Origin of the sequence: Streptomyces fulvoviolaceus (assembly GCF_000718165.1) — a bacterium.
GTDB lineage: Bacteria > Actinomycetota > Actinomycetes > Streptomycetales > Streptomycetaceae > Streptomyces > Streptomyces fulvoviolaceus.
This window is the reverse complement of record NZ_JOEY01000033.1, coordinates 1-204,050: the sequence shown is the minus strand read 5'-3', so window position 1 is coordinate 204,050 and position 204,050 is coordinate 1. Positions and strand designations below refer to the sequence as shown.

The following is a 204,050-nucleotide window of genomic DNA, read 5'->3' as shown; positions in this document are numbered from 1 at the left end:
TCGATCCCACTCCGCGTTCGTCAGGTCACCACGTCCCATGCAGCCAGCCTGACCCCAACACCCCACCCACGTAAGGGGATCCGAGAAACAGCGCCTAGTTGTCGGCGTCGTAGCGGTCCCGTGCCTCGTGTACTTCCTCGATGTGGGTCTCCGCCCAGTTCTTCACGGCGATCATCATCTGGGCGAGGCTGCGGCCGAGTTCGCTGAGTTCGTAGTCGACGCGGACGGGGACGGACGGGGTCACCGTGCGGGAGACGAGTCCGTCGCGTTCCAGTGAACGCAGTGTCTGCGTCAGCATCTTGGGGCTCACACCGGCGAGTTTCCGGGCGAGGTCGCTGTAGCGCAGGGGGCCGGGAGTGAGCGCGGCGACGATGAGGCACGCCCACTTCTCGCTGATGCGGCCCAGGAGTTGGTGGGTGGGGCACTCCTTGATGAACGCGTCGTACTCGATGCGTGCCTGTTCGCGCCGTTGGGCCGCCGTCGTGGTCGGCATCGCGCTCACCTCCGGGGTAGGTACGCACTCTCAGGTAACTACTTCCGAATGGATAGTAGCTCTTCCTAGGGTTGCCGGCAGCTGAGGAGATACCGAAGCGGACAGTGACATATGGGGAGTTGACGGTCATGCGTGCTGCGGTGGTGACGACGTTCGGCGGGCCCGAGGCCGTACGGGTCGTGCAGACCGAGGTGCCCGAGCCGGCCGCGCGTCAGGTGCGGATCAAGGTCGCGGCGGCCGCGCTGAACCCGGTGGACGCCGGGATGCGTGCGGGCGTCTTCGGGGGCGAGGGGAAACAGGTCGGGCTCGGCTGGGACGTCGCCGGGACGGTGGACGCGGTGGGGGCCGCGAGTGCGTGGAATGTGGGGGATGAAGTCGTGGCGCTGCACCCCGGCGTGGCCGAGAAGCCGCTGGGCTCGCACGCCGAGTACGTCGTCGTGGGCACGGACGCGGTGGCGCTCGCGCCGAGGACGGTGGGCGTGGTCGCGGCCGCGACTCTGCCGCTGAACGCCCTGGCCGCCGTACAGGCCCTGGATCTCCTGGAGTTGGCGCCGGGGCAGTCGCTGCTGGTGACCGGTGCGGCGGGTGCGGTCGGCGGGTACGCCGTCCAACTCGCCGTCCGTCGTGGGGTGTCGGTGGCCGCGCTGGCCAGGGCGGGGGACGAGGAATTCGTACGGTCGCTGGGGGCGTCGCACTTCGCCGTCGGCGGGGCGGAGGCGGGCGCTTTCGACGCCGTCCTCGACGCGGCGATCCTCGGTGAGACGGCCCTCGCGTGGGTGCGGGACGGGGGCGCCTTCGTCGGCGTGATCCCGAAGGCGCATCCGGCGTCGGTGCGCGGCGTGCGGACGACGGCCGTCGAGGTGCAGGCGGACGGGGTGCGTCTCGCCGAGCTGGTCGGGCTGGTGGACGAGGGGGCGCTGACCCTCCGGGTGGCCGAGACGTACGCCCTCGACGAGGCGTCGAAGGCGCACGCCCGGCTCGCGGAGGGCGGGGTGCGGGGGCGGATCGTGCTGGTCCCGTGATTCCGGTTCAGGCCAGGGCGAGGGCGGCGATCACCGGGGCCGCGTAGACCAGCGGGAACGGGAGGTGCGCGTACCAGCGGGCGCGGGCCACGGTCACCACGGCTCCGGTGAAGTACAGCACCAGGCCGATCCCGGCCGCGATCCCGATGGCCGGCACGAACAGGCCGATCAGCAGGCCCACGGCCCCGGCGGTCTTGGCCGCGCCGAGCCGGTTCCACCATGACTGCGGTACGCGGTAGTCGGTGAGGGCCTTGACGATCCACTCGGCGCGGGTCAGGACGACGATGCCGGAGTAGCCGGCCATGGCGGCGGCAAGGACGGTGACGATGACGTGGGCGATGGACATGCTGTGGCTCCTCGTTGCTCCGGGTCGCTCCGGGTTGTTCCGGTTCGGCGGGTTCATCGGGTTGACCCGGGGCGCACGGGGTGTGTGACAGGGAGCGCGAGGTTTTTTCGGCGGAGGTCGCTCGGGGGATCCGCCGGACAGGCCCTAGGGTCGGAGCCATGAAGATCATTGATCTGGAGCCCGGGGATCCGCGCCTGGCCGTCGAGATACTGCCCGTGCTGCGTGAGCTGCGTCCGCACCTCACCGAGGAGCTCTTCGCGGAGGTGTACGCCGAGGGGTACGCGCAGGGGCTGCGGTTCACCGCCGCCTACGGCGACGACGGGACGACGTGCGTGGGGGTCGCCGGGTGGCGGGTGATCGTGAACACCAGCTCCCTGCGCAAGCTGTACGTCGACGACCTCGTGACCGCCGAGACGGCCCGCTCCGGTGGCGTGGGGCGCGCGCTCCTCGGGTATCTCGAGGACCGGGCCCGCGCCCTCGGCTGCCATGTGCTGAACCTGGACTCCGGTACGCGTCGCACCGACGCCCACCGCTTCTATCTGCGGGAGCGGATGGACATCACGGGGTTCCACTTCGTGAAGCGCCTGGGCCGGCCGTAGTCGCGTAGGCCTTCGGTGACATCCCCACCGTCGTCGTGAAGTCCCGGACCAGGTGGGCCTGGTCGGCGTAGCCCAGGTCGGCCGCCAGTCCCGCCCAGTCCACTGCCCGTTCGGCCTCCGCGCGTTCCAGGGCCTCGTGGATGCGGTAGCGGAGGATGACCCACTTCGGGCCCACGCCGACGTATGCGGCGAACAGGCGCTGCAGCAGTCGTACGGAGAGGCCTTCCGCTGCCGCGAAGTCGGCCACGCGGCGGATCGTGCGGTCGGTGCGGATGCGCTCGACGAGGGTCATCGCCAGGTCCGCCTGGGGGTCGGGGTGTGGGGCGAGCCGTAGGAGGAAGGCGTCGAGGGCTTCGATGCGGGCCTTCTCGTCGGGTGGGGCGAGGATCGTGGTGGGGTCGATGTCGGGGAGGGCGGCGGGCTGTCGTATGCGGTGGCCCGTCCAGTGCGTCACCGGGTGCTCGGGGGCGAAGGGGCGGAAGCCGCCCGGGCGGAACTTGATGCCGCAGACCCGGCCCCGGCCCTCCAGTTTCTGGGTGAAGAGGCCGTGCTGGATGCCCGCGATCTCGACGAAGGGGTCCTGGCCCTCGAACTGCTGGAAGACGATGTGGACGGCCGGGTGCGGGACCACGTGGGAGACGTACGGCTGGGGCAGGTCCCAGTCGATCAGCCAGTACTGCTCGACGTGGTGGCGCAGGGGCTCGGCGGGTTCGGGGCGGCGGAAGTCCACGTGCGCGAGGAGGCCTGCGGCGTCGACGATGCCTCGGGTGTCACGGCGTGGGGCGGGCATGGGGGGATCGTAGGGCGCCCCACTGACATTGATACTCGTAAGCGGGTTCCGGCCGTGGGGGAATAGGTGGGCCGGAGTGGCCGTTCGACTGTATAGTTTAACGGTCAACAACTTGGAGGTTGAGCGACCATGCAGTTCGGGATCTTCAGCGTCGGCGACGTCACGCCGGACCCGACGACGGGCCGTACGCCGACCGAGCGCGAGCGCATCAAGGCCATGGTCGCCATCGCGCTGAAGGCCGAGGAGGTGGGCCTTGATGTGTTCGCCACCGGTGAGCACCACAACCCGCCGTTCGTGCCGTCCTCCCCGACGACCATGCTCGGCTACATCGCCGCGCAGACCGAGAGGTTGATCCTCTCCACCTCCACCACCCTCATCACCACCAACGACCCGGTGAAGATCGCCGAGGACTTCGCGATGCTCCAGCAGCTCGCGGACGGCCGGGTGGACCTGATGATGGGGCGCGGGAACACCGGCCCCGTGTATCCGTGGTTCGGGCAGGACATCCGCCAGGGCATCAACCTCGCCATCGAGAACTACGCCCTGCTCCACCGGCTGTGGCGCGAGGACGTGGTGAACTGGGAGGGGAAGTTCCGGTCGCCGTTGCAGGGGTTCACGTCCACGCCGCGGCCGCTGGACGGGGTTCCGCCGTTCGTCTGGCACGGCTCGATCCGCTCGCCCGAGATCGCCGAGCAGGCCGCCTATTACGGCGACGGCTTCTTCCACAACAACATCTTCTGGCCGGCCGACCACACCAAGCGGATGGTCGAGCTGTACCGGAGCCGGTACGCGCACTACGGGCACGGGACGGCAGAGCAGGCCATCGTGGGGCTGGGCGGTCAGATCTTCATGCGCCGCAATTCGCAGGACGCGGTGCGGGAGTTCCGGCCCTACTTCGACGTGGCTCCGGTGTACGGGCACGGGCCCTCCCTGGAGGACGTCACCGACCAGACCCCGCTGACCGTCGGCTCCCCGGAGCAGGTCATCGAGAAGACGCTGAAGTTCCGGGAGTACGCCGGTGACTATCAGCGCCAGCTGTTCCTCGTCGACCACGCCGGGCTGCCGCTGAAGACCGTCCTCGAGCAGATCGACATGCTGGGCGAGGAGGTCGTGCCGGTGCTGCGGAAGGAGTTCGCGGTCGGGCGGCCGGCGGAGGTGCCGGAGGCGCCGACGCACGCGTCGCTGCTCAAGGCTCAGGAGGTCGCGGTATGAAGCTCGTAGTCGTCTCGGCCGGGCTGAGTGTTCCGTCGTCCACGCGGCTGCTGGGGGACCGGCTGGCCGCGGCCGTGGGGCGGCGGACCCCGGTCGACGTGCAGGTCGTCGAGCTGCGCGAGCTCGCCGTGGAGATCGCGCACAACTTCACCAACGGGTTCGCGGGACGGTCGCTGTCCGCCGCGATCGACGCGGTGACGGGGGCGGACGGGCTGATCGTGGTCACTCCGGTGTTCTCGGCGTCGTACAGCGGGCTGTTCAAGTCCTTCTTCGACGTGATCGAGCCCGACGCCCTGGCGGGCAGGGCCGTGCTGCTCGCCGCGACCGGCGGTACCGCTCGTCACTCGCTCGTCCTGGAGCACGCGCTCCGGCCGCTCTTCGCCCACCTGAAGACCGTCGTCGTCCCGACCGGGGTGTACGCCGCCTCCGAGGACTGGGGCGCGGAGGGGCTGGACGCGCGGATCGAGCGGGCGGCGGGGGAGCTGGCGGGGCTGATGAGCGGGCTGTCGGGGGCTCGCCCCGGGGAGAAGGCCTCCGACGGCTTCGCTGAGGTCGTGCCGTTCGAGGAGCGGCTGGCGGCGCTGCGGGCGTGACGGCGCGTTCCCTCCGGCGGGTGAGAAGGCTGTAAGAAGGGTGCCCGGTGAGCTGCTCATCACGTCGTACGACGAGGCGGGCTTGGCAGACTGGGGGCGTGCCCCAAAACGTGCTGCTCGCCGAAGACGACCGCGCCATCCGTCACGCGCTGGAGCGCGCCCTGACGCTGGAGGGTTACCGGGTCACCGCGGTCGCCGACGGCGTCGAGGCGCTGGCGCAGGCCCACAAGACGCCACCGGACGTGCTGGTCCTCGATGTGATGATGCCCGGGATCGACGGGCTGCAGGTCTGCCGGGTGCTGCGCGCCGAGGGCGACCGTACGCCGATCCTGATGCTGACGGCGCTCGTGGAGACCGCCGACCGGATCGCGGGACTGGACGCGGGCGCCGACGACTATGTGGTGAAGCCCTTCGATGTGGAGGAGGTCTTCGCCCGGTTGCGTGCCCTGTTGCGTCGGACCAGTCCGGACGGGATGGCTCCGGCGGAGGCCGCGGTCAAGGCGGCGCACGTTCCCGAGGTTCCCGTGGGGCGGATCGAGGCGGCCGGGCTGCGGATGGACGTGCAGGCGCGGCGGGCCTGGCGCGCGGGGCGGGAGCTGGAGCTGACCCGTACCGAGTTCGAGCTGCTGGAGCTGCTCGTGCGGAACGCCGGGATCGTGCTCGACCACTCCACCATCTACGACCGGATCTGGGGCTATGACTTCGGGCCCGGCTCCAAGAACCTCGCCGTCTACGTCGGCTATCTGCGCCGCAAGCTCGACGACCCCGGGGCGCCTCAGCTGATCCACACGGTGCGCGGCGTGGGTTACGTGCTGCGGGAGGACTGAGTGGGGCGCCTGGCGCGGCGGTGGGCCCGGATCTGGGCCCGGCCGCGGCCTCGGCTGCTGTCTCTGCGGACCACCTTCGCCGTCTCGTTCGCCGCGGTCACCGCCGCCGTGACCGTCCTCGTCGGTGTGCTCTCCTACGGCGCCGCCGCCCGGCTCGTCCGGGTGGACCAGGAGTCCGTGTTCGACCAGGTCGTGCAGGATCTGCGGGACGAGGTGCGGCAGCACAAGATGACGACGGAGGACTTCTCGTCGTCCGCGCCCGGGCACGATCTCGTACGGCCGGCCCGTACGGACGTGCAGGTGCTCGGGCCGGACGGCGCGGTCGTCGATCCCGGGCAGCCGGGGTTGCCGGTCCGTGCTGCCGACAAGCGGATCGCTCTCGACGGCACCGCCGGGCGGATGACCGTGCACAAGGAGGTCGGCGTCGGTGACGACGTCTACCGTGTCGCCACCGTCTCGCTGGGGGGTGGCCGGGGGGCCGTGCAGGTCGCGCAGGAGTTCAGCGACACCGAGGATCTGCTGCGGGCGCTCCAGCAGCGGACGTTGAGCCTCATGGTCGCGGTCGTGATCGCGGCCGGGCTGTTCGGATGGTGGCTGGCCCGGCGGATCACTCGCCGGCTGGTGATCCTCACGTCGGCGGCCGAGGACGTCGCCCGTACGCGGCGGCTCGGGATCGAGGTGCCGGTCACGGGGTACGACGAGGTGGGGCGGCTGGGGCGGGCCTTCGACCGGATGCTGGGGCGGCTGGCCCAGTCGGAGGAGGACCAGCGGCGGCTGGTGCAGGACGCGGGGCACGAGCTGCGGACGCCGCTCACTTCGCTGCGTACGAACATCTCGCTGCTGCGGCGGATCGACGAACTGCCGCCGTCCACCCGGGACGAGCTGGTGGCCGATCTGAGCCAGGAGGCCCGCGAACTGACCGACCTCGTCAACGAGTTGGTCGACCTCGCGGCCGGGCAGTCCGACACCGAGCCGCCGCAGCGGGTCGATCTCGCGGACCTCGCCGAGGACGTCGCGGGGCTGTCCCGGCGGCGTACCGGGCGGGTGGTCGTCATCCACGCGAGCGGTGACACGAGCACCGACGGGCGGCCGGGGATGCTTCAGCGGGCGATCTCCAACCTCGTCGAGAACGCGGCCAAGTTCGACCGCGACGGCACCGCACCGATCGAGATCACGGTGGCCGGGCCCGCCCGGTCGGGGACGGTGCGTGTCGAGGTCCTCGACCGGGGGCCCGGTATCGCGGACGCCGACCTCGTCCGTGTCTTCGACCGCTTCTACCGGGCCGCCGACGCACGCTCGTTGCCGGGGTCGGGACTGGGGCTGTCCATCGTGCGGGAGGTCGCGCTGGCGCATGGGGGTGCGCCGTTCGCGTATCCGCGGGAGGGCGGCGGGGTGGTGATCGGGTTCACTGTGGGTGGGGGGTCCTGAGGCGCCCCGGCCGTTCGGGGAAGGGATGGACGCGTGCTCAGTGATCAGGAGGCCGCCGTACTGGCGGAGATCGACGAGGGGGCCGTTGCCCGGACACTGCTGGAGCTGATCGCGATCCCGAGCGTGACCGGGAGCGCGGCCGAGTCGGAGCTTCAGCATCAGCTGGCCGGGCGGCTGGAGCGGCTCGGGCTCGATGTCGACCTGTGGTCCATGGAGCTGCCCGCGCTGCTCGCGCACCCCGACTTTCCGGGGGCGGAGGCGCCGCGCGACGAGGCGTGGGGGCTGGTGGGCGAGACGGCGCGGGGCGGTGACGGGCCCGTCTTCGTGTTGCAGGGGCACGTGGACGTCGTACCGCCGGGGGATCTCGCCGCGTGGGAGGGGGATCCGTTCGTGCCCCGGGTGACCGGGGATGTCGTGCACGGGCGCGGGGCGTGCGACATGAAGGCCGGGCTGGCGGTGCATCTGGCCGTGCTGGCGGCGATCCGGGCGAGTGGGGTGCGGCTGCGGGGGCGGGTGGCCGCTCACTTCGTGGTGGGTGAGGAGGACGGGGGGCTGGGGGCCTTCGGGACCTTGCAGCGGGGATACGGCGGTGATGTGTGCGTCATCGGCGAGCCGACCTCCGGGACGCTCGTCACCGCCAACGCGGGTGCGTTGACCTTTCGGATCACCGTGAACGGCAAGGCCGCGCACGCCAGTTCGCGGGAGGAGGGCGTGAGCGCGATCGACGCGTACGTGCCGTTGCATCGGGCGCTCGGTCGGCTGGAGTCGGAACGGAACCGGGATCCGCACCCGTTGATGGCCGAGTATCCGATCCCGTACGCGCTGTCGGTGGGGACGGTGCGCTCGGGCGACTGGGCCAGCAGCGTGCCCGATCTGCTCGTCGCGGAGGGGCGGTTGGGGGTGCGGCTGGGGGAGGAGCCGGCGGTGGTGCGGGCCGCCTTCGAGCGGTGTGTGGCCGAGGTGTGTGACGGGGATGCCTGGCTGCGGGAGCACCCGGCGGTCGTGACGTGGCCGGGTGGGCAGTTCGCGAGTGGGCGGCTGCCGGAGGGGCATCCGTTGCCGGACGTGATCCGGGGCGCGCACCTGGACGTCGGTGGCACGCGTCTCAGGGAGCGTGGGGCGCCGTACGGCAGCGACTTGAGGCTTTACGCCGGGGCCGGGATTCCCGCGCTGCAGTTCGGGCCGGGGGACATCGGCGTGGCGCACAGTCCGCGTGAGCGGGTGTCCGTCCGGGAAGTCGTGGAGGTGGCCCGGACGTTGGCGGTCACGGTGCTGCGGGAGGTGGGGGTGAAGTGACGTTGTCGACGGCGTTCACGGAACTGTTCGGGGTACGGCATCCGATCGCCTTGGCGCCGATGGGTGGATCGGCCGGGGGTGCGCTGGCGGCGGCCGTATCGCGGGGCGGCGGGCTGGGGCTGGTGGGCGTCGGGGGCGGTGAACGGGAGCTGCTGGACCGGGAGTTGCCGCTCGTGTCCGGTGCCGGGAAGCCGTGGGGTGTCGGGTTCCTGACCTGGCAGACCGAGGTGCGGGCGGTGGAGCACGCGCTGGAGTACGGTCCGCGGGCGGTCATGCTGTCCTTCGGGGATCCGGAGCCAAGCGCTCCGCTGGTTGGGCGGTTCGTTGGCCGCGGGCCGGTGGGGGCTGGTCGCGCAGTTCCCCGCGCCCCTTTGAGGCGCTGCAGAACCGCACTGGACTTTGCCGGACCCGCTTAGCGGTCGGAGGGATTGCGGATGGCCGCCGCCCTGGTGCTGGGGGCGGCCGGCGCGCTGGCCGGCTCCCGGTTCCAGGCTACTGCCGAGGCGCGTGAAGCGGAGCTCGCCGCGTACCCCGACGACGCCCGACAGGCCTACCGGGCCGACCAGTCCCGGGGCCGTATCTCTCCGTTGCCGGTGTGGGCGGCGAGGCCGTCGACCTGATCACCGACCTGCCGCCGGCGGCCGGGCCGAGGAAGCCCTGGCCCGGGCCGGAGGGCGCTGACGCGGCGCTGGCCGCGTCAGGAGGTCGTACGCCCGAAGCAGCGCTCCAGCTCGTTCAGGTCGTAGAACTTGCTGCCCTTGGAGATCGGCCGGCAGCCCGCCTTGAACGCCGTCTCCTTCTCGTTGTAGAGCATCCGCACGAGGTAGGTGTCGCCCTTGCGGAAGACGTCCCACTGGATGTTCGCGCCGAGCGGTGCCACGTTCGCGCCCCGCCATGCGTTGGTGGCGTAGGTGTACGGCTGCTCGGTGGTGACCCCCTGCGTGCTGCCCGGCAGGCCCATCAGCGCGGCCAGCGGGATGATCTCCTCGGCGTGGGTGAAGCGGAGTTCGGCGCCCAGGTCGCTGGTGCCGTCGCGCTTGGCCTCGACCTGCTTGAAGAGGTCGTCGAGGAGGACGTCGGCCATCTTGTAGGTGATGTCGCTGTCGGCGAAGCCCGGCCCCTTCTCGTAGAAGTCCTCGGCGTCACCGAGGTAGCCGAACCAGGCGGCGTCCTTCAGCGAGATGTACCGCTCCATGCCCCACCCCTTGCCGCCCGGGCTCTCCTGGACCATGGCGGGGGCGATGGCGTAGAGGTTGTAGACGGCCTCGGCGGCGGCGACCCGGTCGTCCTTCGCGAGAGCGTCGACGAAGTCGTCCTTGAAGAGCTTCTTCAGTACGCGGCGGGCGGCGCGGTCGGTCGCGGGCTGGTCCGTGATGCTCTTGAGGGTGCTCGCCAGGCGCTCGTCGTTGTCGATGTAGTCGCGGTACGCCGCGCCACCGGCCGCCTTGTGGAAGTAGAGCAGGTCCTTGTCCGTGCGGGTCGCCCCGATCAGCGGCTTCAGCGCCGGGTCGGTGTCGGTGAGACCGGTGACGAACTGGTTCCCGCTGTCGACGGCCCGCCCCTGTCCGGAGCTGACGACGTCGATGGACTCCTTGTCCTTGGCGATCTGCTGGAACAGGCCGGGCAGCCGCTTGGCCAGCCGTACGGCCGTGTCGTGCATCTCCTGCTTGCCGCGCGCGCTGAGGTTGCCGTAACCCACGGTGCTCATCGCGTCGAGCAGCGCCTGTACCTTGGGTCCCAACTCCCGGCCCTTGGCGGTGAGTTGACCCTCGCCGTCCGCCTTCTTCAGCAGCGCCAGGATCAGGTCCCCGTCCTCGCTGTCGGTGGCGGAGCGGGAGCCGTGCCGGGACACGTTCTCGGTGAAGACGGGGGCGAAGCCGGCGGGGGCCTGCTGGTAGGTGCGCGGGTTCTGCTCGGGCTCGTACGGAGCCTTCGACCCGAGAACGGTGTCGGTGCTGGTGCTGTGGTGCTCCGCTGCAGCGTGCGCGGGCAGCGGGGCCGCCAGAAGGGCGGCGAGGCCGAGGGCGGCCAGGGCGGGCGTGCGTCTCATGGGCGCATCGTTTGCGGAGGACGTGAACGGTGGGTGGCCTCGGGGCGGCGGCGGGGGTCCTGGGAGGGCCAGCTACGGTCAAGACAGACGATCATGGGGGAGTGATGATGGACATCCGTCCGCACAGAAGGCGGGTCGCTCTGACCCTCGCCGTCGCCGGACTGGTCGTAGGGGCGGCTCTCGTCGTGCACGAAGTCGACTCACCCTCCTTCGGTGTCCAGCCCGCGCCCCGGGCCGACGCCCCGGAGTGCGCGCGTATCGCCAAGGGCTACCCGTCCGGCCTGGGCGGCCAGCGGCGCGCGACCGTCTCCATGGCCGGTGTCGCCGTCTGGGGCGACGGAGCGGTGACCCTCCGCTGCGGCCTCAACCCGCCCGAGCCGACGGTCGAGGCGTGTATCGACATCGACGACGTCGACTGGGTGTGGCGGGACGCGACGTCCCGGGGCGGCAGCAAGGTCCTCGTCACCTACGGCCGCGATCCCGCCGTAGAGGTCAGGATCTCCGACCGGGTCGCCGGCATCGACGAGGTCCTGGTGGAGCTGAGCCGTGCCGTGAAGCCGATCGCGCAGACCGCGGAGTGCATCGGGGACGAGGACGTACCCCAGCCGGTGGCCTGAGTGCTCCGCTGGGAGCGCGGTGTCGAACCCGCGGGCCGGTGGGGGCTGGTCGCGCCCACGCGGCGGCGCCGCATGTCGACACAGCCCCGCGCCCCTTGGGGAGCGCGATACCGCACCGGAGTTCACCGAGGCCGCTGAGATGCCTACTCCAGCGGCGCCGTCTCCAGCAGCTCCCGTGCCATCGAATTCGCAGGCGCCGCCGTCTGTTCCGCGACCCGTCGGAAGGTCTCCTGGGCGGGCCGGGCCGGCCACTCGGGTGGGAGGTGGCGGGCCGGGAGCCTAGGGTCGGCGCGGATGGTCCAGAGCCACTCGCTGACCAGGCGCAGGCGGGTGCCGATCGGGTCCTCGCCGGAACCGGCGCTCAGGTGGGCGGTCCAGCGCTTGTCGAAGGAGACGTAGCGGGCGGCGATGCTCTCGAGGTCCCAGGTGTCGCTGATCATGGTGCCGATGTCCGTGGCCACGTCGGCCACGGAGTGGAAGATCTTGACGTGGGCGGACAGGCCGAGTTCCGAGACGACGGAGGAGACGTCGACATGTCCCGGCGCGATCCACAGCCCGCTGTACAGCGCGCCGAAGCCCGACCAGGCCAGCCGTGAACGCAGGTCGTGGCGCTGGCGCTTCCAGGAGTCGGGCAGGGAGAAGGCGAGCAGGGTCCAGGAGCCGTCCCAGTCGTCGTTGACGGCACCTTGTTTCCAGATGCGGTCACGGCCGCCCTCCAGGACGCGGGCCGCCTGCGGGGTGAGGCCGAAGTACATGCGCCGGCCCTCCCGTTGGCGTCGCAGCAGGCCGCGGTTGACCATGCGGGTGAGGGTGGAGCGTACGGCCTGTTCACCGACCCCGACGCGGCCGAGTGCGTCGATGATGCTGCCCGAGTAGACGCACAGGTCGCCCTGCTCCAGCACGTGGTTGCCGAAGAAGGCGAGCATGAGCGACTGCGGGCGCGGCGCCGGGCCGTCGTCCGTAACGTCGTTGTCCGAGGTGTCCAGGATGTCTATGTCCTCCACGGGGAAAGAGTACGACCGCCCGCCGGGAGCGCGGCGGGCGGTCGTACCTCGTCACTGTCCGTCGGTGGGGTGGGCGAGGTCGTACGGCCGCAGGTAGGGGGTGGGGTGGTACGTGACGTAGCGGGCGGCGGACGTCGGATCGGCCGCCGTGGCACGGGAGTTGAGGGTGCCGGGGTCGGTGCCGGTCCACTTGCCGGTGTCCAGGCGGGCCTCCAGTGTGTGCAGGGCGGCCACCTGCTCGCCGGCGCTGAAGGTGCAGTGGCCGGCGTTGTCGACGTACGCCTGGCGGAGCAGGGGAGCGGAAACGGCTGCGGTGACCGCCCGCTTCAGCGCGCTTTCCGTCTGGACCGGGACCAGGGCGTCGCCGGTGGTGTGGATGTCCAACTGTGGCTTGGTCAGCTTGCCCGTGAAGGCGCTCGTGCCGCTCATCCACGCGACGGCGGACGGGTCGGCGCTGACGCGTGGGGCGCGATTCAGTGTCGCGAGGTCCTTGTGCAGGGAGAGGCCGGCCTTCTTGTACAGCTCGGTGACCTCCTTGCGGACGGAGGACTGGCCGAGGAGTTTCGCGTAGTCGACGCCGGTGTTCCAGGACATGTTGCCGCCCGCCCGGGTCTCGGCCTCCAGCCGCCAGCTGAACGCGGGGACCTGGAGCAGGCCCTTGAGTGCCGTGTACTGGTTGGCCTGCTGGGCGTCCCAGTCGGTCTCGGCGGGCCGGGTCTGGGACGGGTCGTTCCAGACCGGGATGTTGTGCAGGGCGGCGGCGAGCGCGACGCGGGCCCGCCCCTCGGCCGTCGTCTGTGCCGAATCCACCGCGGCCGCCAGGGTGTTGGACGCGTTGGTGGCGGCCGCCTGGTCCGCGAAGTCCGCCAGTGGGACGTCGGAGCCGGGCGCGAGGAGCGTCTTGACGGCGAAGGCCGGGTCGAGGGTGTTGTTCCAGTTGGCGACGCCGCCGTGGACGAGACCGCACATGGCGAGGGAGCCGTCGATGCGCTGCGGGGCGCGTTCGGCGAGGGCGGTGGTGACGAGTCCGCCGTACGACTGGCCCCAGGCGATGGTGCGTTCGGCCGTCCCGAAGCGGTCCTTGAAGACGGAGAGGGTGGCGAGCTGGTCGGGCACCGCGTCCGTCACCGCCCAGCCGGTGGTGGCGTAGGAGGAGCCGATGAGGGCGTAGCCGCCGTCGAGCAGGAGGGCCTTGGTGGCGTCGTTCGGGCCGTTCTGGGCGGGGTTGGGGGAGCCCTGGGGGCGGTAGCCGTGGCTGAAGAGCAGGACGGTGCCGTTCCAGTCGGCGGGCACGTCCATCGTGTACGCGGCGCCCGAGGGGAGTTGGCCGTCGATGTGGGTCGTGTCCGCCGAGGCGGCGGTTGTGGCGGGCAGGGCGGTGACGGCGAGCAGGAGGGCTGCGACGAAGGCGGTGCGGGTGCCGGATGTCATGCGGTGATCTCCTCCGTGTGGGGGGCGTCGGAGCTTGCGGTGGGTTCGGCGAGGGACTGCCGACTGGTCTCGCGTACGAAGAGGACGGTCACGGCGGTGATGGCCGCGCCGCCGCACAGGAGCAGGGAGACGGGGGTGCTGGTGCCGCTGCCCGCCACCAGGCTGCCGGCGATCATCGGGGAGAAGCCGGCGCCGATGAGGGTGGCGCCCTGGTAGCCGAGGGAGGCGCCGGTGTAGCGGACCTTGGTGCCGAACATCTCGCTGAGCAGGGCGCCGAGCGGGCCGTACATCGTCGACTGGGCGATGCCGTGGCCGAGGACGACGGCCAGGATCAGCAGCCCGGGCGACTTCGAGTCGACCAGCGCCATCACCGGGAAGGCGAGCGCGGCCGAGGCGAGGGCTCCGGCGAGGACGACCGGGCGGCGGCCGACGCGGTCGGAGAGTATGGAGGCGCAGGGCAGCACGACGAGGGCGACGGAGGCGGAGACCGTGAGCGCGGTCAGCACCTGCGGGCGGGCGTAGCCGATGCCGGTGGCGTACGCGATCAGGTAGCTGGTCAGCAGGGACTGGGCGGTGAAGGCGCCGATGCCGACACAGCAGGCCAGCAGGACGGGGCGGGGCTTCCGGAGCACGTCGAGGATAGGCATCCGGGACTCGGCGCGGTCCTTCTTCACCTCGGCGAACAGCGGGCTTTCCACGACCTTGAGGCGGACGAAGAGTCCGACGCCGAGCAGCACCACGCTCAGCAGGAACGGCACGCGCCAGCCCCACGCCGCGAACTGGTCCCGGGGCATGGCGACGACGAAGGTGACGACCACCGAGGACAGCAGGGAGCCGAGCGGGGCTCCCATCTGCGTGAAGCTGGACCACAGCCCGCGGCGGCGCTCCCCGGCGTGCTCGACGACCATGAGCGTGGCGCCGCCCCATTCACCGCCGATGGCGATGCCCTGCACGACGCGCAGGGTGATGAGGAGGACGGGCGCCCACACGCCGATCGTGTCGTACGTGGGCAGCAGGCCGATGAGGAAGCTGGCCGCGCCCATCAGGCCCATGGTGAGCAGCAGCATCGACTTGCGGCCGAGCCGGTCGCCGAAGTGCCCGAAGAGGATGCCGCCGAGGGGCCTTGCGACATAGCCGGCGGCGAAGGTGCCGAACGCGGCGATCGTGCCTACGGCGGGGTCGGCACCGGGGAAGAACAGTTCGCCGAAGACGAGGGCGGCGACGGTGCCGTAGACGAGGAAGTCGTAGAACTCGACGGCGGTGCCGAGCAGGCCGGAGGCGGCGACCATGCGCAGCTGCCGGGTTCGTGCGGGGGACGGGGGCATTGCGCTCTCCCTTGAGCGGAGGAAGGACACGCCGAAGTTAGGCTCGTTTGCCACTGCCGTCAATAAAGTGCACAACATTGAAGTGATGGGCGCATGGAGAAGGCGGGGTCCGAGGACCCCGCCTTGTGAAGCTGCTCAGCCGTCCTTGCGGGCCACTCCGCCGTAGATGCCGATCGGCGGGGCGCCCGGGATCGAGGGGGCGTCGGGGCGCCAGTCGGTGACCTTGACCAGGCCCGGGTCGACCAGGGTGAAGTCTCCGAAGAGGTCCAGGACCTGGGCGTGCGGGCGGAGGTGGAGGCCGGCGCTGGCCTTGTTGTAGACGGCCGCCGCCTCCTCGCGCCGGTCCTCGTGGACGTCGCCCGTGGCGTGCGACAGGACGAGGTAGGAGCCGGCGGGGAGCGCGTCGCGGAGGGTGGCGACGATGCCGTACGGGTCGTCCGCCTCGGCGAGGAAGTGCACGACGGCGACCAGCAGCACCGCCACGGGCCGGTCGAAGTCGATGACCTCGCGTACGCCGGGGTGGTCGAGGACGGCCCGGGGGTCATGCAGGTCGGCCAGGACTACGGAGGTGTCCGCGTCGTCGGCCATGAGGGCCATCGAGTGGGTGCTGACGATCGGGTCGTTGTCGACGTAGGCGACACGGGTCCCGGGAGCGACGGAGTGCGCGATCTGGTGGACGTTGGGCTCGGTCGGCAGCCCCGTCCCGATGTCGAGGATCTGCCGGATGCCACCCTCCGCCACCACGTGCCGGACGGCGCGGTGCATGAAACGCCGGTTGGCCCGGACGCCGTCCCGCACCTCCGGGGCCGCCTTGATGAAGCGCTCGGCGGCCTCCCGGTCGACCTCGTAGTTGTCCTTCCCGCCGAGGAAGTAGTCGTACATCCGGGCCGGGTGGGGCTTGCTCGTGTCGATCTGTACGGGGTGAGCGCCGCTGTCGCCGGTGCGGGGAGAGGTCATGGGTGCGTGGCTCCGTTTCTGGGCTCGTGGCTGGCCACTTGAATGAACCGAGGGGGTGGTTTTCGCGTCAACATCCTGGCACGGGGCGGGTGTTGGGCACGCCGGTGTTCCGGAGCGGGGCGGCCTGCTGTTGTCGTTACGCCCCGCCACCGGGCTCGGGTACCGGTCTGCCCGGGGGCGTGAAGGCGGCGAGCACCGTGGCCGTGATGTGGTCGGCGGCGCGGTCGGAGGTGAGACGGCCGGCGCGGATCTCGTCTGCCGCGCTGTGCATGACCGCGTGCAGGACATTGACCATCCAGGCGACCGGCAGGTCCGTACGGAAGGCGCCCTCGGCGCGGCCACGGGCGACCAGCGCCTCGACCCGGGCGGCGGGCCCGGCGTGCAGTTCGCGGATGCGTCCGGCGGAGAGTTCCCGTTGCGCGGCGGCGAGCAGCGCCCGTGCCTGGTCCACCAGGTGCCAGCCGGCCTCGATGTACCGCGCCAGGGCGAGCAGCGGGTCACCGGTCAGGTCGATCGTGTCCAGTACCTCGTTGCCCCGGTCGATGGCGCGGCTCATCGCCGCGTCGACGACCTCCGCCCGGGAGGCGAAGTGCGCGTACAGCGTCACCCGGCCCACGCCCGCGGCGCGCGCGATCTCGCTCAGGCTCGCCTCGGGGTTCCGTCCGAGGCATTCGGCCGCGGCCTGCGCGATCGCCTCGATGCTGCGCAGGGCGTCGGCGCGTTTGGTGGTGCTCTTGCTGCCCATGCGCCCACAGTACCGCAGTAAGTCGTACAGCACTGTTTGGCTTACGCTCCCGGGCCGTATAACCTGAACAGCGTTGTACGACTTAGCGATGAAGCGATGAGGGGTGAGCGTCATGGGCGACACGGAAACCACCACCACACACGCGGCGGGCGGACCGCATCCGCTGCGCTGGCCGGCGCTGGGGCTGCTGGGGCTGGCCCAGTTGATGCTGATCCTCGACGTCACCGTGGTCGCGATCGCACTGCCCGACATGGGTGCCGAACTGGACCTGGACCGCGCCGCGTTGACCTGGGTGGTCAGCGGATACGCCCTCACGTTCGGGAGTCTGATGCTGCTCGGCGGCCGGGCCGCGGACCTGTTCGGTCCCAAGCGGGTCGTCCTGGCCGGGCTCGCCGTGTTCACCGCCGCGTCGCTGGCCGCCGGACTCGCCACCGGCGCCCCGCTGCTGCTCGCCGCACGCATCGCCCAGGGGGCGGGCGCCGCGCTGCTCTCGCCCGCCGCGCTGTCCGTGGTGGTGCGGCTGTTCGAGGGCGACGAGCGCAACCGCGCGCTGGGCATCTGGTCGGCGCTCGGCGGTGGGGGCGCCGCCCTCGGCGTGCTGCTGGGCGGGCTGATCACGGCAGGTCCGGGCTGGGCCTGGGTCTTCTTCGTCAACGTCCCCGTCGGCCTGATCGTCCTCGTCTCGCTCGCCCGAATCCTGCCCGGCTTGCCGCGCGCGGGCACCGGCTCCCTCGACATACCCGGCGCCGCCCTCGTCGCCGCCGCGACCGGCGCCCTCATCTACGCCCTGATCCGTGCCGGCGACCACGGCTGGCTCGACATCGTCACCGTGGCCCTGGTCGTCGCCGCGGCAGTCGGCTACGCGGCGTTCGCCCTCTGGCAACGCCGGGCGGCGGCGCCGCTGATGGACCTGCGTCTGCTGGGCCGGCGCCCGGTCGTGGCGGGGACCTTCGTGATCGCTGTCACCACGGCGCTGATGGTGGGGGCCTTCTTCCTCGGCTCCTTCTACCTCCAGAACCAGCAGGGCCACGGTGCCCTGACGACCGGCGTGCTGTTCCTGCCGGTGGCGCTGCTGACCATGGCCGCCGCCGCAGCCGCCGGCCGCGTGATCGGCCGTCTGGGAGCACGGCTGCTGGCCGTGGTCTCCCTGGCTGTCGCGTCCGCCGGGTTCCTCCTGCCGGTGCTCTGGTCCGGAACCACCGCGATGGTCATCGGCGTGAGCGTCGCCGCGGCGGGACTGGGCGCCCTGTTCGTCGTCGCCTCCGCCACCGCACTCGCCGACGTCGCTCCCCACGAGGCCGGGGTGACGTCGGGGATCGTCAGTACCTTCCACGAGTTCGGCGCCTCGGCCGGCGCCGCGGCCGTCTCCAGCGCCGCCGCCACGAGCATCGCCGCCCACTCCGGCGCCCAGGCCGCCTCCGGCTTCGACGACGCGTTCCTCGTCGCCACCGGCATGGCCGCGGCCTCCGCCGTCATCGCCGTGTGGCTGATCCCCGCCAAGCACGAGTAGGCCCGAGCCGACGGTCCCGAAGGCCGGCAGGGGTGGGCCGCGCCGGCACTTCCACAGTCGCGCCCGCACTTCCACAGCCGCTCCGGCTTCCACTGCCGCTCCGGCTTCCACAGCCGCGGCGCAGGCGAAGCCGAAGGGCCCGCCCATGCGCCCTGCCCGCCACCGCATCGCAGCGATCCCACCCGCGGACGAAGCCGTGGGGCCCGCCCGATGCAGCTGCCTGCCACCGGCATCGCAGCGATCCCACCCACAACACCCACAACGGAGCGGGCGTACTGCACGCCCTGGAGGCACTGGATGAATCACCGCAAGCGCAAGCTGCTGACGGCAGGCATCACCGCGGCAGCCGTCGGCGCGGCACTGGGCGCCGCCCTCCTGATCGGCGGCACGCTGCGAGAGAGCGGCAACGGGCAGACCGGCCGCCAGGAAGCGGTCGCCGAACGCGGCCGGACCGTGATGCCGTTCGACCTCGAGGAGACCACCCACCACTTCACCCCCACCGAGACGGGCGGGGTCCAGGACGTCGTCGCCGACCAGCCGGACGACGCCCAGCAGGTCGACCTCATACGCACCCACCTCCGGCAGGAGGCCAAGGCGTTCGGCCAGGGCGACTTCGGCGACCCCGCCCGGATCCACGGCAAGGGCATGCCGGGCCTGACGGATCTGCAGGACGGCTACGAACGCATCGCGGTGCGCTACCAGGAGCGGCCCGACGGGGCCACCCTCACCTACGAGACCGCAGAGGCGGTCCTGGTCGACGCGCTGCACGACTGGTTCGAGGCCCAGCTCGGCGACCACGGCGACCATGCCGAAGCAGGACACTGACCGACGGGACGAGCACCGGAGCGGGCTCGTCACCGCGCACATCGCACGATCGGAAGTGGACAGCTTGAGTGATCCTTACGAGGTGCGCGTGGGCGTGCCCTCGGTCGAGGCCTTCCGCCGCATGCGCACCGATGCCGGCCTCTCGGACAAGGACCCGGAAGCGGTTGCGCTCGCCCTGCCCCGCACATGGCACGGGGTGGTCCTCCACCACGAGGGCGTGCCCATCGGCATGGGGCGGATCATCGGTGACGGCGGTACCGCGTTCCAGATCGTCGACATCTGCGTGCACCCCGCACACCAGGGGCGTGGTCTCGGCAGGCGCATCATGGCCGCGCTCACCGAAGAGCTGGAGCGCCGGGCGCCGGCCACCGCCTACGTTTCGTTGATCGCGGACGGCTCCGCACGCTTCCTCTACGAGAAGTTCGGCTTCGCCGACACCGCCACGCACGACTCGATCGGCATGTACCGCGTGATGGGTGCACGCCCTGATCCCGGTGATGACCGGGGCGGGGTGCGTCACAGTCGGCGTGGCCCGTCGCCTTCCTCGGCCCTGGAGGACCCGCGGGAGTGCTCAGGCGCGAGCGCTGTCCGCCGGGGCGAAGAGGTGGGCGAGCCCCTGCCAGAGGGGCATGACGGGGATGGCGGTGGCCGGGGTCCGGCGTGACGGGCCGGGGGTGGTGGATGACGGGCGGCCGGTGCGGGCCGTGCTGGTCGCTGCGGTGGTGGTGTGCGGCATGGGGAGACGCTCCTCTGGGGCAATGAGATCGGGGTGGCCGAAGTGGTGGTCAGGCTCGCTGTGCGCGGCCCTTGAACAGCGCGGCGCCCGCCCCGAGGGACACGACCGCCATGCCGATGCTGGTCGCGATGCCCATCGCGCTGTCGTCGATGAGCGGGGCGGCGATGGCGACGACGAGGTTGAACAGGAACAGGAACCAGAGGACGGGGCGGGAGGAGAGGAGCGCCTTCATGGGGTTTTGCCTTTCGGGAGTGCCGTTGACCTTGTGAGATCAACGATCCCGTCATCGGCCCGCCGCCACGAGGGAGTGCTCTGCCCGATCGAGGGTGTAGCCCGCTACACCCTCGATCGGGTCACTGCCGGCCGCCGCGGCTCACTTCCCGGCCGCGGTCCAGGCCACCCGGTATCGGAGGTGGGCGACGGCGGTGAGTGCCGCGACCGCCCCGGCGACCAGCAGCGGGTGCCCGACCAGCCAGGTCTGGACGCCCTCGAAGGGGTCGAAGGACGTCAGCGTCGCGCGCTCCAGCATCCAGGACATCGAGAACACCAGGCCGATGACGGCCACACCGATGCGGAACGCGGGGTAGAGGGTCGTGCGGGCCAGCACGAGCAGGGACGGCATCACCAGCGCGACGACGAGCAACTGGGTCAGTTCGATGCCCAGGTTGAAACCCAGCAGCGTCGTCACGAGCGACCCGCGGTCGAGGCCGAGGTCGCCGATGAGCGAGGCGAAGGCGAGGCCGTGGACCAGGCCGAAGCCTGCGGCGATCAGCACCTCGCCGCGTGCCACCAGCGGCCGTAGCGCATGGACCGCGGACACCGCGATCGAGAAGGCGATGAGCGTCTCGACCGGCCGTGACGGGACGTGGACCACTCCCGAGGCCGCCAGGGCCAGGGTGAGGGAGTGGCCGATGGCGAAGGCCGACACGACGTGCACGACGCGTACGACGCTGCGGCGGGGTGAGGTGTCTCCGGTGCGCCAGCGGCCCGCGGTTGCCACCAGTGGAGCCGGGATGAGCAGCATCAGCAGGAACAGCAGGTGGTCGGCGCCCTCACCGACGTGCTCGATGCCGAGCTGCGCGGTGGTGGCGAAGCCCTTCAGCCAGGAGCCCTCGCCGGCCGGGACCCGCAGGCTCCTGGTGTCCCAGTCGAGGACTCCGAGGGTCTCGGCGTCGTCCGTCTTGAGGATGCCTCGGTCGAAGTCGTACCGGACGGTGGCGATGACCTTGTGGGTGAGGAGTTCCTCGACGATGACGTCGTAGCGCAGGTCGAAGTCGGTGACGTCCTGTCCGTCCGGCGGGCGGATGGTGAGCGGGTAGACGAGGTGCGCCGTCCCGTCGATCGTCCGGACCGATCCGGTGCCGAGCGTCGTGGTCCAGGAGGTGCCGTCCTCGCCCACGGCGCTGATGTGCCGCGTGGCGTAGCTCTTGAGGAAGGTCCGGTCCTCGCCCAGCACACTCGTGCGGGTGAGGTCGCGGTCCACGGCGATCGCCAGGCGGTCGACGGGGAGTTGGACCTCGCCCTCGACCCGGTCGTCATGGACGTCGAGCAGGACGGCCGAGGTGCTCATCGGGTGGGCGCCGGCCGGCGACGCGAGGCCGCCGACCAGCAGGAACGCCGCGAGCAGGAGGATGGAGAAGAGGCGGCGGCGCACTGATGTCATTCCCAGCCGTAGTCGGAGGTCTCGTCCCGGAAGATCGTGTGCTGGTGGATCTCGTCGGTCGAGGCGCCGGGCTGGTTGGAGAACTCGATCCAGGCGGACGGGCCGTCGAGACGGACGTACGTCTGGTCGTTGTCGATCGTGGTGCCGCCGCTCCAGCCGATGTACGTCTCGTCGTACTCGGAGACGTACTTCTTCAGCAGCCGGGACGCGGCCTTCTCGTCCAGGTCGTCGACCCAGGTGCGCAGCATCGCGGTGACCTTGGCCTGCTGCTTCTTGGTGAGGCTGCTGACGAGGACGCCCTCGGGGTCGGTCGGGAAGGGGCCGTCGTTGCCGGGGCCGAGGTAGAGGTCGTCGAAGCTGCCGTCGATCTCGGCGGCCGTCAGCTCGTCGGTGGTGAGCGACTGGATGGCGCCGATGGTGGCGGCCCGCTTGTCGGCGAGCGGGGCGTAGGCCTTGTCGTCCCAGACGAACTCCTCCGGCTCGACCGCGGTCAGGGTGGGCGACATGGTCACGTTGTCGCCGGCGTAGGTGATGTTGTAGGCCGCGTGGTGGCCGCCGTACTGGACGGTGAACTCGCCGGTCTTGCTGGGCTCTCCGAAGAAGGAGATGTAGTACCACTCGGAGCCGAAGTTGGCGCCGCCGCCGCCTCCGCCGCCGGGTCCGCCGCTGGCGCCGTCGGTCGGGGCTCCGGAAGGAGGCGTGGGTGTGGCGGTGGGGGAGGCCGACGCGGTGTCCCCGGTGTCCTCGCTGTCCGAGAGTGAGGCGAGGTAGTCGTCCGCCTTGCGGATCTCCACGAGCTCCTCGTAGCCCTGCTTGCTGAGCGCCGCCTCCATGACCTTCATGGCCGCCGCGTCCTGCTCGGCGGTGAGGTCGCCCAGCTTGAGGCCGTTGCGCTCGACGACAGGCGTCGGGAAGTTCGACCAGCCGGTCTTCTTCGCCTCGTCGTCGAAGTCGTAGAGGACCGTGTCCTTCTGCTCGTCGGAGAGCGTCGCGAGGAAGTCGTCGACGGCCTTCACGACCTGGGCGGTGTTGGCGCCACCGGCCCCGGTGCGGGCCGCGGAGGCGGGGATGGTCTCCTTGGCGACCGTCGCCGAGGCGGACCCGGGGTCGAACGCGAGATAGCCGACGGTGCCGAGGGCGATGCTGGCGCACGCGGCGAGTACCACAGGTCGGCGCAGCACTGGGCGGGTGTGGGAGGGCATGACGCTCCTGGGGCGTGAGGGGATGGTGCCCTCATCGTGGGAGCGCGATCTCAGAGCCCGGCGGGAGCCGGTCCGGAATTCGATGAGAACCCGCGCACAGGACCGCACAGGGCGCTGTGCCACGATGCCCGCATGCCGGATCGCGTCCTCGTCGCCGACGACGACCGCGCCGTACGTGAAGCCGTCGCGCGGGCCCTGGAGCTGGAGGGGTACGACGTCGTCACCGCCGCCGACGGGGTGGAGACCCTTGTCCTGACCCGCCGGAGCTCCTTCAGCGCGCTCGTCCTCGACGTGATGATGCCGCACGTGGACGGCGTCGCCGTGTGCCGGGTGCTGCGCGCCGACGGTGACCGCACCCCCGTACTCATGCTCACCGCGCGGGCCGGGATCCCCGACCGGGCGGACGGCCTGGACGCCGGCGCCGACGACTATCTGCCCAAGCCCTTCGAAGTGCCCGAACTGCTCGCGCGGTTGAGGGCACTTCTGCGGCGGGCCGCGCTGACGGCATCGCCCGCCGAGGGAGAGGGAGAGGGAGAGGAAGACGAGGACGTGCTGCGGACGGCATCCCTGCGCGTCTCTCCCGGTACGCGACGCGCGTCGTGGGACGGCGCCGAACTCCAGCTGACCAGAACCGAGTTCGACCTGTTGGAGCTCCTGGTGCGCAACGAAGGGCTCGTACTGGACCACGCGGCGATCTACCGGGACGTGTGGGGTCCCGACGCCGGTGTGGACGCGAAGAACCTCGCCGGTTACGTCGGCTATCTGCGCCGCAAGCTCACCGAGGCCGGAGCGCCCGGTCTCATCCACACGGTGCGCGGCGTGGGGTACGCGGTGCGGCGGCCATGAGTGCGGCCATGCGTACGGCCATGAGTCTGCGCTCGCGGTTCGCGCTCGCCTTCGCCGCCGTCGGTGCCGTGGTGGCGGTGACCGTCGGCGCGCTGAGCTACCACGCCGCCTCCGACCGAGTCCTCGCGGAGATCGACCGGACGCTGCGGTCGACCACCACGGCCCTGGCCCGCGCCGAGGAGAAACGCCAGGAGCAGGCGGTGGCCGACGCGGTCACCGAGGGCACCGACCTCTTTCCCGGACCGGACCTGCCAGGGCCGGGGGACGAGGAGGAAGCCCATCCGGTCGTGCAGGCCGTGGCCCGCGACGGCACGCCCACCCTCCTGGGCGGCCCGCTGGACAAGCTGCCGGTGTCCGACGCCGCGCGCACCCTCGCCGCCTCCGGCGCGGCCGGCCAGTCGGACACCACCGAGACAGAGGTGGACGGCCACACCTACCGCCTGCTGACCACCGCACTCGGAGGGAAACGTGGCGCCCTGCAGGTGGCCGTCCAGGTCGACCAGACCCACTACGTCCTGGGCGGCATGGCGCGGCAGATCGCGGCGGTCAGCCTGGCGGTCATGCTCGCCGCCGCGGTCGCGGGCCGGCTGCTCGCCGGACGCATCACCCGACGCCTCGCCCGGCTGACCGACGTCGCCGAGAAGGTCAGCACGGACGGCCGCGTCGACCACGGCGTCGCGGAACTGGTGGGCGGACGGGACGAGGTCGGGCGGCTGTCCGCGTCGTTCAGCAGGATGCTCGGCCGCATCGTCGCCGCCCGCGAGGCCCAGGAACGGCTGGTGCATGACGCCGCCCACGAGCTGCGGACCCCGCTGACCAGCCTGCTGGCCAACGCCACCGTGCTGCACCGCGTCACCGAGCTGTCCCCCGACTCCCGCGACCGGCTCCTCGACGACGTCCAGGACGAGACGCGCGAGCTCGGTCACCTCGTCGACGAACTCGTCGAACTGGCCCTGGCGGGCGGCCGCGAGGAGGCCGAGGAACCCGTGGACCTGGCCGGGGTGGCCCGCCGCGCGGCACGGCGCGTGTACCGGCGTACCGGCCGCCTGGTCCACATCGACGCCGACGACTCCGTGGTCCGCGGCCGTCCGCAGGGCCTCGAACGCGCGGTGGGCAACCTGCTGGAGAACGCCGCCAAGTTCGACACCGAGGGCAGCGAGCCCATCGAGGTACGCATCCGGCGAGGGGCGGTCACCGTCCTCGACCGGGGGCCCGGCATCGCAGCCGACGACACCGGCCGGGTGTTCGACCGCTTCTACCGGGCCGACGGTGCTCGTGGTCTCCCCGGCTCCGGACTCGGCCTCGCCATCGTCCACGACGTCGCCGAGGCCCATGGCGGAGAAGTGTCCGCGGGGGCGCGCTCCGGCGGGGGTGCCGCGGTGGGCTTCACCGTGAGCCCGGCACGCCTCCTGGGGCCGGCCTGACGCGCGCTCCTGCTGCTGTCGTCGCCGCTCCCGCTGCTCCCGTCGCCGCTCCGGCGTGCGCCTTCGCGTCCGGGGCGGTCCGGCTGGTGGCACGGCCTGTTCGGGGCTGTTCCGGCTGGTGGCACGGCTGACCTACACCCGGCAGGTCATTCTGGAAGCCCCTCGCGTCGGCGACCAGTTCGCCCTGGTCGAGACGGTCATCGCCGTGGCCGCCGTCATCTCCGGGTGGGGGCTGCGCCCGGAGCCCGGCCGGCCGTTCCGCCCGAAGCCCCGGGCGACGCTGAGCCCTCGGCTCACTTCCGATGACGCTGCGGCGCGCGTGACTTCTGTACGGGGATGAACCGCTCGGCGTCCTGGATGTACCGGCGTACGGCGAACGCGGTGTAGGCCAGGCCGACGAACCAGCCGATGGGCACCGCCCAGATGAGGCCGTCCAGCCCCAGCGGCCCCTTCAGGAGGGAGGCCGTGGGCACCCGGAACACCAGGAACGACAGCATCGTGCACACCAGCGGGAAGACGGTCCGCCCGATGCCGTTGAGGAAGCCGTGGACGACCGCCATCGCCGTGTACAGGAGGAAGAACGGGTACGTCATGAGGATGTAGGAGGCGACGATCCCGCGCACCGAAGGGTCGGTGGTGAAGGCGGCCGCGATGTCGTGCCGCAGCAGGATCACCAGTACGGATTCCGCCAGCGTCGCCCACAGGCAGATCCGCAGGGCCTCCAGCAGGACCCGCCGCGCCCGCTCGGCGTCGCCGCCTCCCGTGTGCTGGGCCACGAAGACCGTTACCGCCCCGGACAGGTCCAGGTAGAACCGCCCGGCCAGTGCCTCCAGCCGCGCGGCGATGCTCAGCGCGGCGATCGCGGCCGTGCCGAACGGGGCGATCAGTGACGTCAGGACCATGCTGCCGAGGGAGAGCATGACGTGCTGGATGCCCACCGGGAATCCCAGCCGCAGGGAAGAGCCGGCCTGCCGGGCCAGTTGGGGAAGTGAGCTGCGGTAGCGGTGGATCCCGTGCCGGCGGGCCACGAGCACAAGGCCTGCCACGAAGGCCGTGCAACTGGCCGCCACGGTTCCCAGGGCCGCCCCGCGCAGCCCCCATCCCAGCAGGGCCACGAAGCTCCAGGCGAGGACGATGTTGAGGAGGCTGCTGAACACCATGATGTACATGACCGTGCGGGAATCGCCGAGCCCCCGCAGGAAGCCGCCCAGCGCGCCGATGCCGAACATGCCCACGAACCCGAGGGAAAGGGTGCGCAGATAGGTCGTGCTGCCGTCGGCGATCGTGCCGTGGATTCCCATGGCGTTCAGGAGGAAGCCGGTGCTGGTGAAGATCAGTGCCATGCACAGCACCGCCCATACGACGGCGAAGCCCGCCAGGCCGACGACGGCGTCCTGCTGACTCTCGGCCCGGCCGGATCCGGTCATCCTCGCGAACCGGATGGCGAAGCCGCTGACCAGGCCGAGGAAGACGGCGTTCACCAGGTAGAAGATCGGCTGGCCTGCGCCTACGGCGGCCAGGCCCTCGATGCCGACGTAGTGGCCCACGATGATGCTGTCGGCCAACAGGTAGGACTGCTGTACGTAGTTGGCGACCGACATCGGGAGGCTGAAGCCGAGTATCGACCGCAGCTCGGGACGATGCTTCTTCGGCCAACGCACGGAAGCCACGGGGCAATTGTGGCGAGTGTGGTGGCACAGACGACAGAGCATGTCGATATTTGGCCGGTTCCGGCTCATTGAGTGCATGACACACGCACCCTCGCGGCAGGGTGGCCGCATGCCAGGTCCAGGTCCCATCCAGTCCGTGTCCCGAGCCGCGGCTGTGCTGCGGCTCTTCGCCACGGGCCAGTGCCAGTTCGGCCTTTCCGACACCGCTGCCGCCCTGGGCCTGCCGAAAGGGACGGTGCACGGAATTCTGCACACGCTCCGGCAAGAGGGCCTCGTCGAGCAGGACTCGACGTCCGGCAAGTACCGGTTGGGCGCCGAGTTGGTGAGGCTGGGCGGCAGTTACCTTCAGCGGCACGAGTTACTGGCCCGCGCACTTCCCTGGGCCGACGACCTGGCCCGGACCACCGCGGAAGCGGTGCATGTGGGCGTGCCGCACAGGTCGGGCGTACTGATCATCCATCACGTCCTACGGCCCTTCCGGCCCGACGAGACGAGGCAGGTCCTGGAGACCGGCATGACGGTGGCCCTCGAGGGAACGGCACTGGGTGCGATCCTCGATGCTCCGAGAACCCCCGCCGGCCTCCTGGAGGTCACCCTGGAGCGGGACTGGGCCTGTGCTCCTGGCCCTGGGGACGGGGTGGTCTCCCTCGCCGCGCCGATCCGCGACAGGCGGGATGCCGTCGCCGCCGTAAGCATCACGGGAGCCGCCGCACGCATCTGCGACGGCGGCGAGGCGCGCGGCTCCCTGGTCTCCGCGGTCAGGAACTGCGCCCGCGCCATCTCCCACGATCTGGGCGCCGACCGCCCGCCTGCACCGCCCGCGGCGAGGGCGCCGAGTTCCCCGAGGACATCTCGTACGCCGTGAGCAGGCGTTCCGTGTCGGTCGGCCGGCTGCCTCAGCCGGCCGTCGCAGACCTCGTCGTGCCCGGCGGATGCCGTCACGCGCCGGCCGTACGAACCGGTGCGCGCGTCCGCCGCGCCCTCGAGGGCTCTACGGCTCGACGCCCGTCACCGCCGGACCGAACCGGATGACGTCGTAGAGGCCGTGTTCGCGGGCGTACGACTCGATGTACGCGCGCACCCGGTCGCGGCGCGGGAAGTGCGGGCGGTCGGCCGGCATCCCGCTGGGCCGGGCCGCCCAGCTCGAGGAAATCGCCGACTGGGTCTGGAAGTTGTGCCACGGGACCTACCTGACCGGCGAGACGCCGGTCGTCAGCGGCGGCATCACGGTGCGCTGATCCCGGCCTGCCGCCCCTTGCCGCGGGTCGCGGTTGAACTTCGAGGCCGACCAGACGGGGTCACGCCCGCTACTTGGCGTCGATCTCGGCGATCAGGGCCTCGATACGGGTCCTGATCTCGTCGCGGATGGGGCGGACGGACTCGACACCCTTGCCCGCCGGGTCTTCGAGGGCCCAGTCGAGGTACTTCTTGCCGGGGAAGATCGGGCAGGCGTCGCCGCAGCCCATGGTGATGACGTAGTCGGACGCCTGAACGGCCTCGGTGGTGAGGATCTTCGGCTGGGCCTCGGAGATGTCGATGCCGACTTCCTTCATGGCCTCGACGGCGGACGGGTTGACCTGGTCACCAGGGATGGACCCGGCGGAGCGGACCTCGATCCGGTCGCCCGCGAGGTGGCCGAGGAAACCGGCGGCCATCTGCGAGCGCCCGGCGTTGTGGACGCAGACGAACAGCACGGAGGCGAGCGGGCTGGAGGACATGGGCTCTTCCTTTGTACGAGGTGTACGAGGTGTACGGGGTCTACGAGGTGTACTGGGTTCAGATGCCCGGCAGCGAGGCGAGCAGCTCGGTGATGTGGGCGTCTATCTCGTCGCGGATGCCACGCACGACGGCGACCGGGGCGCCCTCGGGGTCGGTGACGGGCCAGTCCAGGTAGCGGCGGCCGGGCACGATCGGGCAGGCATCCCCACAGCCCATGGTGATGACGATGTCGGCGGCCTGCACGACCTCGTCGGTCAGCGGCTTGGGGAACGCGTCCGTGAGGTCCACGCCGGCCTCGGTCAGTACCTGGGCGACGACCGGCTCGACCTCGGCGGCGGGATGCGTGCCCGCCGAGGAGACGACCACGTGGCCGCCAGCGCGATGGGCGAGGAGGGCGGTGGCCTTCTGGGAGCGGCCGGCGATGGGGGTGCCCCCGCGCGAGGTCGTTCGAGCGTGGGGGAGGCTGCACACGAACAGCACGCGGGGCAGGCCGGTGCCGGGCGCGCCCGTGATGTGGGCCAGCGCGTCAGCCGCTCGGTGGTCAGGTGCTCGGCCAGCACCGCGAGGTGGGTGCGGATACGGGCATGCTCGGCGAGACGCTCGTAGGAGTCGATGAGCAGGCGCTGGATGGTCTCCGGCGAGAAATGCCCCCGGTAGCGGAGGGCGAGGTGGGCGATGCCGGCCGCGAGGCGTTCGTCGGGCAGAACGGGGGGTGTGGGTGCGGTCATGGGAACCCCCTTCGGGGCGTGGGCCCCACGGGTGTGGGGATGCGGGTCCCAGGGCTCAGCCCAGGCTGGTATCAGCCCGGAGTGATGTGACAGTATCAGTCCATGCTGAAGTCAGTCGACACTGATCTGATGCGGGTTCTCGCGGACCCGCTCCGGCTCCGGATCGTCACCCTGCTGGCCAAGGAGACGCTCTGCAGCACCCACCTGATCGAGGAGACGGGGGCCAGGCAGACCAACCTCTCCAACCATCTGAAGGTGCTGCGCGAGGCCGGGGTCGTGGAGACCGAGCCGTGCGGCCGGTTCACCTACTACCGGCTCAGGCCCGACGTCATCGCCGCCCTCGCGGGCCGGTTCGCCGACCTGGCGGAGACCGCGCGCGTCACCGCCGAGAACAACGTCAAGCGGTCCTGTCCCTGATCCCGTCGCCCGTATCCGAGGAGTCCTGTTGACCGCCACCGAGACCGCCGAGCACGACAGAGCCGGGGAGGCCGCCATAGCCGGCAAGCCGCAGCCCGCGCCGGGTGCCACCCCGCCCCGTACCCCGCTGTCTTCCAGGGCCGCGGCCGAACTGCTCGGCACCGCGCTCCTCGTCGCGGTCGTGATCGGCTCCGGCATCCAGGCCACCGAGCTGACTCGCGATGTCGGTGTCCAGCTGCTGGCCAACTCGATCGCCACGGTCTTCGGGCTCGGCATCCTGATCCTGCTGCTCGGCCCGGTCTCCGGCGCGCACTTCAACCCGGTGGTCACGCTGGCCGAGTGGTGGACCGCGCGGCGCGGCGGTGACGGTGTCACGGCTCGCGAGGTCGCGGTGTACGTCCCCTCGCAGGTCGTCGGCGCGATCGCGGGCGCGATCCTGGCGGACGCGATGTTCGGCGAGCCGCTGGTGGAGTGGTCCACGCACGACCGCTCGGCCGGTCACCTGCTGCTGGGCGAGGTGGTGGCCACCGCCGGCCTGATCCTCCTGATCTTCGGCCTGGCCCGCACCGGCCAGTTGCGCTTCGCACCGGTGGCCGTCGCCTCGTACATCGGCGCCGCCTACTGGTTCACGTCGTCCACGTCCTTCGCCAACCCGGCGGTGACGATCGGCCGTGCCTTCAGCGACACGTTCGCGGGCATCGCGCCGGGCTCGGTCCTGGGATTCATCGGGGCCCAACTCGTCGGCGCGGTCGTCGGTCTGGCATTGGTGGCACTCGTCTTCCGACCCGGCCGGTCCGCTGAATGACGCGACTGAATGACGCGACTGAATGACGCGACGGGAACGCCGTAAGGGCAGCCGGAGGATCGACGTTCGGCCTGTCGGCCGCCGTGCAGTCCTTGGGCAACCTCGCGGCCTCCGCCGTCGCGGGCATCCCTTGGACCGCCTTCCCCCCCCGGGGCAGCCGCCTTCGCCTGCCTGACGGGGTGGATGCTGCCGGCCCTCGCCGGCCTCGCACTCACTGCCCGACGGTGAGCTGGCGACGGTGGAAGTCGAAGTGCCGGGTGGGATACCGGTACAGGTCCGCGACGGTCATGACATCGCGGAAGAAGGGGTCCCAGCGGGTCGGGTAGTGCATGCCGAGCGCGAGATCGGCTTCCCGCTCGGCGTCCAGCCGGCGGTGCAGACCGGCGATCACGCGGTCGAACACCGTCCCCATGCGGCGGCGGCCGAGAACCTTCGCGGCGCCGAGCGGACCCAGGTAGTTGACGACGTCGAAGGGCCGGGTCCCGGCGTCGAGGAGACGGGCGAAGGCCCGGCCGGCGCCGCGCGGCAGCCGGCCGAAGATCCGCATCAGGACCAGCAGCGGCCGGATCAGGATATAGCCGAAGAGCATGTGGAACAGCAGCTGTTCGTTGGTCCACCGGGTGCCGTCGGTGGGCCGGCGCAGGTCGGCTTCGGAGGCGTCGTCGAGCAGCTGGTGGAACGTCGTACGGGTCCGCTCCATCTCCTCGTGGGTCGCCTGACGGTTCATCGACGGCTCACCCGCTCTCTGTCCGGTCCGCTCAGTCGAGGGTGCCGAGCATCTGCCCCATCGCGGCGACCACGGACGGCTCGACCCGGTAGTACACCCACGTCCCCCGCCGCTCGGAGGTGAGCAGTCCGGCCTCCCTGAGCTTCTTCAGGTGGTGGGAGACGGTCGGCTGGGAGACGCCGACGTCGGAGATGTCGCACACGCACGCCTCGCCGCCCTCGTGCGAGGCGACCAGCGAGAACAGCCGCAGCCGGACCGGATCGCCGAGCGCCTTGAACATCCTGGCGGTCTTCTCGGCCTCGTCGGCCGTCAAGGGCCGCTCGGTCAGTGGCGGGCAGCACGGCACCACGGCCTCGGGGGCCTCGGGTTCCAGCAGCGGCAGCGCCTTCACATTCGACATGCTCCCATTTTGACACATGTCTATGTTGACATCCATCGATTCAAGAGCAATGCTGGCGGAGTCTTGTATCGACGAATGTCGATGCACCGATTCTCTTCAGGAGGACCTCATGGACGACCTGCCCGTCGTGGTCATCGGCGCCGGCCCCATCGGCCTGGCCGCCGCCGCCCAGCTCGTCGAGCGCGGCCTCGAACCGTTGGTCCTGGAGGCCGGCCCGGTCGCGGGCAGCGCGGTGCGCGAGTGGTCGCACGTCCGCCTGTTCTCCACCTGGGGCGAGCTCGTCGACCCCGCCGCCGAGAAGCTTCTCGCTCCCACCGGCTGGGTCCGCCCCGACGGCACGACGTACCCGACCGGCGGCGACTGGGCCGAGCGGTACCTCCAGCCGCTCGCCGACGTCCTCGGCGAGAAGGTCCGCTACGGCGCTCAGGTGACCGGCGTCGCCCGCGCCGGCCGCGACCGCATCGTCGACGCGGGCCGCGACGAGCAGCCGTTCACCGTGCACGTCCGGTCCGCCGACGGCCGCGAGGAGCGGGTCACCGCCCGTGCCGTCATCGACGCCTCCGGCACCTGGTCCACCCCCAGTCCCGTCGGCGCGGACGGCCTGCCCGCCCTCGGCGAGAAGGCGGCCGCCGACCGCGTCTCCTACCGCGTCCCCGACCTCAACGACCCTGCCGTACGCGCCCGTTACGTGGGTAGGCGCACCGCCGTGGTCGGCTCCGGCGCCTCCGCCTTCACCGCTCTCGCCCTCCTCGCCGACCTGGCCAAGGAAGAGGAGGGCACGCACGCGGTGTGGATCCTGCGCCGCGGCATCGGCGCGAACACCTACGGCGGCGGCGAGGCCGACCAGCTCCCCGCGCGCGGCGCGCTCGGCCTGCGTGCCAAGGCGGCCGTCGAGGCCGGCCACGCGAGTGCGGCCACGGGATTCCGTACACAGGCTGTGGAACGCGACGGCGGTCGGCTCGTCCTGGTGGCCGAGGACGGCGGCCGCCTCGACCCGGTCGACGAGGTGATCGTCCTGACCGGCTTCCGCCCGGACCTGTCCTTCCTCTCGGAGCTCCGCCTCGGCCTCGACGAACGCCTCCAGGCCCCGACCGCCCTGGCCCCGCTGATCGACCCCAACGTCCACTCCTGCGGCACGGTCTACCCGCACGGCGTGAACGAGCTCTCCCACCCGGAACAGGGCGTCTACCTGGTCGGCATGAAGTCCTACGGCCGTGCTCCGACGTTCCTCGCGATGACCGGCTACGAGCAGGTCCGCTCCATCGCCGCCGCGATCGCCGGCGACCAGGAGGCCGCCGAGCGCGTCGAACTCACCCTCCCGGAGACCGGAGTCTGCGGCGGCGCGGGCCTCTTCGACGAGCCGGAGAACGCCGAGCAGTCCGGCGGCTGCTGCGCCGCTCCCGCCACCCTCCAGATCGGCATCGGCGCCCCGGCCACCACGTCCGGCGGCTGCTGAACTCTTCGCACACTCAAGGAGGTTCGTCATGTCCCGCATACAGCTCGCCCTCCGCGTCCCGGATCTCGACGCGTCCATCGCCTTCTACAGCAGGCTCTTCGGCACCGAGCCCGCCAAACTCCGCGACGGCTACGCCAACTTCGCCATCGCGGAGCCCCCGCTCAAGCTCGTCCTCATCGAAGGCGCGGCAGACGAGGCGACCCGCATGGATCACCTCGGCGTCGAGGTCGAGAGCAGCGAAGCGGTCCACGCCGCCACCACTCGCCTGAGCGAGGCGGGCCTGGCCACCGACGTCGAGAACGACACCACCTGCTGCTACGCCCTCCAGGACAAGGTCTGGGTCCATGGCCCGGGCCAGGAACCCTGGGAGGTGTACGTCGTCAAGGCCGACGCCGACTCCCTGGCCAAGCAGCAGGGCAGCACCTGCTGCGCCGCCACGGCCGGCACCGGATCGAACGAACCGGTCACCGCGGGCAGTTGCTGCTGACCACCCGATGGCCGACCTTCACCCCCACCAGGCCGCGACCGGCACGGGAGACCGGTCGCGGCCTCGCGCCGCCCTGCTCTCAGGAGGGCACCCTGGCGGGCACTGCGATCCGGCATCAAAGACGCGTAAAGATTGCCGGAATTCGGCAATGAAACGGCTCACCCTCGCGTGTGAGGATTCCGTCAAGCCGGAGTTCAGCGGCGGGTGAGAGGGGGACGGCACGCATGGTCTGGTTTCTCGGACTGGGCATCACGGGGGTCGTGCTGCTCGCCCTGTCGCTGGTCTTCGACGGGGTGCTGGACGGCGTGCTCGACGGCGCGCTGGGCGGCATCCTCGACGGGTGGCTGTCGCTGCCGGTCGTCGCCGGGTTCGTGGCGATGACCGGCTTCGGCGGCGCGATCGCCCTGGGAGCCACCGGCGTCGGTCCGGCGGCTGCCACCGGGGTCGGCGCGTGCGCCGGGGTGGGGGCGGCGTGGCTGACGTACCGCTTCAGCCGTGCCTTGATGCGCGACCAGACGGCGGTCACGCCCCGCGGAGACGACCTGGTGGGTACGTCCGGCAACGTGGTCACGGCCATCCCGGCGGGCGGCTACGGCGAGGTGCTGCTCCAACTCGCCGGTCAACCGGTGAAGTTCGCCGCTCGCAGCGCGGGGCCGGTGGCCCGGGGCGTCGAGGTGTGGGTGGAGACGGCGCCGTCGGCCACGTCGGTCGTGGTCCGCCCGGTGGACCGCTGAACCCTCTTCTCCGTTCCTTCTCCCTGCTCTTTCTCTCGTACGTGATTCGGGGGCATTGCCATGAGTCCTGTCGTCGTTGCCGTGGTGGGAGTCCTCGTACTCCTCGTCCTGCTGGCACTGGTCGTGGTCACCCGCTACAAGGTGGCGGGTCCGAGTGAGGCGTTCATCGTCACCGGGCGGCGTGGCAAGAAGGCCACAGACCCGGACACCGGCCGGGTGTTCACCGACAACAGCGGGCAGAAGGTCGTGGTCGGCGGCGGGGTGTTCGTCGTGCCGTTCGTGCAGCAGAAGTTCACCCTCGACCTGTCCTCGCGGCACATCCCGGTCGCGGTGCGCGGCGCGGTCACGCTGCGCGGGGTGAAGGCCAACCTGGACGGCGTCGCGATCGTCAAGGTCGGCGGCACCGAGGACTCGATCCGGGCCGCCGCGCAGCGGTTCCTGATGCAGCAGGACGGGATCGTCGGCTTCACCCAGGAGGTGCTGTCGGGCGCGCTGCGGGCGATCGTGGGCCGGATGTCGGTGGAGGACGTCATCCGTGACCGGGCCGCCTTCGCCGGGCAGGTCGCCGAGGAGGCGGAGGCGAGCCTGTCCGGGCAGGGCCTGGTGTTGGACGCCTTCCAGATCCAGGACATCACCACCGAGGGCTCCTACCTGGAGGACCTCGGGCGCCCGGAGGCGGCCCGGGCCAAGCAGGAGGCCGACATCGCCGAGGCGGTGGCCCGGCGGGCCGCCGAGCAGGCGCGGCTGAAGGCGGAGGAGGAGATCGCGGTCGCCCAGCGGACGTTCGCCCTCAAGCAGGCCGAGATCAAGGCCGAGACCGACGAGGCCGCGGCCCGCGCGGCCGCCGCCGGTCCGCTGGCCGAGGCGGCTCGGCAGCAGGAGATCCTCGCCGAGCAGGAGAGGGTCGCCGAGCGGCAGGCCGCCCTGACCGACCGCGAGCTCGACACGCAGGTCCGCAAGCCGGCCGACGCCCAGCGGTATGCCGCCGAGCAGGAGGCCGAGGCCCGCCGGGTGTCCCGCGTGAAGCAGGCCGAGGCGGAGAAGTCGGCGGGCATCGCCGCCGCGCAGGCGGAGGCCGAGCGGGCCCGGCTGACCGGTGAGGGCGAGAAGCAGCGCCGCAGCGCGCTGGCCGAGGCGGAGGCCCTCGAGGGCCTGAAGCAGGGTGAGGCCGAGCGGGCTCGGCGTGCGGCGATCGCGGAGGCGGTGCGGCTGGAGGGCGAGGCCGAGGCGTCGGCGATCGGTGCGAGGGGCGCGGCCGAGGCCGAGGCGATGCGGAAGAAGGCGGACGCGTTCGGGCAGTACGGCGACGCGGCGATCCTGCAGATGCTCGTCGAGGTGCTGCCGCAGGTCGTGGCCAAGGCGTCCGAGCCGCTCAGCGCGATCGACAAGATGACCGTCATCTCCACCGACGGCGCCGCTCGCATCCCGCGCGCGGTCGCCGACAACGTCGCCCAGGGCCTGGAACTCCTCGGCTCCACCACCGGGGTCGACCTCGCCGACCTGCTGAAGGGCGTCACGCAGCGTGCCGCGGCGACGGGGGAGCCGGCGACGCAGCTCAACGGGAAGGTCGAGATCACCGGCTGACTGCCGCTGAACCGCGAAGGCCCGCTCAGATCTCCTGGGCGGGCCAGTCCAGCAGCCGGGCCCCGATGACGGCGGTCTGAAGGGTGTAGCGGTGCGTCGGGTCGGCCGGGTTGGCGCCGGTCAGCTGGTGGATGCGCTCCAGCCGGTAGGTCAGGGCGCGCACGCTGAGCGCCAGGCGGCGGGCCGCCTCGGCCGCGGTGCAGCCCGAGTCGAAGTACACCTGAAGTGTCCGCAGCAGTGGCTCGGCACCGCCGCGGGCGTTCTTCAGCGGTCCGAGCGCGCTGAGCACCAGGTCGGCCATGGCCTGTCGGTCGCGGGTGAGGACCGGGTAGACCAGCAGGTCGGCGGCGCGCACCACGCGCTCGTCCAGGCCCAGCCGGTCGGCGAGTTCGAGGGTGCTGAGCGCCTCCTCGTAGGAGTGCACCACGCCGCCGGCGCCGGGCTGGGGGCGGCCGACGGCCACCCGGCTGCCGTCCGTGGCGGCGTGCGCCTGCTCGGCGAAGCAGGTGAGGACGTCGTCCTGGTCGCCCGGCGCGATGCAGACCAGCTGCCCGTTCTTGGTGGCGAGCAGGATGCGCCGGTCACCGAACCGCGCTATCAGCGCGGCCTCCACCTGGCGGATGACCGGTGCGGTGTCGTCGTACGCCTGCGGTCCCTCGGCGACCGCGACGGCATGCGCGCGGGACAGGACGAGTCCGAAGCGCTCGGCGCGTTCGGCGAGGCGGCCGAGGTCGCTGCGGCCGTAGAGCAGGTCGTCGATGAACTCGCGGCGCGCGGCCTCCTGTTCCCGGACGGCCAGGCGCTGGGCCCGTTCGTACCCTTCGGCGAAGGCGTCGACGGCCTGCTCCACCGCGGCCAGGACGCTGCCCGTGGAGCCCGGAGTGCCGGGCCAGGCGGCTCGGGTGGCCGCGAGGTGCTCTCGTACGAGGCCGCGCAGGCTGTGCCCGTCCTCCGCGGCCCGCTCTCCGAGGGCACGGCGCTGGTTCAGCTCGTCCCGGGTCAGGCGACGCCCGGTGGCGGACACCTCGGCCAGGATTTGCGCGTACCCGTCCAGATACCGCGTGGCCGTCTCCGGCTCGGTCACTCCGCCCCCGCCTGCTCCGTGTGCCGTTGACGCCCTTTTAACGGCCACCGGCATGCAGACCCTAATGAACTCTGCCGGAAACCGGCAACGCGCACGTCGGCTCCGGAACCGTCCGGAGTGCTCCCCGCATCACCGCACACGACTCATGTGCCGCGGTCGGCAAGGAGGACCGGGATGTGCGGACACTTCTGCAAGCCGCCACGGGCCTGCCCGCCACGATCCTGCTCATCGCCGGGTGGTGGCCTGCGGGCCGGCCTCATCGTCACGATGGTGGGCCGGCCCGCCCGTGGTCACCACAAGGGCCGCGCCTGTCACAGCGGGTGGCGACGGCCCGAGTCGTCCCGAGCGGGCGAGGCCCGCAGGTGCGACGGAATCACCCTCACCCGGCGTCGGCGGCGCCGAGGAGTTCGTGCAGCAGGTGCGAGGCCGTGATCACGCCGAGCAGGTGCGTGCGCCCTTTCTCCCGCCCGCCCGGCCCGGCCTTGTCCTTCTGCGCCACCGCCACCAACGGGCTGCGGACCCGGGCCATCAGCGCGGCCACCTCCAGCGCGGTGTCGTCGGGGTCGGCGATCGGCGGGGGCTCGGCCCTGCTGGACAGGCAGTCCCCGACGCTGCGGCCCGCCGGCGCCTCGCACAGCCGGTCGGCGTGCTTCTCGTCGACGACCGCCGCGAGGGTCGGGTCCTCGACCACGTAGGCGGGCACCAGCACCTTGACCATCTGGGAAGGCGTGATGTGGATCAGCCCGAGGAACCCGTCACTGACGAGCGCCCCGTCGGCCAGGAAGAGGAAGGAGGTGGACAGAACGGTCCGGGCGGCGAGCCCGGACAGCAGCACCGCGATCAGCAGCGCCACCCCGAAGACCACGACCAGCACATGACCTGAACTCCCCGAACGGCGAAGAGAGTTGTCCTCACACCGCCGACCAGGCTTCCCGGCACACCGCTGGGCACCCTACACGTTCTTTACGCGGCGTTGACAGGTTCTTGGCGCGCATCCTGAAGTGGCGGACATTGCCGGATTCCGGCAAGCCCAGGGACCTTCTACGAGTCGATGACCAGCCGCGCGGCACTGAAAAGGGCGGGGTTCGAAAACCCCGCCCGAAAGACCACGAAGCACCAGGTCAGGGCCACACCAAGCAGTACGGCTGATGCCCCGCCTCATGCAGTCGATGGCTGAAGTCCTGCCATTCGTGCAGCAGTTGGTACACATTGAACGCATCCCGGGGTCCACCCCGGTCCGGCACCGTCGACCAGATGAACGCGGCCGCGCCCACGGCCTCCTCGCCTATGCCCCGCAGTGGGTCCACGACGGTCATCGGGAGCTTCACGACGGCGTAGTCGGGGTGCAGGACGACCAGTTCCAGCGGGGGGACCTTGTGGAGGGGGACGCCCTCGATGCCGGTGAGGACCATGGCGGCCATGGTCTCCGGCTTGATCTTGGTGAACATGCCGTTCATGCCGAGCTCGTCGCCGCCGAGTTCCTCGGGGCGCATCGAGATCGGGACGCGGGCAGCGGTCGCGCCGTCGGGCGCGCCGAAGTACTTGTACGTCACCCCCACCCGACCACCATTCCTGCTCCCGGCCCTCAGCCGCTCGACCCTGCGGTCCAGCTGCTCCGACTCGTTACGTGCTTCGGCGGCTTCCTCCGCGTCGCGCCGGTGCCTTCCCCGCCTGGCACGTCGAGGACCCAGGTCATCAGTCCCCTCGCCCAGCCCGCCACCGCGATGCATATCTCCACCCGACTGCTTTTCTAGGACGCTTGGCCCCCGCCGCGCAACCCGATCATCGTGTCAGTGACCTCCCCCACGGCCGCCCGCCGAAACGTGCGTTGAAACACCTGTCCGCAGGATCTTCGCAGGCCCTGAACATACGGCTCGATGCCATGGTCCCTGTGAGCTGTGTGTATCTGCATCCAGTTTCGCAGATCGAGTACGGGTGCGGCTGTCCGACGGTTCAGCGGATGCCATCAGAAGTCCATGAGACGGCCATCATCGCCGCTCCGGCCGCACCCCGTCGCCGCCCACAGCCGCTGGCCTACCCTGAGGTAGTCACAGGCAACCGGAGTCCGGGAAGTCGGAGAAGGTCGGAGAAGTCGCAGGACATGAGCGAATTGCCCTATTCATACGATGCGCCTGTCTCGCAGGCCCTGTTCGACCGCGCGTCCGCCGTCACGCCCGGCGGCGTGAACTCCCCGGTCCGTGCCTTCCGCGCGGTGGGCGGGACGCCCCGGTTCATGGTGTCCGGCACCGGCCCGTACCTCACGGACGCCGACGGCCGCGAGTACGTCGACCTGGTCTGTTCCTGGGGTCCCATGATCCTCGGGCACTCGCACCCCGACGTGATCGCCGCCGTCCAGGACGCCGTCTCGCGCGGCACCTCCTTCGGCACTCCCGGTGAGGGCGAGGTCGCGCTCGCCGAGGAGATGGTCGCCCGGATCGAGCCGCTGGAGCAGGTGCGGCTCGTCTCCAGCGGGACCGAGGCCACCATGTCGGCCATCCGGCTCGCCCGCGGGTTCACCCGGCGCACCAAGGTCATCAAGTTCGCCGGGTGTTACCACGGTCACGTCGACTCGCTGCTCGCCGCGGCCGGCAGCGGTGTGGCGACCTTCGCGCTGCCCGACACCCCCGGCGTCACCGGCGCCCAGGCCGGCGACACCATCGTCCTGCCGTACAACGACCTCGAGGCCGTCCACGAGGCCTTCCACCGGCACCCCGGCGAGATCGCCTGCCTGATCACCGAGGCCTCGCCCGGCAACATGGGCGTCGTACCGCCGCTGCCCGGCTTCAACCAGGGGCTCAAGGACGCCTGCGCGCAGAACGGCGCCCTCTACATCTCCGACGAGGTCATGACCGGGTTCCGGACGAGTCGCGCCGGCTGGTACGGGATCGACGGGGTCCGCCCCGACCTCATGACCTTCGGCAAGGTCATGGGCGGCGGGTTCCCGGCGGCTGCCTTCGGCGGTCGTAAGGACGTCATGGCCCACCTCGCCCCCGCCGGCCCCGTCTACCAGGCGGGCACTCTCTCCGGTAACCCCGTCGCCACCGCCGCCGGTCTCGCCCAGCTGCGGCTGCTCGACGACGCGGCCTACGTCAAGATCGACGCCGTATCCACGCAGATCCAGTCGCTGGTCTCCGAGGCGCTGAGCAAGGAAGGCGTCGCGCACACGGTGCAGAGCGCCGCCAGCATGTTCTCCGTCTTCTTCACGGACCGCGCGGTCCGCAGCTACGAGGACGCCAAGGCGCAGGAGTCCTTCCGCTTCACCGCCTTCTTCCACTCGATGCTGGAGAACGGCGTCTATCTGCCGCCGTCCTCCTTCGAGTCCTGGTTCGTGTCAACGGCCCATGACGAGCAGGCGGTTCAGCGGATCGCCGACGCCCTTCCGGCGGCGGCCCGAGCGGCGGCGGAGGCCAGCGCGTGAGCGAGAACTTCAGCAACAGCAACGGCGACATCACCGTCGTCCACGTCATGCGGCACGGCGAAGTGGCCAACCCGGACGGGGTCCTCTACGGCCGTCTCGCGGGCTACCACCTCTCCGAGCTCGGCCGGCAGATGGCCGACCGGGTCGCCGAGCACCTCGCCTCCCGCGACGTCACGCACGTCGTCGCCTCCCCGCTGGAACGGGCGCAGGAGACGGCCACCCCGATCGCCAAGGCCCACGGCCTCGACCTCGCGACCGACGAGCGGCTCATCGAGGCCGACAACGTCTTCCAGGGCAAGACCTTCGGGGTCGGGGACGGCGCGCTGCGGCGGCCCGAGAACTGGAAGCACCTCGTCAACCCGTTCAAGCCGTCGTGGGGCGAGCCGTACGTCGACCAGGTCGTCCGCATGATGGGCGCGCTGGACACCGCCAAGGACCGGGCACGCGGGCACGAGGCCGTCCTGGTCAGCCATCAGCTGCCGATCTGGATCGTGCGGTCGTACGTCGAGAAGCGGCGGCTGTGGCACGACCCGCGCAAGCGGCAGTGCACGCTCGCCTCGCTCACGACCTTCACGTACCAGGGCGACAAGATCGTGTCCGTCGGCTACGCCGAGCCGGCCATCGACCTCGTGCCCGCCCATCTCCGCGCCGGCGCCAAGCCGGTGAAGGGGAAGGACAAGGCCTTCGGGGCGTAAGCCCTTACTGCCCCTTTCAAGCTCCTCTGTTACGGAATCCGGAAGTATCAGAGGAACCTCCCCGTTCGTCACCACCTCTGACTGGGCGACCACCAGAGAACGTGACGAATGGGGATGCATATGCGCACTGTCAGTCGAAGGGGAGCACTCGGACTCGGTGCGGGTGCCGCGGCCGCCGCAGGACTCGCGGGGTGCGGCACCCTCATGCCGTCAGATGCGTCGTCGCATGCCGCGGGTTCCAAGAACAGCCCCGCTCCCGTCCGCCCCCTCGGCGACGGCTCCACCTCCTTCACCGGCAAGCAGCCCCATCAGCCCACGAAGCCGGTGCCGTTGGAGCCGGGCCAGGCGCCGCCGCAGTTCGTCGTCTTCTCCTGGGACGGGGCCGCCGAGATCGGCAACGGACTCTTCACACGCTTCCTGGACCTCGCGAAGCAGTACGACGCGCACATGACCTTCTTCCTCTCCGGGCTGTATCTCCTGCCCGAGTCGAAGAAGCGCCTCTACGACCCTCCGAACAACCTCCGTGGCGCCTCCGACATCGGCTACCTCACCGACGAGCACATCAGGGCGACCCTCAAGAACGTCCGCCGCGCCTGGCTCGACGGTCACGAGATCGGCACCCACTTCAACGGCCACTTCTGCGCGGGCACCGGCACCGTCGGCAACTGGACACCCCAGCAGTGGCGCAGCGAGATCGAGCAGGCCAAGTCCTTCGTCAAGGAGTGGCGGACCAACACCGGCTGGACCGACCTGCCCGCCCTGCCCTTCGACTACGACAAGGAACTCGTCGGCGGCCGCACGCCCTGTCTGCTCGGCCAGGACAACCTGCTGCCCACCGCCCGCGAGCTCGGCTGGCGCTACGACGCCTCCTCGCCCGGCGGCAAGCAGATCTGGCCCGAGAAGCGGCAGGGCCTCTGGGACCTGCCCCTGCAGGCGGTGCCGTTCCCCGGCCACAGCTTCGAGGTCCTGTCGATGGACTACAACATGCTCGCCAACCAGTCGATCAACTCGACGAACGCGCCCTCCTACAACTACCCGGCCTGGCGCACCCAGGCCGCCGAGTCCTACATAGCGGGCTTCAGGCGCGCATACGAGACGAACCGGGCCCCTTTCTTCATCGGCAACCACTTCGAGCAGTGGAACGGCGGCATCTACATGGACGCCGTGGAGAAGGCCCTCGCGTACGTCGCGCGGGAGAAGGAGAAGGGTGAGGACGTACGGCTGGTCTCCTTCCGGCAGTTCGTCGACTGGCTGGACGTGCAGAAGCCGGAGGTGCTCGCCCAGCTCCGCACGCTCGACGTCGGGCAGCAGCCGGTCGGCGGCTGGAAGTCCTTCCTGAAGAGCACGGCCACGACCTCCTCGAGCGCCGCCTGAAATGCGGGTTTCCGCCCGCAAGGGGGGTGCGCAAGATCCCCAGAACGGGCATGCGAAACTTTTCACATGAGTGCCGCCAGCCGTAGCCGCTCCCGTACCCGCGCCACCCTGCTCACCACCGGTGCCGCGGTCGCCGCGCTGATCCTGTCCGCGTGCAGTTCGGGCGGCACCTCCGGCGGAGGCGGTGACACCAACTTCGTCATGGGCGCGGACGGCATCTCCACCGTCAAGAAGGCGGACCGGGCCGCGGCCCCCGACCTGTCCGGCAAGACCGTCGACGGCAAGCAGCTCGACGTCGCCGGCTACAAGGGCAAGGTCGTCGTCCTGAACGTGTGGGGCTCCTGGTGTGCCCCGTGCCGTGCCGAGGCGCCCAACTTCGAGAAGGTCTACAAGGACCTCGGGGCCGACGGCGTGCAGTTCGTCGGCATCAACACCCGGGACGCCAACACCCAGAAGGCCCTCGCCTTCGAGAAGGAGTTCGGCGTCACCTACCCGAGCCTGTACGACCCGACGGGCAAGCTGATGCTCCGCTTCCAGAAGGGCACCCTCAACCCGCAGGCCATCCCCTCCACGCTCGTCATCGACCGCGACGGCAAGATCGCCGCCCGCTCGCTGGCCGCGCTCAGCGAGGAGAAGCTCCGCAAGATGATCAATCCGGTCCTCGCGGAGAAGTGACGTGAGCGCTCTCACCACGCTCGCCGCCGACGGCTACAACGGCACGGTGCTCAACGGCGCCCTGCTGGTCGCCCTGCCCATCGCCCTGCTCGGCGGCCTCGTCTCCTTCTTCTCCCCGTGCGTCCTGCCGCTCGTCCCCGGCTATCTCTCCTACGTCACCGGCGTCGCCGGCACCGACCTCGCCGAGGCCCGCCGCGGACGGATGGTCGCCGGCGCCTCCCTCTTCGTCCTCGGCTTCACCGCCGTGTTCGTCTCCAGCGGGGCCCTGTTCGGCTACTTCGGCACGACGCTCCTGGAGAACCAGGGCGTGCTGTCCAAGGTGCTGGGAGTGCTCATGATCCTCATGGGTGTCTTCTTCATGGGCCTGATGCCCTGGATGACTCAGCGGGAGTTCCGCTTCCACAAGAAGCCCGCCACCGGGCTGGTCGGCGCCCCGGTGCTCGGCGCGCTGTTCGGCATCGGCTGGACCCCGTGCATCGGCCCGACCCTCGCCTCCGTGATCGCGCTCTCCTCCCAGCAGGGCAGCGCCGGCCGCGGGGCCATACTGACGGTCGCCTACTGTCTCGGCCTCGGCGTGCCCTTCGTGCTCGCCGCGGTCGCCTTCCGCAAGGCCCTCGGAGCCTTCGGCTGGGTCAAACGGCACTATGTCTGGGTCATGCGTGTCGGCGGCACCATGATGATCGTGACCGGTCTGCTGCTGCTGACCGGCGCGTGGGACGCCCTCGTGCAGGACATGCAGTCCTGGTCCAACGGCTTCACTGTGGGGATCTGATCCATGAGCAAGACCACCACCGGCGCACCGACCGGCGAACCCCCGGCCACCGCCCAGGACGACCAGGACCTCGGCGCCGCCGGCTCCCAACTGTCCACCGCGCCCGTCGAGTCGCTGAGCAGCGTGCCGGGCCTGGGTGTCATCGGCTGGGCCCGCTGGTTCTGGCGCCAGCTCACCTCGATGCGCGTCGCCCTGCTGCTGCTCCTGCTGTTGGCGGTCGGCTCGATCCCCGGCTCGCTGATCCCGCAGTCCGGGACCGACGCGACGAAGGTCGCCGACTTCGTCAAGAACAACCCCACGCTCGGGGACGTCTACGAGAAGCTCGGCCTCTTCCACGTCTACAGCTCGGTGTGGTTCTCCGCGATCTACATCCTGCTGTTCGTCTCCCTCGTCGGCTGCATCATCCCCCGCACCTGGCAGTTCGTCGGCCAGCTGCGCGGCCGCCCGCCGGGCGCGCCGAAGCGCCTGACCCGGCTGCCCGCCTACACGACCTGGCGCACCCAGGCCGAGCCCGAGCAGGTCCGCGAGGCCGCGCTCGCCCTCCTCAAGAAGCGCCGCTTCCGCGCCCACCTCGCCGGTGACGCCGTCGCCGCCGAGAAGGGCTATCTGCGCGAGGTCGGCAACCTCGCCTTCCACATCGCGCTCATCGTGATGCTGACCGCCTTCGCCTGGGGCCAGCTCTTCAGGACCGAGGGCAACAAGCTGGTCGTCGAGGGCGACGGCTTCTCCAACACCCTCACCCAGTACGACGACTTCAAGTCCGGCAACCTCTTCGACACCGACGACCTGGTGCCGTTCAGCTTCCTCCTGAACAAGTTCACCGGCACCTACGAGACGAGCGGACCGAACAAGGGCACTCCGCGCACCTACCAGGCCGCCATCACCTACAGCGACGGCGCCTACGGCAAGGACAAGAAGACGATCGTCAAGGTCAACGAGCCGCTGGAGATCGGCGACTCGAAGGTCTACCTCACCGCCCACGGCTACGCGCCCGTCATCACCGTGCGCGACGGCAAGGGCGACGTCGTCTACCGCGAAGCCGTCCCCCTCCTTCCGCTCGACTCCAACGTCACCTCCACCGGTGTGGTCAAGGTCCTCGACGGCTACAAGAACGCCAAGGGCGTCAGCGAACAGCTGGGCATCTCGGCCTTCTTCCTGCCGACCTACACCAAGGGCAGCGAGACGGCCTCGACCTTCCCGGCGCTGAACAACCCGGTGCTGAACCTGACGCCCTACCACGGCGACCTCGGCGTCGACTCGGGCATCCCGCAGAGCGTGTACCAGCTCGACAAGACGCACGTGAAGGAGTTCAAGGACTCCAAGGGCGCCCAGCTCAGGGAGAACCTGAAGCCCGGCGAGACCATGAAGCTCCCGAACGGCGCCGGCACCATCACCTACGAAAGCACCGAGCAGTGGGCGAACTTCCAGGTCACCCAGCAGCCCGGCAGCGGCTGGGCCCTCGCCGGTGCCATCGCCGCGATCTTCGGCCTCGCCGGCTCCCTGTTCATCCAGCGCCGCCGCGTGTGGGTGAGGGCGGTGCGGGGCGCCGACGGTGTGACGGTCGTCGAGATGGCCGGACTCGGCCGGAGCGAGTCCGCGAAGCTGCCCGAGGAACTCGGCGACCTCGCCGGGGTCCTGTACGACCGAGCCCCCGGGGCGCCCGACGGCACGGGGGCGGAGCCGGACAGTGCGTCCGACTCCGACGCCGCATGCGCCGAAGGGGCAGAGAATTGAATCCTCTCCCGCGCGGAACAAGGGAGATTCCTGGCTCTCGCCGCCTGGCGGACCAGCGGCCCCCCAGGTCTTCCACGATCAACGCCAGCCGGGTTGAAACCAGCCCGGTAACACGACACCAAGCCTCCCGTAGCCCTCACCGCCCGACGGCAAGTCGCCGGGATATTCACCCGAAGGAGTGTTGAGGTGACTCTCGCCACCGCAACCGATCTGGCTGCCGCGACCAACGAAAGCCTCGCGAATCTCAGCAACACGCTGATCTACTCCGCGATGGCCGTCTACACCCTGGCCTTCTTCGCCTACATCACCGAATGGATCTTCGGCAGCCGCAGCAAGATCGGCCGCACCGCCGCCGCGCTCACCACCGAGGGCGGGGCGAAGGCGCCGGCCGTGACGGTGAACAAGGCCGGCAGCACCGCGGTACTGGAGCGGCCGAAGGTCGTCGTGCGGGCCGCCGCCGGGGCGCGTGACGTGCCCGACGGGCCCGGGGCGCACGGCGGGGACGAGCAGGGCGACCTCTACGGGCGTATCGCCGTGTCCCTCACCGTGCTCGCCTTTCTCATCGAGCTGGGCGGCGTCATCGCCCGCGCGGCCTCGGTGGAGCGGGCGCCGTGGGGCAACATGTACGAGTTCAACATCACCTTCTCCACGGTCGCCGTCGGCGTGTACCTCACGCTGCTCGCGCTGAAGAAGGACGTGCGCTGGCTCGGACTGTTCCTGATCACGACGGTCCTCCTCGATCTCGGCATCGCCGTCACTGTCTTGTACACCGCCAGTGACCAGTTGGTTCCGGCCCTCCACTCGTACTGGCTGTACATCCACGTCTCGACGGCGATCCTGTGCGGCGCGGTCTTCTACGTGGGCGCGGTCAGCACGATCCTCTACCTGTTCAAGGACTCGTACGAGAACAAGCTGGCGAGCGGCGGCAAGCCCGGCAGTTTCGCCACGTCCTTCCTGGAGCGGCTGCCCGCCTCGGCGTCCCTCGACAAGTTCTCCTACCGCGTCAACGCGGCCGTCTTCCCGCTGTGGACGTTCACGATCATCGCGGGCGCGATCTGGGCGGGCGACGCGTGGGGCCGCTACTGGGGCTGGGACCCCAAGGAGACCTGGGCGTTCATCACCTGGGTCGCCTACGCCTGCTACCTGCACGCCCGCGCCACGGCCGGCTGGAAGGGCCGCAAGGCCGCCTACCTGGCCCTGATCGCCTTCGGCTGCTGGCTGTTCAACTACTACGGCGTCAACATCTTCGTCAGCGGTAAGCACTCGTACGCGGGCGTGTAAGTCCCTTACGGTGAAGGCCGGTTCCATGTGACTCAGGTCACGGGAACCGGCCTTCGTCGTCCGGACAGGTAGATGGACGTGGATACGAATCTGCGGAAACGCATCCGCGCGGGGGACCACAACGCTTTCGGTGAGCTCTTCGACGCGTACGCACGCTCCGTCTACAACCACGCCTACCGGCTCACGGGGGAGTGGTCGACCGCCGAGGACGTCGTCTCGCTGACCTTCCTCGACGCCTGGCGGCTGCGCGCGAAGCTCGACGAGGAGGGCGGTTCCCTGCGCCCCTGGCTGCTGGGCATCGCCACCAACGTCACGCGCAACACCCGCCGCGCCGCCCGAAGACACGCCGCCGCCGTCGGCCGCCTGCCCCGGGCGGAACCCGTGCGGGACTTCGCCGACGAGGTCGCCGGGCGCCTCGACGACGCCGCGCAACTGGCCGTCGTACAGACGGCGTTGGCGAGGCTGCGGCGGGCCGAGCGGGAGGTGCTGGCGCTGTGCGTGTGGTCGGGGCTCGACTATCAGGCGGCGGCCGAGGCGCTCGGGGTGCCGGTGGGGACCGTACGGTCACGGCTCTCGCGCGCGAGGACAAAACTGGCGAAACACATGGAACTCTCCCAAGCGGGCGGACAGATGACAGATGACCGCACCACCGCGGTCAGGCCCCTGAGGGAGGGAAACCGATGAACGAGCTTCCCGAGAAGGACCTTCCGCCGGGCCGTCACCGACTGCTCAAGGAGCATCTGATGACCGAGATCCGGCAGGAGACGCACCAGAACGAGGCCCGGGCGCGCAGGCCCTGGCTGCGCCCCGCCCTCGTGGCGGGAGCCGTCGCGGCCGTCACCGCCGTGACCCTCACCTTCGCCGTGCCGTCCGGCTCCGGCGAGTCCGCGCCGCCGGCCGCCTCGCCGTCGTCCGCCCCGTCCGCCCCGTCCACCTCGTCTGCCCCGCAGAACGCCGCGGCCCTGCTGGAGGACATCGCGCTCGCCGCCGAGCACGCCGATGTGCCGAGCGATATCCGTGACGACCAGTTCGTGTACATCAAGAGCAAGGTCGCCTGGTCCTCCCAGGAGGGCGACGGGCCCGCGAAGCTCGACCCGGTTCACCAGCGCGAGCTGTGGCTGTCGGTCGACGGCAAGGAGCAGGGCATGGTGCACGAGCCGGCCGTCCGCTCCGACGACATCCTCCTGGAGGCCCAGACCCCCGGCATCCCCTCCAACACCGACTACCGCCACCTCCAGACCCTGCCGACCGACCCCGACAAGATGTACGCGTGGCTGAACAAGGTCAGCGGCGACGGCAGCAGCAACAAGGACGACGCCAACTTCGTCCTCGTCGGGGACCTCGCCCGCGAGTCCCTGATGCCGCCCGCCCAGGCCGCCGCCCTCTACCGCGCGGCCGCGAAGATCTCCGGTGTGTTCGTGATCGACGACGTGGTGGACGCGGCCGGCCGGCACGGGATCGCGGTCGCGCGGGTCGACGCCGGGGAGCGCGTCGAGCTGATCTTCGACAAGGAGACGAAGGAATTCCTCGGCGAGCGCGAGGTCGCGGTGAAGGACCTGCCGTATGGCTTCAAGAAGGGGGACGTGACCGGCAGCAGCGCCGTTCTGGAGCGCACGGTCGTGGACGGGCGCGGCGAGCGGCCGTAAGCCGCGGAGCGTCCGTAACCACGTGCGGAACCCGTCACCAAGGGTCAGGCTGGTGCTATGACCGGATCCATCGAACAGGGCACCAGTCAGACCCACGGGAACACGCACATACTCCACTTCCTGGTACGGCTTCCCCGGCCCATGGAGCAGGTCTGGCCCGCCCTCGCGACGGCGGAGGGGCTCGCGGGCTGGTTCACCCCCGCCCACGTCCTCGAACCCAGACTCGGCGGCGCAGTCACGCTGCGTGACCTGGGGGAGGGGCGGGTCACGGCGTGGGACGTCGAGCGGGTCGCGGAGTACACGGTCGGGGACGGCGGGCGGATCCGCTTCCATCTGGAGCGGGACGGGGAGGACGGGGCCGCTCTGCGGTTCACCCACGAGTTCCGGGGGGACGGGGAGTCGGAGCAGCGCTGGCGGGCACGGTTCGAGCGGCTCATCGCCCTCCTGGAGGCCGACCTCAAAGACCCTTAGGACGGCGGCAGGCACTCCTTCGCCGGCGGCTTCCCCTCCGGCCAGGCGATCTTGACGAACTTGGCGCGGCCTTCCGGGGTCAGTTCCACGATGGGGACGGCCTTGTCGTACGGGTTGCCGTGGTTGTCGAGGCAGATCCAGCCGCTCGCGCCGTTCACACGCTGCTGGGTGCCCTTGATGAACCGCCACTCGGTGCGGACCTCTTCGAGTGTCGGGTAGGTCTTCCCGTCGCCCTTGGCGTACCGGATGCCCTGGTAGGTCAGGCGCATCGCGTCGTAGGCGATGATCAGCTGTCCGTCCTCCAGGTCGATCCTGCCGATGGGGCCCACCTTGTCGCCCTGGCCCTCGCGGACCAGCTCCCGGAGGACCTTCGCGTCGTCGGCGCTGCCGCCGGTCGAGGGCGGGTCGGTGACCCAGGCGTCCGGGTGGGCGAGGGCGGTGTAGCGGACGGTGAGGTTGTGCCTGAGGGCGTCCCAGTCCAGATCCTTGTCGCCGGTCAGGTAGGAGCCCTCGTCGCCGGTGAGCAGGGTGAACTTCCGTTGCTGACAGCCGCGTTCGCCGAGCGCGTTGATGAACTGGCGCAGCTGGGTGTGCCGTCCGGCGAAGAGGATCGTGTCCGTGCCGGCGCCCGTGTCGCAGACCAGGTGGGTGATCTGCTCGAAGTCGTTGGGGGTGCTGCCCTCCTCGCTGCGGTCGTCGGGCGGGTTGAACGACCAGGGAGCGTACGGCGATCCCTTCAGCAGCTTCTGGAACGACTGCTGGAGCGTCCACGCGTAGGGGTCGCCGTGCTCCTTGTCGTCGGCCTTCTCGTCGTACACCAGCACCGCCTTGCCCGCCGTGACCTTGGCGAAGGAGGTGAGCGCGCGGGCCTCGTCGGAGTTGGTGGGGGCGACGCGGGCGAGCCCCGGGAAGGGGTTCTTGCCGTTCTGCCCGTTGGCGAGGCTGTCGGCGGTGATGGAGGTGCCGATCACCGCGATGCCGCGGGCGGTGAGCGACTTGACGGCCTTCTCGTTGTTCACGGTGCTCAGCCCGATCCCGGCGACCGCCCGCAGCCTGTCCTCGCCGCCGGTCATCCCCTCCAGCTGGTCGACCGTGTGCTTCCAGTGCGCGCCGGTGGCACCGGGGTTGGCGAGCACGAGCCGGATCGCCGGGACCGCGCCGTTGGAGAGGTGGTTGGCCTGGTACTGCGCCAGATACGCGCCCTGCAGCTCGTGCAGTACGTCCCCGAGGTTGTCGGCGTCGGTCGCGGTGAAGGGCTCCAGCAGGGCGACGGTGACGTAGTCGCCCTTGATGGACTTGTTCTCGCGGTCGATCGCCCTTACGGCGTCCCGGAGTTGGGGCCGCCCCCAGGAGTAGGCGGTCGCCGAGACGCCCACGCACTCGTCGCTGCCCTCGGGTTTCACGACCCCGGCGGCGCAGGCGCGGTCGTCGTGGGCGAGCGTGCGGACGGCGAAGCTCAGGCCGCCCAGCACGACGAGGGTGAACAGGAGGCCGAGGTAGCGGCGCAGGGGGATCTCCCAGACGCCCTCGCGCAGCCATGTACCGAAGCCTCTGCCGGCCATCAGGCCTCCCCGTCCCGGTCGTCGCTGTCGTCGCCCTCGTCGTCCGGGACGCCGTCCTCGGGCCAGTCCCGGGAGGCCCGCCACAGCAGCGCGTTGCCCGCGGGCCGCAGGTTGGACAACTGCTCCAGCTCGTACCGGAGCCGGTCGCGCACCTTCGGGTCGGGCAGCGCGAGCGGGTCGGTCAACTGCCACACGGCGTGCAGCAACCGCCGTACCCGCAGATGCAGTACGGCGTCCACGTCGTCCGGCACGACCTGCGCCGCGTCCGTGTGGCCGAGCGCGATCGCGGCCCGCCGGTCGTCGCGGGCGGCGAAGTCGCGGCCCTCGGCGTCGTGCGCGTGGAAATAGGGGGCGGAGGCGACGAAACGCAGTGTCCGCAGCCAGGTGCGGGTGTCCAGGCCGGCGAAGGTGTCGCGCAGGTACGCCACCGCCGACTCCGGGCTGCCCAGGGCGAGTTCGTGGTGCAGCCGGTACCGGGCGCGCGAAGGATCATCCCCGTCTGTGGGCGCGTAGTACCGGATCAGCGTCTCGTGCGCCTCGCGCCACTGCCGGTGGTCGGCGTCCCGGTGGTGCAGCCGGAGCAGCAGCAGCGTCCGCACGAAGGAGTCGCCCACGAACCGCCCCCGCACCTCGGGCAGCCCCTCCTGCACCAGGCGCGTCTGCAGGGCCCGTACGTCCGCCGGGCCGAAGTCGTCCGGAAGGACTGCCTCGGCCAGCGCGGTGGCCGAGTCGTGGTCGTGGGCGGCGGCCAGCACCGTCAGCTCGTCGAGGCGGTCGGCGGGCACGAGCCGGTCGAGGAGTTCGAGGTACGTGGGCCGTCCGTCGCGGTCCTCGTGCAGCCGTACGTCCGCCGTCAGCAGTTCGCCGAGCGAGGCGGCGCCCGGCAGGTTCTGCGCGGCGGAGTCGGCGAGCAGGACGATACCGAGCGGACTGCCACCGCTCAACCGGTGGGTGGCCTGCGGGAGTTGGGGCGGCACGGGCGCGTCCGTGCAGACGGCACCCACGAGGTGCAGGGTGTCGTCGGGGCTGAGCGGGGGCAGCGACACCAGCAGGGCGCGGGAGGACGGGGCCGCCGGGTCGGGCGACCAGTCGCTGCGCCGCGCGACCTCGGGCAGGGAGCGTCGTACGGCGTTGCGCAGGGCGGTGCGGTCGTCGCCGCGCTGTGCGGCGATGAACACGACCTGGTCGGCGATCCCGTCGGAACGGTCCCGCAGTACGGCGTCCCGCAGGCCCGGACCGGGGGCGCTGTGGGCGTTGTCGACGAGGACGAGCGGCCGGCCCAGGCGCTGCATGCGCGGCAGGACGCCCGTGTAGGCGTCGGAGAGGTCGGCGAGCAGGGCGCGTACGAGATGCCGCTCGGCGTGCTCGCGGGAGGTGCCGCCCGCCCGGAAGTGGTCGGACAGCTCCATGAGGCCGCGCGCGGGGTTGCCGCTGGCGTTGGGATAGTCGCGCCACCAGGCGGCCGCCCGCTGCTGGCGCCGGCGCACATAACTGTCGGAGAAGGCCTCCAGAAGGGCCCCGATGGCCGAGGAGACCAGGGTTCCGGCGCCGCTGGTCACCACGGTCATGACGTCGGCGAGCGTCCGCCCGACCCACCGCCCGGTGAAGCCGATCATCCAGGAGCCGGATTCGTTCAGCAGCAGGAACCGCCGTACCTCGTACCGGATCCGCTCCGAGTCGGCGTCCTCCCAGCCGCTCGCGGCGACGGCGACGAGCCCCGACAGCAGCCGCGGGAACTGGATCCGCCCCGCGCCTGTCACCGGCTGGGCCAGTTGCTCGGCGAGGATGAGCAGCGCCTGCGACACCGGCGACCAGGACCGCGCGGGACGCCCGGCCGGCGGCCCCGCGAACTGGGCGTCCTCGCAATTGATCAGCGCGACCGGGGTGTGCCCCCGGTAGGCGTCCCGCAGCTCGCCGAGCAGCGCGGTCTTGCCCAGCCCGCGCCCGCCGGTGAGCACGACGAAGGGGAGTTCCTGCGGATGTTCCGCGCGAGTGGCCCGGTGCTGGTGCGGGCGCAGTCCCACGAGCCGCGGGGCAAGGCCTGCCGGTTCCGTGTCGAACAGCGCTCCGCGCCCGTGCAACCGTCTGTGCACCCGCATCTCCCCCATGCGCGCTGTGTATCAACACCAGGGTAAGTAGGGGGAGTTGGTTCGGACTAGATCGCGTGGTGTCCGTTGGGTTACGAAATTATCGGTGTTGTCACTCCACGGTGATCGAATCCAGCTTCTCCCGCAGGTAAACATGCGAGTCGACCGCCTCGTACGCCACGCGCCCCACCGGAGCGGGCACCGACTCCACGCGCGTGCCCGGTGTGCACTCGCCGAAGTAGACGAGGGACATCAGCTCCTCGGCGGGCGCGTCGGCCGGCGGCGGCAGCACGCGGTGCCGGCCGGAGCGCCAGCGGTCGCCGGTCCAACGGGCCATCAGGTCACCGATGTTGATGGTGAACGCCTCCGGGTCGAAGGGCGCGTCCTCCCAGCCGCCCTCGTCCGTGTAGACCTGCAGCCCGCCCTTGCCGGCCTGCCGGTCGAGGATCGTCACCGTCCCGAAGTCGGTGTGCGGGCCGATGCGGAACTGCCCCGGCTGCGGCTCCCCGACGACCTCGGTCCCCGGGTACCAGTTGATGTTGAAGCCGTAGGTCGGGTGGTCCATGTGCTGCGAGAAGAAGTCGGCTTCGAGCCCGAGCGCCTCGCCGAGGAGGGAGAGGAGTTCCTTCTCCAGGACGGCCATCCGGTCCAGGTACTCCTCACAGAGGGTCTGGAGCTCGGGCACCTCCTCCGGCCAGACGTTGGGCGCGTACCACTCCGCGTTGACGACCGGGTCCTCGAAGGGCTCGTGCGTCGCGAAGGTCAGCGACTCCTTGAGGTCCGGCGGGGTCTCGGTCCCCTCCGAGTAGCCGTTGGCCTCGGCGCCCGGGCCGAGCCAGCCGCGCCCGCCGACCTTCGCGGTGTACGGCTGCTTCACGTCCACGGGCATCCGGAAGAAGGTCCGCGCGCCCTCCCGGATCGCGGAGCGCAGGGCGGGGTCGACCCCGTGCCCGGTGACCAGGAAGAACCCGGCGGTCTGGAGGGCCTCGTCGAGGGTGCGGGCGATCTGGGCGCGGACCTCGGGGTCGCCTTCCACCCACGGGCGCAGGTCGATCGTAGGGATGCGGGGATTACTCACCGATGTCCTCGTTCCACAGTGCCGGATTGTTCTTGATGAAGTCGCGCATCATGCCGACGCACTCGGGATCGTCGAGGAGCACGATCTCCACGCCGTGCTCGGCCAGCCAGTCGTGTCCGCCGTGGAAGGTGGCGGCCTCGCCGACCACGACCCGCGAGATGCCGAACTGACGGACCAGACCGGAGCAGTACCAGCACGGCGAGAGGGTGGTCACCATCGTCGTACCGCGATACGTCCGCTGCCGTCCCGCCGCCCGGAAGGCGGCCGTCTCCGCGTGCATCGAGGGGTCGTCGTCCTGGACGCGGAGATTGTGGCCGCGGCCCAGCAGCGTGCCGTCGGCGCCGTAGAGCGCGGCGCCGATCGGGATGCCGCCCTCGGCGAGCCCGGCGCGGGCCTCCGCGACGGCGGTGGCGAGCCAGGTGCGGGCGGTCGCCTGATCCATAGGGTCCATGACTTCACTCTCCTGTGGCGGAAACACGAGGGCAACGTGCGGAAAGTACTCTCCGGGCAGCTCACAGCCGGACGAACTGTCGGGAGGCGCGATGCCTGCACTCACCTTGCGTGAAGTCCTGGCCCTCGATCCGGTGCGGGCCTCCGAGCCCGAGCTCCTCGCCGGCGAGGGCGCCCTGGACCGCCCGGTGCGCTGGGTGCACTCCAGTGAGGTGTACGAGGGCGCGAACTTCCTGGACGGCGGCGAGCTGCTGCTGACCAACGGCTTCGGGCTGACGGACACGGACGCGGAGACCCGCCGGAGGTATGTGCGCGAGCTGGCGGCGCGGGACGCGGCCGGGCTGGCGGTGGAGGTGGGGCGGTCCCTGCCGTCGATGCCGGACGAGGTGACCGACGAGGCCCGTCGGCTGGGTCTGCCGCTGCTGGCCCTGCGCCGGGTCGTGCCCTTCGTACGGATCACGGAGGCGGCGAACCGGGCGATCGTGGCGCGGGGCCTGTCGGGCCGCTCGGTGGTCCGCCCGTGGGGCGACGACCATACGGCGGCACTGCTCGCCGATCTCGCCGACCGGGCGGCCCTGAACCAGCCCGAGGTGGAGGCGCGGGCTGCGCTGGCCGGGTTCCAGCCCAGGCCCGGAGCCCGGCTGATCGGGGTGTCCGTGCACGGCACGCGCGAGGTGGGCGCGGTGGACCGGGCGGTACGGCAGCTCGGCGGCGCGGGTCTGCTGCGGGCGGCGTTTCCGGGAGACGTCCTGGCCCTGCTCGCGCTGCCCGGCAGCCGGTCCGGTGACCCCATCCGGGCGGTCCAGGAGGCCTTCCGCGGTGTCGCCGAGCCGGGGTTGACGGTGGCCGTCGGGCACGCCGTCGGCGCCGACAGCGGCTGGCTGCGCTGGAGCGACACGTTGCGCGCGGCCCGGACGACCCTGGAGCTGGCGCTGACCGTCCCGGCCGCCGAGCCGGGCGCACCGGAGGGCCCGCTGGTGACGTCCTCGCGCGCCCTCGCCCTGGAACGGGAGCTGACGCGGGGCGGGGTGGACGCCAACCGCGACCGGCTCGCCCGCCTGGTCCAGCACGCGCTGGGTCCGTTGCTGGCGTGGGAGGCGGCCCATGCGAGCGACCTCGTCCGCACGCTGGAGGTCCACCTGCGCAACGGCTGCTCACCCACGCGTACGGCGGCCCTGCTGCACATCGGCCGGCAGTCCCTCTACCAGCGCCTGGAGCGCATCGAGTCGTTGCTGGGCCTGGAGATCGGCGACCCGGACCTGCTGGGCGAGCTCCTGGCGGCGGCTTGTGCGCACCGGGTGGTGCGGGGGATGGGGGAGTCGGCTGGGGTGCGGTTGCGGACGGTGGCCTGACCTCGGCTTCAGCGGAGGGTGACCTGGCTCGGCCCGTTGAAGGGCGCGTAACACGTCACCGTCCGCGGGGTGCGCAGGACGTCGTCCTCCGCGAACAGCTGCCGCGCCGCCTCGAAGGACGCCTCGCCGCAGACGACGGGCGCGACCCGGTCGTAGAACGCACGGGACGACTCCGGCAGTGGCTCCCCGGGCTTGCCCTCGTCCTCTCCCCATACGTCCCACAGCAGCGTCTCCACCTTGTTGAGCGCGGCGAGGTCGAGCCGGATGCTGCCGGCCACGTACCGCTCGCCCCGGAACGGCCCCTCCGCCGGCGGGTGCAGCCCGAAGGTCTCCGGGTCCGCGCCGCGCTCCCGGATCGCCCGCCATGCCTCGCCCGCGACGAGGAAACGGTCGCGGGGGACGTCCATCGGGTCGAAGTCCACCTTCCAGTGGCCGGTGACGAAGGGGTCGGCGAGCTGGGCGTCGGCGAACAGCCAGCCACGTTCCTCGTCCCAGTACTCGGTGACGACGTGGTCGACATGGAAGCTGTCGGACCCCCAGTAGTCGGCGAAGCCGATCCGGATGCGGGCCGGGATGCCGAAGTGGCGCAGGAACGAGCAGTGCAGCAGCGAGAAGTCCCGGCAGGTCCCGACGAAGCGGTCCTGGGGCTCGCGCCGCTCGGACAGCGGGGTGTCGTTCCGCTGCACGAGGATCCGCAGGATGTCGTCGATGTAGCGGGTCTCGGCGTCGTTGTGCAGACGGTCGACCGGGTGGGTGTGGCCGAACAGGTCGCCTTCCATGCGGTGGATCAGCAAGTTCCGGGAGACGCGGGCGAGTTGGGCGGGGTCGCGCGGCAAGTCGGCGTAGACGTGGGCGAGATCGCCGGGGTCGGAGAACGGGCTCTGGGCGGCGTGGAAGGCAAGGGCCTCCGGAGTCTCGGGCATGACCGGGACCATGGCAAAATTCGCCGCAAAATGTCCAGAGGTCCCGTCGGGAAACCTCGGTAACAGGTCAAGTAACCTGTGCCGACCAGCGCCGCGTCAGCGGCAGTTGGGCCCCGGCGGGAGGAAGAACGGTCATGGTTGCTGCTCCGGTTCTGGAGGAGCTGCGCGAGGTCTGCCAGCCGCAGGCCAAGCTGGCGAGTCGCAACGGCGAGCACTGGGCGGGCCGGCTGTACATGCGGAGCGTCTCGCTGCGCCTCACCCGCCAGTTGGTGCGCACGCCGGTCACTCCCGACCAGCTGACCTGGACGATGGTGGTGTGCGGGGTGGCCTCCGGGGCCGCGCTGATGATCCCGGGCCTGACGGGCGCCGTACTGGCCGTCGTCCTGATGCAGCTGTTCCTCCTTTTCGACTGCGTGGACGGCGAAGTCGCCCGCTGGAAGGGGCAGAACAGCGCGGCGGGGATATACGTCGACCGGCTCGGCGCGTATCTGGCGGACGCGGCGCTGCTGGCGGGCGCCGGTTACCGGGCCGCCGAGTCCGGCGTCGGCGGCTGGCTGTCGATCGGCATCGCCACCGCGCTGGGCGTCGTCCTGCTGAAGGCCTCCACGGACCTGGTGGACGTGGCCCGCGCCCGCCGCGGCCTCGGCGTCGTCGACGACGAGTCGACCCGCCCGCGCTCCCAGGGCGTGGCCGCCGTCCGCCGCCTCGCCGCCGCCTTCAAGATCCACCGGGTGACGAACGGCATCGAGGCGTCACTGGTGCTGCTGGCAGCCGCTGTACTGGACCAGATCACCGGCGACCTCGAGCCGACCCGCTGGGCCCTCGGCGCCCTCGCCGTCATCACGTGGGTGATGGTCCCGGCCCACCTGCTGTCGATCCTGTCGTCGTCGCGGCTGCGGTGAGCGCCGACCGGCGGACAGTCGAGAACCGGCCATGCGCTCAAGGTGTACGTGGCTTTAACAAGGTGCGTCCTGTGCGCATTTGATGACTACTCTCCTTCGAATCTGTTCAAGTCCCGTACAGCGGGCGAACATTCGGGGGTGGGGAGTGTCAGAAAGATGCTCAGGTGTCGTCAGTAGAACCGTCGTGGCCTTCGCGTTGGCGGCATCGCTGTCCGCGGTCGTCGGCAGCGCCGAACCGGCCACGGCGGCGCCGGACGTCTGTGAGCTCACTGAGGAGGAGCTGACCGTCTACAACCTGCCGGCGGGCACGTCGGTGATCCTGTGCGACGCGGTGGGGCGCGTGGTCACGTACGAGGGGACCGGCATCGAGGTGCCCGAACCGGGCACTTCGGTGACCGCCCACGCGCTGACCGACGACGGCGAGCACGCCGGTTTCGCGCTGCAGGTGTCCACCGACGGCATCATCTCGTACGACCTCACCGAAGGAGAGAGCGCGGACACCTCCACCGAGGGGTCCGACGTCGCCGACACCACCAGGAACCCGGCCGAGACGCCGGTCACCGACTCGGACAGCACCGACGCGGACGAGGTCGACTCCGGCAGCAGCGAGGCCGAGGTGGCGGACGTCGACGCGGCCGCGTCACCCGGGGCGTGCAGCGACAGCACCTACGCGACGTACGACCTCAAGGAGTACGGCACCTACAACTGGTACATCGGAGACGGCGGTCTGCCGGCGGGACTGTCCAAGAACGACGCTCTGTGGGCGTTCTACGAGGCCCTGGACAACATCACCGAGAGCAACAACAACTGCGGCTACAGCGACCAGGTCGACGCGCACAAGGCGAACTTCCTCGCCTACACGAGCTACGAGGCCGACATCAGCAGCAGCAACAACTGCACCGACCGGGACGGACTCAGCACCTGGGACGCGGGCGACCTCAAGAGCGACACCGTCGCCTTCACCTGCGCGTGGAGCTGGGCGACGCCGGGCGTCAAGAACGACCTGCGGGAGGCGGACGTCCGGTTCAACACCGTCGACAAGGACTTCACCAACAAGCCGACCAGCAGCTGCTCGAACAAATACGACGTCCGCTCCGTCGGTACTCATGAGGCCGGTCATGTCTTCGGGCTGAAGGACATCTATGGCGCGCACGGCAACCTCACGATGTACGGAAGCTCGATCAAGTGCTCCACGAGGGCCAGGACCCTCGGCAAGGGTGATGTTCTCGGCCTCCGCAGCATCTACTGAGCCGGAGCGGATGCTCCAGGAGGGGGTACCCAGATGAATCCCGCGAAGGCACTGGTGGTGGCGGCCGCTGCCGCGATGGCCGTCGGTTGCACCGCGTCCAGCGGTGGCGGCGGTGGTGAGTCCGATGCGTCCTGTGTGTTCCAGGTCGAGTACGACCGGCGCATGTACTCGGACGTGGCCAACGCCGAGTTCGAGGTGGGGAAGAAGCTGGGCCCGGCCGTCCTGCCGCGCTGCGACGACTCGTCGGACGACGACGGCGGCACGGCGTCGTCGGACCCGACCGTCGCCTACGAGATCGAGGGGGTGGATCCGAGCATCGCCATCGCGGTGGACGCCGCACCCGAGGGCGTCCTCTTCGTCGCGGAGGAGTACGGCAAGGAACTTCCCCCCGAGATCGAGAAGCTGATCAAGGGCTCCTGACGTCCGCGGTCTCCTCCGGGAGGGCCGGTGGTACTCCGCCGGCCCTTTCCCGTAGGGCTACACCCGCAGCAGCAGCTTCCCCGTGCTCGTCCGCGCCCCCATCAGCCGGTGCGCCTCCGCCGCCTCCTCCAGCCCGAACTCGGCCGTCACCGGCAGGGTCACCGTCCCGTCGGCCACCGTCGCGAACGCCCGCTCGGCCAGCGTCCGCAGCTCCGCCGGGGCCGTCTTCGCCAGCGTCAGGATCGAGAAGCCGCCGACCGACACCGCCGACGGGTACAGCTCGGGCTGCCCCACGCTCCAGGCCGGCGCCGAGCTCGCGTTGCCGAAGGAGACCAGGCGGCCGAAGACCGCGAGCGAGGCCAGCGAGGCCCGGAAGGTGTCGCCGCCCACCGGGTCCAGCGCCAGGTCGACCCCGCGGCCCCCGGTCGCCTCCCGCACCCCCGCCTCGAAGTCGCCGACGAACACCTCGTCGTAGCCGTACTCCCGCGCGTACGCCGCCTTCGCCGCGCTCGACACCACGCCGTACACCGCCCCGGCACCCGCCGCCTTCGCCAACTGGCCCGCCACCGTGCCGATTCCGCCCGCCGCCCCCTGCACGAGCACCGTCTCGCCGGGCTGCAGCCGGCCTACGGCGTTCACGAGGGCGTACGCCGTCGGCAGCACCGTCGGCAGCGTGGCCGCCGTACGCAGGTCGACGCCCGCCGGGACCGGGAAGACGGTCACCGCGTTCGCGACGGCCACGTCCGCGTAGGCGCCGCCCTCGGTCAGGGCCGTCACCTCCTGGCCGACGGTGAGGTCCGTGACGCCCGCGCCGACCGCCCGGACCCGGCCGGAGACCTCGAGTCCCGGCCGGAAGGGCAACGAAGGCACCCGGTAGCCCTCCGCACGCGCCTTGAGGTCGGCGAAGTTCACCCCGGCGTACGCCACGTCGACGCTCACCTGGCCGGGGCCCGGCTCGGGGACCTCCGTCTCCACGACCTTGAGGACCTCGGGACCGCCGTACTCCTGGATCTCGACCGCGCGCATGGCAATGCACTCCTCGTGGACTGCTTCAGACTGTTCAATGAAAAGCGAACACTCGCGACTGTATGGTTTTCATCGAACACTCGCAACCGGCGAGGGAGTGTGGAGCAGGGAGCACGGCGTGGCACAGCGCACCACCGGCACCGGTCATCGGGCCGCCCCCGAGCACACCCACCCCGACGACGTCCCCGTCCTGGCGGCTCTCGCCGCGCTCGCGGATCCCGTACGGATGCAACTGGTAAGGGAGTTGGCCGGCTCCGTCGACTGGTCCCGCAGCTGCGGCACCTTCGACGTGCCCGTCGGCAAGGCGGCGCTCAGCCACCACTTCGCGGTGCTGCGCGCGGCAGGGCTCGTGGAACAGCGGGACGAGGGCCCCAAGCGGGTCAACCGGCTCAGGCGGGAGGAGTTCGACGCCCGGTTCCCGGGGCTGCTGGAGCTCGTCCTGCGCGACGGTCACTGACGTTCCCAGACCGTCGCGGTGACGTCGATGCGTTCGGCGTCGGGGACCGAGGTCACCTCGACGTAGCCGACGCGGCCGTCCCACGTTCCGACGCAGGCCCGGTCGCCCACCTGGACGTCCAGGGTGTGCAGGCCGCGGTTGGCGTTGAGCAGGGTGGCACACCGGTCGTGCGTCGGTGCGCCGGAGTCGCGCCAGGCCACGAGCGCGGCGTCGCTGTACAGGACGCCGGCGCCCTCGGTGTAGACGTCGCCGTTCACCGCGGACCCGGGCGGGGTCTGGTCCAGCCACCAGCCCCTGGTCATGGTGTCGCCGTTGAGCTCCAGCGTGCCGTGCCAGCGCACCCGGCTCTCCGCCACCGGCGATGCGGGCGGCGGGGTCGGGGAGGGTTCCGGCGGGGAGGGCGGGGGTGTGGTCGTCGGCGGCGGGGAGGCGGTCGCCGGTGGCGTCGTGCTGGTCGGGTCGTCGGGGAACGACGTGTCCGGGGCGGGGGTCGAGGGCGTGGGGGTGGTCGTGCGACCGCCGGCGTCGGTCCCGGTCGCAGGTCGCGACAGCGCGATGGTCAGGGTCACCGTGGCCGTGATCAGGGCTGCGGTCAGCGTGCCGGTGAGCCCGATGAGCGCCGCCTTCACCGCGGTGTCCTGGCTCCGGAACCAGTTGAGAAGCCTGGCCGCCATGAGGTCCCTCTCGTCCCGATGGACCGTCAACTGTACGGACGAATAAGGGGCCGCACCTGCTCCATGGCCTTGTTCCAGATAAAGTTTCTAGATCTGGTTTCTAGAAAAAGCTTCCAGCCGGGGCGTGCCTGGTCTCACTTGTGCGCTCGCCCCACCCGCCGTTCACTTCGGCTCCGCGCTGACCGACCGCCAGATCCGCTCGGGCAGGATCCGCGCGGCCTCGTCGAGGTCGACGTCCTCGATGCCGGAGAGCCAGCGGCGGGCGAGGCCGATGACAGGGCCCAGGACCAGGGACTCGATCAGGGGCATGGGGAGCGGAGCGATCTCGCCTGCCTCGATGTGGGGTTGGAACCAGGCGGCGAAGGCCGACACGGGGGCTTCCTGGCTGGCGCGGGCTTGGTTGCCGTCCGCCATCCCCTTCCGGTCGGCGGCGGGGGAGTGCACGAGCAGGGCGGCGTCCCGGTGTTCCTGGATGAAGTCCAGGTAGGCCCGTACGAGGGCGCCGATGCCCGAGCGGGCGGTGCGGGAGCGCTGCAGGGCCGTGACCACGTCGCCCAGCATCCGGCCCATCCAGCGGAGCGTGAGGGCCTCGACGAGGCCGTCGATGCTGCCGAAGTGGTGGTAGAGGCTGCCGAGGCTGACGCCGCTGGCCTTGGTGACCGCGCTGACGGTGAGGCCCTGTTCGCCCTTCTCCGCGTACACGCGCAGTGCGGCGTCCAGGAGCAGATCGGCGGTCGCCACGCCGCGTTGCTGCTTGGGGCTCATCTGATTCCGCCGATTCCGCTTACAGAGATCTAGAGTGTTTTTCTAGAAAGATCTTCCAATTCTATCGCCTGGCGGCCCAAACTTACCCCTGTGGGACACGAGCGTCCGCCCGGCCGTGGGGGGAGCGGGTGGGCGTTCGTGTCTCTCGACGACCGAGGACGGCTCGCGAACGGGGAGACGGGGACGACGTGTCAGAGCTGCGCGGAAGTGGCGCCGAGCCGCTGGAGGACGAGGATCCGCGGCGGATCGGGGGACTCCCCCTGATCGGCCGGCTCGGGTCCGGCGGCATGGGCCGCGTGTACCTCGGCGTCCACGAGGGGCGCTACGTCGCCGTCAAGCAGGTGCTGTCCTCCGTCGTCGCCGAGGACAAGGCCTTCCTGCGCCGCTTCGGGCACGAGCTGGACAACCTCGCCAAGCTGCCCGCGCGGGCCACCGCATCGCTGATCATCAGTGACCGCACCGCACGGCCGCCGTGGTTCGCCACCGCGTACGTCCCCGGCCTCACCCTGCGCGAGGCCGTCGAGTTGCACGGGGGTTCCCTGCCCGTCGGCGCTCTGTGGCTGTTACTGCGGGACGCCACCTCGGGGCTGGCCGCCGTGCACGCGCTGGACATGGTGCACCGGGACATCAAGCCCTCCAACGTCATGCTCACCCTCGACGGCCTCACCGTCATCGACTTCGGCGTCGCCCGAGCCGCGGAACAGAGCCAGCTGACCCTGTCCGGCATGGTGGTGGGCACCCCCGCCTACATGTCGCCCGAACAGGCCTCGGGGGCCCGGGAGTCGACCGGTGCCGTCGACGTGTTCGCCCTCGGCTCGGTGCTCGCGTACGCGGCATGCGGGCGACCGCCCTTCGGCGACGAGTCCGGGCACGGGGTGCTGTACCGCATCGTGCACGAGGAGCCCGACCTGGGCCCGGTGCGCGAACTGGCCCCGGAACTGGCCGACATCGTCGCGGCCTGCCTCGACAAGGACCCCGAAGCCCGGCCCACCGCCGCCGAACTCGTCGAACTCGCCGAGCGGCACGGGCCGTTCACCGCCCCCCTGTGGCCGGAGGCCATCACCGAGCGGCTGTCCGAGCGGGCCGCCTTCGCCGCGACGGTCCCGGAGATCGACGAGCCGTCCGTCCCCGTCCCGACCCTGCCGTCCGCCGAGCCGGAGTCGGAGTTGAAGCCGGAGCCGGAGCCGGAGCCCAAGTCCTCGCCCCGCCCCGAGCGGCGCGAACGTCGGCGCACCCGGATCCTGTTCGCCGCCGTTCCCGTCGTGGTCGTGGTGACCGGTACGACCCTCGCGATCCAGCTCCTGCCGAACACCTCCGCGTCACAGGACGAGGGCCGTGGAACGCCGTCCGCCTCGGCCTCGGCGTCGCTCACCCCGACACCGTCCCCCTCGGACGGGAGCCCCTCGGGCACGGCGACCCCGGGGAAGCGGTCGTCGGACAAGGAGAAGGGCGATGGCGGGGGCAAGGGGACGGGAGGAGCGCAGCCGGCCGACGGAGGCTCGGGCACCGGCGCGGGTACGGGCGCGCAGGCCGACTCCGGCGACTCCGACACCTCGGACGGCTCGGGCGGAAGCAGCGGCTCGGGCGGTTCCGGCGACACGTCCGGCGACTCCTCGACCACGGCCCCCGCAGCCACCGGCTACCACCGGCTCAAGAACGCCGCCGACGGCCAGTGCCTGGTGATGAGCGACTACAGCGGCCCGGTCCTCGGGGGCTGTTCGGACAGCCCGGCGTCCTCATGGGCCTACAAGAGCCTGTCGGGCAGCACGTTCCAGGTGGTCAACGAGCACACCGGCCAGTGCCTGAGCGGGACCACCACCTCCTACAACATCACGTCGGCCGCGTGCGACCGGAGCACCGAGCAGTCCTGGCGCACGGGCTCCGGCGGCACCCTGCAGAACATGTACAGCAGCCGGTGCCTCGACGAGTCCGCCGGCTGGCCGGTCACCTCGACCTGCGCGTCCGGCACGGCGTCGCAGCGCTGGACGAAGGTGTAGGCCCGGGGAAACCCCTCAGCCGGTGAGCTCGGTCGGGGGCGGCTCCGGGACTACGCATGACACGTCACGTCGTGCGCCGGGAGCCGGCCCCCGACCAGGTAGGCGTCCACCGCGCGCGTCGCGCACGCGGGGGTGCCCGGTATGCCGTACACGCCATGTCCCCGGCCGCCGCGGACGTACACCAGCCGCGAGCCGTGCAGCGCGCGGTGCATGGCCAGGCCCTCGGTCAGCGGTGTCTGGGAGTCCCACTGGTTCTGTACGACGAGTGCGCCGACGGTGTTGTCGACGTGTGTGGCCGGTTCGGAGCCGCGCGGCCAGAACGCGCAGGGCGTGATGTTCGCGGCGAAGTCCCCGTACAGCGGGTAACGGGCGCTGTCGCGGCGGGCGTCGGACCGGTACGTGGCCGGATCGCGCGGCCAGGTCGCGGAGTTGTCGCCGCACAGGACGGCCCAGAGGAGGCCCGTGGTGTTGTCGCCCACGGAGGCCGCCCGGCCGCCGTCCGACGACGGGTCCGGGCGGGCGGTCTCGGACTTCCGCAGGGTGACGATCTCGCGGGCTGCCTGGTAGGGCGCGTTGAAGAACTCCTCCCGCAGCCAGTCGCGGATGTCGGCGCCGGTGAGTGTCATGCCCTGGTGCTCGACGTCCTTGCCCTCGTAGAGCAGGGGCGTGCGGTCGGCGCGGGTGACCAGCCGGCGGAAGGTGTCGCGGACCTTCGCGGCGGTGTCGCCGAGGTGATAGGTGCCGTCGCGGCGGGCGATCAGCCGGCTCCAGTCGCGGAACGCGGGCTCGGTGCCGGTGGCCCAGGCCTGCATCGCGCCCCGCCCGAAGTGGTTCGGGTCGACGGCGCTGTCGAGGACGACGCGGTCGCTGCGCTCGGGGAAGAGCTGGGTGTAGACGGCGCCCAGATAGGTGCCGTACGACAGACCGAAGTAGGAGATCTTCTTCTCCCCGAGCACACCGCGGATGACGTCCATGTCGCGTGCGGTGTTGCGGGTGTTGATGTACGGCAGCACCGCACTGTTGCGGGCGGTGCACTTGGCGGCGATGTCGCGGGCGCGGGCCGTGTCCTTGGCGAAGGTGGCGGCGCGGTAGGGGTGCAGCATCGGGCTCACCTCGCCCCAGGTGAGGCCGCAGTGCAGCGGGCTGCTGGTGGCCAGACCACGCGGATCGAAGCCGACCAGGTCGTAGCGCTCCTTGACGATCTTCGAGAGGTCGGCCTTCATCCGGAGCGGTTCGTCGAGTCCCGGTGCGCCCGGACCGCCGGGGTCGGACAGCAGGACGCCGTGGCGTCTGCCGGGCGTACTGGTCCGTATGCGAGAGATCTTGAGGCGGAGAGTGGGGCCGGTCGGGCGGTTGTAGTCGAGGGGGACGGTGATGTGGGCGCACTGGTAGGCGACGGTGTGGTGCTTGTCGCAGCGGTGCCAGGCAGGGCGCTGGTCGTAGTAGCGGGTGAGGGCGGCGGGGTGGTCGGGGGTGGCCGTGGCGGTACCGGCGGCCGTCGCCTGGGCGGTGTGCGTGACGCCGGGTACGCAGAGGCTGGCGAGCAGGCCGACGGCGGCGAGGGCGGCCTTGTGCACGGTGTGCATGACGGGGGCTCCTTCTGGGGCGTGGGGAACTCCGGGGCGCGGGGGAGTCCGTCAGCGACGGCCGCACCCCTACTCTCGGTTCACTCACGCCCGGTACGCCTCGGCCGAAGAGCCAGGTTGACGAGGGTTGCCGCCCGCGCCCCCGGCCGAATGGCCGATCCACAGGTCACGGACTGTCATTGACCCGGCCGCGACACCTTCGACGTGCCGTCGGCAAGGAGGACCCGTCGGCCGAACCCTTCCGCTTCCTCCGGCGTCACAGTCACATGAGGAACCGGAGCTGGATCGCGGCGGCCCTCGCGACCGCCGGCGTGGTGCTGGGCGCCGCGCTGTACATCGACGAGCTGGAGACCGGCCACAGCGAGGGCGGTCTCCTGGCCGACCCCAGGGCGAGCGCCGCACCGACGAGCGCCGCACCGACGAACGCCGCACCGACGGGCGATGGCCAATGCGTCGGCACCCAACCCCTCGATACCCTCCCCGGTTTCCCGGACGCCGAGGGCGGCACCGACGACACCCCGTTCTACCGGACGCTGGCCTACATCGACCTGGACGCCCGCCCCCGTCACGCTGCCGTCTACACCGGCCTGTCCGTCGACGAGCCCCACGACACCCTGAAGATCTGGCGCATCCCCTCCGCCGAATTCGACGCCGACGTCTGCGGTGCCGCCGAGAAGGGCGTGAAGATCCGGCTGTACGACACCGACGTCACCCGCACACACCTCGACGGCCTCGCCGACCGGATCAGCGAGGACATGAACCGCTGGGACGGCACCTTCGCGATGCGCGAAGTCGGCGTGGACGAGCGGGGGTTCGTGCATGTCGGGGTCGACGACCCCAAGAAGGCCGAACCCCTCATCGAAGAGGAGTTCGGCCCCCGGTACATCAAGGTCGACCACGTCGAGCAGGCTTACGCCGGCGTCGGCTGATCCTTCTTCCGCAGCACCCAGTACAGCCCCGCGCTCACCACGAACCCGACCAGACACGTGATGTCCCCGAACGCCGGCCACTTCTCCGGCACCCACCCCACGAACTTCTCCTGGTTGGAGAACAGCGGCACGGACACCGCGATGCCGATCAACAGGGCGGCGATTCCGGGCCAGTTGGAGAAGGTCCGGTCGCCGAGCCGTGCGGCCAGGGTCTCGTGGGGAGTACGGGACTGCAGCCACCGTTCGACCAGGACGACACCCAGCCACGGTCCGATCCAGTACGCGATCACCAGCAGGAACGCCTCGTACGCGTGCCCCGCGTCCGCGAGCGACGACCACGCCGCCGCCGTACCGGCGAGACCCGCCAGCACCACGATGGCGCTGCGGCCGAGCCACGGCGGGAGCTTGAGGCCGAGCGAGGTGACCGACATGGCCGACGAGTAGACGTTCAACGCGTTCGCGGAGATCGCGCCGAGGATGATGGCGAGCAGGACCAAGTGGCTGAGCCAGCTCGGGAGATGGCCCGTGAAGGCGGCCGTCGGGGTGGCGTCCTGCGGGGCGACGATCGTCGCCGAGGCCGCGCCGATCACCGACACGATCGCGATGGAGACGAAGAGACCGACGGCCGGGTACAGCGCCGTCTTGAAGCGGTTCGCCGTGCGCGGGAGGTAGCGGGAGTAGTCCGAGGAGCCCGGGTTCCAGCCCGCCGCGTAGCCCCAGGCCGTGCTGAACGCCAGCAGGAAGCCGCCGATGCCGCCGCCCGCGCCGGAGCCGCCGAGGTCGGCCTCCTCGAAGGTCCAGACGCCGGCGAGCAGGAAGATCACTGCGAGCACCGGGAACGCGTACTTCTCGAAGGCGTGGACGAAGTTGTGGCCGATGAAGCCGATCACGATCTCGGCCGCGACCACGATCAACAGCGACGGCAGCGGTCGTAGGTCCGTCAGCGTGTTCAGCGCGAAAGCCGCGCTCACACTGTTGACCGCGAACCAGCCGACACCCGCGACCAGTGCGTTCACACCCGACGGGAGCAGGTTGCCCCGGAAGCCGAAGGCGAAGCGGCCGATCGCCATCTGCGGGACGCCGAAGCGGGGGCCGTCGAGGGAGAGGATGCCCTGGGTCAGGGAGCCGAGGGCCGTGCCCAGCAGCAGCGCGGCCGTCGCCTGCCAGAAGTCCAGACCGAAGAACAGCACCGAGATCACGCCGATGTAGACGGTCGCGAACTCGATGTTCGGGGAGGCCCAGGTCCACAGCAACTGGAGCGGGGAGCCGTGGCGTTCGGCGTCGGGGATGGGTTCCGAGCCCGCCGCCTCGACGGCGATGACCTTGTCACCGTATTCGGGGGCGAGGGTGCCGGTGGAGTCGGCGGGAGCAGTCGTCATGCGAGGTAAGTGTCCGGGCCGGGCGGCGCTCGGCCCAGGGGCGCACTGTCCGTTTCGGGAGGCTCGTCGGCGTACAACCTGCACGCCTCTCGGCCCCTCCTCGGCGTCAGTCGGTCTTGGGGGGCGTCTCGTCGTCCGTCGTCCTGTCGTCCCGCTTCTCGTCGTCCCTCGTCCTGTCGTCCTCGTTGAGGGACTTCAGGAACTCGGGGTTGTCGTCGGGAGCGACCCAGCGGCCCTGGGCGGCGGGGCCGTTCGCCGGTGCCTGCCGCACCTTGCCCGCGACGAGCCAGGCGACGGGGCCGATCAGCACCTCGCCGAAGAGCAGGATGATGATGATCCAGACCACCTTCGGCAGCCCGCGCACCTCCTTCTCGGGGGTGTTCAGGCAGTCGACGAAGGCGTAGATCCACAGAGCCAGGACCAGCAAGAACGGCAGATACCTGAGCATGGTCGTGCGCTCCCCATGAAGTGAGACGGCCCCGGTGACGGCCCCGGTGACCGGGCCAGCGTAGCGGGTGGCCGATACTGGGACGCATGGCTTACGACGATCTCCGCTCCCTGCTCAGGGCCCTGGAACGCGAGGGCGACCTCAAGCGCGTCAAGGCCGAGGTGGACCCGTATCTGGAGGTCGGGGAGATCGTCGACCGGGTGCAGAAGGCGGGCGGCCCCGCGCTGCTCTTCGAGAACGTGAAGGGCTCCCGGATGCCCCTCGCGATGAACGTCTTCGGGACCGACCGCCGCCTGCTGAAGGCCCTGGGGCTGAAGTCGTACGGCGAGATCTCCGAGAGGATCGGCGGGCTGCTGCGCCCCGAGCTGCCGCACGGCTTCGTCGGAGTGCGCGAGGCCTTCGGGAAACTCGGCGCGATGACGCACGTACCGCCGAAGAAGGTGAAGTCCGACAGCGCGCCGGTGCAGGAGATCGAGCTCCACGGCGACGAGGTCGACCTCGACCAGCTCCCCGCTCTCTTCACCTGGCCGCAGGACGGCGGCTCCTTCTTCAACCTGGGGCTCACCCACACGAAGGACCCGGAGAGCGGGATCCGGAACCTCGGCCTGTACCGCCTCCAGCGCCACGACAAGCGCACGATCGGCATGCACTGGCAGATCCACAAGGACAGCCGGAACCACTACCAGGTGGCGGCGCGGCGGGGTGAGCGACTCCCGGTGGCCATCGCGTTCGGCTGTCCGCCGGCGGTGACGTACGCCTCCACGGCCCCGCTCCCCGGTGACATCGACGAGTACCTCTTCGCCGGGTTCATCGCGGGCAAGCGGATCGAGATGGTGGACTGCAAGACGGTCCCGCTCCAGGTCCCGGCGCAGGCGGAGGTCGTGATCGAGGGCTGGCTGGAGCCCGGCGAGATGCTCCCCGAGGGCCCCTTCGGCGACCACACCGGGTTCTACACCCCGCAGGAGCCCTTCCCGGCGCTGAAGATCGACTGCGTCACGATGCGCCGTCGGCCCCTGCTGCAGTCGATCGTCGTAGGCCGCCCCCCGACGGAGGACGGACCGCTGGGTCGTGCGACCGAACGCTTCTTCCTCCCGCTGCTGAAGATCATCGTGCCGGACATCGTGGACTACCACCTGCCGGAAGCCGGCGGCTTCCACAACTGCGCGATCGTCTCGATCGACAAGAAGTACCCGAAGCACGCGCAGAAGGTGATGCACGCGATCTGGGGGGCACACATGATGTCCCTGACGAAGCTGATCGTGGTCGTCGACTCCGACTGCGATGTCCACGATCTGCACGAGGTCGCGTGGCGCGCGCTCGGCAACACGGACTACGCCCGCGACCTCAGCGTCGTAGAGGGACCCGTCGACCACCTCGACCACGCCTCCTACCAGCAGTTCTGGGGCGGCAAGGCGGGGATCGACGCGACGAGGAAGTGGCCCGAGGAGGGCTACACGCGGGACGGCGGATGGCCCGAGATGGTGCTGTCCGACCCGGAGACGGCGGCGAAGGTCGACCGCCGGTGGAAGGAGTACGGTCTGTGAGCTCAGCCGCTGCCGCGATCCCGCAGCCGGGACGCACCAAGGCCTTCCTCCGCCTCGTGATGATCGAGCACTCGGTCTTCGCGCTGCCCTTCGCCTACATCGCCGCGCTGACCGCGATGTTCCAGTGGGACGGGAACATCCACTGGGGCCGGCTGCTCCTGGTGACCATCTGCATGGTGGGTCTGCGGACCTTCGCGATGGCGGTGAACCGGATCATCGACCGCGAGATCGACGCACGGAATCCGCGGACGGCACACCGTGAGCTGGTGACGGGCGCGATGACGGTGAAGCACGCCTGGACGGGTGCGCTGATCGCGCTGGTGATCTTCCTGGGCTCGGCGGCGCTGCTGAACCCGCTGTGTCTGGCGTTGGCCCCCATCGCGGTGATCCCGATGGTGGTCTATCCGTACGGGAAGCGGTTCACGAACTTCCCCCAGGCGATCCTCGGCCTCGCCCAGGCGATGGGCCCGGTCGGCGGCTGGCTCGCGATCACCGGTGAGTGGTCCTGGGACGCGGTGATCCTCGGCCTGGCGGTCGGCATCTGGATCGGCGGCTTCGACCTCATCTACGCCAGCCAGGACATCGAGACCGACCGGGAGATCGGCGTGATGTCCGTGCCCGCCCGCTTCGGCATCCCTGCCGCGGTCTGGGGCGCGCGGGTCTGTCACGCGCTGACGACCGGGTTGTTCATCTGGTACGCGGCGGCGACCGACGCGGGCGGGTTCTTCTGGCTGGGCCTGGTGATCGTCGCGGCGGCGTTCGTCTACGAGCACAACATCGTGCGCCCCCATGACTTGTCCCGCCTGAACCGGGCGTTCTTCAGCGTCAACGGGTTCATCGGGATCGCCCTGTTCGTGTGCGCGCTGCTGGATCTGCTGGTGCGCGGGCTCACCGTATAAGCGCGGGAGTGGTCGGGATCCGGCGGCGGAACCAGAACGCCGCCGCCACCCCCGACACCAGGCCGACCAGGTGGGCCTGCCAGCTGACGCCCGTCTGCGTGGGCGCGAGGCCGGCGAGGATCGAGCCGCCCCACACCGCGCCGACCAGCAGGCCGACCAGGACACCGAGCGGCCGGCGCTCGACGAAGCCGCTGACCAGCAGGAAGCCGAAGAGGCCGAAGATCAGGCCGGAGGCGCCCGCGGTGTTGGTGTGCGCCGGGGCGATGAGCCACACACCCAGACCGTCCGCCACGATGATCAGCGCGCACACCGCGGCGAACCGGCGCAGGCCGCCGAGTGCCGCGAGGAAGCCCATGACCAGCAGCGGGACGGTGTTGGCGGCCACATGGGCGAAGCCGAAGTGGAGGAAGGCGGCCGGGACGACGTCGACCAGTTCGGAGGGGGTGCGCGGGGTGATGCCGAGGCCGTCCAGCGCATGGCCGCTGATCACGTCGACCACTTCCAGCAGCCACAACAGCGCGACCCAGCCCACCATCAGCCCGGCCGCGACCTTCACGCGATCACCGCGCGACCGCTCGAGCTCAGTACCCGGCATGGCACCCCCCAGTGCTCACTCGTTCCCTCCGGAGAACGGTCGGGCCCCCTTGACCGGTTCCCACCCTGCGACGCCGGATAGGCTCGGGGTTGTGAACCCAGTCAAGCCAGGAGAGACGCGGCGTACGCCTTGGATCGTAGGGGTGTCCGGCGCCTCCGGCACCCCGTATGCCGCTTCCGTGCTCCGTGCGCTCCTCGGCGCCGGCGAGAGCGTCGACCTGGTCGTCAGCCGGGCCTCGCGGCTCACGCTGCTGGACGAGACGGGGATCTCCTTCCGGGACGCGCACTGGCAGGAGGACCTGCGGGAATGGCTGGCCCGGGGCGCCGACGGGAAGCCCGGGACCTTCGACGCGGACATCAGCGCAGTGCGGTACTGGCACGCCGGGGACCTCGCGGCCGGGCCGTCCTCGGGGTCGTACCCCTCGAAGGGCATGCTGATCGTGCCCGCGTCGACGGCATGCGTCGCCGGAGTCGCCCTCGGGCTCTCCAAGGACCTGCTGCAGCGCGCCGCGAGCGTGACCCTCAAGGAGCGCCGCACGCTGGTCGTCGCCGTACGGGAGACCCCGCTGAACGGGCAGACGCTCCGGCACCTCGTCGCCCTGGACGACGCCGGTGCGAGCGTCGTGCCGGCCTCACCGGGCTTCTACTCGGGCGCGACCCACATCCAGGACCTCGTGGACTTCGTCGCCGGGCGCGTACTGGACGCGGCGGGCGTCGAACACGGCCTGTACCGGCGCTGGAAGGGCGAGATCGGCGGCGGCTCCCGCCCGCCGGCCTGAGAGCACCACGCAGCACACGCAGTAAGCACCACACGCAGTAAGCACCACACGCAGCACGCACCACACGCACCACCAACCCCAGGAACACGCAGACCTCTTCAGTCTCTTCATCGGAAGGCTTCAATCGCATGGACGCGGTGGACAGGCAGCTCATCCAGGCCCTGAGAGAGAACGGCCGGGCCTCCTACGCGGAACTGGGTCGCCTCGTCGGTCTGTCGGGACCCAGCGTCACCGACCGCATCAACCGGCTGGAGGCGGCCGGTGTCATCACCGGTTACCGCGCCACCGTCGACGCCGCCTCGCTCGGCCTCGGCGTCACCGCGCTGATCGGCATCTCGCTCTCCGACGCCGCCGACCACGAGGACGTGGCGGCCCGGATGAGGGACCTCGGCGAGATCGAGGACTGCTGGTTCATCGCGGGCGACGACTCGTACATGCTCAAGGTGCGGGCGGACAACGTGGACGGCCTGGAGAGGATCATCCGGCGGCTCAGCGGGACCAAGGGCGTGTCCCGCACCCGTACCACGATCGTGCTGTCCACGAAGTGGGAGAACCGGGTCGGGGAACTTCCCGAAGAGGCATAGACGTACGGTGGGGAAGTCGTCGGAGAGAGGTGTGGGCATGGATGTCGGGCTCAAGCGCGAGCTGGAGGAGAAGGTCAGGGCCGGTGAACGGCTGACCCGTGAGGACGGCATCGCGCTGTACGAGTCGGACGACCTGGCGTGGCTGGGCGGGCTGGCCCACGAGGTGCGGACGCGCAAGAACGGCGACGTCGTGCACTTCAACGTCAACCGTCACCTCAACATGACCAACGTGTGCACCGCGTCGTGCGCGTACTGCTCCTTCCAGCGCAAGCCGGGCGAGAAGGACGCGTACACGATGCGCATCGAGGAGGCGGTGAAGCTCGCCAAGGCGATGGAGGGCGAGAACCTCACCGAGCTGCACATCGTCAACGGGCTGCACCCGAACCTGCCGTGGCGCTACTACCCGCGCTCGCTCAAGGAACTCAAGGCCGCCCTGCCGAACGTCTCGCTGAAGGCGTTCACGGCGACGGAGATCCACCACTTCGAGACGATCAGCGGTCTGTCGGCGTCCGAGATCCTCGACGAGCTGATCGACGCGGGCCTCGAGTCCCTCACCGGCGGCGGCGCCGAGATCTTCGACTGGGAGGTCCGGCAGCACATCGTCGACCACCGCACCCACTGGGAGGACTGGTCGCGCATCCACCGGCTGGCGCACGAGAAGGGTCTGAAGACCCCGTGCACCATGCTCTACGGTCACATCGAGGAGCCGAAGCACCGCGTGGACCACGTCCTGCGCCTGCGTGAGCTCCAGGACGAGACCGGCGGCTTCCAGGTCTTCATCCCGCTCCGCTACCAGCACGACTTCGTGGACATGAAGGACGGGAAGGTACGGAACCGGCTGCAGGCCCGTACCCAGATGGCGACCGGCGCCGAGGCCCTCAAGACCTTCGCGGTCTCCCGCCTGCTCTTCGACAACGTCCCGCACGTCAAGGTCTTCTGGGTCATGCACGGCGTCCAGACCGCCCAGCTGGCCCTCCAGCACGGCGCCGACGACATGGACGGCTCGGTCGTCGAGTACAAGATCACGCACGACGCCGACAACTACGGCACCCCGAACAAGCTCACCCGCGAGGACCTCCTGGACCTCATCCGCGACGCCGGCTTCCGCCCGGTCGAGCGGAACACGCGGTACGAGATCATCCGGGAGTACGACGCCCCGGACCCGGAGCGCCGGGAGTCGCCGCAGCCGATGCGGGTGTGACGACGGCACGATGTCCCTGCACTTCGAACTGGACCCCGCGATCACCCCTGCCCTGCGCGAGGGCGTCCTCACCCTGTGGGCGGACGTCTCCAACGCGGGCGGCTCCGTCGGCTTCGTCCCGCCCGTGACGGTGGACGACATACGCCCCGAGCTGGTGAAGCACTTCGTCGCCATGGCGGAGGGGCGGACCCGGCTGCTGGTCGGCCGGGACGCGGCGGGGGAGGTCGCGGCGACCGCCTTCGTCGCCTTCAACACCCACCGGCTGATGCGGCACTGGGTGTGGCTGTACACCGTCATGGTGCATCCGCGGCACCAGGGCAAGGGGTACGGCCGCGACCTGCTCGCCGCCGCGGCGGAGGCGGCCCGCGGGCTCGACGGCATCGAGGCGATCCGGCTCACCTGCCGGGGCGGCCTCGGCCTGGAGCACTTCTACGGCTCCTGCGGCTACAAGGAGGTCGGCCGGGTGCCCGGTGCGATCCGGGTCGCGCCCGGGGACGACCGGGACGACATCTTCATGCTGCTGCCGCTGATGTGAGCCACGCACCCCCCTCCAAGATCGGCCGCGGCGCGTGCTTCACTGGATGGGACTGTTCGTTACGGAAGAGTGGATTGAGATGCTCCGCTACACACTGATGCGCCTCGGGATCTTCGTGGGCTGCCTCGTGGTCGTCTGGGGTCTCGTCTACACCGGCGTCTTCCCGCGCGGCCTCGGCGAGTCCAACGGCATGTGGGTCGTCCTGCTCGCCCTGGTGGTCTCCGCCCCGATCAGCTTCGTCGTCCTGCGCAAGGAGCGCGACCGGGCCTCCGTGAAGGTCGTCCAGCGCGTGGACCGCATGAAGGCCAACCTCGAGGCGAACCGGTCCCAGGAGGACGAGGCGGTCGACGAGGCGGCCGGGGCCCAGGGCCAGGCACCGCAGGCTTCCTAGCGGGGTTGGCGGCACCCATCCCCGATTAGTCTTTCCGGCATGGGTGCCGTGAAGAGCAAGCGGATGCCGCGGGCCGTGCGTGAGCAGCAGATGCTGGACGCCGCCGTGCGGACCTTCGGGCAGCGCGGGTACATGGCCGCGTCGATGGACGAGATCGCCGAACTGGCGGGCGTGTCCAAGCCGTTGGTGTACCTGTACCTGAACTCGAAGGAAGACCTCTTCACCGCCTGCATCCGCCGCGAGGCGCAGGCGCTCACCGCGGCGGTCCGGGCCGGCGTGCACACCGATCTGCCCGCCGACCGCCAACTCTGGGAAGGGCTGCGGGCGTTCTTCACGCACACCGCGCAGAACCCGGACGCCTGGTCGGTGCTGCATCTCCAGGCCCGCACCCACGGCGAGCCGTTCGCCGCCGAGGTCGCCGCGATGCGCGAGGAGATCGTCGCGTTCGTGACCCAGCTGATCGTCGTCGCCGCCCGGGAGGCGCACCGGGATCCCGACCTGCCCGAGCGCGAGGTCGCCGGCCTCGCCGAAGCCCTGGTCGGCGCCGCCGAGTCGCTGGCCGCCTGGGCCAACGCCACCCCCGGCATCACCGCCCGGCAGGCGGCGGCGACCCTGATGAACTTCGCGTGGGCGGGTCTGGGCAGCCTCATGGAGGGGCGCCCCTGGTCACCCCAGTCACCTCAGAGCGAGTAGACGCTCCCGGCCAGGTGGACCCGCTCCCCACCGCGCAGCTCGAACCGCTCGCCCTGAGCCGCGTACGTCACCGTGCCCGGCAGCAGCACGGGCGCCCTGAACTCCGCTCGCAGCACGGCCGCTTGGGGGGCGCCGTGCGCGGCCAGGCACCGCGCCACCGTCCACATGCCGTGCGCGATGGCCCGCGGGAAGCCGAACAGGCGGGCGGTGAGCGGGTGCAGGTGGATGGGGTTGCGGTCACCGGACGCGGCGCCGTACCGCCGTCCGACGTCCGCGGCCAGCCGCCACTCGGCCACGGCGGGGAGCGGCGTGCGCTCCTCCCGTGCGGCCGACCCTTCGCTGGTGCGGTGTCGCGCCAGATACGTGCTCCGCGACTCCCATACGACATCCCTGCCGACCCGCACCTCGGTGACCACGGACGCCTCCGTGCCCCGCCGGTGCGGCGCCAACCCGGCGACGTGCACGGCGAGTTCGTACTCCCCGGTCGCCGCGAGCGCCCTGCGCCGGGTGATCTCGATCGACGTGTGGACGAGACCGAGCAGCGGCAGCGGGAAGGCGCGGTCGCTCATCAGCCGCATGGCGAGCGGGAAGCCCAGCACCTGCGGATAGGTCAGCGGCAGCGCGTCCTCGCCGGTCGGGAAGCCGCACACCCGCTCGTACGCCGCCAGCCGCGCGAGGTCGATGCGCAGGGCGGGCAGCACGAGCCGGTCGTGGGGGAACTCGGCGTCGGGACGCGGCCGTTTGAACGGGGACCGCAGGGCGCCACGGGCGAGCAGCGGCGCGAGCGACGGGGCCTGGGCGAGGACGGTCGCCGTGCTCCCGGGGGACATGCTCATCACGCCCCCAGCAGGCCGCATGATCCGATTAGCGGAACGTAGTGACGATATGGCAGAGTGTCACATGCACGCCCGGCGCCCAGGCGACGTCGGGCACCCTCCTCGGTGAGGTCTTGAGACCTGGCCGACCAGCGTCCGGAGGGACGCGTCACGCGGGCTGGCGGCTCCTGCTGTCCAGTACCAGGGCGCGAAGGCGATGGGCTCCCTGCCTGAGTAACGCTCGGGCCTACTGGGCCTGTCGGAGACGCTCTGGCCGCAGACCCGTTCGACCTGGCGCCGATGCCGGGTCGGCGGCTGGCCGTACGAGCCTTGCCCGCGGGCGCCGCAATCCGGTCCCTGCGCTTGAGGGGCCGGTGCGCCAGCAGCGCCACGCTCGCGAGGTTCACCTCCAGCACCGAACTCCAGCGCTCCGCAGGCATGTTGACGAGCCGTCTGTCCCGTGTGATCCCCGCGTTGTGGACGAGCACGTCCAGTCCGTCGGGCAGCGCGGCCGCGATCCGCTCGCCCGCGTCGGCGGCCGTGATGTCGAGCGCGAGGGCGCTGCCGCCGAGCCGTTCGGCGAGCTTCTCGGCATCCGCGAGCGCCGCCGGTACATCCAGTACGACGACCCGCGCGCCGTCCCTGGCCAGCGTCCCGGCGACCGCCGCGCCGATACCGCGCGCGCCGCCGGTCACCAGGGCGGTGCGGCCGGCGAGGGGGAGGTCCCAGTCGACGTCGGCCTCCTGCGCGTCCCCGACCTCGATCACCTGCCCGCTGACGTAGGCGGACTTGGGGGAGAGCAGGAAGCGCAGCGTCGACTCGGCGGCGGCCGCGTCGGTGAGCCGTACGAGATTGACGGTCCTGCCCCGGCCGATCTCCTTGCCGAGCGAGCGCGTGAAGCCCTCCAAGGCCTGCTGGGCGGCGGCCTGGTGGTGGTCGGCGGGGTCGAGCGGGGCGCCGAGGACGACGACCCGGCCGCTCTCGGCGACCGACCGCAGGACCGGGTGGAGGGCGGCGTGGACCTCGGCGAGGCCTTCGACGTCCCGGATGCCGGTGGCGTCGAGGAGGACGGCGGCGGGCTTCTCGGCCGTCTCGGTCGGCCGCAGTCCCGTGTGCGCCAGGTCGAGGCCGGACTTGCCCGCCGTGAGGTGCAGCAAGTCACCGTCGAGAGTGGGGTGTTCGGGCGTCCAGCGGGTGAGGGCCGCGGGCTGGGGGAGTCCGAGGCGGCGGGTGAGGAAACGGCCGGGTGCGGTGCCGGTGAAGCTCAGATAGCGGTCGGCCATGTCCCACTCCCACGCTGATGCTCTGCTTACTCCAAAGTCAGGTTACCCGAGGTAAGTGGGGGCGCAAAGATGAAAAAGATTCACCATACCGCCCAGTAGGGCCTTTTGGGCAAGAAAAGCGACGAGGCTGCACACCTCCGACGCCGAACCATCTCCGGTCCCTCACCACCCCCTCACGAGGTGGCCGTACGATCTCGTGCCTGACCTGCGGATTCCCCCATCTTCAGGCCATCGCCCCTGGAGTCGCCCGTGTCTCTCTCGCGCCCGCCCGCTCCCACGGCGGTCCATTCCACCGAGTACGACGGCACGCCGATCCTCGTGGAGCCCGAGATCCGGATGCTGGACGGGGCGGTGCGGGAGGTCTCCGTGCCGCCGTTCGTCCCGCCGCGGACCCACGGCTCGCTCGCCGAACTGCCCTTCGACAACGCGCGCATCGCCCCTGATGACCACGTCCTCAGCCGCCGTACCGAGGACGGCCGTTGGGTGAACGTGACGGCGGCGCGGTTCGCCGCGGAGGTCATGGCGGTGGCGAAGGGGCTGATCGCCGAAGGGCTCGCACCCGGCGACCGGCTCGCCGTCATGGCGCGGACCGTCTACGAGTGGACGCTCCTCGACTTCGCCGCCTGGGCGGTCGGCCTGGTGACCGTCCCGATCTACCCCACCTCCTCCGTCTTCCAGGCCCGCTGGATCCTCCAGAACTCCGGCGCGGCCGCGCTCGTCACGGAGACCGCCGCGCAGGCGGCCGCCCTCGGCCCGGAACTCCACCAGCTCCCCGACCTGCGGCACATGTGGGTCATCGAGCGGGGCCATGTGGAGCGCCTGGCGGAGTGCGGCACGCATGTGGGGGACCAGGAAGTCGCCGTACGGCGCGGGATGTTGAGCCCCGACACCCTGGCCACCGTCGTCTACACCTCGGGCACGACCGGCCGCCCCAAGGGCTGCGCGCTCACGCACGGCAACTTCCTCGCGGAGGTCGACAACGCCATCGAGCTCCTCTACCCCGTCTTCCGGTCGCGGACGAGCGAGGAGGCCGCGGTGCTGCACTTCCTGCCGATGTCGCACATCTTCGGCCGCATGGTGGCGGTCGCCTGCATCCGGGCCCGGGTACGGATGGGGCACGCGCCGAGCCTGAAGTCGGAGGAACTGCTGCCCGACCTGGCGAACTTCCGGCCGACCTGCCTCATCACCATCCCGTACATGCTGGAGAAGGTGTTCAACGTCGCCCGCGCGCGGGCCGAGTCGGGGGGCCGGGTCTCGGCCTTCGACCGCGCGGTGGGCGTGGCCCGCCGCTACGGCGAGGCGGCGGAGGCCCGGCACGCGGGCACCGGTTCCGGCCCGGGCGCCGCGCTGAAGGCGGCCCGCACCTTCTACGACCCCCTGGTCTACCGCCGTATCCGCAACGCCATGGGCGGCAGGGTCCGTTACATGATCTGCGGCGGCTCCCCGCTGGGCCGGCGGCTGTCCTCGTTCTACGCCGGGGCGGGCATCGAGATCTACGAGGGCTACGGCCTGACGGAGACGACCGGAGCGTCGACGGTCACGCCCCCGCTCAAACCCCGGATGGGTTCCGTGGGTTGGCCCCTGCCCGGCACGAAGGTCCGTATCGCCGGGGACGGCGAGATCCTGCTGGCCGGCGACCATGTCCTGCGCGGCTACTGGGATCCGTACGCGGGCGGGCTGGTCCCCGCGACCGCCGACGGCTGGCTCGCCACCGGCGACCTCGGGCACCTGGACGAGGAGGGATATCTCCACATCACCGGCCGGAAGAAGGAGATGCTGATCACGGCGGGCGGCAAGAGCGTCGCTCCCGCCCCGCTGGAGAACTGGCTCCGCGCCCACCCGTTGATCTCCCAGGTCATGGTCGTCGGCGACGCCCGTCCCTACGTCGGGGCCCTCGTCACCCTCGACATCGAGGGCGTCAGCCACTGGCGCCGGATGAACGGCAAGCACCCGGTCCCGGCGGAACTCCTGCTGGACGACGAGGACTTGAGGGCCGTGCTGCAGCGCGCGGTGGACGAGGCCAACAAGCTGGTGTCCCGTCCGGAGTCGATCCGCCGCTTCGCCGTCCTGCCGGTGGACCTCACGGAGGAGGCCGGCCACCTGACTCCCTCGATGAAGCTGAAGCGGGATGTGATCGCCGAGGAGTTCGCGTCGTGGATCGAGGAGATGTACGCGGGACCGGGCTTCCACACGAAGCGGGGCGCCGGGCGCCGGTCCGGTCGGTGACGAGGAATCGGCCGATGTCGCAGGACCGGCCGCCGAGCTGACAAAAGCTCATTTTGGGGTCGAGGGTTGCACAGTCCCGGCTCCGGACCATCCCCGAACCCGCACAGGTTTGCCACGTCAGCCCCTTAGGATCGCCATCCTAACCGCCGGTAACACCCACTAGCCGCACACCGGCGGTGAACGTCCTGGTACGTCCCACACGTACCTCATGCAGCAGAGCGGTATCAGCTGCACGTCCCAGGAGCTGCCATGTCCCTCTCGTACGCGTCCGGCCATGACTACGACGGTGCGCCGGTGCTCGTGGAACCCGAGATCCGGCGGCTGGACGGAGAGGTCCGGGAGGTGTCGGTCCCGCCGATCGTCGCGCCGGTGACGCACGGCTCGCTCGCCGACCTGCCCTTCGACAACGCGGACGAGGCACCGGAACACCGGGTGCTCAGCCGCCGTATGGACGACGGCAGTTGGGTGGACGTGACGGCCGCGGAGTTCGCGGCACAGGTGCTCGCGGTGGCGAAGGGCCTGATCGCGGAGGGCATGGTGCCCGGCGACCGCGTCGCGATCATGGCGCGTACGACGTACGAGTGGACGCTCCTCGACTTCGGGGCGTGGGCGGCCGGACTGGTGACGGTCCCCGTCTACCCCACCTCCTCGGTCTTCCAGACCCGGTTCATCCTCCAGGACTCGGGCGCGGTGGCCCTGGTGACGGAGACGGCGGGCCAGGCCGCCGCGCTGGGCCCGGAGCTCAGCCGCCTGCCCGACCTGCGCCACATGTGGGTCATGGAGAAGGGGCATGTGGACCGGCTGGCGGAGCTCGGCCAGAACGTCCCCGACCAGGAAGTCGGCGTACGGCGAGGGATGTTGGGCCCGGCCACGCTCGCCACCGTCGTCTACACCTCGGGCACCACGGGCCGCCCCAAGGGCTGTGTGCTCAGCCACGGCAACTTCCTCGCGGAGATCGACAACGCGGTCGAACTCCTCTACCCCGTCTTCAAGACGAAGTCGGCGACAGAGGACCTCGCCACCCTCCTCTTCCTCCCCATCTCCCACGTCTTCGGCCGCATGGTGGCCATCGCCTGCATCCGCGCCCGCGTACGGCTGGGCCACTGCCCCAGCCTGCAGTCCGAGGACCTGATGGCGGACCTGGCCTCCTTCAAGCCGACCTTCCTCCTGGTCATCCCGTACATGCTGGAGAAGGTCTACAACAGCGCGCGGGCCAAGGCGGAGGCCGGCGGCCGGGTCTCGGCCTTCGACCGCGCGGCGAACGTCGCCGTCCGCTACGGCGAGGCGATGGAGTCCCGCCACGCGGGCACCGGTTCCGGCCCGAACACCGCCCTGAAGACGGCCCGTACCTTCTATGACCCCCTGGTCTACCGCCGTATCCGCAACGCCATGGGCGGCAGAATCCGCCACATCATCAGCGGCGGCTCCCCGTTGGGCCGCCGTCTCGCCGCGTTCTACGCCGGCGCCGGCATGGAGATCTACGAGGGCTACGGCCTGACGGAGTCGACGGGCGCGGCCACGGTGACGCCGCCCCTCAAGCCCCGCCTGGGCACGGTGGGTTGGCCGCTGCCGGGCACGAAGGTCCGTATCGCGGCGGACGGCGAGATCCTGCTGAGCGGCGGCCAGGTGTTCCGCGGCTACTGGGACCCGTTCGGCGAGGGCGTGGCCCCGGCGTCGACCGACGGCTGGTTCGCGACGGGCGACATCGGCCGCCTGGACGACGAGGGCTACCTGACGATCACGGGCAGGAAGAAGGAGATCCTGATCACGGCGGGCGGCAAGAACGTCGCCCCGGCTCCCCTCGAGAACTGGCTCCGCTCGCACCCCCTGATCTCCCAGTGCATGGTCCTGGGCGACCGCCGCCCCTACATCTCGGCACTGATCACCCTCGACATGGACGGCGTCAACCACTGGCGCCAGATGAACGGCCGACACCCCGTCCCCGCCGAACTCCTCGTCAAGGACGAGGAGTTGAGGGCGATCCTGCAGCGCGCGGTGGACGATGCGAACAAACTCGTCTCCCGCCCGGAGTCCATCCGCCGCTTCACGATCCTCCCGGTCGACTTCTCCGAGGCGGCGGGCCATCTGACGCCGTCGATGAAGCTGCGGCGGGAGTCGGTGATGAAGGACTTCGGGCACGAGATCGAGGGGTTGTACGAGCGGTAGGGGCTGTTGCCGCTCAGCAGCGTCGTACGTCCTTCGTCAGCACTCCCTGCTCGGTCGCGAGCGTGTGGTCGTAGCAGGCCCCCGGGCCCTGGAGGCGGTAGCGCTCGCTGGTGGTGGCGACGGCGTGCCGGTCCTCGCGGGCGACGCCGAGGGTGAAGGTGGCGTCGCCGTGGTAGGTGTCGTCGATGCGGACGCCTTCGGCGCGGGCGTGGTCACCGACCGACATGACGACCCGCAGCCGGTCGGCGCTGTCGATGGTGGCGCGGCCGTCCAGGGTGTAGGTGCGGTCGGTGCGGGAGACGTGCCCGTCGGTGGTCACGGCCTGCTGGTCGGTCCACGTGCCGGTCTGGTTGTCGGTGTTCTCGTCGGGCGTCCACTGGTGGTCGATCGCCGTGGTCAGGGTCTGCTCGACGGTCGTGGTGACCCGGCCGTGGGACGTGTCGAGGTAGCCGGAGACCTTCAGCCGGTCCTTGCTGTCGGTCACCAGGTGCCGCAGCGAGCCGTCGGTGTAGGTGTTGCCCACCGCCGGATCCGCCTTCTCGTACGACGTCACGGCCCCCGTCACCACCGACTTGTGGGCGTCCTGCCACACCAGGATGTTGGTCGGCGCGCTCCACCCCGTCTGCCCGGCCGGCACCCCGACCACCGACACATCGACCGTGTGCGCCTTGCCGTCGTTGAGCAACCCCGCGAACGGGGTCAGGTCGAAGGTGAGAGGCCGTACGTCGAAGGCGGTGGGAGACGGAATCACCGACCACAGATACGGCGACCAGCCGCCGGTCCACACGTTCGGATACGGCGAGGCGATCCCGGCGACCTTCCCGTCGACACTCACCTGCACCTCGCGGTAGGGCCCGTCGTCCCCGCCCTGGCAGGAGTACGACGCGGACGGCGTGGTCGCCGAGTACCAGAACTCCTCGCAGCCGCCGCCCGACCCGGTGGCGTACACCTCGGCGAGGATGCGCTCGGAGTTGCGCGGGGTGGTGAGGGAGGCGCCGGTGGTGACGCTGTTGCCGTCGCTGAGGGGGATGACCTGATCGGGAGCAGACGACGGGTGGCGGGACTCGGGGGCGTAGAAGGTGAGCGTCACCTTGACGTCCAGCACGCCCGTGTACGTGTCGTTGACAACGTTGCCGATGAGCATGTCGACGGACTGCGGGCTGCTCAGCGTCTTCTCGTACTCCGTGACGTCCTTCTCGACGGACCAGTCGATGCCGTCCTGGGAGGGCTCGGGGGTGGACGTACGGAAGACCTGTACCCCTCCGATGTCCAGATACCCCAGCCGGTCGTACTGCCGTCCCTTCACGTTCCCGTCCATCCGCAGGACGACCTTCGACCAGCGGCCCGGGGTCCCGCACCCGGTCGGCGGCGCGTACGCCCCGGTGTACGGCGTGAAGTCCTTGAACTGAGCCTCGGCGACCGTGACCGAGCACGACCTGGTGTGCGGGGTGCTGATCGGCGGGGCGGCCGTCACGGGGTCGTGGTAGTCGGTCCCGAACTCGGTGGGAACGGTCTCGGCGGACGCCGTGCCCATCGCGAGGCCCAGCGAGGCGAGGGTTGCGGTGAGCAGGGTGGCTGCGCGCCGCAGAGTGGTCGGAGGTCTCATGCGGCGCAGTGAACACCGGGGTCGGTAGGTCCCGCCAGGGGACTTGGGGGAGGGATGGGCGAGGAATGGAGAGACCTTGACCCGAGGAGAACCACGGCCAGGGTGGAGGCGGTGATGAGCAGGAGGAGCAGGCGCAGACGCATGGGACCTACCGTGGCCCGGGCACGGAAGGCCGCGGTATCCCGAGAACTAGGGGTTCCCCCGCGGCCGTAGGGACGCGGAGAGCTCGTCGCGTCCGCCCACCCCCAACTTCCGGTAGACCGCGCGCAGATGGTCGTTGACGGTGTGGAGCGACAGTTCCAGGCGGCGCGCGATGCTCTTGGCCGGCAGCCCGTCGAGGGCGTGCCGCAGCACCTCGCGTTCCCGGGGTGTGATGCCGTACCAGACGGTCAGGGCGGGCAGCAGTTCGTCGGCCGTGGCGGGCTGGAGGGTGACGACGCTGTCGGCGCCTTCGTGCGGGGTGAGCGGCTGGACGTGCAGCGTCCGCCAGCCGCACGAGGTGTACAGCCGGCTGACCGCCGTGCCGCCCGGCGCCACCCGCGCGGTGTACGTCAGGTCCCACAGGCCGTCGAACAGCGCCGTGTCGTCCATGCCGCGCGTCGGGTCGGGGACGTACTCGCGCAGCCACTCCCGGTGGCCCGGCGTCGTCGCCTTCACCGTGCCGTCCGGCCCTAGGACCACCACACCGGGCGGTCCTTCGTACGGCGCCACCCGCAACGGCTTGCTCACGACGTACCGCCTCAAAGCGACAGCCAGCGGCCCCACCAGCCGCTCGGCCCGTCCGGCCTCGGCGTCCGAGAACGCCCTGCTGCCCCGCTCCCGTGTCAGGACCAGTCCGCCCCAGGCCCGGCCGTCCATCGGCAGCGCGATCCGCATCTCGGTGCCCAGCCCGTCGTTCCGCAGCATCGCGTCCAGCCGCCCACTCCTGCGGTGGGCCCGTACATCGGCGCGCAGTACGCCGACGGGGGTGGGCCCGTGGAACAGCCGGCAGAAGGGAAGGGCCTCCCGCGGTGTCCCGAACTCGCGCTCCAGCAGCCGCATCGTCTCCCGGCCGTACGCGCGCCGAGCCGTGTGGAACGCGTACGTGTCGCTGACCGGGTCCATCCCCGCCAGCAGATACCCGTCGTGCGGGACACTCCGCCCCACCAGGGTGGAGAGCAGCGCCCCGAGCTCGTCCGCCGTCCCCGCCTCCGCGGCCGGGCCGGTACGCGACACGTGCGTGGTCATGCCGCGAGTGTGGGGTGCGGGGTGCGGTCGTCGGCAGGGGCGTGTGGGTGGTCGTGCGGGGGGTACGGTGGCGCGCCACCGGGGACTGGCCGCCGTGGCGGTCTCGCGCTCAGCGAGTGAGGTCGAGGACCGGCACCTCTCTGCCGTCGTACGCCTTGGCGGCCACGGTGGCGACCAGCGCGTCCGCGTCCCAGTCGGGCAGGTTCCGTACGGCGTGGATGGCGGCCCCGACGCCGGGAGACACTCCGTCCCGGCGCAGTCGGGCGACGGCGAGAGTGGCCGTGTAGTCCAGGTCGAGGGTGTGGACGACTTCGAGCTGCCCGATGTGCTCGGCGAGGCCCATGTACTCGGCGTCGGCTTCCAGGATGGACAGTGCGGGCGCCCACAGCCGGACTTCGGGCTCGAAATGGGCCCGGTGGACGAGAGCGGACACCTGACGGTTGCCGGTCAGGGCGAGAAGAGTGGGAGTGTCCAGTACGAGGTGGTGCTGGATCACGCGGCGGAGTCCGTCCGGTCGGCGAAGGCGTCACGCAGCTTGCGCCCCATGGCGGAGCTCTCTTCGTCCGTCACCTCGACGCCGAAGTGCTCGGCGAGGTAGGCGCGGGTCCGCTCAGCGCGCTCGCGGCGCTCCTCGGCGGTGAGAGTGGTCTCGGCGAATTCCTGAACGAGGGAACGGATCGATGTACTTCGGGACTCGGCGATGACCGCGAGGCGGTCTCGGACCTCGGAGGGGACCCGGATCATGGCATCGGACATGAGTGAGAGTATACGGTGACGTATACGCGCACTGCTCAAGTTTCGGGTAGGCCGCTCGCCCTGTTCAGGGGACCAGTTCCGGCAGCGGTACTGCCGAGGGGGCGGCCCCGTGGCGGACGCACCACTCGGTCGACATCAGCCTGACCTGTTCCTCCGGCGGAAGCGTGGAGAGCCGCCCCGGCAGAGCCCCCCGCTTCCCCCCGGCTGCGAGGAGCCCTCACCGTGCCCGCCGGCGGCGGTACGGCTCAACGGGAGGGCAGGTCGGCTGGGCGGTCCACGGCATACACCGTGACCGGGCTGCCCTGCAGTTGGTCCTCTCGACGCGGTGAGAACCCCAGCCGCTCGGCCACCTTCACTGACGCCTCGTTGCCCGGCCGTATGAGAGCTGTGAAGTAGTCGTCGTCAAGCGTGGCAAAACCCCATTCCAGGCAGGCCCGAGCGGCCTCGGTCGCATACCCGTGCCCCCAGTGATCCGCTCGAAGGGTCCATCCCAGTTCCACTTCGTCGAACTGTTCCCAGTACTGCAGCCCGCTTCGGCCGATGAACTCACCGCTCGACTTGAGCTCGATCGCGCACAGGCCATGGCCTCGCTCAGCCCACTGCCGCTCGATCGCAGTAAGGCGCTCCAGTGCTTGTTGATGCGAGAAGGATCCGACGAAGCGATTGATCTGCGGGTCGGCGTGGAGTTCGACGAAGACGTCGACGTCAGACACACGAAGAGGCCGAAGGAGCAGCCGCTCAGTCTCGATCACGCATCCGAGCATAGATCTCGTCGCCAATCGAACCGAGGCCGAGCGCGCTGCCTGGAACTGATGGAGCAGCGCACGCATCGCCGACAAGGCCTCACTCGGTGGTGAACATCCGCACGCGTTCGACCAGCGAGGCGTTCTCTCGTACCCAGCCGTAGTGCGGGTTGCGATGGGTGCCGTTGAGGGGCAGGTCCCAGTGGGTCACGCGGGCGTTCGTCAGCTTGGCGGTGAGGTTGTGTACGGCTGTCCGCGGGGCCATGCCGTCGCCCTCGACCGCCACCGCCAGGACCGGGAGGTTCAGTTCGGCGAGGAGGGGCTCGAAGTCCGTGTCTGAGGAAGGGACTTGATAGACGCCGGTTCGGGTCTGGGTCGCCAGGTCGCGGATGAGCTGGGGTGAGTCGTCGCCGAGTGCGCCCAGGCGGAGGCCCGGGAAATGGCCGTACGACCATCCGATCGCGATGGCGAGATGAAGGCCCGCGAGCATCCCGAGGCCTCGGGGGAGGGGCCATCCCCGGTAGTGGCAGGACGGCGCGCCGACCAGGATTGCGCCCGTGGCCGACCGGGGGGCCTGACTCAGGTGGAGCATGCCGAGCTGGCCGCCGAGGCTGTGGCCCAGGAGGTAGCGGGGCGCGGACGGGAACTCGGTCTCGACCATGGCGAACAGGGCGGGATAGTCGTACGCCACCATCTCGTGGTAGCCGTACCGGACTCCGCGCCGGGCCTTCACGGAGCTCGTCCCCTGCCCCCTCAACTCGCCCACCACCACCTGGAATCCGGCCTCGGCGAGTGCCTCCGCGAGGGGCGTGTAGTACGACGCCCGCGTCCCCATGGCCGGCATGCAGATCAGGACCGGTGCCGACGGGGCGTCCTGGCTCCGCCACAGCCGTACCTCGGTCGTGGCGCCGTCCTCGGTGTGGACGGTGCGGGTGGTCACCTCGGTGCGTCCTTCCGCAACGACGCGATGAGGAGGCCGAGGTCCCCACGCGCCGTGTACGTACGGATCGGGTCGATGTAGTCGCGTGACTCGATGATCTGACCGTCCCGGACCCGCATGACGAAGACGCAGGGCACCTTGGCCGGGGAGCCGTCCGGTGACGTGAACTCATAAGCGAACTCGGCGACGATCACTTCAGGATCGGCGGTCTCGTGTACGACGACATCGACGACCCGCCTCTTGGGCAAGGACTCCCGCACTTCCGGTGGCACGCTGAAGTGCGGCCGGAGCGCACGCCGACTCGTCAACGGCTCGGACGCCGGAGTCGCCATCGGATGCCGGACGTCGGTGACCTCGCCGTACAGGTCGGGCAACTCGTCGGTTTCCCCGTCTGCGACTCCGCGAACAAGCCGGAGAAACACCTCGCGCGGGCTCAGGCTCACGTGACCTCCTCAGTAGTACGCACAAGCGGTCAGCGATCACTATCGCGTGATCCAGGCTGGTCTTGCGGAGTGTTTCGACCGAGTCAGTTGAACGCGTCGGTCGTGCAGTCCGTCCGACAGCCGGCGGCCTCGTAGCGTTGGCGGAGGGCGTCCGCTGCCTCCTCGTGATCCACGAAGAGGTGCCCATGGTGCTGGGATGCCACCCTGGTCACATCCCCGATCGTGACGATGGCGGGCTCGTCGCGTGTGGCTCGGCGGCGTGCTTCGGCGATCGCCATGTCCGCAGAACGCAGCAGGTCTCTGGAACGGCCCCGGGTCGCGGACACTTGGATCCGCTTCGCCGAGAGGGGGCGCATCGCCCGGCTCCGGCCCGGACCGCAGCCGACGTTCAGTTGAGAACGCCGGTGAGGAAGGCGGTCCAGGTGGAGGGGGTGAGGTGGAGGGTGGGGCTGCTGTCTTCGGGGTGCTTGGAGTCGCGGATGTGGATGGTGTGGGGGCAGGCGGCGAGTTCGAGGCATTCGCCGCCTTCGCCGCTGCTGTAGCTGGACTTGCGCCAGGTGTAGGCGACCTCCAGGCAGTCGCCGCCCTCGCCGTCGCTGTAGCTGGACTTGAACCAGGTGAGCTGCTCGGCGTTCATAGCTCCTCCAGCTTCTTCTCGATCAACTTCCGGGACTCCGAGGGGGAGAGCGCCATCGCTCGCATGATCCCATAGCGGTCTGCGATCTTCCGGACCTCTTCCGGATCGGTGATCAGCCGGGGATGCCCCTGGGCCTCCGTGTACGCCACCTGACCGTGTCCCTTGGGCGCCAACAGGTTGAACGCGCTGCCCAGGTTGGGGTGTTCCTCCAGCCCGGTCGGCATCACCTGGATCTCGACGTTCCGCATCTGCCCAACGTGCACCATGCGCCGAAGCTGGTCCGCATGCACCCGACGCCCGCCGATCGGCCGGTCCAGCACAACCTCTTCGAGGACGTAACTCACGATCGGTGCAGGCCGACGCTCGAAGACCTGCTGCCGGGAGAGCCGGTCCGCGACACGCTTCTCGATTGTCTCCTCGTCGAGGAACGGCCGCCGCTTGGCGAACACGGCCCGTGCGTGATCCTCGGTCTGGAGCAGCCCGTGCACCGCATGGTTGGCATAGAAGTGCAGCTCGCCCGCCTCCGCTTCCAACCCCGCATAACTCCGATACCACTCCGGATGCCGAGTCCGAGCCTTGGCCATCGCCTCCTTGAGCTCAGGGATCGCTTCCTTCAACAGCCCCCCGGCGTTCAGCAGTTCGTCCGCCTTCTCCAGAACCTCCGGCCGGATCACCCGCACCCCGCGCTCCATCGCGGAGATCGCGTCGGGGCCGTACCCCACCATCTGGCCGAACTCCTTCTGGGTCAGCCCCTTCCGCTCACGCAGCAGCTTGAGCATTTTGCCCAGGGCCGTGAAGAGCCCCGTCGTGCCCTCGGCCTCCGCAGGTGTTTCCGGACCCTGCTCGCTCACGCCCGCAACCCTCTCGCCCGACAACCCGTACACCGGCCGGGCGTACTCGTACGACTACGGACCGTCGCCAGGTCGCCCCTGGTCAACGCTCAGTCACGTGAACGCCGAAATCTCCACCCCCACCGACGAACTGACCCAGCGTCTGAGCGCCGCCCCACGCGGCGCGCGCCTGGCCCGCAGACTCGCCGCGCAACAACTCGCCGTCTGGGGCCACCCGCACGGCACCGACGCGAACGACAGAGCTGCGCCTCCTGCTCCTCCCGGAGGACACGCTGCGTATCGAGGTCAGTGATCCCCGCGCGGACCGCCAACTCCGTTTCGTCAACGAGCCGGACAGCGAGGGCGGCCGGGGCCTGATCCTCGTGACGCTGCTCGCCCGTACGTGGGGAGTCTCGGAGCGCGCCGTCGGCAAGACGGTGTGGGCCGAGCTCGCCCTATGAGTAAGGGGAGACGTGCCACAGCCGTACCGTGCCCTTCTTGTCGGCCGTGGCGAGGATTCCGCCGTCTTCGCTGAACGCGAGGTCTGTCAGGGCGTCGGTCCCGCCCGGCAGGCTGGCATAGACCCGGCCGGAGGTCACGTCCCACAGCTGTACGGTCGGGGCGGAGCTGAGGGCGCTCGCCGCAAGCGTCTTCCGCTTCGGGCCGAACGCAATCGGACCTCCAGCACCACTGAGTGTGAGGGCGGCCTTGCCCGTGCTGATGTTCCACTGCTGCACGCCCGTGTCGTCCGCGTAGGCGAAGACTTCGCTGTCAGCGCTGAACACGCCGCCGTCGTGGCCCGCGAGGATGGCGATCAGTTTGCCGTTCGCCCCGTTCCAGAGCTGGATCGCGTCATTGCCACCCCAGGTGGCGATGACCTTGCCGTCGGCGCTCAGGGTCATGTCGTAGACGGCAAGGCCATTGTTGTCACCTCCGAGGGTCTTGGTGGTCTTCTTCGTGGTCACGTTCCACAGTCGAACCGTGCCGTCCGTGCTTGCGGTGACCAGGGTCCCGTCGGGTGTGAACGCCATGCTCCCGACGCCGTTGGTGTGGCCGGTGAGGGTGGCGCGGAGGGTGCCGTCGGTGGCGTTCCAGACCTGCACCGGCACGTCACGGCCGGACTCCTCGGCGACGACCGTGCTCGCCGTGGCGAGTGTCTTGCCGTCGGAGCTGAACGCCGTGACCACGTTGCGCCCGCTCGCGTGGATGGTGACGGTCTTGCCCGTGGCCACGTTCCGCAGGCGGACCTCGACACCGTCCGTCGTCCCTCCAGCGCCCTGGGTGGCGACGATCTTCCCGTCGGGGCTGAACCCTCTGAGCCTCTGTTTGCTGAGCGTGGCGGCGGGCCTTGTGCCCCCGCTCCACAGCCCTACGGCATGCCCGTCGTCCGTGGCCAGCGTCTTGCCGTCGGAGCTGAACTCGACTTGCGTACCGGCACGGTTGAGGGTCTTGTCGGGCGTGATCGCGCTGTTCTCAGCCGGCTGATCGGAGCTGCTCGTGTCGGAGCTTCCTCCGCTGTTGGCGAGGATCACCGAGATGACGGTGACCGCCACTGCCAGGGCGGTGACACCGGCGATGACGAGCCTGGCCCGGTGGCTGCGGGGGAGGGCGAGTGACCTCGCGGGCGCCGATTTCGGTGGGGGTGGGGTCGGCCGGTCCGGGCTCGGTGGCGGCGCGGACGGCGACGGGGTGGTCTGCGCGCGTGTTCGTGCCGGTTGCGCGGGCGAGGGCTGGGGCCGGCGTCGAGGCTGCGGCGGCGCGGCTGCCGGTGCCGGAGTTGGAGGTGGTGCGGCCGGCGTCGGCGCGGTCTGCGAGGGCGGTGACGCCTGCTCCTGTTCCCCCGCGTCGGCGTCCGCGTCCGGCCGTACGACAAGCCCCCGCAGCCGCTCACCCGCCGCCCCCGACACCGTCCTGCTGTCGTCGTCGGTGAGGCGGCGCAGCTCCTCCACGACGGTCGCGCGCACCCGTTCGTTGCCGATGCGGTGCAGGTGGGCGAGCCCGTCGAGCGCACCGAGCCGGTCGTTGGCCAGCGGACTGCCGACGGCGTTGCGCAGGTAGCCGGGAAGCGTCCAGTTGATGTTGGTGGCGATGACCGTGCGGCCCTCGACGTTGTCCTGCCTCTTGGGCCGCTGCTGCGGCATCTCCTCGACGACCCGGTCGTGGACGTAGCTGTAGAGCTCGTCGAGGGTGATGTCCCCGTCGCCGTCGAGATCCGCGCTGCCGTCGCGCAGGCCCTCGACGAGGTAGCGGGTGAACACCGACTGTGCCGCGTGACCGTGTGCCTGGTCGCCCTCGAACGAGTACTGCGTCGCGTCCGAGGCGGTCAGCACCGTACGGCCGCGGCCCTGGAAGCGCTCCAGCGCCTGGACCGAGGTGTCTCCCTTGGTGCCCCGGACCCCGAACGCCCCGCTGTAGCAGCAGTCGAGGATCAGCACCTTCTGCCGGGAGACGCAGCCCTCGATCGCCCGGTCGATCTGTTCGGCGGACAGCGCGGTGAACAGCAGGCTGTCGCGCCGGGAGTTGGACATCGCCAGATGGAGCCGACCCTCCTCGTCCTTGAGGCCGTGGCCCGTGAAGTACAGGAGGGCGAGATCGTCGCCGCGGCGGTCGCGGTAGAAGTCACCGATGGCCTCGCCGACGACGTGGTGCGGCTGGTTGAGGAGGGTCGTCACCTCGAACCCGGCGACGGCGGGGTCCCGGAGCACCTCGGCGAGCGCCTCGGCGTCGTGGGCCGGAGAGGTCAGTTGCCGAAGTCCGGGGTCCTGGTACTCGTACGTGGCGATCAGCAGCGCGATACGGCGTCCCATTCTCAACCGCCCGTGTGCCGACGGACGTACGCGTCGATCAGGGCCTCGCGCTCGGCGTCCGACGCCCGGTCCAGTTCGATCGTGTCGCCGTCGATGGTCACCGACACCCGATGCCGTGCGGAGCTCCTGCCCAGCCAGTCGCGCACCGTGTCGATGAGCGCGGCGAACACCCCGCCGGAGGCGCTCAGCGCCACGATGACGGCGCCGAGGGTGACCGGGTCGGTGCCCTTCGTGCCGGGCGGAGCCGGGACTCCGGCCCCGAAACGTACCGATTCGACGTCCAGAGCGGCGACTTCGGCTCGCAGCCGTCGTACCACCCGCTCGCCCGCCTCCGGATCGAGCTCCGGATCGGGCGTCACGACCAACGCCACATCCACGGAATCGTCGGCCATGTGTCCCCCGATGGCGATTCGTCCCCTAAAGCCTGTGGTGCACAGTGTGGCGCCGATCGGCCACGAGCGGTGGTGAATTACGAGTACCGGCCCTCGAAGGAGAAACGCCCAGTTTCTCCTTGGTACAACCATTACCCGGCGCGGTGAGTCTCCTTCCCGCCAGACCCAGATCACCGCAGGAGACCCATGTTCACGCGCAGTACCTTCCGCCTGGCGCTCGCCACGGCCACGGCCGTGTCCCTGACCGGCGGACTGCTCACCCTCTCGGTGAGTGCCGCGAGTGCGGCCACCCCGGCGAAGTTCGCCGACGACTTCAACGGCGACGGCTACCGCGACTTCGCCACCTACAACTTCAGCGACGGAGTCGTCGTGACGTACGGGACGGCCACCGGTCCCGGTACCACCACCAAGACCTTCACGCAGTCCACCGCGGGTATCCCGGGAACCGCCGGTGACGCGGGCGGCTACGCCGACGGGTTCGGCGGGGACCTCGCCGCCGCCGACCTCAACCGCGACGGATACGCCGACCTCGCTGTCGCCGACCGCAGCGAGAAGGTCGGCACCAAGCCCGGTTCGGGCGCGGTCACCATCCTGTGGGGCTCGAAGACCGGCCTCTCCGGCACCGACGCCGTCCGCCTCAAGGTCACCGCCAGCTCCCACCAGGGCTTCGGCAACGAGATCGAGACCGGCGACTTCAACGGCGACGGCAAGGCCGACCTGGCCGTCGCCACCGGCGCCGACACCGTCTACATCTACCGTGGCGGCTTCGCCAAGTCCGGTACGACGGGCCAGGTCACCAAGCACAGCCCGAGCATCACCAGCAGCTACGTCATCGAATTCACCGGCCTGGTCGCCGGCAAGGTCACCAACGACAAGGCGACCGACCTCTACGTCCTAGGCGCGGGCGTCCACAACGACAAGCAGACCCAGGACGCCTGGTTCCTGCGCGGCGGCTCCACCGTCAAGTCCGGCAAGGCCACGGTCCTCAACAGCTCGACCCCCGCCTACGACCCGACCGGCGTCGTCGCCGACTTCGACAAGGACGGTTACGGCGACCTCGCGGTCAGCGACACCGCGTACCGCAGCGGCGCCGGTTCCGTGGTCGTCTGGCGCGGCGGCAGCACCGGGCCGACCACGAAGTACCGTCTCTCCCAGGCGACTTCGGGCGTGGCCACGGCCGCCACGAAGAACGACACCTTCGGTTCCGACCTCTCCGCCGGCGACACCAACGGCGACGGCTACCCGGACCTCGCGGTCGGCGTGCGCGAGGAGCAGGTCGGGTCCGTGAAGTACGCGGGCGGTGTCCACGTCCTGCGCGGCGGCAGGTCCGGCCTCACCGGCACGAACTCCCAGTGGTTCAGCCGCGCGACGGCGGGCGTGCCCGGCGACCCCACCGAGGGCGAGATTTTCGGCCTCTTCGTCCGCCTGCGCGACATCGACCGCGACGGCGACAAGGACCTGCTGGTGTCGGGCAACTCCTACAGCCCGAGCCTGTTGCTTCCCGGGACGAAGTCCGGCATCGGGACGGCGGGGGCCCAGGACCTCAACGTGATCGCGGAGTTGCCGCAGTAGACACGCGCCCTCACTCGGCGAGGAACGCCCTCACCCGCGCGACGAGCGAGGTGTTCTCCCGGACCCAGGCGTAGTGCGGGTTCCGGGTGGCGCCGCCGAGGGACAGGTCCCAGTGGGTCACCCGGGCGTTCGCGAGCTTGTCGGTGAGGTTGCGGACGCCCCCCGGCGGGGCCATGACATCGCCCTCACCCATCGCGCACGCTCCCGCCCGACAACCCGTACACCGAACCCACCGCACCCGTACAGCTACCCAGCGTCGCCGAACGCTCAGTCACGTGAACGCCGAAATCTCCACCCCCACCGACGAACTGACCCAGCGTCTGAGCGCCGCCCCACGCGGCGCGCGCCTGGCCCGCAGACTCACCGCGCACCAGCTCACCGTCTGGGGCCACCCGCACGACACCGAAGCGAACGACACCGCACAGCACCTCGTCGAGCTGCGCCTCCTGCTCCTCCCGGAGGACACGCTGCGTATCGAGGTCAGTGATCCCCGCGCGGACCGCCAACTCCGTTTCGTCAACGAGCCGGACAGCCGAGGGCGGTCGGGGTCTGATCCTCGTGACGCTGCTCGCCCGTACCTGGGGAGTCTCGGAGCGAGCCGTCGGCAAGACGGTGTGGGCCGAGATCGGCCTCAGCTGATGCGAGCTCCCGCGCCGCCGACACGGACGCGCGGGTCACCCGCGCGCAGCGTCACCGTGAGCTCGCCGGGGCGGCCCAGGTCCTGGCCCTGGTGCAGGGTGAGGACGGCGTCCTCGGGGACCAGGCCGAGATCGCGGGCGTAAGCACCGAACGCGGCGGCTGCGGCGCCGGTCGCCGGGTCCTCGACGACGCCGCCGACGGGGAACGGGTCACGGACATGGAAGACGGCGGCCGACTCCCGCCACACCAGCTGGACCGTGGTCAGGTCCAAGCGGTGCATCAGGGCTTCGAGGCGCGCGAAGTCGTACGCGAGATCCGCGAGGCGGGCGCGCGTCGCCGCCGCGAGAACGAGATGGCGGGCGCCGGCGAAGGCGATCCGGGGCGGGAAGGCCGGGTCGAGGTCGGCGGCCGGCCAGCCGAGCGCGGCGAGCGCCTCCGCGAGGTCGGCGTCGGCGATCTCCTCGACGTGCGGCTCGACACTGGTGAGCGTGGCCCGGAGCGTCCCGCCCTCCTCGGCCACCTCCACCGGCACGGTGCCGGCGCGCGTCGCGAACACCAGCTCCCCGGGGCCTGTCCGCTCGGCGAGCGCGACGGCGGTCGCGACGGTGGCATGCCCGCAGAACGGCACCTCGGCCTTGGGGCTGAAGTAACGGATGCTGTACGCCCGCCCCTCCTGGCCGCCGAGGCCCTCCGGGGGCGCGGTCAGGAACGCGGATTCCGAGTATCCGAGGTCGGCGGCGATGGCCAGCATGTCGCTGTCGTCCAGGGCGGTGGCGTCCAGAACGACACCGGCGGGGTTTCCGCCATCGGGGTCGCTGGAGAAAGCGGTGTATCGCAGGACCTCGGGCCGCGGCGCATTCGTCGTCATGCTCGTGGCAACGCGAGGTGGGGCCGCGGCGTTCCCGGACGCGGGTGGAGTGGGTTCACGGGTAGCCCACCCGCATCACTGCAGCCCGGGCGTTCGACGGCACTTCTCCGTCACCATGTCCGCGAACGCCCGGGCGAGCGGCGACAGAGCATCCCATCGCCGCACGGCCCACCCCACGGACAACGGCCGTAGCGCGGGCAGCGGAACCAGCCGCAGGTCACCCCGGTCGCCCGCCACGGGAAGTCCCGGCAAGTCAGGCACCACCGCCCGCCCCAACCCCAGCTCGGCCAGCAGCAGCGCCGTGTCCCAGTCGGCGACGCTCGTGTCGAAGGTGAAGCGGACCCCCAACTCGGCGCAGGCCTCGTCCAGATGGGCCGCCGAGGTCGAGTTCGGCGGCAACCGGATCAGCCGTACGTCCTGCAGCTCGGCGGCATCCACGGACGGGCGGGACGCGAGCGGGTCGTCGGCCCGTACCGCCAGCACCCACGGCAGGTCGACCACCGGCCGCTGCTCGATACCCCGCACCGGCGCCCCGAGGGTGATCCAGGCCAGGTCCAGTTCGCTGTCGGCCAGCGCGTCGAAGCAGCCACGGCTGGAGCTCTCCGTGCGGAACTCCAGGCTCACGCGCGGGTGTTGCTGCCGGAAGGCGACGACGGCGTCCGACATGAAGTGCCGTACGGTCGTCGCGCCCGTCGCCACCCGCACCGAGCCGCTCTCGCCGTCGACCAGTTCGCGCAGGCGGCGCAGGGCCAGGTCCAGGCCCGCGATCCCCTCCGCCGCGGCCGCCTCCAACACCCGCCCCGCCTGCGTCGGTACGACACCCCGCGGCTGCCGCTCCAGCAGGCTGACCCCGGTCTCCCGTTCCAGCCGCTTCACGTGCTGGCTCACCGCGGACTGCGTACACGCGAGGTCGCGGGCCACCGCGCTGAGGCTTCCCGCCCGGCACACCGCCACGAACACCCGCAGGTCATCAAGGGTCACGACACCCAAGCTAACACTTGGGTACACCGCACAAAATCCAAGGATTGACTGCCTCGGACAGCTGTACGACGATCTCCCCAGGGCCCGGGCGGCAACCCGCTCCCACCCGGGAGGAGCGGGTGCCGACCCAACGACCCGAGACGCCGAAGGGACCAGCGCCCGTGTCCACATCGACCGATGAAGCGCGAGCCTTCCTACGGCAGTTGGGCGCCGACCGCATCCCCCACCCCGGCGGCACCCTCCTCGCCCACCTCGAACGCGTCCGCATCCAGCTCGCGATGTGGGGCGCCCGCCCCACCCTCCAACTCGCCGGCCTCTGCCACGCCTTCTACGGCACCGACGGCTTCCCCACCGCCCTGCTCGCGCTCGACCGCCGCCCGGAGCTGGCCGCCGTGATCGGCCCGGACGCCGAGGCGATCGTGCACTTCTACGCGAGCTGCGACCGCAAGGCCACGTACGCGTCCCTCGCGGCCCCCGCCCCCGTCTTCCGCGACCGTTTCACCGGCCGGACGTACGTCCCGGAACCGGACCTCCTCCTGCGCCGGTACTTCGCGGAACTGACCGCCGCCAACGAACTCGACCTCGCCCGCCGTGACCGTGCTTTCCGGGACCAGCGGGGCCCCCAACTCCTCGCCCTGCTCACCCGGTTCCGTCCGCTCCTCAGCCAACTCGCCTGGCAGGACACCCTCGCCGTGCTGCATGCTTCTTGACTTCTCAAGACCGTTCTTAAGGACTGAGTGGGAGTGCGTCCTGTTGCCAGGACTGCTGCTCAGCCGCGTGCCCCGAACGGTGTTGGGTACGCTGGTCGCCCGCTTTCGCTCCGCGGCCGGGTGGCGCGCATCGTGTGCGCGGTCCGGGAATGCAGCGGCGGGTTTCCTCACGTCCTGGGGTTCCCGAGGCGGCCTGGACGGTCCGATGCCCGGCACCATCGCTCTGGTGGTGCCGGGGCGGTGCCGTCCGTCGTCGGATCGGGTGCCCCAGGGCGCGTCGTCCGATCGCGATGCTTGCCGCATCGTGACGGGTCATGATGCGCGTTGCGCTGGTGAGGGGCTGCTGCCAGTGTTGGGCGCCCCAGACCGAGGTGTAGGCCGGGTCGACGGCCACGATGGCCAGGCCGTATTGAGAGGCCATGGAGACGAGGCGGTTCTTGAGTCTGGCCGTGGGCATTCCGGAGATGAGCTGTCGGAACCGCTTGCGTCCGCCATGCTTCTCACGGGACTTCTCGGCGGTGAAGTCCAGGTTCTCGATGCCGATCGCCGTGACGCCGACACGCTCGGCCCAGTGCAGTAGTCGGGTGATGGCATGCCGGAGCTGTGCGTCCCGATGGCTGGTGCTGCCGGTCAGGTCGAAGAAGAAGCGGTGCGGGTCACCGACCGGGTTGCCGTGCCGGTCGAGCTGGTAGGCGGCGAAGTGGTCGGCGTTGGTGTCGATGCCGATCATGCCGCGTGCGCGGGCCGCCTCCAGCGGGATGGTCTGTACGACCGGGTGTTGCCAGGACGCGGTGAGGTACCAGCGGCCGCGCTGCACGTCGTAGTGGATGCGGTAGGCCACGGCTCGGTCGGCGGTGATGCGGTCGGCCCATTCCTCGCCCCGGTGCTGGAACCGCACGCGGGTGGTGAGGACGTACCGGCCGTGCGGGGCGTTGGCCAGATGGGCCAGCGGCGCGGGGAGTTTGATGCTGATCGCGCCGTCGGGTGCGACCCGGATGGTCTCGTTGCCGTACCGCTTCCCGCTCTCACCGTCTGCGGCGAGATACCAGCGTTCAGCCTCCCACCGCTCGCGCCATTCCCGTTCGGTGAGATCGGCTTTGGCAAGGTGGTGACGTGTGACGAGAAGCTGTTTGCCGCCCCGTACCACTCGCACCTGCCCGGCCTCCCAGCCCGCGCGGGCCGTTTCCAGGCGGGTCTCAAGGCAGGCCAGGCGGCGGGACTTCGCATGCCACTCCCGCCGGGAGCGGTAGCCGCCGGGGGCCCGCTTGGAGCCACGCTGCCCGATCGGCAGCGACAGCCGGTGCCGGAGCATGCGGACCCCGGCCTCAAGGCCGCGGATGTGCGCGAGCTGACAGCGACGAGACAGCGCCCACTGGTTGTGCGTGTGCTTGGTGAGGCTGCCAGCCCAGCGCGAAGAGGAATCGGCGGTCAGCGCCCGCTTGCGGGCCGCCCACCGGTCGCCGTTGTGCCCCGGGCCGTCCGTGCACCGGGCCCTGAGATCCTTCGACGCGAGTCGCCCCAGATGTGCACCCACCGCGCGCAATACGTTCTCGTCCTCAGCCGTCAGGTGTTTGAGCCGGTCCCGGACCGCTACCCCGGTAGGGCCGGGCACCACGAATGGCGCTGCCAACTCCCGTACCTGGCCCATCGGTTCACCCCCTACCCAGCCGAAACCCCCATCGCCTCACCCAACGAACGTCGCACGCTGCAGTCACGCATTCGATGAAAGAACTTCTGTTCGCCGGGCTCGACGATCGGCCCGGCGATGACGTTCGGGTACATCGCGGCCCGGGATATCGCGGGAGTTCTCTAGTCCCGCCGGGCGATCAGGAACGCCTGCTGCGACACCTCCCCCCGGTCCGGTTCGCGCACCGTCCGCGAGATGAGCGCGAACCCGGCCGCCTGAAGCAGCCCGGCGATCAGCTCCGGCCGCCTCCGCAGAAAGGTCAGCGCCACCGGGTGACCCCAGGGCCGGTCGTGGTGCCGGTCCTCGTCGCCGGCCTGGAAGGCGACGAGGAGGTGGCCACCCGGCGCCAGGACCCGCCGCAACTCGGCGAAGAGGGAGGGGAGTTCATCCACAGGGGTGTGGATGGTCGAGTACCAGGCCACCACGCCCGCGAGCGCGGCATCCGGCAGGTCCAGCTCCAGCATCGACCCCTGCTCGAACCGCAGCCCGGGGTTCTCCCGCCGCGCGATCGCGAGCATCGACTCCGACAGGTCGACCCCGAAGACGGACAGCCCGAGGGAGGCGAGGCGTCCCGTGACCCGCCCTGGTCCGCACCCCAGGTCGGCCACCTCCCCACCGTCCCCCACGAGTTCCGCGAACCCGGCGAGCACCGCCCGGTCCAGCGGTGTGGTGACGAGCTCGTCCCGGAAGCGGTCGGCGTAGTCCTCGGCGATGGCGTCGTAGAAGGTGCGAGTGGCGGCAACGAAGTCGGTCATGGCGGGGGACCCTATCCACCGCCACTGACAACGGCCCGCCTCACGCCACCCCCACCGCCCGCAGCAAGGCAGTCGCCCCCGCCGCCCCCAGCACCACCACCACGAACGGCGCCCGCAGCCACGCCAGCACACCGCCCACCAGCACCCCGGCCGGCCGTGCCCACCCCGCGAACCCCCCGCCCTCGGTCAACGCCCCCGTGGCCAGCAGCGCGACGAGCAGGACGATCGCTCCGGCGGACAGCAACTCCTGGACCCGGGCGGGCAGTTCGACCCGCCCGTGCAACGCGGGTCCGACCAGCCGGAAGGCGTACGTCCCGACCGCGAGCGCCAGCATCATGGCGACCGTCGCGTTCATGCGGTCCTCCTACGGCCGTACACCGCCAGCCCCGCCAGCGCCACCAGCACCGGTACCCCCGCGGGGACGGCCGGCGTCACCGCCAGGGCCAGCGCGGCGCCGAGCAGCGCGGACCGTCGTACGGCCGAATCCGTGCGCAGGGCGGGCAGCACCAGGGCGACGAGTACGGCGGGGAAGGCGGCGTCGAGGCCGTATGTGCCGGTGTCGCCCAGGGCGCTCCCGGCGAGCGCGCCCAGTAGGACACCCGCGTTCCACACGGCGAACAGACCGACCCCGGAGATCCAGAAGGCCGCCCGCCGCCGGGCCGGGTCGGTCTGGGCGAGGGCGAAGGCGACCGTCTCGTCGGTGACGAGGTGGGCGCCGAGGAGGCGGGCGAGCCGGCCGCGGCCGATGCTCTCGGCGACGGCCAGACTGAAGGCCACCGTCCGCGTGTTGAGCAGCAGCCCGGTGGCCGCCGCGGCGAACGGCCCGCCCCCGGCCAGCAGCACACCGACCGCGCTGAACTGGGCGGAGCCCGCGTACACGACGAGGGACATCACCACCGGCACCCACACGGGCAGCCCGCCGGTGACGGCGATCGCACCGAAGGAGACACCGACGACGCCACTGGCGAGCCAGACGAGGGAGGCGTCGCGGATCAGCTCCGGATGCCGGAGGAACATTGGCGTTCGCTGTGCCGTACGCATGTTCTCTACAATGAACAGACGAGGCTGCGTTCGTCAAGGCGAACAGTCGTACCGATGGAGCGAACATGATGTCCGACGTACCGCCCCGGCTCCCCCTGGGCTGGATCGCCGCCGCGCTCCGGCGCGAGCGCACCCGAGCCGGGCTCTCCCTCTCCGAACTGGCCAAACGGGCGGGCATCGCGAAGTCCACGCTGTCGCAGCTGGAGGCGGCGAGCGGAAATCCGAGCGTGGAGACGCTGTGGGCGCTGGGGGTCGCGCTCGGGGTGCCGTTCAGCGCGCTGGTGGAGCCGCCGACGCCGTCCGTGCAGGTGATCCGGGCCGGACAGGGGCCGACCGTCGCCTCCGAGAAGGCCGAGTACGCGGCCACCCTGCTGTCCGCCAGCCCGCCCGGGGCGCGGCGGGACATCTACCACCTGCGGGCCGAGCCGGGGGCCGTACGCGAGTCGGAGCCGCACATTCCGGGTTCGGTGGAGCACCTGATCGTGAGCACGGGGAGGGTGAAGGCCGGGCCGGCGGGGGAGGAGGCCGAGCTGGCGCCCGGGGACTACATGTCCTACCGCGGGGATGTGGCGCACTCGTACGAGGCGCTCGCGCCCGGGACGACGTTCGTGCTGGTCATGCAGCACATCTGAAGCTCAGGAAGAAACGAGAAGCGAAAAGGCAGGAGCCCCGCTGCCGTGCGGCACGGGGCTCCTTGGGTACTGCAATCAGTTCCGGATCAAGCGCCCGGACTCCGAGACCTGAGACTCAGCTCAGACGGGGGTGACGTTCTCCGCCTGCGGGCCCTTCGGGCCCTGGGTCACGTCGAAGGAGACCGCCTGGTTCTCCTCCAGCGAGCGGAAGCCGCTCGCGTTGATCGCGGAGTAGTGGACGAAGACGTCGGGGCCGCCGCCCTCCTGGGCGATGAAGCCAAAGCCCTTTTCGGCGTTGAACCACTTCACGGTTCCGGTAGCCATAAGCCCTCCTTGGGCCCAAAGGGTTGCCCTGCTCCAGAACCTGCGATTGTGAAAACAGTGCCGCACAACTGCATACGTCTGAAAACGACTAGAGCCCGCGGTTACATGCTCCGCAGGCTCTGTACTGCAAGGGAAACCAAACTGCAACTTGCGGCGAGCCTAGCACGCAGGCAGCCGAAAGCAATAGAGGCCAAGATCACGTCACTCGGACGTTTGAAGATCGCAAGGGGGTTGACTTCGGGGTCGGAGTCTGGAGCGTACCCCATGGGGTCTATCGTCGCGATGTGGACAATTCTCGCACCCGGCCGCGCGTCGGCCACATCCAGTTCCTGAACTGCCTGCCCCTGTACTGGGGGCTCGCGAGGACGGGCACGCTCCTCGACTTCGAGCTCACGAAGGACACCCCGGAGAAGCTCAGCGAGAAACTGGTGCAGGGAGGCCTGGACATCGGTCCCATCACCCTCGTCGAGTTCCTCAGGAACGCGGACGACCTGGTCGCCTTCCCCGACATCGCCGTCGGCTGCGACGGTCCGGTCATGTCCTGCGTGATCGTCTCGAAGGTCCCGCTGGACGAGCTGGACGGCGCCCGGGTGGCGCTCGGCTCGACCTCGCGCACCTCCGTGCGCCTGGCCCAGCTCCTCCTGGCCGACCGCTACGGCGTACGGCCCGACTACTACACCTGCCCGCCGGACCTGAGCCTGATGATGCAGGAGGCCGAGGCCGCCGTACTCATCGGGGACGCGGCGCTCCGGGCCAACCTCCTCGACGGGCCGCGGTTCGGGCTCGAGGTGCACGACCTCGGATCGCTCTGGAAGGAGTGGACCGGTCTGCCGTTCGTCTTCGCCGTCTGGGCCGCCCGCCGCGACTACCTGGAGCGCGAGCCGTTCATCACCCGCAAGGTCCACGAGGCATTCCTCGCCTCCCGCAACCTCTCCCTGGAGGAGGTCGGCAAGGTCGCCGAGCAGGCGGCCCGCTGGGAGGCCTTCGACGAGGAGGTCCTGGAGCGCTACTTCACCACCCTCGACTTCCGCTTCGGCGGCCCGCAGCTGGCGGCGGTCGCCGAGTTCGCCCGCCGCGTGGGACCGACGACCGGGTTCCCGGCGGACGTGAAGGTGGATCTGCTGGAGCCGTAAAGAGAGGACGGCTTCCGCACTACGCTGCTGCCAGGCGTACGGGGGATAGGGGGACGGTCGTCATGCAGCCGCTCGGAGTCGACGAGCCCACCGTCGTGGGGCCCTACCGGCTGCTCGGCCGGCTCGGGTCCGGTGGGATGGGTCGCGTCTACCTCGGCCGCAGTGCCGGGGGCCGCACGGTCGCGGTCAAGATCGTGCATCCGCACTTCGCGCTCGACGAGGAGTTCCGCGCCCGTTTCCGCCGCGAGGTCGAGGCGGCGCGGCGGGTGGGCGGTGCGTGGACGGCGCCGGTGCTCGACGCGGACCCCGAGGCCGGCGTCCCGTGGGTGGCCACGGCGTACGCGGCCGGTCCCTCCCTTTCCGCCGCGGTCGCGGACGGTGGTCCGCTGCCCGCCCATTCCGTACGAGCCCTGGGGGCGGGGCTCGCCGAAGCGCTGGCGGCGGTGCACGAACTGGGGCTTGTGCACCGGGATGTGAAGCCGTCCAATGTGCTGCTCACTCTGGACGGGCCCCTGCTCATCGACTTCGGCATCGCGCGGGCCACGGACGGCACCGCGTCCCTGACCTCCACCGGTGTCTCGATCGGCTCGCCCGGCTACATGTCGCCCGAGCAGATCCTGAGCAAGGGGGTGGCCGGCACGGCGGACGTCTTCTCCCTCGGGGCGGTGCTGGCGTACGCGGCCACCGGGCAGCCGCCCTTCCCGGGGGACTCGTCGGCCGCGCTGCTCTACAAGGTCGTCCATGAGGAGCCCGAACTCGGCTCGCTGAGCGGTGAGTTGAGGGAGGTGGCGGAGGCCTGTCTGGCGAAGGAGCCGGGCGAGCGGCCCACGCCGGGTGAGGTGGCCCGGCGGCTGGCTCCGGAGGGGGCGGCTCGGCTGGTCGCGGGCGGGTGGCTGCCGGGGGCGCTGGTCGAGCAGGTCAGTCGTGGCGCCGTACAGCTGCTGAATCTCGAGACGGCGGACGTGAAGGAGAGCGCGTCCGGGCCGGTGGGGTTCAGCAGTCCGTCGGTGGGGGAGTTCGGGCCGCCGCCGGTGATGCCCGTGATGCCCGCGGTTCCCGAGCAGCGGCCGGTCGCCGACACCGTGCCGCCGTCCGATCAGCGGCCCGGGCCGGGGAAGTTCTCCGTCACCGTCGCGGCCGGCTCCGAGACCGTCGGGCGGGGTCGGCGGCTGAGCTGCACGGTGGCGCTCGCCGTCGCGGGGGCTTTTGCCGCGGTGACGGTGGGGTCGGTGTTCGTGCTCGATCTGCTGCCGAAGGACGACAACGACTCCTCGGCAGGTTCCGACTCCTCCTACTCCTCACCGCCGACCGACGCGTCCAGCGCGGCCGCGAGCGTGCCCTCCGAGGTCCCGGCCCGCTACCTCGGCACCTGGGAGGGCCAGGCCACGGGCCTCGACGGCACCCTGCCCATGGGCACCTTCCGGCTGACCGTCAAAGAGGCGGCCGTCGGTGATGAGTTGGGCAGGATGCGGCAGACGGACGTGCTCGGCGGGGTCTGCAACGACATCCTCACCCTGAAGAAGGTGACGAAGACCGAGCTCGTCGCGACCTCCGTGGGGGCCAAGGACAACCACTCGGGGTGCAATCCGACGGCTCACACCGTCCGGATCAAGCCCGTGGGGGACGACCTCGACTACACCTCGGAGAGCGCGGCCGAGGGCAATCCCGAGGCACGGATGTCGAAGGTCAACTAGGCGCTGACTACTGTGTCCCCGTCGGTGAACACGAACATGAACACGATCACGACGGGGACGGGGAACGACCACCATGGAGACACTGCAGCCCGACGATCCACGGGAGTTGGGCAGCTACCGCATGCTGCGCCGACTCGGGGCCGGCGGCATGGGACGCGTCTACCTGGCCCGTTCTCCCGGTGGCCGGACCGTCGCGGTGAAGGTCGTCCGCCCGGACCTGGCGGCGGACGCCGGCTTCCGGGACCGCTTCCGGCACGAGGTCGAGATCGCGAAGGCGGTGTCCGGCCGCTACACCGCTCCCGTCGTGGACGCCGACCCGAATGCCGCGCTGCCGTGGCTGGCGACGTCGTACGTGCTCGGCCCCGATCTCACGGACGTGGTCGACGCGCACGGCGCGATGCCGGAGCGGACCGTGCGCGCACTGGCCGCCGGCCTCGCCGCCGCGCTCCAGGAGATCCACGCGGCGGGTCTGATCCACCGCGACCTCAAGCCCTCGAACGTCCTGCTCGCGGCCGACGGGCCGCGCGTCATCGACTTCGGCATCGCACGGGCGGTGGACGGAAACCGTATGACCCAGACGGGAGTTGTGGTCGGTTCACCGGGTTACATGCCGCCGGAGCAGGCGCTGGGCCAGGACGTGGGACCGGCGGGCGACGTCTTCTCGCTGGGCGGGGTGCTGGCCTTCGCGGCGAACGGCCGCGGCGCCTTCGGTGCCGGTGCCGCCTCGCACGCGGCGCTGCTGTACCAGGTCGTGCACGGGGAGCCGGACCTGGCGGACGTACCGCCGTCCCTGCTCGGTCTGATCCGCGCCTGTCTGCAGAAGGACCCGGCGCAGCGGCCGGCCCCCGCCGAGATCGTGGCGGCGCTGGCCCCGCAGGGCGTCGAGGGCGTGCTGCGCGACTGGCTTCCGTCGGCGGTGTCGTCGACGATCGCGACCCATGCGGCGGGGATCCTGGATCTGGAGGCACCGCAGCCTCCGCAGGCCCCGGCCTACGGCTATCCGCCCGCTCCCGGATACGGCGCTCCCGTGCCCGCACCGGGCTATGGCTATCCGCCCGCCCCGCCCGCCCCCGGATACGGCCCTCCTCAGCCCGGTACCGTCCAGTTGGGCTCCGCCCCGGCCGCCACCCCTGCTCCGTCCCGTCGCCGCGTCCTGTCCCTCGCGCTCGGCGGTGCCGCGGCCGTCGCGGCCGTCGGTGGCGGTGCCGCCTGGTGGCTGGGATCGGACGGCGACACCTCCACCGAGGGGAAGGACACGGCGGCGGGCAAGGGCGGTTCGGCCCAGCCCGCCGAGGACAGCTTCACGACCCCGCCGGCCGGAGTGGCGCCCCAGCCGCTGTGGCGCAAGAAGGTCGCGGAGGACAGCATCTCCGCGGCCGTACCGCTGCTCGTCCAGGACGGCCTGCTGCTGGTCAGCGGCGACCCGCTCGTGGCGTACGACGTGAAGACCGGCAAGGTGCGCTGGTCCAAGTCCGGCATCTGTCGCCCCGGCGCCCCGCTCCTCTTCCGCGACGGCAAGGTGTTCCTGGTCGACGGTGAGTACGACGGAGTGCTCGTCGCCTACGACGTCAAGACCGGCGAGGAGGCCTGGCGCAGCCAGCTCGGCAGCAAGCTGGCCGTCGAGAAGGCCATCGCCATCGACGACCAGTACGTGTACGTCACGGCGACCGACTACACCGACTTCGAGAGCGCCGCCAAGAAGCGCTCGTCCATCGCCGCCGTCAGCCACATCATGGGCACGAAGCTGTGGATGCGGGAGCGTGACGAAGCCACCGGCAAGGGCACCGAGGACTACGACGTCACGGGCTCGGTCTTCGGCAAGTACCTGGTCTACGCCGGCTCCGACAACAATCTCACCGTACGGGTCACGGTCCTCGGCCGGCGGTGCTGGACCAAGAAGATCGGTGACGACTGGACCGGGCGGCCCACGGTCGCGAAGAACCTGGTCTTCCTGCCGGGCGAGACGCTCAGGGCCGTCGACGTGGAGACCGGCAAGGTCCGCTGGACGCTGAAGCCCAACGGCCGCCGCGGCTTCAACAACCCGACCGTCATCGACGGCGTGCTCTACGTCAGCGACTACGACGGCGGCGTCTGGGCGGTCGACATCAACGCCGGCAAGCGGATCTGGCTCTGCGACGAACTGGACATCTCCGGCCCGGAGACGTTCGTGAAGAAGGGGACGTCCCTGTACGGGGCCACCGGCTCCCTGGACGGCGGCCTCGTCGCCCTGAACGCCGGGACCGGCAAGCTCCGTTGGACCTACACCGACAGCGACAACTGGGGTGAGCCGTGGCAGGTCGCCCTCTCGGGCAACCGGCTGCTGGTGACCAACGGGCCCGAGATATACGCCCTGCCGGCCGTGTAACCGTGTGACGACCGCGCCTGGGGTCCGGTCCCCAGGCGCGGTCCGTCCGGGATCAGTGCTTACGGCACCTGTTGACGTCGATCCGCACGATCTGCGGGTCGTGGTCGCTCGCCTGGTCGGAGAACTCCGCGTTGATGTGGACCACGTCGTAGTCGAAGGCCGTGATCGCCGGCGTCGTCAGCGTGTGGTCCAGGGTCTGGGAGTTGCCGTCGTAGACGTAGGTGTAGCGCTCGGCGGCGGGGAGGGTCGTGATCAGCGGGGTCAGGACCTTGCCGTCCGTCAGGGTCGTCACGGTCTGGCTGAACTCGAAGTCGTTCAGGTCGCCCAGGACCACCGCCTTGGCGTTCTTGTCCGCCGTGAGCAGGGACTTGACGAAGGTGTTGACCTCGGCCGCCTGGGCCGCGCGCTGGGTCTCCGAGCTGCGGGCGGGCTGCTGGTAGCGGCTGTGCAGGGGCTGGTCGCCGCCCTTGGAGGTGAAGTGGTTGGCGATGACGAAGACCGACTCGCCGTGGAAGAGGAACTCGCCGACCAGCGGCTTACGGCTGTTGTCCCACGCGTCGCTCGTCGGGTTGATGCGGCCCGGGGAGTAGGTGAGCTGCGCGCCCTTTCTCGTCTTCACCACGCTCGTGGCGGTGGTGGCGTCGCCGCCCGCGCGGTCCGCGAACGAGACCCGCTTCGGGTTGAAGAGGAAGACCTGACGGATGTTGCCGCCGGGCTCGCCACCGTCCTGGTTGTTCTCGGGGGAGACGTAGCGCCACGAGTAACGCGGGCCGCCCGCCGCGCGGATGGCGTCGGTGAACTTCGTCAGCGTCGCCTCGGAGGTCAGCGTGCCGTCGTTGGTCGCGCCGTTGTCGTCCTGGATCTCCTCCAGGGCCACGACGTCGGGGGAGTTGAGGTTGACCGCGACGCCCGCGGCGAGACGGTCGAACTTCTCCTGGTCGTCGAGCGCGTCCAGGTTCTCGACGTTGTACGTCGCGACCGCCAGCTCGTCGCCCTTCTGGCGGCGGGTGACCTCCTGCTTCAGGCCGTTGTCGACCAGGGTGCCGAGCTGGGTGGCCTGGAGGATGTAGCCGCCGTAGGTCGAGTAGTCGAGGGGGCCGGTGGTCGTGCCGGACAGCTCGTCGCCCACGTTCGCCACGGGGCTCGTGGTGTCGAGCGAGGCCACCTTCACCCGGCCCGTGTTGGGCTGGTCGTAGGAGGAGTAGACGGTGCCGCCGCGCGTCGTCGCGTTCTCGTCGGGCTTGACCGTCACCCACAGCTCGTCGTAGTCGTCCGTCGCGCCGACCACGCGCGCGTCGGTGAACGTCGTCCGCATGCCCTCCACGGACTCGTAGAAGTCCAGGGCGTAGGTGGTGGGTTCGAGCGCGAGCGAGTCGATGCTGCCGCCTGCCGCGTCGGGCGTGTACGCGTCCGGGACCGTCGTCGCGTCCAGCGTCACGGCGTCCGGGAGCGTGTTGCCGCTCGATAGGACGGTGACCGTGGGGCCGGTGATCTCGGTGACCGACTGGCTGGTGCTGCTCGGGTAGTACTCGGTGACCTTGCCGGTGACCAGGACCGAGTCGCCCACCGCCACGGTGGGTGCGGCCGAGCCGGTGTAGACGAAGACGCCCTCGCTGGTGCGGGCGTCGGTGTCGGCCGTCGGGTCCTGGATCCAGTAGCCCTTCGAGCCGGCCGTGCGGACGCCGGTGACGACGCCGGGGACACGGGTGACCGTCTGGCCCGCGTACGGGGAGAGGCGGGTGGTGCCCTGGATGTCGTGGACGCGGACCGTGCCCGGGTCCGTGGAGCCACCGCCGTCTCCGTCACCGTCTCCGTCGCCCGAATCCGGGACCTGGCCCGCCGAGTTGACCGGCGCCGGCGTCCCGGACGTGAGGTCCGTCGCGTTGTCGTCGGTGTCCGTCAGGGCGGCGGACCGGGCCACGGAGGCCGTGTTGGAGGCGCCGGTCGCCGGGCCCGTGCCCTCGCGGACGACCGCGCTGCCGTAGCCCACGAGGTCGACGACGCTGGTGTCGGCCGCGCAGTCCGCGGCGGTCTTGCAGGTCAGGGCGGTGGTGCCGGAGACCAGGGCGATCGTGCCGCTGGTGGCGCTCATCGCGACCGAGCCGGTGGCGTCGGCGGTGGGGAGTGCCGTCGTACCGCCGCTGCCCGCGCCCTCCGCGACCAGGTAGTTGGCGCCGGGGGCGACCGAGCCGCTGAGCGCGGTCACCTGCCACTGCGAGGAGGAGGACGGGGAGCCGGGCAGGTACTGCACGCTGTAGCCCGACAGGTCGTAGGCCGCGGAGCCGAGGCCCGCGAGCTCGACGAAGTCCCGGGTGAGGGTGGCGCCCGAGTTGCCTCCGCCGCCGTACACCTCGGAGATCACCACGGTGGTGGACGGGGTGGCGAACGCGGCCGGGATCGCGGTGAAGGCGAGTGCGCCGGCCGCGCTCACGGATATGAGCGGGTAGGCGGCGCGGCGGGTGCGGGATCTTCTTCCCTCGGGGCTGGACACGCTGGCGGTCTCCTCGGATCGGACGGCGGTGCGGTGGTGTGTGGGGGGACCGTGGGGAGTCGGCTCAAGTTACGCGCGTAGAAAGGAGGGCGCCAAGGGGTCGTAGGTTAATTCCTGGGAACAGTCGAGTTCCGTTGAACAACGGACGAGTATGAACACGTACTCCCAAGTACCGACGAGAGAACGGTTGTCGAGTGGGGAAAGCGCCGGGTTCGTCCTTAACCAGCAACTGGCGGGTGGCCCAGCGGCTGCGCGCCATCGTGCTCATTCCCGTCATCGTCACGCTGGTGCTCGGCGGCTTCCGGGTGAAGCAGGCCGTGGACACCTATCGGGAGGCCGACGACGCGGTCCGGGTGGCCGAACTGGTGCAGACCGCCAACAAGTTCGCCAGCGACGCGATCAACGAACGTGATCTGTCGGTCGTTCCGCTGCTCCAGGGCGACACCGACTCCAGTGTCGTCGCCAACGCCCGCAAGATCACCGACCAGGACATGGCCGCCTTCGACGAGGCGGTGGAGCGCATGCCGCAGAGCGCGCGCCTGCTCAGGCGGGTCGCGGTGGTCCAGAGCGGTGAGAAGCAGCTGGCGGGGCTGCGCGAGGACGCGTTCACCTCCCGGCTGCCCGGTGTGCAGACCGAGGAGAAGTACCACCTGATCCAGCACCCGTTGATGGAGCTCGCGAACGAACTCGGCTTCGGCAGCAGCAACCAGGCCAGCTTCGGCCGGGCCCTCTACGCCATCTCGCTCACGCAGGCGGCCGAGTCCCTGAACCGGGCCATCGGCACGCACCTCCTCGCCGAGGACCGCAGCTCCCTCGCGGAGGGTGAACTCCAGAGCCAGCTCGCCGCCTTCGCCTCGTACGGCTATCTCCAGGAGGTCGCGCTCCAGGAGTTCGCCGGCGCCGCCACCGACAAGGACCAGGCCCAGCTGCAGAAGGCGTTGGCCGCCGCGAGGACCGAGGGTCAGCGGCAGGTCACCGAGGCCGCCGCTCAGGCCGAGGCGGCCGGGGAGACCTTCGTGACCCCGCCGAGCATGACGAAGATGATCAGCGAGATCGCCTCGGGGAAGTCCGCCACGGAACTCGCCGCCCAGGGCATCACGACCGAGTCGTTCTTCGCCGCGTCCACCCTCGCCTTCGACGCGTACCGCGACGTCGAGGTCTACCTCACCGACACCGCGCTCGCCAACGCCGAGGACATCGCCGACGACGCGCGCCGTGACGCCGTCGTCAACTCTGCGGTCGCCCTCGCCGCCGTCCTCGCCGCGTTCCTCGTCGCCGCCGCCGTGGCCCGCTCGATGAGCACCCGGATGCGGCTCCTGCGCAGCTCCGCGTTCCAGATCTCGGGGCAGCGCCTGCCGGCGCTGCTCGCCCAGCTCTCCCGCTCCTCGCCCGGGCGGATCGACACGCGGATCGAGCCGATCCCGGTCGACACCAGGGACGAGATCGGGGAGGTCGCCCGCGCCTTCGACCAGGTCCACCGCGAGGCGGTCCGACTGGCCGCCGAACAGGCCGTGCTGCGCGGCAACATCAACGCGATCTTCACCAACCTCTCGCGCCGCAGCCAGTCGCTGATCGAGGGCCAGCTGACCCTGATCACCGACCTGGAGAACAACGAAGCCGACCCGGACCAGCTGGAGAACCTCTTCCGCCTGGACCACCTGGCCACCCGTATGCGCCGCAACGGCGAGAACCTCCTCGTCCTCGCCGGCGAGGAGGCCCACCAGCCGTGGGTGCGGCCGCTCCCCGTGGTCGACGTGCTGCGCGCCGCCTCCTCCGAGGTCGAGCAGTACGAGCGCATCGAGCTGGACGGCATCCCCGAGGCCGAGATCCACGGCCGGGCCGTGAGCGACCTCGTGCACCTGCTGGCCGAACTCCTGGAGAACGCCACCGCGTTCTCCTCGCCCCAGACGAGGGTCCGCGTCACCGCGGCCCGGCTGCCCGACGGCCGGATCATGATCGAGATCCACGACAAGGGCATCGGCCTGACCACCGAGGACTTCGCCGCCCTCAACCACAAGCTCGCCAACCCGCCCACCGTGGACGCCGACATCTCCCGGAACATGGGCCTGTTCGTGGTCGGCCGCCTCGCCGACCGGCACGGTATCCGCGTCCAGCTGCGCCCCTCGCGCGAGCAGACGGGCACGACGTCACTGGTCATGCTGCCCCACACGATCATCCAGGGGGCGGCGGAGACGACGGCCTTCGGCGAGGCTGCTTTTGGTGACCCCACCGATTTCGCCGCCGGCTCTCTGGACGAAGCACAGCAGCACTTCGCCGCACTCGCCGCGGCCACCGCGGAGCCGCCCACCGGTGCCGGGTTCGGGCGTCACGAGGCCTGGGATCAGCCGGCGACGGATCCGATGGGCCGATTCCTTCAGCGCGAAGAGCTTCGCAGGCACGCGGAACCCGGTGCGCAGCAACAGCAGCCGGGGCGCGGGTAGAGGCCGCGTCCTACGGCCGGAGAGCAGGCTGAGGCGAACTGACCTGGGCGAGAAGGGTGGTTCAGAACGAGAGCCGTGAGGACGCTGCGCCCGCGAGCCGCGAGCCGCGAGCCGCGAGCCGCGAGGCTACGAATCCGGGAGGCTACGAATCCGGGAGGGACCGGAAGCAGGCCGCCGTGACCTCGAGCGCCTCGGTCAGTGAAGTCACCTCGCGCCGGAATTCGACCGCTCCCCCGACCACTCGGTAGTGGCCTTCCGAAAGAGGAGTGATCTTCGCAAGGTCGGATGCCGGGTCGAACGGATTCCGGCTCAGCATCAGGCTCCTGTGGCTGATGTCCGGATAGAACATCCGCAGCTCGGGGTGTGCGTGGGCGGCCTGAAGGAACGGGCGATCACGCAGATGCCATTCGCTGGACAGGAGCTGGCGCCACTTCGTGGGGGCAGGGTCACCGTCCTCGAACGCCTGGTTCAGTTCACTCCAGCTCATGAACGGGAACCGGTCGTGCAACTCCCGCAGACGGCCGCCCCGGCGCCACAGGTCCGCCACCCCCACCACCGCGGCGAGATCGTCCGTCCAGCCCTCCGACCAGGCCAAAACACCGGGGAGGCAGATCCGTACGAGGAATCCCTCCCCCGGGCGCAGGACCACGGCCACCTTGTCGCGATCGGCGCTGATCTCGGCACCGGCGGCCCATCCGGACACAGCGCGTATCTGGCCCAGGTCGATGCCCTGGGCCAGTGCGACGAGCTCCATCCGCCGGACCAGATCCGCAGGCGACGCCACATCGGGATCGCCCGCGGCCGGCAGCTCAGCCTCTTGGTCGCCTGCGGCTGCCATGACCGCCCCCCGGATTCGATGACTCGGACGGACACGATATGCCGGTCCGTGTCGGGATGGTTCACGTCCGCCGGCCGGCGTGGGTGTCATCGTGGTGCCATGACCATCGAGGTTCGTCCGGCTTCGGTCTTCGAGGATGTTCGTGCCGTGATCGGCCCGAAGTCACCCTCGGCCAACGTCTGCTGGTGCCTGAGCTACCGGATCCCGTCCAAGCTCAACAACGAGCTTCGCGGGCCGGACCGTGGTGAGTACGTCGCCGGGCTGTGCCGTGCGGAGACCCCTCCCGGGGTGCTCGCCTACGACGGTGACGAGCCGGTCGGCTGGGCCGCCGTGGCGCCGCGCTCGGAGACGTCCTTCGCGCGCAGCCGCAAGATCCCGTACGTCGACGACCTGCCCGTCTGGTCGCTGTGGTGCATCCGCGTGCGCCCCGGGCACCGCAAGCAGGGGATCTCGCACGCCCTCATCGCCGGCGCGGTCGAGTTCGCCCGCGCCCACGGTGCCCCGGCGATCGAGGCGTACCCCCTCGACAACGGCGACGCCAAGGTCGACCTGACCACGGCGTACGCCGGGCTCCGCAAGAACTTCGAACGCGCCGGGTTCGTCCACGCCGCCGACACCACCTCGGTGCCGGCCGGTCATCCCCGGATCCTGATGCGGCTCGACCTGCGCTAGGTTGACGGTCCGAATCGGGTTCGTCGACGCGCTGGTGGCTGGGAGGCGTGTCTCCTCGACGTGCCCGATGGAGACACCCGTGTCATACCGTTCCCTGCTACGCGCTGCGGGGGTTGGCTTCTTCCCGCTGGGATTCCTCGCCCGACTGCCGTATGCGGCTTCAGCCCTTTCCACGCTCTGCCTGTTGCAGGCGTCGACCCGTAGTTACGCCTTCGCCGGACTCGCCAGTGCGGCTCAGAGCATCGCCATCGCTGTGGGTGGTCCGCTGATCGGGGCGCTCGCCGACCGGTACGGTCACCGGGCGGTGGGGGTCGCCGCCGCGATCGCCAACTTCTGTGCCTGGGCTGCCCTGTTGGCCGTGAGCCAGGGCGGTGGCAGGGAGAGCATGCTGGTTGCGGCCACTGTCGTGGGGCTGACTCAGCCGCCGGTGGGGCCGCTCGTGCGCGTGCACTGGTCGCGTCTGCTGCGTGCGCGAGACGAGCAGCACCATCTGTTGTCCACGGCCCTGTCCTACGAGGCGTCCGCGGACGAGGTGAGCTTCATCGCCGGGCCCGCGCTCGTCGGGGCGCTGATGGCGGTCGGTCCGCTCGCGCCTGCCGTGGCGGTCATGTCGCTGATCGCCGTCAGCACGCTTCCTTTTGCTCTGTTCTACGCTCACCGGTCCCCTTCGGGGGAGCAGCGCAAGCCGCATCCGTCGCGTCTGCCGCGTCGCCCCCTGGCCGTCATGGTCCTTGCCATGGCCGCGATGGGGGCGATCTTCGGCGCGGTCCAGACGGCCGTCACCGTCTACGCCGACACGATCGGCAGGCCCGGCGTCTCGGGGCTCGTGTACGCCGAGTTCGGCATAGGCAGTGCCCTGGCCGGCGCCGCCTGCGCGTGGCTCCCGCGACGGTTCGGCTTGCGGGCCCGGTACGTGTCGTTCGCCGCGGTCCTCTTCGTCGGCATGCTGGTCCTCTTCGCCGGGGCCCGGCTGGTGTCCCTCCCCGCCGCCGTCGCGCTGGCGAGCTTCACCGTCGCGCCGTACATGATCAGCCTCTACGCCCTGACCGAACGGCTCGCCCCCACGGAACGGGCCACCGCCGCCATGACCATCCTCTGTGCCGGCGGTCCCCTCGGAACGGCCGCCGGACAGGCCGTGTCAGGCGGCCTCGCCGAGACCTACGGCGTCGACGGCGCCCTGTCGGTGGCTCTCGCCGTCGGGGCCGGTGCGTTGACGCTGGCGCTCACGTGTGGGAGGCGGCTGCCTTGAGCGTCTCGATGACGCGCCGCCGAGTTCCGCTCGAACCGCTCACCCGCGTTCTGCGGGTGGGTCGGCCGCCCTAAGGGCCGGTCGGCGGGGCGACGACCAACTCGCTGTCCGGGTCGTGGGCGATCCGCGGAGGGCCGGCGACGATCATGGTGGCCCGGGCCCACGGCTGTTCTCGCAACATGAACGGCAGTTCCTCCAGCAGCCAGTTCGCCACGTGCTCCAACTGCTCGGGGGAGTCACCGTCACGGACGACCGACAGGCGCTCCTGCTCATCGAGGTCGCCCTGTATCCACACCGAGGCGTCCAACCACGGGGCGAGCTCTTCGCGGACGATGCCGGTGCCCTCGACCCAGATGAAGTCGGCACCGGCGGGGACGGTGATCGATCCGGGCCGGTCGTGGGTGATCCAGGCATCGGGGCGGAAGTCCACCGCCTCACCCCGGTGCAGGGGTTGCAGGATGTTCTCGACGAGCACGGCGCCCCAGTCGAAGTAGGCGTGGTTCCAGGCGATGTCGTCGGTGTGCACGATGGCGGAGTCGGGCACCACCTTGCGCAGCCGCTCGGCCAGGGTCGTCTTGCCGGCGCCGCCCCGGCCGTCGATCGCGATCACCCGCGGACGTCCGGTGACGTCGGGGGACGCATCGCGCAGCTGCCGGACGGCGTCGAGCACGGACACCACTCGCCAGCCAACGGCCTCGGTCTCGCCTGGGTGCAGACGCATCGGATGACTCCCGAACTCATGTGCCGGAGAAGGACGGTTCCGCCACTGCCGGTGCGGAGGACGGGCGGGGGCTCGCCCTCGTGCGGGTCCGCGCCGACCTCTGGGGCCGGCAGCCGCTCTCCCGAAACGGCAATCGGGGCAAGTACGTATGGTGCGACCTGGCCTAGTGTGGCGACATGGGTGTCGACCTCTTCGCGGGCATTCCGGTCAACGACTACGCCGCCGCGCTGGCCTGGTACGAGCAGTTGTTCGGCTCCTCGCCGGTGTTCTTCCCGAACGACAAGGAGGCCGTGTGGGAGATCGCGGAGCATCGGTACGTGTACATCGAGCACCGGCCGGGGCGGGCGGGCCATGCCCTGCACACCGTCTTCGTCGGCGATCTCGATGACCGTGTCGCCGCGATCGCCGACCGCGGCCTGAAGCCCACCCAGCGCGAAACGTACGCGAACGGCGTCCGGAAGGTCACCTACCATGACCCGGACGGCAACGAGATCGGGTTCGGCGGTGGTCCGGTCTGACCGGCCTGCTCGTGATAGCCGCCGCGCTGTGGGGCGTGATGGCGGGGACGCTGCTTCCGCGCGCGGTCTACCGGTTCTCCGTACCGTCCGGTGAGGACTGGCGGGACCAGTGCCCCGGCGGCCATGCGATCCGCGGGTGGATCGGCCCCGCACGGTGCGGGGGCTGCACCGCCGTAGCCAAGGACAAGGAGTCGTACGGCCCCGGCACCCCCGTCCTCGCCACCGCCACCGCCCTCCTCTGCGCCGCCCTCGCCGCCGCCACCGACACCCGCCCCGAACTGGCCGTCTGGCTACTGCTTGCCCCCGTCGGCGTGCTGCTCACCGTCGTCGACTTCCGGGTGCAGCGGCTGCCCGACGCGCTGACCCTGCCGCTCGCGGCGGCCGCGCTCGCGCTGCTCGGGCTGGTCGAGTTCGTGCCCGAGCACGCCGGGGAGTGGACCACCGCGCTGCTCGGCGCGCTCGCCCTCGGCAGCGCCTTCTTCGTGCTGTTCCTCATCAACCCCGGCGGCATGGGCTTCGGCGACGTGAAGCTCGCGCTCGGGCTGGGGGCCGTCCTGGGGTGGTACGGCTGGCCGACGGTCATGCTGGGCACCTTCGCCGCGTTCCTGTTCGGGGCCCTGTACGGCGGTGCCCTCGTCGTGGCGCGGCGGGCGGGGCGCAAGACAGCGATCCCGTTCGGGCCGTTCCTGATCGCGGGGGCGTACGTCGGGCTCCTGATCGGCGCGTATGCCGCCTGACGTCGGGCCTGTCGGAGGGCTGGCGTAGGCTGGCCGGGTCCGTCCACAACCCTTGACGAAAGGGACGCTCCCGGTGACCGAGAAGGCCGACCTTCAGTCCGTCCTCGACCGAGCCGCCGCGGGTGGACGTATCACCCCAGAGGAAGCGCTCGACCTCTACCGCGACGCCCCGCTGCACGCGCTGGGCGCCGCCGCCGACGCCGTACGCCGCCGTCGGTACGCCGGTACCGAGCACATCGCGACGTACATCATCGAGCGCAACATCAACTACACGAACGTGTGCGTCACGGCGTGCAAGTTCTGCGCCTTCTACGCGGCTCCCAAGGACGCGGCCAAGGGCTGGACCCGCGACCTGGACGACATCCTGCGGCGGTGCGCCGAGACCGTGGAGCTGGGTGGCACCCAGATCATGTTCCAGGGCGGGCACCACCCGGACTACGGCGTCGAGTACTACGAGAAGCACTTCTCCGCCATCAAGCAGGCCTTCCCGCAGCTCGTCATCCACAGCCTGGGGGCGAGCGAGGTCGAGCACATGGCCCGGATCTCGAAGGTCGGCGTCGAGGAGGCGATCCAGCGCATCCACACCGCCGGTCTCGACTCCTTCGCCGGCGCCGGTGCCGAACTGCTGCCAGCCCGGCCCCGCAAGGCCATCGCCCCCCTCAAGGAGAGCGGCGAGCGCTGGCTGGAGATCATGGAGGCCGCGCACAACCTGGGCGTCGAGTCGACCTCCACCATGCTCATGGGCACCGGCGAGACCAACGCCGAGCGCATCGAGCACCTGCGGATGATCCGTGACGTACAGGACCGGACGGGCGGCTTCCGCGCCTTCATCCCGTACACCTACCAGCCCGAGAACAACCACCTGAAGGGCCGCACGCAGGCCACGCTCTTCGAGTACCTGCGGATGATCGCGATCGCCCGGCTGTTCATGGACAACATCGCCCACATCCAGGGCTCCTGGCTGACCACCGGCAAGGAGGTCGGCCAGCTCTCCCTGCACTACGGCGCGGACGACCTCGGCTCCATCATGCTGGAGGAGAACGTCGTCTCCTCGGCCGGCGCCAAGCACCGCTCCAACCGGATGGAGATCATCGACCTCATCCGCAAGGCGGATCGGGTTCCGGCGCAGCGGACCACGACGTACGAGCACATCGTCGTCCACGACGACCCGGCCAACGACCCTGTCGACGAGCGGGTCATGTCCCACATCTCATCCACGGCGATCGCGGGCGGCACGGCTCATCCGGAGCTGAAGCTCCTCGCTTCCAACTGACCTGCCCGTGCTGACGATTCACGCGGACTCCAAGGGCCGGGCGCTCGCCGTCAAGGGCGCCTGGATCGCGGACTCCGGGTCGCTGGACGAGCTCGTCGCCGTCCATCCGGGCGCGCGGGTGCGGAAGTGGCCCGGCATCCTGACGCCCGGGCTGATCAACCTCCACGGCAACGAGCTGCTGGAGGAGGCGTACCACCCGGATCCGCGCGAGGCCGACGAGCTGGGCACCGAGCCGATCACCGGGGACGCACTCGCGGCCCTCGCCATGGACGACGCCCGCTGGGGTGCGAGCGCCCGGCGCGGGGTACAGCGCATGCTGGCGCACGGCACGGTCCGGGCGGCCTGCGAGGAACTCCGCAACCGCGCGGTGCGGGACGCCGTGCACCGCTCCGGCGTGGCGGTCATGGGCCGGATCGGGCGCCCGGGCGGCGTACCGGCCCTGGACCCGTATGCCTCGGGCCGGCCGGTGGAGTTCGCGTCCCCGAGGGAACGGAACTCCTCAGCCAGGTTCGCGGTGTTCGACGTACGGGATGAGGCAGAGCTGGTGGAGCGGGGAGCGGGGACGTGCGTGGCTACGGTGGCCGAGGGCCGCTTGGTGTACCGGCGCCGCTGAGGTTCCTCAGGGGCGCGGGGAACTGCGCGACCAGCCCCCACCGGCCCGCAGATCAACTACCGGCGAACGCCTCCCCGAACGCCCCCGCGTCCTGCGTAACCCCACTGCAGTTGGTCAACGCGTCATCCTCATCAGAGTTCCCCGACTCACACTGCTGGTCCCGGAAGGTCGACCACATCGACACCCAAGCGATCTCCTTCTCCTCCGCGAATGTCCTCACCTGAGCCGCGTCGGACAACGAGAACGACTCACCGTCGACATCGTTCGTGCCGATCATCGAGGTGAGCGCCATCCCCTGCCAGGCGCCGGAGTCGGACGTACCGAAGACGCCCATCAGCTGCGTGTGCGCCGCCTTCGCGGCCGTGACGGCGTAATCGCCCATGTCGTCGTCGTACGACTCGCCGTAGTTCATCGTCATGAGGTTGATCGTGGAGACCTGTACGGCGCTGTTGTTGGCGGACTCCAGCAGGGCGACGCTGTCGTCGTCGAGCCCGGACGGCATCACCGGGAGCGTGAAGGAGACGGTCAGGTCGCTGCGCTCCTCCTGGAGCAGCGCGATCGCCTCCGAGCGCAGGTCCACCGAGTCGGAGTCGGTCAGCGCGTCGCCCTCGACGTCGAAGTCGGCCTGGGTGGAGTCGGCCGCGTCGAGCGCCACGCCGTACGCCTCGGCCAGCTCGGACGCGCTGTCGCAGGCCTCCGCGAGCTCCTTGCCGGAGGCCCCGCCGAACGAGACGCGGACCGTGGCGCCGTCCTCCGTGAGCTGCGAGATACGGGACTTGACCGTCGAATCGCCGATGGCGTGCGAGTCGTTCCACGTCGGTGTGCAGTCGCTGCCGTCGGCGATCACGAAGGCCAGGTTGTACGTCGTCGGGGAGCCGGCCGAGTCGTTGTCGGAGGCCTCGGTGGCGCTGACGTACGGGGCGTACGAGGTGGCCGACGACGAGGCCTCGGACGTGGCCGTGCTCGACGTTTCCGGCGCCGTGGACGCGGCGTCCGACGTGCTGTCGGATTCCGCGGAGCAACCCGCGGTGGCCAGGGCAAACAGGCAGGTCAACCCGGCCGCCGGCCTCAGGAAACTCCGCATTGTGTATGCACCCTCTCCCGTGATTTCCGTCTCAGGATGGAAACAAAGTGTGTTTCCGCAGTGGAAATGTCTCACACACGGCTGAGCTTCATGAGGACAGGATTTGAACAGGAGCCGCACAGGCGCATCGGGTTGAATCGGATTATTCGGGTGGGGATACCGGACAATCAACTCCTTCCCTCCCGGCTCGCGTTGCGCAGTCGTTCGTGGAACCTCTCAGGAAGGAGACAGGTTAAGGCGTTTCTCATGGGCGCCTCACATGAATTCCTGAGTTTGGGGCACATAAAGGCTCCCTAATATCCGGGGAATGCATTCCGAGACTGCCATCGAAAACCGCGCCGCCGAGACCGCCGCGCGCGGTCGCCGCCGCAAACGCGGCAACGGGTCCGCCGAGGGGCCTGTGTTCGTTGACAACTCCGGACGCCGCTCGAAGCTGCTGCGCCGGATCGGCATCCTCATGGGCGTCCTGTGTATGGGGTACGCGGTCGTGCTGGGCCTGGCCTTCATGGGCATCGGCATGTCGAGCCCGACCTCGCTGCTGCCCTTCGGCGGCGGCAACGCGGGCCCCCAGAACTCCGGCCCCGGCGGCGTCCAGCCGCAGGGCGGTGTCGGCACTCCGCCCGTGAAGCCCTCCGGCACCCCGCCCACGGGCACCGCCACCGGCGAGCCGCCGAGCTCCGCCCCGACCGCGTCCGCCTCCGCGTCCGCCGACTGACGGGAACGCAGCCACCTCATGACTACGACGACGCCCTCACGCGGCCGCCGGCGAGCCCCCTCCCGCATCAAGCGGACGGCGGGCAAGGCCGCGGCGCTGCAGAAACCGCGCATCATCCTCGCCGGACTGCTTCTCCTCGCCCTGACCAGCGTCATGCTGCTCGACGGCTATCTGCGTGCCGAGGTCGGCGGCGACCAGCGCGTGCGCGACGGGGCCAGCGCCAGCAAGGTCCCCGACAAGATCCTCAACGGTGGGCCGATCGTCTCCTTCCGCAACGGCGAGGCCACGACGACCTCCGTCCCGGACAAGACGATCGCGCTCACCTTCGACGACGGCCCGAACCCGACGTACACGCCGGACGTCCTGAAGATCCTCGAGAAGTACGACATCCCCGCCACGTTCTTCGTGGTCGGCTCGATGGTCTCGCGCTACCCGGACATCGTGGAGGACATGGTCGACCAGGGCAACGAGGTCGGCATCCACACCTTCACCCACGTCGACCTCTCCTACCAGAGCGACGCCCGCATCCGGCGCGAGATGCAGCAGACGCAGTTGGCGCTGGCGGGCGCGGCCGGCATCACGACCACGCTGTTCCGGGCGCCGTACTCCTCGGAGACGGACGCGATCGACAACTACAGCTGGCCCGTCTACAAGAAGCTCGGCGAGGACGGCTACACCAGCGTCTTCGTCGACACCGACAGCGACGACTGGAAGAAGCCGGGCGTCTCGAAGATCGTCAAGTGGGCGACGCCGGACGACGGCGAGGGCGCGTCGGTGCTCATGCACGACGCCGGTGGCAACCGCGAGCAGACGGTCGAGGCGCTGCCCAAGTACATCGAGAAGATGCAGGCGAAGGGCTACACCTTCACCACCATCAGCGGTGTCCTGGAGCAGCAGAACGCGAGCGGCGCGCAGGCGGCCGGGGCCGCGCCGGGGGCGACCGGAGCGACTGCCGCGCCCGGCGCGACCGGTGCGACCGGTACCGAGCAGCCCGGCGGCGCGCCCAACGGCCAGACGGGTACCCAGGGCTCTCAGGGCTCTCAGGGCTCGCAGGGTTCGAACAACGAGGCCCGCCTTCAGGCCGCGCACCGCGAGGCCACCGGCGCGACCCTCTACGAGGGCAAGGCCCTCGTCGTGGCCGTCGCTGTCGCCGAGTTGACGGTGCCCGCGCTCTCGTACGGGCTGCTCGTCGTGGGCGTGGCGGTGATGGGCCGGTTCGGCATGATGCTGATCCTCGCCCGCCGCCACTACAGACAGCGCAACAAACGCCGGTTCAGCTGGGGGCCGACGGTCACCCGGCCGGTGAGCGTGATCGTCCCGGCGTACAACGAGAAGGAGTGCATCGCCAACACCCTCAAGTCGCTGGCGAAGAGCACCCATCCGATCGAGATCATCGTCGTGGACGACGGTTCGACGGACGGCACCTCCGAGATCTCGCGCGAAGCGGCCCGGGAACTCGGCATGTCGAACGTCCGGGTCATCCGCCAGGAGAACGCGGGCAAGCCGGCCGCCCTCAACAACGGTGTGCGCAACGCCAGTTACGACATCGTCGTGATGATGGACGGCGACACGGTCTTCGAGCCGGACGCCGTGCACCAGCTCGTGCAGCCCTTCGCCGACCCCGAGGTCGGCGCGGTCGCCGGCAACGCCAAGGTCGGCAACCGGAACACGATCATCGGCGCCTGGCAGCACATCGAGTACGTGATGGGCTTCAACCTCGACCGCCGCATGTACGACCTGCTGCGCTGCATGCCCACCATCCCGGGCGCGATCGGCGCGTTCCGCCGTGAGGCGGTCCTCCAGGTCGGCGGCATGAGCGAGGACACCCTCGCCGAGGACACCGACATCACCATCGCGATGCACCGCGCGGGCTGGCGGGTCGTCTACCAGGAGCACGCGCGCGCCTGGACCGAGGCGCCGGGCTCGCTCAAGCAGCTGTGGTCGCAGCGCTACCGCTGGTCCTACGGCACCATGCAGGCGCTGTGGAAGCACCGCAAGTCCCTCACGGACAAGGGTCCTTCGGGCCGCTTCGGCCGGGTCGGCATGCCGCTGGTGGTCATCTTCCAGATCGTCACGCCGGTCTTCGCCCCGCTCATCGACGTGTTCACCGCGTACTCGATGATCTTCATCGATTTCCAGGCGGCGCTGTACGCGTGGCTCGCGGTGCTCGGCGTCCAACTCTTCTGCGCGGCCTACGCGTTCCGTCTCGACCGCGAGAAGTACCGGTACCTCCTGATGATGCCTCTCCAGCAACTGGCCTACCGCCAGATGATGTACCTCGTTCTCATCCACTCCTGCATCACCGCCCTGACGGGCGGCCGCCTGCGGTGGCAGAAGCTGAAGCGCACCGGCGAGGTCGGCACTCCGGCGGGGGCGAGCTGATGAGCTGGGAGACGGATCAGCAGGGGTACCCGCCGCAGCAGGGGTATCCGCAACAGGGTTACCCGCAGCAGGGCTCCGGTTATGGGTACGGCGGTTACGAGCAGCCGCAGCAGCAGCCGCAGTACGTGCAGCAGCCGTACCCCCAGCAGTACGTCGACTACGAGCAGCCGTACGAGACGGCCTCGCTCCCCGCGGTGGAGCCGGAACCCGAGGCCGCGGTGGCGGTCCTAGAAGAAGAGGCGGCGAAGGAGAAGCAGCCGCCCAAGCCCGCGGGCCGCGACCGCTACTTCGACACCCTCCGCGCGATCGCCCTCGTCCGCGTCGTCACCTATCACACGTTCGGGTGGGCCTGGTGCGGCATGGTCTTCCCCTCCATGGGGATTATGTTCGCCCTGGCCGGCACGCTGATGGCGAAGTCCCTGGAGCGCCCCGCGTTCAAGGTGGTCAAGAGCCGGATGCGGCGGCTCCTGCCGCCGTTCTGGTTCTGGGGCTTCTTCGTGGTGACCGCGATGCTGATCCACGACTGGATGCCGAGCTGGCAGATCGTGTTCTGGATCGTGCCGCTGGGCGACCCGCCGGGCAACCAGTGGGGCGTGCAGGCCTGGGAGATCCTCTGGTACCTGCGGACGTACCTCTGGTTCGTGCTGCTCTCCCCGGCCCTCCTGTGGATCTTCCGCAAGGCGCCGATCCCGGTGCTGGCGCTGACCCTCGTGCCGATCCTGATCCTGAAGTTCGTGTGGGCGGGACCGTACAACCGGTTCGGCAACGAGCTGTGGGACCTGTCGACGTACCTCTTCTGCTGGGTGCTCGGCTTCGCCCACCGCGACGGTGTGCTGCAGCGGATGAAGCCGTTCCTGGTGGTCGTCCTGTCGCTCGCCGCGATCGGCTTCGGCGGCTGGTACGCCTTCACGCACCAGGCCGAGGTGGGCACGTACGACCTGGACGAGAACCCGCTCGCGCAGACGTACTGGTCGGCCGGGTACGTGATGCTGCTGATGTGGGCCAAGGCGCACTTCCGGATCGACTTCGCGGGCCTGACCCGCTTCCGGCGCCTCGACCGGATCGTCACGATCTTCAACGCGAGGGCCGTGACGATCTACCTCTGGCACGAGATCGCGCTGATCCTGGCCGTGCCGCTGATCGACCAGTTCTGGAACGTGCCGGCCTTCGAGAAGTACCTGCCGCTGGAGAGCCAGTGGTTCATGTTCGGCATCGGCTGGGTCCTGATCGCCGTGTTCATCCTGCTGTGCGGATGGGTGGAGGACGTGGCGGGGAAGAAGAAGCCGCGGCTGCTCCCCTGAGCCGGGCGCGGGGGGACGTACTGCAACAATGGGCCCGTGACCCGCGCTTCCCTGAACAAGCAGCCGCACGAAGTCGCCTCGATGTTCGACGACGTGGCGGAACGGTACGACCTGACCAACGACGTGCTGTCGCTCGGCCAGGACCGGGTGTGGCGCAGGGAGGTCGCCAAGGCCGTCGACGCCCGCCCCGCGCAGAAGGTCCTGGACCTGGCCGCCGGTACGGCCACGTCCTCGCTGCCCTTCGCCCGCACCGGCGCCTACGTCGTCCCCTGCGACTTCTCGCTCGGCATGCTCCAGGTCGGCAAGAAGCGGCACACCTGGCTGCCGTTCACTGCGGGCGACGCGACGAAACTGCCCTTCAAGGACGACACCTTCGACGCCGTCACGATCTCCTTCGGGCTGCGCAACGTCCAGGACTTCGACGCGGCGCTGCGCGAGATGTACCGGGTGACCAAGCCCGGCGGCCGGGTCGTGATCTGTGAGTTCTCACACCCGACCTGGGCGCCCTTCCGGACCGTGTACACCGAGTACCTCATGCGCGCCCTGCCTCCGGTCGCGCGCGCGGTGTCCTCGAACCCCGACGCCTACGTCTACCTCGCCGAGTCCATCCGCGCCTGGCCCGACCAGCCCGCGCTGGCCGAGCGGCTGCGCAAGGCCGGCTGGTCGAAGGTGGCCTGGCGGAACCTGAGCGGCGGGATCGTGGCCCTGCACCGGGGCTTCAAGGAGAGCTGACCGGCTTCAAGCTCACCTGAGAGCCGGGTACGGATCTCCCGGCTCGTCCAGCTCGCGCTGCAGCCCGCCTCTCGGCGGTTTCGGGATGCGCGGCTCGCGCATCCCCCCGCCGCCCTCACCCGGACCGAAGTCGAACCACACGTACACCACCGAGTCCCGCGGCACCTCCGCACCGGGCTGCGGGTACTGGCGTACGACGTAGTCGACCATGGTGCGGTTGAAGTCCTGCCGGTCCGGCGCATTCAGGAACAGGCCCTGCGCCTGGGCCGTCTCGCGTGCGTCCACGGCCATCAGACCGACCAGCCGTGGTACGTGCACTTCGGGCGTCTTGGGTGTTATGCGCACAGATGTCACCCCCAGCGGTACTTGGCAGGGTAACTCTCGCCTCGCACCGACCGGAAGCGTCAAGTTTCGTTCTGTAGCAGATGATTACCGTGTGTGACCGCTTTGTAGGTCGAGTCGGTAACAGTGCCCCTGGCGCTGCCCGGTCGGCGTCGTGAAGACCTCGGCGAGCCGCATGCCCAGCCGCTCGGTCACCGTGATGGACCGGGTGTTGTCGGCGAGGACCATCGCCACCACGCGCGGCACGCCCGCCGCCCTGAGCCGTTCCAGGGTCATCTGCGCGGCCGCGGTGGCGTACCCCTTGCCCCAGTACTCCCGCCCGAGCCGCCAGCCGATCTCGATCTCGCCCTTCGGCCCCCAGTCCTGCGGCCACGGCTGGGCGCCCGTGAAGCCGATGACCTGCCCGTTCTCGTCGAGCATGGTCCACAGGCAGTACCCGCGCTCGGCGTCGTGCCGGCGCTGGCGGGCGGTGAGCTCCTCGTAGACGGAGAGTTCCGCGGCCTTGCCGCCGTGGAACTCCATGACGTCCGGGTCGTCGAAGATCCGGTGCCAGGCGACGGCGTCCTCGTCGGTGGGGACACGCAGCCGTACTACAGGCAGAGCTCGGTTCACTGGGCAGCCCTTCAGCCGGGTGATCAATCCTGCTGAATAGACTGCCCATGTCCAGTGCCGGTCGGCACGCAGATTCCGAACTTGGGGAGATCCCGCCGTGACCGTCGTGACTGAGCCCCTCTCCGAAAACACCGCCGATGTCATCGTCGTCGGCGCGGGGCCGGCCGGCTCCACGACCGCGTACTACCTCGCCAAGGCCGGACTCGACGTACTCCTGCTGGAGAAGACCGAGTTCCCGCGCGAGAAGGTCTGCGGCGACGGCCTCACCCCGCGCGCCACCAAACAGCTCGTGGCGATGGGCATCGACATCTCGGAAGAGGCCGGCTGGCTCCGGAACAAAGGCCTTCGCATCATCGGCGGCGGTGTCCGCCTCCAGCTCGACTGGCCGGATCTCGCCTCCTTCCCCGACTACGGACTCGTCCGCAAGCGGGACGACTTCGACGAACAACTCGCCCGCCAGGCCCAGAAGGCGGGGGCGCGGCTGTTCGAGCGCTGCAATGTCGGCGCCCCGATCATCGACGACCGCACCGGCCGTATCACCGGCGTGCACGCCAAGCTCGGCGACACCGGGGAGAAGCGGGAGGTGACCTTCCACGCGCCGCTGGTGGTGGCGGCGGACGGCAACTCGACGCGGCTCTCGCTGGCGATGGGCCTGCATCGCCGCGAGGACCGGCCGATGGGTGTGGCGGTCCGGACGTATTTCGAGAGCCCCCGCCACGAGGACGACTACCTGGAGTCCTGGCTGGAACTGTGGGACCGGCGAGGCGCAGAGGACCGGCTGCTTCCCGGCTACGGCTGGATCTTCGGCATGGGTGACGGCACGTCCAACGTCGGCCTCGGTGTCCTGAACACCTCCGACTCCTTCAAGGAGCTGGACTGGCGCGAGGTGCTCAAGGCCTGGTGCGCGTCCATGCCGGAGGACTGGGGCTACACGCCGGAGAACATGACCGGGCCCATTCGCGGTGCCGCGCTCCCCATGGCCTTCAACCGCCAGCCGCACTACACGAAGGGCCTCCTGCTGGTCGGCGACGCCGGCGGCCTGGTGAACCCCTTCAACGGCGAGGGCATCGCCTACGCCATGGAGTCCGGCCAGATCGCCGCCGACATCATCGTCCAGGCCCACGCCCGCCCGACCCCCGCGAGCCGCGAACTCGCCCTGCAGCGCTACCCGCAGGTCCTCAAGGACACCTACGGCGGCTACTACACGCTGGGCCGCGCCTTCGTGAAGCTCATCGGCAACCCGAAGGTCATGAAGATCGCGGCCCAGCGCGGTCTGACCCACCCCCTGCTGATGAAGTTCACGCTGAAGATGCTCGCGAACCTCACGGACCCCACGGGCGGCGACGCGATGGACCGCATCATCAACGGGCTGAGCAAGGTGGCGCCGAAGGCGTGACGAGGGCTCGCGGAATGCCCTGGGGTGGGGCACCTTTGAAGGATGGACGTAGGGGTTGCGTTACCCGTCTTCGTCATCCTCATCGCCGTGGCGGTCTGGGCACTGGTCCATTCCGTCAGGCGCTGAACGCCAGGCCCTCACTGGCAGGTCCTAACTGCCGCTGAGCGCCTCGATGTTGGCGGCCCGGCGCGCGAACACCTCGTCGCGCCGGTCCGCCACCTGCCGCAGCGCGTCCTTGCGTTCGCGGCTGGAGAGCCGGTCCAGGTAGACCTGTCCGCCCACGTGGTCGGTCTCGTGGGCGAGGCACCGCGCGAAGTACCCCGTTCCCTCGATCACGATCTCCTCGCCGTCCTTGTCCAGGCCGCGCACCACGGCCAGGTCCGGACGCGGTACATCCATGACGGCGCCCGGCACCGAGAGGCAGCCCTCGCTGTCGTCGAGCAGCCTGCGCCCGGCCGGTTCGAGTGCGTCCAGCACCGGGTTGACGATGTGTCCGACGTGCCGGACCCCGTCGTCGTCCGGGCAGTCGTACACGAACAGCCGCAGATCGACGCCGACCTGGTTCGCCGCGAGCCCCGCCCCGTCGGCGATGTACATCGTCAGGAACATGTCGTCGATCAGCGCGGCGAGATCGGGCCCGAACTCGGTCACGTCCCGGCACGGCTTGTGCAGGACCTCTTCACCGACCTCGGTGATCCGCCGCACCTTCCCGCGCCGGGCCTCGGGCGCGAGCGGCGGATACGAGTCGACGGGCCTGCCCTGCACGAACACGCTTGGCATGGCTGTTTCTCCTTGTGGTTGTGAGGATGCTGTGGGTGACGGGAAAACATGGTTCCGGTGTCCGGAGCCCCTCCCTACCCTCCGGTATCCATGACAACAGAACACGCACAGCAGCCCCAGGGCCAGACACGTAGACGCTTCCTGGCCGGTGCCGGGGGAGCGGCCGGCGCCCTCGCCTTATGGCCGGCGTCGAGCGCGAGCGCCGCGTCCGGCAAGCGCGTCGCCGTCCTCGGCGGCGGTGTCTCCGGCCTCAGTGCTGCCCACGAACTCGCCGAGCGCGGCTACGCCGTCACCGTCTACGAGTACTACGACACCCTCGGCGGCAAGGCCCGCTCGATGGACGTCCCGGGCACCGGCACCGGCGGTCGCAAGCCGCTCCCCGCCGAGCACGGCTTCCGCTTCTTCCCCGGCTTCTACCGGAACCTGCCGGACACGATGCGCCGCATCCCCTTCCCCGGCAACGCGAACGGCGTCCACGACAACTTCCGCGGCGCCACCGAGGCGTTGTTCGCCCGTTCCGGCGGCCGCCCCGACCTGCACTTCCCGCTGCGCCGCGCCACCACTCCGCCGGCCCCGGGCGACCTCACCCCGCTCTGGATCCGCGACCAGATCCTCTCCGTCCTGGACCTCGGCACCCGCCTCCCCGCCCACGAGGCCGCCTACTTCGCCGACCGGCTCCTGGTCCACCTCACCAGCTGCGACGCCCGCCGCGAGGACCAGTGGGAGAAGGTCGCGTGGTGGGACTTCATCCGGGCCGACGAGATGAGCGCGGAGTACCAGACGCTTCTCGGCATCGGCCAGACCCGCAACCTCGTCGCCACCCGCGCGGAAGTCGCCTCCACGCGCACCGTCGGCCGCATCATCATCGAGGCCCTCCTCCTGTGGGGCCTGCTCGGCCGAGGCATGGACGGCGACGCCGACGTCGACCGCATCCTCAACGCCCCCACCAGCGAGGCCTGGATCGACCCCTGGGAGACGTATCTGCGCTCCCTCGGCGTCGAGTTCGTGCTCGGGACCCAGGTCCACGAGGTCGCCTACGACGGCGGCCGCGTCACCGGCGTCCGCGTCTCGGCCCGCGACGGCGGCGACGAACGTACCGTCACCGCCGACCACTACGTCTCCGCGCTCCCGGTCGAGCACGCGCGCGTGACGTGGGGCCCGGCCCTGCGCGCGGCCGACCCGCAGCTCGCACGCTGCGATGCGCTGCAGACGGACTGGATGACCGGCGTGATGTTCTACCTGCGCACGCCCACACCCGTCGTGCACGGCCACATCAACTGCCTCGACTCACCCTGGTCGGTGACGGGCATCGGCCAGGCGCAGTTCTGGGACGGACGGGACTTCGCGCGTGACTACGGCGACGGACAGGCTCATGAATGTCTCTCCGCGATCATCTCGGAGTGGGACAAGCCCGGCATCCTGTACGGCAAGACGGCCAAGGAGTGCACCAAGGACGAGATCGTCGCCGAACTCTGGGCCCAGCTGAAGGACGGCCTGAACGACGCCGGTAAGACGACCCTCACGGACGGGGACCGCCTCGGCTGGTTCATGGACCCGGCGGTGACGGGCGTGGGCGGCTCCGACCCGCAGAACCGCGAACAGCTCCTCATCCACCCCACGGGCACGCTCTACAACCGCCCCACCGCCCGCACGAAGGTGCCCAACTTCTTCCTCGCGGGCGACTATGTGCGCACCGACGTGGACCTGGCCACGATGGAGGGCGCCAACGAGTCCGCGCGCCTCGCGGTCAACGCGCTCCTGGACGCGGACAATTCGGACGCCGAGCCGTGTGAGATCCAGGAGCTGTTCCGACCCCCGGAGATGGAGCCCCTGAAGCGCGTCGACGAGGCCCGCTACCGGTTGGGGCTGCCCAACACCTTCGACCTCGGTTAGGCCTCAGGAAGGGCCTTCACGGGCTTCCAGGGCTTATGCGCGGGCGGAAGGGCCGCTGCCCCCGAGCGGCTGCGGCCCTTCCGACGATCCGTACGCGTGTGCGTCAGAGTACGCGCACCGCGCCCGTCGCCGGGTACCCGGACAGGTCCTGGATGACAACGCCCTTGGACGGGTTGGCCGCGTCCAGGTACTGGCCGTCACCGATGTAGACACCCACGTGGTACGCGGAGCCGGCGGAGCCCCAGTACAGGATGTCGCCGACCTGCAGGTTGGAGAGCGAGACCGGCGTACCGGCCGTCGACTGGTCTCCCGAAACGCGGGGGAGGTCCACGCCGACCTGCTTGAACGCGGCCTGGACGAGGCCGGAGCAGTCCCACGCGTTGGGGCCGGTGCCGCCCATGACGTAGGCGTCGCCGACCTGCGCGTTGAGGAAGGCGATGACCGTGGCGACGCTGCCGCTGGCGGGAGCGGACGCCGTCGTGGAGGTCGACGTGAGCGTGGTGCGCTCGGCGCTGCGGGACGCGGCCTCCTCCGCGGCGGCCTTGCGGGCGGCTTCGGCCTTCTCCTTGGCCTCGGCCTTCTTCTTCGCCTCAGCGAGGTCCGCCTTGGCCTGCTTCGCGGCCTTTGCGGCAGCCGCGTCGCGCTCGGCCTGCAGCTGGTAGTTGGCCGCGGCCTGCTGGGTGGCGTCCGCGGACTCGGCGACCTGAGCGGCCATGTCGGCCGTGAGAGCGGGCAGTTCGATGGTCTGCGTCGTCGACTCGGCGGCGCTCGCCGAAGCCGACGCGCCCGCCGCTGCCATGCTGAGGACGCCACCGGCAACTCCGGCGCGCACGGCGATGGAAGTCGTCGCGCTGCGGCGGGGTTTCCGGTGGCTGCGTATGTGAGCGGTGTGGGACATGAGAACAACCGGTATCAGGGGCTCCTCCATACCTTCAAGAAACGTGTGCTGCGCCACAGTTGTTCAATGGGCACCCCGAATCCCGGGCGTGGCGTTCTTTATTGACGCCGTAACGGACATTGCGGACTCCAGCTATCAAGCCTGTGATCATGCCCTTTCGTTGTTACGTCCGAATTGCCCTGCACTTACCACCGGTTGAGGCAGGTGGCCAACCCCGCTTCTCACGTCCCTCTCATGTGTGTGGCGGAGGTCACGCAACGGTTACGTCGGCGGCTGCGTCCCCGTGTAGATCTCGCTCAGGTCTTGGCGAGGTCTCGGCGAGGTCTCGGCCGGAGGGCGCTCGTGAACGCGTGCACGCGTCCACATCCGTCCGCACGCCTCCCTCTGACGTGTGAACGCGGCTCACTATCAAGGCGCCCCGTCCAGCGCGAATTTGCATGCAGAGGAAGTCTCTTGATATTGAGACGCCTCTCCGATTCTGCGTCTACGAGCGGAAATGTCACCTCTGGTGATCACTCGGACGCTTCTCGTGTGAAGATCACCGCTCATCCGACTTCATGATCCAAGGTCAGGTGGTGGAGATCACAAAGCTTGTGTAATGCCCCGTGTCGCAGATCACAGACCGGCAGGCATAAGATGCGGGTCAGTTGGGCTTGTGACCTGCTTCACATGTTCGCGATCTTCGCCGGGACGGGCGGGACTTGCGGGACGCGTGAGACGGGTGTGGGGCCCGATGCCATCGCCAGCAGTCAGTGCCGACTGAGAGGAGCGAGGAGCGGTGAACGCGTATGCGCCCATCCTCGTACTGGGAGCCCTCGGGGCAGGCTTTGCGATCTTCTCCGTGGTCATGGCCACGCTGATCGGTCCGAAGCGGTACAACCGGGCCAAGCTCGAGGCCTACGAGTGCGGGATCGAGCCGACCCCCACGCCGGCCGGCGGCGGGCGCTTCCCCATCAAGTACTACCTGACGGCGATGCTCTTCATCGTCTTCGACATCGAGATCGTCTTCCTCTACCCCTGGGCCGTCACCTTCGACGCCCTGGGTGTTTTCGGGCTCGTGGAGATGCTGCTCTTCGTGCTCACCGTCTTCGTCGCGTACGCGTACGTATGGCGGCGCGGCGGCCTGGAATGGGACTGAGGGGCCTTTAAAGCATGGGACTCGAAGAAAAGCTGCCGAGCGGCTTCCTGCTGACCACCGTCGAGCAGGCCGCGGGCTGGGTGCGCAAGGCGTCCGTCTTCCCGGCCACCTTCGGCCTCGCCTGCTGTGCCATCGAGATGATGACCACCGGCGCCGGCCGCTACGACCTGGCGCGCTTCGGCATGGAGGTCTTCCGCGGTTCGCCCCGCCAGGCGGACCTGATGATCGTGGCCGGCCGGGTCAGCCAGAAGATGGCGCCGGTGCTCCGGCAGGTCTACGACCAGATGCCGAACCCGAAGTGGGTGATCTCCATGGGGGTCTGCGCCTCCTCGGGCGGCATGTTCAACAACTACGCGATCGTCCAGGGCGTCGACCACATCGTCCCGGTCGACATCTATCTCCCGGGCTGTCCGCCACGGCCCGAGATGCTCCTGGACGCGATCCTCAAGCTGCACCAGAAGATCCAGAGCTCCAAGCTCGGCGTGAACGCGGAGGAAGCGGCCCGCGAGGCGGAGGAAGCGGCGCTCAAGGCCCTGCCCACGATCGAGATGAAGGGGCTGCTGCGGTGAGCGACGCGAACGGCGCCGGCGACGGCGTCAATCCCGAGAAGGACCTGGGCGCCTCCAACCTCCCCGGCCAGCGTGGCGAGGGCGGCGAGGAGATCCGCGTCCAGCGCGGCATGTTCGGCGCCAACAACGGCGGCGACACCTCCGGCTACGGCGGCCTGGTCCGCTCGATCCGGCTCCCGGGGCCGGCGAGCCGCCCCTACGGCGGTTGGTTCGACGAGGTCGCCGACGAACTCGAGGGCGCGCTGGAGGAACAGGGTCTTCTCCCCGAGAACGCGATCGAGAAGACGGTCGTCGACCGCGACGAACTCACCTTCCACATCGAACGCGAGCACCTGCTCCGCGTCGCCCAGACCCTGCGCGACGACCCGGCCCTGCGCTTCGAGCTGTGCACCGGCGTGAGCGGTGTCCACTATCTCCACGACAAGGGCCGCGAGCTGCACGCCGTCTACCACCTGCGCTCGATCACCCACAACCGGCTGATCCGCCTCGAAGTCAGTGCCCCGGACGCCGACCCGCACATCCCGTCCCTGGTCTCCGTGTATCCGACCAACGACTGGCACGAGCGCGAGACGTACGACTTCTTCGGCATCGTCTTCGACGATCACCCGGCCCTGACGCGGATCATGATGCCGGACGACTGGCAGGGCCACCCGCAGCGCAAGGACTACCCCCTCGGCGGCATCCCCGTCGAGTACAAGGGCGCCCAGATCCCGGCTCCGGACCAGCGGAGGTCGTACTCGTGAGCACTTCGCACGCATCCCCTCGCGAGACCACCGAGGGCACCGTATATACGGTCACCGGCGGCGACTGGGACGAGGTCGTCCAGGCCGCGGCCCGTGCCGACGACGAGCGCATCGTCCTCAACATGGGTCCGCAGCACCCCTCCACCCACGGTGTGCTCCGCCTGATCCTGGAGATCGACGGCGAGACGGTCACCGAGGCCCGCTGCGGCATCGGCTACCTGCACACCGGCATCGAGAAGAACCTCGAGTTCCGCACGTGGACGCAGGGCACCACGTTCGTGACGCGCATGGACTACCTGACGTCCTTCTTCAACGAGACCGCCTACTGTCTCGCCGTCGAGAAACTCCTCGGCATCGAGGACCAGATCACCGAGCGGACCGAGATCATCCGGGTGCTCCTGATGGAGCTGAACCGGCTCTCCTCGCACCTGGTGTGCATCGCCACCGGCGGCATGGAACTCGGCGCCACCACGATCATGATCTACGGATTCCGCGATCGTGAAATGATTCTCGACATCTACGAGCTCATCACGGGCCTTCGGATGAACCACGCGTACATCCGCCCCGGCGGACTCGCACAGGACCTGCCGCCCGGCGCGGTGGACCACATCCGCGAGTTCGTGAAGAAGATGAAGAAGAACCTCCCGGAGTACGACAAGCTCGCCACCGGGAACCCCATCTTCAAGGCCCGTATGCAGGACGTCGGCTATCTCGATCTGTCCGGCTGCATGGCCCTCGGTGCCACCGGCCCGATCCTGCGCTCCACCGGCCTGCCGCACGACCTGCGCAAGGCGCAGCCCTACTGCGGCTACGAGACGTACGACTTCGACGTCCCGACCGCCGACTCCTGCGACTCCTACGGCCGTTTCCTGATCCGGCTGGAGGAGATGCGCCAGTCCCTCAGGATCGTCGAGCAGTGCCTGGACCGGCTGCAGCCCGGCCCGGTCATGGTCGCCGACAAGAAGATCGCCTGGCCCGCCCAGCTCGCCCTGGGACCGGACGGCCTGGGCAACTCCCTCGACCACATCAAGAAGATCATGGGCACCTCCATGGAGGCCCTGATCCACCACTTCAAGCTGGTCACCGAGGGCTTCCGCGTGCCGCCGGGACAGGCGTACGCGGCCGTCGAGTCGCCCAAGGGCGAACTCGGGGTGCACGCCGTGTCCGACGGCGGCACCCGCCCCTTCCGGGTCCACTTCCGTGACCCGTCCTTCACCAACCTGCAGGCCATGGCGGCGATGTGCGAGGGCGGCCAGGTCGCCGACGTCATCGTCGCTGTCGCGTCCATCGACCCCGTGATGGGAGGCGTCGACCGGTGACCACCAGTTCTTCGGAGCGGGGCGTCAGCCTGGGCATGCCCGAACTGCCCGCACCCGCTTACCCGGACGACGTCCGAGCCCGGCTGGAGACGGACGCGCGCGAGATCATCGCCCGCTACCCGGACTCCCGCTCGGCCCTGCTGCCGTTGCTGCATCTCGTGCAGTCGGAGGAGGGCCATGTCACGCGCACCGGGATGCGGTTCTGCGCGGATGTGCTGAACCTGACCACGGCCGAGGTCACCGCGGTCGCCACCTTCTACACCATGTACCGGCGCAGGCCGAGCGGTGACTACCAGGTCGGCGTCTGCACCAACACGCTGTGCGCGGTGATGGGAGGCGACGCGATCTTCGAGTCCCTCCAGGAGCACCTGGGCGTCGGCAACGGCGAGACCACCGACGACGGCAAGGTCACCCTGGAGCACATCGAGTGCAACGCGGCCTGCGACTTCGCGCCGGTGGTGATGGTCAACTGGGAGTTCTTCGACAACCAGACCCCGGCCACCGCCAAGCGCCTCGTCGACGACCTGCGCGCGGGAGCACCCGTCGAGCCCACGCGCGGGGCGCCTTTGTGCACCTTCAAGGAGACCGCGCGGATCCTCGCCGGCTTCCCCGACGAGCGGCCAGGGGCCGTCGAGGCAAGCGGCGGTGCGGGACCCGCTTCGCTGGTGGGCCTCCGCCTGGCCAGGGGAGAGGCCGCACCCGCGCGCGTGGTCCATCCGCGCGACGGCGGTCCGCACGACGAACCGCAGGACAGGGCGGTGCACGACCCGTCACCGACACAGCACCTGAGCTCGCACGACGCGCCACAGGACACGTCGGCCTCCGACCCAGCCCACCCGGCCGGGCCGACCGCCGAGGAGGGGGAGTGATGACCTTGGCACCCGAGCTGAAAGACACCAGCCCCGAGAAGCTGCTCGCACCCGTGCTGTCGGCCTTCTGGGACGAGGACAAGTCCTGGACTCTGGACGTCTACCGAAGGCACGAAGGATACGAGGGACTCCGCAAGGCGCTCGCCATGTCGCCGGACGACCTCATCGCGTACGTCAAGGAGTCCGGACTGCGCGGCCGTGGCGGTGCGGGATTCCCCACGGGAATGAAATGGCAGTTCATTCCCCAGGGTGATGGAAAGCCGCACTATCTAGTTGTCAACGCCGACGAGTCGGAGCCGGGAACCTGTAAGGACATCCCGCTCCTGTTCGCGAACCCGCATAGCCTCATCGAGGGCATTGTCATCGCGTGTTATGCCATCAGGTCGTCGCATGCCTTCATCTATCTGCGTGGTGAAGTCGTCCCAGTGCTGCGGCGGTTGCACGAGGCCGTGCGCGAGGCCTACGCGGCTGGTTACCTCGGCGAGAACATCCTGGGCAGCGGGCTCAACCTTGAACTCACCGTGCACGCGGGCGCGGGCGCGTACATCTGCGGTGAGGAGACCGCACTGCTCGACTCGCTCGAAGGCCGCCGGGGTCAACCGCGGCTCCGTCCCCCTTTCCCTGCCGTCGCGGGCCTCTATGCGTGCCCAACTGTTGTGAATAACGTCGAGTCGATCGCGTCAGTTCCCGCGATTCTCCAAAAAGGAAAAGACTGGTTCAGGTCGATGGGCAGCGAGAAGTCCCCGGGCTTCACGCTCTACTCGCTCAGCGGCCATGTCACCAGCCCCGGCCAGTACGAGGCCCCGCTCGGCATCACCCTGCGCCAACTCCTGGAGATGAGCGGAGGGATGAGGGCCGGGCACCGGCTCAAGTTCTGGACGCCCGGCGGCTCCTCGACGCCGATGTTCACCGACGAGCACCTCGACGTCCCCCTTGACTACGAAGGAGTGGGCGCCGCGGGTTCCATGCTCGGGACCAAAGCACTCCAGTGCTTCGACGAGACGACCTGTGTCGTGCGTGCCGTCACCCGCTGGACCGAGTTCTACGCCCACGAGTCCTGCGGCAAGTGCACACCGTGCCGCGAAGGGACGTACTGGCTCGTGCAGTTGCTGCGCGACATCGAGGCCGGCAAGGGCGTCATGTCCGACCTCGACAAGCTGAACGACATCGCCGACAACATCAACGGCAAGTCCTTCTGTGCCCTCGGCGACGGCGCCGCCTCGCCGATCTTCTCCTCGCTCAAGTACTTCCGCGAGGAGTACGAGCAGCACATCACGGGCCGCGGCTGCCCCTTCGACCCGGCCAAGTCGACGGCCTGGGCCGACCGCACGGAGGTGAACGCATGACTGTGACCACCAACGCTCCCTCAGGTGGGGGAGAGGCGGCGGTCCCGCCGGAGGATCTCGTCTCGCTGACGATCGACGGCGTCGAGATCAGCGTGCCCAAGGGCACCCTGGTCATCCGGGCCGCCGAGCAACTCGGCATCGAGATCCCCCGGTTCTGCGACCACCCCCTCCTCGACCCGGTCGGCGCCTGCCGCCAGTGCATCGTCGAGGTCGAGGGCCAGCGCAAGCCGATGGCGTCCTGCACGATCACGTGCACGGACGGCATGGTGGTGAAGACCCACCTCACCTCGCCGGTCGCCGAGAAGGCACAGCACGGTGTGATGGAGCTTCTCCTTATCAATCACCCCCTCGACTGCCCGGTCTGCGACAAGGGCGGCGAGTGCCCCCTGCAGAACCAGGCCATGTCGCACGGCCAGGCCGACTCCCGCTTCGAGGGAAAGAAGCGGACGTACGAGAAGCCGGTCCCGATCTCCACGCAGGTCCTGCTCGACCGCGAGCGGTGCGTGCTGTGCGCCCGCTGCACCCGCTTCTCCAACCAGATCGCGGGCGACCCGATGATCGAGCTGCTGGAGCGGGGCGCGCTGCAGCAGGTCGGCACCGGTGAGGGCGACCCCTTCGAGTCGTACTTCTCCGGCAACACCATCCAGATCTGCCCGGTGGGCGCGCTGACTTCGGCGGCCTACCGCTTCCGCTCCCGGCCCTTCGACCTCGTCTCCTCGCACTCCGTGTGCGAGCACTGCTCCGGCGGCTGCGCGACCCGCACCGACCACCGGCGCGGCAAGGTCATGCGGCGGCTGGCCTCCCCGGACCCCGAGGTCAACGAGGAGTGGATCTGCGACAAGGGGCGGTTCGGATTCCGGTACGCACAGCAGCGGGACCGGATTCAGACGCCGCTGGTGCGCAATGCCGAGGGCGAGCTCGTGCCGGCCTCCTGGCCCGAGGCGCTGCAGATCGCGGCCCAGGGACTGCTCGCCTCGCGCGGGCGGGCCGGCGTCCTGACCGGCGGCCGCCTCACCGTCGAGGACGCCTACGCCTACAGCAAGTTCGCGCGCGTGGCGCTCGACACGAACGACATCGACTTCCGCGCGCGTGTGCACAGCGGTGAGGAGACCGACTTCCTCGCCGCGCGGGTCGCCGGACGAGGACGGGACCTCGACGGTACGGGCGTCACGTACACCTTGCTGGAGAAGGCCCCCGCCGTCCTGCTGGTCGGGTTCGAGGCCGAGGAGGAGGCGCCCGGCGTCTTCCTGCGGCTGCGCAAGGCCTGGCGGGGACACGGGCAGAAGGTGTTCTCGCTCGCCACACACGCGACGCGCGGCCTGGAGAAGGCCGGCGGCACCCTGCTGCCCGCCGCTCCCGGCACCGAGACCGAGTGGCTGGACGCGCTCGCGGGCGGGGTCGGCCTGGAGGACGACGGCAGCAAGGCCGCCGAGGCGCTGCGCACCGAGGGCGCGGTGATCGTCGTCGGCGAGCGGCTGGCCGCGGTCGCCGGAGGCCTCACCGCCGCCGTACGGGCCGCGTCGGCCACCGGCGCCGAGCTGGTGTGGATCCCGCGGCGCGCAGGTGAGCGCGGGGCCGTCGAGGCGGGCGCGCTGCCGTCGCTGCTGCCGGGCGGGCGCCCGGCCACCGACCCACGCGCGCGTGAGGAGGTCGCCGCGGCCTGGGGCCTGGCCGACCTCCCGCACCGCTACGGTCGCGACACCGGCCAGATCGTCGAGGCCGCCGCGACCGGCGAACTGCAGGCCCTGGTGGTCGCGGGCGTAGAGGTCGCCGATCTGCCGGATCCGGCACGCGCGCGTGAAGCACTGCACGAGGTCGGCTTCCTGGTGTCGCTGGAACTGCGGCCCAGTGAGGTCACCGAGCACGCCGACGTCGTCCTCCCGGTCGCCGCGGTCGCCGAGAAGTCCGGCACCTTCCTCAACTGGGAAGGCCGGGTGCGCTTCTTCGAGGCCGCGCTCAAGCCCGACCAGATGACCCGCCACCTCTCGCCCACCGACGCGCGTGCGCTGCAGATGCTGGCCGACGCCATGGACGTACATCTGGGTCTGCCGGATCTGCGCACTGCGCGTGCGGAGCTGGACCGGCTGGGCGCCTGGGACGGGCCCCGGGCCACCGACCCGCTGGAGACCGCCGTCCAGCTGCCGCGGCCGGCCGCCGGAGAGGCCGTACTGGCCGGGCACCGGCTGCTGCTCGACCAGGGTCTCCTTCAGGAGGGCGACGAGGCGCTCGCCGGGACGCGGCACGCGGCCCACGCGCGCGTGTCGGCCGCCACGGCCGCCGAGGCGGGCGTCAAGGACGGCGACGTCCTCGCCGTGACCAGTACCGCCGGAACGGTCGAGCTGCCGCTCCAGATCACCGAGATGCCCGACCGCGTGGTCTGGCTCCCGCTGAACTCCGCCGGAGGGGGCGTCGCCTCCGACTCCGGGGCGCGGCCCGGCTCCCTCGTCCGCATCGGTCCGGCGACGCTCGCCGCCGAAGCTCCCAAGGAGGTGGAGGCATGAGCCCGTACCTCGCCGCAGAAGACCTCTCGATGCTCGGCACCGACCCCTGGTGGCTGGTCGTCATCAAGGCCGTCTTCTGCTTCGCGTTCCTGATGGTGACCGTGCTGTTCTCCATCGTCTGGGAGCGCAAGGTCGTCGCCTGGATGCAGCTGCGCATCGGCCCCAACCGGCACGGCCCCTGGGGCATGCTTCAGTCGCTCGCCGACGGCATCAAGCTGATGCTCAAGGAAGACGTCGTCGTCAAGCGCGCGGACAAGGTGGTCTACATCCTCGCGCCGATCATCGCGGCCATCCCGGCCTTCATGGCGATCGCGGTGATCCCCTTCGGCCCGGCCGGCAACGAGGTCTCGATCTTCGGCCACCGCACCGCGATGCAGCTGACCGACCTGCCGATCGCGATGCTCTACATCCTCGCGGTCGCCTCGGTCGGCATCTACGGCATCGTCCTTGCGGGTTGGAGTTCCGGATCCACCTACCCGCTCCTCGGTGGCCTCCGCTCCTGCGCGCAGATGATCTCGTACGAGATCGCCATGGGCGCCGCGTTCGCCTCGGTGTTCCTCTACTCGGGGTCGATGTCGACGTCGGCGATCGTCGAGGCGCAGCAGGACCGCTGGTACGTCATCCTGCTGCCGGTCTCCTTCGTGATCTACATCATCACGATGGTCGGCGAGACCAACCGCGCCCCCTTCGACATGCCGGAGTCCGAGGGCGACCTGGTCGGCGGCTTCAACACCGAGTACTCGTCGATCAAGTTCGCGCTGTTCATGCTCGCCGAGTACGTGAACATGGTGACGGTCTCGGCCGTGTCCGTGACGCTCTTCCTCGGCGGCTGGCGGGCCCCCTGGCCGGTCAGCACCTTCTGGGAGGGCGCGAACCACGGCTGGTGGCCGCTGCTCTGGTTCGTGATCAAGGTCCAGTTGCTGCTGTTCTTCTTCATCTGGCTGCGCGGCACGCTCCCGCGGGTCCGCTACGACCAGCTGATGAAGCTCGGCTGGAAGGTCCTCATCCCGGTCTCCGTGGTGTGGCTGATGCTCGTCGCGACCGTGCGGACCCTGCGCAACGAGAACTACGACTTCGCCGATATCGCCCTCTACATCGGCGGTGGTGTCCTCGCCCTCCTGCTGCTCTCCTTCGTCGTCGACATCTTCCGGGAGAAGACGAAGTCGGCCGCGCAGTCCGAGGAGGAACCGGTCGGCTTCGACCCGATGGCCGGCGGATTCCCCGTACCGCCGCTGCCGGGACAGGAGTTGCCGCCGGTGCCGCGGCGCAGCTCGCGCCGCGAGCGGGAGCTGATTGTCAGTGGTGGGTCGGATACTCACAGTGACGGATCTCTGGATGGAAAGGAGGCGTCCGATGGCTGAGGAGCCCAAGGAAACCAAGCCCGGTTTCCAGAACCCCGTGGCCGGCTTCGGCGTGACCTTCAAGGCCATGTTCAAGAAGCGGCTGACCGAGCAGTACCCGGAGCAGCAGAAGACCACCGCTCCGCGCTTCCACGGACGGCACCAGCTCAACCGCCATCCGGACGGCCTGGAGAAGTGCATCGGCTGCGAGCTGTGCGCCTGGGCCTGCCCCGCCGACGCCATCTATGTGGAGGGCGCCGACAACACGGACGAGGAGCGCTACTCGCCGGGCGAGCGGTACGGCCGCGTCTACCAGATCAACTACGCCCGCTGCATCCTGTGCGGCCTGTGCATCGAGGCGTGCCCCACGCGCGCGTTGACGATGACCAACGAGTTCGAGCTCGCCGACAGCAGCCGCGCCAACCTCATCTTCACCAAGGAGCAGCTGCTCGCCGGCCTCGAAGAGGGCATGGTCGACAGCCCGCACGCCATCTACCCGGGGACCGACGAGCAGGACTACTACCGGGGCCTGGTGACGGAGGCCGCGCCCGGCACTGTCCCGCAAGTGGCCGTCTCCAAGGGCGAGAAGCCTGAGGAAGAGGAGGTGGGCGCATGAGCGCGCAGCTCGCCGCCGCAGCTACTCTTTCTGCTGGCACCTCCACCGGCGAGGCCTTCCAGTTCTGGGTGCTCGGCACCGTCGCCGTGATCGGCGCCCTGTGCACCGTCTTCATGAAGAAGTCCGTCCACAGCGCCCTCTGCCTCGCCGGCACCATGATCATCCTGGCGGTGTTCTACCTCGCCAACGGCGCCTACTTCCTGGGCGTCGTGCAGATCGTCGTCTACACCGGCGCGATCATGATGCTGTTCCTGTTCGTGGTCATGCTCGTGGGCGTCACCGCGGCGGACTCCCTGAAGGAGACCATCAAGGGCCAGCGCTGGCTGGCCCTGCTGTGCGGACTCGGCTTCGGCATCCTGCTGTTCGCGGGCATCGGCAACGCCTCCCTCACTGAGTTCAACGGCCTGACCCAGGCCAACGCCGGCGGCAACGTGGAGGGTCTCGCGGCCCTCATCTTCACCAAGTACGTCTTCGCCTTCGAAATCACCGGCGCCCTGCTGATCACAGCCGCCGTCGGCGCCATGGTGCTCACCCACCGCGAGCGCACCGAGCGCGCCAAGACCCAGCGCGAGCTGGCCGAGGAGCGCGTGCGCGAGGGCAAGCACCTGCCGCCGCTGCCGGCGCCCGGCGTGTACGCCCGGCACAACGCGGTGGACATCGCGGGCCTGCTGCCCGACGGCACCCCGTCCGAGCTCACGGTCAACAAGACGCTGCGGGAGCGCGGCCAGATCCGTGACGTGTCGACCGAGGCACTGGGCGACCTGCGGGCGCTCGAACAGCGCTCGGAGGAACGCCTGGAGCGCACCGCCACCGAGCCGGCGAACCCCCAGCGGACCGAGGAGGCGTCGAAGTGAACCCGGTCAACTACCTCTACCTCGCCGCCCTGTTGTTCACGATCGGCGCCACCGGGGTGCTGATCAGGCGCAACGCGATCGTCGTCTTCATGTGCGTCGAGCTCATGCTCAACGCCTGCAACCTCGCGTTCGTCGCCTTCTCCCGGATGCACGGCAATCTCGACGGCCAGATCATCGCCTTCTTCACGATGGTCGTCGCCGCCGCGGAGGTCGTGGTCGGGCTCGCGATCATCGTGTCGCTGTTCCGTTCCCGCCACTCGGCCTCGGTCGACGACGCCAGCCTGATGAAGCTGTAAGGGGTCGCTGAATCGTGGAGAACCTGATTGCGCTGCTCATCGCGGCGCCCCTGCTCGGAGCGGCGGTCCTGCTCGTCGGCGGCCGCAGACTGGACGCCGTCGGCCACTGGATCGGCACGGCCCTCGCCGGCGTCTCCTTCGTCTTCGGCGCGATCCTCTTCGCCGACCTGCTGGGCAAGGACGCCGAGCACCGGACGCTGACCCAGCACCTGTTCAGCTGGGTTCCGGTCGAGGGCTTCCAGGCGGACGTCGCCTTCCGCGTGGACCAGCTGTCGATGACGTTCGTGCTGCTGATCACCGGCGTCGGCTCGCTGATCCACCTGTACTCGGTCGGGTACATGGAGCACGACGAGCGGCGCCGCCGCTTCTTCGGCTATCTGAACCTGTTCCTCGCGGCGATGCTGCTGCTCGTCCTCGCCGACAACTACCTCCTGTTGTACGTCGGCTGGGAGGGCGTCGGTCTCGCCTCCTACCTGCTGATCGGCTTCTGGCAGCACAAGCCGAGTGCCGCGACCGCCGCGAAGAAGGCCTTCCTGGTCAACCGCGTCGGCGACATGGGCCTGTCGATCGCCATCATGCTGATGTTCACCACCTTCGGGACCTTCGCCTTCGGACCGGTGCTCGGCACCCACGAGGAGCCCGGGCTCGTCGGTGACACCTCCGAGGCCACGCTCACCGGCATCGCCCTGATGCTGCTGCTCGCCGCCTGCGGCAAGTCCGCCCAGGTGCCGCTGCAGTCCTGGCTCGGGGACGCGATGGAGGGCCCGACCCCGGTCTCGGCCCTCATCCACGCCGCGACGATGGTGACCGCCGGCGTCTACCTGATCGTCCGCTCCGGCGCGATCTTCAACGCCGCGCCCGACGCGCAGCTGGTGGTCACCATCGTCGGTGCCGTCACGCTGCTGTTCGGTGCGATCGTCGGTTGCGCGAAGGACGACATCAAGAAGGCGCTCGCCGGCTCGACCATGTCGCAGATCGGCTACATGGTGCTGGCCGCGGGCCTCGGCCCCATCGGCTACGTCTTCGCGATCATGCACCTGGTGACGCACGGCTTCTTCAAGGCCGGGCTGTTCCTCGGCGCCGGTTCGGTCATGCACGGCATGAACGACGAGGTCGACATGCGGAAGTACGGCGGCCTCAGGAAGTACATGCCGGTCACCTTCGTGACCTTTGGCCTCGGCTACCTGGCCATCATCGGCTTCCCGGGCCTGTCCGGCTTCTTCTCCAAGGACAAGATCATCGAGGCGGCCTTCGCCAAGGGCGGCACCGAGGGCTGGATCCTCGGCGGCTGCGCGCTGTTGGGCGCGGCCATCACGGCGTACTACATGACGCGCGTGATGCTGATGACGTTCTTCGGCGAGAAGCGCTGGCAGCCCGACGCCGAGGGCCATGAGCCGCACCCGCACGAGTCGCCCAGGTCCATGACGATCCCGATGATCGTGCTGGCCTTCGGATCGGTCTTCGCGGGCGGCCTGTTCAGCATCGGCGACCGTTTCCTGCACTGGCTCGAGCCCATCACCGGGCACGACCACGGTCACGCGCCGATCAGCGCGACGACGGTCACGGCCTCCACGGTGGCCGTGATGGTCATCGGCGTCACCGCCGCGTACCTGCAGTACGGCCGCCGTACGATCCCGGTCGTCGCCCCGCGCGGATCGCTGCTCACCCGGGCCGCCCGGCGCGATCTGCTCCAGGACGACTTCAACCACGTCGTCCTCGTCCGCGGCGGCGAGCACCTCACGCGGTCCCTGGTGTACGTCGACCACACCCTGGTCGACGGCGTCGTCAACGGCACGGCGGCCTCGGTCGGCGGCCTCTCCGGGCGGATGCGCAAGCTGCAGAACGGCTTCGCGCGGTCGTACGCGGTCTCGATGTTCGGCGGTGCGGCTCTCCTCGTCGCCGCGACCCTGCTGATGAGGGCGGTCTGATACCGATGTCCTTTCCTCTGCTGACAGCGACGGCGGCGCTCCCGGCGATCGGGGCGATCGCCACGGCCGCCGTGCCGGCCGCGCAGCGCACCGCCGCCAAGTGGCTGGCGCTGCTCGTCTCGCTCGCCACACTCGTCCTGGCCGCCATCGTCCTGGTCCGCTTCGACCCGGACGGCGACCGCTACCAGCTCACCGAATCCCACGCCTGGATCAAGGACTTCGGGGTGCGGTACGAGCTGGGCGTGGACGGCATCGGGGTGGCGCTCGTCGCGCTGACCGCCCTGCTGATCCCGTTCATCATCCTCGCGGGCTGGCACGACGCCGACCCGCTGGAGACCGGCAACACGCGGTGGCGACCGACTCAGGGCTTCTTCGCCCTGATCCTGGGCGTCGAGGCGATGGTGATCATCTCCTTCGAGGCCACCGACGTCTTCCTCTTCTACATCTTCTTCGAAGCCATGCTGATCCCGATGTACTTCCTCATCGGCGGCTTCGGGGACCGGGCCCACGAGCACGGCGAGGAGGCGGCGTCGACGCAACGGTCGTACGCCGCGGTGAAGTTCCTCCTCTACAACCTGGTCGGCGGTCTGATCATGCTGGCCGCGGTGATCGGCCTGTACGTGGTCGCCGGGAACTTCAGCCTCCAGGCGATCGCCGAGGCGCGGGCCAACGGCTCGCTCGACATGGCGACCAACACTGAACGCTGGCTGTTCCTCGGCTTCTTCTTCGCCTTCGCGGTGAAGGCTCCGCTGTGGCCGCTGCACACCTGGCTGCCCAACGCGATGGGGGAGGCCACCGCTCCGGTCGCCGTCCTCATCACCGCGGTCGTCGACAAGGTGGGCACCTTCGCGATGCTCCGCTTCTGCCTCCAGCTGTTCCCGGAGGCGTCGAAATGGGCGACGCCCGCCATCCTCGTACTGGCGGTGATCAGCATCATCTACGGTGCGCTGCTCGCCGTCGGGCAGCGGGACATCAAGCGGCTGGTGGCGTACGCGTCGATCTCGCACTTCGGGTTCATCATCATGGGCATCTTCGCGATGACCAGCCAGGGCCAGTCGGGCGCGACGCTGTACATGGTCAACCACGGTATTTCCACGGCTGCGTTGATGCTGGTGGCCGGCTTCCTGATCTCGCGGCGCGGCTCGCGGCTCATCGCCGACTACGGCGGGGTGCAGAAGGTCGCTCCGGTGCTCGCCGGAACCTTCCTGATCGGCGGTCTGGCGACGCTGTCGCTTCCCGGACTCGCGCCGTTCGTGAGTGAGTTCCTCGTCCTGGTCGGCACGTTCGCGCGCTATCCGGCCATCGGCATCATCGCGACCTTCGGCATCGTGCTGGCCGCGCTCTACACCCTCGTCCTCTACCAGAGGACGATGACGGGCCCGGTGAAGCCGGAGCTCTCGGCGATGCCGGATCTCAGGGTCCGTGAACTCGTGGTCGTCGCCCCGCTGGTCGTGTTGTTGATCTTCCTGGGCGTCTACCCGAAGCCCGTCACGGACATCGTCAACCCGGCGGTGAAGTCGACCATGTCCGACGTACACAAGAAGGACCCCCGGCCCGAGGTGGAGGCGGCCAAGTGAGCGCAACAGCCGTCCACAGCCTGTGGACAACTGCGGCCGACCCGATCACCAAGATCGACGCGCCGAAGATCGAATACGGACAATTGTCGCCCACCCTGATCGTCGTCGGCGCGGCGATCCTCGGGGTGCTGGTCGAGGCGTTCGTACCGCGCAAGTTCCGTTACCACGCCCAGCTGTTCGTGTCCGTCGTGGCGCTCGTCGCGGGCTTCGCCGCGGTCGTCGCGCTCGCCGCCGACGGGTACGCCACGACCAAGGCGGGCATCGCCGCCATGGGCGCGATCGCCGTCGACGGACCGGCCCTGTTCCTGCAGGGCACGATCCTGCTGGCGGGCCTGGTCGGTCTGTTCACCTTCGCCGAGCGGCGGCTGGACCCGGAGGTACACGGCAACCGCGTCGACTCGTTCGCCGCGCAGGCCGCGTCCGTGCCGGGCAGCGACAGTGAAAAGGCCGCGGTGAAGGCCGGGTTCGCCACCACCGAGGTGTTCCCGCTGCTGCTCTTCGCCGTCGCCGGCATGCTGATCTTCCCGGCGGCCAACGACCTGCTGACACTGTTCGTGGCGCTGGAGGTCTTCTCGCTCCCGCTGTACCTGCTGTGCGCGCTGGCCCGCCGCAAGCGGCTCATGTCGCAGGAGGCCGCGGTCAAGTACTTCCTGCTCGGCGCGTTCGCCTCCGCGTTCACGCTGTTCGGCATCGCGCTGCTGTACGGCTACGCGGGCTCGGTGTCGTACTCGACGATCGCGCAGGTCGTCGACGGGTCGATCACCACCGTCAACCCGGCGCTCATCGACACCATGGGCAACGACGCGCTGCTGCTGATCGGCGCCGCGATGATCATCATGGGCCTGCTGTTCAAGGTGGGTGCCGTGCCGTTCCACATGTGGACGCCGGACGTCTACCAGGGCGCGCCGACACCGGTCACCGGCTTCATGGCGGCGGCGACGAAGGTGGCCGCCTTCGGCGCGCTGCTGCGGATCCTGTACGTCGTGCTGCCGGGCCTGCGCTGGGACTGGCGGCCGGTGATGTGGGGCGTCGCGATCGTCACCATGCTGGGCGGTGCGATCGTCGCGATCACGCAGACCGACATCAAGCGGCTGCTGGCGTACTCGTCGATCGCGCACGCCGGATTCATCCTCGCGGGTGTCATCGCGACCACGCCGGACGGAGTGTCCTCCGTCCTGTTCTATCTGGCCGCGTACTCGTTCGTGACGATCGGGGCGTTCGCGGTGGTCACGCTGGTGCGGGACGCGGGCGGCGAGGCGACGCACCTGTCCAAGTGGGCTGGCCTTGGCCGGCGTTCGCCACTGGTGGCGGCCGTGTTCGCGGTGTTCCTGCTGGCCTTCGCCGGCATCCCGCTGACCTCCGGGTTCGCGGGGAAGTTCGCCGTGTTCAAGGCAGCGGCGGAGGGCGGCGCGGCCCCGCTGGTCGTGGTCGGTGTGATCTCGTCCGCGATCGCGGCGTTCTTCTACATCCGCGTGATCGTGCTGATGTTCTTCAGCGAGCCGCGGCCCGAGGGACCGACCGTGGCCGTGCCGTCGCCGCTGACGACGACGGCCATCGCGGTCGGCGTGGCGGTGACGCTGGTGCTCGGTGTGGCGCCGCAGTACTTCCTGGATCTCGCGAACCAGGCGGGTGTGTTCGTGCGGTGACCTGCGGTGTTACGGCCGTGGGCCCCGGTTCCCCGCAAGGGAGCCGGGGCCCTTCGCGTGCGGTCAGGGGGCCGGGTTCGCCGGGCACTTCACCGCGGGGTGCGTGGGGTTGAACAGGCCGCTGGGGTTCGTCTTGTAGATCCAGGCGTGGAGGGTGTAGCTGGGTCCGAGGACGGGGAGGGTGTCCGGGCCCTGGAACTTCTGGCCGAACATCGTCGGCCTGGTGACGCCGTCCTTGGCCTGCACGACCCACTCCACGGCGATGAGCTTGCGCCCGTACGGGCCGTTCTCGTAGAGGAGGGCCGCGGGCTTGGCGGGGTCGGTCTCGTTGACGTTCCCCTCGTTGAGGTAGTGGTAGCCCATGCCGGTCACGCAGGGCGTGGGCATGAAGTCGTCCGCGACGGCGAGCGGCGCGTAGGCGTACTTGCCGCTGGCCGTGTACGTCTTCGTCAGCTGCGTCCACGCGAACGGGTCCGGGTCGGCGATGGGCGCCGCCTGTGCGGGTACGGCGGTCAGGGAGAGGGCTCCGGCTATCGCCACGGTGATGGCGGCCTTGAGGGGCCGAGAGGACATGGTGAGGCTCCTTGGTGCGGCAGAGGCGCGCGTATGCTCGGCGCGCCGTCCGAGGGAAGGGCGGGTCTCCCCTGCCCGCCCGAGCAGCATGTTCCGGCTCCGTCCGGATGCGCCATGTGACGTGAGCCGTTCGAATGACTACCGAACGTCATCGGGTCAGCCTGTGGATAACTCCAGCGTTGTCAGCGCGGACCCCTATCGTGGATGCAGTGGTCGAGGGACGACGTACGGGGGACAGCGCTATGGGTGGGATGGGCGGGATCGCAGAGATGCCAGGTGTGACCGACAGCGAGGCGTTGGCCACGCTGCACCGGGTCTTCGGGTACGAGACCTTCCGCGGCGAGCAGGCAGAGATCATCGAGCATGTGGTGGCCGGCGGGGACGCCGTCGTCCTCATGCCGACCGGCGGCGGCAAGTCGCTGTGCTACCAGATCCCGTCCCTGGTCAGACCTGGTACGGGGATCGTCGTCTCCCCGCTCATCGCGCTGATGCAGGACCAGGTGGACGCACTCCGGGCGCTCGGCGTGCGCGCCGGGTTCATGAACTCCACGCAGGACTTCGGCGAGCGTCGGGTGGTGGAGGCCGAGTTCCTCTCCGGGGAACTGGACCTGCTGTATCTGGCTCCGGAGCGGCTGCGGCTGGACTCCACGCTGGACCTGCTCTCGCGCGGCAAGATCGCGGTCTTCGCCATCGACGAGGCGCACTGTGTCTCGCAGTGGGGTCACGACTTCCGCCCCGACTACCTGTCCCTGTCCCTGCTGGGTGAGCGCTGGCCCGACGTCCCGCGGATCGCGCTCACGGCGACGGCGACGGACGCGACCCACAAAGAGATCACCCAGCGGCTGCACATGCCGACGGCCCGGCACTTCGTGGCGAGCTTCGACCGGCCCAACATCCAGTACCGGATCGTGCCCAAGGCCGACCCCAAGAAGCAGCTGCTCGGCTTCCTGCGCGAGGAGCACGCGGGCGACGCGGGCATCGTGTACTGCCTGTCACGCAAGTCGGTCGAGTCGACGGCGGAGTTCCTGTCCCGCAACGGCATCGAGGCGGTGCCGTACCACGCGGGCCTGGACTCGGGCACCCGAGCGGCCCACCAGTCCCGCTTCCTGCGCGAGGACGGACTGATCGTGGTCGCGACCATCGCCTTCGGCATGGGCATCGACAAGCCGGACGTCCGCTTCGTGGCCCACCTCGACCTGCCCAAGTCGGTCGAGGGCTACTACCAGGAGACGGGCCGCGCCGGCCGCGACGGAATGGCGTCGACGGCATGGATGGCGTACGGCCTCAACGACGTCATACAGCAGCGCAAGATGATCCAGTCGAGCGAGGGCGACGAGGCGTTCCGGCGCCGCGCCGCCGCGCACCTGGAGTCGATGCTGGCGCTGTGCGAGACGGCCCAGTGCCGACGCAGCCAGCTCCTCGCCTACTTCGGCCAGGACCCCGACCAGGCGGGCTGCGGAAACTGCGACACCTGCCTCACGCCGCCCGAGACCTGGGACGGCACGGTCGCGGCCCAGAAGGTGCTGTCGACGGTGGTGCGGCTGCAGCGGGAGCGCGGGCAGAAGTTCGGGGCGGTGCAGATCGTCGACATCCTGATGGGCAAGCGCACGGGCAAGGTCATCCAGTTCGACCACGACCAACTGTCCGTGTTCGGCATCGGCGAGGACCTGTCCGAGGGCGAATGGCGCGGTGTCGTACGGCAGTTGCTGGCGCAGGGACTCCTCGCGGTCGAGGGGGAGTACGGCACGCTGGTGCTGACCGAGGCCAGCGGGACGGTGTTGCGGCGGGAGCGTGACGTACCGCTGCGCAAGGAGCCGAAGAAGCCGGCCTCGGCGAAGTCGGCCGGGTCCTCTTCCGGCCGGGGTGAGCGCAAGGCCAAGGCCGCGGTGGCCGAGCTGCCCGAGACGCTGGTGCCGGCCTTCGAGGCACTGCGCGCCTGGCGTGCCGAGCAGGCTCGTGAGCAGGGTGTTCCGGCGTACGTCATCTTCCACGACGCCACGCTCCGGGAGATCGTGACCGTGTGGCCCACCTCGGTGACGGAGCTCGGGGGCATCGGCGGGGTGGGCGAGAAGAAGCTGGTGACGTACGGGGAGGGCGTGCTCGAGGTGCTCGGCGGACTGGGCGGACCGGCCGGGGCCGTGCCGAGCCCGAGCCCGGCGGGCGATACGGATCCGGGTGCGGACCACTGGCCCGAGATGGATGCCGAACCGGAGCCCGAGGACTGGATATAGCCGGAGCCCGACGACTGGATGGCGAGCAGGCCCCGGCATCCGTCACAGGGCTCGTGTCGCGTACGCCCTGACGTCCGCGTCCGAGTCCGACGTGGCTGTCGCCAGGGCCGCGCGGGCGTCCGCGGTGTGGGTGTGCCGGGTCAGGGCCAGGACCGCCGCCTTGCGGACGTCGGCGTTCGCGTCGGCGAGGGCCTTGGCGAGGGCGGGGACGGCCACGTCGGGGGCTGCGGCGGACAAGGCGGTCGCCGCGCCCGATCTGACCTGCCAGGCAGAGGCGGACAGGGCGGCCACGGCGCGTGCGGCCAGCGGTGCCGGGCAGCCGGTGGTACCGAGCGCCCCGTAAGCGGCGCCCTGTACCAGGACGTCCGGGTCGTCGGTGAGGTCGGCCAGGGCCGCGAGGACGATGGCGGGCTCGGGTGTGGCGACGACGGTGTCGGTCTGCCGGCTCGTGGGGGCGGTGATGTCGGCGTTGTCGGCCGGACGGCTCGCGGAGACGGGGTCCTCGTTCGGCTCGGTATCGGTTGAGCGTCCCTCGGTGAGGGGAGCGTCGGTCCGATCGGCACTCGCGTGGAGTGTCGCCGACACCGTGGCAAGTCCCTTGGCGATGGTCACGCGGACCTCGCGGGACGGGTCCGTGGCTGCCGCGTGGGCCAGTTCGGTGGCGGCGTCGACCGAGACGAGGGCGCGTACGGCTTCGATGCGGACGGAGATGTCGGAGTCGGTCAGCGCCCCGGCGAACAGCGTTGCGTCACCCAGGCGCAGGGCGCGCAGGACGTCGAGCGAGGCGGCTCGGACGACCGGGTCGGGCTCGGCGAGGGCGGCGGCGAGGCCGTCGTGCAGGGCGGGTTCCGGGGGCAGCGTCTCGACGAGTTCGCGCAGGGAAGCGGCCGCGGCGGCCCGCACCTCGGCGGCGGTGTCGCGCAGCGCCTCGGCGAGGGCGGGACCGGTGCCCGGCGGCAGTGTCTCGGTGAGGACGGCGACGGCCTCGCGCCGCACGGCGGACACCGGGTCCGTCAAGTAGGGCCGCAGGGCGTCGAGTTCGGGCTCCTCCTCGGCGAGGGCGACGAGCTCCAGGAGGCGGGCCGGGGACTGCTCGGGGTGGGTCTCCGGGGACGCGGGGGTGTCGTCCCGCTCCTCCGGCTCGGCCGCCTCGGCCTGGCCCGCCACCGGCGCCAGGTCCCGTGATCCGGCCTTCGCCACATCCTCCGGGTGCACCTCGCCGAGGTGCCGGGAGGGACCGCCGGTCGGGGTGAACTCGTCGATCGGGACCAGATAGGGAGCCACGGGACGGGCCGTGAACTCCATCGCACCGGAGGGGGACTTGTGCAGATCGAGGTGGTGGAACCAGGACGCGTCGTCGCGCTCGGGGTGGTCGAGGCGGTCGTGGTAGAGGCCCCAGCGGGACTCCGTGCGGGCCAGGGAGGCGCGCGCGGCCATCTCCGCGCAGTCGCGGATGAAGGAGACCTCGGCGCAGCGCATCAGCTCGTGCGGGGTGCGGGCGCCCATCCCGGCGATGTCGGCGTGCATCCGCTCGAACGACTCCAGGGCGAGGGAGAGGCGGGCGCCGGACTTCGGCGGGGCCACGTAGTCGTTCACGAAGCGGCGCAGCTTGTACTCGACCTGGGGCTGTGGCGGACCGTCCGGGTGGCGCAGCGGGCGGTAGATCAGCTCGTGCGCCTCGCGCAGTTGGTCCTGAGGCAACTCGCCCTCGTAGGCCTGGTACTGGGAGGCGTCCGCGCCCGCCAGGTCCCCGAAGACGAAGGCTCCGATCATGTAGTTGTGGGGGACGCAGGCCAGGTCGCCGGCGGCGTAGAGGCGGGGGACGGTCGTACGGGCGTGCTCGTCGACCCGTACTCCCGAGGCCGAATGGCCGCCGCACAGGCCGATTTCGGAGATGTGCATCTCCACGTCGTGGGTGCGGTAGTCGTGGCCGCGGCCTTCATGGAACGTCCCCCGAGTGGGCCGCTCCGTCGAGTGCAGGATCGACTCCAGCGCCGAGATCGACTCCTCGGGGAGGTGGCTCAGCTTCAGGTACACCGGACCCCGGTCCGACGCGACCTCCGCCGCGAACTCCGCCATCATCTGGCCGGACCAGTAGTCGGAGTCGACGAAGCGTTCGCCGTGCCGGTTGACCTGGTAGCCGCCGAAGGGGTTGGCGACGTAGGCGCAGGCCGGACCGTTGTAGTCCTTGATCAGCGGGTTGATCTGGAAGCACTCGATGCCGGTGAGTTCGGCGCCCGCGTGGTAGGCCATGGCGTAGCCGTCGCCCGCGTTGGTCGGGTTCTCGTAGGTGCCGTAGAGGTAGCCGGAGGCGGGCAGGCCGAGGCGGCCGCAGGCGCCGGTCGCGAGGACGACCGCGCCCGCGCGGACCACCACGAACGCGCCCGTGCGGGTGTTGAAGCCGACCGCCCCCACGGCCCGCCAATCCTCGGGAGAGGTGAGCACCCGCACCGGCATCACCCGGTTCTCGATGCGGATCCGCTCCCGCATCTCGCGCCGCCGCAGCTGCCTGTACAGGACCTTCTTGACGTCCTTGCCCTCCGGCATCGGCAGGACGTACGAGCCGGAGCGGTGGACCTGGCGGACCGCGTACTCGCCGTGCTCGTCCTTCTCGAACTTCACGCCGTACGACTCCAGGCGCTGCACCATGGCGAAGCCGCGGGTCGCGGTCTGGCGGACGGTGGACTGGTCGACGATGCCGTCGTTGGCGCGGGTGATCTCGGCGACGTAGTCGTCGGGCTCGGCGCGGCCGGGGATGACGGCGTTGTTCACGCCGTCCATGCCCATGGCGAGGGCGCCGGAGTGCCGGACATGGGCCTTCTCCAGCAGGATCACGTCGGCGCCGTGCTCGGCGGCGGTGAGCGCGGCCATGGTGCCGGCGGTGCCGCCGCCGATCACGAGGACGTCGCAGGTCAGCTCCTCGGCGTCGGTGAGTGCCGGAATCTGCAGGGGGGTGTCCACCAGCGTGCCTTTCAGGTACCGAGCGAGGTGAGGACTTCGCGCCGCAGCGCCACACGCGCCGGGTCGTCGTGCGCCGTACGGTCGCGCGGACGCGGCACGTCTCGTACTGCGGTCAGGTGGCCGGAGCCGATGAGGGCGACCCGGTCGCCGAGGAAGAGGGCCTCGTCCACGTCGTGGGTGACGAAGACGACGGTCGCGCCCGTACCGTGCAGCACCTCCACCAGCAGGTCCTGCATGCCGGCGCGGGTCTGGGCGTCGAGGGCGCCGAACGGCTCGTCCATCAGGACGGCGCGGGGCGCACCCGCGAGGGCCCGGGCCAGCTGGGCGCGCTGGCGTTGCCCGCCGGAGACGCGGTGCGGCAGGTGCCGGGACTGTTCGGCGAGGCCGACGCGCTCCAGCCAGGCCTCCGCCTGCCTCCTGCGCTCCGCGCGCGGCAACCCCTTGATGGCGAGCGGCAGTTCGACGTTCGCGCGCAGGGTGCGCCAGGGCAGGAGGGCGTCCTCCTGGAAGATCAGGGCACGGTCGGCGGCGGGGCCCGTCAGCGGGCGCCCGTCCTGGCCGGCCTCTCCGGCGAGGGGAGACAGCAGCCCGGAAAGCGTGCGCAGCAGGGTCGACTTGCCGCACCCGGAGGGGCCGACGACGGTGAGGATCTCGCCGGGGGCCACTTCGAGGTCCACGCCGTCGAGCACGGGAGCACCGGGCCGTCCGAGGGTGGCGCCGTGCAGGGCCAGTGCCGCGCCGGTGCGGGAGGGCGAACGGGCGTCAGACGAGCTGGTCATGGGGCACGTCCTCCTGGGGCGTGGGGCTCGCCGGTACGGCTGCCGCGGCACGGCTCACCCGCCGCGGAGTCCGGCCGGCGGGGACGTACGACGTGCGCGGGAGCCAGCGGGTCAGGCGGCGGCCCAGGACCTCCACGGCGGTGGAGGTGAGCCAGCCGAGCACGCCGATCGTGACCATGCCGACGAACACGCCCGCGTAGTTGACGACGGTGTAGTCCTGCCAGGTGCGGTAACCGACCCCGTACTGGCCGGAGATCATCTCGGCGGAGATCACACAGATCCACGAGACGCCGATGCCGACCGACAGCCCGCCGAAGATACCGGGCAGCGCGCCCGGCAGGACCACCGAGCCGAGGATTCGCCACCGGCCGCCGCCCATCGTGAGCACCGCCTCCTCCCACACGGGAGTCAGGGCGCGGACCGCGTGCCGGGTGGAGACCAGGACAGGGAAGAAGGCGGCGGTGAAGGTGATGAAGACGATGCCCTGTTCGTTGGAGGGGAAGAGGAGGATCGCGACGGGGACCAGGGCGATCGCCGGGATCGGGCGGACGACCTCCAGCACCGGGCCGAGCAGGTCCTCGGCGAGGCGGGAGCGCGCCACGAGCACGCCCGTCGCCACGCCCAGGACCGCGGCGAGGAGGAAGCCGGTGAGGATGCGGGTGAGGCTGTCGGTGAGGTCCGTCCAGTAGTCGGGGCCGGACAGCCGGTCGGCGAAGGCGCGGGCCACGTCGGCGACCGTGGGGAACTGCGAGAAGCGCAGCCACAGGTCGATGTTCAGGCTGGTCAGCAGTTGCCAGATGCCGAGGGCGACCGCCAGCGAGGCCGCCCTGAGCACATACCGGGTCACGACGCCCGATCCAGCGCGTCGGCGTACGTGACGACGCGGGCGCCTCCGTGCTGGGCGACGTATGCCTGCGCGGTCGCCGGTGCGACGAAGGGGAGGAGTCGGTCGCCGTCGGCCACCCAGACCGCCTTGTCGGCGAACCAGAGGGTGCCGGTGGTGGCGTCGGGGACGTAGGCGGCGCGGATGCCGGTCCGGTGCTTCGAGACGTAAGTCAGAAGCTGAGAAGGGGACTTGAAGCTGAGCGTCTCCTCGGCGCCCTTGGGCCACACCTCGCTCGCGGCCGATGCGGGCGTGGCGGCGAGGCGCTTGGCGTAGTCCGAGCCGAGGGCCTTCCTGACGTACTGGTCGTCGACGAAGGAGTCCACGTCCACGTCGCCGGTCAGCTTCGCCGACTTGAGGACCGAGACGTCCTCCTTCAACGCGGAGACCAACTGGGGCTTGATCGCCGGGTCGAAGGTGGCGATGCCGTGGGCGCCGTTGTAGAGGTAGACGACCTCGGCGGGCAGGCTGGTGGCCTTCGCGACCTTCTCGGCGGCGGCCACGGGGTGGTCGTTGAGGTAGTCGGTGGCCTCAGCCTGGGCCTTGAGGAAGGCCTCTAGGACCGCCGGGCGCTTCTTGGCGAAGTCCTCGCGGGCGGTGACGCCGTGGAAGGTGGGGAGGTTCAGCTGGGCGCCGTCGTACAGGGCCTTCGCCTTGCCCTGGTAGGCGAGCAGGCCGGGCCAGGCGACGAACTGCGAGAGCGCGTCCGCGCCGCCGGCCGAGAGGGCCGAAGCGCCCACCGCGGGCTGCTGGTTGAGCTTCTCGATGCCCTGGTCGGCGTCGATGCCGGCGCGTTGCAGGGCGCGTACGAGGGTGCCGTCGGCGGCGGAGCCGACGCTCGTGGAGACCTTCTTGCCCTTGAGATCCGTCAGGGAGGTGAGCTTGGAGTCGGGTGCGGTGACGATCGTGTTGAGGCCGCCGCGGAGGTTGTAGCCGGTGACCGAGACCAGGTGGGTCGGCTGGCCGAGCTGCTTGCCGCGGGCCGCGTTGATGAGCAGCGGGAAGTCGCCCATCGAGCCGATGTCGATCTTCCCGGCGGTCATCTGGGCGGTGATGGGGGCGCCGGTGGCGTAGTCCTGCCAGTCGACCTTGTAGGTCTTGCCGTCGCCGAGGGCGTTCAGTTCCTTCTCGAAGTAGCCGAGCGAGCGGAGAAGGGTGCCTGCGGTGACCGTGTTGATCGTCTTGGACTGGTAGCCGACGGTGACGGTGACCGTGGAGCCGTCGTCCCCGGCCGCGGCGTTGCCGCCGCAGGCCGTCAAGGGCGCCAGCAACAGGATCGCTGCGGCAACTGCTTTGTGTTTCATGGGAGTTCGGGGCCTCTCACCGGAGCAGATAGGGCATGTTGACCGTGACGGCTCCGGTGGGACAGCGGGCCGCGCACGGGCCGCAGTACCAGCACTCGTCGACGTGCATGTAGGCCTTGCCGTTGCTCTCGTCGATGGCGAGGGAGTCCAGCGGGCACATGTCCACACAGAGCGTGCAGCCGTCGATGCACTTCGACTCGTCGATGGTCACGGGCACGTCGGCCCGCTGGGGCGCCAAGGTCATGGCTGTCTCCAGGAATGTGCGAGCGGGGAGGGTCAGAGAGACCGGTGCAGCAGGCCGCTCATCGTGATGCGGTCGCCGCGGAAGCGGATGAACTCCAGGTCGACCGGGCGGCCGTCCGCGAGGTGGGTGAGGCGTTCCAGCATGAGGACGGCCGCGCCGCGCGGGGCTTCGAGTACGGCGGCGGAGTGGGCGTCCGCGTTCACCGCCTCCAGGGTGATCTCGGCGTGGCCGAGCCGCTGTCCGGTGATCGTCTCCAGGAGGCGGAAGACGTCGGTGTTCTCCAGGTCGGCGCCGAGCAGGGCGGTGCCGAGGGCGAGCGGGATGTAGGTGAGGTCGAGGGAGAGGGGGAGGCCGCCCAGGCGACGCAGGCGTTCGATGTAGAGGACGTCGGTGCCGGGTGGGACGTGGAGGCGCTCGGCCACCGGGTGCGGGGCGGGGGCGGGGCCCATCGTGCGGACCTCGTTGGTGACCGTGCCGTGTTCGCGGAGGGTCTCCGCGAGGCCCATCAGGCTTTCGAGGCCGTGGGGGTACTTCTGGGCGACGACCACGGTGCCGACGCCGGGTTGGCGTTCGACGAGGCCTTCCGCGCGGAGCAGGTCCAGGGCTTGGCGGACCGTGTTGCGGGAGGCTCGGTAGTCGGTGGCGAGGGTCGACTCGTGGGGGAGGGTGCCGTCTCCGTGGGCGCCGGTGAGGATCTGGTGGCGGAGGAGGTCGGCGAGCTGCCTGGCCTGGTCCGCGCGCAGTCGGCGGCGCGTGCGGTGGGCTGCGACGGTGGTCGCGCCCTGGCCGGCGTGGTCGCGGATGCGGTCGGGAGGGGGCATGTTTTGAACCATAGCGAGGCGGTAGGGAAAGCTGTGTTGCGGGAGTGTTGCGCCACCAGTGGCTCCGCCGGTTCGGCTGTTGAGCTGGGGTTTCTGTTCTGGCGGGGGGAGATCTGCCACCCGGGGTTTGCTGCTTGCCCGGCGTGGTGACTGGGCGGGGGTGGGGTGCGCAGCCCGGCGCTGCGGGGTGCCGCTCTCTTTGGGTCGGGAGCCGCCCCAGCGGCACGACTGCCCGCAGCTCGGCCTACCCACGTGGGCGCGACCAGCCCTCACCGGCCCGCAGCCGAAAGACCTCCCCGGCTAAGCCAGCGCCGACAACCCCGGGCCGAAGACGATCAGCAGCGGGAGCAACGGCACCAGTGCCGCCACCGCCGTCGTGAATGCACGGTGCCGCCGGCCCAGCCTCGGCTGCGGCTCGAGCAGGCGGTCGACCCGCTCGCCCAGGAGGCGGTGGCTGGAGGCGCAGGACAGTACCCCTCGGTGCTGGTTCAGCGAGATCAGCGCCAGGGCCGTGGTCAGGTGGCCGCACCGGCGGGACGCCGTGTCGTCCGCGGCGAGTTCGACCAGGCGGTGGGTCTGGTCGCAGAAGTGCGCGAACAGAGGCACCCGGGGAAACCCCGTGGCCAGGGCGGTGGAGAGGTGGAGCAGCCAGTCGTGGTGGGCGCGGGCGTGGCCGCGTTCGTGGGTGAGGACGGCGTCGAGCTGGTGGTCGGTGAGCCGGTGCAGGGCGCCGGTGGTCACGATCAGCTGGGGCGGGCTGCCCGGCATCCACCAGGCGTCCGGGTACTCGTCCTCCAGGACCAGCAGGGGGCCACGCGCGACGGCACCCAGTCCGGCCGGCAGGTCGGGGGCGCGTTCGCGCAGGTGCGCGAGGGTCTGGCCGCGGTGTCGGCGCGCCTCGACGAGCTCACGGGCGAGCATCGCGGTCGTCCAGGCGGCCCCGCAGGCCAGCAGCAGGGTGAGGGTGGCGGCCCAGAGAGGGGCGGTGGAGAGGTCGTACGCCGCGGTCACGGCGGGCGGTGCCGGCGCGAAGACGTGGTCGCGGACCGTGTGGAAGACGGCCGCCGCACCCAGGACCAGGGCCGTGAGACAGCACAGCAGGACCGTGGCGACCAGACACTGCCACACCCACAGCGCGACCACGGGGTCCCGTTCCGGCCACTCGGCCCGGGTCAGCGCACGCGGAACCGGCACGGCGGCGGTCACCGCGACGACGCTCAGCAGGAGCAGGCAGACGGTCATGCCACGGGCTCCGGTTCCTGGTCGGAAGAGTCGGAGGACTCGGAAGGGTAAGGAGAAGAAGGGTAAAGAGAAGAAGGGCGGCTGCGGGGCGGATGTCACGCGTACGCGTCACGTCATCGCCCTCGCCAGTATGACCGCGCGGACCTCCGGCGTCAGGGGGCAGAACGGACACTCGCCCCTCAACAACCCCTCAGCCCCTCCACCCTTCAGCTCCTCACCGCTCCCGCAACGCCTCCCGCACGGCCGCCAGCACCGCCGCGTCCTCCGCCCCGGCCGCGCGCGCCTCCGCCACGAACCGCCGTGCCAGCTCGGCCAGTTCGGCCGGATCCAGACCCTGCCGTACCCCCGCCGGCAGCGGCGCGACCCGCGTCCCGGCCCCCCTCCGGGTACGGATCAGCGACGCGGCCTCCAGTTCCCGGTACGCCCGGGCCACCGTCCCCGCCGCGAGTCCGAGGTCGGCCGCGAGCTGCCGTACCGTCGGCAGGCGCTCGCCCTCCGGCAGGCGGCCCGTGGTGATCAGGGCGGCGAGCTGGGCGCGGATCTGTTCGTACGGCGGGACCGGGCTGGTCGTATCGACGCGTACGGCCTCTCCACTCACCGACGAGCCGCCTGATCCGTCTGATCCACCTGATCCACCTGATCCACCTGATCCGCCGCGCTCGCGGGGTCCGCCACGTCCGCCTCAACCGTCCTCCCCCGAACCGCGCGCGTCGCGCCCGTCGCCCGCGGCGAGACGATCGTGAACAGGCACCACGGCGCCATGATCAGCGCGACGAGGGCCGACGGCCACAGTGCCCAGGCCGCGACGGTCCCGGCCGGACCGTCGCAGGTCATGTTCATGAGCGCACCCGAGGCCGTCGAGGCCGCGCCCAGCAGGGACGACGAGACGACCAGCCCCCACGCGGCGACGATCGCCAGCGTCCGGTCGTGGCGGGACTGCTCGTCGCCGGGGCGGGTCGCGATCCGCCGCAGGGACCACCCGCAGGCGCCGGTGGAGACGGCGAAAGAGGCGAGCATCGGGAGGCCGTAGTAGAGGCCGGGCCAGGGGCCGGCCGACTCGGTCGCGCCGCGGCACGTCAGGGTGAGTGCGCGGCCCGCCCGCCCCAGGTCGTCCGGCGACGCCATCGCGGCCGCCACCGTCAGCAGGACGAGCAGCACGGCCGCGAGCCCGAGCAGCAGCCGTGTCATCCGGGGCGGAACGTAGTCGCGGACCCGGCGCGGTGTGAGGCCGGCCGTGCGTACGGCACCCCGTCGGGGGCCGGTCAGCGCGTCGCCCACCAGAACCCCGGCCACCGCGCACAGACCGAACACCGGGATGGCGTAGAGGATGCCGTCGCCGCCGATCAGCGGCGACAGCCAGCGGGCGGCCAGCGCCCCGACGACCAGGCCGGTCCAGCGGGCGTACCGGTCGACAGGTGCGCGGGACGAAGACCCCTCGGAAGACCCCGCAGCGGAACCGAGTTCGAGCATGAGAGACAGACCCCCGTGAAGACGCAGTCGTGAAGGCACGCTTGTATCAAGCGGTAAGTACAAGATGCGTCTCCACAGGGACTTGTGTCAACTGCTTGATACAACCCGCCCGCCGACCTCCCCCAGCCCCACCCGGACCCCGTCCGGCCCCGGCGCCCACGCCGACAGCGTCACCACGTCCCCGTCCTCCAGGAACGTCCGCTTGCCGTCGGGGAGTTCGAGTACGTCCCGCCCGTTCCAGGTCAGCTCCAGCAGTGACCCCCGTTCCCCCGCGGAAGGCCCGCTCACCGTCCCCGAGCCGTACAGGTCGCCGGTCCTCAGCGACGCGCCGTTCACCGTCATGTGGGCGAGCTGCTGGGCGGCCGTCCAGTACATGGTGGAGAAGGGCGGCTCCGACACCACGTGACCGTTGACGGCCACCGAGATCCGCAGGTCGTAGCCCCCGGGCTCGGCATCCGGACCGGTGTCGTCCAGATACGGCAGCAGTGCGTGCGTCCGCTCCGGCGCCGCCACCCGCGCCTCCTCCAGCGCGTCCAGCGGGGTGATCCACGCCGACACCGACGTGGCGAAGGACTTGCCGAGGAACGGGCCGAGCGGGACGTACTCCCAGGCCTGGATGTCGCGTGCCGACCAGTCGTTCAGCAGGCACAGTCCGAAGACGTGCTCCCGGAACTCGCCGAGACCGACCGGCCGCCCCCTCTCGGACGGCACCCCGACCACGAAGCCGACCTCCGCCTCGATGTCCAGGCGGACGGAGGGCCCGAAGACGGGCGTCGGATCAGAAGCGGCCTTCCGCTGCCCCGACGGCCGTACGACATCCGTCCCCGACACCACCACCGTGCCCGAGCGGCCGTGGTAACCGATCGGCAGGTGCTTCCAGTTGGGGGTCAGGGAGTCGGCGGCGTCGGGGCGGAAGATCCGGCCGACGTTCCGGGCGTGGTTCTCGGAGGCGTAGAAGTCGACGTAGTCCGCGACCTCGAAGGGGAGGTGCAGGGTGACGGATGACAGGGGATGCAGGAACCCCTTGATCGTCTCCTGGTGTGCCGGCACCGTCACCCAGGCCGTCAGCGCGCGCCGTACGTCCGACCAGGCGGTGCGCCCCGCGGCGAGCAGCGCACCCAGCGTCGGTTGAGCGAGCAGGGAGACGTACGGCGAACCGAGCGCGGTCGCCGCCGCACCCGCGTCGAGGACGTGATCGCCGAGCCGGACGCCGACCCTCCGGTCATCGGAACCCGTCGGCGAGAACACGCCGTACGGAAGGTTGTGCGGGCCGAAGGGGTCGCCCTCGGGGACGTCGAAGGGGGGCATGGGTGTCTGCCTCACTCTCGCGCATGCCGTCTCACGCATGCCGTGCGTTCCATGTGGTCGGGCCACACGTTACGGCTGAGTTGCCTGCCTTGGCAGTGTCTAAAGAGTTTGCAATGTCTGAATTGCCCTTGTCGGAGGCGGCAATTCCGGCTTAGCGTCCTTTGCGGGAGACGGACGGGATGGGTGATTTCGGTCCGTAGGGGGGACACGTGGGGGGACCCGTGGCCAGGCGTACCAGCAGTGTGCCTTTCGAGGCCGAACGTGCCGTGCCGGCACTGATCGTCAAGTTCGGCGGCTATCCGCTGCACCACGGCGGCGTCGGCGCGATCCGCAGTCTGGGCCGCCTCGGCGTCCCGATGTATGCGATCACGGAGGACCGTTACACGCCCGCGGCGGCCTCCCGGTACCTCACTCGTGCGTTCGTCTGGCCGACGACCGGTACCGAGGAGCCGGGCCGTCTGGTCGAGGGACTGATCCGGATCGGGCGCCGCATCGGCCGTCCCGCCGTCCTCGTCCCGACCGACGAGGAGGCCGCGGTCCTGATCGCCGAGCACCAGCACGAACTCGCCGGCCGCTTTCTCTTCCCGCCCGTCGAGTCCGGCCTGCCGCGCCGCCTCGCCAGCAAGCAGGGACTGCACGAACTGTGCGTGGAACACGGGATAGCGAGCCCTTCGGCCGCCTTCCCGCAGACCTACGGCGACATCGTTGCCTTCGCCGAGAAGGCCGTCTTCCCAGTGGTGGCCAAGAACCGCGAGGCGTTCGTACGGCGCAGCCGGCCGGCCGTGAACGGCACGACGCGCATCGCCACCCGTGAAGGGCTGCTCGCCCTCGCCCGTGACTGGGGCGAGCAGCCCGGCGTGATCCTCCAGGAGTACCTGCCGCGGGAGGAGGCCGAGGACTGGATCGTGCACGCGTACTTCGACCGGGACTCGGCCCCGCTGGCCATGTTCACCGGCGTCAAGGTGCGCTCCTGGCCACCGCACGCGGGCATGACCGCGAATGCGTACGTCGTCGACAATCCGGAACTCGCGGACCTCGCCGCACGTTTCATCAAACAGATCGGCTTCACCGGAGTCATCGACCTCGACCTGCGCTTCGACCGGCGCGACGGACAGTACAAACTCCTCGACTTCAACCCGCGCATGGGCGCCCAGTTCCGGCTCTTCGAGAACGAGTCGGGGGTGGACGTCGTCCGCGCCATGCACCTCGATCTGACCGGACGCCCCGTTCCGGAGGGGGAACAGCGGGCCGGCCACCGGTACATCGTGGAGAACATCGACCTGCCCGCCCTGCTCGCCTACCGCCGCAGCGGCTATACGACGCCGCACGCACCGACGCGGGCGAGCGGGACGGAGCTGGCCTGGCTCGCGGGTGACGACCCGCTGCCGTTCCTCACGATGCTCGCGCGCTTCGTGCGCCCGGGCGCGGTCCATCTCCACCAGCTGTGGCGCACACAGCGCCGCGGCAACGGCAACGGCAGCGCCACGAAGTGACGAAGCGACGAAGCCACGAAGAGTCAGCCACGAAGAGCAAGTCGCGAAGAGCAAGCCGCGAAGTGACGTCCTGGGGAGGGACTTCGTGATCCAACCGGTAGCAGTCATCGGTGCCGGACCGTTCGGCCTGTCCACCGCCGCGCATCTGCGGGCGCGCGGCATACCCGTCCGCGTCTTCGGCGATCCCATGGTGAGCTGGCGCGACCACATGCCCGCGGGCATGCTCCTCAAGTCGACCCCGGTCGCCTCCAACATCGACGCACCACAGCGCGGCCACGACCTCGTCGACTACTGCGACGCGGCCGGGACACCCCGGCTGGTGACGGACGAGGACATCATCCCCGTCGAGACCTTCATCGCGTACGGCGAGTGGTTCCAGCAGAAGCTGGTGCCCGAGGTGGAGCGGGTGCGGGTGGTGTCGGTGGACCGGCGGACGGCCGACGGCGGGGGCTTCGAACTGAAGCTGGACTCGGGTGAGTTGTTCACGGCCCGGGCCGTCGTGGTCGCCACCGGCCTGTCCGGCCTCGCCCACCTGCCCCCGGAACTCGCCGTGGCCGCACCCGACGGACCCACCCCCACCGGCCCGGTCTCCCACAGCTCCCAGCAGCACGACCTCAGCCGCTACTCCGGCAAGGACCTCATCGTCGTCGGCGCCGGCCAGTCCGCGCTGGAGACGGCCGTGCTGGCGGCGGAGGCGGGCGCGCGGGTGCGCGTGGTGGCGCGCGGCCAGGGCAGCGTGGCCTTCGGTGAACCGCCGTGGAAGCAGCCGAGGTTGCGCCCGGAGTCGCCGTTCGGCCGGGCCTGGTCGCTCTGGGCGCTCAGCTACTACCCGCACCCCTACCGCCACCTCCCGGCCCAGCTCCGCCACTACCTGGTGCGCCGGGTCCTCGGTCCCCTCGGCGCGTGGTGGCTGCGGGACCGCTTCGAAGGCAACGTGCGGGTCAGCGAGGTCGGCCGCATCCTGCGGGCGGACACCGCCGACGGCCACCCCGCACTCTCCGTCCTCACCCACACCGGCCGCACGGACCGGCTCTCCGCCGACCACGTCATCGCGGCGACCGGCTACCGCGTCGACCTCGCGGCGATGGACTTCCTGGGCCATGAACTCCGCACAGAGCTGGCGGTGAGCCGGGGCACGCCGAAGCTGGGCGCGGGATACGTCTCGTCCGTGCCGGGGCTGTACTTCACGGGGCTGCCGTCCGCGGCGTCGTACGGGCCGGTGATGCGGTTCGTGTGCGGGACGGAGTTCGCGTCGCCGAGGCTGGTGAGGCATCTGGCCGCGGCGCACGGGTAGGCCCGGCCGGGCAGAGAATCTCCGGCGGATCTGTCACAACGGCTGCCTCCGCTCCGTCAGTGCAGTGAAGACGCGAGCAACGAGCTCACTGACACCGGAGGCAGCACCATGAAGGCACGGATGACCAACCCGGCGTACGTCCTCCCCGGCGCCCTGAAGGGCATCGGCACCATGTTCCAGGCGATCGGCGAGAGCGGGCTGTCGCACGAGCTCACGGAGCTCGTCGGGCTGCGGGCCAGCCAGATCAACGGCTGCGGCGCCTGCGTCCACGGCCATGTGACCAACCTGCGCAAGGCAGGCACGAGCGAGGAGCGCATCGCGGGCGTCGTCGCCTGGCGTGAGGCCCCGTTCTTCTCCGACGCCGAGCGGGCCGCGCTCCAGCTGACCGAGTCGGTCACCCGCCTCGCGGACCGCTCCCACGAGTCGGTGCCCGACGCCCTGTGGGACGAGGTCGCCGACCACTTCGACGAGAAGGAACTCTCGGGCCTCATCCTCGCCATCGCCCTGACCAACCTGTTCAACCGCGTCAACACGACGATCAAGGAGCCGGCGGGGACGACCTGGGGGTGATCCCGGGCCCCGGCCCCGACCCCGGCTCCGGCTCCGGACCTGCTACGACGTGCAGACGTCCTTGAGCTTGTCGGCCGCCGCGTCGATCTTGCTGGAGTCGGGGTTCGTGTCGCCGTTCAGGATGGCCTTGTTGTAGTCCTTGATCGCCTTGTCGAGGTCGTCGACGGCATTGTCGACCTTGCTGTCGTTCGAGTCGTCGTTCGCCTCGTCGTTGATCTTGTCGAGGTTCTTCTCGATCGTGTCGATGGACTCGTCCGTGCGGGACGGGTCCTTCGCCGCGTCCCAGCCGGCCTCGTTGATGGCCTTGATGCTGTCGGAGATCGTGTCGGCGTTCGACACGCAGTCCAGGGAGTTGTCGATGTCGTCGGGATCGCAGCCGCTGGCCAGGGCGACGGTCAGGGTGACGGCGGTCACAGCGGTGGCGATGGTGAAGGCACGGCGACGGCGCATGAGGGCCCTTCCTCGGGGTTCTGCCTCGGGATTCGGTACCGCCAACGATTCCGTGGCGCGCCCGCCGTCACGATGGGGCCGCCTCCCGTATCCGGGGTGTAGCCCGCTACACCAACCGGACAAAGAGGGGCGCACGCCGAAGATCCCGCCGGCGGGCTCGTGGACCGCCGACGGGACACTTGGAGAGGGCTGCGACCGGTAGGGGTCCACGGCCGGTGGGGGTCCACGGCCGGTGGGGGCCTACGGCCGGTAGGGACCTACGGCCGGTAGGGACCTACGACCGGTAGCGGCCCAGCGTCTTCAGCCCCGGCAGCGCCTTGTCGTCGAAGTCGAACAGCGCCAGGTTCTCCCACGCGTTGCCCGACGCCGGGTCCTCCGGGTTCCAGCCGCTGCCCGCGCGGTAGGTCCACACGCCTTCCCAGTAGCAGTAGCCGAGGCCCTGCCCGCCGGGGACGGCGGCCGCGAGGTCGGCCACCGCGCGCAGCCAGGCCGCCTGGCCCGCGGGCGTGGCGGGGTAGCCGTCGGTGAGCTGCGAGGGGTCGTTCATGATGTCGTTGACGTCGTCCTCGCTCTCCAGCGTGAACGGGTACGCCGTCTCGGCGATGACGCACGGCTTGCCGTAACGGGCCGTGATGTCGGCCATGTTGGCGGCGGCCGCCTCCACCGTGCCGTGCCAGAACGGGTAGTACGACAGCCCGATGATGTCGAAGTCCACGCCGAGCGCGACCGCGTTGTCGAACCACCACCGGTACAGCCCGTTGTCGCCGCCGTTGGCCAGGTGGAGGATCGTGCGGATGCGCGGCGTGGTGTCGCGGGCCGCGCTCAGGCCGGCCTTGAGGAACGCGGCGAGGTTGTCCCAGTGCTCCCAGTTGCCGTCGGGCCAGATCATGCCGCCGTTCAGCTCGTTGCCGATCTGCACCAGGTCGGCCGGGGTGCCCTGCCGCTTCAGCGCGCCGAGGACGTCGGCCGTGTGGTCGTAGACCGCACGCGTCAGGCCCGCCACGTCCAGGTCGGTCCACGCGGCCGGCTTGGTCTGGTGCGCCGGGTCGGCCCAGGTGTCGGAGTAGTGGAAGTCGACCCAGATGCCGATGCCGGCCCGCTTCAGGCGGCGGGCGAGCGGCAGGACGTGCGCCTTGTTGTTGTAGCCGTCGGCCGGGTTGACCCAGACCTTCAGGCGGGCGTGGGTGACGCCCGACTGGGCGAGGATGCGGATCGGGTCCTCGCGGCGGCCGTCGGCCGTGCGGTACACGGCGCCGTGGTCCTCGTTCTTGGGCAGCGAGGAGATGTCCACGCCACGGATCTCGAGGCGGGCGCGCTGCTTGGTGGTGCTCGCGACGGCGGGTGCCGCCCCCAGCACGGGAACGGCCAGCGCGGCGGCTCCCGCAGCGGTGAGAACACTGCGTCTACGCATGTCGAAGTCCCTTCACAGTGAGATTCACAAAGGTCTGAAAGAGTGCTCAGCGCGGCTCGCGGAACACCTCGACCGCACCAGCCGCCACGGCGGCCCGGCTGCCGTCCGGCAGCACGACCTTCACCTCGGCATCGGTGTGGTTCACGGCGAACCGGTACGTCCCCGACTCGCCCTCCCGTACGACGAGTTCGACGTCCCGGGGAAGATCGGCCGGCGTGATGCCCGCGTCCGCGAGGGCCAGATCGACAACCGCCGCCAGATCGCCACCGGTCAGCCGGGTGGCCAGGTACCAGGCGGCTCCGTCGCCGAGCGCCCGCCGGGTCAGGGCGGGCCGTCCCGCCGTACGCCCGTCGGCGAACACGGCGACCGTCTCGCAGCCGTCGCCGGGGACGACGTACTCGGACCACAGGTCGGCCGTGTACACATCCCCCTGCGCAGTCCGGAGGGTGACGCTCTCACCCGGCAGCAGCGGGTCGAACTCCTCGACGGTCAGCCCGAGTACGTCCCGCAGCGCCCCCGGATACGCCCCGAGGTGCACCGTGTCGTGCTCGTCGACGATGCCGGAGAAGAAGGAGACGAGGAGGGTGCCGCCGCGCGAGACGTACCGCTCGAGGTCGGCGGTGACCGAAGCGGGCGCGGAGTACAGCTGCGGGACGACGAGCAGGGGGTAACGCGCGGGGTCCAGCGCGGACAGCGCGTCCGGCGCGAAGAAGTCCACGGTCAAGTGCCGGTCGTACAGGGCCTCGTAGAACGAATCCAGCCGCTCCCGCGCGTCCAGGTCCGCACTCGGCCGCCACTCCAGGCTCTGCGCCCACCACGACTCCCACGACCAGACCATGGCGACGTCGGCACGGGTGCGGGTGCCGCGCAGGTCGGTCAGATCGGCCAGACGCCCACCGAGCTCCACCACCTCCCGCCACACCCGGGTCCCCGTCCCTCCGTGCGGCAGCATCGACGAGTGGAACTTCTCCGCGCCGCTCCTGGACTGCCGCCACTGGAAGAACATGGCCCCTTCCGATCCGCGGGCGACATGGCCGAGGGAGTTGCGGGCCATCTGGCCGGGCTCCTTGGCGGGGTTGTGCGGCTGCCAGTTGACGCCCGAGGGGGAGTGCTCGAGGAGCAGCCACGGGTCGCCGCCGGCCAGCGAGCGGGTCAGGTCGGCGGCGAGGGCGAGGTTGACGTGGGTGCGGCGGCCGTCGGTGATGAGGTAGTGGTCGTTGGTGACGAGGTCGACCTCGCGAGCCCAGGCCCAATAGTCGATGGACTGGCACTGACTGGGCGCGGCCATGAAGTTGGTGGTGACGGGGACGCCGGGGGACAGGTGGTGCAGGATGTCCCGCTCGGCGGTGAAGTTGGCCCGGGCCTGGCCGTCCGCGAACCGCTGGAAGTCCAGCTGCTGGGCGGGGTTGACGACCGTGGGCGTCGCCCGCGGCACCCCGATCTCCTCCCAGTCGCCGTAGAGCTGGCCCCAGAACGCCGTGCCCCAGGCCTGGTTGAGGGCGCCGAGGGTGCCGTAACGGTCCTGGAGCCAGCCCCGGAAGGCCACCTCGCAGGTGTCGCAGTAGCAGGTCAGGACGGGAGCGCCGTACTCGTTGTGGACGTGCCACAGCACGACGGCCGGATGGCGGCCGTAGCGCTCCCCGAGACGCGAGGTGATCTCAGCGGCCGCCGCCCGGTAGTGCGGGTTGGAGTGGCAGATCGCCCCGCGTGAGCCGAAGCCCATCCGCACCCCTTCGCGCGTCACCGGCAGCGCCTCCGGATGCGCCCGGTAGAACCACGCGGGCGGTACGACGGTCGGTGTCGCCAGGTCCACGTTGATGCCGGCCTCGTGGAGCATGCCGATGATCCGGTCGAGCCACTCGAAGTCGTACTCGCCGGGCCGGGGCTCGATCCGGGCCCACGCGAAGATACCGAGCGAGACCAGGGTGACGCCGGCCTCCCGCATCAGCCGTACGTCCTCCTCCCACACCTCCTGCGGCCACTGCTCGGGGTTGTAATCGCCCCCGAAGGCGAGTGGCAGGCGGTCGTGCGGGATGGCGGAGGGCATCGGTCGGCTCCCAGTGGATCGGCAGGTGGATCAGCAGGCGGATCGGCAGGATGATGCCAGTTTTCTGTGATCGTGCACAGTGCTTGTTACACCTGGCATCCGCGGGCAACAAGTAGGTAACCCCACGCCCTCGCCATTGACAAGGGGCCGAAACAATTCTCTACTGTGCACGATCACAGAGCCGCGCGGCCCTCGCGCACAGCCCCTCGGTCACATGACAGGCAGCCCCATCCCCCCCCACGGGAGTTGCCGCACACGTGGAACATCCCGAGGCCGGCTCGCACTCAGTCAGGGGAGATGAAGATGTCGATCCACAGCCGCCAGATCAGCAGGCGCACCATGCTCGCCGGGGCCGCAGCCCTCGGCCTGACCAGCACCCTCGCCGCCTGCGGCGGTTCCGACGACGGAGACTCCGGCGAGAGCAGCGGGCCGGTCAAGCTGACCTACTGGTCGTGGGCGCCGAACATGGAGAAGGTCGCCGCGATCTGGAACAAGAAGAACCCGGACATCACGGTCACGGTGTCCAAGCAGGGCAGCGGTGCCGAGACGCTCACCAAGCTGATCACCGCGAAGAAGGCGGGCAACGCCCCCGACCTGATGCAGGCCGAGTACCAGTCGCTGCCGACCCTGGTCTCCAACGACGTCCTGGCCGACATCTCCAAGTACATCGGTGACGCCAAGTCCGACTTCGCCGAGGGCCTGTGGGACATGGTCACCCTGGGCACCGACGCCGTCTACGGCGTGCCGCAGGACTCCGGGCCCCTGATGTTCTACTACCGCGAGGACCTCTTCAAGAAGCACGGTCTGTCCGTGCCGAAGACCTGGACCGAGTTCGCGGAGACCGCGCGCGCCGCCAAGAAGGCCGTCCCGGACGCCTTCCTGACGACCTTCTCCGCCAACGACCCGGGCCTGTTCGCGGGTCTGTCGCAGCAGGCCGGCGCCAAGTGGTGGACCGTCGACGGCAGCGGCAAGTGGACCGTGGGCATCGACGACGCCGCGACCAAGCAGGTCGCCGACTTCTGGGGCGGCCTGGTCCAGGAGGGCGTCATCGACAACCAGCCGATGTACACCCCGGCCTGGAACAACGCCCTGAACAAGGGCACCCACCTCGCCTGGGTCTCCGCCGTGTGGGCGCCCGGTGTGCTGGTCTCCTCCGCCCCCGACACCGAGGGCAAGTGGCGCATGGCCCCGCTCCCGCAGTGGAAGTCGGGCGACAACGTCACCGGCAGCTGGGGCGGCTCCTCCACCGGTGTCTCCACCGACACCAAGCACGCCGAGGCCGCGGTCAAGTTCGCCCGCTGGATCAACACCGACCCCGAGGCGCTGGCCGCCCTGGTCAAGGAGGTCGGCATCTACCCGGCGGCCACGAAGGGCCAGTCCGGCGACGTGCTCACCACGCCCGCGTTCTTCCCGAACCAGAAGGACTTCTACGACACGGCCGCCGAGATCGCGGCCACCACGGCCACGGCCGCCTGGGGTCCGAACGTCCAGACCGCCTACACCTCCTTCAACGACGACTTCGGCTCGGCCGCCAAGTCGAAGAAGGAGAGCCAGTTCGCCTCCGCGCTCGCCACCATGCAGAAGAAGACCTTCGAGGACATGAAGAAGCAGGGCTTCGAGGTGACCGAGGCATGACCAGCACTCCGCTCAAGGGCTCCGACCGCACCGCGGTCGGGCCCTTGGCGGACGGCACCGGCACCGCCCAGACCGTCCGCCCCAGCCGCACCGGCCGCCGTGGCCGCAGCGCACCGTACTGGTTCCTGGTGCCCGCGCTGGTCCTGTTCGCCGCCTTCACCGTCATCCCCATCGGGTACGCGATCTGGCTGAGCCTCCACAAGGTCAAGATCAAGGGGATCGGCCTCGGCTCCGGCGCCCGCGAGCAGGTCTGGAACGGTCTCGGCAACTACACCGACGTGTTCCAGAACTCCGAGTTCGGCCACAGCGTGCTGCGCGCCTTCGGCTACGGCCTGATCGTCATCCCGACCATGCTCGGCCTCGCGCTGCTGTTCGCGCTGATGCTCGACACCCCGAAGGCGCGCAGCGCGCCCTTCGCACGGCTGATGATCTTCCTGCCGTACGCGGTGCCCGGCATCATCGCCGCCCTCATGTGGGGCTTCCTCTACCTGCCGAGCGTCAGCCCCTTCTACTACCTGCTGGACAAGTTCGGCCTCCCGCAGCCGAACCTGTTCGACGGCGGCAACCTCTACCTCTCCTTCGCGAACATCGCGGTCTGGGGCGGCACCGGCTTCAACATGATCGTCATCTACACCGCGCTGCGTGCGATCCCCCAGGAGATCTACGAGGCGGCCAGGATCGACGGGGCGTCCGACCTGCACATCGCCCTGAAGATCAAGATCCCGATCGTGCTGCCCTCGCTGGTGCTCACCTTCTTCTTCTCGGTGATCGCCACCCTCCAGGTCTTCACCGAGCCGATGGCCCTGAAGCCGCTGACCAACGCCCTGCCCAGCAGTTGGAGCCCGCTGATGGCCATCTACGACAGCGCCTTCCTGAAGTCCGACATCTACGGTGCCTCCGCCACCGCGGTCGTCCTGGCGCTGGCCACGTTCGTCCTGTCCTTCACGCTGCTGCGTATCTCCGACCGCTACACCCGGGAGGACGCGGCATGACCGCCCTCACCCTCACCGCCGACGCCACCGGCAAGACCGCCAAAGCGCGGCGCACGGCCTGGGTCCCCACGCTCGTGCTGCTCCTCGGCACGCTGTACTGCCTGATCCCCATCGCCTGGGTGGTCATCGCGGCGACCAAGGACCGCTCGGAGCTCTTCTCCACCTTCAGCTTCGCGCCCGGCACCGGCTTCTTCGACAACCTGAGCGAGCTGAACGCCTACCGGGACGGTATCTACTGGCAGTGGATGGCCAACTCCGTCTTCTACGCGGGCCTCGGCGCCCTGCTGTCCGCCGCGGTCTCCGCCGCCGGCGGCTACGCGCTCGGCCGGTTCGCCTTCCGCGGGCGGGAGTTCATCTTCAAGCTGATGCTGGCCGGCGTCCTCGTGCCGAGCATCGTGCTGGCCATCCCGCAGTACCTGCTGCTGTCGAAGATGGGCCTGGCCGACTCGTACTGGTCGATGCTGCTGCCGTCGATTCTTTCCCCGTACGGCGTCTACCTCGTCCGCATCTACGCGGCCGCCTCGGTGCCCACCGAGCTCATGGAGGCCGCTCGCATGGACGGCGCCAGCGAGTGGCGGATCTTCTCGCGGATCGCCGTGCCGATGATGATGCCGGGCCTGATCACGGTGTTCCTCTTCCAGTTCGTCGCCATCTGGAACAACTTCCTGCTGCCGTACGTGATGCTGGCCGACGACACCAAGTTCCCGATCACCCTCGGGCTCTACACGCTGCTCGCCCAGGGCGCCTCGCAGCCCGCCCTCTACACCCTGGTCATCACCGGGTGTCTGCTGGCGATCCTCCCGCTGATCGGGCTCTTCCTGGTGATCCAGCGGTTCTGGTCGTTGGACCTGCTGAGCGGCTCGATCAAGTCCTGAACATCCCTTTCTGAACGAGGAACATGACCACCAGCGCGAACGGACGCCGCAAACCGCCCACCATCCACGACGTGGCGCGGGAGGCGGGCGTGTCGCGGGGCACCGTCTCCCGCTTCCTGAACGGCGGCCACTACGTCTCACCGGCCGCCCGCCGGGCGGTGGAGGCCGCCATCAGGAAGACCGGGTACGTGGTCAACCGGCATGCGCGCAGCCTCAGTACGGGCCGTTCGGACTCGGTGGCGTTCCTCCTCACCGAGCCGCAGGAGAAGTTCTTCGAGGACCCCAACTTCAATGTCCTGCTGCGCGGTTGCACGGAGAACCTCGCCCGGCACGACATCCCGCTGCTGCTGATGCTCGCCGCGAGCGACGACGACCGGCGCCGGCTGACCCGCTACATCACCTCGGGTCACGTCGACGGCGTCCTGCTGGTCTCCAGTCACAGCGGGGACCCGGTCGCGGCCGAACTGCGCGACGCCGGGATCCCGTTGGTGGCCTGCGGCAAGCCGATGGGCCTGGGGGCCAAGGTGAGTTACGTGGCGGCCGCCGACCGCGACGGCGCCCAGGACATGGTCCGCCATCTCCTCGCCGGTGGCCGCCGCCGGATCGGCATGATCACCGGCCCGTTGGACACCCCGGGCGGTGCCGAACGCCTGGCCGGCTACCGCGATGTGCTCGTCGAGGCGGGCCTGCCCTACGACCCGGCACTGGTCGTGGAGGGCGACTACCGCCGCACCGGCGGCGAGGAGGCGGCGCGGCGGCTGCTCGCCCAGGCCCCCGACATCGACGCCGTGTTCGTCGCCTCCGACCTCATGGCCCAGGGAGTCGTCAACACCCTTCACCAGTCCGGGCGTTCGATCCCCGATGACATCGCTGTCGGCGGCTTCGACGACTCGGCCGCGGCCACCGCCGTCACTCCGGCCCTCACCACCATGCGCCAGCCCTACGACCGCATCAGCGCCGAGATGGTCCGCATGCTCCTCGCCCAGATCGCCGGCGAGGACACGGCGGGGGTCATAGTGCCGACGGAACTGGTGGTGCGGGACTCCGCGTAGGTGCTTGTCCGGCGGTTTTTCTCGCCCCCGCCGCCCCTTCCCATTCCCGTCCCTGGGGGCTGCGCCCCCAGACCCCGCTTCGGCCCTGAAGGGGCCTCGTCCTCAAACGCCGGACGGGCTGAAACAACTCAGCCTCTCCGGCGTTTGAGGAGCGGGGTCTGGGGCGGAGCCCCAGGGTCGGGTCGGGAAGGGGCGGCGGGGGCGAGAACCGTAACCGGAACACCGGTCAACGCATGTGAAAGCAGCGGCCGTCCGGTTCGCGTCGAGTCGGCGGGGCGTTCCATCCGTATTCTCTGATCATGGCCGCTCCCACCGCATATTCACTCATCGCCACCGACCTGGACGGAACGCTGCTGCGAGGCGACGACACGCTCTCCGACCGTTCCCTCGCCGCGCTCGCGCGGGTGGCGGAGGCCGGGGCCCGGCATCTGGTGGTGACCGGCCGCCCGGCCCCCAGAGTGCGGCCGCTGCTCGACGATCTGGGCAGCACCGGGCTCGCGGTGTGCGGGCAGGGCGCGCAGGTCTACGACGCCGGCGCGGACCGTCTGCTGTGGTCCGTCACCCTGGACCGGGAGCTGGCCGAGACCGCGCTCGGCAAGATCGAGGCCGAGGTCGGCCAGGTGTACGCCGCCGTCGACCAGGACGGCGTCGACGGCCTCACGCTCATCGAGCCGGGCTACCTGATGCCCCACCCGACCCTGCCCGCCGTACGCGTCGACCGGCGCGACGACCTGTGGGGCGAGCCCATCAGCAAGGTGCTGCTGCGCCATCCCTACCTGTCCGACGACGAGTTGGCGGCGACGGCGCGCTCGGTGGTCGGCTCCCTCGCGACGGTCACCATGTCTGGACCAGGCACCGTCGAACTCCAGCCATGCGGCATCACCAAGGCGACGGGTCTCGCGCTGGCCGCCGAGCACCTGGGCCTGGGTCCCGAACACACCGTCGCCTTCGGGGACATGCCCAACGACATCCCCATGTTCGACTGGGCGTCCCACGGCATCGCGATGGCCAACGCGCACCCCGAACTCAAGGCCGTGGCCGACGAGGTGACCCTGTCGAACGAGGACGACGGCATCGCCGTCGTCCTCGAAAGACTCTTCCCGAGCGCCTGAGACGGGCTCAGTACGCCCCGTACACGTTGTCGATCGAGCCGTACCGCTGCGCCGCGTAGTTGCAGGCCGCGGTGATGTTCGCGACCGGGTCGTACGGGTCGTACGAGGTGCCCGCCACGTGGTACGCCGCGAAGGTCGGGTCGATCACCTGGAGCAGGCCCTTGGACGGGGTGCCGGCGGCCGCGTTGGAGTCCCAGTCGTTGATGGCGTAGGGGTTGCCGGAGGACTCGCGGATGACGTTGCGGTAGATGCCGTCGTACGTCCCGGGAATCCCGTTCTGCGCCATCACCTGGAGGGACGCCCGGATCCAGCCGTCGAGGTCGTTCGTGTACCCCAGCGAGGTGGCGGTGACCGTGGTGGTGGCCGCGGACGCGTTGGTCGCGCCGATGAGGGGGAGGGCCAGTACGGCGGCTCCGGTGCCGAGGACGGCGAGCTTGCGGGCGAGGCGGGTGTGCTTTGCGCGGCGGTGCTGAGCGGCAGCAGGCATGCGGGGTTCCTCTCCGACGCCTGCGAGGTGAGCTGTCGGGTGCGGGCTGGGAGGTGCCCGGCCGTGCCGCCGTAGGGCGACGCGACTTAACCCCAAGCCGTTCCGGTATGTCCGAAGATGACCGGATCGGCGACTTACCTGGGTCCCCCGCTCCTGCCGTGCGAGTGGTCGTCGATGAGTGTGCGGCGAGCGGCGGCAGGATTAGGCGTCCGCCCGACAGGCCCGGAACGTATGCGAGAGCACATGTCCGGAACAAGTACCGGATTCACAGATCAGGCCTGTTGACCTTGGTGTGAGGCTTATGGGGTGCTTGATCCTTTGCGGCTGCCAAGCGTCAACGGGTAAGCGGCGCAAGGGGAGGCGGGGATTCCGGAACGCCGAAGCGCACATGCCCGTGAGTGACCCAACTCACGGGCATGCGCAAGGGTGGTAAATCGGGCAATGAGGCCCAACTGGTGGTTAACCGGCCGTCCGTGGAATCCGCTTCTCCCACGTCCGGTGGAAGACGACCTCGTCGCCCTCCGTGCAGATCACCTCGTTGGAGGTGAGGAAGTCCGTCCCGTCACAGGTGATCTCCGAACGGGTCCGGACCGTCGTGTCCCAGGCCAGCTCCGGGCGGTGCAGCCGGATCGACCAGTCCGAGCGGGTGCGGGCCGACAGGGGGTCCGCCTCGTTGATCGTGTACGTCTCCAGCGCGTCCTCGGTGAACTCCAGGCCGTCGGGATACACGCGCGTGCCGCCGTAACGCGGGTCGACCTCCAGCCGCCACTCGCCCTTGGCCACGTCCCGCACGACGAGGCGCTCGGGGCGCGGTTCGTCCAGCGTGGCGGGGAAGTTCACGCCGAGGGGCTCGGACTGCTCGGGCTCCCCGAAGGCAATCTCCCGGTCCAACCCATGGGAGCGCACCGGGAGTTCCAGGAAGCTCCCCGCCGGCTCCAGCGTGAAGCCCGCCGCCGAGTCGGCCTGCGGCCAGATCCACGGCCAGTACGCGGAGGACACGGCGAGGCGGATGCGGTGGCCGGGCGGGAAGACATGGCCGATGCCGTTCAGCTCGAAGGCCACCTCCCCGGTGGCGCCCGGCTCCCACGGCACGGCCCGGTCGCGCCCGTGGCGGGCCGACAGGTTCAGCACACCCCGGGTGACCAGGGTCGACGAGCCGTCCGGTGCCACGTCGCAGAGCCGGGCGACGACCTGCCCGCGCGGCACCTCCGAGGTCAGCCGCAGCCGCACCCGCGGCCGCCCCAACACCCAGGTCTCCTGGCCCACTTCGAACTCGAAGCACGCCGACCGCGCGTCCTCATCCCGCTGGTCGGGCGGAAGGTCGGCGTCGTTGCCGAAGGGGAAGAAGCGGCCCGCGTCCACGCCCGTGTGCTGCGGGGAGCGGACGAGGACGGGGGCGCCCTGGAAGCCGTAGGAGATCGTCGAGACGTTGGGGGAGGGCCAGGCCGGCTCGCCGACCCAGCGGCCGGGGAGGGTGTCGTAGACCGTGGCCGGGCGGTGCGATTCGCTGACGTAGGCGCGGAGCAGGGGCTCGCGCATGGCGCCGGCGTCGACGCCCTTCAACCAGTGGTCCCACCAGCGCAGGGTCTCCTGGAGGAAGCCGATCGCCGGGCCGGGCGGCAGGCCGCGGTCGGGGTACTGGTGGGACCACGGGCCGATGAGCCCTCGTACGCGGTCTTCCGGCAGGTGCTCGACGAGGCGGAGCACCGTGTCGCGGTACGGGTCGTGCCAGCCGCCCACCGCCAGGACCGCCGCGTCGATCGCGCCGTAGTCCTCGCAGACGCTGCCGTGGCGCCAGTAGTCGTCGCGGGTCTGGTGGGCGAGCCAGGTGTGGAGGAAGGGGTCGACCTGCTCCAGGCGCTTGAGCCACATGTCCCGCCAGGCGGGGCCGACGTACCGGGGGTCGGGCGGCCGGGACACGAAGGCGAGCATGGTGGCGGCCCAGGCGTGCATGTCGACCGCGAGGACGGAACCTCCCATGTAGTGCACGTCGTTGTCATAGCGGTCGTCGGTGGAGCAGACCGTGACGACCGCCTTGAGCGGCTCGGGTGCGAGGGCCGCGATCTGGAGGGAGTTGAAGCCGCCCCAGGAGATGCCGAACATGCCGACCTTGCCGTCGCACCAGGGCTGCGCCGCGAGCCAGTTGACGACCTCGACCCCGTCGGCCAGCTCGGTCGCCGAGTACTCGTCGCCCGGCATGCCCTCGCTGTTGCCGTGCCCGCGGACGTCCACGCGGACGGAGGCGTAGCCGTGGCCCGCGTACCAGGGGTGGCGTTGCCAGTCGCGGGGCGCGGTCCAGTCGGTCAGGCGGTACGGCAGGTATTCGAGGAGCGCGGGTACTGGTTCGTCCGTCAGGGGGCGCCACACGCGCGCGTAGAGGAGGGTCCCTCCCCCACTGCCGAAAGCGTGGGAGGTGCCCCCAGGGAGCGGGATGCGGAGGTCCTCGTGAGTCGTCTCGTAGGGGAAGGACGTACGGATGTGCATGAGGGTGACCCCTGGGGCATCGGTGACTTCAGTGGACCGGGTGCATGGTGCGGCGCAGCCACGGCGCGGCGGCCATCACCGCGAGGCCCGCGGCCACCGCGATCGCGCCGTTGACGCCGAAGTAGGCCGGCTTGGAGACGTCGTCGTAGAGCTTCACCGTCTGGGCCTGGATGCCGTTCGCGAGGGCGAGGGACAGGAACCAGAGGGACATGGTCTGGCTGGAGAAGGCGACCGGGGCGAGCTTGGTGGTGGCCGACATGCCGGAGGTCTCCAGCAGGATGTCGCCGAGGCCCAGGAGGAAGTAGGAGCCGACGATCCACCAGGCCGACATCAGGTAGTCCTCGCCGCCGTGACCGCTGGTCGGCAGGACCATCAGCAGGAACGACAGACCGCCGAGGACGACGCCGATCGCGATCTTGTTGGAGGCGTGCGGCTGGCCGTGGCCCATCCGGACCCACAGCGCGGCGACGAAGGGCGCGAGGCCGACCTCGAAGGCGCCCAGCGCGGAGGCGTACCAGCTGGCGGGGAAGTCGTAGCCGAGGAGGGTCGTCTCGGCGTTCGACGCGGCCAGCAGCATCATCGTCGAGTACGCCTGGAAGAGGATGAAGTTGAAGACCGTCGAAGCGAGGAAGAGGACGATGTACGGCTTGAGCCGGCCGCGTTCCTCGGGGGTCACCCGTGGGCTCATGAACATCACCGCGAAGTAGACGACCGGGGCGATCACCGAGACGAGGGTGAGCAGGTCGACGAAGCGGTCCATGGTGAGCCAGTGGGCGAGGACGAGGGCGGTCGCGACCACCGCCACGGCGACGACGCCCAAGGTGATCAGGCGGATCGCGCGGCGCATCGCGTCGGGCGTGAGGGCGAATTCGGCCGCGTGCTTTCGCCCGGCCAGGTGACGGCGGCCCACGACATACTGGATCAGACCGAAGGTCATGCCGATCGCGGCGGCCGAGAAACCCCAGTGCCAGCCCCTGTGGTCGCCGAGCCAGCCGGTGATCAGCGGGCCCGCGAAGGCGCCGATGTTGATCGCCATGTAGTAGAGCGCGAAGCCCGCGTCACGGCGGTCGTCGTCGGTGGCGTAGAGCTTGCCGACCATGGTGGCCACGTTGGGCTTGAGGAGCCCGGTACCGGCGCTGATCAGGCCCAGGCCCACCCAGGTCATGGTGTTCGTGGGCACGGCCATGGAGTAGTGGCCGCAGGCGATCAGGATGCCGCCCCACAGCACCGCCCGGTACGAACCGAGGATGCGGTCGGCGAGCCAGCCGCCGGCGACGGAGACGAGGTAGACGAGGGTGCCGTAGGCCGCGGAGACGGACGCGGCGGTTCCGGCCGACATGCCCATGCCGCCGTGGGCGACCGTGTCGGCGAAGTAGAGGACGAGGATGGCCTGCATGCCGAGGAACGAGAAGCGCTCCCAGACCTCCAGACCGGAGAGGGTGAGCAGGCCTCTGGGCTGGCCGAAGAAGGCGGTGTCGTCCTCGGGGGGAGGTTGGCTGCCGGGCTCGGCATCGACGGTGGTTCGGGACACGCTCCACTACTTCCGCTTAAGTCGATAGATGTCCGTTCTTTTCAGATGATCAAAAACATACCGGTCGTGTTCCGATACCGCCTGGCCTGGACTGGTGGGGGCTATCGGTGATCCAAAGGTGACCGGATACGCTGACTTGAGTGATGGCAGCGACCTATCGACATACCGCGTAATCGCCAGTAGACACCAGCAGACAGGAGACCCCTCGTGACCGTCGTCGGGCCGTTCGGGCTGAGCGTGCGGGACCAGGCTCTCGAAGCCGATGTCCAGGCCGGATTGGCGGCTGTCGAGGAGGGACTGCTCGAGGCCACCAAGAGCGAGGTCCCCTTCATCACCGAGGCGGCCCAGCATCTGGTGCGGGCCGGCGGGAAGCGGTTCAGGCCGTTGCTCGTGATGCTGGCCGCCCAGTTCGGCGACCCCTATGCGCCGGGCGTGGTGCCGTCGGCCGTGGTGGTGGAGCTGACCCACCTCGCGACGCTGTACCACGACGACGTCATGGACGAGGCCGCGGTGCGGCGCGGGGTCGAGAGCGCCAACACCCGCTGGGGCAACTCGGTCGCGGTCCTCACGGGTGACTTCCTGTTCGCGCGTGCGTCGCACACCCTGGCCGACCTCGGGCCCGAGGCGGTCCGGGTGCAGGCCGAGGCGTTCGAGCGGCTGGTGACCGGCCAGATCCTCGAGACGGCGGGGCCGCAGGACGGACGCGATCCGGTCGAGCACTACCTGGACGTGCTCAGCGGCAAGACGGGCTCGCTGGTCGCGGTCTCGTGCCGCTTCGGCGCGATGATGTCGGGCGCCGACGAGACGGTCGTGGACGTGCTCACGCAGTACGGCGAGCGGTTGGGCGTCGCCTTCCAGCTCGCGGACGACGTCCTGGACATCGCCTCCGACTCCCACGAGTCCGGCAAGACGCCGGGGACGGACCTGCGCGAGGGCATCCCGACGCTGCCGGTGCTGCGGCTGCGCGAGCGGGCGGCCCGGCTGGGCCTGGCCGAGGACATCGCGCTGTGCGAGCTCCTGGACTCCGACCTGACCGACGACGCGCGGCACGCGGAGGCGCTGGCCGCACTGCGTGTGCACCCCGCGCTGGAGCAGGCTCGCGCGGACACGGTGCGGTACGCGAAGGACGCGCGCGCGGCGCTCGCTCCGCTGCGGGAGTGCGATGCGAGGGCCGCGCTGATGGAGCTGTGCGACGCGGTGGTCCACCGGGCGGGCTGAGCCCGTCCCCAGCTTGACTCCGTCGCACGTGATACAGGTCACACATTTGGACTAAATCCAGAATGAGATCGCCTCCGTATTCATATCCAGAAGCTGACGCAGGGGGCGTTGGCCGCAATACGGGGAGAAAAAAGAATCATGGGCATGAACGCGACGTTCTCAACACGCCGTAAGAGCCTGCTCGTCACCGCGGTCGCGGTGGCCGCCGCCGGTGGTGTCGCCGCCGCGGTGATTCCCGCCTTCGCCTCCGGAGGTGCTCGCGCCGACCACGCGGGCCACTCCGGAAGCGGGCAGGAGATCGTGACCCAGAACGGCCTCGTCGGAGCCGGCGGCAAGGGAGGCACCCTTCTCGCGGCCAGCCTCCGGGGCGCCAACGAGGTGCCCGTGGCGGGCGGTCCGGCCGTCGGCGACAAGGACGGCGCCGCGGTGGAGTTCATCAAGGTCAAGGGCGACAAGGTCTCCGTCGCCGTCAAGTGGGCCGGCACCGGCAAGCCCACCGCCCTCCACATCCACCAGGGCGCCAAGGGCACCAACGGCGGCATCAAGGTCGACTTCACCGAACTGCTCGGCAAGAACAGCAAGGGCCGTACCGTCACCGGAACCGTCAAGGTCAAGGACGCGGCACTGCTCGACGCGCTCAAGAGCGACCCGAACTCCTTCTACGCCAACCTGCACACCGCCGAGTTCCCGGGCGGCGCCGTCCGCGGCCAGCTCCACAAGGTCACCGTCGCCGACTTCGACTTCCGCGACGCGCTCCACAACTTCCAGGCGTCCGTCATCAAGGGCAAGCAGATCTACGAGTGCAAGCCGGCCGAGGGCGGCGGGTACGCCTTCGCCCAGCGGGACGTCAGCGCCGTGCTCGGCGGCGGCATCGCGCACTCCTTCGTCCAGCCCAACTCCGGTACCCCGCAGTGGATCGCCCGCGACGGCAGCGCGGTCACCGGGGCGCTCATCTCCAAGACCCCGAACGGGGACAAGAACATCCCCGAGTTGGACCTCAGGGCCACGCAGTCCGGCAAGCACCACGGGCTGCTCGCCGACACCGTGGAGATCCTGCGGCTGAACACCGTCGGAGGGGTGGCTCCGGCCGGTTCCTGCGACCCGGGCGCGATCGTCGGGGTGCCGTACCAGGCGGACTACGTGTTCCTGCGGAGCTGATCCGACTCTGATCCGGCGACGGGACAGGGCGGCGTCTTCCGTGCGACCCCTACGGGTCGGGGGAGGCGCCGCCTCCGCGTGTCATACCGCAGGTGTACGCGGAGTTGAGCCCGCGGGTTGACGCTTCTTCGTGGCCGATTTGGTCAGATGGACACCACGGAAAACACCACTCCTCACCGATTCGGGTGAGAATGGCGGCTACGGGGTGGACATACGGGAGTTGAAAGCCGCCGCCGACGACGGAGGTAAGGCACACATGGCACCGTTCGAAACCGACGACAGCACGAGCACCGGGGAGGCCGACGACCTGCGCGCGGGGCGCCGCAAGGCCGCGCGGTACGTCGTCCCGGTCGCGGTGGTGGGGGTGGCCGCGGCGACCATCGGGCTCGTCCCGGCGCTCGCCGACTCCGGCGACCCCGACCTGCCGAAGATCAGCGCACAGAAACTCATCGAGAAGATCGCCGCCTCGGACGTACAGCAGCTGTCCGGCACGGTGAAGATCAGCACCGATCTGGGACTGCCCGACCTCGGCGGTCTGGAGAGCAGTCTGACCTCCGGTGCCGGGTCCTCGGGTGACGGCTCGTCCGCCGACCCGTCGTCCAAGCTCACCGAGCTGGCCTCCGGCACGCACACCCTGCGGGTCGCGGCCGACGGCCCGGACAAGCAGAAGGTCTCCCTGCTGGAGGACGCGGCCGAGTACAGCCTCATCCACGACGGCAAGGACGTCTGGGGCTACGACAGCCAGTCCAACGAGGTCTTCCACGGCACCGCCTCCAAGAGCACCGACAAGGAGGAGCTCCCGGCCACGCCCAAGGACCTCGCCGAGGACGCCCTGAAGGCCGCCGACGACACCACCTCCGTGACCGTCGACGGGACCGCGCAGGTCGCGGGCCGGGACGCGTACCGGCTCGTCATCAAGCCCAAGGACTCCGGGTCCACCGTCGGCCAGATCACCGTGGCCGTGGACTCGAAGACCGGGCTGCCGCTGAAGTTCACGCTGACCCCGTCGAGCGGCGGCGCGGCGGTGATCGACGCAGGCTTCACCCAGGTCAGCTTCGCCAAGCCGGCCGCGTCGACCTTCGACTTCACCCCGCCGAAGGGGGCGAAGGTCACCGAGGAGGACGCGTCCGAGGCGCCCTCCAGGGAGCACTCCGACGAGGACTTCACCAAGGGCGACGAGGAGCTCTCCAAGGGCCTCGACGGCCTGAACGTCATCGGTGACGGCTGGGACTCCATCGCCACCTTCGACACCGGCGGCGAGGGCATCCCGTCCGGCTCCGAGGCCGGCGGCGGTGACGTCGGCGGCTTCATCGACTCGCTCGGCGACAAGGTGAGCGGCAAGTTCGGCGAGGGCACGGTCTTCAAGACCCGCCTGATCAACGCCCTGATCACGGACGACGGCAAGGTCTACGTCGGCGCGGTCACCAAGGACGCGCTGGTGAAGGCGGCGGACGCGGCGAAGTAAGTACCGTACTCGCGTACTTGAGCGTACTTGTGCGACGAATCGAGGGAGCCGATGGACCAAGCGCCCGCCACGGAGCCGGATCCACATCCGGAGGGCGAGGGTGACAACGCCACCGAGGGTGACAACGCCACCGAGGGTGACAACGCCACCGAGGGTGACGGCGTCATCCACACCCGCGCCCTCACCAAGCGCTTCCGCGGCGGGCAGCTCGCCGTCGACGGTCTCGACCTGACCGTCCCGGCGGGCAGCGTCTTCGGCTTCCTCGGTCCGAACGGCTCCGGCAAGACCACCACCATCCGCATGCTGATGGGGTTGATCGAGCCCACGTCCGGCTCGGCGCGCGTGCTGGGCCACCCCATGCCGCGCGCCGCACGGACCGTACTCCCACAGGTCGGCGCGCTGATCGAGGGCCCGGCCCTCTACGGCTTCCTCTCCGGCCGCGACAACCTCCTGCGCTACGACGCCGCCGACCCGACCGCTGACCCGCGCACCCGGCGCACCCGCGTCGCGGCGGCGCTGGACCGGGTGGGCCTGGCGGCCGCAGCGGGCAAGAAGGCGAAGGCGTACTCGCTGGGCATGAAGCAGCGCCTGGGCCTCGCGGCCGCGCTGCTCCAGCCCCGCAGGCTCCTCGTCCTCGACGAACCGACCAACGGACTCGACCCGCAGGGCATGCGCGAAATCCGTTCCCTGGTCAGGGAGTTGGCCTCCGACGGCACGACCGTCTTCCTCTCCTCCCATCTCCTCGACGAGATCGAGCAGGTGTGCACGCACGCGGCCGTGATGGCCCAGGGCCGCCTGCTCACCCAGGGCCCGGTGGCCGACCTGGCGGCGGGCGCGAGGGGCCGACTGGTCGTGACGACCCCGGACACGGGGGATGCGGCGCGGGTGCTGAAGGAGCAGGGGGCGTCGGACGTGGTCATCACCGAGGACCGGGTGACCGCGGAGCCTCCGGACCGTGAACTGGCCGATGTGAACGCCACGTTGGTGGCAGCGGGCGTCCGCGTCCGAGGCTTCGGCATCGAACGAGCCTCGCTGGAGGACGCCTTCGTGGCACTGACAGGGGAGGGCTTCGATGTCGCAGGTTGAGGCCAACGCCGCCCAGGGGCGCGGGGCTGTGTCGATCAGCGGCTCCGCCGCGGGGCGCGACCAGCCACAAACAACCCGCACCCGCCGAACAACCTTCTACGGCACCCTCTTCCGCAACGAACTACTCACCACCTTCCGCCGCTGGCGCACGATCGCCCTGCTGGCCGTACTGGCAGCCGTACCGATCCTCATCGGCATCGCGATCAAGATCGAGACGAGCGACGGCGGCGGCGTAGGCCCGGGCGGCGGAGGAGGTGGCGGCCCCGCATTCATCTCGCAGATCACCAACAACGGCCTCTTCCTCGTCTTCACCGCGCTGGCCGCGACACTCCCGTTCTTCCTCCCGATGGCGATCGGCGTGGTCGCAGGCGACGCGATCGCCGGCGAGGCCAACGCGGGCACCCTCCGCTACCTCCTGGTCGCCCCGGCGGGCCGCACCCGCCTGCTCCTCACCAAGTACGCGACCACGATGACGTTCTGCCTGGTGGCGACCCTCGTAGTAGCGGTCTCGGCGTTGACGGTCGGAGCCGTCCTCTTCCCACTCGGCGACCTGACGACGATCTCCGGCACCCAGATCAGCTTCGCCGACGGCCTCGGCCGGGCCCTGCTGATCGCCCTGGTCGTGGCCGCGTCACTGACGGGCGTCGCGGCCCTGGGCCTGTTCGTGTCGACGCTGACCACCAGCGGCATCGCGGCGATGGCCACGACCGTCGGCCTGCTCATCACGATCCAGATCCTCGACCAGATCCCCCAACTCCACGCGCTCCAGCCGTACTTCTTCTCCCACTACTGGCTGTCCTTCGCCGACCTCATGCGCGACCCGGTGTACTGGGACGAGCTGGTGAAGAACCTCGGCCTCCAGGCCCTGTACGCCGCGGTGTTCGGCTCGGCGGCGTGGGCACGGTTCACGACGAAGGACATCTCTTCCTGAGCGGGACCCTGAACCGGACCGCGAGCCGCACCCTGAACGGGACCCCGAGCCGGGCTCAGTCGCTCTCGTACGGGAACCGCGCGAGCGGCGCCTCCCCCGCGAAGAACGTCTTCGCGCCGGCCAGTGCCTCGGCGTCGTTCAGCACGTCCCCCCGCCTGCTGCCGTTGCCGAGCAGGACTCCGCCGAAGTGCATCCCCATGTAGGCGGCCGAGTTGTTGAGCGTGCCGACCAGCGGGTCGGCGACCTCGAACTCCTCGTGCGCGAGCGCGGTGACACCCCAGAGGGTGCGCCCGGCCATCGTCGCCTTGAAGTCGATGCCGGGCGTGCGCAGCCAGCCCGACCAGTAGTCGAGGTAGCGCTTGACGTGGGAGGACACCGAGTACCAGTACAGCGGCGAGACGATCACGATGTCCGTGGCCGCGAGCGTGGCGTCGAGCAGCAGGCCCGGGACGGTCCCCGCGGGCGCCCGCACATGGTCGCTGTCGCGGCGCAGGTCCACGAAGTCGGGCAGCGGCTGCTCGGCGAGGTTGAACCACTGCTGCTCGATGTCGTCCGGCAACTGCTCGGCGGCCCGGCGTGCCAGCAGCTCGGAATTGCCGTCACTGCGGCTGCTGCCCAGGACGAACAGGAAACGACGGGTCATGGAATCCCCCAGGTGATCGGCCAAGTGACCGGCCAGGCAATCGGCCAGTTAATAGGCGTGCGGCAACTTCGTGCGTATGCATTATATGCGTGCGCAATCATCTGTCCAGGGGTGCGATGACCGCCCGCAGCCCGGCCTCCGACTCCGCCGCCCGCGCCACGGCGAGCAACAGCCCCTCCCACCCGTGCGACGCCACGATCTGGAGCCCGACCGGACACCCGTCGGGACCGAACCCCGCAGGAATGCTGACGGCTGGGTGCCCGCTCAGATTGAACGCCCAGGTGAGCGCGGTGGAGTAGCGCTCCCCGGGGCCTTCGTGGCCGTGCGGCGGGCTGGGCGTCGTCGGGGTCAGCAGCAGGTCCGCGTGGGCGAGGAGGGCGTCCAGGCGGCGGTCGTTCTCGGCGCGGGTGCGGTGGGCGGCCGTGAGATCGGCGCCGGGGGAGCGGCGGGCGAGCCAGGCGGGCGCCGGGTCCTCGATGCGGAGGGCGGGGGACGGCCGTATCAGCCGTACGACGCCTGCCTCCGCGAGCCGGTCGACCGCCGTGCGCGCGATCGCGACGACCGCCGGGTCGGGGTCGGCGAAGCCGAGGTCGGGGGACCAGACGGCGGTCACGGTGACCCCGCCTTGGGTCCGAGGCGCATCCCCCGACAGCACCCGCCAGTACGTCTCCGCATCCGCCGCGTGCCGCACGAGCACGCCTGGCGCCGTGAGCCTCGTACGGTCGGAGTTGGTCGTCTTCAGCCCGACCACCCCGCACCAGGCCGCCGGAATCCGCACCGACCCCGCCCCGTCGCTCCCGGTCGCGAGCGGCACCAGGCCCGCCGCCACCGCGGCCGCCGACCCGGCCGAGGAGCCGCCCGGCGTGCGGTCGGCCCGCCACGGGTTGACCGTACGGCCGCCCGCGCCAAGTCCCCACGTCTGCCAGGGAGTTCCGGGACCGGGCACGGCCGTCGCCCCCACCGGCACACACCCGGCCGCGAGGAGCGGCCCCGCCGTACGCGGACCGCGCCGCCCCTTCACCCCGATCGGCACCCCGGCCAGCGGCAGCCGCTCACCCGCCGCGACCCGCGCGTCCACCTCACCGGCCCGCCGCAGCGCCTCCTCGCCCCACACCTCGGCGAACGCGCACAGCGCCGGGTCCACCCGCTCGATCCGCTCCAGCGCGGAGGCGATCACGTCGACGGCGCGCAGCGAGCGCGACCGTACGGCGGAGGCGATCTGCCCGGCGGAGAGGGAGGCGTAGGCGGCCGCGGTGATTGCTGTCACGGGGTCATTCTCGGCCGCGCCGCTAGGCCGTTCCCGGGAGCCGGGGTGGGCGTCCGCCCAGGTCGCCCAGCCGCCATGCCGGCACCCACGGCACGCGGTACACCGCGACGGACGCCTCGATCTCCCTGATGCTCCGGTCCAGCGGCCGCGGCAGCCGTCCGGGCGCGTCCGCGACCAGCACGACCGCGTCGAGATCGAGTCCCGGCGGGGCCTCGCCCTCCTGGAAGGACCCCAGAGTGCGCTGGACGGCCCGCAGTCCGGCCGCGTGCGTACGGGCGACGAGCAGCACCGACCGCGGATCACCGGGGCCGGGCCAGTCGCGCCCGCAGTCGTGACCGCCGTAGACGGCGGCGAGCGTGGACGTGCCCGCCCCGCCGTGCGTGCCGACGAAGGAGTAGCGTCGGCCGAGGGGTTCCGGCGGCGGTCCCGGTTCGGGTACGGCCACCGGCCCGCGGATCCAGATCTCCGGCCCCTGCCGCACGCTCTCCGCTTCTCGCTGCACGTCACTCCGCATGCCCGCTGCACGTCTTGTCATCCCCCTCCCCGTCGCCGATGCTGCACGGCATCCGGGGTGTGGCCCGTGACGAAGCGTGAGGTGCTGGAACGACCCTGTGACAGCACGGTGACGTGAGAACCGTGGGCCTGCGGAGAGACTTGACAGTACGTGCACGACCGTAGGGGAAAATGATGTCTCGACTCAGCCGCGACAAGAAGCGGGACCAGAAGAACGGCGGCCCGGCCGCCCCCGCAGCGCCGATCGACGTCCGTGTCCCCGCGACAGGCCCCGGTGCTTCGGTCGGCGGCGTACCGGTAGCCGCGGCCCCCGGCGAGGAGCTCCAGCAGGCCGTCCTGCGTCATCTCCACGACATCGCCCGCGCCGGCGGCCACCCCGTCCACGCCACCATCCACGACGAGCGCATCGGCTACGTGGTCCCCCTGGAGGTGTCCCCGGACGGCTCCAGCCGCTTCACCGCGGAGCCGGTCGGGATCGCTCCCCCGGAGGTACCGAGGCAGGCGGAGTGGCCGGTCGCCGCGGCTGAGGAGCCCGTCCGGCATGATCCGCCCCCGCATCTTCTGCGGCAGACTCCGGAGCCCGTGCAGGACGCGGCCCCGACCTATGCGCTACGGCCCCTGCCGGACGCCCCGCCCCCCGGGACGGTCCTCCCCCCGACGGGGGAGTTCGGCCCGCCGCCGGTGATGGACGCGAGGCCCCTTCCGGTGCCCGAGCCGTTGCCGCTGCCCGTCGCTCCGCCCACACCCCCGCCCGCCCCCGTCCCGTTCGCCGAGCCCGTCCTTCTCATGGACGACCCCGATCCCAAACCGACCCCGGTGCGCGGCTTCGACGCCGTGGCCGAAGCCGTGCTCGGGGACGGGCCGCCGGCTGTCCCGGGAGGTGCTGCCGCGTTCCTCGCCGAGCCGGTCGCGCGGATCAACGAGGCCGTCAGGGAAGGGCGGATCGACGTGGCGGCGGAACTCGCGGAGCGGACCGCGGCGCAGGCGGCCCAGGCGCTCGGGCCGGAGCATCCCGAGGTGCTCCGGCTGTACGAACTCACCGCCTACGTCGCCTACTTGGGCGGCGAACCGGTCCGCGCCCTGCGCCTCTCCCTCGACCTGGCCCGCGTTCAGCACCGGGCGAGGGACGCCGAGGCGGCCTACGGCAACGTCCAGAGCGCGGCCACCGCCTGGCGGGCCGTGCGCGACCCGCTGCAGGGCCTGGACCTGGGGCGCGAACTGCTCACCTTGTGGACGGAGTTGGCCGCCGGGGAAGGGCCGGCGGCCGAGGACCCGGACAAGCTGGAGAAGGCCCGAGCCCGCATGCTCCGTCTGGCGGAACGGGCGAGGGCGGCGGAGTAGAGGGACCGGTCTACTCCGACAGCTCCCACACCGCGTACGCGACCGCGTCGCTGTTGCGGTCCAGCGCCGTGTCGTCGATGTTGGCGGTGGTGTCGCAGGAGGAGTGGTAGCAGGCGTCGAAGGCCTTGCCCGCCGTACCGCCCCACTCGGCCGCCTGTGCCGCCGTCTTGATGTAGTCGGCACCGCTGAACAGCCCGCCGACCGGCACGCCCGCGCTCTTGAACGGCGCGTGGTCGGAGCGGCCGTCGCCCTCGGTCTCGATCTCCGTCGCGATGCCGAGGCCGGTGTAGTACTCCTGGAAGGTCTTCTCGATGGCCGGGTCGTCGTCGTAGACGAAGTAGCCGGGGTTCGGCGAGCCGATCATGTCGAAGTTCAGATAGCCGCTGATCCGTGAACGGTCCGAGGTGGCCAGGCTGTTGACGTAGTACTTCGACCCGACCAGGCCCAGCTCCTCCGCGCCCCACCAGGCGAACCTGAGGTGCTTGGTGGGCTGGTAGTCCGCCCGGGCCACGGCGAGCGCGGTCTCCAGTACGGCGGCCGAGCCGGAGCCGTTGTCGTTGATGCCCGCGCCGGAGGTGACGCTGTCGAGGTGCGAGCCGGCCATGATGACCTGGCCGGTGTCGCCGCCCGGCCAGTCGGCGATGAGGTTGTAGCCGGTGCGGCCGGAGGACGTGAACTGCTGGAGCGTGGTGGTGAATCCGGCGGCGTCCAGCTTGGCCTTCACGTAGTCGATCGAGGCCTTGTAGCCGGCCCGGCCGTGCGCGCGGTTGCCGCCGTTGGCGGTGGCGATGGACTGCAGCTGGGTCAGATGCGCCTTGACGTTGGCCACCGGGATGTCGGGCGCCACGGGCTCGGGTGCGGGGGCCGCGCCGGCTATGGATCCACCGGCCAGGAGTGTCACGGCCGCGACGACGGCGGTGGCCGTGGCGCGTCCGGGAACCGAGAGCTTCATGTGGGGGGCTCCGAATTCCGGGGGAATCCCTGAGTCCACAGGGATTCCACAGTGAATGGGGTGCCTGGATCGTTGAGCAGGGGTTGACGTTCCGTCAAGGGCGGAATCCGGTCAGGGGTGTTCGCGTAGCGGACGCGCGTGAGGATCAAGGGGGTTGCTTCGGACGGCGCGTCCACCTGACAGTGAGGGACGGTGAGGGCATGACGTCAGCGTCGAGAGGAATCGGTCCCGTGGGTGAAGTCGAGGCTGTCGAGAGGTTTCGGCGACGGATCGGGGTGCCCGGACTGGTCGACGTCCACACGCACTTCATGCCGGAGCGGGTTCTGCGCAAGGTGTGGGACTACTTCGACGCGGTCGGCCCGATGACCGGCATCGAGTGGGGCATCACCTATCGCCAGGAGGAGGACGAACGGCTCGCGATTCTCCGGCAGTTCGGGGTACGCGCCTTCACCGCGATGCTCTATCCGCACAAGGCCGGTATGGCACCCTGGCTGAACGAATGGGCCGCCGACTTCGCGCGACGCACACCCGACTGTCTGCACACGGCCACCCTCTATCCCGAGGAGGGCGTGGAGGACTACGTCCGCACGGCGGTCGAGGCGGGGGCCCGGGTCTTCAAGTCCCATGTGCAGGTGGGGGCGTACGACCCGACGCACGAGCTGCTCGATCCCGTGTGGGGACTGCTCGCCGAGGCGGGAATCCCCGTGGTCATGCACTGCGGCTCGGGCCCCGCACCCGGCAAACACACCGGCCCGGAGCCGGTGGGGCGACTCCTCGCCAGGCATCCGCGCCTGCCCCTGATCGTGGCGCACATGGGAATGCCGGAATACACCGACTTCCTGGACCTGGCCGAGCGATACGACGAGGTCCGCCTGGACACGACCATGGCGTTCACGGATTTCAGCGAGCGTTTCAGCCCCTTCCCGGCAACCGAACTCGGCCGGCTCGCGGACCTAGGCGATCGGATTCTGCTGGGGTCGGACTTCCCCAACATCCCCTACGAGTACGTCCACCAGCTCGAGGTCCTCGAACGGCTCGGACTGGGTGACGACTGGTTGCGCGCGGTGTGTTACGAGAACGGGGCGCGGCTCTTCGGGCTGGGGGCACCGCCGCGACGCTCCTGAACTCAGTGCACGCAGAACTCGTTCCCCTCCGGATCCGTCATCACCACCCACGCGCCCGACGGCTCCTTCACCTCCCGCAGCACACTCGCCCCGAGCCCCTTCAGCCGCTCGACCTCCGACTCCCGCCTGCCCTCGCCCGGGTGCAGGTCCAGGTGGAGCCGGTTCTTGACCGTCTTCGCCTCCGGCACGCGCTGGAAGAGCAGTCGGCGTCCCAGCCCGGTTCCGGTCGACTCGTCGTACGGGTCGTCCGGATGCCGTACGGCGATCAGGTCCCGGAAGGCGAGACGGGCGTGGTACTCGACGGTGGCCTCGCGCGGCAGGGCGCCGAGCTCCAGCAGGCGGTCGATGAGGGCGTTGTTGTCCTCGACCTCGTAGTGCAGCGCTGCGGCCCAGAAGCCGGCCTGCGCGTGCGGGTGCGTGGCGTCGATGACGAGCTTCCAGTGCACGGGTGCGGGTGCTGTCCCAGTCATGGGACCACTTATAGCGGCCCGCACCGACACCTGGACGCCTACAGCGGCGCGGCCTCCCGCGCGTCGTACGCCTCCCGCGCCGTCGCGATCTCCTCCTGGTGCGTCTCGGTCCAGGTCACCAGGGACCGGATCGTCGCGTGCAGGGTCCCGCCCAGCGGGGTGAGTTCGTACTCCACCCGGGGCGGTACCACCGGATACACCGTCCGCTTCACCAACCCGTCCCGCTCCAGCGAGCGCAGCGTCACCGTCAGCATCCGCTGGCTGATGCCGTCGATCTCCCGGCGCAGTTCGGTGAAGCGGAGCCGCCGGTTCTCCAGCAGGGCGATGACAAGAAGCGACCATTTGTCGGCGATCCGGTCGAGGATCTGCCTTACCTGGCAGTCCTCGCGGGTGTCCCATTGGAAGGGGTCGGCATCGCCGTAGTCCACGGTGCCCGTGCAGTTACTCGGTGACTTCGAAGTGCCTTCTTCCATGTCTGTCGATGCTGCCGGAGGGTGGGGGTGGTTACAAGAGGGAACTGACCCTCATTCGCGTAACTCCCCTCAACGTATGGAGTGTTGCCATGGGCACGCGCGCGTGGGCGCTGTTACTCGTCCTCTGTGGAACGATCTTCCTGGAGGGCGCCGACATCGCGATGATGGCGGTCGCGATCCCCTCGATCAGATCCGATCTGGGGCTGGCGACGGACACCGCGGCCTGGGTGATGAGCGCCTACGTGCTCGGCTACGCCGGCTTCACCCTCCTCGGCGGCCGCGCCGCCGACCTGCTCGGCCGCCGCCGGATGTTCCTGCTCTGGCTGACGGTCTTCCTCACCTTCTCGGGCCTGGGCGGCTTCGCGACCGAGGGCTGGATGCTGATCGTCGCCCGTTTCGTCACCGGGGTGTCCGCCGCGTTCATGACGCCGGCCGCGCTGTCCCTGATCACGACCTCGTACGAGGAGGGCCCGCAGCGCGAGAAGGCCCTGCTGGTCTTCGCCGGTACGGGGGCCGGCGGCTTCTCGCTCGGCCTGGTGATCGGCGGCCTGCTCACCTCGCTCGGCTGGCGCTGGGTGTTCTTCGCCCCGGTGCTGCTGGCGGGCGCGCTGCTCGTGGCGGCCGTACGGCTGATCCCACGGCAGAGCGTCTCCCGCTCCGGCCTCCGCGGCTTCGACCTCCCGGGCACGATCACCATCGCCGGCGCCATGCTGCTGGCCGCCTACACCGTCGTACGCCTGGAACACGGCCTGGACGGCTGGCCGTTGACGACGGCGTCGGCCCTCACGGCGCTGCTGTTCGCCGTCGTCTTCGTCGCCGTCGAGCGCCGCTGTGCGAGTCCCCTCGTGCGGCTCGGGATCCTGCGCACGGGTTCGGTGGTCCGGGCCGATCTCGGTGCGCTGCTCTTCGTCGGCGCCTTCTTCGGCTTCCAGTTCGTCGTGACGCTCTACCTGCAGGAGCTGCGCGGCTGGTCCTCACTGCAGACCGCGATCGCCCTGGTGATCATGGGCTGCGACGCCGTGCTGGCCCCCACCCTCACCCCGAGGCTGGTCGCCCGCTTCGGCAACGCGCGCGTGATCGTCGGCGGCTTCGTGCTGGCCGTGGCCGCGTACGGGCTGTTCCTGCCGGTCGGCATGGACTGGCCGTACCTGGCGATGCTGCCGACGCTGTTCGTCGCGGGCACGGCCTTCGCGCTGGCGTACGGCCCGCTGACGATCGCGGCGACCGACGGGGTCGCCGATGCCGAGCAGGGGCTGGCGGGCGGACTGCTGCACACCGCCTCGCAGTTCGGCTCGGCGATCGGCATCTCGGCGGTGACGGCCGTCTACGGCTTGGCGGCCGGGGAGTCGAGCGGCTCGGGGCCGGAGGAGAGGCTCTCCGCCTTCCGTACAGCGCTGACCGTGCCCGTCGTCATGGTGGTGCTGGGCCTGCTGATCTCCCTCCTGAGCGTGCGCGCGGTGCGCAGGGCGTCCCAGGTGAGCAGCGCCAACGCCAGCCAGACCAGCGCGAATCCGGCCCAGCGCTCGGGTGGCATGGCCTCGTGGAAGTAGAGGATGCCGAGCAGGAACTGGAAGACCGGGGCCAGGTACTGCAGCAGGCCCAGGGTGGAGAGGGGCACGCGGATCGCGGCCGCGCCGAAGCAGACGAGGGGGAGTGCGGTGACGATGCCGGTCGCGGCGAGCAGGGCCGCGTGGCCCGGACCCTCGGTGGAGAAGGAGGAGTCGCCGTGCGCGGTCAGCCACAGCAGAAAGCCGAGCGCGGGCAGGAACTGGATCGCGGTCTCGGCGGCCAGCGACTCTATGCCGCCGAGGTTGACCTTCTTCTTCACCAGACCGTAGGTGGCGAACGAGAAGGCGAGGGTGAGGGAGATCCACGGCGGCTGTCCGTACCCGATGGCCAGCACGAGTACGGCGGCGAAGCCGACCCCGACCGCCGTCCACTGCACGGGCCGTAGCCGCTCCTTCAGGAGCAGCACGCCCATCGCTATGGTGACGAGGGGGTTGATGAAGTAGCCGAGCGAGGCCTCGACGACGTGGCCCGTGTTCACGGACCAGATGTAGAGACCCCAGTTCACGGTGATGAAGGCCGCGGCGACGGCGATCAGCCCGAGCTTGCGCGGCTGCCGCAGCAGCTCGCCGGCCCAGGCCCAGCGCCGCAACACCACGAGCGCGGCGCCGACGAAGACGAGGGACCAGACCATCCGGTGGGCGAGGATCTCGATCGCCCCGGCGGGCTTCAGCAGGGGCCAGAAGAGGGGGACGAGCCCCCACATGCCGTACGCCGCGATGCCGTTCAGCAGGCCTATCCGGCCCTCACCCTTCGACGTCCCGGCCACGGGCCCCTCCTTCTCACGTCAGGCATGCGTGGACGAAGGTAACGCCGAGCGGCCCCGCCTGTCATGTCCGTATCGCTATACGGTCATGACAGGCGGGGCTGTCCCTGCTGTCCCGGGTGTCAGCCCTTGAGCGCGGCCGTGATCGCCTCGGCGAGCGGGGTGGTCGGACGGCCGGCCAGGCGGGAGAGGTCGCCGCTGGAGACGACCAGTTCGCCCTTCTCTATGGACGCGTCGACGCCCGCGAGGATCGAGGCGAGCGGCGCGGGCAGGCCGGCGCCGGCCAGGATCCCGGTGAAGTCCTCGACGGAGACCGCGTTGTAGGCGATCTCCTTGCCGGTCTGCGCGCTCAGCTCGGCCGCGTACTCGGCGAAGCTCCAGGCGACGTCGCCGCCCAGCTCGTACGTCTTGCTCTCGTGGCCCTCGCCGGTCAGGACGGCGACGGCGGCGGCCGCGTAGTCGGCGCGGGAGGCGGAGGAGACCCGGCCCGCACCGGCGGCCTGGGTGACGGCGCTGTACTGCAGGACGGGGGCGAGGTTCTCGGTGTAGTTCTCGTGGTACCAGCCGTTGCGCAGCAGCGCGTAGGGCAGGCCGGAGGCGAGCAGCGCCTTCTCGGTGGCGCGGTGGTCGTCGGCCAGCGCGGCGCTCAGGGTGCCGGGGGCGCTGGTGTACGCCAGGAGTGCCACGCCGGCCGCCTTGGCGGCGTCGATGACGACCTGGTGCTGGCCGGGGCGGCCCTTGTCGAACTCGTTGCCGGAGACCAGCAGCACCTTGTCACCGGCCGCGAGGAGTCCGTCGAAGGTCTCCGGGGCGTTGTAGTCGGCGACCGCGATCTTGACGCCCTTGGCCGCGAAGTCGGCGGCCTTCTCCGGGGTGCGGACGACGGCGGTGATCTGGTCGGCCGGAACCTTCTCCAGCAGCTGCTCGACGACGTGGCGGCCGAGGTTTCCGGTGGCTCCGGTGACGACGATGCTCATGGTCAGAACTCCTCGTAGGGGGTGGTGCGGGTGTGCCACTAACCCTAGGGGGTGCGCTAACTCTGCGAAAGTACCCACTTTGAAGTAAGGTACTGACATGGCAGTAAGTACCCCGAGGGTCGACGAGGCGATGTGCCCCTACCGCCTCGTCCTGGAACACCTCACCAGCCGCTGGGGCGTCCTCGTGCTGATCCACCTCCTCGACCGCTCCTACCGCTTCAGCGAGCTGCGCCGGGCGATCGGACAGGTCAGCGAGAAGATGCTCACCCAGACCCTCCAGACCCTGGAACGCGACGGCCTGGTCCACCGCGACGCCAAGCCCGTGATCCCGCCCCGCGTCGACTACACCCTGACCGACCTGGGCCGCGAGGCCGCCGAACAGGTGCGGGGGCTGGCGACGTGGACCCATGAGCGGATGGGCGAGGTGGAGAAGGCGCGCCTGGCATACGACGAGGCCCGGGAACGCCAGTCCCGGGCCTCGTGAACCACTGTCGCCGTCAGCCGACGACCGTCCAGGTGTCCCCGCCCGCCAGCAGCGCGGCCAGATCCCCCTTGCCGTTCTGCTCGATCGCCGTGTCGAGCTGGTCGGACATCTGCGTGTCGTAGACCGGGCGGTCGACGGAGCGCAGGACGCCGATGGGGGTGTGGTGCAGGGTGTCCGGGTCGGCCAGGCGGGAGAGGGCGAAGGCCGTGGTCGGGGACGCGGAGTGGGCGTCGTGGACCAGGACGTCGGCCTCGTTCTCGGGCGTCACCGTGACCACCTTGAGGTCGCCGGTGGCGGCGTCCCGTACGACGCCCTTCGCCCGGTCGGCGCCGAAGCGGATCGGCTGCCCGTGCTCCAGGCGGATCACCGCCTCCTCGGCCTGCTGCCGGTCCTTCAACGCCTCGAAGGCGCCGTCGTTGAAGATGTTGCAGTTCTGGTAGATCTCGACCAGCGCGGTGCCCGGGTGGGCGGCCGCCTGCCGCAGCACCTCCGTCAGGTGCTTGCGGTCCGAGTCCACCGTCCGCGCCACGAAGGACGCCTCCGCGCCGATGGCCAGGGACACCGGGTTGAAGGGCGCGTCGAGGGAGCCCATCGGCGTCGACTTGGTGATCTTGCCGACCTCGGAGGTCGGGGAGTACTGGCCCTTGGTCAGGCCGTAGATCCGGTTGTTGAACAGCAGGATCTTGAGGTTGACGTTGCGGCGCAGGGCGTGGATGAGGTGGTTGCCGCCGATGGACAGCGCGTCACCGTCACCCGTGACCACCCACACGGACAGGTCGCGCCTGCTGGACGCGAGGCCCGTCGCGATGGCGGGGGCGCGGCCGTGGATGGAGTGCATGCCGTACGTGTTCATGTAGTACGGGAAGCGGGACGAGCAGCCGATGCCCGAGACGAAGACGATGTTCTCCTTGGCCAGGCCCAGCTCCGGCATGAAGCCCTGGACCGCCGCGAGGATCGCGTAGTCACCGCAGCCGGGGCACCACCGCACTTCCTGATCGGACTTGAAGTCCTTCATGGATTGGCGGGCCTCGGCCTTGGGGACGAGGGAAAGCGCCTCGATCGTGCCCGTGCCTTCCGTGGACGTCTCAGCCATCGATGGCCTCCTTGAGAGCCGTGGCGAGCTGTTCGGCCTTGAACGGCATGCCGTTGACCTGGTTGTAGGAGTGCGCGTCGACCAGGTACTTCGCCCGGACCAGGGTGGCGAGCTGCCCGAGGTTCATCTCGGGGATGACCACCTTGTCGTAGCGCTTCAGGACGGCGCCGAGGTTCTTCGGGAAGGGGTTGAGATGGCGCAGATGGGCCTGCGCGATGGACTCGCCGGCCGTGCGCAGCCGCCGTACCGCCGCCGTGATCGGTCCGTACGTCGAGCCCCAGCCCAGCACCAGCGTGCTCGCCTCGTGCGGGTCGTCGACCTCCAGGTCCGGTACGTCGATGCCGTCGATCTTGGCCTGGCGGGTGCGGACCATGAAGTCGTGGTTGGCCGGGGCGTAGGAGATGTTGCCCGTGCCGTCCTCCTTCTCGATCCCGCCGATGCGGTGCTCGAGACCGGGCGTGCCGGGGATCGCCCACGGGCGGGCGAGGGTGAGCGGGTCACGCTTGTACGGCCAGAAGACCTCGGTGCCGTCGTCCAGGGTGTGGTTCGGCCCCTGTGCGAACTGCACGGTCAGGTCCGGGAGTTCGTCGATCTCCGGGATGCGCCAGGGCTCCGAGCCGTTGGCCAGGTAGCCGTCGGACAGCAGCATCACCGGCGTGCGGTAGGTGAGGGCGATACGGGCCGCCTCGATCGCCGCGTCGAAGCAGTCGGCCGGGGTGCGCGGCGCGACGATCGGGACCGGCGCCTCGCCGTTGCGGCCGAACATCGCCTGCAGCAGGTCCGCCTGCTCGGTCTTGGTGGGCAGACCGGTGGACGGCCCGCCGCGCTGGATGTCGATGACGAGGAGCGGCAGCTCCAGGGACACGGCGAGCCCGATGGTCTCGGACTTCAGCGCCACACCCGGGCCGGACGTGGTGGTGACGGCCAGCGAGCCGCCGAAGGCCGCGCCCAGGGCCGCGCCGATGCCGGCGATCTCGTCCTCGGCCTGGAAGGTCCGTACGCCGAAGTTCTTGTGCTTGCTCAGCTCGTGCAGGATGTCCGAGGCCGGGGTGATCGGGTACGACCCGAGGAACAGCGGCAGGTCCGCCTGTCGAGACGCCGAGATCAGCCCGTAGGACAGGGCGAGGTTCCCGGAGATGTTGCGGTAGGTGCCGGTCGGGAAGGCCGTGGTCGCCGGGGCGATCTCGTACGAGACCGCGAAGTCCTCCGTCGTCTCGCCGAAGTTCCAGCCCGCGCGGAAGGCGGCGAGGTTCGCCTCGGCGATCTCCGGCTTCTTCGCGAACTTGGTCCGCAGGAACTTCTCGGTCCCCTCGGTGGGCCGGTGGTACATCCACGACAAGAGGCCGAGCGCGAACATGTTCTTGCTGCGCTCGGCCTCTTTACGGGTGAGGTCGAATTCCTTGAGGGCCTCGACGGTCAGTGTGGTCAAGGGGACCGGGTGGAGGCTGTAACCGTCGAGCGAGCCATCCTCCAGCGGCGAGGCCGCGTACCCCACTTTCTGCATCGCCCGTTTGGTGAACTCGTCCGTGTTGACGATGATCTCCGCGCCGCGTGGCAGATCGGCGATGTTCGCTTTCAGGGCCGCCGGGTTCATCGCGACCAGCACGTTCGGTGCGTCACCGGGGGTCAGGATGTCGTGGTCGGCGAAGTGCAGCTGGAAGGAGGAGACACCTGGCAGGGTGCCGGCAGGGGCCCGGATCTCGGCAGGGAAGTTGGGAAGGGTGGACAGGTCGTTCCCGAAGGACGCCGTCTCCGAGGTGAAACGGTCACCGGTGAGCTGCATCCCGTCACCGGAGTCGCCCGCGAAACGAATGATCACCCGGTCGAGGCGGCGGACGTCCTTCACGCCGGCCCCTTTGCGCTGCTCTCCCACGACGGTTCCGTCGGCCTGCTCCGCTGGGCTGCTGACCTGACTGGTCACTGAACTGGACCTCCCTCGAGGCGGCTGTTCGGGAGCGGCCTTCCCGCAGGCCTTCCCAGGATCAACCCTACGACCGCAGGGGTCGCCTTCCCTCGGCCATTCGCATGATGGACATGGTTTTGAGACGATTCGACGCCCTGACTTGTCACGATTTACTCGCCCCCCGGCGCTGTTCTTGAAGACGCACCCTTTCGTCCCGCGGTTCTTCGGTGCCGCCGTGTGCCTCTCTCACTGTCTGACACGGTGTCAGATGCTCACGAGTTCAGGTAGGTGAGGACCGCCAGCACGCGCCGGTGGTCCCCGTCGCTCTGCGACAGCCCGAGCTTCAGGAAGATGTTGCTGACGTGCTTCTCCACGGCTCCGTCGCTCACCACGAGCTGCCGCGCGATCGCCGAGTTCGTCCGCCCCTCGGCCATCAGCCCCAGGACCTCCCGCTCCCGCGGGGTGAGTCCCGCGAGCACGTCCTGCTTGCGGCTGCGGCCGAGCAACTGCGCGACGACCTCCGGGTCAAGGGCCGTACCCCCCTCGGCCACCCGCACCACCGCGTCCACGAACTCACGGACCTCGGCTACCCGGTCCTTGAGCAGATAGCCGACCCCGTGGCTGGAACCCGCCAGCAGCTCGGTGGCGTACCGCTCCTCCACGTACTGCGACAGCACGAGCACCCCGAGTCCGGGATGCGCCTTGCGCAGCTGTACGGCGGCCCGCACCCCCTCGTCGGTGTGGGTGGGCGGCATCCGCACATCCGCCACGACGACGTCGGGCAGCGCGCCCGCCGCGTCCAGCTCACCGATCGTCTTGATCAGCGCGTCCCCGTCCCCCACACCGGCCACGACCTCGTGCCCGCGGTCGGTCAGCAACCGGGTCAGGCCCTCCCTGAGCAGCACTGAATCCTCGGCGATGACCACCCGCACCCTGTCCTCCACGATTCTCGGCCCCCCACAGCCAGCCCAGCCCGGCTCACGCCCGTCCGACGCCCGCCCGCTGAACAGGTCCAGCATTCCAGCATTCGGATGCGGGCGGGCCCGGGCAACAGGAATAAGGGGTGGGAATGACGGGGTCGGACCTCAGGTTTCGGCCTCTTGCACGTCTTGTTGTCGATCACCTTGTTGTCGATGGTCAGGCGCCGGGCGCCTGACGGAGGGGGGCAGGCCCATACGGGCGATCGCGTTCAAGGAGACCGGCGGACCGGAGGTGCTGCGCCTGGTCGACCTCCCGGACCCCGACCTCCACCTCCCGGTCCTCCCGGTCTGGAAGAACAACCGCACCCTGACCGGCTACAACATCGGTGACCTGTCCCGCCGGGATCCGGATGCGCTGCGGCGCCGTGCGGTGAGCGCGTTGGTGCTGGCTGCGGCCGGGGACGTATGGATCGACGTGACGGAGGAGTACGCGCTGGAGGAGGCGGGGGAGGCCCATCGGGTGTTGGGGGAGGGGCGGAACAAGGGGAAGGTGGTTCTGAGGGTGGCAGGGGCTCAGCCAACCTGCCGGTCCGGCGTTCGAGGACGGATATTGCCGTCCCGATCCCCCACCCACCCGCTGGGGGCTTGGCTTACCGGCGCCGGGGTGCATTTCAGCCCGTCCGGCGTTTGCGGACGAGGCCCGTTCAGGGCCGACAGCGGGGGTCTGGGGGCGGCAGCCCCCAGAAGACGGGAAGGGTAGGGGCGGCGGCGGGGGCGAGACCGCATCCATCAGCGCCTCCGCCGCAGGCCACTCACCGCGCCCTCACCCCGCTCCGCCGCAGGCCACTCACCGCCCCCTCACACCCGCTCCCCCCGCCAGGGCAACTCCGCAGTCACCCGAGTAGGCCCCCCGACCGGCGAGTCCACCACCAGAATCCCGTCCACCGCGTCGAGCCGCTCGGCCAACCCCGCCAGCCCCGACCCGCCGGAGGCACTCGCCCCGCCCACCCCGTTGTCCACCACCTGCAACATCAGCCGGTTCTCCACCCGCCACACATCCACCCCGGCCCAGGTCGCCCGAGAGTGCTTGCTGATGTTCTGCAGCAGCTCGGAGACGGTGAAGTACGCGATCCCCTCGATCGCCGGCGCCGGCCGCGCAGGCAGATCCACCTCCACCTGCACCGGCACGGTGCACCGCGACGACACCGCGGACAACGCCGCATCCAGCCCCCGGTCCGTCAGCACCGCCGGATGGATCCCCCGCGCCAGATCCCGCAACTCCTGCAGCGCCGTCTTCACCTCGCCGTGCGCGTCGTCCACCATCCGCGCCGCCGCCTCCGGATCCTCCGTCAGCTTCTCCTTCGCCAACCCCAGGTCCATGGCCAACGCCACCAGCCGGGCCTGCGCCCCGTCATGCAGGTCCCGCTCGATACGCCGCAGATCCGCAGCCGCCGTATCGACGACGACCCCCCGGTCCGACTCCAGCTCCACCACGCGCGTGGCCAGCTGCGACGGCCCGAGCAGCCCGTGCACCAGCAGCCGGTCCACCATCGTCAGTGCCCGCACGATCCACGGCGTGGCCAGCGTGAACAGCAGCCCCACCAGCGCGGTCACGCCGATCTCGAAGGGGTTGTCCAGGTAGATGTGGTGGGTCTCGTCGCCGTACAGCTGAAGCCCGTCCTGCCCGCCGTACAACGGAAAGAGCCAGAACCACAGCGGATACGTCAGCGCCGCCCACCCGTACACCCAGAAGTTCACCGCGACGACGAACGAGAACACCGACCACGGCAGCTGCAACACCGAGTACAACAGCGTCCGCCACGACGTGCCGCTCTTGAGGACGGCCCCCATCCAGGCCATGAAGCCCTGCTTCTTCATCCGCAGCGGCTCCGGGTCGGCGACCTCGAGGCCGAGCATCGCCCGCGCCCGCGCCCGCTCCAGCGCCCCGAGTCCACGGCAGCCCGCGAGCCCGGCCGCCAGCACCGGAATCCCGAGGAAGGTCACGAGCAGTCCCGCGCCGATCGAGACCATCGTGACGGCGTACGTGAACAGCAGGATGCTGATCGGCAGGCTCAGCAGCACATAGCCGAACTCCCGCCAGGAGCGCCCCTCGAACGGCGCCCGAAGCGGGGCCGGCAACCGGTGCCGCCGCCCGCCCTCGGGGAACCCGAGCCCACTGTCGTACCCGTAGTCCTGCCCGTAGTCCGTGGCCATCGACGTCGTCCTTCTCTCGTCCCGTGCATGTGGTGCCGTATCTCCACCCTGCTCGGCCGCAGGTCACCGGACCATGGAGTCCGTCGGCGTCTTGGAAGGGGGGTTTTCCCCACCCCTCCCCGACTCCCCGGCAGGGGTCTACGTCCGGTCCCGCCACGGCAGCTCCGCCGTCACGACGGTCGGCCCGCCCGGCGGCGAGTCGATGACGAACAGCCCGTCCACGGCGTCCAGCCGGTCGGCGAGACCCCGCATACCCGTGCCGCCGTCGAGGCGCGCGCCGCCGCGGCCGTCGTCCCAGACCTGGATGAGCAGCCGGTCGTCCGACTGCCACACATCGACCGAGGCCGACCGCGCCCCGCTGTGCTTGCTGACGTTCTGCAGCAGCTCGGAGACGGTGAAGTAGGCGATGCCCTCGATGGCCGCGACCGGCCGCGCATCCAGATCGGCGGTCACCTTCACCGGCACCGTGCAGCGCGAGGCGACGCTCGACAGCGCCGCGTCCAGCCCGCGGTCCGTCAGTACGGCGGGATGGATGCCCCGCGCCAGATCCCGCAGCTCCTGCAGCGCGAGCTTCACCTCGCCGTGCGCCTCCGCGACCATCGCCTGCGCGTACTCGGGGTCTTCGAGGAGCTTCTCCTTGGCCAGACCGAGGCCCATGGCCAGATTGACCAGCCGGGCCTGTGCCCCGTCGTGCAGATCCCGCTCGATGCGCCGCAGGTCGGACGCCGCCGCGTCCACCACGACCCCCCGGTCCGACTCCAACTCGGCGATACGCCGCTCCAGTTCGTCGGAGGGCGACAGCAGACCTCGCACCATCACCCGGTCGACGTTGGCGAGACCCCGCGCGATGAACGGCAGCACCGGCCACAGCACGAACAACGAGGTCAGCGTGATGGTGAAGGTGAGGATGCCCCAGGGCAGCCGGATGAAGTCGTACAGCACCGTGCGCCAGCCGACCGGGTCCTTCAGCCCCATCCACAGCTGGGCGAAGAACCCGTCGCTGCTGCTGCCGCTGCGCCACGGCAGCGGACTTGGCTCGTCCACATGCACCCCGAGCAGTGCCCGGGCACGTGCGCGCTCCAGCTTGCCCAGTTGCCGGGCGCCCAGCAGTCCGGCCGCGAGCAGCGGGAACCCGATCACCGTCACGGTCAGCCAGAAGCCCGTGGCCAGCACCGTCACGACGTAGGTGAAGCCGATCAGAGCCACCGGAAGGTTCGCGAGGAGGTGCGCGATCTCCTTCCAGGTGTGCTTGTCGTAGGCGAAACGGGCCGGCGGCAGGCGGTCGCCGGCTTCGCGGGCGGCTGCGCCGGCTCTCGCGGTGCGATCCGGGGACGGGAGGCGTTCGGTCATATGGGCTAGCGTGCCGCGCGATCCGCCCCCACGCCATGAGGCGGACCGCCGCGATCCCCTGGGGAAAACCCCACCCCGGCCGTTCAGGAACCGTCGAAGACCGCTGAAGGACAGTTCAACGCGTGACGGGCTGCTTACCGTGCCTTTATCAGGGCCTAGACTCCCGTGCGTACAGATCGTCGAACAGCAGCGTTCACGAGGTTCACGAGGCCGAGGCGAGGCCAGGGAGCGAGGGACGGACGTGCCGGGACCGACAACTGTCGTTGCGGCGGACTACTTCCAGTCGTACTCGGTCGTCGGGCTGCTCGCCGTCGTCGGCGTGCTGTTCGTCGCGGTCGCCTTCGGGGCCGGCCGACTGCTGCGGCCCGTGGTCCCCACCCCCGAGAAGCTCATGACGTACGAGTGCGGAGTCGACCCCGTCGGCGAGGGCTGGGCCCACACCCAGGTCCGCTACTACGTCTACGCCTTCCTGTACGTCATCTTCGCCGTCGACTCGATCTTCCTGTTCCCCTGGGCGACGGTCTTCGCCGCCCCCGGCTACGGTGCGACGACCCTCGTGGAGATGTTCATCTTCCTCGGCTTCCTGGCCGTGGGCCTGCTGTACGCATACAAGAAGGGCGTCCTGGCATGGACGTGACCCCGACTCCCTCCGAGACCCCGGCCGAGCCCGTGTACCTGCCGGAGCCGAAGCGGCTGGGCGCCCTCGCGCGCCTCGCCCCCGAGCCGATGAAGGTGGTCCTGAACTGGGGCCGCCGCTACTCGCTCTGGGTCTTCAACTTCGGCCTCGCCTGCTGCGCGATCGAGTTCATCGCCGCGTCGATGGCCCGCCACGACTTCATCCGCCTCGGCGTGATCCCCTTCGCACCCGGCCCGCGCCAGGCCGACCTGATGGTGGTCTCCGGCACGGTCACGGACAAGATGGCCCCGGCCGTGAAGCGCCTGTACGAGCAGATGCCCGAGCCGAAGTACGTCATCTCCTTCGGCGCCTGCTCCAACTGCGGCGGCCCGTACTGGGACTCGTACTCCGTCACCAAGGGCGTCGACCAGATCATCCCCGTCGACGTCTACGTCCCCGGCTGCCCGCCCCGCCCGGAAGCCCTGCTCCAGGGAATCCTGAAGCTCCAGGAGAAGATCGCCCGGGAGTCGCTGGAGGAGCGGTACGGGACGACACGCCCATCGACCGCCGCGCTGCAGAGCGGGTTGGTGCAACCGCCGGTCAAGGCATCGGGGGAGGACCGATGACCGCCGTCGGCTGGCTGCCCGCTCCCGCCGAGGAACTGTTCGGCCCCGACGCCACGGCCGAGGAGTCCTACGAGGTCCTGACCGTCGACGTACCGCCGGCCTCCTGGATCGCCGCGCTGCAGACGGCCCGTGACGACCTGGGCTGCACCTACTTCGACTGGCTGAGCGCGGTCGACGAACCCGGCACGGGCTTCCGCGTGGCGGCCCACGTGGCGGCCCTGTCCCCGGTACGACGCCTGCTCCTGCGCACGACGGTCCCGCACGAGGCCCCCCTGCTGCCCACCGCGGTGGGCGTCTTCGCGGGCGCGGCCTGGCACGAACGCGAGACCCACGAAATGTTCGGCGTGACCTTCGAAGGCCACCCGTCCCTGAACCACCTCCTGTTGCCGGAAACCTTCGAGGGCCACCCCCTCCGCAAGGACTTCGTCCTGGCGGCACGCGTCGCCAAGGCCTGGCCGGGAGCGAAGGAGCCGGGCGAATCCGAACACGGCGGTCCCAAGCGCCGCCAGATGCTCCCCCCAGGCGTCCCCGACCCCAATGACTGGGGCCCCCAGAAGGGCCAACTCCCCCCAGCCCCGACCCGCCCGACCCGCACCCCCCGCGCAGCAGCCACCCCCGGCG

195 protein-coding genes, 3 pseudogenes and 1 riboswitch are annotated in these 204,050 nt (G+C 70.3%); of the genes and pseudogenes, 104 read left to right on the top strand and 94 right to left on the bottom strand.

What is annotated here, in order from left to right; translation table 11 throughout:
• Nucleotides 1–94: 94 nt before the first annotated feature.
• Nucleotides 95–493, bottom strand: coding sequence for a winged helix-turn-helix transcriptional regulator (locus tag IG08_RS0132980; RefSeq protein WP_030610995.1), 399 nt, complete (start codon nucleotides 491–493; stop codon nucleotides 95–97).
• Nucleotides 494–621: 128 nt separating this feature from the next.
• Between IG08_RS0132980 and IG08_RS0132975 the strand changes: the two genes are divergently transcribed.
• Nucleotides 622–1,515, top strand: coding sequence for an NADP-dependent oxidoreductase (locus IG08_RS0132975; protein ID WP_030610992.1), 894 nt, complete (start codon nucleotides 622–624; stop codon nucleotides 1,513–1,515).
• Nucleotides 1,516–1,522: 7 nt separating this feature from the next.
• Here the strand turns inward: IG08_RS0132975 and IG08_RS0132970 are convergent, their stop codons facing one another.
• Nucleotides 1,523–1,861 (bottom strand): DoxX family protein, encoded by a 339-nt coding sequence (locus tag IG08_RS0132970; RefSeq protein WP_030610990.1) that lies wholly within the window; start codon nucleotides 1,859–1,861, stop codon nucleotides 1,523–1,525.
• 158 nt (nucleotides 1,862–2,019) lie between these two features.
• Between IG08_RS0132970 and IG08_RS0132960 the strand changes: the two genes are divergently transcribed.
• The gene (locus IG08_RS0132960; RefSeq protein WP_030610987.1) at nucleotides 2,020–2,460 is read left to right on the top strand and encodes a GNAT family N-acetyltransferase; all 441 of its coding nucleotides are present in this window, start codon (nucleotides 2,020–2,022) and stop codon (nucleotides 2,458–2,460) included.
• Here the strand turns inward: IG08_RS0132960 and IG08_RS0132955 are convergent.
• The gene (locus IG08_RS0132955; protein WP_043455812.1) at nucleotides 2,420–3,250 is read right to left on the bottom strand and encodes a helix-turn-helix domain-containing protein; all 831 of its coding nucleotides are present in this window, start codon (nucleotides 3,248–3,250) and stop codon (nucleotides 2,420–2,422) included. The two genes, IG08_RS0132960 and IG08_RS0132955, sit on opposite strands and share 41 nt — an antisense overlap.
• A gap of 129 nt (nucleotides 3,251–3,379) precedes the next feature.
• On the opposite strand from IG08_RS0132955, the gene IG08_RS0132950 reads away from it, so the two are divergent.
• The 7 genes from IG08_RS0132950 (at nucleotide 3,380) to IG08_RS56045 (ending at nucleotide 9,226) form a co-directional block, all read left to right on the top strand.
• Entirely contained in the window at nucleotides 3,380–4,462 is a 1,083-nt protein-coding gene (locus tag IG08_RS0132950) for an LLM class flavin-dependent oxidoreductase (RefSeq protein WP_030610981.1), read from the top strand.
• Complete coding sequence (locus IG08_RS0132945) at nucleotides 4,459–5,055, top strand: FMN reductase (protein ID WP_030610979.1); 597 nt, start codon at nucleotides 4,459–4,461, stop codon at nucleotides 5,053–5,055. Before IG08_RS0132950 ends, IG08_RS0132945 begins: the two co-directional genes overlap by 4 nt.
• 98 nt (nucleotides 5,056–5,153) lie before the next feature.
• Entirely contained in the window at nucleotides 5,154–5,882 is a 729-nt protein-coding gene (locus tag IG08_RS0132940; protein ID WP_199820941.1) for a response regulator transcription factor, read from the top strand.
• Nucleotides 5,883–7,310: a sensor histidine kinase gene (locus IG08_RS0132935; protein WP_030610972.1), complete on the top strand. Its 1,428-nt coding sequence runs from the start codon at nucleotides 5,883–5,885 to the stop codon at nucleotides 7,308–7,310. It begins immediately after the preceding gene.
• A 33-nt stretch (nucleotides 7,311–7,343) separates the two neighbouring features.
• Entirely contained in the window at nucleotides 7,344–8,606 is a 1,263-nt protein-coding gene (locus IG08_RS0132930) for an ArgE/DapE family deacylase (RefSeq protein ID WP_030610969.1), read from the top strand.
• On the top strand, nucleotides 8,603–9,022 hold the full coding sequence (locus IG08_RS54635; RefSeq protein ID WP_052424962.1) for a nitronate monooxygenase: 420 nt from the start codon (nucleotides 8,603–8,605) through the stop codon (nucleotides 9,020–9,022). Before IG08_RS0132930 ends, IG08_RS54635 begins: the two co-directional genes overlap by 4 nt.
• An 18-nt stretch (nucleotides 9,023–9,040) precedes the next feature.
• Nucleotides 9,041–9,226, top strand: coding sequence for a hypothetical protein (locus tag IG08_RS56045; protein WP_052424961.1), 186 nt, complete (start codon nucleotides 9,041–9,043; stop codon nucleotides 9,224–9,226).
• Between the two features lie 77 nt (nucleotides 9,227–9,303).
• Here IG08_RS56045 and IG08_RS0132920 read toward each other — a convergent pair whose 3' ends face one another.
• Nucleotides 9,304–10,656, bottom strand: coding sequence for a histidine-type phosphatase (locus IG08_RS0132920; protein WP_030610966.1), 1,353 nt, complete (start codon nucleotides 10,654–10,656; stop codon nucleotides 9,304–9,306).
• Nucleotides 10,657–10,763: 107 nt separating this feature from the next.
• On the opposite strand from IG08_RS0132920, the gene IG08_RS0132915 reads away from it, so the two are divergent.
• Nucleotides 10,764–11,273, top strand: a complete 510-nt coding sequence (locus IG08_RS0132915) for a DUF3515 domain-containing protein (protein WP_030610964.1) — start codon at nucleotides 10,764–10,766, stop codon at nucleotides 11,271–11,273.
• 143 nt (nucleotides 11,274–11,416) lie between these two features.
• Here the strand turns inward: IG08_RS0132915 and IG08_RS0132910 are convergent, their stop codons facing one another.
• The 5 genes from IG08_RS0132910 to IG08_RS0132890 all read right to left on the bottom strand — a co-directional run bounded on the left by IG08_RS0132910 (nucleotide 11,417) and on the right by IG08_RS0132890 (nucleotide 16,735).
• Nucleotides 11,417–12,277 carry a PaaX family transcriptional regulator gene (locus IG08_RS0132910; RefSeq protein WP_030610961.1) on the bottom strand — a complete coding sequence of 287 codons (861 nt, stop codon included), beginning with the start codon at nucleotides 12,275–12,277 and terminating at the stop codon, nucleotides 11,417–11,419.
• A 51-nt stretch (nucleotides 12,278–12,328) separates the two neighbouring features.
• Complete coding sequence (locus tag IG08_RS0132905; RefSeq protein ID WP_030610958.1) at nucleotides 12,329–13,708, bottom strand: alpha/beta fold hydrolase; 1,380 nt, start codon at nucleotides 13,706–13,708, stop codon at nucleotides 12,329–12,331.
• Nucleotides 13,705–15,033 (bottom strand): MFS transporter, encoded by a 1,329-nt coding sequence (locus IG08_RS0132900; RefSeq protein WP_030610953.1) that lies wholly within the window; start codon nucleotides 15,031–15,033, stop codon nucleotides 13,705–13,707. Before IG08_RS0132900 ends, IG08_RS0132905 begins: the two co-directional genes overlap by 4 nt.
• A 135-nt stretch (nucleotides 15,034–15,168) precedes the next feature.
• Nucleotides 15,169–15,990 carry an SAM-dependent methyltransferase gene (locus IG08_RS0132895; RefSeq protein ID WP_030610950.1) on the bottom strand — a complete coding sequence of 274 codons (822 nt, stop codon included), beginning with the start codon at nucleotides 15,988–15,990 and terminating at the stop codon, nucleotides 15,169–15,171.
• Nucleotides 15,991–16,126: 136 nt separating this feature from the next.
• Nucleotides 16,127–16,735: a TetR/AcrR family transcriptional regulator gene (locus IG08_RS0132890; RefSeq protein WP_030610947.1), complete on the bottom strand. Its 609-nt coding sequence runs from the start codon at nucleotides 16,733–16,735 to the stop codon at nucleotides 16,127–16,129.
• 112 nt (nucleotides 16,736–16,847) lie between these two features.
• Here IG08_RS0132890 and IG08_RS0132885 point away from each other — a divergent pair, with 112 nt between their 5' ends.
• The 3 genes and pseudogenes from IG08_RS0132885 to IG08_RS0132875 form a co-directional block, all read left to right on the top strand.
• Nucleotides 16,848–18,245, top strand: coding sequence for an MFS transporter (locus IG08_RS0132885; protein ID WP_030610944.1), 1,398 nt, complete (start codon nucleotides 16,848–16,850; stop codon nucleotides 18,243–18,245).
• A gap of 297 nt (nucleotides 18,246–18,542) precedes the next feature.
• Nucleotides 18,543–19,070, top strand: coding sequence for a hypothetical protein (locus IG08_RS0132880; protein WP_030610941.1), 528 nt, complete (start codon nucleotides 18,543–18,545; stop codon nucleotides 19,068–19,070).
• 55 nt (nucleotides 19,071–19,125) lie between these two features.
• A pseudogene (locus tag IG08_RS0132875) lies at nucleotides 19,126–19,551 on the top strand (GNAT family N-acetyltransferase); the annotation flags it as partial.
• Nucleotides 19,552–19,855: 304 nt separating this feature from the next.
• Here the strand turns inward: IG08_RS0132875 and IG08_RS0132870 are convergent.
• From IG08_RS0132870 to IG08_RS0132860, 3 genes are all read right to left on the bottom strand, one after another.
• Nucleotides 19,856–20,038, bottom strand: coding sequence for a hypothetical protein (locus IG08_RS0132870; protein ID WP_030610934.1), 183 nt, complete (start codon nucleotides 20,036–20,038; stop codon nucleotides 19,856–19,858).
• 141 nt (nucleotides 20,039–20,179) lie between these two features.
• Nucleotides 20,180–21,469, bottom strand: a complete 1,290-nt coding sequence (locus tag IG08_RS0132865; protein WP_030610931.1) for a HupE/UreJ family protein — start codon at nucleotides 21,467–21,469, stop codon at nucleotides 20,180–20,182.
• Complete coding sequence (locus IG08_RS0132860; RefSeq protein ID WP_030610928.1) at nucleotides 21,466–22,671, bottom strand: DUF3500 domain-containing protein; 1,206 nt, start codon at nucleotides 22,669–22,671, stop codon at nucleotides 21,466–21,468. The genes IG08_RS0132865 and IG08_RS0132860 overlap by 4 nt, the downstream gene beginning before the upstream one ends.
• Before the next feature lie 132 nt (nucleotides 22,672–22,803).
• Here IG08_RS0132860 and IG08_RS0132855 point away from each other — a divergent pair, with 132 nt between their 5' ends.
• Both IG08_RS0132855 and IG08_RS0132850 read left to right on the top strand, forming a co-directional pair.
• A complete protein-coding gene (locus IG08_RS0132855) occupies nucleotides 22,804–23,517 on the top strand; it encodes a response regulator transcription factor (protein ID WP_030610926.1) in 714 nt (237 codons plus the stop codon).
• Nucleotides 23,514–24,941 (top strand): HAMP domain-containing sensor histidine kinase, encoded by a 1,428-nt coding sequence (locus IG08_RS0132850; RefSeq protein WP_234343026.1) that lies wholly within the window; start codon nucleotides 23,514–23,516, stop codon nucleotides 24,939–24,941. Before IG08_RS0132855 ends, IG08_RS0132850 begins: the two co-directional genes overlap by 4 nt.
• Before the next feature lie 293 nt (nucleotides 24,942–25,234).
• Here IG08_RS0132850 and IG08_RS0132845 read toward each other — a convergent pair whose 3' ends face one another.
• On the bottom strand, nucleotides 25,235–26,611 hold the full coding sequence (locus IG08_RS0132845; protein WP_158812306.1) for an MATE family efflux transporter: 1,377 nt from the start codon (nucleotides 26,609–26,611) through the stop codon (nucleotides 25,235–25,237).
• Nucleotides 26,612–26,720: 109 nt separating this feature from the next.
• Between IG08_RS0132845 and IG08_RS0132840 the strand changes: the two genes are divergently transcribed.
• Nucleotides 26,721–27,476, top strand: a complete 756-nt coding sequence (locus IG08_RS0132840) for an IclR family transcriptional regulator (RefSeq protein WP_052424968.1) — start codon at nucleotides 26,721–26,723, stop codon at nucleotides 27,474–27,476.
• 126 nt (nucleotides 27,477–27,602) lie between these two features.
• Here the strand turns inward: IG08_RS0132840 and IG08_RS62570 are convergent, their stop codons facing one another.
• From IG08_RS62570 to IG08_RS62855, 4 genes and pseudogenes are all read right to left on the bottom strand, one after another.
• On the bottom strand, nucleotides 27,603–27,731 hold the full coding sequence (locus IG08_RS62570; protein WP_267964978.1) for a hypothetical protein: 129 nt from the start codon (nucleotides 27,729–27,731) through the stop codon (nucleotides 27,603–27,605).
• A 187-nt stretch (nucleotides 27,732–27,918) separates the two neighbouring features.
• The gene (locus tag IG08_RS0132825; RefSeq protein WP_030610913.1) at nucleotides 27,919–28,329 is read right to left on the bottom strand and encodes an arsenate reductase ArsC; all 411 of its coding nucleotides are present in this window, start codon (nucleotides 28,327–28,329) and stop codon (nucleotides 27,919–27,921) included.
• Nucleotides 28,330–28,387: 58 nt separating this feature from the next.
• Nucleotides 28,388–28,801, bottom strand: coding sequence for an arsenate-mycothiol transferase ArsC (locus tag IG08_RS61660; RefSeq protein ID WP_234343025.1), 414 nt, complete (start codon nucleotides 28,799–28,801; stop codon nucleotides 28,388–28,390).
• Between the two features lie 113 nt (nucleotides 28,802–28,914).
• Nucleotides 28,915–29,058: pseudogene (locus IG08_RS62855) on the bottom strand (arsenate reductase ArsC); the annotation flags it as partial.
• 102 nt (nucleotides 29,059–29,160) lie between these two features.
• On the opposite strand from IG08_RS62855, the gene IG08_RS0132815 reads away from it, so the two are divergent.
• Nucleotides 29,161–29,475, top strand: coding sequence for an ArsR/SmtB family transcription factor (locus tag IG08_RS0132815; RefSeq protein ID WP_030610910.1), 315 nt, complete (start codon nucleotides 29,161–29,163; stop codon nucleotides 29,473–29,475).
• A 28-nt stretch (nucleotides 29,476–29,503) separates the two neighbouring features.
• Nucleotides 29,504–30,280: an aquaporin gene (locus IG08_RS0132810; RefSeq protein ID WP_030610901.1), complete on the top strand. Its 777-nt coding sequence runs from the start codon at nucleotides 29,504–29,506 to the stop codon at nucleotides 30,278–30,280.
• A gap of 211 nt (nucleotides 30,281–30,491) precedes the next feature.
• On the opposite strand, the gene IG08_RS0132805 is transcribed toward IG08_RS0132810, so the two are convergent.
• Together IG08_RS0132805 and IG08_RS0132800 are read right to left on the bottom strand one after the other, a co-directional pair.
• Complete coding sequence (locus IG08_RS0132805) at nucleotides 30,492–31,007, bottom strand: DinB family protein (protein ID WP_030610898.1); 516 nt, start codon at nucleotides 31,005–31,007, stop codon at nucleotides 30,492–30,494.
• A gap of 31 nt (nucleotides 31,008–31,038) precedes the next feature.
• On the bottom strand, nucleotides 31,039–31,407 hold the full coding sequence (locus IG08_RS0132800; protein WP_030610895.1) for an ArsR/SmtB family transcription factor: 369 nt from the start codon (nucleotides 31,405–31,407) through the stop codon (nucleotides 31,039–31,041).
• Between the two features lie 109 nt (nucleotides 31,408–31,516).
• Between IG08_RS0132800 and IG08_RS0132795 the strand changes: the two genes are divergently transcribed.
• From IG08_RS0132795 to IG08_RS0132780, 4 genes are all read left to right on the top strand, one after another.
• The gene (locus IG08_RS0132795) at nucleotides 31,517–32,863 is read left to right on the top strand and encodes an NAD(P)-binding domain-containing protein (protein ID WP_030610894.1); all 1,347 of its coding nucleotides are present in this window, start codon (nucleotides 31,517–31,519) and stop codon (nucleotides 32,861–32,863) included.
• Between the two features lie 28 nt (nucleotides 32,864–32,891).
• Nucleotides 32,892–33,350 carry an ArsI/CadI family heavy metal resistance metalloenzyme gene (locus IG08_RS0132790; RefSeq protein WP_030610890.1) on the top strand — a complete coding sequence of 153 codons (459 nt, stop codon included), beginning with the start codon at nucleotides 32,892–32,894 and terminating at the stop codon, nucleotides 33,348–33,350.
• Between the two features lie 224 nt (nucleotides 33,351–33,574).
• On the top strand, nucleotides 33,575–34,084 hold the full coding sequence (locus tag IG08_RS0132785) for a hypothetical protein (protein WP_030610886.1): 510 nt from the start codon (nucleotides 33,575–33,577) through the stop codon (nucleotides 34,082–34,084).
• Between the two features lie 60 nt (nucleotides 34,085–34,144).
• Nucleotides 34,145–35,668: a flotillin family protein gene (locus tag IG08_RS0132780; protein WP_030610883.1), complete on the top strand. Its 1,524-nt coding sequence runs from the start codon at nucleotides 34,145–34,147 to the stop codon at nucleotides 35,666–35,668.
• A 25-nt stretch (nucleotides 35,669–35,693) separates the two neighbouring features.
• Here the strand turns inward: IG08_RS0132780 and IG08_RS0132775 are convergent, their stop codons facing one another.
• From IG08_RS0132775 to IG08_RS0132760, 3 genes are all read right to left on the bottom strand, one after another.
• A complete protein-coding gene (locus IG08_RS0132775) occupies nucleotides 35,694–36,752 on the bottom strand; it encodes a PucR family transcriptional regulator (RefSeq protein WP_030610880.1) in 1,059 nt (352 codons plus the stop codon).
• 379 nt (nucleotides 36,753–37,131) lie between these two features.
• Nucleotides 37,132–37,626, bottom strand: a complete 495-nt coding sequence (locus tag IG08_RS0132770; RefSeq protein ID WP_078655836.1) for a CBS domain-containing protein — start codon at nucleotides 37,624–37,626, stop codon at nucleotides 37,132–37,134.
• A gap of 247 nt (nucleotides 37,627–37,873) precedes the next feature.
• The gene (locus IG08_RS0132760; protein WP_003974483.1) at nucleotides 37,874–38,311 is read right to left on the bottom strand and encodes a hypothetical protein; all 438 of its coding nucleotides are present in this window, start codon (nucleotides 38,309–38,311) and stop codon (nucleotides 37,874–37,876) included.
• A gap of 542 nt (nucleotides 38,312–38,853) precedes the next feature.
• Between IG08_RS0132760 and hemL the strand changes: the two genes are divergently transcribed.
• The 10 genes from hemL to IG08_RS0132710 all read left to right on the top strand — a co-directional run bounded on the left by hemL (nucleotide 38,854) and on the right by IG08_RS0132710 (nucleotide 48,818).
• Complete coding sequence (gene hemL, locus IG08_RS0132755) at nucleotides 38,854–40,170, top strand: glutamate-1-semialdehyde 2,1-aminomutase (RefSeq protein WP_030610874.1); 1,317 nt, start codon at nucleotides 38,854–38,856, stop codon at nucleotides 40,168–40,170.
• A gap of 47 nt (nucleotides 40,171–40,217) precedes the next feature.
• Nucleotides 40,218–40,865 carry a histidine phosphatase family protein gene (locus tag IG08_RS0132750; protein WP_052424967.1) on the top strand — a complete coding sequence of 216 codons (648 nt, stop codon included), beginning with the start codon at nucleotides 40,218–40,220 and terminating at the stop codon, nucleotides 40,863–40,865.
• Between the two features lie 120 nt (nucleotides 40,866–40,985).
• Nucleotides 40,986–42,239 (top strand): polysaccharide deacetylase family protein, encoded by a 1,254-nt coding sequence (locus tag IG08_RS0132745; RefSeq protein WP_030610868.1) that lies wholly within the window; start codon nucleotides 40,986–40,988, stop codon nucleotides 42,237–42,239.
• 66 nt (nucleotides 42,240–42,305) lie between these two features.
• Nucleotides 42,306–42,914, top strand: coding sequence for a TlpA family protein disulfide reductase (locus IG08_RS0132740; RefSeq protein ID WP_030610865.1), 609 nt, complete (start codon nucleotides 42,306–42,308; stop codon nucleotides 42,912–42,914).
• Nucleotide 42,915: 1 nt separating this feature from the next.
• Nucleotides 42,916–43,686 carry a cytochrome c biogenesis CcdA family protein gene (locus tag IG08_RS0132735; protein WP_030610861.1) on the top strand — a complete coding sequence of 257 codons (771 nt, stop codon included), beginning with the start codon at nucleotides 42,916–42,918 and terminating at the stop codon, nucleotides 43,684–43,686.
• 3 nt (nucleotides 43,687–43,689) lie between these two features.
• Nucleotides 43,690–45,420: a cytochrome c biogenesis protein ResB gene (resB, locus tag IG08_RS0132730; protein ID WP_030610858.1), complete on the top strand. Its 1,731-nt coding sequence runs from the start codon at nucleotides 43,690–43,692 to the stop codon at nucleotides 45,418–45,420.
• Between the two features lie 186 nt (nucleotides 45,421–45,606).
• Nucleotides 45,607–46,701, top strand: a complete 1,095-nt coding sequence (gene ccsB / locus IG08_RS0132725) for a c-type cytochrome biogenesis protein CcsB (RefSeq protein WP_030610855.1) — start codon at nucleotides 45,607–45,609, stop codon at nucleotides 46,699–46,701.
• A 72-nt stretch (nucleotides 46,702–46,773) separates the two neighbouring features.
• Nucleotides 46,774–47,385, top strand: a complete 612-nt coding sequence (locus tag IG08_RS0132720) for an RNA polymerase sigma factor (RefSeq protein ID WP_199820940.1) — start codon at nucleotides 46,774–46,776, stop codon at nucleotides 47,383–47,385.
• Nucleotides 47,382–48,347: a CU044_5270 family protein gene (locus IG08_RS0132715; RefSeq protein WP_030610849.1), complete on the top strand. Its 966-nt coding sequence runs from the start codon at nucleotides 47,382–47,384 to the stop codon at nucleotides 48,345–48,347. Before IG08_RS0132720 ends, IG08_RS0132715 begins: the two co-directional genes overlap by 4 nt.
• Nucleotides 48,348–48,404: 57 nt before the next feature.
• Nucleotides 48,405–48,818, top strand: coding sequence for an SRPBCC domain-containing protein (locus tag IG08_RS0132710; protein ID WP_030610846.1), 414 nt, complete (start codon nucleotides 48,405–48,407; stop codon nucleotides 48,816–48,818).
• Here the strand turns inward: IG08_RS0132710 and IG08_RS0132705 are convergent.
• The 4 genes from IG08_RS0132705 to IG08_RS0132690 form a co-directional block, all read right to left on the bottom strand.
• The gene (locus IG08_RS0132705) at nucleotides 48,815–50,380 is read right to left on the bottom strand and encodes a type 1 periplasmic-binding domain-containing protein (protein WP_030610843.1); all 1,566 of its coding nucleotides are present in this window, start codon (nucleotides 50,378–50,380) and stop codon (nucleotides 48,815–48,817) included. The two genes, IG08_RS0132710 and IG08_RS0132705, sit on opposite strands and share 4 nt — an antisense overlap.
• Nucleotides 50,380–52,479 carry a hypothetical protein gene (locus IG08_RS0132700; protein WP_030610839.1) on the bottom strand — a complete coding sequence of 700 codons (2,100 nt, stop codon included), beginning with the start codon at nucleotides 52,477–52,479 and terminating at the stop codon, nucleotides 50,380–50,382. Before IG08_RS0132700 ends, IG08_RS0132705 begins: the two co-directional genes overlap by 1 nt.
• A 100-nt stretch (nucleotides 52,480–52,579) precedes the next feature.
• Nucleotides 52,580–53,545 carry an isopenicillin N synthase family dioxygenase gene (locus tag IG08_RS0132695; RefSeq protein WP_030610836.1) on the bottom strand — a complete coding sequence of 322 codons (966 nt, stop codon included), beginning with the start codon at nucleotides 53,543–53,545 and terminating at the stop codon, nucleotides 52,580–52,582.
• Nucleotides 53,538–53,996: a nucleoside deaminase gene (locus IG08_RS0132690; protein ID WP_030610833.1), complete on the bottom strand. Its 459-nt coding sequence runs from the start codon at nucleotides 53,994–53,996 to the stop codon at nucleotides 53,538–53,540. The genes IG08_RS0132695 and IG08_RS0132690 overlap by 8 nt, the downstream gene beginning before the upstream one ends.
• A gap of 91 nt (nucleotides 53,997–54,087) precedes the next feature.
• On the opposite strand from IG08_RS0132690, the gene IG08_RS0132685 reads away from it, so the two are divergent.
• Nucleotides 54,088–55,347, top strand: coding sequence for a PucR family transcriptional regulator (locus tag IG08_RS0132685; protein ID WP_030610831.1), 1,260 nt, complete (start codon nucleotides 54,088–54,090; stop codon nucleotides 55,345–55,347).
• An 8-nt stretch (nucleotides 55,348–55,355) separates the two neighbouring features.
• Here the strand turns inward: IG08_RS0132685 and IG08_RS0132680 are convergent, their stop codons facing one another.
• A complete protein-coding gene (locus tag IG08_RS0132680; RefSeq protein ID WP_030610828.1) occupies nucleotides 55,356–56,270 on the bottom strand; it encodes a transglutaminase-like domain-containing protein in 915 nt (304 codons plus the stop codon).
• Between the two features lie 134 nt (nucleotides 56,271–56,404).
• Between IG08_RS0132680 and IG08_RS0132675 the strand changes: the two genes are divergently transcribed.
• The 3 genes from IG08_RS0132675 (at nucleotide 56,405) to IG08_RS0132665 (ending at nucleotide 58,841) form a co-directional block, all read left to right on the top strand.
• Entirely contained in the window at nucleotides 56,405–57,172 is a 768-nt protein-coding gene (locus IG08_RS0132675) for a CDP-alcohol phosphatidyltransferase family protein (RefSeq protein WP_030610825.1), read from the top strand.
• A 184-nt stretch (nucleotides 57,173–57,356) separates the two neighbouring features.
• Nucleotides 57,357–58,421: a zinc metalloprotease gene (locus IG08_RS61655; RefSeq protein WP_030610821.1), complete on the top strand. Its 1,065-nt coding sequence runs from the start codon at nucleotides 57,357–57,359 to the stop codon at nucleotides 58,419–58,421.
• 33 nt (nucleotides 58,422–58,454) lie between these two features.
• Nucleotides 58,455–58,841, top strand: coding sequence for a DUF6281 family protein (locus IG08_RS0132665; protein WP_043455804.1), 387 nt, complete (start codon nucleotides 58,455–58,457; stop codon nucleotides 58,839–58,841).
• A 57-nt stretch (nucleotides 58,842–58,898) separates the two neighbouring features.
• On the opposite strand, the gene IG08_RS0132660 is transcribed toward IG08_RS0132665, so the two are convergent.
• Nucleotides 58,899–59,867: a quinone oxidoreductase family protein gene (locus tag IG08_RS0132660; protein WP_030610817.1), complete on the bottom strand. Its 969-nt coding sequence runs from the start codon at nucleotides 59,865–59,867 to the stop codon at nucleotides 58,899–58,901.
• A gap of 118 nt (nucleotides 59,868–59,985) precedes the next feature.
• Here IG08_RS0132660 and IG08_RS0132655 point away from each other — a divergent pair, with 118 nt between their 5' ends.
• Entirely contained in the window at nucleotides 59,986–60,324 is a 339-nt protein-coding gene (locus tag IG08_RS0132655) for an ArsR/SmtB family transcription factor (RefSeq protein ID WP_030610815.1), read from the top strand.
• On the opposite strand, the gene IG08_RS0132650 is transcribed toward IG08_RS0132655, so the two are convergent.
• Together IG08_RS0132650 and IG08_RS0132645 are read right to left on the bottom strand one after the other, a co-directional pair.
• Complete coding sequence (locus IG08_RS0132650; protein ID WP_030610812.1) at nucleotides 60,318–60,998, bottom strand: hypothetical protein; 681 nt, start codon at nucleotides 60,996–60,998, stop codon at nucleotides 60,318–60,320. The two genes, IG08_RS0132655 and IG08_RS0132650, sit on opposite strands and share 7 nt — an antisense overlap.
• Nucleotides 60,999–61,160: 162 nt before the next feature.
• Entirely contained in the window at nucleotides 61,161–61,763 is a 603-nt protein-coding gene (locus IG08_RS0132645; protein WP_030610810.1) for a TetR/AcrR family transcriptional regulator, read from the bottom strand.
• Nucleotides 61,764–61,951: 188 nt separating this feature from the next.
• On the opposite strand from IG08_RS0132645, the gene IG08_RS0132640 reads away from it, so the two are divergent.
• Nucleotides 61,952–63,760, top strand: a complete 1,809-nt coding sequence (locus IG08_RS0132640; protein WP_030610807.1) for a serine/threonine-protein kinase — start codon at nucleotides 61,952–61,954, stop codon at nucleotides 63,758–63,760.
• A gap of 50 nt (nucleotides 63,761–63,810) precedes the next feature.
• On the opposite strand, the gene IG08_RS0132635 is transcribed toward IG08_RS0132640, so the two are convergent.
• Nucleotides 63,811–65,346 carry an alpha/beta hydrolase gene (locus IG08_RS0132635; protein ID WP_030610804.1) on the bottom strand — a complete coding sequence of 512 codons (1,536 nt, stop codon included), beginning with the start codon at nucleotides 65,344–65,346 and terminating at the stop codon, nucleotides 63,811–63,813.
• 266 nt (nucleotides 65,347–65,612) lie between these two features.
• Between IG08_RS0132635 and IG08_RS54625 the strand changes: the two genes are divergently transcribed.
• The gene (locus tag IG08_RS54625) at nucleotides 65,613–66,275 is read left to right on the top strand and encodes a hypothetical protein (protein ID WP_043455801.1); all 663 of its coding nucleotides are present in this window, start codon (nucleotides 65,613–65,615) and stop codon (nucleotides 66,273–66,275) included.
• On the opposite strand, the gene IG08_RS0132625 is transcribed toward IG08_RS54625, so the two are convergent.
• Nucleotides 66,257–67,654: a purine-cytosine permease family protein gene (locus IG08_RS0132625; RefSeq protein ID WP_030610799.1), complete on the bottom strand. Its 1,398-nt coding sequence runs from the start codon at nucleotides 67,652–67,654 to the stop codon at nucleotides 66,257–66,259. The genes IG08_RS54625 and IG08_RS0132625 overlap by 19 nt on opposite strands.
• Nucleotides 67,655–67,760: 106 nt before the next feature.
• Nucleotides 67,761–68,102, bottom strand: coding sequence for a PLD nuclease N-terminal domain-containing protein (locus IG08_RS0132620; protein WP_030610796.1), 342 nt, complete (start codon nucleotides 68,100–68,102; stop codon nucleotides 67,761–67,763).
• 86 nt (nucleotides 68,103–68,188) lie between these two features.
• Between IG08_RS0132620 and IG08_RS0132615 the strand changes: the two genes are divergently transcribed.
• Nucleotides 68,189–69,646 carry a menaquinone biosynthesis decarboxylase gene (locus tag IG08_RS0132615; RefSeq protein ID WP_030610793.1) on the top strand — a complete coding sequence of 486 codons (1,458 nt, stop codon included), beginning with the start codon at nucleotides 68,189–68,191 and terminating at the stop codon, nucleotides 69,644–69,646.
• Nucleotides 69,643–70,545: a menaquinone biosynthesis prenyltransferase MqnP gene (gene mqnP / locus IG08_RS0132610; RefSeq protein ID WP_030610790.1), complete on the top strand. Its 903-nt coding sequence runs from the start codon at nucleotides 69,643–69,645 to the stop codon at nucleotides 70,543–70,545. Before IG08_RS0132615 ends, mqnP begins: the two co-directional genes overlap by 4 nt.
• On the opposite strand, the gene IG08_RS0132605 is transcribed toward mqnP, so the two are convergent.
• Nucleotides 70,535–71,140 carry a rhomboid family intramembrane serine protease gene (locus tag IG08_RS0132605; RefSeq protein ID WP_030610787.1) on the bottom strand — a complete coding sequence of 202 codons (606 nt, stop codon included), beginning with the start codon at nucleotides 71,138–71,140 and terminating at the stop codon, nucleotides 70,535–70,537. The genes mqnP and IG08_RS0132605 overlap by 11 nt on opposite strands.
• Nucleotides 71,141–71,231: 91 nt before the next feature.
• On the opposite strand from IG08_RS0132605, the gene IG08_RS0132600 reads away from it, so the two are divergent.
• From IG08_RS0132600 to IG08_RS0132575, 6 genes are all read left to right on the top strand, one after another.
• On the top strand, nucleotides 71,232–71,918 hold the full coding sequence (locus tag IG08_RS0132600) for a UbiX family flavin prenyltransferase (protein WP_052424959.1): 687 nt from the start codon (nucleotides 71,232–71,234) through the stop codon (nucleotides 71,916–71,918).
• A gap of 128 nt (nucleotides 71,919–72,046) precedes the next feature.
• Nucleotides 72,047–72,502 carry an Lrp/AsnC family transcriptional regulator gene (locus IG08_RS0132595; RefSeq protein ID WP_030610781.1) on the top strand — a complete coding sequence of 152 codons (456 nt, stop codon included), beginning with the start codon at nucleotides 72,047–72,049 and terminating at the stop codon, nucleotides 72,500–72,502.
• 37 nt (nucleotides 72,503–72,539) lie between these two features.
• Nucleotides 72,540–73,703, top strand: coding sequence for an aminofutalosine synthase MqnE (gene mqnE / locus IG08_RS0132590; RefSeq protein WP_030610778.1), 1,164 nt, complete (start codon nucleotides 72,540–72,542; stop codon nucleotides 73,701–73,703).
• A 10-nt stretch (nucleotides 73,704–73,713) separates the two neighbouring features.
• Entirely contained in the window at nucleotides 73,714–74,238 is a 525-nt protein-coding gene (locus IG08_RS0132585) for a GNAT family N-acetyltransferase (protein WP_030610775.1), read from the top strand.
• Between the two features lie 79 nt (nucleotides 74,239–74,317).
• Nucleotides 74,318–74,629, top strand: a complete 312-nt coding sequence (locus tag IG08_RS0132580) for a DUF4229 domain-containing protein (protein WP_030610771.1) — start codon at nucleotides 74,318–74,320, stop codon at nucleotides 74,627–74,629.
• Between the two features lie 39 nt (nucleotides 74,630–74,668).
• Nucleotides 74,669–75,322 (top strand): TetR/AcrR family transcriptional regulator, encoded by a 654-nt coding sequence (locus IG08_RS0132575; protein WP_030610768.1) that lies wholly within the window; start codon nucleotides 74,669–74,671, stop codon nucleotides 75,320–75,322.
• On the opposite strand, the gene IG08_RS0132570 is transcribed toward IG08_RS0132575, so the two are convergent.
• Nucleotides 75,310–76,158 (bottom strand): MaoC family dehydratase, encoded by an 849-nt coding sequence (locus IG08_RS0132570; protein ID WP_030610765.1) that lies wholly within the window; start codon nucleotides 76,156–76,158, stop codon nucleotides 75,310–75,312. The two genes, IG08_RS0132575 and IG08_RS0132570, sit on opposite strands and share 13 nt — an antisense overlap.
• Nucleotides 76,158–77,420, bottom strand: a complete 1,263-nt coding sequence (locus IG08_RS62735; protein WP_078655834.1) for an SDR family oxidoreductase — start codon at nucleotides 77,418–77,420, stop codon at nucleotides 76,158–76,160. The genes IG08_RS0132570 and IG08_RS62735 overlap by 1 nt, the downstream gene beginning before the upstream one ends.
• Nucleotides 77,421–77,669: 249 nt before the next feature.
• On the opposite strand from IG08_RS62735, the gene IG08_RS0132560 reads away from it, so the two are divergent.
• A complete protein-coding gene (locus IG08_RS0132560; protein WP_052424958.1) occupies nucleotides 77,670–79,646 on the top strand; it encodes an AMP-dependent synthetase/ligase in 1,977 nt (658 codons plus the stop codon).
• Nucleotides 79,647–79,895: 249 nt separating this feature from the next.
• Nucleotides 79,896–81,812 carry an AMP-dependent synthetase/ligase gene (locus tag IG08_RS0132555; RefSeq protein WP_030610756.1) on the top strand — a complete coding sequence of 639 codons (1,917 nt, stop codon included), beginning with the start codon at nucleotides 79,896–79,898 and terminating at the stop codon, nucleotides 81,810–81,812.
• A 13-nt stretch (nucleotides 81,813–81,825) separates the two neighbouring features.
• Here the strand turns inward: IG08_RS0132555 and IG08_RS0132550 are convergent, their stop codons facing one another.
• From IG08_RS0132550 to IG08_RS0132495, 12 genes are all read right to left on the bottom strand, one after another.
• A complete protein-coding gene (locus IG08_RS0132550; RefSeq protein WP_030610753.1) occupies nucleotides 81,826–83,418 on the bottom strand; it encodes a peptide-N4-asparagine amidase in 1,593 nt (530 codons plus the stop codon).
• Nucleotides 83,419–83,607: 189 nt separating this feature from the next.
• Nucleotides 83,608–84,645, bottom strand: a complete 1,038-nt coding sequence (locus IG08_RS61645) for a helix-turn-helix transcriptional regulator (RefSeq protein WP_052424957.1) — start codon at nucleotides 84,643–84,645, stop codon at nucleotides 83,608–83,610.
• A 109-nt stretch (nucleotides 84,646–84,754) separates the two neighbouring features.
• Nucleotides 84,755–85,141 carry a hypothetical protein gene (locus IG08_RS0132540; protein WP_030610747.1) on the bottom strand — a complete coding sequence of 129 codons (387 nt, stop codon included), beginning with the start codon at nucleotides 85,139–85,141 and terminating at the stop codon, nucleotides 84,755–84,757.
• Nucleotides 85,138–85,401 carry a hypothetical protein gene (locus tag IG08_RS0132535; RefSeq protein WP_030610741.1) on the bottom strand — a complete coding sequence of 88 codons (264 nt, stop codon included), beginning with the start codon at nucleotides 85,399–85,401 and terminating at the stop codon, nucleotides 85,138–85,140. The genes IG08_RS0132540 and IG08_RS0132535 overlap by 4 nt, the downstream gene beginning before the upstream one ends.
• Nucleotides 85,402–85,646: 245 nt before the next feature.
• Nucleotides 85,647–86,153: a GNAT family N-acetyltransferase gene (locus tag IG08_RS0132530; RefSeq protein ID WP_315904045.1), complete on the bottom strand. Its 507-nt coding sequence runs from the start codon at nucleotides 86,151–86,153 to the stop codon at nucleotides 85,647–85,649.
• Between the two features lie 91 nt (nucleotides 86,154–86,244).
• Entirely contained in the window at nucleotides 86,245–87,084 is an 840-nt protein-coding gene (locus IG08_RS0132525) for an alpha/beta hydrolase family protein (protein ID WP_030610738.1), read from the bottom strand.
• Nucleotides 87,081–87,527: a nuclear transport factor 2 family protein gene (locus IG08_RS0132520; protein ID WP_199820939.1), complete on the bottom strand. Its 447-nt coding sequence runs from the start codon at nucleotides 87,525–87,527 to the stop codon at nucleotides 87,081–87,083. Before IG08_RS0132520 ends, IG08_RS0132525 begins: the two co-directional genes overlap by 4 nt.
• Before the next feature lie 83 nt (nucleotides 87,528–87,610).
• On the bottom strand, nucleotides 87,611–87,805 hold the full coding sequence (locus tag IG08_RS0132515; protein WP_199820938.1) for a hypothetical protein: 195 nt from the start codon (nucleotides 87,803–87,805) through the stop codon (nucleotides 87,611–87,613).
• 110 nt (nucleotides 87,806–87,915) lie between these two features.
• Nucleotides 87,916–88,164, bottom strand: coding sequence for a DUF397 domain-containing protein (locus IG08_RS0132510; RefSeq protein WP_030610731.1), 249 nt, complete (start codon nucleotides 88,162–88,164; stop codon nucleotides 87,916–87,918).
• Nucleotides 88,161–89,015 (bottom strand): helix-turn-helix domain-containing protein, encoded by an 855-nt coding sequence (locus IG08_RS0132505; RefSeq protein WP_030610729.1) that lies wholly within the window; start codon nucleotides 89,013–89,015, stop codon nucleotides 88,161–88,163. The genes IG08_RS0132510 and IG08_RS0132505 overlap by 4 nt, the downstream gene beginning before the upstream one ends.
• A gap of 434 nt (nucleotides 89,016–89,449) precedes the next feature.
• Nucleotides 89,450–91,801 carry a caspase, EACC1-associated type gene (locus IG08_RS56035; RefSeq protein WP_052424955.1) on the bottom strand — a complete coding sequence of 784 codons (2,352 nt, stop codon included), beginning with the start codon at nucleotides 91,799–91,801 and terminating at the stop codon, nucleotides 89,450–89,452.
• Nucleotides 91,802–91,803: 2 nt separating this feature from the next.
• Nucleotides 91,804–92,193 (bottom strand): effector-associated constant component EACC1, encoded by a 390-nt coding sequence (locus tag IG08_RS0132495; protein WP_030610725.1) that lies wholly within the window; start codon nucleotides 92,191–92,193, stop codon nucleotides 91,804–91,806.
• Between the two features lie 186 nt (nucleotides 92,194–92,379).
• Between IG08_RS0132495 and IG08_RS0132490 the strand changes: the two genes are divergently transcribed.
• Complete coding sequence (locus tag IG08_RS0132490; protein ID WP_030610723.1) at nucleotides 92,380–93,765, top strand: FG-GAP and VCBS repeat-containing protein; 1,386 nt, start codon at nucleotides 92,380–92,382, stop codon at nucleotides 93,763–93,765.
• A 10-nt stretch (nucleotides 93,766–93,775) separates the two neighbouring features.
• On the opposite strand, the gene IG08_RS0132485 is transcribed toward IG08_RS0132490, so the two are convergent.
• The 3 genes from IG08_RS0132485 to IG08_RS0132470 all read right to left on the bottom strand — a co-directional run bounded on the left by IG08_RS0132485 (nucleotide 93,776) and on the right by IG08_RS0132470 (nucleotide 96,253).
• Complete coding sequence (locus IG08_RS0132485; protein WP_030610721.1) at nucleotides 93,776–93,958, bottom strand: hypothetical protein; 183 nt, start codon at nucleotides 93,956–93,958, stop codon at nucleotides 93,776–93,778.
• 438 nt (nucleotides 93,959–94,396) lie between these two features.
• Nucleotides 94,397–95,272 carry a PhzF family phenazine biosynthesis isomerase gene (locus IG08_RS0132475; RefSeq protein WP_030610704.1) on the bottom strand — a complete coding sequence of 292 codons (876 nt, stop codon included), beginning with the start codon at nucleotides 95,270–95,272 and terminating at the stop codon, nucleotides 94,397–94,399.
• A 75-nt stretch (nucleotides 95,273–95,347) separates the two neighbouring features.
• Nucleotides 95,348–96,253: a LysR family transcriptional regulator gene (locus IG08_RS0132470; protein WP_030610701.1), complete on the bottom strand. Its 906-nt coding sequence runs from the start codon at nucleotides 96,251–96,253 to the stop codon at nucleotides 95,348–95,350.
• 161 nt (nucleotides 96,254–96,414) lie between these two features.
• On the opposite strand from IG08_RS0132470, the gene IG08_RS0132465 reads away from it, so the two are divergent.
• Entirely contained in the window at nucleotides 96,415–96,963 is a 549-nt protein-coding gene (locus tag IG08_RS0132465; RefSeq protein WP_030610698.1) for a DUF6817 domain-containing protein, read from the top strand.
• 16 nt (nucleotides 96,964–96,979) lie between these two features.
• Here the strand turns inward: IG08_RS0132465 and IG08_RS0132460 are convergent, their stop codons facing one another.
• The 4 genes from IG08_RS0132460 to IG08_RS0132445 form a co-directional block, all read right to left on the bottom strand.
• Complete coding sequence (locus IG08_RS0132460) at nucleotides 96,980–98,611, bottom strand: IS200/IS605 family element transposase accessory protein TnpB (RefSeq protein ID WP_030610695.1); 1,632 nt, start codon at nucleotides 98,609–98,611, stop codon at nucleotides 96,980–96,982.
• 161 nt (nucleotides 98,612–98,772) lie between these two features.
• A complete protein-coding gene (locus tag IG08_RS0132455; protein ID WP_030610691.1) occupies nucleotides 98,773–99,405 on the bottom strand; it encodes a class I SAM-dependent DNA methyltransferase in 633 nt (210 codons plus the stop codon).
• 40 nt (nucleotides 99,406–99,445) lie between these two features.
• The gene (locus IG08_RS0132450; protein ID WP_030610688.1) at nucleotides 99,446–99,760 is read right to left on the bottom strand and encodes an AzlD domain-containing protein; all 315 of its coding nucleotides are present in this window, start codon (nucleotides 99,758–99,760) and stop codon (nucleotides 99,446–99,448) included.
• The gene (locus IG08_RS0132445) at nucleotides 99,757–100,446 is read right to left on the bottom strand and encodes an AzlC family ABC transporter permease (protein WP_030610685.1); all 690 of its coding nucleotides are present in this window, start codon (nucleotides 100,444–100,446) and stop codon (nucleotides 99,757–99,759) included. Before IG08_RS0132445 ends, IG08_RS0132450 begins: the two co-directional genes overlap by 4 nt.
• A 68-nt stretch (nucleotides 100,447–100,514) precedes the next feature.
• Here IG08_RS0132445 and IG08_RS0132440 point away from each other — a divergent pair, with 68 nt between their 5' ends.
• Nucleotides 100,515–101,078 carry a helix-turn-helix domain-containing protein gene (locus IG08_RS0132440; RefSeq protein WP_030610682.1) on the top strand — a complete coding sequence of 188 codons (564 nt, stop codon included), beginning with the start codon at nucleotides 100,515–100,517 and terminating at the stop codon, nucleotides 101,076–101,078.
• Between the two features lie 120 nt (nucleotides 101,079–101,198).
• On the opposite strand, the gene IG08_RS0132435 is transcribed toward IG08_RS0132440, so the two are convergent.
• Nucleotides 101,199–101,402: a cold-shock protein gene (locus tag IG08_RS0132435; protein ID WP_003998944.1), complete on the bottom strand. Its 204-nt coding sequence runs from the start codon at nucleotides 101,400–101,402 to the stop codon at nucleotides 101,199–101,201.
• A gap of 284 nt (nucleotides 101,403–101,686) precedes the next feature.
• On the opposite strand from IG08_RS0132435, the gene IG08_RS0132430 reads away from it, so the two are divergent.
• The 3 genes from IG08_RS0132430 to IG08_RS0132420 all read left to right on the top strand — a co-directional run bounded on the left by IG08_RS0132430 (nucleotide 101,687) and on the right by IG08_RS0132420 (nucleotide 106,594).
• A complete protein-coding gene (locus IG08_RS0132430; RefSeq protein WP_030610678.1) occupies nucleotides 101,687–102,535 on the top strand; it encodes a menaquinone biosynthetic enzyme MqnA/MqnD family protein in 849 nt (282 codons plus the stop codon).
• 62 nt (nucleotides 102,536–102,597) lie between these two features.
• Nucleotides 102,598–104,229, top strand: a complete 1,632-nt coding sequence (locus tag IG08_RS0132425; RefSeq protein WP_030610676.1) for a serine/threonine-protein kinase — start codon at nucleotides 102,598–102,600, stop codon at nucleotides 104,227–104,229.
• A gap of 73 nt (nucleotides 104,230–104,302) precedes the next feature.
• Nucleotides 104,303–106,594 carry a serine/threonine-protein kinase gene (locus IG08_RS0132420; protein ID WP_030610673.1) on the top strand — a complete coding sequence of 764 codons (2,292 nt, stop codon included), beginning with the start codon at nucleotides 104,303–104,305 and terminating at the stop codon, nucleotides 106,592–106,594.
• Nucleotides 106,595–106,646: 52 nt separating this feature from the next.
• Here IG08_RS0132420 and IG08_RS0132415 read toward each other — a convergent pair whose 3' ends face one another.
• Nucleotides 106,647–109,025, bottom strand: coding sequence for a lamin tail domain-containing protein (locus IG08_RS0132415; RefSeq protein WP_078655840.1), 2,379 nt, complete (start codon nucleotides 109,023–109,025; stop codon nucleotides 106,647–106,649).
• A 296-nt stretch (nucleotides 109,026–109,321) separates the two neighbouring features.
• Here IG08_RS0132415 and IG08_RS0132410 point away from each other — a divergent pair, with 296 nt between their 5' ends.
• Nucleotides 109,322–111,526 carry a sensor histidine kinase gene (locus IG08_RS0132410; protein WP_078655833.1) on the top strand — a complete coding sequence of 735 codons (2,205 nt, stop codon included), beginning with the start codon at nucleotides 109,322–109,324 and terminating at the stop codon, nucleotides 111,524–111,526.
• A 142-nt stretch (nucleotides 111,527–111,668) separates the two neighbouring features.
• Here the strand turns inward: IG08_RS0132410 and IG08_RS0132405 are convergent, their stop codons facing one another.
• Nucleotides 111,669–112,364 carry a DUF6193 family natural product biosynthesis protein gene (locus tag IG08_RS0132405; RefSeq protein ID WP_158812305.1) on the bottom strand — a complete coding sequence of 232 codons (696 nt, stop codon included), beginning with the start codon at nucleotides 112,362–112,364 and terminating at the stop codon, nucleotides 111,669–111,671.
• A 99-nt stretch (nucleotides 112,365–112,463) separates the two neighbouring features.
• Between IG08_RS0132405 and IG08_RS0132400 the strand changes: the two genes are divergently transcribed.
• A complete protein-coding gene (locus IG08_RS0132400) occupies nucleotides 112,464–113,036 on the top strand; it encodes a GNAT family N-acetyltransferase (RefSeq protein WP_030610662.1) in 573 nt (190 codons plus the stop codon).
• A 79-nt stretch (nucleotides 113,037–113,115) separates the two neighbouring features.
• A complete protein-coding gene (locus tag IG08_RS0132395) occupies nucleotides 113,116–114,285 on the top strand; it encodes an MFS transporter (protein ID WP_078655839.1) in 1,170 nt (389 codons plus the stop codon).
• Between the two features lie 70 nt (nucleotides 114,286–114,355).
• Here the strand turns inward: IG08_RS0132395 and IG08_RS0132390 are convergent, their stop codons facing one another.
• Nucleotides 114,356–115,006, bottom strand: a complete 651-nt coding sequence (locus IG08_RS0132390; protein WP_030610657.1) for a uridine kinase family protein — start codon at nucleotides 115,004–115,006, stop codon at nucleotides 114,356–114,358.
• Nucleotides 115,007–115,182: 176 nt separating this feature from the next.
• Here IG08_RS0132390 and IG08_RS0132380 point away from each other — a divergent pair, with 176 nt between their 5' ends.
• The 4 genes from IG08_RS0132380 to IG08_RS0132365 all read left to right on the top strand — a co-directional run bounded on the left by IG08_RS0132380 (nucleotide 115,183) and on the right by IG08_RS0132365 (nucleotide 118,147).
• A complete protein-coding gene (locus IG08_RS0132380; protein ID WP_030610653.1) occupies nucleotides 115,183–115,524 on the top strand; it encodes a VOC family protein in 342 nt (113 codons plus the stop codon).
• Between the two features lie 38 nt (nucleotides 115,525–115,562).
• Nucleotides 115,563–116,261 (top strand): prepilin peptidase, encoded by a 699-nt coding sequence (locus IG08_RS0132375; RefSeq protein WP_078655832.1) that lies wholly within the window; start codon nucleotides 115,563–115,565, stop codon nucleotides 116,259–116,261.
• A 73-nt stretch (nucleotides 116,262–116,334) separates the two neighbouring features.
• Nucleotides 116,335–117,534: a cyclic dehypoxanthinyl futalosine synthase gene (gene mqnC / locus IG08_RS0132370; protein WP_030610648.1), complete on the top strand. Its 1,200-nt coding sequence runs from the start codon at nucleotides 116,335–116,337 to the stop codon at nucleotides 117,532–117,534.
• A 7-nt stretch (nucleotides 117,535–117,541) separates the two neighbouring features.
• A complete protein-coding gene (locus tag IG08_RS0132365; RefSeq protein WP_030610646.1) occupies nucleotides 117,542–118,147 on the top strand; it encodes a hypothetical protein in 606 nt (201 codons plus the stop codon).
• A 52-nt stretch (nucleotides 118,148–118,199) separates the two neighbouring features.
• Here the strand turns inward: IG08_RS0132365 and IG08_RS0132360 are convergent, their stop codons facing one another.
• Nucleotides 118,200–119,231 carry a chitinase gene (locus IG08_RS0132360; protein WP_030610644.1) on the bottom strand — a complete coding sequence of 344 codons (1,032 nt, stop codon included), beginning with the start codon at nucleotides 119,229–119,231 and terminating at the stop codon, nucleotides 118,200–118,202.
• A gap of 307 nt (nucleotides 119,232–119,538) precedes the next feature.
• On the opposite strand from IG08_RS0132360, the gene IG08_RS0132355 reads away from it, so the two are divergent.
• The 4 genes from IG08_RS0132355 to IG08_RS0132340 are packed head-to-tail and all read left to right on the top strand — an operon-like array spanning nucleotide 119,539 to nucleotide 124,361.
• Nucleotides 119,539–119,946 carry a hypothetical protein gene (locus IG08_RS0132355; protein WP_030610642.1) on the top strand — a complete coding sequence of 136 codons (408 nt, stop codon included), beginning with the start codon at nucleotides 119,539–119,541 and terminating at the stop codon, nucleotides 119,944–119,946.
• 18 nt (nucleotides 119,947–119,964) lie between these two features.
• On the top strand, nucleotides 119,965–122,328 hold the full coding sequence (locus tag IG08_RS0132350) for a bifunctional polysaccharide deacetylase/glycosyltransferase family 2 protein (protein ID WP_030610641.1): 2,364 nt from the start codon (nucleotides 119,965–119,967) through the stop codon (nucleotides 122,326–122,328).
• Entirely contained in the window at nucleotides 122,328–123,629 is a 1,302-nt protein-coding gene (locus IG08_RS0132345; protein WP_030610638.1) for an acyltransferase family protein, read from the top strand. The genes IG08_RS0132350 and IG08_RS0132345 overlap by 1 nt, the downstream gene beginning before the upstream one ends.
• A gap of 36 nt (nucleotides 123,630–123,665) precedes the next feature.
• Nucleotides 123,666–124,361, top strand: a complete 696-nt coding sequence (locus IG08_RS0132340; RefSeq protein ID WP_030610623.1) for a demethylmenaquinone methyltransferase — start codon at nucleotides 123,666–123,668, stop codon at nucleotides 124,359–124,361.
• 12 nt (nucleotides 124,362–124,373) lie between these two features.
• Here IG08_RS0132340 and IG08_RS0132335 read toward each other — a convergent pair whose 3' ends face one another.
• Both IG08_RS0132335 and IG08_RS0132330 read right to left on the bottom strand, forming a co-directional pair.
• Entirely contained in the window at nucleotides 124,374–124,706 is a 333-nt protein-coding gene (locus tag IG08_RS0132335; protein WP_261727046.1) for a PASTA domain-containing protein, read from the bottom strand.
• Between the two features lie 84 nt (nucleotides 124,707–124,790).
• A complete protein-coding gene (locus tag IG08_RS0132330) occupies nucleotides 124,791–125,315 on the bottom strand; it encodes a GNAT family N-acetyltransferase (protein WP_043455791.1) in 525 nt (174 codons plus the stop codon).
• A 97-nt stretch (nucleotides 125,316–125,412) separates the two neighbouring features.
• On the opposite strand from IG08_RS0132330, the gene IG08_RS0132325 reads away from it, so the two are divergent.
• Nucleotides 125,413–126,711 carry a geranylgeranyl reductase family protein gene (locus IG08_RS0132325; RefSeq protein ID WP_030610613.1) on the top strand — a complete coding sequence of 433 codons (1,299 nt, stop codon included), beginning with the start codon at nucleotides 125,413–125,415 and terminating at the stop codon, nucleotides 126,709–126,711.
• Nucleotides 126,712–126,861: 150 nt separating this feature from the next.
• On the opposite strand, the gene def is transcribed toward IG08_RS0132325, so the two are convergent.
• On the bottom strand, nucleotides 126,862–127,491 hold the full coding sequence (gene def / locus IG08_RS0132315) for a peptide deformylase (RefSeq protein ID WP_030610609.1): 630 nt from the start codon (nucleotides 127,489–127,491) through the stop codon (nucleotides 126,862–126,864).
• A 90-nt stretch (nucleotides 127,492–127,581) separates the two neighbouring features.
• On the opposite strand from def, the gene IG08_RS0132310 reads away from it, so the two are divergent.
• The gene (locus tag IG08_RS0132310) at nucleotides 127,582–129,384 is read left to right on the top strand and encodes a hydroxysqualene dehydroxylase (RefSeq protein ID WP_030610606.1); all 1,803 of its coding nucleotides are present in this window, start codon (nucleotides 127,582–127,584) and stop codon (nucleotides 129,382–129,384) included.
• A gap of 103 nt (nucleotides 129,385–129,487) precedes the next feature.
• Here the strand turns inward: IG08_RS0132310 and IG08_RS0132305 are convergent, their stop codons facing one another.
• Nucleotides 129,488–130,282 carry a C40 family peptidase gene (locus IG08_RS0132305; protein WP_043455822.1) on the bottom strand — a complete coding sequence of 265 codons (795 nt, stop codon included), beginning with the start codon at nucleotides 130,280–130,282 and terminating at the stop codon, nucleotides 129,488–129,490.
• 778 nt (nucleotides 130,283–131,060) lie between these two features.
• Between IG08_RS0132305 and IG08_RS0132300 the strand changes: the two genes are divergently transcribed.
• The 14 genes from IG08_RS0132300 to nuoN are packed head-to-tail and all read left to right on the top strand — an operon-like array spanning nucleotide 131,061 to nucleotide 147,024.
• On the top strand, nucleotides 131,061–131,420 hold the full coding sequence (locus IG08_RS0132300) for an NADH-quinone oxidoreductase subunit A (protein ID WP_007383963.1): 360 nt from the start codon (nucleotides 131,061–131,063) through the stop codon (nucleotides 131,418–131,420).
• A gap of 14 nt (nucleotides 131,421–131,434) precedes the next feature.
• Nucleotides 131,435–131,989, top strand: a complete 555-nt coding sequence (locus tag IG08_RS0132295; RefSeq protein ID WP_030610600.1) for a NuoB/complex I 20 kDa subunit family protein — start codon at nucleotides 131,435–131,437, stop codon at nucleotides 131,987–131,989.
• A complete protein-coding gene (locus IG08_RS0132290) occupies nucleotides 131,986–132,732 on the top strand; it encodes an NADH-quinone oxidoreductase subunit C (protein WP_030610596.1) in 747 nt (248 codons plus the stop codon). The genes IG08_RS0132295 and IG08_RS0132290 overlap by 4 nt, the downstream gene beginning before the upstream one ends.
• Nucleotides 132,729–134,051, top strand: a complete 1,323-nt coding sequence (locus tag IG08_RS0132285; protein ID WP_030610593.1) for an NADH-quinone oxidoreductase subunit D — start codon at nucleotides 132,729–132,731, stop codon at nucleotides 134,049–134,051. The genes IG08_RS0132290 and IG08_RS0132285 overlap by 4 nt, the downstream gene beginning before the upstream one ends.
• A complete protein-coding gene (gene nuoE / locus IG08_RS0132280; RefSeq protein WP_030610590.1) occupies nucleotides 134,048–134,920 on the top strand; it encodes an NADH-quinone oxidoreductase subunit NuoE in 873 nt (290 codons plus the stop codon). The genes IG08_RS0132285 and nuoE overlap by 4 nt, the downstream gene beginning before the upstream one ends.
• Nucleotides 134,920–136,266, top strand: coding sequence for an NADH-quinone oxidoreductase subunit NuoF (gene nuoF, locus IG08_RS0132275; RefSeq protein ID WP_030610586.1), 1,347 nt, complete (start codon nucleotides 134,920–134,922; stop codon nucleotides 136,264–136,266). The genes nuoE and nuoF overlap by 1 nt, the downstream gene beginning before the upstream one ends.
• Nucleotides 136,263–138,767, top strand: coding sequence for an NADH-quinone oxidoreductase subunit G (locus IG08_RS0132270; protein WP_030610584.1), 2,505 nt, complete (start codon nucleotides 136,263–136,265; stop codon nucleotides 138,765–138,767). The genes nuoF and IG08_RS0132270 overlap by 4 nt, the downstream gene beginning before the upstream one ends.
• Nucleotides 138,764–140,128, top strand: a complete 1,365-nt coding sequence (gene nuoH / locus IG08_RS0132265; protein ID WP_030610581.1) for an NADH-quinone oxidoreductase subunit NuoH — start codon at nucleotides 138,764–138,766, stop codon at nucleotides 140,126–140,128. The genes IG08_RS0132270 and nuoH overlap by 4 nt, the downstream gene beginning before the upstream one ends.
• Nucleotides 140,121–140,723 (top strand): NADH-quinone oxidoreductase subunit NuoI, encoded by a 603-nt coding sequence (gene nuoI, locus IG08_RS0132260; protein WP_030610578.1) that lies wholly within the window; start codon nucleotides 140,121–140,123, stop codon nucleotides 140,721–140,723. The genes nuoH and nuoI overlap by 8 nt, the downstream gene beginning before the upstream one ends.
• Nucleotides 140,720–141,577, top strand: a complete 858-nt coding sequence (locus IG08_RS0132255) for an NADH-quinone oxidoreductase subunit J (protein WP_030610575.1) — start codon at nucleotides 140,720–140,722, stop codon at nucleotides 141,575–141,577. Before nuoI ends, IG08_RS0132255 begins: the two co-directional genes overlap by 4 nt.
• Nucleotides 141,574–141,873 carry an NADH-quinone oxidoreductase subunit NuoK gene (gene nuoK / locus IG08_RS0132250; RefSeq protein ID WP_004927567.1) on the top strand — a complete coding sequence of 100 codons (300 nt, stop codon included), beginning with the start codon at nucleotides 141,574–141,576 and terminating at the stop codon, nucleotides 141,871–141,873. The genes IG08_RS0132255 and nuoK overlap by 4 nt, the downstream gene beginning before the upstream one ends.
• A 14-nt stretch (nucleotides 141,874–141,887) precedes the next feature.
• The gene (nuoL, locus tag IG08_RS0132245) at nucleotides 141,888–143,801 is read left to right on the top strand and encodes an NADH-quinone oxidoreductase subunit L (RefSeq protein ID WP_030610571.1); all 1,914 of its coding nucleotides are present in this window, start codon (nucleotides 141,888–141,890) and stop codon (nucleotides 143,799–143,801) included.
• Nucleotides 143,802–143,806: 5 nt separating this feature from the next.
• Nucleotides 143,807–145,378, top strand: a complete 1,572-nt coding sequence (locus tag IG08_RS0132240; protein ID WP_030610568.1) for an NADH-quinone oxidoreductase subunit M — start codon at nucleotides 143,807–143,809, stop codon at nucleotides 145,376–145,378.
• Nucleotides 145,375–147,024: an NADH-quinone oxidoreductase subunit NuoN gene (gene nuoN / locus IG08_RS0132235; protein ID WP_030610565.1), complete on the top strand. Its 1,650-nt coding sequence runs from the start codon at nucleotides 145,375–145,377 to the stop codon at nucleotides 147,022–147,024. Before IG08_RS0132240 ends, nuoN begins: the two co-directional genes overlap by 4 nt.
• Before the next feature lie 63 nt (nucleotides 147,025–147,087).
• Here nuoN and IG08_RS0132230 read toward each other — a convergent pair whose 3' ends face one another.
• Complete coding sequence (locus tag IG08_RS0132230) at nucleotides 147,088–147,597, bottom strand: hypothetical protein (RefSeq protein ID WP_030610558.1); 510 nt, start codon at nucleotides 147,595–147,597, stop codon at nucleotides 147,088–147,090.
• Between the two features lie 242 nt (nucleotides 147,598–147,839).
• On the opposite strand from IG08_RS0132230, the gene recQ reads away from it, so the two are divergent.
• The gene (recQ, locus tag IG08_RS0132225) at nucleotides 147,840–149,828 is read left to right on the top strand and encodes a DNA helicase RecQ (protein ID WP_030610554.1); all 1,989 of its coding nucleotides are present in this window, start codon (nucleotides 147,840–147,842) and stop codon (nucleotides 149,826–149,828) included.
• Nucleotides 149,829–149,870: 42 nt separating this feature from the next.
• Here recQ and IG08_RS0132220 read toward each other — a convergent pair whose 3' ends face one another.
• From IG08_RS0132220 to fahA, 10 genes are all read right to left on the bottom strand, one after another.
• Nucleotides 149,871–152,789 (bottom strand): fumarate reductase/succinate dehydrogenase flavoprotein subunit, encoded by a 2,919-nt coding sequence (locus tag IG08_RS0132220; protein ID WP_106981064.1) that lies wholly within the window; start codon nucleotides 152,787–152,789, stop codon nucleotides 149,871–149,873.
• Nucleotides 152,790–152,800: 11 nt separating this feature from the next.
• Entirely contained in the window at nucleotides 152,801–153,568 is a 768-nt protein-coding gene (locus IG08_RS0132215; RefSeq protein ID WP_030610998.1) for an ABC transporter ATP-binding protein, read from the bottom strand.
• A complete protein-coding gene (locus tag IG08_RS0132210; RefSeq protein ID WP_030610548.1) occupies nucleotides 153,552–154,415 on the bottom strand; it encodes an ABC transporter permease in 864 nt (287 codons plus the stop codon). Before IG08_RS0132210 ends, IG08_RS0132215 begins: the two co-directional genes overlap by 17 nt.
• Entirely contained in the window at nucleotides 154,412–155,755 is a 1,344-nt protein-coding gene (locus IG08_RS0132205) for an ABC transporter substrate-binding protein (RefSeq protein WP_030610546.1), read from the bottom strand. The genes IG08_RS0132210 and IG08_RS0132205 overlap by 4 nt, the downstream gene beginning before the upstream one ends.
• Before the next feature lie 16 nt (nucleotides 155,756–155,771).
• The gene (locus IG08_RS0132200) at nucleotides 155,772–155,999 is read right to left on the bottom strand and encodes a 4Fe-4S dicluster domain-containing protein (RefSeq protein WP_020130156.1); all 228 of its coding nucleotides are present in this window, start codon (nucleotides 155,997–155,999) and stop codon (nucleotides 155,772–155,774) included.
• A 32-nt stretch (nucleotides 156,000–156,031) separates the two neighbouring features.
• Nucleotides 156,032–156,820 (bottom strand): GntR family transcriptional regulator, encoded by a 789-nt coding sequence (locus IG08_RS0132195; RefSeq protein WP_030610541.1) that lies wholly within the window; start codon nucleotides 156,818–156,820, stop codon nucleotides 156,032–156,034.
• A gap of 300 nt (nucleotides 156,821–157,120) precedes the next feature.
• On the bottom strand, nucleotides 157,121–158,062 hold the full coding sequence (locus IG08_RS0132190; protein WP_030610538.1) for a M56 family metallopeptidase: 942 nt from the start codon (nucleotides 158,060–158,062) through the stop codon (nucleotides 157,121–157,123).
• Between the two features lie 214 nt (nucleotides 158,063–158,276).
• Nucleotides 158,277–158,660 carry a GntR family transcriptional regulator gene (locus tag IG08_RS0132185; protein ID WP_030610535.1) on the bottom strand — a complete coding sequence of 128 codons (384 nt, stop codon included), beginning with the start codon at nucleotides 158,658–158,660 and terminating at the stop codon, nucleotides 158,277–158,279.
• Entirely contained in the window at nucleotides 158,657–159,532 is an 876-nt protein-coding gene (locus tag IG08_RS0132180; RefSeq protein ID WP_199820936.1) for a hypothetical protein, read from the bottom strand. Before IG08_RS0132180 ends, IG08_RS0132185 begins: the two co-directional genes overlap by 4 nt.
• 87 nt (nucleotides 159,533–159,619) lie before the next feature.
• The gene (gene fahA, locus IG08_RS0132175; protein WP_030610529.1) at nucleotides 159,620–160,840 is read right to left on the bottom strand and encodes a fumarylacetoacetase; all 1,221 of its coding nucleotides are present in this window, start codon (nucleotides 160,838–160,840) and stop codon (nucleotides 159,620–159,622) included.
• 221 nt (nucleotides 160,841–161,061) lie between these two features.
• Here fahA and IG08_RS0132170 point away from each other — a divergent pair, with 221 nt between their 5' ends.
• From IG08_RS0132170 to IG08_RS0132160, 3 genes are all read left to right on the top strand, one after another.
• A complete protein-coding gene (locus tag IG08_RS0132170) occupies nucleotides 161,062–162,333 on the top strand; it encodes a carboxylate--amine ligase (RefSeq protein ID WP_234343023.1) in 1,272 nt (423 codons plus the stop codon).
• 85 nt (nucleotides 162,334–162,418) lie between these two features.
• Complete coding sequence (locus IG08_RS0132165) at nucleotides 162,419–163,627, top strand: NAD(P)-binding domain-containing protein (protein ID WP_030610525.1); 1,209 nt, start codon at nucleotides 162,419–162,421, stop codon at nucleotides 163,625–163,627.
• Nucleotides 163,628–163,735: 108 nt separating this feature from the next.
• A complete protein-coding gene (locus IG08_RS0132160) occupies nucleotides 163,736–164,197 on the top strand; it encodes a carboxymuconolactone decarboxylase family protein (protein WP_030610522.1) in 462 nt (153 codons plus the stop codon).
• 42 nt (nucleotides 164,198–164,239) lie between these two features.
• On the opposite strand, the gene IG08_RS0132155 is transcribed toward IG08_RS0132160, so the two are convergent.
• The 3 genes from IG08_RS0132155 to IG08_RS0132145 form a co-directional block, all read right to left on the bottom strand.
• Nucleotides 164,240–164,647 (bottom strand): hypothetical protein, encoded by a 408-nt coding sequence (locus tag IG08_RS0132155; protein ID WP_030610519.1) that lies wholly within the window; start codon nucleotides 164,645–164,647, stop codon nucleotides 164,240–164,242.
• Nucleotides 164,648–164,921: 274 nt separating this feature from the next.
• The gene (locus IG08_RS0132150) at nucleotides 164,922–166,058 is read right to left on the bottom strand and encodes a glycoside hydrolase family 53 protein (RefSeq protein ID WP_043455782.1); all 1,137 of its coding nucleotides are present in this window, start codon (nucleotides 166,056–166,058) and stop codon (nucleotides 164,922–164,924) included.
• Nucleotides 166,059–166,104: 46 nt separating this feature from the next.
• The gene (locus tag IG08_RS0132145; protein WP_030610513.1) at nucleotides 166,105–168,105 is read right to left on the bottom strand and encodes a beta-galactosidase; all 2,001 of its coding nucleotides are present in this window, start codon (nucleotides 168,103–168,105) and stop codon (nucleotides 166,105–166,107) included.
• 297 nt (nucleotides 168,106–168,402) lie between these two features.
• On the opposite strand from IG08_RS0132145, the gene IG08_RS0132140 reads away from it, so the two are divergent.
• The 5 genes from IG08_RS0132140 (at nucleotide 168,403) to IG08_RS0132120 (ending at nucleotide 173,771) form a co-directional block, all read left to right on the top strand.
• A complete protein-coding gene (locus tag IG08_RS0132140; RefSeq protein WP_030610510.1) occupies nucleotides 168,403–169,740 on the top strand; it encodes an ABC transporter substrate-binding protein in 1,338 nt (445 codons plus the stop codon).
• Complete coding sequence (locus IG08_RS0132135) at nucleotides 169,737–170,732, top strand: carbohydrate ABC transporter permease (RefSeq protein WP_030610507.1); 996 nt, start codon at nucleotides 169,737–169,739, stop codon at nucleotides 170,730–170,732. Before IG08_RS0132140 ends, IG08_RS0132135 begins: the two co-directional genes overlap by 4 nt.
• Nucleotides 170,729–171,607 carry a carbohydrate ABC transporter permease gene (locus IG08_RS0132130; RefSeq protein ID WP_030610504.1) on the top strand — a complete coding sequence of 293 codons (879 nt, stop codon included), beginning with the start codon at nucleotides 170,729–170,731 and terminating at the stop codon, nucleotides 171,605–171,607. The genes IG08_RS0132135 and IG08_RS0132130 overlap by 4 nt, the downstream gene beginning before the upstream one ends.
• A 23-nt stretch (nucleotides 171,608–171,630) precedes the next feature.
• Nucleotides 171,631–172,659, top strand: coding sequence for a LacI family DNA-binding transcriptional regulator (locus IG08_RS0132125; protein WP_030610501.1), 1,029 nt, complete (start codon nucleotides 171,631–171,633; stop codon nucleotides 172,657–172,659).
• 299 nt (nucleotides 172,660–172,958) lie between these two features.
• Complete coding sequence (locus IG08_RS0132120) at nucleotides 172,959–173,771, top strand: Cof-type HAD-IIB family hydrolase (RefSeq protein ID WP_030610498.1); 813 nt, start codon at nucleotides 172,959–172,961, stop codon at nucleotides 173,769–173,771.
• Nucleotides 173,772–173,778: 7 nt separating this feature from the next.
• On the opposite strand, the gene IG08_RS0132115 is transcribed toward IG08_RS0132120, so the two are convergent.
• The 3 genes from IG08_RS0132115 to IG08_RS0132105 all read right to left on the bottom strand — a co-directional run bounded on the left by IG08_RS0132115 (nucleotide 173,779) and on the right by IG08_RS0132105 (nucleotide 178,273).
• On the bottom strand, nucleotides 173,779–174,258 hold the full coding sequence (locus IG08_RS0132115; protein ID WP_030610495.1) for a transglycosylase SLT domain-containing protein: 480 nt from the start codon (nucleotides 174,256–174,258) through the stop codon (nucleotides 173,779–173,781).
• Nucleotides 174,259–174,262: 4 nt separating this feature from the next.
• Nucleotides 174,263–174,439, bottom strand: a riboswitch (cyclic di-AMP (ydaO/yuaA leader).
• Between the two features lie 278 nt (nucleotides 174,440–174,717).
• Nucleotides 174,718–176,742: a CocE/NonD family hydrolase gene (locus tag IG08_RS0132110; RefSeq protein WP_030610491.1), complete on the bottom strand. Its 2,025-nt coding sequence runs from the start codon at nucleotides 176,740–176,742 to the stop codon at nucleotides 174,718–174,720.
• Nucleotides 176,743–176,770: 28 nt separating this feature from the next.
• Nucleotides 176,771–178,273 carry a peptide MFS transporter gene (locus tag IG08_RS0132105; RefSeq protein ID WP_030610488.1) on the bottom strand — a complete coding sequence of 501 codons (1,503 nt, stop codon included), beginning with the start codon at nucleotides 178,271–178,273 and terminating at the stop codon, nucleotides 176,771–176,773.
• A gap of 207 nt (nucleotides 178,274–178,480) precedes the next feature.
• Here IG08_RS0132105 and IG08_RS0132100 point away from each other — a divergent pair, with 207 nt between their 5' ends.
• From IG08_RS0132100 to IG08_RS0132080, 5 genes are all read left to right on the top strand, one after another.
• A complete protein-coding gene (locus tag IG08_RS0132100; RefSeq protein WP_030610483.1) occupies nucleotides 178,481–179,491 on the top strand; it encodes a polyprenyl synthetase family protein in 1,011 nt (336 codons plus the stop codon).
• Nucleotides 179,492–179,635: 144 nt separating this feature from the next.
• Nucleotides 179,636–180,649 carry a CHRD domain-containing protein gene (locus IG08_RS0132095; RefSeq protein ID WP_234343022.1) on the top strand — a complete coding sequence of 338 codons (1,014 nt, stop codon included), beginning with the start codon at nucleotides 179,636–179,638 and terminating at the stop codon, nucleotides 180,647–180,649.
• Between the two features lie 256 nt (nucleotides 180,650–180,905).
• Nucleotides 180,906–182,114, top strand: coding sequence for a LolA family protein (locus IG08_RS0132090; RefSeq protein ID WP_030610469.1), 1,209 nt, complete (start codon nucleotides 180,906–180,908; stop codon nucleotides 182,112–182,114).
• A gap of 51 nt (nucleotides 182,115–182,165) precedes the next feature.
• A complete protein-coding gene (locus IG08_RS0132085; protein WP_030610466.1) occupies nucleotides 182,166–183,200 on the top strand; it encodes an ABC transporter ATP-binding protein in 1,035 nt (344 codons plus the stop codon).
• The gene (locus tag IG08_RS0132080; RefSeq protein WP_030610463.1) at nucleotides 183,187–184,131 is read left to right on the top strand and encodes an ABC transporter permease; all 945 of its coding nucleotides are present in this window, start codon (nucleotides 183,187–183,189) and stop codon (nucleotides 184,129–184,131) included. Before IG08_RS0132085 ends, IG08_RS0132080 begins: the two co-directional genes overlap by 14 nt.
• Before the next feature lie 55 nt (nucleotides 184,132–184,186).
• Here IG08_RS0132080 and IG08_RS0132075 read toward each other — a convergent pair whose 3' ends face one another.
• The 3 genes from IG08_RS0132075 to IG08_RS0132065 form a co-directional block, all read right to left on the bottom strand.
• Entirely contained in the window at nucleotides 184,187–184,774 is a 588-nt protein-coding gene (locus IG08_RS0132075) for a flavodoxin family protein (protein ID WP_030610460.1), read from the bottom strand.
• 97 nt (nucleotides 184,775–184,871) lie between these two features.
• Nucleotides 184,872–186,041, bottom strand: a complete 1,170-nt coding sequence (locus tag IG08_RS0132070) for an amidase (RefSeq protein WP_234343021.1) — start codon at nucleotides 186,039–186,041, stop codon at nucleotides 184,872–184,874.
• A gap of 22 nt (nucleotides 186,042–186,063) precedes the next feature.
• Nucleotides 186,064–186,555, bottom strand: a complete 492-nt coding sequence (locus tag IG08_RS0132065; protein ID WP_043455777.1) for a DUF6668 family protein — start codon at nucleotides 186,553–186,555, stop codon at nucleotides 186,064–186,066.
• 173 nt (nucleotides 186,556–186,728) lie between these two features.
• Here IG08_RS0132065 and IG08_RS0132060 point away from each other — a divergent pair, with 173 nt between their 5' ends.
• Nucleotides 186,729–187,895 (top strand): tetratricopeptide repeat protein, encoded by a 1,167-nt coding sequence (locus IG08_RS0132060; protein WP_030610450.1) that lies wholly within the window; start codon nucleotides 186,729–186,731, stop codon nucleotides 187,893–187,895.
• Between the two features lie 10 nt (nucleotides 187,896–187,905).
• Here IG08_RS0132060 and IG08_RS0132055 read toward each other — a convergent pair whose 3' ends face one another.
• Complete coding sequence (locus IG08_RS0132055) at nucleotides 187,906–188,847, bottom strand: M28 family metallopeptidase (protein ID WP_030610447.1); 942 nt, start codon at nucleotides 188,845–188,847, stop codon at nucleotides 187,906–187,908.
• Between the two features lie 230 nt (nucleotides 188,848–189,077).
• On the opposite strand from IG08_RS0132055, the gene IG08_RS0132050 reads away from it, so the two are divergent.
• Nucleotides 189,078–189,971: an amidohydrolase family protein gene (locus tag IG08_RS0132050; protein WP_030610444.1), complete on the top strand. Its 894-nt coding sequence runs from the start codon at nucleotides 189,078–189,080 to the stop codon at nucleotides 189,969–189,971.
• Between the two features lie 2 nt (nucleotides 189,972–189,973).
• Here IG08_RS0132050 and IG08_RS0132045 read toward each other — a convergent pair whose 3' ends face one another.
• The gene (locus tag IG08_RS0132045) at nucleotides 189,974–190,441 is read right to left on the bottom strand and encodes a VOC family protein (protein WP_030610440.1); all 468 of its coding nucleotides are present in this window, start codon (nucleotides 190,439–190,441) and stop codon (nucleotides 189,974–189,976) included.
• 38 nt (nucleotides 190,442–190,479) lie between these two features.
• On the bottom strand, nucleotides 190,480–190,914 hold the full coding sequence (locus tag IG08_RS0132040) for a winged helix-turn-helix transcriptional regulator (protein WP_030610437.1): 435 nt from the start codon (nucleotides 190,912–190,914) through the stop codon (nucleotides 190,480–190,482).
• A gap of 8 nt (nucleotides 190,915–190,922) precedes the next feature.
• On the opposite strand from IG08_RS0132040, the pseudogene IG08_RS0132035 reads away from it, so the two are divergent.
• Nucleotides 190,923–192,206, top strand: a pseudogene (locus tag IG08_RS0132035) (MFS transporter); the annotation flags it as partial.
• Nucleotides 192,207–192,238: 32 nt separating this feature from the next.
• Here IG08_RS0132035 and rarD read toward each other — a convergent pair.
• Entirely contained in the window at nucleotides 192,239–193,249 is a 1,011-nt protein-coding gene (rarD, locus tag IG08_RS57585) for an EamA family transporter RarD (RefSeq protein WP_030610430.1), read from the bottom strand.
• Between the two features lie 119 nt (nucleotides 193,250–193,368).
• Nucleotides 193,369–194,223, bottom strand: a complete 855-nt coding sequence (locus IG08_RS0132025; RefSeq protein ID WP_030610426.1) for an SDR family oxidoreductase — start codon at nucleotides 194,221–194,223, stop codon at nucleotides 193,369–193,371.
• Between the two features lie 97 nt (nucleotides 194,224–194,320).
• Here IG08_RS0132025 and IG08_RS0132020 point away from each other — a divergent pair, with 97 nt between their 5' ends.
• Nucleotides 194,321–194,707, top strand: a complete 387-nt coding sequence (locus IG08_RS0132020) for a winged helix-turn-helix transcriptional regulator (RefSeq protein ID WP_030610423.1) — start codon at nucleotides 194,321–194,323, stop codon at nucleotides 194,705–194,707.
• A 13-nt stretch (nucleotides 194,708–194,720) separates the two neighbouring features.
• On the opposite strand, the gene IG08_RS0132015 is transcribed toward IG08_RS0132020, so the two are convergent.
• The 3 genes from IG08_RS0132015 to IG08_RS0132005 all read right to left on the bottom strand — a co-directional run bounded on the left by IG08_RS0132015 (nucleotide 194,721) and on the right by IG08_RS0132005 (nucleotide 198,635).
• Entirely contained in the window at nucleotides 194,721–195,800 is a 1,080-nt protein-coding gene (locus tag IG08_RS0132015; protein WP_030610422.1) for a 2-oxoacid:ferredoxin oxidoreductase subunit beta, read from the bottom strand.
• Nucleotides 195,793–197,721 carry a 2-oxoacid:acceptor oxidoreductase subunit alpha gene (locus IG08_RS0132010; RefSeq protein WP_030610419.1) on the bottom strand — a complete coding sequence of 643 codons (1,929 nt, stop codon included), beginning with the start codon at nucleotides 197,719–197,721 and terminating at the stop codon, nucleotides 195,793–195,795. Before IG08_RS0132010 ends, IG08_RS0132015 begins: the two co-directional genes overlap by 8 nt.
• A 254-nt stretch (nucleotides 197,722–197,975) precedes the next feature.
• Nucleotides 197,976–198,635, bottom strand: coding sequence for a response regulator transcription factor (locus IG08_RS0132005; RefSeq protein WP_275937273.1), 660 nt, complete (start codon nucleotides 198,633–198,635; stop codon nucleotides 197,976–197,978).
• Between IG08_RS0132005 and IG08_RS62565 the strand changes: the two genes are divergently transcribed.
• Nucleotides 198,622–199,383: a zinc-binding dehydrogenase gene (locus IG08_RS62565; protein WP_158812303.1), complete on the top strand. Its 762-nt coding sequence runs from the start codon at nucleotides 198,622–198,624 to the stop codon at nucleotides 199,381–199,383. The two genes, IG08_RS0132005 and IG08_RS62565, sit on opposite strands and share 14 nt — an antisense overlap.
• A gap of 98 nt (nucleotides 199,384–199,481) precedes the next feature.
• Here the strand turns inward: IG08_RS62565 and IG08_RS0131995 are convergent, their stop codons facing one another.
• Both IG08_RS0131995 and IG08_RS0131990 read right to left on the bottom strand, forming a co-directional pair.
• Nucleotides 199,482–200,837 carry a sensor histidine kinase gene (locus IG08_RS0131995; RefSeq protein WP_030610412.1) on the bottom strand — a complete coding sequence of 452 codons (1,356 nt, stop codon included), beginning with the start codon at nucleotides 200,835–200,837 and terminating at the stop codon, nucleotides 199,482–199,484.
• A gap of 138 nt (nucleotides 200,838–200,975) precedes the next feature.
• Nucleotides 200,976–202,187: a sensor histidine kinase gene (locus IG08_RS0131990; RefSeq protein ID WP_030610407.1), complete on the bottom strand. Its 1,212-nt coding sequence runs from the start codon at nucleotides 202,185–202,187 to the stop codon at nucleotides 200,976–200,978.
• Nucleotides 202,188–202,428: 241 nt separating this feature from the next.
• Here IG08_RS0131990 and IG08_RS0131985 point away from each other — a divergent pair, with 241 nt between their 5' ends.
• The 3 genes from IG08_RS0131985 to IG08_RS0131975 all read left to right on the top strand — a co-directional run.
• Entirely contained in the window at nucleotides 202,429–202,824 is a 396-nt protein-coding gene (locus IG08_RS0131985; protein ID WP_030610404.1) for an NADH-quinone oxidoreductase subunit A, read from the top strand.
• Complete coding sequence (locus IG08_RS0131980; protein WP_030610402.1) at nucleotides 202,815–203,429, top strand: NADH-quinone oxidoreductase subunit B; 615 nt, start codon at nucleotides 202,815–202,817, stop codon at nucleotides 203,427–203,429. Before IG08_RS0131985 ends, IG08_RS0131980 begins: the two co-directional genes overlap by 10 nt.
• Nucleotides 203,426–204,050, top strand: a 625-nt coding sequence (locus IG08_RS0131975; RefSeq protein ID WP_030610400.1) for an NADH-quinone oxidoreductase subunit C, incomplete at its 3' end; no start/stop codon positions are given. The genes IG08_RS0131980 and IG08_RS0131975, both read left to right, overlap by 4 nt.

Bases quoted from the DNA above. Each gene is read 5' to 3' on its own strand.
- IG08_RS0132980 (WP_030610995.1), bottom strand. From the start codon at position 493: ATGCCGACCACGACGGCGGCCCAACGGCGCGAACAGGCACGCATCGAG.
- IG08_RS0132975 (WP_030610992.1), top strand. From the start codon at position 622: ATGCGTGCTGCGGTGGTGACGACGTTCGGCGGGCCCGAGGCCGTACGG.
- IG08_RS0132970 (WP_030610990.1), bottom strand. From the start codon at position 1,861: ATGTCCATCGCCCACGTCATCGTCACCGTCCTTGCCGCCGCCATGGCC.
- IG08_RS0132960 (WP_030610987.1), top strand. From the start codon at position 2,020: ATGAAGATCATTGATCTGGAGCCCGGGGATCCGCGCCTGGCCGTCGAG.
- IG08_RS0132955 (WP_043455812.1), bottom strand. From the start codon at position 3,250: ATGCCCGCCCCACGCCGTGACACCCGAGGCATCGTCGACGCCGCAGGC.
- IG08_RS0132950 (WP_030610981.1), top strand. From the start codon at position 3,380: ATGCAGTTCGGGATCTTCAGCGTCGGCGACGTCACGCCGGACCCGACG.
- IG08_RS0132945 (WP_030610979.1), top strand. From the start codon at position 4,459: ATGAAGCTCGTAGTCGTCTCGGCCGGGCTGAGTGTTCCGTCGTCCACG.
- IG08_RS56045 (WP_052424961.1), top strand. From the start codon at position 9,041: ATGGCCGCCGCCCTGGTGCTGGGGGCGGCCGGCGCGCTGGCCGGCTCC.
- IG08_RS0132920 (WP_030610966.1), bottom strand. From the start codon at position 10,656: ATGAGACGCACGCCCGCCCTGGCCGCCCTCGGCCTCGCCGCCCTTCTG.
- IG08_RS0132915 (WP_030610964.1), top strand. From the start codon at position 10,764: ATGGACATCCGTCCGCACAGAAGGCGGGTCGCTCTGACCCTCGCCGTC.
- IG08_RS0132905 (WP_030610958.1), bottom strand. From the start codon at position 13,708: ATGACATCCGGCACCCGCACCGCCTTCGTCGCAGCCCTCCTGCTCGCC.
- IG08_RS0132900 (WP_030610953.1), bottom strand. From the start codon at position 15,033: ATGCCCCCGTCCCCCGCACGAACCCGGCAGCTGCGCATGGTCGCCGCC.
- IG08_RS0132895 (WP_030610950.1), bottom strand. From the start codon at position 15,990: ATGACCTCTCCCCGCACCGGCGACAGCGGCGCTCACCCCGTACAGATC.
- IG08_RS0132890 (WP_030610947.1), bottom strand. From the start codon at position 16,735: ATGGGCAGCAAGAGCACCACCAAACGCGCCGACGCCCTGCGCAGCATC.
- IG08_RS0132885 (WP_030610944.1), top strand. From the start codon at position 16,848: ATGGGCGACACGGAAACCACCACCACACACGCGGCGGGCGGACCGCAT.
- IG08_RS0132880 (WP_030610941.1), top strand. From the start codon at position 18,543: ATGAATCACCGCAAGCGCAAGCTGCTGACGGCAGGCATCACCGCGGCA.
- IG08_RS0132870 (WP_030610934.1), bottom strand. From the start codon at position 20,038: ATGAAGGCGCTCCTCTCCTCCCGCCCCGTCCTCTGGTTCCTGTTCCTG.
- IG08_RS0132865 (WP_030610931.1), bottom strand. From the start codon at position 21,469: ATGACATCAGTGCGCCGCCGCCTCTTCTCCATCCTCCTGCTCGCGGCG.
- IG08_RS0132860 (WP_030610928.1), bottom strand. From the start codon at position 22,671: ATGCCCTCCCACACCCGCCCAGTGCTGCGCCGACCTGTGGTACTCGCC.
- IG08_RS0132855 (WP_030610926.1), top strand. From the start codon at position 22,804: ATGCCGGATCGCGTCCTCGTCGCCGACGACGACCGCGCCGTACGTGAA.
- IG08_RS0132850 (WP_234343026.1), top strand. From the start codon at position 23,514: ATGAGTGCGGCCATGCGTACGGCCATGAGTCTGCGCTCGCGGTTCGCG.
- IG08_RS0132840 (WP_052424968.1), top strand. From the start codon at position 26,721: ATGCCAGGTCCAGGTCCCATCCAGTCCGTGTCCCGAGCCGCGGCTGTG.
- IG08_RS62570 (WP_267964978.1), bottom strand. From the start codon at position 27,731: ATGCCGGCCGACCGCCCGCACTTCCCGCGCCGCGACCGGGTGCGCGCG.
- IG08_RS0132825 (WP_030610913.1), bottom strand. From the start codon at position 28,329: ATGTCCTCCAGCCCGCTCGCCTCCGTGCTGTTCGTCTGCGTCCACAAC.
- IG08_RS0132815 (WP_030610910.1), top strand. From the start codon at position 29,161: ATGCTGAAGTCAGTCGACACTGATCTGATGCGGGTTCTCGCGGACCCG.
- IG08_RS0132805 (WP_030610898.1), bottom strand. From the start codon at position 31,007: ATGAACCGTCAGGCGACCCACGAGGAGATGGAGCGGACCCGTACGACG.
- IG08_RS0132800 (WP_030610895.1), bottom strand. From the start codon at position 31,407: ATGTCGAATGTGAAGGCGCTGCCGCTGCTGGAACCCGAGGCCCCCGAG.
- IG08_RS0132795 (WP_030610894.1), top strand. From the start codon at position 31,517: ATGGACGACCTGCCCGTCGTGGTCATCGGCGCCGGCCCCATCGGCCTG.
- IG08_RS0132790 (WP_030610890.1), top strand. From the start codon at position 32,892: ATGTCCCGCATACAGCTCGCCCTCCGCGTCCCGGATCTCGACGCGTCC.
- IG08_RS0132785 (WP_030610886.1), top strand. From the start codon at position 33,575: ATGGTCTGGTTTCTCGGACTGGGCATCACGGGGGTCGTGCTGCTCGCC.
- IG08_RS0132780 (WP_030610883.1), top strand. From the start codon at position 34,145: ATGAGTCCTGTCGTCGTTGCCGTGGTGGGAGTCCTCGTACTCCTCGTC.
- hemL (WP_030610874.1), top strand. From the start codon at position 38,854: ATGAGCGAATTGCCCTATTCATACGATGCGCCTGTCTCGCAGGCCCTG.
- IG08_RS0132750 (WP_052424967.1), top strand. From the start codon at position 40,218: ATGCGGCACGGCGAAGTGGCCAACCCGGACGGGGTCCTCTACGGCCGT.
- IG08_RS0132745 (WP_030610868.1), top strand. From the start codon at position 40,986: ATGCGCACTGTCAGTCGAAGGGGAGCACTCGGACTCGGTGCGGGTGCC.
- IG08_RS0132740 (WP_030610865.1), top strand. From the start codon at position 42,306: ATGAGTGCCGCCAGCCGTAGCCGCTCCCGTACCCGCGCCACCCTGCTC.
- resB (WP_030610858.1), top strand. From the start codon at position 43,690: ATGAGCAAGACCACCACCGGCGCACCGACCGGCGAACCCCCGGCCACC.
- IG08_RS0132720 (WP_199820940.1), top strand. From the start codon at position 46,774: ATGGACGTGGATACGAATCTGCGGAAACGCATCCGCGCGGGGGACCAC.
- IG08_RS0132715 (WP_030610849.1), top strand. From the start codon at position 47,382: ATGAACGAGCTTCCCGAGAAGGACCTTCCGCCGGGCCGTCACCGACTG.
- IG08_RS0132710 (WP_030610846.1), top strand. From the start codon at position 48,405: ATGACCGGATCCATCGAACAGGGCACCAGTCAGACCCACGGGAACACG.
- IG08_RS0132705 (WP_030610843.1), bottom strand. From the start codon at position 50,380: ATGGCCGGCAGAGGCTTCGGTACATGGCTGCGCGAGGGCGTCTGGGAG.
- IG08_RS0132700 (WP_030610839.1), bottom strand. From the start codon at position 52,479: ATGCGGGTGCACAGACGGTTGCACGGGCGCGGAGCGCTGTTCGACACG.
- IG08_RS0132690 (WP_030610833.1), bottom strand. From the start codon at position 53,996: ATGGACCCTATGGATCAGGCGACCGCCCGCACCTGGCTCGCCACCGCC.
- IG08_RS0132685 (WP_030610831.1), top strand. From the start codon at position 54,088: ATGCCTGCACTCACCTTGCGTGAAGTCCTGGCCCTCGATCCGGTGCGG.
- IG08_RS0132680 (WP_030610828.1), bottom strand. From the start codon at position 56,270: ATGCCCGAGACTCCGGAGGCCCTTGCCTTCCACGCCGCCCAGAGCCCG.
- IG08_RS0132675 (WP_030610825.1), top strand. From the start codon at position 56,405: ATGGTTGCTGCTCCGGTTCTGGAGGAGCTGCGCGAGGTCTGCCAGCCG.
- IG08_RS0132665 (WP_043455804.1), top strand. From the start codon at position 58,455: ATGAATCCCGCGAAGGCACTGGTGGTGGCGGCCGCTGCCGCGATGGCC.
- IG08_RS0132660 (WP_030610817.1), bottom strand. From the start codon at position 59,867: ATGCGCGCGGTCGAGATCCAGGAGTACGGCGGTCCCGAGGTCCTCAAG.
- IG08_RS0132650 (WP_030610812.1), bottom strand. From the start codon at position 60,998: ATGGCGGCCAGGCTTCTCAACTGGTTCCGGAGCCAGGACACCGCGGTG.
- IG08_RS0132645 (WP_030610810.1), bottom strand. From the start codon at position 61,763: ATGAGCCCCAAGCAGCAACGCGGCGTGGCGACCGCCGATCTGCTCCTG.
- IG08_RS0132635 (WP_030610804.1), bottom strand. From the start codon at position 65,346: ATGCACACCGTGCACAAGGCCGCCCTCGCCGCCGTCGGCCTGCTCGCC.
- IG08_RS54625 (WP_043455801.1), top strand. From the start codon at position 65,613: ATGAGGAACCGGAGCTGGATCGCGGCGGCCCTCGCGACCGCCGGCGTG.
- IG08_RS0132625 (WP_030610799.1), bottom strand. From the start codon at position 67,654: ATGACGACTGCTCCCGCCGACTCCACCGGCACCCTCGCCCCCGAATAC.
- IG08_RS0132620 (WP_030610796.1), bottom strand. From the start codon at position 68,102: ATGCTCAGGTATCTGCCGTTCTTGCTGGTCCTGGCTCTGTGGATCTAC.
- IG08_RS0132615 (WP_030610793.1), top strand. From the start codon at position 68,189: ATGGCTTACGACGATCTCCGCTCCCTGCTCAGGGCCCTGGAACGCGAG.
- IG08_RS0132605 (WP_030610787.1), bottom strand. From the start codon at position 71,140: ATGCCGGGTACTGAGCTCGAGCGGTCGCGCGGTGATCGCGTGAAGGTC.
- IG08_RS0132595 (WP_030610781.1), top strand. From the start codon at position 72,047: ATGGACGCGGTGGACAGGCAGCTCATCCAGGCCCTGAGAGAGAACGGC.
- mqnE (WP_030610778.1), top strand. From the start codon at position 72,540: ATGGATGTCGGGCTCAAGCGCGAGCTGGAGGAGAAGGTCAGGGCCGGT.
- IG08_RS0132585 (WP_030610775.1), top strand. From the start codon at position 73,714: ATGTCCCTGCACTTCGAACTGGACCCCGCGATCACCCCTGCCCTGCGC.
- IG08_RS0132580 (WP_030610771.1), top strand. From the start codon at position 74,318: ATGCTCCGCTACACACTGATGCGCCTCGGGATCTTCGTGGGCTGCCTC.
- IG08_RS0132575 (WP_030610768.1), top strand. From the start codon at position 74,669: ATGGGTGCCGTGAAGAGCAAGCGGATGCCGCGGGCCGTGCGTGAGCAG.
- IG08_RS0132570 (WP_030610765.1), bottom strand. From the start codon at position 76,158: ATGAGCATGTCCCCCGGGAGCACGGCGACCGTCCTCGCCCAGGCCCCG.
- IG08_RS62735 (WP_078655834.1), bottom strand. From the start codon at position 77,420: ATGGCCGACCGCTATCTGAGCTTCACCGGCACCGCACCCGGCCGTTTC.
- IG08_RS0132555 (WP_030610756.1), top strand. From the start codon at position 79,896: ATGTCCCTCTCGTACGCGTCCGGCCATGACTACGACGGTGCGCCGGTG.
- IG08_RS0132550 (WP_030610753.1), bottom strand. From the start codon at position 83,418: ATGAGACCTCCGACCACTCTGCGGCGCGCAGCCACCCTGCTCACCGCA.
- IG08_RS61645 (WP_052424957.1), bottom strand. From the start codon at position 84,645: ATGACCACGCACGTGTCGCGTACCGGCCCGGCCGCGGAGGCGGGGACG.
- IG08_RS0132535 (WP_030610741.1), bottom strand. From the start codon at position 85,401: ATGTCCGATGCCATGATCCGGGTCCCCTCCGAGGTCCGAGACCGCCTC.
- IG08_RS0132515 (WP_199820938.1), bottom strand. From the start codon at position 87,805: ATGGCGATCGCCGAAGCACGCCGCCGAGCCACACGCGACGAGCCCGCC.
- IG08_RS0132510 (WP_030610731.1), bottom strand. From the start codon at position 88,164: ATGAACGCCGAGCAGCTCACCTGGTTCAAGTCCAGCTACAGCGACGGC.
- IG08_RS56035 (WP_052424955.1), bottom strand. From the start codon at position 91,801: ATGGGACGCCGTATCGCGCTGCTGATCGCCACGTACGAGTACCAGGAC.
- IG08_RS0132495 (WP_030610725.1), bottom strand. From the start codon at position 92,193: ATGGCCGACGATTCCGTGGATGTGGCGTTGGTCGTGACGCCCGATCCG.
- IG08_RS0132490 (WP_030610723.1), top strand. From the start codon at position 92,380: ATGTTCACGCGCAGTACCTTCCGCCTGGCGCTCGCCACGGCCACGGCC.
- IG08_RS0132485 (WP_030610721.1), bottom strand. From the start codon at position 93,958: ATGGGTGAGGGCGATGTCATGGCCCCGCCGGGGGGCGTCCGCAACCTC.
- IG08_RS0132475 (WP_030610704.1), bottom strand. From the start codon at position 95,272: ATGACGACGAATGCGCCGCGGCCCGAGGTCCTGCGATACACCGCTTTC.
- IG08_RS0132460 (WP_030610695.1), bottom strand. From the start codon at position 98,611: ATGGGCCAGGTACGGGAGTTGGCAGCGCCATTCGTGGTGCCCGGCCCT.
- IG08_RS0132455 (WP_030610691.1), bottom strand. From the start codon at position 99,405: ATGACCGACTTCGTTGCCGCCACTCGCACCTTCTACGACGCCATCGCC.
- IG08_RS0132450 (WP_030610688.1), bottom strand. From the start codon at position 99,760: ATGAACGCGACGGTCGCCATGATGCTGGCGCTCGCGGTCGGGACGTAC.
- IG08_RS0132445 (WP_030610685.1), bottom strand. From the start codon at position 100,446: ATGCGTACGGCACAGCGAACGCCAATGTTCCTCCGGCATCCGGAGCTG.
- IG08_RS0132440 (WP_030610682.1), top strand. From the start codon at position 100,515: ATGTCCGACGTACCGCCCCGGCTCCCCCTGGGCTGGATCGCCGCCGCG.
- IG08_RS0132435 (WP_003998944.1), bottom strand. From the start codon at position 101,402: ATGGCTACCGGAACCGTGAAGTGGTTCAACGCCGAAAAGGGCTTTGGC.
- IG08_RS0132425 (WP_030610676.1), top strand. From the start codon at position 102,598: ATGCAGCCGCTCGGAGTCGACGAGCCCACCGTCGTGGGGCCCTACCGG.
- IG08_RS0132420 (WP_030610673.1), top strand. From the start codon at position 104,303: ATGGAGACACTGCAGCCCGACGATCCACGGGAGTTGGGCAGCTACCGC.
- IG08_RS0132405 (WP_158812305.1), bottom strand. From the start codon at position 112,364: ATGGCAGCCGCAGGCGACCAAGAGGCTGAGCTGCCGGCCGCGGGCGAT.
- IG08_RS0132400 (WP_030610662.1), top strand. From the start codon at position 112,464: ATGACCATCGAGGTTCGTCCGGCTTCGGTCTTCGAGGATGTTCGTGCC.
- IG08_RS0132390 (WP_030610657.1), bottom strand. From the start codon at position 115,006: ATGCGTCTGCACCCAGGCGAGACCGAGGCCGTTGGCTGGCGAGTGGTG.
- IG08_RS0132380 (WP_030610653.1), top strand. From the start codon at position 115,183: ATGGGTGTCGACCTCTTCGCGGGCATTCCGGTCAACGACTACGCCGCC.
- IG08_RS0132375 (WP_078655832.1), top strand. From the start codon at position 115,563: ATGGCGGGGACGCTGCTTCCGCGCGCGGTCTACCGGTTCTCCGTACCG.
- IG08_RS0132360 (WP_030610644.1), bottom strand. From the start codon at position 119,231: ATGCGGAGTTTCCTGAGGCCGGCGGCCGGGTTGACCTGCCTGTTTGCC.
- IG08_RS0132355 (WP_030610642.1), top strand. From the start codon at position 119,539: ATGCATTCCGAGACTGCCATCGAAAACCGCGCCGCCGAGACCGCCGCG.
- IG08_RS0132350 (WP_030610641.1), top strand. From the start codon at position 119,965: ATGACTACGACGACGCCCTCACGCGGCCGCCGGCGAGCCCCCTCCCGC.
- IG08_RS0132345 (WP_030610638.1), top strand. From the start codon at position 122,328: ATGAGCTGGGAGACGGATCAGCAGGGGTACCCGCCGCAGCAGGGGTAT.
- def (WP_030610609.1), bottom strand. From the start codon at position 127,491: ATGCCAAGCGTGTTCGTGCAGGGCAGGCCCGTCGACTCGTATCCGCCG.
- IG08_RS0132310 (WP_030610606.1), top strand. From the start codon at position 127,582: ATGACAACAGAACACGCACAGCAGCCCCAGGGCCAGACACGTAGACGC.
- IG08_RS0132305 (WP_043455822.1), bottom strand. From the start codon at position 130,282: ATGTCCCACACCGCTCACATACGCAGCCACCGGAAACCCCGCCGCAGC.
- IG08_RS0132295 (WP_030610600.1), top strand. From the start codon at position 131,435: ATGGGACTCGAAGAAAAGCTGCCGAGCGGCTTCCTGCTGACCACCGTC.
- nuoF (WP_030610586.1), top strand. From the start codon at position 134,920: ATGACCTTGGCACCCGAGCTGAAAGACACCAGCCCCGAGAAGCTGCTC.
- IG08_RS0132270 (WP_030610584.1), top strand. From the start codon at position 136,263: ATGACTGTGACCACCAACGCTCCCTCAGGTGGGGGAGAGGCGGCGGTC.
- nuoH (WP_030610581.1), top strand. From the start codon at position 138,764: ATGAGCCCGTACCTCGCCGCAGAAGACCTCTCGATGCTCGGCACCGAC.
- nuoI (WP_030610578.1), top strand. From the start codon at position 140,121: ATGGCTGAGGAGCCCAAGGAAACCAAGCCCGGTTTCCAGAACCCCGTG.
- IG08_RS0132255 (WP_030610575.1), top strand. From the start codon at position 140,720: ATGAGCGCGCAGCTCGCCGCCGCAGCTACTCTTTCTGCTGGCACCTCC.
- IG08_RS0132240 (WP_030610568.1), top strand. From the start codon at position 143,807: ATGTCCTTTCCTCTGCTGACAGCGACGGCGGCGCTCCCGGCGATCGGG.
- IG08_RS0132230 (WP_030610558.1), bottom strand. From the start codon at position 147,597: ATGTCCTCTCGGCCCCTCAAGGCCGCCATCACCGTGGCGATAGCCGGA.
- recQ (WP_030610554.1), top strand. From the start codon at position 147,840: ATGGGTGGGATGGGCGGGATCGCAGAGATGCCAGGTGTGACCGACAGC.
- IG08_RS0132215 (WP_030610998.1), bottom strand. From the start codon at position 153,568: ATGACCAGCTCGTCTGACGCCCGTTCGCCCTCCCGCACCGGCGCGGCA.
- IG08_RS0132205 (WP_030610546.1), bottom strand. From the start codon at position 155,755: ATGAAACACAAAGCAGTTGCCGCAGCGATCCTGTTGCTGGCGCCCTTG.
- IG08_RS0132200 (WP_020130156.1), bottom strand. From the start codon at position 155,999: ATGACCTTGGCGCCCCAGCGGGCCGACGTGCCCGTGACCATCGACGAG.
- IG08_RS0132195 (WP_030610541.1), bottom strand. From the start codon at position 156,820: ATGCCCCCTCCCGACCGCATCCGCGACCACGCCGGCCAGGGCGCGACC.
- IG08_RS0132190 (WP_030610538.1), bottom strand. From the start codon at position 158,062: ATGACCGTCTGCCTGCTCCTGCTGAGCGTCGTCGCGGTGACCGCCGCC.
- IG08_RS0132180 (WP_199820936.1), bottom strand. From the start codon at position 159,532: ATGCTCGAACTCGGTTCCGCTGCGGGGTCTTCCGAGGGGTCTTCGTCC.
- fahA (WP_030610529.1), bottom strand. From the start codon at position 160,840: ATGCCCCCCTTCGACGTCCCCGAGGGCGACCCCTTCGGCCCGCACAAC.
- IG08_RS0132160 (WP_030610522.1), top strand. From the start codon at position 163,736: ATGAAGGCACGGATGACCAACCCGGCGTACGTCCTCCCCGGCGCCCTG.
- IG08_RS0132155 (WP_030610519.1), bottom strand. From the start codon at position 164,647: ATGCGCCGTCGCCGTGCCTTCACCATCGCCACCGCTGTGACCGCCGTC.
- IG08_RS0132150 (WP_043455782.1), bottom strand. From the start codon at position 166,058: ATGCGTAGACGCAGTGTTCTCACCGCTGCGGGAGCCGCCGCGCTGGCC.
- IG08_RS0132145 (WP_030610513.1), bottom strand. From the start codon at position 168,105: ATGCCCTCCGCCATCCCGCACGACCGCCTGCCACTCGCCTTCGGGGGC.
- IG08_RS0132140 (WP_030610510.1), top strand. From the start codon at position 168,403: ATGAAGATGTCGATCCACAGCCGCCAGATCAGCAGGCGCACCATGCTC.
- IG08_RS0132135 (WP_030610507.1), top strand. From the start codon at position 169,737: ATGACCAGCACTCCGCTCAAGGGCTCCGACCGCACCGCGGTCGGGCCC.
- IG08_RS0132130 (WP_030610504.1), top strand. From the start codon at position 170,729: ATGACCGCCCTCACCCTCACCGCCGACGCCACCGGCAAGACCGCCAAA.
- IG08_RS0132125 (WP_030610501.1), top strand. From the start codon at position 171,631: ATGACCACCAGCGCGAACGGACGCCGCAAACCGCCCACCATCCACGAC.
- IG08_RS0132120 (WP_030610498.1), top strand. From the start codon at position 172,959: ATGGCCGCTCCCACCGCATATTCACTCATCGCCACCGACCTGGACGGA.
- IG08_RS0132115 (WP_030610495.1), bottom strand. From the start codon at position 174,258: ATGCCTGCTGCCGCTCAGCACCGCCGCGCAAAGCACACCCGCCTCGCC.
- IG08_RS0132110 (WP_030610491.1), bottom strand. From the start codon at position 176,742: ATGCACATCCGTACGTCCTTCCCCTACGAGACGACTCACGAGGACCTC.
- IG08_RS0132095 (WP_234343022.1), top strand. From the start codon at position 179,636: ATGAACGCGACGTTCTCAACACGCCGTAAGAGCCTGCTCGTCACCGCG.
- IG08_RS0132090 (WP_030610469.1), top strand. From the start codon at position 180,906: ATGGCACCGTTCGAAACCGACGACAGCACGAGCACCGGGGAGGCCGAC.
- IG08_RS0132085 (WP_030610466.1), top strand. From the start codon at position 182,166: ATGGACCAAGCGCCCGCCACGGAGCCGGATCCACATCCGGAGGGCGAG.
- IG08_RS0132080 (WP_030610463.1), top strand. From the start codon at position 183,187: ATGTCGCAGGTTGAGGCCAACGCCGCCCAGGGGCGCGGGGCTGTGTCG.
- IG08_RS0132075 (WP_030610460.1), bottom strand. From the start codon at position 184,774: ATGACCCGTCGTTTCCTGTTCGTCCTGGGCAGCAGCCGCAGTGACGGC.
- IG08_RS0132065 (WP_043455777.1), bottom strand. From the start codon at position 186,555: ATGCGGAGTGACGTGCAGCGAGAAGCGGAGAGCGTGCGGCAGGGGCCG.
- IG08_RS0132060 (WP_030610450.1), top strand. From the start codon at position 186,729: ATGTCTCGACTCAGCCGCGACAAGAAGCGGGACCAGAAGAACGGCGGC.
- IG08_RS0132055 (WP_030610447.1), bottom strand. From the start codon at position 188,847: ATGAAGCTCTCGGTTCCCGGACGCGCCACGGCCACCGCCGTCGTCGCG.
- IG08_RS0132045 (WP_030610440.1), bottom strand. From the start codon at position 190,441: ATGACTGGGACAGCACCCGCACCCGTGCACTGGAAGCTCGTCATCGAC.
- IG08_RS0132040 (WP_030610437.1), bottom strand. From the start codon at position 190,914: ATGGAAGAAGGCACTTCGAAGTCACCGAGTAACTGCACGGGCACCGTG.
- IG08_RS0132025 (WP_030610426.1), bottom strand. From the start codon at position 194,223: ATGAGCATCGTCGTCACCGGAGCCACCGGAAACCTCGGCCGCCACGTC.
- IG08_RS0132020 (WP_030610423.1), top strand. From the start codon at position 194,321: ATGGCAGTAAGTACCCCGAGGGTCGACGAGGCGATGTGCCCCTACCGC.
- IG08_RS0132015 (WP_030610422.1), bottom strand. From the start codon at position 195,800: ATGGCTGAGACGTCCACGGAAGGCACGGGCACGATCGAGGCGCTTTCC.
- IG08_RS62565 (WP_158812303.1), top strand. From the start codon at position 198,622: ATGACCACCCGCACCCTGTCCTCCACGATTCTCGGCCCCCCACAGCCA.
- IG08_RS0131995 (WP_030610412.1), bottom strand. From the start codon at position 200,837: ATGGCCACGGACTACGGGCAGGACTACGGGTACGACAGTGGGCTCGGG.
- IG08_RS0131990 (WP_030610407.1), bottom strand. From the start codon at position 202,187: ATGACCGAACGCCTCCCGTCCCCGGATCGCACCGCGAGAGCCGGCGCA.
- IG08_RS0131980 (WP_030610402.1), top strand. From the start codon at position 202,815: ATGGACGTGACCCCGACTCCCTCCGAGACCCCGGCCGAGCCCGTGTAC.